Genomic DNA, 228,339 nt, shown 5'->3' on the forward strand with positions numbered 1-228,339 from the left:
CGGCGTGCCTGTCATCGTGCCCTGCGGCGTCGAGCAGGCCTTCAAGATCACGCCCGAACGGCTGGAAGCGGCGATCACGCCGAAGACGCGCTGGTTCCTGTTCAATTCGCCTTCCAACCCGACAGGGGCGATCTACACCGCCGCCGAGCTGAAGGCGCTGGGCGAGGTTCTGGCCCGCCATCCCCGCGTCGCCATCATGTCGGACGAGATCTACGAACACATCGTCTGTGCCGACGTGCCCTTCACCTCCTTCGCCAATGCCTGCCCGGAGCTTCGCGACCGCACGCTGCTTATCAACGGCGTCTCCAAGGCCTATGCCATGACCGGCTGGCGGCTGGGTTATGCGGCGGGGCCGAAGGCGCTGACGAAGGTGCTGAACAAGATGCAGTCGCAGAGCACGACCTGCCCATCGTCGATCACGCAGGTTGCCGCCGCCGCGGCGCTGAACGGCCCGCAGGATTTCGTCACGACGGCTGTCGCGGAATACAAGGCGCGCGGCGAGCTGGTGACACGCGGCTTCCGCGCCATTCCGGGGCTTGAGGTGCGCGCGCCGGAAGGCGCCTTCTACCTCTTCCCGAAATGCGCCGTCCATATCGGCAAGACCGCACCGGATGGCACCGTGATCGAGAACGACACGGCGCTTGCCGCCTACCTGCTGACGGAAGGCAAGGTCGCGACCGTGCCGGGCGCCGCCTTCGGCGTCGAGCCCTATATCCGCCTGTCCTTCGCCACATCGCGCGACAATCTCACGCTGGCCATCGCGCGCATCGCCGATGCCTTGGCTCGGCTTCGCTAACGAGGAACCCCATGTCCCATTTCCAGAGAGTTTTATTGACGGGGGCGGCCGGCAGCGTCGGCACGGCGCTTCGCCAGTCCGGCACGCGGCTCGGCACGATCGTCCGGCTTTCCGACCGCAAACCTTGTGAAAACGTCGCCTCGCATGAGGAGGATTTCCCGCTGGAGCTTGCCGATTTCGATGCGGTTTCGGAAGCGGTGAAAGGCTGCGACGCCATCGTGCATCTCGGCGGGCAGCCGCTCGAAGGGGCATGGAAGACCATCCTCGATTCCAACATTTCCGGCGGCTACCACATCTACGAGGCCGCGCGCCGCCACGGCGTCAAGCGCATCGTCTATGCCAGTTCCGTGCACGCCATCGGCTATTACGAGCGAACGGAGACGATCGACGGCAGCGTGCCGACGCGGCCGGATAGCCTCTACGGCGTCTCGAAGACCTTCGTGGAAAACCTCGGGCGTTACTATTTCGACAAGTTCGGCATCGAGACGGTCTCGCTCCGCATCGGCTCCTGCTTTCCGGAGCCGACCGATCGCCGCCACCTCATCACTTGGCTCTCCTATCGCGATTGCCGCCAGCTCGTCGAAAAGAGCCTGTCGGCGCCGCGCGTCGGCTTCATGGTCGCCTATGGCATGTCGAACAATTCGCAGGCCTTCTGGGACAATCGCACCGCCGCCGTGCTCGGCTACAAGCCGCAAGACAGCGCCGACGACTATGCCGACAAGGTTTTCGCCAAGACCGAGCAGGGCGACCCGAACGACCCGGCCGTGCGCTACCAGGGCGGCAGTTTCACGGCTGCCGGTCATTTCGAGGACGAGTGATGCAGGCTTCGAAGACATCATATGACGTCGTGATCGTCGGTGGAGCCGTGGTCGGCAGCGCCACGGCCTATTTCCTCGCCACCAATCCCGATTTTACGGGTTCCGTGCTGGTGATCGAGAAGGACTGGACCTACCAGCGCTCGGCCACGGCACTCTCCTCCAGCTCCATCCGCCACCAGTTTTCCAACGCGATCAACGTCAAGGTCTCGCAGTTCGGCACGGAATTCATCCGCAATTTCGAGGAGAACGTCGCGGTCGACGACGACACGCCGGAAATCGGCTTTCACGAGAACGGCTATCTCTTCCTCGCCGGCGACGAGCGCGGCGCGGATGTGCTTCGCCGCAACCATGAAACGCAGGTCGCCTGCGGCGCCGAGGTTTCGCTGCTCGCTCCCGAGGGGCTCGGCCGGCGGTTTCCCTGGCTGAACGTCGAGGGGCTGACGCTGGGCAGCACCGGCGAGCGCGGCGAGGGCTGGTTCGACAGCGTCGGTCTCCTCCAGGGCTTCCGCAAGAAGGCCCGGTCGCTCGGCGTCGAATATATCGAGGACGAAGTTGTCGCGGTGAACCGCGAGGGCGATCGCGTGGTCTCGGTAACGACGAAGGGCGGGCAGACGATCGCCTGCGGCACGATGGTCAACACCTCGGGCACCAACGGCAAGAAGATGGCCCGCATGGCCGGCCTCGACATCCCGGTCGAGCCACGCCGGCGGTCGCTGTTCGTCGTGGATTGCCGCACCCCGCTCGAAGGCTCGGTCGGCCTCACCATCGACCCGACCGGCGTGTTCTTCCGCCCAGAGGGGAAATTCTACCTGATGGGCACCTATCCGAAACACGATCCGGAGGTCGATCCGAACGATTTCGAGGTGATGCACCACGAATTCGAGGATGAGATCTGGGAGACGCTCGCCCATCGCGTGCCGGCCTTCGAGGCGATCAAGGTCGTGAACAGTTGGGCGGGGCATTACGATTATTGCACGCTCGATCACAATGTCATCCTCGGCCCGCATGGCGAGTTGAAGAACTTCCTCTTCGCCAACGGCTTTTCCGGCCATGGCCTGCAACAGTCGCCGGCCATGGGGCGGGGGCTTTCGGAACTGATCACCTATGGCGGCTTCCGCACGCTCGACCTTTCGCCCTTCGGCTACGCGCGTGTGGCCGCGAACCGCCCCTTCCTTGAAGATGCCGTGATCTGACGGCCGGGAGACAGACATGAAAACCGAGAACAAGGCCCGCAGCGGCGGCCAGGTGCTGGTCGACGCCTTGAGAATCCATGGCGTCGAGCGGGTGTTCGGCGTGCCGGGCGAGAGTTATCTGGCGGTGCTGGATGCCTTCCATGATGCGGAAAAGACGATCGAATTCGTGATCTGCCGGCAGGAAGGCGGGGCGGCCTATATGGCGGAGGCCTATGGCAAGCTGACGGGCAAGCCCGGCATCTGCTTCGTCACCCGCGGGCCGGGCGCCACCAATGCCTCGGTCGGCGTGCACACGGCTTTCCAGGATTCGACGCCGATGATCCTGTTCATCGGCCAGGTGGCGCGCGACCAGATGGAACGCGAGGCCTTCCAAGAGATCGACTATCGCCGCATGTTCGGCCAGATGGCGAAATGGGTGGTGGAGATCGAGGATGCGGCGCGCATTCCGGAACTGATCAGCCAGGCCTTCCACCGCGCCGTCAACGGCCGGCCGGGACCGGTGGTGGTGGCGCTGCCGGAGGATATGCTGACCGACCTTGTGGTCGTTGCCGATACACCGGCTTTCAAGCGGGTGGAAGTCTATGCCGGAGAGCCGCAGCTCGACGAACTGACCACGCTGCTGGCGAAGGCCGAACGTCCAATGGTCGTCGCCGGTGGGGGTGGCTGGACGCAGCAGGCCGTTGCCGATCTCAAGGCCTTTTCGGAAGCCTTCTCGCTCCCGGTCGCCGCCTCGTTCCGCTGCCAGGACCTCTTCGACAACACGCATCCGAACTATGCGGGCGACCTCGGCCTTGCCGCCGGGCCGAAGCTGATCCAGCACGTCAAGGATTGCGACCTGCTGATTTCCATCGGTGCCCGGCTCGGCGAGATGACCACGGGGTCCTATACGCTGATCGATATTCCAGTGCCGAAGCAGACGCTCGTTCACATCCACCCCGGTGCCGAAGAACTCGGCCGCGTCTATTACGCGACGTTGCCGATCAATGCGAGCGTCGCCGGCTTCCTGTCGCAAGCGACGAAGCTGAAGCCCGCCGCTACGCCGCGTTGGGTCGAATGGACGAAGGCGGCGCATGCCGACTATCTTGCAAACATCGATTACCCGCAGGTTCCCGGTCCCGTGCAGATGGGCGCGGTGATGGAATGGTTGCGCGATCACCTGCCGGCCAATGCGATCCTGACGACGGGGGCGGGCAACTATTCCGCCTGGGCGCACCGCTTCTACCAGTACCGCACCTTCCGCACCCAGCTCGGGCCGACCAACGGCTCGATGGGCTACGGCGTGCCGGCGGCGATCGCGGCAAAGATCACCGCGCCGGAGCGCGCGGTCGTCGCCTTCGCCGGCGATGGCTGCTTCCTGATGAACGGGCAGGAACTGGCCACCGCGATGCAGTATGATGCCCGCGTCATCTTCCTTGTCATCAACAACGGAATGTACGGCACGATCCGCATGCACCAGGAACGAAACTATCCGGGCCGGGTTTCCGGCACACGGCTCACCAATCCGGATTTTGCCGATCTCGCCCGCTCCTACGGCCTGCACGGCGAGACGGTGGAGAACACGGAAGAGTTCGCCGATGCCTTCCGGCGTTCGGAGGCATCCGGCAAGCCGGCGCTGATCGATATCCGCATCGATCCGGAGGCGCTGACGCCGAAGATGAGCCTGTCGCAGATCCGCGAGCAGGCGCTTGCCGCGGGCCGGTGACGATGCTCAGTCGTCCGCTTCGCTGCCGGCCGGTTCGTCGAGCATCAGCCGGTAGCGGCTGAGGCTTTCCTCCAGATGCGCGGCCAGCGCCTGCTTGGCCGCCTTCGGATCGCCCTGGGTGATCGCCGCGAGGATGGCGGCGTGCTCCTTGTTGATCTTCTTCAGATAGGCATTGTAGGAGCGGCCGGACTGGCGGTGTTTCAGCACGAGGTCGAAATTGATCTCGCCCATCACCGCGACGAGGAAGCGCGGGAAATGCGGGTTGCGCGTCGCCTTGGCGATGGCGAGGTGGAATTCGAAGTCGGCGCGCGCCTCGATTTCCGCATCGCTCGTGTCGAGGTTCTCGATATAATCGAAGGCGCGGGCGATTTCGGCGAGTGCTTCGGGCGTGCGGCGCTGGGCGGCAAGCGCCACGGACTGCATTTCCACGCCGAGCCGGAGTTCGAGGATCTGCATCGCCGAGCGGATGTCGTCGATGCGGCTGATCTCGAAATTCAGCGTCTTGGCGTCCTTCTCCGTGACATAGACGCCCGCACCCTGGCGGGCCATGACGCGGCCTGCCACCTTGAGCGAGGTCAGCGCCTCGCGGATGACGGTGCGCGAGACGCCGAACTCCTCGCACAACTGCGCGCTTGACGGGATCTTCTCACCGGGCGCATAAAGTCCGGAGTCCATGCGCTCGGCCAGTTTGGCGACGACGATTTCCGCGAGATTGCCGCGCTGCGTGATGATCGACATGGCGATCCCGCCTTTGTTGAAGTTTGCATTTATCACATATCATACATGGCGTCGTCCTTGAGGGGAAGCGCCGCGTCATCTTCAAGTCTTGCGCGAAGGATTTGTAGAGGATGCGGGATCTGCCGCTCGTCCATCAGCTTTGCCTGCGAGCGGCAGGAATAGCCGGTCGCCATCATCACGTCATCCGCCCCGGTGGCCGCAAGCGCCGGCTGCCAGCTCATGGCATAGAGCCGTTGGGAAATCTCCCGGTTGCGCACCTCATGGCCAAAAGTGCCGGCCATGCCGCAGCAGCCGGTGTCGGCGGCGACCACGTCGATGCCGAGTTTTGCGAAGACGGCGATCCATTGGCCGACGGCGGCGGGCGCGGTGCTACGCTCGGTACAATGCGCCATGAGACGATGGCGCGGCTGGTTGCCGGGGAGGGTGGGCAGGCGATCGGTGAGGGTCACAAGCCATTCCTGCGGAAGGAGCACACGCGCTCGCATGGCGGCCGCGCCGGCATATTCGCTGCGGAAGGCGAGCGTCATCGAGGGGTCGAGGCCGACGAGGGGGATGCCTGTTTCGGCAAGCCGGTCGAGCTTCCGCGCGGTGCGTCGCGCCGTCCTGTGGAAGGCGCCGAGATAACCATGCACATGCAACGCCTTGCCGTTCAGCAGCGGTGGTGCGAGGAAGGGGTGCATCCCGAGGCGCCGTGCGACTGCCACGGCATCCAGCAGCACCTGCCTGTCGAAATGTTCGGTGAAGGCGTCCGGCACGAAGATGACGGCGTCGGCGCGTTGCGCGGGGGTGAGCCGCGCGAGCGCCTGCGGTGTGGCGGTCGGCACGCGGCCGAGTTCCCGGCCCAGCGAAAGCGCGGGGAGGGTGGGAAGCGCGGTCAGGCCTGCGCGCCGCAGCAGCCCCTTGCCGAGGGACGAGCCGACGGCGAGGTTGTAGAGCGGGCGCGCCCGCGTCATCAGCGGCAACATCGTCTCGATGGTCGCGACGATCGGGTCCTTTACCGGCCGCAGATAACGTCCGTAATAGAGCTCGAAAAACTTGGCGCGGAAGGCCGGCACGCTGACCTTGACCGGACATTGCCCGGCGCAGGCCTTGCAGGCGAGGCAGGTGTCCATCGCCGCGCGCACTTCGTGGGAGAAGTCGCCGCGATTGGCGGGGTTGAGGCTGTTCCAGGCCCGCCGCGCAAGCCGCAGGACGACGCTCGTGCGGCGCTGCTGTTCGGCCTCGCGGCGCGGATCGATGCCTTTTTCGGAAAGCCGCCGCAGCCATTCGCGCATCAGCGAGGCGCGTCCCTTCGGCGAAAACCGCCGGTCGCGCGTCGCCTTGTAGGAGGGACACATCAGGCTGTCGGCATCGAAGTCGAAACAGGCACCGTTGCCGTTGCAATAGGCGGCATTGTCGAAGGCGGCGCGGATATCGTTGCCGATGGCGCGGTCGAGCGTTCCGCGCAGGGGAACGGCGTCGATCTTCGGCAGGCTACCGCCCGCAGGCGCGACGATCTTGCCGGGATTCAGCTGGTTGAGCGGATCGAAGGCCTGCTTGATCTCCTGCAGGCGCGGATAGAGCGGTCCAAAGAAGGCCGGCACATATTCCGAGCGAACGCCTTTGCCATGTTCGCCCCACAGCACGCCGCCATATTTTTGCGTCAGCGCCACGACGGCATCGCTGATGCGCCGGACGAGGGCTGCATGATCGTCCCGGGTGAGATCGAGCGCCGGGCGCACGTGCAAGACCCCGGCATCCACATGGCCGAACATGCCGTAGGTAAGCCCCTCCGCGTCCAGCAGCGCGCGAAACTCCCGGATGTAAGCGGCAAGATGGTCCGGCGGCACGGCGGTGTCCTCGACGAAGGGCACGGGCCGCGTCGGCCCCTCCACATTGCCGAGCAGCCCGACCGCTCGCTTGCGCATCGCCCAGATCGCCTCGATATCGGCCTTTTCGACGGTGATCGTGTAACCCTTGCGGCCGGCAAAGGCGGTTTTCGCAAGCGCGGCGGTGACGGCCGCAAGCTTTTCGGAAAGCTCTTCCGGCGTATCGGCCAGCACTTCGGCGATGTTGATGCCGTCCGCGTCGCCGGGAAAGAAGGCGGCGATGCGTGGCCAGACGATATCGCCTCCGGCGAGCCGCAGCACCGTCTCGTCGATGGTCTCGACCGAGGCGACGTCGAGCGCAACAAGGGTGCGGGCGTCTTCGAGGGCGGCGTTGAAATCGTCGTAACGGATGTTGATGAGCGCCGCGCAGGGGGGAATGGGAAGCAGGTTGAGCTCCGCCTCCGCGATCATCGCCAGCGTGCCCTCGGAGCCGCAGAGAACCGCGTTGAGGTCGAAGCGGCCGTCCTCGCGCTGGAGATGGGCGAGGTCATAGCCCGTCATGAAGCGGTTGAGTTTCGGGAAGATCCGTTCGATCAGCGCCTTGTCGTCACGGGCGATGCGGGCCAGCGTACGGTGGATATGGCCGATGCGGTCCTGCCGCGCCTGAAGCGCCCGCAACTCCTCCTCGCGCACCGGGCGGGAGAGGAAATCGCTGCCATCCGCCAGTACCACGCGAAGGCCCAGTACATGATTGCTGGTCTTGCCGTAGAGGCAGGAGCCCTGTCCGCAGGCGTCGGTGGAGACCATGCCGCCGATCGTCGCGCGGTTCGATGTTGACAATTCCGGCGCGAAGAACAGGCCGTGCGGCGCCAGCGCCTTGTTCAACTGGTCCTTGACGACGCCGGCCTCGACACGGGCGATGCGGCGAACCGGGTCGATCTCCAAAATCCTGTTCATGTGGTGCGAGCAGTCGACGATGATGCCTTCGCTCAGCGACTGGCCGTTCGTCCCGGTGCCACCGCCGCGGGGTGCAATCGTGACGCCGGAAAATTCCGGGCGGGCGAGGGCCTTGGCAATGCGCTTGAGATCGCCGATGTTTTTGGGAAAGACGATGCCGGCCGGTTCCACCTGGTAGATGGAGTTGTCCGTGGAAAAGACGAGCCGATCCGCAGGCCCCGTGCCGATATCGCCCTCGAAGCCGTGGGTTGCGAGATGGCGAAGGAAATTGTCGCTTGGCGAGGCGATGCGCCGGTCGGCATCGAGGCGGGGAATCATGGGCAAGGGTTCCGGAAGCGGCTTGCACTTCGTAAAAGTTAGCATATAAGTGATAACATACCAATATGGCCACGCAACTTGAAAATCGCGAGGAGTGAAACGTGAAGAACCAGTCTGTTGTCATCGTCGGCGGCGCTTCGGGCCTCGGTCTCACGACGGCCAAGCTGATGATCGCGCATGGCGCGCAAAAGATCGGCCTGATCGACCGCAACGAGGCGCTGCTCGCCACTTCGGCGGCAGAACTCGAAGCTCTCGGCGCCGAGGTGGCGACGGCGGTGGCGGATATTTCCCGCGCGGAGACGGCGCATGCGGGCTTCGCTGCGGTTGCCGGCAAGCTCGGCCGCGTGCACGCCCTGGTCAACAGTGCGGCGATCTATCCGCGAAAGGCCATTCTCGACATTACCGACGAGGACTGGGACCTGGAAAACGCCATTAACGTCAAGGGCACCTATCACATGATGGTCGCCGCCGTGCGCCACATGCGCCAGTTCGTCAATCCGCCGGAGGTGACCGGCCGCATCGTCAACATCACCTCGGTCGATGCCTTCAAGGCCCATCCGCAGAACGCGCATTACGCCGCCACCAAGGCCGCCGTCGTCAGTCTTACGAAATCCTTCGCGCAGGAATGCGCCAAGGATCAGATCCTGGTGAATTCCGTGGCGCCCGCCGGCTTTGCCACGGACCGCGCCAAGGAACTCGGCTTCCTGCCGGAACTCGCGAAAGCCAGCGCGCTCGGCCGCGCGGCGGAACCGGTTGAAATGGCCGAATGGATCGTCATGATGGCCTCCAGCCGCAACACCTATGCGACCGGCGAGAATGTCGTGATCAGCGGAGGTTACATCTATGTCTGACGCCTATCGCCTCGCTGTCGTCACGGGCGCGACCAGCGGCATCGGCAAGGCGATCGTGCCCATGCTGCGCCGGCGCGGGCTGGCGGTCCATGCCGTCGGCCGCAACGAGGCGGTGCTGGCCGAGCTCGCCGAAAACTGCGGCGCCGTGCCCGTGGTGGCGGATGTGCGCGACACGGCGCGCATCGCAGACGCGCTGGCCGGCGTCGAGGTCGATATTCTCGTCAACAATGCCGGCATCCTGTCGACCCGGGCGGCCTTCCAGGACATCGATCCCGCAGAAATCGACGCGATGATCGACGTCAACCTCAAGGCGCCGATGCATCTGACACGCGCCTTCCTGCCCGGCATGGTCGCCCGCAAGCGCGGCCATCTCATCTATATCGGCTCCAGCGGCGGGCAGGCGCCCTATCCGGGCATGGGCGCCTACGGTCCATCGAAGGCCGGCCTCAGCCTGTTTTGCGACAATCTGCGCTGCGACCTGCTCGGCACCTCCGTGCGGGTCAGCGAGATCGTGCCGGGCCGCGTCCAGACGGCGCTCTACCGCACCTCCATCCCCGGCAACCAAGCTGCCGCCGTGCTCTATGACGGCTATCGGCCGATCCAGCCGGAAAACATCGCGCAGGTCGTCAACGACGTGATTGCGCTGCCGGTCCATGTCGACGTCGCCCGTGTCGAGGTTTTCCCGACCGACCAGGCGACCGGCGGCGGGACGATGGTGAAGTTCGAGGCGCCGTAGGAGAAACACGATGGCGGGGGATGGCGACAAGGAAAAAGAAAAGACGGAGGAGGCGCCCGATCTCGTCCGGCACTATCGCCCTGTCGCGATCCGCTCCGTGCTCGCCGCCCACGCCATGATCCCGCGAACGCCCGTGCCCACCGTCTCGGAGCCGTCGTCGGATATGGGCTTTGCCCTGCCGACGGGCTTTCATTCCGTTCCAGAGGATTGAGCCTCCCGGCTTGATTTCGCCGCGCGCATGGCGCATCTGGCATGCGACCTCAACGCGGTGGCGGTATGAAAGCAAGCGGACTGAACGTACTGGTCATCGACGAGAACCGGATTCGCGCCGCCATCATCGAGGAGGGCCTGCGCGATTCGGGCTATGACCAGGTCACCGTCATCGACGTGATGCACGGGCTCGCCCGGCGCATCGCCGATCTCAACCCGGACGTGATCGTCATCGATCTCGAAAACCCCAACCGCGACATGCTGGAGAGCATCTTCCAGCTTTCCCGCGCGGTGAAGCGTCCCATCGCCATGTTCGTCGACAAGTCGGACGAGGCCTCTATAGAGGCCGCGGTGGAGGCGGGCGTCTCCGCCTATATCGTCGACGGGCTGAAGCAGGAGCGCGTGCGGCCGATCCTGAAAATGGCGATCAGCCGCTTCAACGCCTTCTCTCGCCTCAGCCGGGAGTTGGAGGAGACGCGCGGCGAGCTGGAGAACCGCAAGGCGATCGACCGCGCCAAGGGGCTGTTGATGCGCTCACGCGGGCTTTCGGAAGAGGAGGCCTATGCGCTGCTGCGCCGCACGGCGATGAACCAGAACCGCAAGATCGTCGAGATCGCCCAAAGCCTCATCACGGCGGCCAGCCTGCTCGATCCGGGAGCCAAGGAATGACCACGCGCCACGCCATCACCGCCGGTTTCGTGCCGCTGCTCGACAGTGCGCTCCTCGTCGTCGCCCGGGAAAAGGGTTTTGCCGAGGTGCAGTCGATCGACCTTACGCTCGTGCGCGAACGCTCCTGGGCGAGCATTCGCGACCGCCTTGCCGTTCGCCAGTTCGATGTCGCGCATATCCTCGGCCCCATGCCGATCGCCTGCAATCTCGGCCTCAGTGCGCCGGCACCCGAGATGGTCGTGCCGATGGCGCTGGGTCTCGGCGGCAATGCCGTCACCGTCTCGGCGGCGCTGTGGCAGGCGATGGCGGGCGAGGGTGCGACGGCCGATCTCGATGCCCGTGCTAGTGGCGCTGCGCTCCGCAAGGTCATCGACGGGCGGAAAGGCGAGCCGCTGCGCTTCGGCGTCGTGCATCCCTATTCAGGGCATAATTACGAGCTGCGCTACTGGCTGGCGGCCAGCGGCATCGATCCGGACCGCGACATCGAGATCGTTGTGCTGCCGCCGCCGGACATGGGCGATGCGCTCGCCGAAGGCGCGATCGACGGCTATTGCGCCGGCGAGCCCTGGAACACGTTCGGCGTCATGAAACGCGGTGGGCATCTCGCCACCGTCAAGGCCGCGATCTGGCGGTCGAGCCCGGAAAAGGTGCTGGGCGTCAATGCCCGCTGGGGCGAAGGCCACCCGGAGGCGTTGGCGGCCCTGCTCGTGGCGCTCTACGAAGCGTCGCTATGGTGTGCCAGGCCGGAAAACCGCGAGGAACTGGCGCAGCTTCTGGCAAAACCCGCCTATGTCGGGCGAGATGCCGCGCTGCTGCTGCCGGCGCTGAGCGGGGAGCTTCCGGTCGGCCGCGGTGCGGTGCAAAACGTCAGGGACTTTTTCGTGCCCAATGCCAAGGCGGCGACCTTCCCGTGGAAAAGCCATGCGCTGTGGTTCTACACCCAGATGGTCCGCTGGGGGCAGGTCGCGCACACCGCCGAACGCCAGAAGATTGCCGCGGAAACCTATCGGCCGGATCTCTATCGCGCCGCGCTGAAGGGGCTCGGCATCGCCATGCCGTCGGCCAGTTCCAAGGTCGAGGGTGCCCTGACCGTGGAGACGCCGGTCGGCTCGTCCGGGGCGCTGACGCTCGGGCCGGACGGCTTCTTCGATGGCGGGCGTTTCGATCCGGATGCCGTGGATGCCTATATCGCGGCGCAAATGCGATAGCGCTTATTTTATGCGCACTGCACAAAAAGTGGCTTCGTTCGTGCGCATGCGCCAAGCATTGTCTTGCACCGTGGTTTCAAAAAATTCCCAATAACTTTTAGAATCAAGTGTTTGAAGAAACTGGCACGCTGATTGCTTTGTTTCTTGTGGGCCTTCGGGTCACGAAATCGGCGTCCAACGACGGGCGCCTCCAGCAAAGCCGCTGATCAGGATTGTGCGCACCCTTGAGGGTCGCGCGTGCCTGGCCAGCGGCTTTTTGTTTTTCAACCCCATGATGGATCGGCACGACCTTGTCGGGCCTCGGAGAAGCCATGTCTGAGAACAAGCAGCCCCTATCCCCGCGCGAACCGGCAATCGCGCTCTGGATGTCCACTTTCGCCTTCACCATCTGTTTCGCCGTCTGGACGATCTTCGCGATCATCGGCATCCGTATCAAGGATGATCTCGGCCTCTCCGAAGCCCAGTTCGGCCTGCTCGTCGGCACGCCCATCCTCACCGGCTCGCTGGTGCGCATCCTGCTCGGCGTCTGGACGCCGCGCTACGGCGGCCGCCTCGTCTATACGCTGACCATGCTGGCGGCGGCACTTTCGACGCTGCTGCTCTCCCATGCCACGACCTTTCCGCAGATGCTGCTCGCCGGCCTCGGCGTGGGGCTGGCCGGCGGGTCCTTTGCCGTCGGTGTCGCCTATGTCTCGCCCTTCTTTCCGGCGGAAAAGCAGGGCACGGTGCTCGGCATCTTCGGCGCCGGCAATGTCGGCGCTGCGCTGACGAAATTCCTCGCGCCCCTCGTGCTCGTCGCCGCCGGCTGGCAGATGGTGGCGGAACTCTGGGCCGCGGCACTCATCCTCACGGCCTGCCTCTTCTGGTTCACCACCAGCGACGACCCGGCCTTCCGCAACAGCCGCGACGGCAAGGCGCCGAAGCGCAGCCTCGCGCAGGAATTCGCGCCGCTGAAGAATGCCCGCGTCTGGCGCTTCTCGCTCTACTATTTCTTCGCTTTCGGCGGCTTCGTCGCCCTGTCGCTCTGGCTGCCGCGTTATCTGGTCGGCGTGTACGGCTTCGATATCGCCACCGCCGGCATGATCGCCGCCGCCTATTCCATTCCCGGCAGCATTTTCCGCGCCTTCGGCGGCGTGCTTTCGGACCGCAAGGGCGCGCGCAGCGTCATGTACTGGATGTTCGGTGTTTCGGCCGTCGCCACGCTCATCCTGTCGCTCCCGACCGGTGTCACGCCCATCATTTTCATCGCCGTCGTCTTCGTGCTCGGCTTCGTCATGAGCCTCGGCAAGGCGGCCGTCTACAAGCACATCCCGGCCTACTACCCCGATAGCGTCGGCGCGGTCGGCGGTGTCGTCGGCATGGTCGGCGGGCTCGGCGGCTTCGTGCTGCCCATCGCCTTCGGCCTGCTCAAGGATGCGACGGGCCTCTGGTCGAGCTGTTTCCTGCTGCTTTTCGCCGTTGTCGCCGTCTCGCTTCTCTGGATGCACCTCTCCATCCGCCAGATGGAGCGCCCCTCCGTCTCCGCCGTCGCCGCGTAATTGCAAGGAAACACCATGACTGAGAAACTCGTCATCATCGGCAACGGCATGGCCCCGGGCCGCATGCTGGAGCACCTGCTGGAAAAGGCGCCCGGCCAGTACGAGGTCACCATTTTCAACGCCGAGCCGCGGGTGAACTACGACCGCATCATGCTCTCGCCGGTGCTCTCCGGCGAGAAGGATTACGAGCAGATCATCATCCATGGCGACGGCTGGTACATCAAGCACGGCATCACGCTCTACAAGGGCCACCGCATCATCGCCATCGACCGCGATGCCAGGACGGTCACCTCCGATCACGGCGTCACCGAGAGCTACGACAAGCTGGTGATCGCCACCGGCTCCGTGCCCTTCATCATCCCCGTGCCGGGCAACAACCTGCCCGGCGTCATCACCTATCGCGACCTCGACGACGTGCAGGCCATGCTGCTCGCCGCCCAGTCGCGCGAAAAGGCCATTGTCATCGGTGGCGGCCTGCTCGGCCTCGAAGCCGCCGCCGGCCTTGCCGGCCGCGGCATGGATGTTACCGTGCTGCATGTCATGCCCACCCTGATGGACCGCCAGCTCGACCCCGCCGCCGGCTACCTCCTGCAGAAGGAGCTGGAAGGCCGCGGCATCAAGATCCTCTGCAAGGCGAACACCAAGGCCATCGTTGGAAACGGCAGAGTCGAGGGCATCGAGCTGGACGATGGCCGCATCATCCCCGCGACGCTCGTCGTGATGGCCGTCGGCATCCGCCCGAGCGTGGGGCTCGCTAAGGAGGCGGGCCTCGCCGTCAATCGCGGCATCGTCGTCGATCACGGCATGCAGACTTCGGACGGCAGCATTCTGGCGCTCGGTGAATGCGCGGAAGTGGGCGGCATGGTTTACGGCCTCGTCGCCCCGCTTTATGAGATGGCCCGCGTTGCCGCCTCGCATCTTGCCGGCGAGCGTTCCGCCGCCTTCGTCCACTCCGATACGCCAACGAAACTGAAGGTCACCGGCATCGAGCTCTTCTCGCTCGGCGATTTCGCCGATGGCGACGACCGGGAGGAGATCGTGCTGCGCGACGCGTCGGCGGGCGTCTACAAGCGGCTGGTGCTGAAGGACAACCGCATCATCGGCACTGTGCTCTATGGCGAGACGGCGGATGGCGCCTGGTTCAACGACCTCAAGAAGAAGGCGACCGACATCTCCCAGATGCGCGAGACCCTGATCTTCGGCCAGGCCTACCAGGGGGGCGCTCCGCTGGACCCTATGGCGGCCGTTGCAGCCTTGCCGGATGATGCGGAAATCTGCGGCTGCAACGGCGTCTGCAAGGGCCGGATCGTCTCGACCATTACCGACAAGGGCCTGACCTCGCTGGACGACGTGCGCGCCCACACCAAGGCGTCTGCCTCCTGCGGCTCCTGCACCGGCCTCGTCGAGCAGTTGATGACGCTGACGCTCGGCGACAGCTACAACCCGGCCGCCGTGCAGCCGATGTGCGGCTGCACCGATCTCGGCCATGACGACGTGCGCCGCCTGATCAAAGCAAAGGGGTTGAAGACCATTCCGGCCGTCATGCAGGAACTGGAATGGAAGACCTCCTGCGGCTGCGCCAAGTGCCGCCCGGCGCTCAACTACTACCTCGTTTGCGACTGGCCGGACGAATATGCCGACGACTACCAGTCGCGTTTCATCAACGAGCGCGTGCACGCCAATATCCAGAAGGACGGCACCTATTCCGTCGTGCCGCGCATGTGGGGCGGCGTCACCAATGCCGGGGAATTGCGAGCCATTGCCGATGTCGTCGACAAGTTCGAAATCCCGCTGGTGAAGGTGACGGGCGGCCAGCGCATCGACCTGCTCGGCATCGAGAAGGAGGACCTGCCCGCCGTCTGGGCCGATCTCGGCAAGGCGGGCTTCATCTCGGGGCAAGCCTACGCGAAAGGGTTGCGCACCGTAAAAACCTGCGTCGGCTCCGACTGGTGCCGCTTCGGCACGCAGGATTCCACCGGGCTCGGCATCCGCATCGAAAAGTTCATGTGGGGCTCGTGGACGCCCGCCAAGCTGAAGCTCGCCGTCTCCGGCTGTCCGCGCAACTGCGCCGAGGCGACCTGCAAGGATATCGGCGTGATCTGCGTCGACTCGGGCTTCGAGATCCATTTCGCCGGTGCGGCGGGTCTCGACATCAAGGGCACCGAGGTGCTCGGCCTCGTCAAGACCGAGGACGAGGCGCTGGAGCATATCGTGGCGCTGACGCAGATGTACCGCGAGCAGGCGCGCTATCTGGAGCGCATCTACAAATGGGCCAAGCGCATCGGCCTTGAGGAAATCCGCCGCCAGATCATGGGGGATGAGGCGAAGCGCAAGGCCTTCTACGGCCGCTTCGTCTTCAGCCAGAAGTTCGCCCAGGTCGACCCGTGGTCGGAGCGCGTCTCCGGCAAGGACAAACACGAATTCCGGCCGATGGCGACGATCGGCTACACGCAGGCCGCGGAGTGAGCAAATGGACATGAACTGGATCGCCATTGGCAACATCGCCGATATCCCGCTGCGCGGCGCGCGTTGCGTGAAGACGCCGCAGGGCAAGATCGCCGTCTTCCGCACGGCCGAAAACGAGGTCTTCGCCATCGAGGATCATTGCCCGCACAAGGGCGGGCCGCTGTCGCAGGGCATCGTGCATGCCAAGGCCGTGACCTGCCCGCTGCACAACTGGGTGATCTCGCTCGAAACCGGCAAGGCGCTCGGGGCCGACCTGGGGGCGGTGAAGACCGTGCCGCTGCGCAACGAGGACGGCGCTCTCTTCATCGCGCTCGAAAGCCTGATGATGGCGGCGGAATGATGGAAAACGAGGTAAAGACAACCTGCCCCTATTGCGGCGTCGGCTGCGGCGTCATCGCCAAGGTGGGCGACGACGGCACGGTCTCCGTCAAGGGCGATCCGGACCACCCGTCGAATTACGGGCGGCTCTGCTCGAAGGGATCGGCGCTCGGCGAGACGGTCGATCTCGACGGACGCCTCCTCCATCCGGAAATCCGCGGAACGCGGGCGGCGTGGGACGAAGCGCTCGACCTCGTCGCCCGGACGTTTTCCGCGGCCATCGCCGAACACGGCCCGGACTCCGTCGCCTTCTATGTCTCCGGACAGCTCCTGACCGAGGATTATTACGTTGCCAACAAGCTGATGAAGGGGTTCATCGGCTCGGCCAATATCGACACCAATTCGCGCCTCTGCATGTCGTCCTCCGTCGCCGGCCATCGCCGCGCCTTCGGGGCCGATACGGTGCCGGGGACCTACGAGGATCTGGAACTGGCGGATCTGGTCATCCTTACGGGCTCAAACCTCGCCTGGTGCCATCCGGTCCTCTACCAGCGGCTGGCCGCCGCCAAGGCGAAGCGGCCGGGCATGAAGATCGTCGTCATCGATCCGCGCCGCACGATGACGGCCGATCTTGCCGACCTGCATCTGGCGATCCGCCCGGACACCGATGTCGCGCTGTTCGTCGGTCTCTTCTCCCATCTCGTCCTGAACAATGCGATCGACCAGAACTATGTCGCGGCGCATACGAGCGGCTTTGCGGAAGCCTTCGTTGCCTCTTCTTCCGTCTCCTTCGCCGACGTGCTGGAGCAGACCGGCCTGCCGGCCATGCAGCTGCGCGAATTCTACCGGCTTTTCACCACGACCGAGAAGGTCGTGACCTGCTACAGCCAGGGGGTCAACCAGTCGTCCTCGGGCACCGACAAGGTCAACGTCATCCTCAACTGCCACCTTGCGACCGGTCGCATCGGCCGGCCGGGCATGGGGCCGTTCTCGCTGACCGGCCAGCCGAACGCCATGGGTGGCCGCGAGGTCGGCGGGCTTGCCAATATGCTGGCCGCCCATATGGCGATCGAGAGCGCGGAGGACCGCGACCGCGTGCAGCGCTTCTGGCAATCGCCGCGCATTGCCGAAAGGCCGGGGCTGAAGGCCGTCGATCTCTTCCAGGCGGTCGCGGATGGCCGCATCAAGGCGCTGTGGATCATGGCGACCAACCCCGTCGTCTCCATGCCGGATGCCGATGCCGTCGCGGCGGCGATCAAGGCCTGTCCCTTCGTGGTCGTTTCCGATATCCTGAAGACGACGGACACCGCCCGACACGCCCACATCCTGCTGCCCTCGCTCGGCTGGGGCGAGAAGAGCGGCACGGTCACCAACTCCGAGCGCCGCATTTCAAGGCAGCGCAGTTTTCTCGACGCGCCGGGCGAGGCCCGCGCCGACTGGTGGCAGCTTGCCGAAGTCGGCCGCCGCATGGGCTTCGCCGCCGCCTTCGATTATGAAGCGCCCGCTGAGGTTTTCGAGGAGCACGCGGCACTTTCCGCCTTCGAGAACGAGGGCGGTCGCGATTTCGACATCGGTGCCTATGCCGGGCTCACCCGGCAGACCTACGATACGCTCGCCCCGTTCCAATGGCCGCAGCCGGCGGAGGGCGGCAAGGCCGAAACCCGTTTTTTCGCCGACGGTGGCTTCTACCACGCGGACGGCAAGGCGCGGTTCGTCGCGGTCGAGCCGACCCTGTCGGACCGCACCAGCACGGCCTATCCGTTCACCCTCAACACGGGCCGCATTCGCGACCAGTGGCATACGATGACCCGCACGGGGAAAAGCGCGCGGCTGTCCTCGCATATCGCCGAGCCCTTCGCGGAGCTGCATCCGCGTGATGCGATGGAGATCGGGGTCGGCAATGCCGGCCTCGTCGAAATCGAAAGCCCGCAGGGCAAGGCGGTCGTGCGCGCCCTTATCACCGATCGCCAGGCGCGCGGCAGCCTCTTCGTGCCGATGCACTGGAACGATCAATTCGCGGCGGCGGGCCGTATCGATGCCGTCGTGCCGCCCGTGACCGACAGGATCTCCGGCCAGCCCGCCTCGAAAAACGTCGCCGTCGCGGCCCGCAAATTCAAGGCGGCGCACTACGGCTTCGTAGTGTCGCAGGCAAAGCCTGACGATCTCGATGCGGCCTATTGGGCGCTGGCGAAAGCGGAAGGCGGGTGGCGGCTCGAACTGGCGTTCGACCAGCCTGTCGAGGACTGGTGCGAATGGTGCCGTAAAACCCTGTCCATTCCCGACGGCATTGAGCCGCTCGGTTATACCGATCGCCCGTCCGGCGAGATCCGGCTCGCCTTCTTCGATGGCCCGCGCCTGCTCGCGGCCTTTTTCCTGGCGCGCGAGCCGGTCGCCGTCGCGCGCAGCTGGGCGGTCGCGCAGCTCGGTGCCGAACACGCCAACCTGCGCAAGCGCTTCGCCCTCGTCGCTGGACGCCCGGGCGCCGACAAGCCGGACCCCGGCGCAACGGTCTGCGCCTGCTTCGGCGTCGGCGTCAACCAGATCGTCGCCGCCGTGCGCGGCGGCTGCCGCAGCGTCGACGCGGTGGGCAAGGCGCTCAACGCGGGAACCAATTGCGGGTCCTGCCGCGGCGAAATTCAAAACATCGTCGATGGATGCCTCGCCGCCGCGGCGGAATGAAGGGGGAGGTGCTTCAGCCGAACTCCACCGTCACGAAGACCAGTTCCGTGGTGCCGGTGTTGGTGAGGTCGTACACGAAGGCTGTGTCGGACGTCAGGTCCGGAAAGTGACGCGTGTCGCCGGCGGCATAGGTCACGTCGACGACGCGGCCGTCGCCATAGCGGGAGCGCGCCGTGCCATCGCCCAGCACCGTCCAGAAATACGGCCTGTCATGCCGGTGCGGCGCCAGGCTTTCGCCCGGCTGGAGCCGCAGGTGCCAGATGCGCATGCCGGGCTGATCGAGCACCAGCACGGTGCCGATCCTGTCGTTTGCCCGCGCCGTCGCGCGTTCCGTTTCCGAGAGCGGCGTCATGCGGCGCTGCTCCAGGCCGGGTAGGTGGCGTAGCCTTCATTGTCGCCGCCGAACAGCGTCGTCGCGTCGAAGGTGGCGAGCGGCAGGTTTTCGCGGTAGCGGCGCGGCAGGTCGGGATTGGCGATGAAGGGGCGTCCGAAGGCGGCGACATCCGCCAGTCCCTCCGAAAGGATCGCCTCCGCCCGCTGCGAGTCGTATTTGCCGGCGACGATGATCTTGCCGGAAAAGGCCGCCCGCAGATCGCGGCGGAAGGAGGCGGGCGTGACGGGCGCATCGTCCCAGTCGGCCTCGGCGAGGTGGATATAGGCGAGCCCGAGACGGTCGAGTTCGCGCGCCGCCTTCAGCGTCGTCGGCACGATCTCGTCGTCGACCATGCCGCGCTGGGTGATGAACGGCGACAGGCGGATGCCGGTGCGCGCAGCACCCGCCTCGGCCGCGACGGCTTCCGCCACTTCGACGAGAAAGCGGATGCGGTTCTCCTGGCTGCCGCCATAGTCGTCCGTGCGCTGGTTTGCCGAGCGGCGCAGGAACTGGTCGACCAGATAGCCGTTCGCGCCATGAATTTCGACCCCGTCGAAACCGGCCTTCATCGCATTGGCCGCCGCCCTGGCGAAAGCGCCGACGACCGCGCTGATTTCCTCCGTCGTCAGCGCCCGCGGCACCGGGCAATCGGCAAGGCCGCCTTCGCCTGTCGCGGGATCAACGATCCAGACTTTTGCCTCGGGCGAAATGGCGGACGGGGCGACCGGCAGGCCATCGGCATGGAAGCTCGCATGGCTCATGCGGCCGACATGCCAGAGCTGCAGCACCATGCGCCCGCCGGCCGCGTGCACCGCATCGGTCACCGCGCGCCAGCCCGCAACCTGTGCGTCGGAATGAATGCCGGGCGTGAAGGAATATCCTTGTCCTTGCGGCGAAATCTGCGTCGCCTCGGTGATGATGAGCGCGGCGGAGGCGCGCTGGGCGTAGTAGCGCGCCATCATCTCGTTCGGCACATTGCCGGGCTGCGTGCTGCGCGCGCGGGTCATCGGCGCCATGGCGATGCGGTGCGGCAGGTCGATGGCGCCGAGCGAGACGGGCTGGAAAAGCGAAGCGGTCATGGTCGTCCTCGATGTTTAGGCAGCGGATAAGCCCGGCCGCCATGGTTAGAGGTGGACAGTACTGCTTGCGGAAACTCCCGATAATTGCTTTGATCCGGAAATCATAATTCGGAAAAGCCGATCAATGCTGCTTGAAAACCTGTCTCTCTTCCTGCGCATCGTCGAGAAAGGCGGCCTCGCCGTCGCGGGCCGCGAGGTCGGGCTTTCGCCCGCGACCGTCTCGGAGCGGCTCGCCGCGCTGGAGGCCTATTACGGGGCAACGCTGCTCACCCGCACGACACGCGCCATCAGTCTGACGGAGGAGGGGCGCGCGCTCGTCGAAGGCGCCCGGCGGCTGCTGGCGGAGGCGGAGGAACTGGAAAGCCGCGTGCGGCGCGGCGCAGATGTCATTTCCGGACCCATCCGGCTGAGTGCCCCGGAAGATCTCGGCCGCCGCCTGCTGGTGCCGGTCATCGATGCCTTCCTCACGGACCACCCCGCGGTGACGATCGATCTCAACCTGACGGATGGTTATGTCGATCTCGTCGGGCAGGGCATGGATTTCGCCATCCGGCATGGTGTGCTCGCGGATAGCAGCCTCCGGGCGAAACCGCTCGGCGACAACCGTCGCATCGTCTGCGCCTCGCCCGCCTATCTGGAAAGGCACGGCACGCCGCAGCATCCGGACGAACTCGAAAACCATGAATGCATCGTCATGCGCTTCGGGCAGAACATCGACCGCGAATGGTCCTTCGTCATCGATGGCGTGGTTCGAAAGGTCACCGTGCACGGCCGGCGCGTGGTGAATGACGGCGGGCTGGTGCGCCAATGGTGCAAGCAGGGGCTGGGCGTCGCGCTCAAATCAATCCGCGACGTCGATGCCGATCTCGCCTCCGGCGCGCTGGTGGAGCTGCTCAAGGATTTTTCCACCGGCAGCACGGCCTTGCAGATCGTCTATCCGCCAAGCGCCGTCCAGCCGCGGCGCGTGCGCCTGTTGATCGAGCGCATCGCCGCGGCCCTTTCACCGGGCCGCGGCGCCTAGTCGTCAGGCGGAGACCTGGTTGAGGAAGATCAGGCGCAGCGGCTCGGCGAGCAGGTCGTCGATCGTCACGGCGAAGGCTTGGAAATAATCCGCCGCGACGTGCTCATCCAGCGCCGCCTGGCTTGCGAAGGCTTCGCGCATATAGAAGGTGCCGGGCTCGTCACGCAGCTCGAAGAGCACGTAGTCGAGATTTCCGGGCTCCGCGCGGGTCGGCTCGATGAGCGCGAGCAGGCCCGCGCGCAACGCGTCCCGGTTGCCGGGTTTGGCCTTCAGAACGGCGATGGCGATGAGTTTTTCGGCTTGTGTCGTCATCGTCATGTCCCTCCTCAGAAGCCTTCGAGCACGATCTTGCCCTTGGCCTTGCCGGATTCGATGAGCGCATGGGCGCGCTTGAGGTTTTCCGCATTGATGGCGCCGAAATGGTCGGCAAGCGTCGACTTGATCTTGCCGGCATCGACCAGTTCGCTGATGCGGTTCAGCAGGTCGTGCTGCTTTTCGATATCGGCGGTGGCAAACAGCGAGCGGGTGAACATCAGCTCCCAATGCAGCGAGATCGACTTGCGCTTCAGCGGCAGGGCGTTCAGCACCTTCGGGTCGTCGATCAGGCCGAACCGACCCTGCGGCGCGATCAGTTCGACGATGTCGGCGAGATGGTCGTCCGTGTTGGTCGTGGAGAAGACGAAGGCGGGCTGGCCGATGCCGAGCGCCTCGACCTGAGGGGCCAGCGGCTGGCGGTGGTCGACGACATGGTGGGCGCCGAGCGACTTCACCCAGTCCTGAGTTTCCGGCCGGGACGCGGTGGCGATTACCGTCAGGTCGGTCAGTGCGCGGGCGATCTGGATGGCGATCGAGCCGACGCCGCCGGCGCCGCCGATGATGAGGATGGCGTTTGCGGCGCCGGCAACCGGACGGGTGACCTCCAGCCGGTCGAACAGCATTTCCCAGGCGGTGATCGAGGTCAGCGGGAGGGCGGCAGCGGCGGCGAAGTCGATCGACGCTGGCTTCCTGCCGACGATGCGCTCGTCGACGAGGTGGAACTCCGCATTGGTGCCGGACCGGTTGATCGCGCCGGCATAGAAGACAGCGTCGCCCGGCTTGAACAGGCTGGCCTCCGGCCCGACGGCGGTAACGACACCGGCGGCATCCCAGCCAAGCACTTTCCAGTCGCCCGGTTCCGGCTTGGCGGAGGCGCGGATCTTGGTGTCGACCGGATTGACCGAAACGGCCTTCACCTCGACGAGGATATCGCGCCCCTGCGGCTCGGGCCGCGGCAGGTCGAAATCGACAAGCGCCGTCGCGGCATCGATCGGTTGCGGGGTCTGGTAGCCAATGGCACGCATTTCAATCTCCTGAATGTGCAAAAGTCGGTTCGTATAGGGTGAAGATAGGACCATACGGCATGCCCCGATAATTTGCCGAAATCCAAAATGATAATTCGAATTTTTCGAAGTTGTCTTCCGGGCGTGCCGTGGGGAGCCTTCGGCGTTGACAAGCGGGCGTGAAGTTCTCATATATAAAATAGTAATTCAAATAAGAATTCTGCGGAATCTTTCGAGGCGTCGCAGGGAGGAGCCTTCATGCAGGATGAACCCGGATTGCTCGCCGGTCTGACCGTGGTCGATATGAGCCAGTTCCTTTCCGGCCCCTATTGCTCGCTTCGGCTGCTCGACCTCGGCGCCCGGGTCATCAAGATCGAGCGGCCGGACGGCGGAGACCTGTCGCGTCGGCTCTATCTCAGCGACACCGAGGTCGGCGGCGATTCGACCCTGTTCCACGCCATCAACCGTGGCAAGGAGAGCCTCGGCATCGATCTCAAGAACCCGGACGATCTCGCCTTCCTGCGCAAACTCATCGCGAGGGCCGATGTGCTGATCCAGAATTTCCGCCCGGGCGTCATCGAGCGCCTCGGCCTGGATTATGCGGCGGCGAAGGCGATCAACCCGGCCATCGTCTATGCCTCGATCAGCGGTTACGGCGAGGATGGCCCCTGGGTGATGCGGCCGGGGCAGGATCTTCTGGCGCAGGCGCGTTCCGGCCTGATGTGGCTGAACGGCGACGAGGAGCAGGGGCCGGTGCCGTTCGGTCTCGCGGTTGCCGACATGCTGGCCGGCGCCAATGCCTGCCAGGGCATTCTGGCGGCACTGGTGCGGCGCGGCATTTCCGGCAAGGGCGCCCATATCCAGACAAGCCTGCTCGAAGGGCTGGTCGATTTTCAGTTCGAGGTGCTGACGACCCATCTCAACGACGGCGGGCGCAAGCCGAAACGCTCCGGCTTCCGCAGCGCGCATGCCTATCTTTCCGCGCCCTACGGCGTCTATCCGGCGAAGGACGGCTATCTGGCGATCGCCATGACGCCGCTCGGCCGGTTGCAGGATCTCTTGCAGATCGAGGCGCTTGGCATCTATCGCGACGACAGCAAGGCGTGGTTCACGGCGCGCGATGCGATCAAGCGGATCATTGCCGAGCGCATCGCGACCGAGACTGTCGACCATTGGCTGTCCATCCTCGAACCCGCGGATATCTGGTGCTCCAAGGTGCTGGAATGGCCGGAACTGCTGGCGAGCGACGGTTTCCGCATGCTCGACATGTTGCAGACGGTCACCCGCGAAGACGACGTCTCGATCGGCACGACCCGCTGCCCCGTGCGCGTCGACGGCCGCCGGCCGCGCGGCGGGCAGGCGGCGCCGCGGGTCGGCGAACATACCGGCCGCATCCGGGCGGAGTTCGCCTGATGGGCGGCGTCACCCTGAAGGGCATGACCTGGAGCCATCCGCGCGGCTACGATCCGATGGTGGCCTGCTCGGACGATTGGTTGCAGAAGACCGGCGTCGCGCTCGAATGGGACAAGCGCTCGCTGCAGGATTTCGAGAGTTTTCCCGTCGAAGAACTGGCGCGCCGCTACGATCTCATCGTGATCGACCATCCGCATGTCGGCCAGATCACGGCGGAAAACTGCCTCGCGGCTCTGGATGAGCCGGACCGGGAGACCGCCTTCGCGGCGCTGGCCGAAGGCTCCGTCGGCAAATCCTTCCCAAGCTACAACTGGCAGGGCCGCCAATGGGCGTTCCCGATCGACGCGGCGACGCAGGTGCTGGCCTTCCGGCCGGACCGGCTCGACGCGCCGCCGACAACCTGGGCGGAGGTGCTCGACCTTGCAAAAGCCGGCGAGGTGCTGCTGCCGCTGCGCCCGCCGCATTCGCTGATGTGCCTGTTCACGCTGTGCGGCAATCTCGGCCACCCATGTTCGGTGGAGCGGGACCGGCCGTTCGTCGATGCCGAGACCGGCGTCCAGGCGATCGAGATGATCCGCGAACTGGCGGCGCTCGTCGATCCCGCCTGCATCGGCATGGACCCGATCGCCGTGCTGGACCTGATGGGCGAGGAGGGCGCGCGCTACAGCCTCTCGCCGCTGATCTACGGTTATGTCAGCTATTCCCTCGAAGGTTTTCGCGCAAACCGCATCGCCTTTGCCGATATGCCAGTTGCCGGCGCTGGCGGGCCGGTCGGGTCGGCGCTTGGCGGCACGGGCATTGCCGTCTCGGCTTTCTCCGAAAACCGCGAGGCGGCCATCGATTTCGCTTACTGGATTGCGGGCGGCGCGGTGCAGGCCGGTCGCTACTGGCGTTCCGGCGGCCAGCCCGGCCATGCCGCGGGCTGGGAGGATGAGGCGGCCAATGCCGCGACGCTGGGCTTCTACCAGAACACTCGCAGCACGCTGGAAGGCGCCTGGCTGCGGCCGCGCCATGACGGCTACATGCCGTTCCAGGAGGCTGCGTCGCAGCGCATCAACCGAGCCGTGACGAGCGCGGAGCCGGCGGTGAAGGCCGTGGCCGACCTCAACGATCTGTTCGTCAGGAGTTTTCGCTAGGCGCTCACGCCTCCGGCTTGCCGTCCCGGTATTTGACGGTCTGGATGTGCTCGCAATAGAGCACCAGCTCGCCTTCGCCTTTGAAGACCTCGTAGGAGGCGCGGATGAGGCCGAGCGCGTCATATTTCGGCTGTTTGTCGAGATTGGTGCGGATCGTATAGATCGTGTCGCCGATGAAGACGGGCTTGATAAAGCGCAGGCGATCATAGCCGTAGGAGAAGGCTTTGACGCAGTTGGTCGCCACCAGCCCGAGACCGGCCGAAAAGACGAAGGCGCCGGCCACGAGGCGGCGGCCGAACAGGCCTTCCGTCTCGGCAAAGATCTGGTCGCCAACATAGGGGTGCATGTCGAGCACCAGCGCGTTGAACTGCATCGATTCGCCCTCGGAAATCGTGCGGCGCAACGAGCGGATCTTATGGCCGACCGCGAAATCCTCGTAGAACCAGTTCTCCGAATTCCACACCGGCAACGCCGCATGGGCCTCCGGCATGGTTTTGGGATGAGTACTTTCGATTCCGACGGTCGACGTCATGCTTGGCTCCTCTGAACGAGAAGACCATGTCACAGAAGAATGATATATTCAAATACGAATTGATTAATCGCCGGGCTTGAAGTCGGCGCCGGTCATTTCGGAAAGCTTGCTGGTCGTCTCGCTGATGAGCTGGATCGTCGTGGAAATGTCGGGCGCGACAGGTGTGTTGATCAGCGTGATATAGGGCACGGTCAGGGCGGCGATCGCGGTGCCGTCCGCGCCGAGCACGGGGGCCGAGAGGTTGATGACGCCGGCCGTCTGCGCGCTCGGCATCATCTCGTAGCCGCGCGTGCGGATGAGATCGAGCCGCGCCAGAAATTCCGGCGTCACGCGCCCGTCCGTGCCGCCATCGCCGACATGTTCGGCGATCATGCGCTCGCGTTCCAGCCCGGGGCGGAAGGCGAGCAGCACATGGCCAGAACCCGTATCGAACAGGCCGATGCGCGAGCCGACGCGGATGGAAATGCCCCAGTAACCCGGGGCTTCCTGCTGGGCGATGACCACCGGATTGCCGCGGTCGAAGACGACGAGCTGGTTGGCCTGGCGCGAGGCTTCGGCAAGCTCGCGCATCAGCGGCACGGCGAAGGAAACCAGACGCCGCACCGGAGCGTGGAGCTGCGCGAGGCCGAAGAGTTTCAGCGTCAGCGAGAAGCGGTCGCCGTCGATGCGGGTGACGTAGCCCCGTTTCACGAGGCGGTCGAGCATGCGGTAGAATTCGTTCGGGCTGCGGTCGAGCCGCTTGGCGATTTCCGCCTGCGTCAGCCCGCCATCGACGCCGGCGAGCAGTTCCAGGATGTCGAGGCCCTTGTCGAGCGCCGGCGCGCGGTAGCGATCGTTTTCGTCTTCCGACACCTGAAATCCCTCTAGTGAATGAGTAAATTCATATACGCAGAAATACCCCATGGCAATGCCGGAATCCGGTTTTCCGCTTGACGATGAATGAATAATTGGTTTGTATATGAATGAAGCTCTTATTGGTGAGGGCTGGCGAAAGCCACATGGGAGGAGAACATGTCGAGATTTCTAGCCGGCGTCGCGGTCGGTGCATTGATGTGCGCGGGTTCCGCGCTCGCTGCGGACCTGCCGGGAAAATTCGAGGGCGTCACCGTCGATGCGAAGCTCATCGGCGGTCAGCAGTATGAGGCGCTCTACGCGCGCATCGCTGAATGGGAAAAGGCGACGGGCGCCAAGGTGAACGTGCTTTCGAAGAAGAACCACTTCGAGCTGGACAAGGAAATCAAGTCGGATATCGCAACGGGCAACATCACCTGGTGCGTCGGCTCGAACCACTCGTCCTTCGCCCCGCAATATCCGGATATCTATACCGATCTTTCGGCCCTGCTGCCGAAGGAGGAGATCGACGCCTTCGTGCCGGCCAACATTTCGTCCTCGACGCTCAGTGGCAAGCTGGTGATGCTGCCGCGCGCGCAGTTCGACGTTTCTGCGCTCTACTACCAGAAGAGCCTCTACCAGGATGACGCCAAGAAGGCGGCGTTCAAGGAAAAATACGGCTACGACCTGACCCCGCCGGACACCTGGCAGCAGGTCACCGACCAGGCGACGTTCTTCTCCAATCCGCCGGATTTCTACGGCACGCAATATGCCGGCAAGGAAGAGGCGATCAACGGCCGCTTCTATGAAATGCTGGTGGCCGAAGGCGGCGAATATCTCGACGCCGACGGCAAGCCGGCCTTCAATTCGGAAGCGGGCGTGCGCGCCCTCGACTGGTTCGTCAACCTCTACAAGGCGAAGGCCGTGCCGGCCGGCACGACGAACTATCTGTGGGACGATCTCGGCCAGGGCTTTGCCTCCGGCACCATCGCGGTCAACCTCGACTGGCCTGGCTGGGCAAGCTTCTTCAACGACCCGAAGTCGTCCAAGGTCGCCGGCAATGTCGGCGTGAAGGTGCAGCCGGCCGGTTCCTCCGGCAAGCGCACCGGCTGGTCCGGCCACCATGGCTTCTCGGTCACGGAAAGCTGCGCCAACAAGGAAGCCGCCGCCTCGCTCGTCTGGTTCCTCACCAACGAGGACAGCCAGAAGCTGGAATCCTCCGCCGGTCCGCTGCCGACGCGCACGGCCGTGTGGGATTTCAACATCAAGCAGGCTGAAAGCGATCCGTACCGCAAGGAAGTGCTGACCGCCTTCCAGGAAGCCGCGAAGAACGCCTTCGCGGTGCCGCAGACGGCATCGTGGATCGAGATCTCCAACGCCGTCTATCCGGAGCTCCAGGCCGCTATCCTCGGCGACAAGACCTCCAAGGAAGCGCTGGACGCCGCCGCCGAAAAGGCGACGCAGATCCTCGAAGACGCCGGCGCGCTCTAAGACCAACCTGTGGCGCCGGGCAACTGGCGCCACTTGCCACCCCTTTTGACATTCCGGAAAATTTCAACGCCGCCGGTTTCGGCAGGCGGGTTTTCCCTGCATTCGTGAAGACTGGAGAAGCCGATATGAAAGGCTGGAGGCCACCGGCACCGTTTCTGCTTCTACTGCCCGCCATCCTGGTGCTGGCAGCCGTCGTCATCGTCCCGCTCATCCTGTCGCTCTATTCGAGCTTCACGCCCTTCCGGCTGACGCAGCCGGCCTCGCTCTATATGTTCGTCGGCTTTCGCAACTATGCGCGCATCCTGACGGACCTGGAGTTCTGGACGGCGTTCGGCCGCACTGTGTTGCTTTTGACCGTCGCGCTCAATGTCGAGATGCTGCTCGGCCTCGGCCTTGCCATGCTGGTGGAGAAGGCGACGCGCGGCCAGCGCCTGCTGCGCACCATCATGATGTTTCCGATGATGTTCTCTCCGATCCTCGTCGGCTTCCAGTTCAAGTTCATGTTCAACGACAATATCGGCCTCGTGAACAACGCCCTGCAATCGCTCGGCCTGACCGACCAGGCGATCCCGTGGCTGATCGACGGCACGCTCGCCTTCACGGCGATCCTGATCGCCGAAGTCTGGTCGTCCACCTCGGTCTTCGCGATCCTCATCCTGGCCGGCCTGCTCGCCATGCCGAAGGAGCCGATCGAGGCCGCCCGCGTCGATGGCTGCACGCCCTGGCAGACATTCCGCTACGTCACCTGGCCCTTCATCATGCCCTTCGCCTATATCGCCATGACCATCCGCTCGCTCGACGTTGCGCGTGCCTATGACATCGTCAAGATTATGACGGATGGCGGCCCGGCCAAGCGCACGGAGCTGCTCTGGACGCTCGTCTCGCGCACCGCCTATGCCGATGCCCGCATGGGTCTGGCGAACGCCATGGCCTATGTCGCGATCCTGCTTTCCATCCTCTTCACCGTCTATTTCTACCGCAAGCTTGCGGCGGCGCGGACCCAGATTGCGGCGGAGTGGTGAGTACGATGAACGAGAACGCAAAAGCCCGTATCAACGGCATCCTCCTGTCGATCGCCCACAAGATCGGCCTCTTCTTGGCCATGACCGTCATCTGCCTGCCGGGGCTCTGGATCGTGCTCGCCTCGTTCCGGCCGACGGTCGAGATCATGGCGAAGCCGCCGGTCTGGATCCCGCAGGACCTGTCGCTCGATGCCTATGTCGCGATGTTTTCCGGCGTGGGGCAGGGCGGTATTCCGGTCATCGAGTATTTCCGCAACTCGCTGATCATCTCCGTCACCTCGACGGCGATCGCGCTCGCCATCGGCATGGCCGGCGGCTATGCCTTCGCGCGCTTCCGGTTCCGGGCCAAGTCCTCGATCTTCCTCGGCCTGATGCTGACGCGCACCGTGCCCGGCATCGCGCTCTCGCTGCCGCTGTTCTTCGTCTATTCGAAGCTCGGCATCATCGATACGCATTTCGGGCTGATCATGGCCTATGTGGCGCTCAACGTGCCCTTCACCATCTGGCTGATCGACGGCTTCTTCCGGCAGGTGCCGAAGGATCTGGCGGAGGCCGCGCAGATCGACGGCTGCACGCGCTGGCAGGCCTTCTGGCAGGTGGAGTTTCCGCTCGCCGGCCCCGGCATCGCGTCCGCCGGCATCTTCGCCTTCCTAACCTCCTGGAACGAGTTCGCACTGGCCTCGCAGCTCACCCGTTCCGTCAACTCCAAGACCCTGCCCGTCGGCCTGCTCGACTATACGGCGGAGTTCACCATCGACTGGCGCGGCATGTGCGCGCTGGCGGTGATCATGATCATCCCCGCCCTCGTGCTGACCTTCATCGTGCAGAAGCATCTGGTTTCCGGCCTCACCTCCGGCGCAGTCAAAGGATAATCCATGGCAACCGTTTCCCTCGAAAAGCTGGTTAAGCGCTACGGCGCAGTCGAAGTGGTGCATGGTATCGACCTCGAAGTGGCGGACCGCGAGTTCATCGCGCTGGTCGGCCCATCGGGCTGCGGTAAGTCCACCACGCTGCGCATGATCGCGGGCCTGGAGCCGATTTCCGGCGGCAACCTCAAGATCGGCGGCAAGATCGTCAATGACCTGCCGCCGCGCTCGCGCAACCTCGCCATGGTCTTCCAGTCCTACGCGCTCTATCCGCACATGACCGTGCGCGAGAACATGGGCTTTTCGCTGAAGATCGCCGGCCAGAAGCCGGAGGAGATCGCGCCGCAGGTGGAGGAGGCGGCTAAAACTCTCGACCTCACGCATCTGCTCGACCGCCGCCCCTCGCAGCTTTCCGGCGGCCAGCGCCAGCGCGTCGCCATGGGCCGCGCCATCGTGCGCAATCCGGAAGTCTTCCTCTTCGACGAGCCGCTATCGAACCTCGACGCGAAGCTGCGCACGCAGATGCGCGTCGAGATCAAGAAGCTGCACGCCAAGGTCCAGTCGACGGTGATCTACGTCACCCACGACCAGGTGGAGGCGATGACGCTCGCCGACCGCATCGTCATCATGCGCGATGGCTATATCGAACAGGTCGGCACGCCGGAGGATGTTTTCCAGCGTCCGCAATCGAAATTCGTCGCCGGCTTCATCGGCTCGCCGCCGATGAACCTCAAGGATGCCGAGGTGGCGGACGGCCAACTCGTCTTCGAAAACGGCGACCGCCTGCCGCTGCCGGCCCGCTTCAGGGAGCGTGTTACCGCCGGCCAGAAGGTGACCTTCGGCCTGCGCCCGGACGATCTCTATCCGGCCGGTCACGGCATCCATTCCGGCGAGGATGCCGATGTGCACGACCAGGATCTGCGCGTTATTCTCACCGAACCACTTGGCAACGAAACGCTGGTCTTTTCCGATTTCGGCGGTGCCGAATGGGTCGGCCGCATGCTCAACCCGCGGCGGCTGACGCCCGGCGATACGCTGCCGTTCTGCTTCGACCTCTCGCAAGCCCATCTCTTCGACCGCGACAGCGGCCGTACATTGCGAGGCTGACATGGCGAAGATCGAACGCATCGAACTAAAAATGGTCGACCTTCGCCCGAAGGTCGAACGCACGGACGCCATCCAGAGCTTCGTTTCGCAGGAAACGCCGCTCGTCACCATCACCGACAGCGATGGCGCGGTCGGCACCGGCTACAGCTACACGATCGGCACCGGTGGTTCCTCCGTCATGCGGCTTCTTGCCGATCATCTGGCGCCGCGCCTGATCGGTCGCGATGCCGACCAGATCGAAGCGATCTGGCACGAGTTGGAATTCGCCACCCACGCCACGACGATCGGCGCGATCACCTCGATCGCGCTTGCTGCGATCGACACCGCACTGTGGGACTTGCGTGCCCGAAAGCAGAACCTGCCGCTCTGGAAGCTCGCCGGTGGCGCGAAGGATCGCTGCCCGCTTTACACGACGGAAGGCGGCTGGCTGCATATCCCGGTGGAAGCGCTGGTCGAGGATGCGCTCGATGCCAAGGCGAAGGGTTTTACCGGCTCCAAGGTGAAGATCGGCAAGCCGCACGGCTCCGAGGATTTTGCGCGCCTTTCGGCGGTGCGCAAGGCGGTCGGCGATGGCTATGAGATCATGACCGACGCCAACCAGGGCTTTTCCGTCGACGAGGCGATCCGAAGGGCCGAGCGCTTGCGCGAGCTCGATCTCGGCTGGATCGAGGAGCCGCTGCCGGCGGACGATATCGACGGTCATGTGCGCCTCAACCGGTCGACCGCGACGCCGATCGCCATCGGGGAATCGCTCTATTCGATCCGCCATTTCCGCGAATATATGCAGAAGGGCGCCTGCTCGATCGTGCAGGTCGATGCCGGCCGCATCGGCGGCATCACGCCCTGGCTGAAGGTGGCGCATGCGGCTGAGGCCTTCGATATGCCGGTCTGCCCGCATTTCCTGATGGAGCTGCATGTCAGCCTCACCTGTGCGGTGCAGAACGGCAAATATGTCGAATACATCCCGCAGCTCGACGATATTACCACCTCGCGTCTGAGAATAGAGAACGGCATGGCGCTGGCACCCATGACGTCCGGTCTTGGCATCGATTGGGACTGGGATGCGATCCGCAGCCGGTCGATTGCCGAATTCGAGCACGAGATCCGCAAGGGAGCCTGAGACATGCAGCGCATCGGCATGGTGATCGGCGTCAAGCTGGAGAAGATCGAAGAATACAAGCGCCTGCACGCCGCCGTCTGGCCCGACGTGCTTGCGATGATTTCCGGCTGTAATATCAAGAATTACTCGATCTTCCTGAAGGAGCCGGAAAACCTGCTCTTCTCCTTCTTCGAATATCACGGCACCGACTATGCCGGTGACATGGCGAAGATGGCGGCGGACCCGAAGACCCAGGAATGGTGGGCCGTCTGCATGCCCTGCCAGGCGCCGCTTGAGACGCGGAAAGAGGGCGAGTGGTGGGCGAGCATGGAAGAGGTATTCTTTCATGCGTGAGGCCGTGGTTCACCCCCCTCTGCCCTGCCGGGCATCTCCCCCTCAGGGGGGGAGATTGGATGGGGCATCGTCTCGCCCATCTTTGGCGTTTCAGTTCGAGCAATACCCATGCGTCTTGCCGATCTCCCCCCTTGAGGGGGAGATGCCCGGCAGGGCAGAGGGGGGTAAGGCGAAGCCTAACCTTCAAGAGGCCCGCCATGCCCTTTGAACCCCGCACGCTCTCCCAATCCTGGCCGCTTCCATCAAAGCCGCGCCCGATCGTCACCTTCGGCGCGGGCTCGATCGTTGACGATGCGCATTACCCGGCCTATCGCAAGGGCGAATTCCCGATTGCCGGGCTCTACGACCCCGATCACGACAAGGCGAAGGCGCTCGCGGACAAATGGGGCGTAACCGCCTACCGCACCGTCGAGGAAGCAGCCTGCGTCGAGAACGCAATCTTCGACCTCGCCACCCCGCCCGCCGCCCATGCCAAGGTGCTCGCAGCGCTTCCCGAAGGTGCTGCGGCGCTGATCCAGAAGCCGATGGGGGCCGATCTTGCGGCGGCGACCGAAATTCTAAGAATCTGCCGCGGCAAGAAGCTCAAGGCTGCGGTCAATTTCCAGCTTCGCTTTGCGCCGATGATGCTGGCGCTGAAGGATGCCATCGCCAAGGGGCTGCTCGGGGAGGTGGTGGATTTCGACGTCTATCTCGCGCTCGATACGCCGTGGCAGCTCTGGTCCTTCCTCGAAGGCCTGCCGCGCATCGAGATCGCCATGCATTCGATCCACTATCTCGACGTCATCCGCCAGGTGCTAGGCGATCCGAAAGGCGTACATGCAAAATCGATCGGCCATCCGAACCACACGATGGCGCAGACGCGCACCACCGCGATCCTCGACTATGGCGACCGGGTGCGCTGCGCCGTCTCGATCAACCATGATCACAAATTCGGCCGCAGGCACCAGGCCTGCGAATTCCGCGTCTGTGGCACGGAGGGGGCGGCCTATCTCCAGCTCGGCGTCAATCTCGATTATCCGCGCGGCGAGCCGGATATCCTGGAAATCTATCCGAAGGGTGGCGATGGCTGGGTGGCCGTGCCGCTTGAAGGGACGTGGTTTCCGGATGCCTTCGTCGGCCGCATGGCGAACCTCCAGCGCTTCGTTTCGGGCGAGGACGCCGAACTCGTTTCCTCGGTGGAGGATGCCTGGATGACCATGGCGCTCGTCGAGGCGGCCTATGCTTCCAGTGCCGCGCCCGCCACGCCGCTCGCCGCCCGGCCCCAAAGCAATTCCAGCAAAAGTGCGTAGCGGTTTTGCGTCCGGAATTGCGTAAAAACAGAAAGTTAGAGCATTTTCGCGAAGCGGAAACGCTCTAGACAGGAACAGGACATGGAACAGGTCAGATATTTCGAGGACTATGCCATCGGCGATGGTCGCAAGACGATGGCGCGCACGATCACCGAGACCGATTTCGTCGTGCATGCCGGCCATACGGGCGATTTCTTCCCGCACCACATGGATGCGGAATTCATGAAGACGCAGCCCTTCGGCCAGCGCATCGCGCATGGCACCATGGTCTTTTCGATCGGCGTCGGGCTGACCGCGAGCGTCATCAATCCGGTGGCCTTTTCTTACGGTTATGATCGCATGCGCTTCATCAAACCCGTCTTCATCGGTGATACGATCCACACCCGGGTGACGATAACGGCCAAGGAAGACGATCCGAAACGCGCCGGCTTCGGTCGCGTGATCGAACGCACGGAAGTCATCAACCAGAAGGGCGAGGTCGTGCTCGCCGCTGACCATATCTACGTCGTCGAGCGCCGGCCGAACGCCGCCTGACGTCCCATCCAAGGAGCCATCATGTCTTTCTCCCTCGAAAACAAGCGCGTCCTCCTCACCGCCGCCGGCCAGGGCATCGGCCGGGCGAGCGCGCTTGCCTTTGCCCGCGCCGGCGCCACTGTCGTCGCGACCGATATCAATGCCGATGCGCTGAAGAGCCTGGCGGGCGAGGCCAATATCGAGACCTATGTGCTGGACGTGCTGGACGACGAGGCGGTCACGCGCGTCATCACCGCGACCGGGCCGTTCGACGTGCTGTTCAACTGCGCCGGTTTCGTGCATGCCGGCTCGATCCTTGACATGCCGGACAAGGATCTCGATTTCGCCTTCGACCTCAACGTGCGGGCCATGGTGCGCACCATTCGCGCGGTGCTGCCGTCGATGCTGGAGCGCAAGGATGGCGCGATCATCAACATGGCCTCCGTCGCTTCCAGCGTGAAGGGCGTGCCGAACCGCGCCGCCTATACCATCACCAAGGCCGCCGTCGTCGGGCTGACGAAGTCGGTTGCGGCCGACTATGTCGGGCAGGGCATCCGCTGCAACTGCATCTGCCCGGGCACGGTCGAAAGCCCGTCCCTGCAGGATCGCCTGAAGGCGCAGGGCGACTACGAGGCGGCGCGTGCGGCCTTCATCGCCCGCCAGCCGATCGGCCGCATCGGCACGCCGGAGGAGATCGCCGATCTCGCCGTCTATCTCGCCGGTGCCACCTATACGACGGGCCAAGCCTACGCCATCGACGGCGGCTGGACCATCTGAAATACTCGAAACCGACCATTGCAAGGGCCGCTTCCATGACCAAGATCACCAGCCTGCGTTCGATCGACCTGCGCTTCCCCACCTCGCAGAGCCTCGACGGCTCGGATGCCATGAACCCCGATCCGGACTATTCGGCCGCCTATGTCGTGCTCGGCACGGACGCGCCGGGTCTCGAAGGCCACGGCCTGACCTTCACCATCGGCCGCGGCAACGACATCTGCTGCATGGCGATCGAGGCGATGAAACATCTGGTGGTCGGCCTCGATCTCGACTGGGTGCGCGAAAATCCGGGCCGCTTCTGGCGCCATGTGACGAGCGACAGCCAGTTGCGCTGGATCGGCCCGGACAAGGGCGCGATGCATCTGGCGACCGGGGCAGTGGTGAACGCGGTGTGGGACCTGCTTGCCAAGCAGGCCGGCAAGCCGGTCTGGCGCCTCGTCGCCGAAATGAGCCCGGAGGAAATCCTCTCCATCGTCGATTTCCGCTACCTCACGGACGCGCTGACGCCGGAGGAGGCGCTCGCCATCCTCAGACAAGCCGAAGCGGGCAAGGCGGAGCGGATCGCGACGTTGGAGGCCGAGGGTTACCCCTGCTACACGACGTCCGCCGGCTGGCTTGGCTACGATGACGAAAAGCTGCGGCGCCTCTGCCAGGAGGCCGTCGACCAGGGCTTTACCCATATCAAGATGAAGGTCGGCCGCGATCTGGAGGACGACAAGCGGCGGCTGCGCATCGCCCGCGAGGTGATCGGCGACGATCGTTTCATGATGATCGACGCCAACCAGGTCTGGGAGGTCGGGCAGGCGATCGACTGGGTGAAGGAGCTCCAGCCCTACAAGCCCTATTTCATCGAGGAGCCGACGAGCCCGGACGATGTCTTCGGCCACAAGACGATCCGCGAGGCCATCGCGCCCGTGAAGGTGGCAACCGGTGAGATGTGCCAGAACCGCATCATGTTCAAGCAGTTCATCGCCGAGGGCGCGATCGACATCGTGCAGATCGACAGCTGCCGCATGGGTGGCCTCAACGAGGTACTTGCCGTGCTGCTGATGGCGGCGAAATACGACCTGCCGGTCTGGCCGCATGCCGGTGGCGTGGGGCTGTGTGAATATGTCCAGCACCTCTCGATGATCGATTACATCGCCGTCTCCGGCACGAAGGAGGGCCGTGTGATCGAGTTCGTCGACCATCTTCACGAGCACTTCATCGACCCCTGCCGCATCGAGAACGCCGCCTACATGCCGCCGTCTCTGCCGGGCTTTTCGATCGAGATGAAGCCGGAGTCGATTGCGGCCTATACGTTCGGCGGCTGAAGCCCTAGGCCTGCGGTCTGGACAGTCCTTGATTGAAGGATTTATGATCGCAACCCCGAACAATGCGATATGCACATTATGAATATGGTCAAGCCGCCTTTGCCGTCTGAAAGCCGGGAGGATAGAATCCAGTCGAATCCGGTGCGGCTCGGTGCGCGGTTGCGGCTGACGCGCCAGACGCGCGGGCTGACGCTGAAGGCGCTGGCGCTGGCGGCGGATTGTTCGGAAAGCCTGCTCTCGAAGATCGAGAACGGCAAGGCCTCGCCTTCGCTTCCCATGCTGCACCGGTTGGTGCGCGCGCTCGATTCCAACATCGGTTGGATGTTCGAGGAGACCGATGGCGAGGAGGGCGTGGTGTTTCGCGCCGGCACGCGCCCGCTCATCACGCTCGATCCGCTGCGCCGCGGCGAGGGCATCTCGCTGGAGCGCATCATTCCCTATTCGGCCGGCCATCTGCTCCAGTGCAACATCCACCACATCGAGGCGGGTGGCCAGAGTGCCGGGCCGATCCAGCATGTGGGCGAGGAGGTCGGCTATCTGCTGGTCGGCGAAATCGAGCTGATGATCGGCGACAAGACCTTTCGGCTTTCCGCCGGCGACAGTTTCGTGTTCAATTCCGAACTTGCCCACTGGTATCGCAATGTCGGGGAGGAGCGCGCCTCGATCTTCTGGGTCAATACGCCGCCAACCTTCTGATATCGTTTTCTAAAATCCTCTTCGACCGATTTTGAGAACCGAAAATTCAAGTAACTTGACATAAATTCAAGTTACTTGAATAATGCCTCTCGTAAATTCCTGTGGCCGCCAACGGCTTCAAACAAGGGGAACATCAAAATGGGTCGGACAAAATATCTTCTCGGCTGCGCTGCGGCCGCCACGCTGACGCTCATGAGCGCGGCCAATGCCTTCGCCGATACATTCGCACTCGTCACCATCAACCAGCAGGCACTGTTCTTCAACCAGATCAATGACGGCGCCAATGCCGCCGCCAAGGCTGCCGGCGTCGACCTCGTCATCTTCAATGCCAACAACGTGCCGTCCGCACAGAACGACGCGATCGAGACCTACATCACCCAGAAGGTCGACGGCATCATTCTGGTCGCCATCGACGTCAATGGTGTGAAGCCGGCGATCACCGCAGCCAAGAATGCCGGCATCCCGGTCATCGCCATCGATGCGCAGATTCCGGAAGGCGACAACATCGCCTTCGTCGGCGTCGACAACACGGCGGCTGGCGGCGATATCGGCAAGTTCTTCTCCGACTACGTGAAGAGCGACATGGGCGGTGCCGCCAAGGTCGGCGTCGTCGGCGCGCTCAACTCCTTCATCCAGAACCAGCGCCTCGATGGCTTCAAGGCGGCGGTAACCGAAGGGGGCCAGAAAGTCGAGTTCCTCGACACGGTCGATGGCCAGAACGTGCAGGACGTGGCGCTTTCGGCCGCCGAAAACCTGATGACCGCCAATCCCGACATGAATGCGCTCTACGCCACCGGCGAGCCGGCGCTGCTGGGTGCCGTTTCGGCCGTCGCCAGCCAGGGCCGCGGCGACAGCATCAAGGTGTTCGGCTGGGACCTGACGAAGTCCGCAATCGACGGCATCGACCAGGGTTTTGTCACTGCCGTCATTCAGCAGGATCCGGCCGGTGAAGGCAAGGCTGCCGTGGAAGCGCTCGTCAAGGTCAAGAAGGGCGAGACGATCGAGCCGATCATCAACGTGCCGGTGACCATCGTCACCAAGGAGAATGTCGACCAATATCGCGACATGTTCAAGTAAAGCCGACCACCGCTGCTCGGCCGAAATCCGGGCAGCGGTGTCTTTTGGGAAGGGCCACTGAACATGACCGACACGCAAATCAGCCGCGTCCGGATGACCGGCATATCCAAGCGCTATGGCGCGCTGCAATCGCTCGACAATGCCTCGCTGAACCTCATGCCGGGCGAAGTGCTCGGGCTGGTGGGCGACAATGGCGCGGGCAAATCGACCATCAGCAAGGTGCTCTCGGGAGCCGTGATCCCGGATTCCGGCACGATCGAGATCGACGGCCGACCGGTCTCCTTCACGTCGCCGGCGGAGGCGCGGGCCGCGCGTATCGAGATGGTCTACCAGGACCTCGCGCTCTGCGACACGATCGACGTCGCGGGCAATCTTTTCCTCGGCCGCGAGCCGAAGCGCCATATCGCGGGCGTGCCCATGCTCGACAAGAAGCTGATGCACGAGCGGGCGCGCGACATGCTTTCCAATCTCGGCATTGTCATTCCCGATACTTGGATGAAGGTCGAAAACCTGTCCGGCGGCCAGCGCCAGTCGATCGCGATCGGCCGCGCCGCGTCCTTCGATCCCTCCGTGCTGATCATGGACGAACCGACGGCGGCGCTTGCTGTCGCGGAAGTGGAGGCGGTGCTGGAACTGATCCGCACCGTGTCGCGCCGCGGCGTTTCCGTCATCCTCATCACGCATCGCCTGCAGGATCTCTTCCTCGTCTGCGACCGCATCCAGGTGATGTATGAGGGCCGCAATGTCGCCGAGCGGCGCATCGAGGACACCAATATCGAGGATGTCGTCAATCTCATCGTCGGGCGGAAATTCGCTGCCCGTTCCGCCGGCCATCAGGCCAGCCACAATCAGGCCGGCCACACTCAGGAACGAGGCGCTTCCGCATGAGCTCCGAGCCCAACGCCTATTCCAGCCATCCGCCGCGCATGCGCGAGACGACCATGCTCGACAAGGTCATCGCCAATGGCGGCGTCATGTCTATCGCGCTGTTCTTCGTCGTCTGCTGCTTTTTCTTCGCGGTGACGACGGACGCCTTCCTGACCGCGCCGAACTTGCTCAACATCATCCGCCAATCCGCGCCGCTCCTGATCGTCGCGGCCGCCATGACCTTCGTCATCACCACGGGCGGCATCGACCTTTCGGTCGGTTCCGTGCTGGCGCTGACCGCCACCCTTTCGGCCGCCGCCTTGCAGGCCGGCATTCCTTGGCCGCTCGCCATTATCTTGATGCTGGCGCTCGGCGGCGTGGTCGGGCTCATCCAGGGCTATTTCATCGCCTATGAAAAGATCCCCGCCTTCATCGTCACGTTGGCCGGCCTTTCAGTCATCCGCGGTTTCGCGCTGCTCATCACCGGCGGCTATTCGATCCCCATCGAGCCGACCAGCCCCTTCGTGACGATCGGCCGGGCCTGGGTGCTGGGTATTCCGGCACCCGCGCTCATCGCCATCGTCGTGCTTCTCGCCGCTTATGTCGTCTTCAACGAAACCCATTTCGGCCGTTACGTCACCGGCGTCGGGGCCAATGCGGAGGCGACGCGCCGTGCCGGTGTCAACACGCGCCGCGTCATCCTCTGGGTCTATATCCTGTCTGGCACGGCGGCGGCAGCGGCCGGCGTCATCCTCTCGGCCCGCCTCGGTTCGGGTTCCTCGAATGCGGGGCAGGGGTTCGAGCTCGACGTCATCGCGGCCGTGGTGCTGGGCGGCACAAGCCTTTTCGGCGGGCGCGGGTCGCTGGTCGGCACGATCCTCGGGGCGCTCACCGTCGCAGTTCTGGCGAACGGCCTCATCCTGTCGCACCTGTCGCCCTTCTTCACCCCCATCGTCACCGGCTTCATCATCCTGGTCGCGATCTGGCTCAACTTCCGCCTGTTCAAGGGCGGGGCGAAGGGGCGCTGACATGCTCGACCATCTCTTTGCCGAGGAGCCGAGGAAGCGCGACCCGATCGGCGTGAACTCCGGCACCGCCATGACCGTCACCGGGCCCGTTCCGGTGGACAATCTCGGCGTCACGCTGATGCACGAGCACATCTTCCTCGATGGCGCGACAAGCTGGATCTGCCCGTGCCATCCCGACGAGAAGGCGATCGCCGAACAGAAGGTCGAGATCGGCATCATCGGCGAGTTGCGCATGAACCCCTATATGAACCGGGACAATGTCTCGCTCGACGACGGGGATCTCGCGCTCAGCGAACTCAAGCGCTTCCAGGCGCTCGGCGGCTGCACGGTGGTGGAAACGACGAATTTCGGCATCGGGCGCGACGCGGCCGGCCTTGCCCGCATCGCCCGCATGTCGGGGTTGCGCATCATCATGGGCACCGGTTTCTACCTCGAACACACCCATCCCGAATGGCTGAAGGCCATGAGTGTCGAGGAAGTCACGCAGTTCATCGTCGACGATGTCGGCGGCGGCGAGAGCCAGCCGGAGATCATGGCGGGCATTATCGGCGAGGTCGGCGTCAGCCGGCATTTCACGGCCGAGGAGGAAAAGTCGTTGCGCGCCTCGGCCCGGGCGGCGCGCATCACCGGCCTGCCGCTTTCCATCCACCTGCCGGGCTGGGAGCGTCTCGCGCACCGCGTGCTTGACGTGGTGGAGGAGGAGGGGGCCGATCCGGCGCATACCGTGCTCTGCCACATGAACCCGAGCCACAGCGATCTCGATTACCAGATGGCGCTCGCGAAACGTGGTGCCTTCCTGGAATATGACATGATCGGCATGGACTATTATTACGCCGACCAGGACGCCCAGTCGCCCTCCGACGAGGAAAACGCCCGCGCCATCGCCGCCCTTGTCGACAAGGGTTTTGGCGACCGGCTGCTGCTGTCGCAGGATGTCTTTCTCAAGATCATGCTGACCCGCTACGGCGGCTTCGGCTACGCTTATATCCTCAAGCACTTCCTGCCGCGGCTGAAGCGGCATGGCGTGGATCAGGCAGCGATCGACCGCATGCTGATCGACAATCCCAAATCCGTCTTTTCCGCCGCGCGCTGAGCGCCGGCCTGTTTCAAGGAGTTCCCATGACCAAGAAGAAAGTCCTGCTCGCCGGCGAATCCTGGGTTTCGACCGCGACCCATATCAAGGGTTTCGACCAGTTCCCGACCGTCACCTACCACACCGGCGCCGACGAGTTGCTGAGCGCCCTGAAGGAAAGCCCCTTCGACGTCACCTTCATGCCGGCGCACGAGGCGCAGAAGGAGTTTCCGAGCACGCTGGAGGGCCTGCAAGCCTATGACGCCATCGTGCTCTCCGATATCGGCGCCAACACGCTGCTGCTGCATCCCGACACCTGGATCCACTCCCGCCGCACGCCGAACCGACTGAAGCTGCTGCGCGACTATGTTTCCAAGGGCGGCGCGCTGCTGATGTTCGGCGGCTACTATTCCTTCCAGGGCATCAATGGCGGCGCGCGCTTCCGCAACACCGCCGTGGAAGAAGTTCTGCCGGTCTCCTGCCTCTCCGTCGATGACCGCGTGGAAGTGCCGGAAGGCTTTACGCCGGTCGTTTCCGGCGATGCGTCGCATCCGATCCTTGCCGGCCTTTCGGGCGAACTGCCCTATCTGCTCGGCTTCAACGAGGTGGTGCTGAAGGACGGCGCCAACCAGTTGATGACGGTTTCCTCCGAATACGGCTCGCTGCCGCTGCTCGTCACCGGCACCTATGGCGAGGGCCGCACGGTGGTCTGGACCTCGGATGTCGGCCCGCACTGGCTGCCGCCGGAATTCATCGCCTGGCCGGGCTACAAGACGCTGTTCGAGCAGATGCTCGCCTGGGCGACCGACTAACGCAACGCCGCGGGGCCGTCCATGACCATCCACGTCGTCGGCAATGTCTGCGTCGATACGAGCTTTCGCCTGGAGCGGCTGCCGCAGCCGGGCGAGACGCTGAATGCCCTCGCGACCAGTGAAGGCCCCGGCGGCAAGGGCGCCAACCAGGCGGCCGCCGCCAGCCGCACCGGCGCCGATGTCATGCTGTGGGCGCCGGTGGGCAAGGATGCGTCGAGCGTCTGGATCGAGGGCGTCATCGCCGCCGAAATCCCGGCGCTCCGGCTGACGTGGCTCGAACTTCCGTGTGACCGCTCGGTCATCATGGTCGATCGGTCCGGTGAAAACGTCATCGTCACGGCCGCCGCCTGTGCCGATGCCTTCGACCCGCTCGCCATGACCGCGCTTCGAGAAACATGGACGGCGGGCGACATGCTGCTGATGCAGGGCAACCTGCGGGCAGGGGTCACCAACGCCTGCCTTCGCGCCGCGCGTGAGGCGGGGCTGTTCACGGTCCTCAATCCGAGCCCGCTTGCGGCGGAACCGCTCGACTTGGCGGCCGTCTCGCTGATCGTCGTCAACCGGCCAGAGGCGGAAGCCCTCACCGGCAAGGCCGATCCGGAGCAGGCGGCGCGCGCGTTGGTGGTGGCCGGTGCCGGCAGCGCAATCGTGACGCTCGGCGCCGAGGGCGCGCTTCTTCTCGATGCGGCGTCGGCATTGCGCCTTCCCGCGCGCGAGGTCGCCGCCATCGACGCCAGCGGCGCTGGCGATTGTTTCGCGGGCACGCTCGCGGGGCTGCTCGCGCAGGGCGCGTCGCTTTCCGCCGCCGCGACCATCGCGACGCAAGCGGCGGGGATCGCGGTGGGGCGACCCGGCACGCTCGCCTCCTTCCCGACACGGGCGGAAATTTCCGCCCTCACCAAGACAACGAAACTGGAAAACGAGTGATCGACATGAGCAACCCTATCGGACGGCAGGACAACGATACGCTGAAGACGCTTTTCGGGCGCGACAAGCCGGTGATCGGCGTAGTGCACCTGCTCCCGCTGCCGGGCTCGCCACGGTATGACGACGAGGGCGTGGAAGCGATCTACGAGCGCGGCCTGTCGGATGCCCGCGCCTATCTCGCGGGCGGCTGCGATGCGCTGATCGTCGAGAACCACGGCGACGTGCCCTTCGCCAAGCCGGATCAGATCGGCCACGAGACCTCCGCCCACATGGCGGTCATTTCCGATCGCATCCGCCGCGAACTCGGCCGGCCGATCGGCATCAACGTGCTCGCCAATGCGTCCATTCCCGCGCTCGCCATCGCCTCGGCCGCCTCGGCTTCCTTCATCCGCGTCAACCAATGGGCCAATGCCTATGTCGCCAATGAAGGTTTCGTCGAAGGCGAGGCGGCTCGCGCCATGCGCTACCGCGCGCAGCTGCGCGCCAAGGGCATCCGCATCTTCGCCGATGCCCATGTCAAGCACGGCGCTCATGCCATCGTCGCCGACCGGCCGGTGGAAGAGCAGGTCAAGGACCTGGTATTCTTCGACGCCGACGTGGTCATCGCCACCGGCCAGCGCACCGGTCATGCCGCGGACCTCGGTTATATAAAAATGATCAAGGAGGCGGCCTCGTTGCCGACATTGGTTGGCAGCGGCGTGACCCATGACAACGCAAATGACATCCTCTCCGTCGCCGACGGCGTGATCATCGCCAGCGCTCTCAAATATGATGGTGTGTGGTGGAATGCCGTCGATCCCGATCGCGTCAAGCGCTTCATCGCAGGCCTCGGTCGATGAAAAACGAGCCTGCGGTCAATCCCGACCGCCTGCTGCAATCCGTCTCCGACTTCGCGGCAATCGGCGCCACGCCTGCCGGCGGCGTGAACCGGCAGGCACTGTCGGCGGAGGATCGCGCCGCCCGCCGCCTGCTCGCCGAACGCGCTTTGGCACGCGGCTTCACTGTGTTTCAGGACGAGGCCGCCAATCTCTTCATCCGGCACGAGGGCCGGGATGCAGCACAGCCGCCGCTCCTCATCGGCAGCCATCTCGACAGCCAGCCGACCGGCGGCCGCTTTGACGGCGCGCTCGGGACGCTCAGCGCTTTCGAGGTGCTGGAAGCGCTCGCGGATGCCGACGTGGAAATCGAGCGGGCCATCGAGGTCGTCGCCTTCACCAACGAGGAGGGAAGCCGCTTTTCACCGGGTTGCATGGGCTCCATGGCCTTTTCCGGTGCGGCAAACGTTGCGGATTGGCAGGCGGCTCGGAGCACGGATGACGTGCTTTTCGCCGACGAATTGCGCGCTACGCTCGACGCGCTGCCCGAAGCCGAAATCCGACCCGCCGGTCATCCCATCTCGGCCTTTGTGGAGCTGCACATCGAGCAAGGTCCCGTGCTTGAGCGCGAAAACGTGCCGATCGGCATCGTCACCGGCGTGCAGGGCACGAAATGGCTGGAGGTCGCCTTTTCCGGCGAGGCCGCGCATGCCGGCACGACGCCGCTCGAATTCCGCAAGGACCCGATGGCGGCCGCTGCCGCCGCTATCGCCCGCATCCAGGATGGCATCATGCCCTCCGATCCCGCGGCCCGGCTTACGGTCGGCCGCATTTCGGCCGAGCCCGGTTCCGTCAATGTCATCCCGGGCCGGGTGTCCTTCACCGTCGACATGCGCCATCCCGATGCCGAGGCCCTTGCAGCCATCGAGCGGCGCGTCCACGAGGAATGCCTTGCCGCCGCCAAACGCTGGGGCTGCGAAGCGGCGATCGCCTTGCGGGTCGACATGCCGCCGGGCCGCTTTGCCACCGCCGTGACGGCGGCGATCGCGGAGAGTTGCGCGGCGCTCGGCATCGCCAGCCGCCCGATGGTCTCCGGCGCCTTTCACGACGCGCTCTTCGTCAACCGCGTCGCCCCGTCTGCGATGATCTTCGTGCCGTGCCGCAACGGTGTCAGCCACAACGAGGCGGAATTCGTCTCCGACGAGCACATCGTCACCGGCGCGCGCGTCCTGCTGGGCGTCGCGTTGCAGCTCGCGTCCTAAACCTCCACCGGCCGTGCCTTCTGGCCGCCCACGCCGAAGACGCGGCGGTAGCGTTCGATCTCGGCGGGGTCGCCGGTCGCCTTGGCGGGGTTGTCGGAGAGTTTGACGGCGGGGCGGCCGTTGGCGCTCGTCACCTTGCAGACGAGCGAGATCGGGTCGAGGCCGTTTCCGCCATCCGGGTCGCAGCCGCGAAAATCATTGGTGAGGTTGGTGCCCCAGCCAAAACTCATGCGCACGCGGCCGTGGAAATGCCGGTAGGCCTCCTCGATCGAATCGATATCCATGCCGTCGGAGAAGATCAGCAGCTTTTCGCGCGGGTCGCGGCCCTTCTCCTGCCACCAGCGGATAATCTCCTCGCCGCCGGCAATCGGCGGCGCGCTGTCCGGGCGGAAGCCGGTCCAGTCGGCCAGCCAGTCCGGTGCATTGGCGAGGAAGGAAGGCGTGCCGAAGGCGTCGGGCAGGGCGATCAGCAGGTTGCCGTTGTAGAGCTGGCGCCATTCCTCCAGCACCTGGTAGGGCGCCTTCGCCAGCGCCGCATCGTCCTCGGCAAGCGCTGCGGCCACCATCGGCAGTTCATGCGCATTGGTGCCGATGGCTTCGAGATCGGCATCCATGGCGAGCAGCACGTTGGAGGTGCCGATGAAACGGTCGCCAAGCCCCTCCTTCAGGGCCTCCACGCACCAGCGCTGCCACAGGAATCCATGCCGCCGCCGCGTGCCGAAATCGGAGATGACGAGATCGGGCAATTGCCGCAGCCGCTCCACCTTCTCCCACAGCCGCGCCTTGGCGCGGGCATAGAGAATATCGAGCGCGAAGCGGCCGCGCTCGCGCATCGCGGCGCGCGATTTCAGCTCGTTGATGATGGCGAGCGCCGGGATCTCCCACATGGTCGTGTGCGTCCAGGGGCCGTCGAAATGCAACTCGTACTGGCCGTCGGCCTTGCGTAGTTCGTAGTCCGGCAGGCGGAAGGCGGCGAGCCAGGCGATGAAATCCGGCCCGAACATGCGCGCCCGGCCATAAAAACTGTTGCCGGCCAGCCAGATAAGCTCCTTCTTGGTGAAGCGCACGCTGCGAGCGTGGTCGAGCTGGGCGCGCAGTTCTCCCTCGTCGATGACGTCGGCAAGCCGCACGCTCGTCGTACGGTTGATCAGCGAGAAGGTCGCATCGACGTCCGGATGCCGATGCCGGATCATCTGGAGCATAAGAAGTTTGTAGAAATCCGTATCGAGCAGGCTGCGCACGATCGGGTCGAGCCGGAAGTTATGGTCGTAGGTGCGGGTCGCGATGTCGGTAACGGCCATGCCGGCTACTCCGTTCAGTATCTCCGAGTTCAGTCATACCCGAATGCAGCGTTTATGAAACCAGCGGCCGTGACGACGGCTCCTTCTGAAGCCCGGTGGCGAGGAGGCGGGCGAGCGCCGCGACTTCCCGCTCCAGCAGTGCCGGCGTGATGCCGACGAAACGGCCTTCGAGGCTGATGGCGATGACGCCGTGCACGGCCGAAAACACGGTTCGCGCGCGGATCGCGATGTCGTCGGCGGAGGTATCCGGCATCTGGCGGGCGAGGGGTGCTGCGATCAGGCCGATGAGGAAGGCGTGCTCCGCCAGGTGCCAATCCGGAACGGCGACGCCGTCCGGCATCCGGTGTTCGAACAATGCGGACCACAGGTTTCGCTCGGCAAGCGCGAAATGCAGATAGGCGAGCGACAGGTTGAGGAAGGTTTCTTCAAGGTCACCCGAAGACGGTAGCGCGGCGTTCAGCGCCGTCTCCAGCCGCTTGAGCGTGCGGGAATTGACGTGGAGAACGAGCCCGTCCAGGTCGTCGAAGACGGTGTAGAGCCCGCCGAGCGCCGAGCCCGCGCGCTCCGCGATGTCGCGCGCCCGCAAACCCTTCAGGCCCTGTTCCTGAATAAGCTCCGTGCCGGCGGCGATCAGCCGTGTCTTCAACTCTTCCTTCTTCTCCCGCCGCTTTTCCGTCATCGAGTCCTCCCGTTTTGAACGTCGTTCATTTTTAATCTTGAACGTCGTTCATTTTATGCGAAAAAGATCATGAACAATGTTCATACAGGCGGATGCGTAAATGTTCAAATATAGTCTGCGCGAAAAGGGGAATGTTCCATGCAACGGAATCTGATGACCTCCCGGCGCTTTGCGCCGCTCTTCTGGACGCAGTTCCTGTCGGCCTTCAACGACAATTTTCTGAAGAACACCCTGGTCTTCCTCATCCTCGCCACCATGGCGGCCGATGCGGCGGGCTCGCTCGTCACGCTGGCGGGCGCCGTCTTCATGGCGCCGTTCCTGTTGTTTTCCGCGCTCGGCGGCGAGCTTGCCGACAAGTTTGACAAGGCGGTCATGGCCGAGCGGCTGAAGCGGGTGGAGCTTGCCGCCGCGGCCGTCGCCGTCGTCGGTCTCGCCTTCCACTCCGTCACGGTGCTCATGGTCGCGCTCTTCCTGTTCGGCGTGATCTCGGCGTTGTTCGGCCCGGTCAAATACGGCATCCTGCCCGACCATCTGGAGCGCAAGGAACTGCCGCGCGCCAATGCCTGGATCGAGGGCGCTACCTTCATCGCCATCCTCGGCGGCACGCTGGTCGCCGGTCTTGCCGCGGCCGATGGCGTCAATCCCTGGCTCTTCGGGCCGATGATGCTGGGTCTCGCGCTCGCCTGCTGGCTGTCGAGCCGCTACATCCCGCGCGTCGGCGCCAAGGCGCCGGAGCTTGTGATCGAGCGCAACGTGCTCGCCTCCACCGGCCGCCTCGTCAATGCACTGCGCGGCGACCAGCGCCTCTGGCGCTCCGCCCTGATGGCTGCCTGGTTCTGGCTCGTCGGCGCGATCGTGCTCTCGCTGCTGCCGCCCATGGTGAAGGGCAGCCTCGGCGGTGAGGAAACCGCGATCACCGCCTATCTCGCCGTCTTCGCCGTTGCCGTCGGCATCGGCTCGGCCATTGCCGCCTGGATGTCGGCCGGCCGCATCGTGCTTCTGCCGGCCCCTGTCGGTACGCTGATCATGGCGCTGTTCGGCTTCGATCTCGCCTGGAGCGTCGGCCATGCCGGTGTCACCGTTCCGGCCGAAACGCTCTCCGCCTTCTTCGCCGGCCCCTACACAATCCGCATCGCCATCGACCTCGCCGGCATGGCGATCGCCGGCGCCTTCCTCGTCGTGCCCACCTTCGCCGCCCTCCAGGCCTATGCCGAGGAAGAGCAGCGCTCGCGCGTCATCGGCGCGGCGAATGTGCTGTCGGCGGGTTTCATGACGGTCGGCGGCGGCCTCGTCGCGGCCTTGCAGGCAGCGGGCCTCTCCACGCCGGTGCTGCTGGCCGGCCTCGCGTTCGCCAACTTGGTCGCGGCCTTCGTGATGCTGCGCACGTTGCCCACCAATGCTTTCCGCGATTTCGTCTCCATCCTCTTCCGTGCCTTCCTGCGGCTGGAGGTGGACGGCCTCGAAAACCTGAAGAAGGCCGGCAAGGCGCCGATCATCGCGCTCAACCACGTCTCCTTCCTGGATGGCGCACTGGCGCTGGCGCTGACCGACGAGGAGCCGACCTTCGCCGTCGACTACACGATCGCCAAGGCCTGGTGGGTGAAACCCTTCCTGAAGATGTGCAACTTCCTGCCGCTCGATCCTTCCAAGCCCATGGCGACGCGCACGCTCATCAAGACCGTCAATGCCGGCAATCCGCTCGTCATCTTTCCGGAAGGCCGCATCACCGTTACGGGCGCGCTGATGAAGGTCTATGACGGCGCCGCCATGGTGGCCGACAAGACCGGCGCCATGGTCGTGCCGGTGCGCATCGACGGGCTGGAGAAGAGCTATTTCTCGCGCCTCTCCTCGCTCCACGTCCGCCGTCGCCTGTTCCCGAAGGTGAAGGTTACCATTCTGGAGCCGGTGCGCCTCTCCGTGCCGGATGAGCTGAAGGGCCGCAAGCGCCGCATGGCCGCCGGGGCCGCGCTCTACCAGGTCATGTCCATGCTGATGTTCCGCACCACGGACACGGATGCGACCGTGCTGGAAAAAGTGATCGAGACGGCAAAGGAACGCGGTTTCCGCAAGCTCGCCGTGCAGGACCCTGTGACCGGCTCGCTCTCCTACGGCAAGCTTCTGACGGGTGCGGCCGTGCTCGGCGCAAAGTTCAAGGCCCTGTACCCGGCGGAGAACACGCTCGGCGTGCTTCTGCCCAATGCCAACGGCGCGGTGGCGACGATCCTCGGCGTGATGTCGGCGGGCAAGGTGCCGGCCATGCTGAACTTCACGGCCGGTGCCGCCAATATCCTCTCGGCCTGCCGTGCCGCCGAGGTGCGCCATGTGCTGACGTCCCGCGCCTTCGTTACCCAGGCGAAGCTCGGCCCGGTGGTCGAGGCGCTGTCGAAAGAGGTGGAGATCGTCTGGCTCGACGACCTGCGCCAGACCGTTCGGTTCGTGGACAAGCTGCGCGGCCTGCTGCGCAAGGCCCGGCCGCTCGTTCGGCGCAAGGCGGATGACCCGGCGGTGATCCTCTTCACCTCCGGCTCGGAGGGCGCGCCGAAGGGCGTGGTGCTGACGCACCGCAACATCCTCTCCAACGCCGCGCAGGCCGCCTCGCGCATCGATTTCCACTCGGGCGACAAGGTGTTCAACATCCTGCCGGTGTTCCATTCCTTCGGGCTGACGGCCGGCACCATCCTGCCGCTTATCTCCGGCGTGCCGGTCTATTTCTACCCGTCGCCGCTGCACTACCGGATCATTCCGGAGCTGATCTATTCCTCCAACGCTACGATCATCTTCGGCACGGATACGTTCCTCAACGGCTATGCCCGCACCGCGCATCCCTATGATTTCCGCTCGATCCGCTATTGCTTCGCCGGCGCCGAGCCGGTGCGCGCCACCACCCGCGCGCTCTACATGGAAAAGTTCGGCGTGCGCATCCTCGAAGGCTACGGCGTCACCGAGGCGGCGCCGGTCATCGCGCTCAACACGCCGATGTTCAACAAGGCCGGCAGCGTCGGCAAGATCATGCCGGGCATGGAATACAGGCTGGATGCGGTGCCGGGCGTCACGGAGGGCGGCCGCCTCTTCGTGCGCGGTGCGAACGTCATGGCCGGCTATCTCAGGGCGGAAAATCCTGGCGTGCTGGAGCCGACGCCGGACGGCTGGCACGACACCGGCGATATCGTGACGGTCGACGAGGATGGCTTCATCGTCATCCGCGGCCGTGCCAAGCGCTTCGCCAAGATCGGCGGCGAGATGGTCTCGCTTGCCGCCGTCGAGGCGCTTGCCGGCGAATTGTGGCCGGGCAACCTCTCGGTCGTCGTCTCGCTGCCCGATGCGCGAAAGGGCGAGCGCCTGGTCATGCTGACCGACGCGCCGAGCGCCACCCGCGCCGCCTTCCTGGCCTTCGCCCGCGAGAAGGCCGCCATGGACATGATGGTGCCTTCGGAGGTGAAGGTCGGCACGGTGCCTGTGCTCGGCTCCGGCAAGGTCGATTTCGTCAGCGCGCAGAAGCAGCTGGCCGAGACGGCGCGGGCGGAGCAGGCGGCGTGACGCTGCCTAGCCGAGCACGAGATCGCGGGCCGGAAGGCGGTATTTGGCAAGGGTGATCGGCGCTGGCCCGACACGCAGCACGTTGATCAGGCGATGGCCCTGCGGCAGCGGAAAACGCTGCAGCAGGGTTTCCGAAGCGGAAGGAACGTCGGCGAGAACCGCCATCGGCCAGCCGGCAAAGCCGAAGCGGGTGAGCCCGAGCCAGAAGCGATAGAAGGCCCGGCCGGAAACGACCGGGCTTTCGCCTTCCGGCCGGTGGAACAGCAGGCAGGCCGCCGCCGTCATCGTCTTGCCGGCCTCCGCGACGAGCGTCTTGCCGAGGCCCAGCCGGTCGGCGAGATCGAAGAGCGGCGAGGCGAGCACGCCCCCCGCCACCGCGCCCTCCAGCCGCCCCATGCGCAGGGCATCGAGGTTCAGGCCGTCGAAAGCGTAGGCGGCGTGAGCCGGCGTAAGGCGTATCCACGCCACGAGTTCGTCGCGGAACGCGCGCTCGCGCATGACGGACAGGCTAGCGCCGTCGTTGAGTGCGGCGATGAAGGCGAGGGCGTCCGGCCCGCCGGCAAAGGTGATGTCGTCGGCTTCCACCGCCCATCGTTCGAGGTCCGCCAGCGCCTCCGGCGTGGCCGCAGAGAAGCGGCCGCGCCAGGTGAAGCGTTTCTCCGTCCAGTCGGCAAGCGAGGAGGGGCTTGCTTCTCCCGCCGGGGTGAGGCGCGCGGCCAGCCGATAGCCGGGGCGCCAGGAGCGGGTGTCGGCTTCCCAGAGGTCGTCCACCAGAACGCGGATGCCGCGCGCGGCGAGCGCCATTACCATACCCTCAAGCGCCGCGCCGCAGGAAAGACCCATGTCGCGGCCCGTCGGATCGCCGACGGCGAGGTGCCGGGAGAGATCGGCGGCGATGAGGATGCGGCCCTCTTCATCCAAGGCGAAACGCGCAGGCTGGGTGTTGTGCACGGAGGGGGCGCGGTTCGCCTGCGCGGCGAGATCGGCGAGCGTGGCGGCGTCGATCCGGCTCATAGCGTCTTTCCGAAGAGGTGCAGGCGATGCAGGGGGCGGGCGCCGGCCTTTTCGGCCTGGCGCAGACTTGCGGCATTGGCATCTGCGATCCAGGTGCCGCCGGCGGTCTCATAGCCGGCATTGCGCATTTCGCCGAGCACATGGGCGAGCATCAGCGGATTGAGGCCGCGCCCCTGATGCTCCGGCTTCACACCTTGGAAGATGACGACGGCGCGCCGCCGCCTGAGACGGTGTTTCAGGAGGTGCCAGGGAGCGGAAAAGCCGAGCCGCGAGCCCATCGCCTTCAGCATCGGGTTGACATCCGGTATGGCGATCACCGCGCCAGCCGGCACGCCGTTCCGTTCCGCCACGGCCGAGATGCGCGGATCCATGATCCACTTCATCTCCTTGGCCTGGAATTCGTATTCCGCGCGGCTGACGGGCACGAACATCGGATTGTCTGCGAAACTCTCGTTGAGGATCAACCGTGAATCCTCCAGCTGCCGGTCGAGCGTCGCGCGGCGGATGGGCGAGAAACGAAAGCCATCGTCGAGGAGCGCCTGCATCTCGGCGCTGCCCAGCAGCCGGTCCGTCGCGGCGTTGCGGATATCGATCTCGAAGGTGGTCATCGGGAAGGAGGGCGAATAGCCCCGAGCTTCCAGCAGGCGCGGCAGGTGCGGCGGTCCCCAGACCTGGTCGGTATAGGGCGCATTCTCGAAACCGCCGGTCAGGATGCCGACCTGTTGCATGGCGGTCAGGTTGAAATTGCCGAGGAGTTCGGTGAAACCCTTGGCGCGTGCCCAATCCTCCGCCCGCTCCAAAAGGGCAGCGGCGACGCGCTCGTCGTCGGCGCAATCGAAATAGCCGAAATAGCCGCGCTTCAGCCCGAACCGGGCATTTGCGGCGCGGTGCACATGGGCCGTGATGCGCCCGCGCACCGCGCCGTCCTCATGGGCGGTGAAGATGGCGAAATCGTCCGCCGTCTCGAAAAGCGGATTCTTCTCCGCCGAAAGGAAGCGCTTCAGGTCGCTGAACATCGGCGAGACATAGGGCGTCCTGTCGCCGTAGACCGCGAAGGGCGCGGCGAAGAAGGCGTCGAGGTCGCCCTCGCGGATCTCAATCATCGCGCGCGTTCCTTTCCGAGATCAGGAAGGCCATGCGCTGGGCGACCTTCAGCTCCGTCTCGGCGCCCGGCGTGGCGGAGACGGAGGGCATGTTGAGCGCGATCAGCCGGAATGGCCGGGCCGATACCAGCATCAGATGGGTCGCCTCGTATTTTTCGAGCAGCCAGGCGAGCTGTTCGGCATCCGATTGCGCAAGCCCGCCCGCTTCCGTGGCGCGCAGCAGCGGCTGGGCGGCAAAGAGCGCCTTGATGCCCGCAAGGTCGAGATCGGCAAGCTCCTTCTCGCCGAGCAGCAGCGCCCCCTCGACTAGCGGATGGTTCTGCAATTCCTTGAGGAAACCGAGCGTATCGTCGATGCGGTCTTCCGCGAGATGCCGGATGAGGCTCTGCCGGCGCTGTTCCGTACGCAGGCTGATGCTGTCCTTCCAGATGACGCCAAGCAGCGCGGCCGAGGTGACGACGGAGGCCGTGCGCACCAGCGCGGCCGCGTCGAGCCCGTTTTCGAGGCCGATGGCGAGCGCACCGAGAAGGGCTGCGGCCAGCAGGACGGCGAAGGAGACGACGGTGTCGCGATGGCTGACGGCGCGCTGGCCGAGGCTGATCAGCAGCCAGCAGAGAAACAGGATGGCGACCCCGCCGAGCCGCACCGGCAGGTCGACATAGGCCGAGCGGAAATCCGTCACGAGCAGCGGCAGGATCAGGAGCAGCGACAGCGCGATGCGGTCCACCGCCTGGTTTTCCGCCTTCGACAGGCTCGTCCGGTCACGCGTCACCGCCATGTGCCCGGCCAGCGCGAAGGTGACGAGCTGGTAGAGGAAGAGCAGCACCAAGCGCCACGGATCGACGGCAGCTGGCAGGAAGGCGAGGACCGCGAAAGCGGCTGCACCACCCGCCGCGATCCATTTCGTGATTTTTGGCGCATGCCGGCGCAGCAGGCCCTCGGCCAGCAGGACCGTGGCCAGCGGCACGAGCCCGGCCGAGATGATCGTCGCGGCCTCGAAGATGAAGAGGCCCGTCCACCAGGCAAGCACACGGCTCACCATCAAGGCGGCCAGCACGCGAAGGCCAAACAGGAAGCGGCGGGTGAGCGGGCTCCCAGCATCGAAACTGCGGATGGCGCCGATCAGCACCGCCAGCCCGCCGAAGGCGGCGAGCGAAATGAAGGTATCGGCGATCAGCGCTGCGGTCATGGTTTTGCCGGCGCGGCAAGCCGCGTCAGGTAGCGCCGCACCAGCGGGCGCAGCAGCGCCGCAACGAGCGCGTTGCGCGGGCGCTCGACATGGCCGGCATGCGGATTGAAGAACCAGCCGCGGCAATCGGCACCCTGCGGCTTGCCGAGCACCGTGTGGATCGCCTCATAGGCCATCAGCATGCCTGTCGTGATGACCATGGGCGCAAAGGACATGCGGCTTCGCGTGCCGGCCACCACTTCGCCGGCAAGCGCCAGGTCGACATGGCGGCGGGAGGAGGAATGCACCATCACATATTCCGCCTCGCGCAGGAATGCTTCCGCCCGCTGGTCGCTCGTCAGCGCGTTCCAGGCGGTGCCGATCGTCGGATAGCCGAGCCGTTCTTCCGGCATCGGGTCCTGCGGCCGCGTTACATAGACGGAGGGCAGGGGGGCGGCATAGGCGTCGATTATCGTGCGCCCGTGCTGTCGCGCCGTGCGATACAGCAGCAGCCCCGCGCCGAGATCGTCCGTGCCGTTTATCACCACATCCGCACCCGCGACAAGCGCGTCCGCGTGGTCCGTCCATGCCGCACCGTGGACGGTGACGTCCAGATCGGGATTGATCTTCAGGCAGAGATCGCGTGTCGCCTCCGCCTTCGGCTGGCCGATCGTGTCGGCAAAGCAGAAGACCTGGCGATTGAGGTTCGACAGCTCGAAACGGTCGATATCGGCCAGCACCAGGCGGCCGATGCCGGCGCGCACCAGAGCCTGGATGGCCGCGCCGCCCATGCCGCCGGTGCCGCAGAAGAAAACCGTCGCCTGCGAAAGCCGCCGCTGCTCCGCCTCGCTGACGAAGCCGATGTTGCGCGTGGTGAAGGTGTCGTAGGAAAAGGTGCCGCTCATCGTTTGGAAGGCCTCAAAATGCCCCATTGCCGCCGGCTGTCGGCCCAATGCAGCACCGGCAGGACGAGCCGCTGCACGAGGATGACGAAGCTTGCCACCGCCAGCCGCCCCAGCGCATTGCGCGGCACGCTTTCAAGCAGATAGCGCTGCGCGGCGTTGAGATCGAGCTGGCCGATCTGCAGCAGGTCGTCGCCGCGGGCATAGTCGAGTTCGGCGGCACAGAAGTCGTTGTATTCGGGTTTGCGGTGTTTCGGCGCGGCGTCGAACGTCTTCTTCAGGTTGTCGGAGCCGCCGGTATAGGCGTTGGTGATGACGAAGCGGTCGGCATCGAAGCCGGCCTCCGGGCCGACGCCGAAAACATGCCGGTGCGCGGCCATGATTTCCGTCGCGATCAACTGTTGGCGCAGCGAACGCCGGGCGCCGCGCGTTGGTGCCGGAAAGACGTCGCTGAACGTCTCCGCCACCATGCCGGCGACCGCCGGCACCTGCGTGACGTTTGAAATCCACAGCGGGCGAAGCTGGTTGCGCAGGAAGAGCAGAAAGCAGGTAAGCCCGTAGAGCACCCAGGAAAGCCCCTGGCTGCGCACGGCGGGGTCGATCATCACCAGACCGAGGTGAAGAACTTCGACGGGCTTGCCGGAGAGTGAAAGTGCGATGACTGGCAACGCATTGAAGGCGACCGGTTGCCCATCGGAGACCCGGTAGACCAGCGTGACGATCGTGCGCGACAGCACGTCCTCCCGCTCGGAAAACACCCCATAATCGAGGCTCCCATCCGCAACCGCGCGCCGCGCCACCGAGCGCAGATCGTCGCGCAGGCCGGCAATGTCCGGTGCGCTCATCCAGAGGCCTGGAAACTCGACGATCCGCGCGCGAAATTCGGGCGATGTCTTGAACGCGAGGTCGAGGCGCTTCTTCAGGACGACCGAAAGCAGATTGTACAATGGACTATGCCCGATGATCCAGAACGGCGGAATGCACGCTTGCGGCTGCAAGCATCGTATATTTGCAGCCGGGAGGAAACATTTGGTTTAAGCCCAGAAGGGAGAATCCACCGATGCGGGCCGTCGCGCCGTTTGACGGCACGCGCGCGATAAAAGCCTCGATCGCGCCCCGCCTATTCCTCCGGCATCAGGCCATCGAACACTTCCAGCAGGGCATTGACGATCTCCTGGCCCAGCGCATTGGCCCTGTCGGCGATTTGTTCGTCACCCTGGTTGCGGACGGCAAGTGCAAGATTGCCGCCCTCTTCCGCGACAATGGCCTTGGCGCGTTCGATTGCCCATTGTGCGAAGTCACTGCGGTTTTGGATCGTCACCGTTTCCATTGTCGTCGGCCTGTTCACTGTTCCTTTGGGAATTCGCGGCTATCTCTAGCATGCGCGTTGAGTCTTGCGTACGCGCCTCACAGATTTGTGTTCCGTTACGGCCACTTGGCCGCACCCTTAGCGATTGCCAAACGAGGGGGTGCGTGCGACTGCATGGCCATGACCCCCGCACGCTTTATCGAATGTCTTATCGTGATCCGATGGACGCCCATCAACCTGGCATCAGCGCTCCAATGCGACCTATCATGGGTGGAGGCGATGGAAGTCGGAAACGAAGAAATCCCGGACGGCCTGGCGGTCTGGCTGGAGAACCTTGCACGGGTGCATACCGACCAGCCGCCGCCGAAGAGTTTTCGTGGCAAGCGGTCGAGACTTTAAGCGCTGCGTTCCAGTTCGGCATCGAGGCGGTTGTAGGTCGCCTGGATCATGTCGATGTCGTTGATGTGGCTGGCCACGGCCACTTCGACCAGCACATTCGCGATGGCCGCATCGACCCGCAAGGGCGTCACAGGGTGCGCGCTTGCGAGCGCGAGGCCGGTTTCCTCATCGCCACCAAGCGCATAGTACAAATCCAACGCCGATTTTAGGAATAGTGCGCTGCGCTGGGGCGAGGATTGCGCGGCGAGATCGCCTTCATATTGCGCCGCCAGCGCCACTGCCTTGTTTTGTATTTCGCTCATATCGAGATTCTCAAGATCACTCTGCCGATCGCATTGATTCTGCCGCTGCCGTGCGGCCTATTAATGCCGGTGAAGCTAGTCCGAACCTGATCAGCCGCCTTTCCAATCCAAGCGCACCAACTCGTACCAAACTTCGCCGTGCTCACTACCCGCAATGGGATCCGGCCAGTCGACGGAGACTGTGCGCGCATAAATCAAGCCGACCTTTTCCATCACGCGGCGCGAAGCGTGGTTCACCGCCATCGTGGTTGCGACGATCCTGTCATATCCACCATTCCTGAACCCCCAATCGACGAGCGCCGAAGCCCCTTCCGCGGCCAAACCCTGACCCCAATCCACGCGGCGCAAGCGATATCCGAGTTCGGCCACGATCTCGTTCTCGGGCCACAAACAGAACCACCCGACGAATGCGCCGCTGATCGTGCGCCGCGCCGTCCAGACGTAGGGCTCGGTTCCTCTGGGCATGAGGAACGTCGCGTTCGGATCGATCTGCTCATGGTCGACGGGGTGCCCACCGTTGAGAAAGCGCATGACCTCCGGATCGAGTTCAAGATCGATGAAGTCAGCGCGGTCGCCGGGACAGCAGGGACTGAGTGTCAGGCGCGACGTCTGCAAAACAGCCATTTTCGAAAATCCCTCCATCGGGCAGGCTCAGCTCAGTCGCCCGAGGCTCTCGTTTTGAATGTCACTTTCACGACGTAGTTGCCGTTTCGCTTCCACTTGCGTTTCGTGCTGACCAGCATCTCCGGCCCCAAGGCCGCATCCGCCTCGGCAAACGCCCGCCGGACCTCCGCGATGGCGTTGTGATAATCAGTGTTGTCCCGCTTCGGCGCTTCGATCGCCGACTTCATGAGGGCCGTCACGCCCTCCTTTTCCTCATCCAATGCTGTAACTCCGTCTCACCGTGGTCGCTCGGCTGCGCTCGGCGCCGGCTGCAAATGTCTATCCAAACTACCATGCCATCCGGTCAACTCATCGACAATTTTCTGCCCTTTCCTGAGTGGGCACAAGACGTTGGTTCTCATGGATGGCGCAATGCGGCTCGCCGGCCTGCGCGGATTTCGATATAGCCTTGACAATAACAGATCTGTTATATAACAAGTATGTTATTATTTTTGAGGACATGCCGTGACCGATCTTGATTCCGCCTTTGCGGCTCTGGCCGACCCGACGCGTCGGGCGATTCTTGCCCGGCTCGCTTCCGGCGAAGCCACGGTGATGGAACTGGCGCAGCCCTTCGACATGAGCCAGCCCGCCATCTCCCGGCATCTCAAAGTGCTGGAGGGGGCCGGTCTGATCGTGCGTCGCGCGGAAGGAACCCGACGTCATTGCAGCCTGGCGCCCACGGCGCTTGAGGAGCTGGAGCAATGGCTGGCGATGCTGCGCCGGGTTCTGGAAGCCAATTACGGCCGGCTCGACCGGCTTCTCGCGACCATGTCACTCGAAAACGATCCCTCCAAAACCGAGAACAAGGAGTAATCATGCCCAGGCTCATGCTCACCACCGACGGCGAGGCCGACGTCATCGTCACGCGCCGCTTTGCCGCCCCGCCGGAAGCCGTCTTCAAGGCGCATACCGAGCCGAAACTCTTGCAGCAATGGCTGCTTGGCCCGGACGGCTGGACCATGCCGGTATGCATCAACGACGCGCGGCCCGGCGGAAAGATCCGCTACGAGTGGAGCGACGGCAACGGCAATGGTTTCCATCTGACTGGCGAGTTCATCGAGGTCGTGCCCTTTAGCCGCATCGTGCATGTGGAGCGCATGCATCTGCCCGATCCGACCCCGGACAATCGTGTCGAAACCACATTCCAGGCTGATAACGGCGGCACATTGATGACCATGCGCATGCACCTGCCCGATGGCGAAACGCGCAAGGCAATGCTCGAAACCGGCATGGAGCACGGCATGGAAGACAGCTACAAGCGGCTGGAAAACCTGTTCTGAGGCCATCCATCCCTATACGGTGGCCGCGATTGTCGAGTGCGAGGATGCAGGTGCTATCCTCGCGTTGACCCTTTACACCGCCTCGAAGCTGCGCACGAAGCGGTCCATCACGTCGTCCACGTCGCTCATCGACAGGCAGAGCGGCGGGCACATGCGGATGACGTTTCGGTAGGGGCCGGAGCGGCTTGCCACCAACCCGTTGCGGCGGGTCGCTTCGAAGACGGCGAGCGCCTCGTCCGGGGCGGGTTCCTTCGTCTGCCGGTCCTTGACGAGCTCGATCGCCAGCATCAGCCCTTCGCCGCGCACGTCGCCGACCAGCTCGAAACGATCCTTGAGTTCGGTGAGCCGTGCCTTGAGCGCACCGCCGACCTTGCGGGCATTTTCCTGGAGCTTTTCCTCGCGGATGACCTTGAGCACCGCGCGGCCGGCAGCGCAGGCCACCGGATTGGCGCCGTAGGTGTGGAACAGGAACTTGTCGGCCATCGATTCGGCGACGTCCCGCTTGGCGATGACCGCGCCGAGTGGAATGCCGTTGCCGACGCCCTTCGCGACCACGACGATATCAGGAACGACATCGTGCGATTCGAAGGACCAGAAGGCGTCGCCGGTGCGCGCGACGCCGGATTGCACCTCGTCAATGATGAGGAGGCCGCCGGCGGCGCGCACCTTCTCGGCAGCACCCTTGATGTAGCCTTTCGGCATGGGCACGATGCCGCCATAACCCTGCACCGGCTCGATGATCATGCCGGCAAGCCGCCCGCTGGTCGAATAGTCGATCGCGCGCTTGATCTCCGCCAGATAGGGCTCTACGCCCTCGCCATAGATGCCGCGATACTGGTTGGGCTCCGCGACGAATGTGACGCCGCCAAGCTGCGGCACGTTGTGGCGGAAGCCGGCGATGCCGGTCAGTGCCTGCGCCCCGAAGGTCGCGCCGTGATAGCTGGAGCGCAGCGCCAGCATGTCGATATTGCCGGTATGGGCGCGCGCCATCAGCAAGGCGAGGTCGATGGCCTCGGCGCCGGAATTGGTGAAATGCACGACCCACTCATGGCCTTTCGGCATGGTCGCCGCCAGTTCCTCGGCATAATGCGCGGGCACTGGATGATAGAACATCGTCGTGCAATGGGTGAGCTCCGCCACCTGCGCCGTCGCGGCGCGCACGACCTCCGGATGAGCGTGGCCAACCGATATGCAGAGGTTCATGCCGAGCAGGTCGATGTATTTGTTATCGTTTTCGTCCCAGACATATTGCCCGCGGCCGCGCTTGATGATCAGCGGATCCTTGAACGGCACGAACTTGCGCTGCGAGGCGGCATAATACCGTTCGCGGCGCGCGACGATACCGTCGGTCGACCAATCGATGTCCATCGCGGGCGGAAGTTGGGCCTGGTTCATGACGCGCTCCTCGTGAGATGCGGGCATGAAATCACCGAACGATCGACCTTGTCACGGCGAAACCACTGCATCAGAGAAACTGATGAAGCTGATTAGCGTCAGATGTCGATGGTGCAATAGTCCGGCGCCAGCTGCGGCAACCGGCGCGTGATCGTCTCCGACAGCACCTCTGCGGAACGCCGGGCGAAGGCTTCCGGAATCTCCCCGAGCTCCCGCTCGCGCGCAACCAGCTTCAGGCTGCGGGAAAAGCCGGCAAAGGGCAGCGGATGCACGCCGATTTCCATGCCCTCCGCCAGGCCGTCGATCAAAAGCGTCGGCGTGAGGATGGTGAAACCCATGCCGTTTGCGACCGGTGCCATGACGACGCTCGACCGGTCGCCATCCATGCCGCGCGGGATTTCGATCCGGAGACGGCTCAGATGCTGGTCGATGCGCATGCCGACCGGCGTCTCGCGGCTGAAGCGCACGAAGGGCAACTTCTTCGAGAGCTTGTGAATATCGTTGACATCGCCGGCAAAACCCTTCGGCGTCACCAACACGAATTTTTCGGTCATGATCGGAAAGCGGATCAGGCCCTCGACCTCGAACATCTCGCTCGACGTCACCGCAAGATCGGCCTTGCGGGCGCGCAGCAGGTTGATGTGATCGGTCGCGAGGCCCGCATAAAGGCTGAGTTCCGGCACGTTGAAGCCGTCGCGTGCCAGCACCGACAAAGCCGGGGCCAGCGTGGTCGCGATCGAGGCGAGCATGGCGATGCGCAGGAGCGGCAAAGGCGCGGAATTGAGCCGGCGGACATCCGACCGCAGTTCTTCGACCTCGCTGAGGATCGCGATCGAGCGGCGGTGGAGCGCGACGCCGGCCCGGGTCAGCTCGATCGGCCGAATGTTGCGGTCGATGAGGCTCACGCCGAGGGCCGTCTCAAGGTTTTTCAGGTGCTGGGACGCGGCCGACTGCGTGATGCCGAGCATCTGCGCGGCCTGTGTCACATGTCGCGTTTCGACAACCGCGGCAAACACTTCGATAGCACGGAAGAGGTTGAAATCGAAGCTGCCCTTGAGCATGGAGGCCATCATCTGTTTGACACCATCAGTTTTTCTAATGAAGCGAAAATCGAGTTGAACGCAAGTCTCCTTCCCTGAATTCTCATGCCGACGGAAGAGCGGGGTGAAATGCAGGTGGCGGAAAGTGCTGAGATTGTCATCATAGGCGGCGGGGTCATCGGCCTCGGAATCGCCTATCACCTCGCCGAACGCGGCGTCAGCGACGTCGTGCTGATCGAGCGCAACCAGCTGACGAGCGGCACCTCCTGGCATGCGGCCGGCATCGTCGGGCCGCTGCGCGCTAGCCTCAACCTCACCCATCTCGCCCGTTATGCGATGGAGCTCTTTCCGGCGCTTGAAGAAAAAACCGGCCAGAGTTCCGGCTACCAGCGCACCGGCGGCCTCTGGCTCGCCCGCAACGAAGACCGGATGGTCGAACTGCGCCGCATCGCCCATATGGGCGAGGTGACGGGCATGCATGTGGAGATGATCGGCCCGTCAACCATTGCCGAACGCGTGCCGAGCCTTTCGGTCGACGGGCTGGTCGGCGCGCTCTGGGTTGCCGAGGACGGGCAGGCCAATCCGGTGGATATCTGCGCGGCCTATGCCAAGCGCGCCCGCTCGGCCGGCATCCGCATCCGCGAGAATGTCGGCTGCGCCGGCTTCGACATCGAGAATGGCCGTGTTGCCGGCGTCAGGCTGACGACGGGCGAGACCATCCGCTGCGGCAAGGTCATCAACGCTGCCGGCGCCTGGGCGCGGGATGTGGGCGCGCTCGCCGGCGTGCCCGTGCCGTTGCAGGCGGTGGAGCATATGTATGTCGTGACGGAAGCGATTCCGGGGCTCGAACAGCCGTTTCCCATCGTGCGCGATCTCGACGAGGGCGTCTATATCAAGGGCGATTCCGGCAAGCTGGTGCTCGGAGGCTTCGAGCCGGATGCGAAGCTTTTCCAGACGAAAAGCGTGCAGGGCGAGCAGCCGTTCCTGGAGTTGCCGGAGGACTGGGAGCAGTTCGAACCCTTCATGACAGCCGGGCTGAACCTCGTGCCGAAACTGGCCGATGCCGGCATCCGCCACTTCATGAACGGCCCCGAAAGCTTCACGCCGGACACGCGGCCGCTGATGGGTGAATCGCCCTATCTGCGAGGCTTCTATGTCGCGGCCGGCTTCAACTCGACGGGCATGATGTCATCGGCCGGTGCAGGCCGGGCCATCGCGGAATGGGTGCTCGACGGGGAGCCGGCACTTGATCTCTGGGCGCTCGACATCGCCCGGTTCGACCGGTCCGCAGGGTCGAAATACTTCGCGGGCAAGCGGATGGAAGAGTCGGTTGCCGATCTCTTCCGCATGCACTGGCCTTACAAGCAGGCCAAGGCGGGACGGGATGTACGGCGTTCGGCCTTTCACCGGCAGTTTGCCGAGATGGGCGCCGTCTTCGGCGCCCCGACAGGCTGGGAACGCCCGCTGTGGTTTGCCGCCGACGAGACGGAACGGGACTTCCGCTACGCCATGGGCGAGCAGCACTGGTGGGCGGCTGCGGCGCGCGAGGCCAAGGCGATGGCGGCGGGCGTCGGCCTCTTCGAACTCTCGCCCTTCACCAAGGTCGATGTGCAGGGCCGCGATGCGCTGGCGCTGCTGGACTATCTCTGCGCCAACCGCATCGACGTGCCGGAAGGCAAGGCCGTCTACACCCAGATGCTGAATGCCCACGGCGGCATCGAGGCGGATATCACGGTGACCCGCTTCGGCGAGCGCCATTTCCGCGTCACCAGCGGTGCCGCCACCCGCCAGAAGGATGTCGCCTGGATCGCCCGGCATGCCGAGGATCGCGGGCTGGAGGTGATCGTCTCCGACGTGACCTCCTCGGAAGCGGTTCTGGCAGTGATGGGGCCGCAGGCGCGCGCGCTTTTGCAAAGCCTGACGGATGATGATCTGTCGGATGCGGCGTTTCCCTTCTCCACGTCGCGTCGCATCGACATCGGCATGGTCAACCTGCGGGCGACGCGCGTCAGTTTCGTCGGTGAACTGGGCTTCGAACTCTATGTCGCGAACGAGTTTGCCGAGCAGCTCCTCTCCACGGTGACGGAGGCCGGCAAGGCCTATGGGCTGGTCGCCTGCGGCCACTATGCCCTGGATGGTTGCCGGCTCGAAAAGGGCTATCGCCACTGGGGCCACGATATCGGGCCGAAGGAAACGCCGCTGGAAGCGGGCCTCGGCTTTGCGGTCGCCTGGAAGAAATCCGGCTTCCTGGGCGAAGAGGCGTTGCGCCGGCAGAAGGCGGAGGGCGTCACCAAACGACTAATGCATTTCGCCGTTGAAGGCGCCAATCCGCTGCTGCTGCATGACGAACCGATCTACCGGGACGGCCGGTTTGCAGGGCTGACGACATCCGGCGGCCAGGGTTTTCGCACCGGGTTGGCGCTCTGCCTCGGCTATATCGCCTGCGCGCCGGGCGAGCCGCGCGAGGCGCTTCTGACATCCACCTATGAAATCGCCATCGCGGGCCAGCGCCATCATCTGCGGCCGCTTGCGGAGGTTCCCTATGACGCTGCCGGGACCCGGCTGAGGAGTTGAACATGAGAACACAGGCACGGGTCGTGGTCATCGGTGGCGGCGCCATGGGCGTTTCGCTGCTCTACCATCTGGCAAAACGCGGCTGGAGCGACGTCATGTTGGTCGAGAAGACCGAGTTGACCGCCGGCTCCACATGGCACGCCGCCGGTCTCTGCACGCATTTCGCCCACAACGCCACGATCATGGAAATGCGGGCGCATTCGATCCGGATGTATCGCGAGGGTCTGACGGCCGAGACCGGCCTGCCGACCGGCTTCCACGCCAGTGGCGCGCTGCGCGTCACGCGCTCGGAAGAGCGGATGAACGAGTTCCGCCACGTCCAGGGCATCGGTGACTTCGTCGGCCACGAGTTCCGAATCCTGACGCCGCAGCAGCTCAAGGAGATCTATCCGCTAGTCGAACTCGACGGCATCATCGGCGCGATCTACGAGCCCAATGATGGCCACGTCGACCCGACGCTCGCCACGAATGCGATGGCGACCGCGGCGCGCAATCTGGGCGCCGAGATCGTCCGCCACAATCCCGTCCTGTCGTTCGGCAAGAACGCCGCGGGCGAATGGCTGGTGGAGACGGCCAAGGGCACGATCGTCGCCGAGCATGTCGTCAACGCCGCCGGCACCTGGTGCCGCGAGATCGGCCAGATGATGGGCCTCGACCTGCCGGTCGTGCCGATGCTGCACCAATATGTCGTCACCGCCGAGGTGCCGGAGATCGTCGCGCGCATCCGTGCCGGCGAACCGGAACTGCCGATCATCCGCGATCCCGAGGAAAGCTGGTATCTGCGCCAGGAGCGCGACGGCTATATCGTCGGCCCCTATGAAAAGACCGCCCATCCCTGGGCCGTCGACGGCATTCCGCCGGCCTTCGGCATGGAACTGATGCCGCCGGATCTCGACAGCATCGAGCACATCATCGCCATGGCGATGGAGCGCGTGCCGGCGCTCGCCAATGCCGGCATCAAGACGGTCGTCAACGGCCCGATCACCTTCACGCCGGATGCCAACCCGATGGTCGGCCCGGCCTTCGGGGTGCCGAACGGCTGGCTGCTGACGGGCTCCAGCATGGGCGTCATGGAAGGGGGCGGGGCGGGCGCCTTCCTCGCCGACTGGATCGTCGACGCCGCGCCGCCGCGCGATGCGCTGGCGATCGACGGCCGCCGCTTCGGCAATTTCGCCGACCGCGACTATCGCATCGACAAGGCCGTCGAATGCTTCGGCCTGCAATTCGGCATCCACTTTCCCTATGAGGAGCGCGAGGCCGGCCGGCCGCGTCGCGCAACGCCGGCCTATGACCAGCAGCAGGCTGAGGGCGCCGTCTTCGGCGCCGCCTATGGCTGGGAACGGCCCAACTGGTTCGCCAAGGACGATGCGGCACCCGACCTGACCTTCCGCCGCCCCGGTTGGTTCGAGACGGTGGCCGCCGAATGCCGCAACGTGCGCGACAATGTCGGCTGCGTCGATCTCTCCGCCTTCTCGAAATTCGAGGTCAGCGGGCCGGGTGCCGCGGAGTTCATGGCCTCGCTCGGCTCCAACCGTCCGCCGGCGCGCGACGGGCGGATCGGCCTGATCCATGCGCTGACTTCGCGCGGCGGCGTCGCCTCGGAATTCACCGTCACGCGGCTCGCGGAGGATCGCTACTACCTCACCAGCGCCGCCTTTGCCGAACGGCATGACGAGGATCTGCTGCGGTCTCGGGCAGGCGCCGGTGTCACTATCGAGAACCTCACGGAAAAGCGCGGCATCCTCGGCGTCATGGGACCGAAGTCGCGCGACCTGTTGCAGGCGCTGACGGATGCGGACCTTTGGAACGTCGCGTTTCCTTGGTTGGCCGCCCAACAGATAACGGTTGCCTTCGTGCCGGTGCTGGCACTCCGCGTCTCCTATGTCGGCGAGCTGGGCTGGGAGCTGCATGCCGATCTCGATCGATTTGGCGATCTCTACAGGGCCGTGTCGGAGGCGGGCAAAAGCTTCGGCCTCGCCCCCTTTGGTATCTATGCCGTCAACGCGATGCGGCTCGAAAAGGGTTATCGCGGCTGGGGCGCCGATCTCACGACGGAGCGCACGCCGCTTGAATCCGGGCTAGAGGCGCTGGTGCGGACGGAGGGCCGCAGCTTCATCGGCCGCGAGGCGATGCTGGAGCGGGCCGCCTCCGAAAAGTCCTGGCGGATGGCGCTGTTTTCCGTCGAGGAAGATGGCGTCTCGTTGCCCTTCTACAACCACACCGTCTGGCAGGGCGATCAGGCCGTCGGCGTTGTGACGTCCGGCGCCTACGGCTTCCGCACCGGCAAGCCTCTGGTGCTCGCCTATCTCACGCCGAAAGCGACGGCGGCGCCGATGCACATCCGCGTCATCGACCGCGATCTCGCCATCACGGAGCTGAAGGCGGCACCCTACGACCCCGAAAATCTCAAGCCGCGCGGCATCGAAGCCGCGGTGCAGCAAATCAAGAAAGTGGGCTGAGCCATGGACACGACAAAAGAGAGCGTTTCGGACACGGTGCCGGAGCGCGGTCGTTCCCGCACCGGCGGCCGGTCGGGCCGGGTGGAGCAGCGCGCCAATGCGGCGGCACCGCGAAAACCCTTCATCAGCCGCAAGCTTGCGCCCTTCGAGATCCTCAACGAGGAAGGTCTCAACCTGATCGAGGGCAATGCCGACCGGCTGCTGAAAGAGATCGGCATGGAATTCCATGACGATCCGGAAATCCTCGACATCTTCCGCAATGCCGGCGCCGATGTGCAGGGCACGCGCGTGCGTTTCGAGCCCGGCATGTGCCGCAAGATCATCCAGGCGACGGCACCGCGCGAATTCCAGCAGCACGCCCGCAACCCCGCCAATACGGTCACGATCGGTGGCAACAACACGGTGCTCTGCCCCGCCTGGGGGCCGCCCTTCGTGCACGATCTCGACCGCGGCCGCCGTTACGCGACCTATGCTGACTTCCAGGATCTCATCAAGATTCACCAGATGATTCCGCATCTGCATCATTCCGGCGGCGTCGTCTGCGAGCCCGTCGACCTGCCGGCGAACAAGCGGCATCTCGACATGCTTTACGCCCATATCCGCCATTCCGACCGCTGCTTCATGGGCGCCTTCATCGGCGGCATGCGGGCGCAGGATGCGGTGGATATGGCGAAGATCGTCTTCGGTGAGGCGTTCGTCGCCAACAATGCCGTGCTCTACAATGTCAGCAACACCAATGCGCCGCTGGTGCTCGACGCCAACATGTCGGGCTCGCTGAAGGTCTATGCGCGCAACAACCAGCCCGTGGCCTGTACGCCCTGGACCCTTGCCGGTGCCATGAGCCCCGTCACGGTCGCGGGCACCGTCGCGCAGGTGCTGGCCGAAGCGCTCGCCACGCTCTGCCTCGTCCAGCTCATCAATCCCGGTGCGCCGTGCCTGATGGGCAGCTTCGCCTCGACGATCTCCATGCAATCCGGCGCACCGACTTTCGGCACCCCGGAGGCCGCCAAGATGGTGCTTGCCTGCGGCCAGCTCGCCCGCCGGCTCGGCGTGCCCTTCCACACCGTCGGCACGTTGTCGGCCTCGAAGGTGCCGGATGCGCAGGCCGAGCAGGAGGCGACCTGGGGCCTGATGATGTCGATGCTGGCGGGCGCCAACATCGTCAACCATGCGACCGGCTGGCTGGAGGGCGGGCTGGTGACGGGCTATGAAAAGACCGTCATCGACGCCGATCTCTGCGGCAAGATTTCTGCCTTCTTCGACGGTATCGATCTCTCGGAAAATGCCCAGGCGCTGGATGCCATCGCCGCGGTCGGCCCCGGGTCGCACTTCCTCGGCAGTGCGCACACCCAGTCGAACTTCATGAGCGCCTTCTACCTCTCCACCATCGCCGACAACAATTCCTTCGAGCAATGGAGTTCCGAGGGCGGGCTGGATGCGGCACAGCGCGCGAACCGCAAATGGAAACAATTGCTGGAAAGCTACCAGGACCCCGGCCTCGACCCCGCCATCGACGAGGCCCTGCAAGCCTTCATCGCCAGGCGCAAGGGAAGCATGCCGGACCAGAACTACTACTGAGAGGCGGGCACTAATGCCGCCGATCAGTTTGGCTAATGATTCCAATTCCGTTGGAAGCGGACCAGCGATCTCAATACTTTATTAAAGAGCTCTACAAAAAGGGGAACCACATGGGCCAACGCATTCTCACAACTGCATTGTTCTCGCTGCTGGCCGCTGGAGTCGCTCCGGCCCTGGCCGCCGACGTGACGATGCCGGACCCGAACTATGCCACGGCGACCGCCGTGATGAACGTCATCAAGGCCGCCGCCGAACAGGAACTCGGCCTCGAAGTCTCGACCGTCACGACCACGGCCGTGCCCGTCATCTGGGAGGCCATGGACCGCAACAAGGGCGAGGTCGATATCTGGCCGGATGTCTGGCTGCCGAACCAGCAAGGTCTGGTCGACAAATATGTCAACGGCAACAAGACGGTGAAGCTGGCGAAGAACGGCTACGAAGCAGTTCAGGGATATTGCGTCACCAAGACGACCGTCACCGACCACAACATCAAGAGCGTCTACGATCTCGCCAACCCGGAAAATGCCAAACTGTTCGACAGCAACGGCGACGGCAAGGGCGAAATCTGGCTCGGCGCCTCCGGTTGGCAATCGACCAATATCGAGAAGGTGAAGGCGCGCGACTACGGCTTTGCCGAATTCTTCGATCAGCAGGTGACCGAAGAGGCCGTCGCCACCGCATCCCTCGACCGCGCCGCCAAGGCCAACAAGCCGTGGGTCGGTTATTGCTACGGCCCGCACCAGAACTTCGCGCTCTACGACCTCGCCATGCTGGAAGAGCCGAAGAACGACCCGGCGAAATATGTCGTCGTGCAGCCGAACGACGATCCGGAATGGTTCGAGAAGTCGAAGGTCTCGTCCGGCTATGCGACGACGACCGTCCATATCGGCTATGCTGCCTCGCTTGCGGAACGCCAGCCAGCGCTTGTCGAAGCTCTTGAACGCATGAGCTTCAAGCCCGAGGACGTCAGCAAGATGGCCTACGAGATCATCGTCAACAAGAAGCCGGCGCCGGATGTCGCCAAGGACTGGATCAAGGCGAATACCGAGACGGTTTCGAAGTGGTTCGGCCATTGACCGGGCGGCCCGATGACCGATCGGCAGAGGGCTGATGCAGACGGACGCATGACGGAGGGCGGCGAGCCGCTGATCGTCATGCGCAACGTCTGGAAGATCTTTGGCGAGCGGCAGGCCGAGGCGCTTGCCGCCTTGCGCGCCGGTGCGGCGGGCAAGCAGGAAATCGCCGAGCGCTTCAACTGCGTCGTCGGGGTCGCCGACGTCAACCTGTCGGTCGACCGCGGCGAGATCTTCTGCGTCATGGGCCTTTCCGGCAGTGGCAAGTCGACCCTGGTGCGGCATATCAACCGGCTTCTGGAACCCACGGCCGGCGAGATCCTTGTGGGCGGCGAGAACGTCATGGCGAAATCGCCGGCGGACCTGCGTTCTCTCCGCTCCCACAAGATCGGCATGGTGTTCCAGAATTTCGGCCTGCTGCCGCACCGCACCGTGCGCGACAATGTCGCTTTACCGCTGGAAATCCAGCGTGCCTCGCGCCAGAAGCGCTTCGACATTGCGGAGGAAGCGCTCGAAAAGGTCAACCTCGCCGGTTGGGGCGACCGTTATTGCCATGAACTTTCCGGCGGCATGCAGCAGCGCGTGGGGCTTGCCCGCGCGCTGGCGGCCGATCCCGATATCCTTCTGATGGACGAACCGTTCAGCGCGCTCGACCCGTTGATCCGCCGGCAGTTGCAGGACGAGTTCCTGTCGCTCTCGACTGCCATGGGCAAGACGGTGGTCTTCATCACGCATGATCTTGAGGAGGCCGTGCGCATCGGCGACCGTATCGCGGTTATGAAGGACGGTATGATCCTCCAGGTCGGCACGCCGGAGGAGGTCGTCACCCGGCCGCAGCATGAGTATGTCGAGAAATTCGTCGCCGAGATTTCCCGCCTCAACATCCTGACGGCGCGCAGCATCATGGTGCCGGTCGGCGACCGCCACCCGGCCGACCTCAACGCGCTACCCTCGGTCCGTCCCGACCAGGTACTGGGCGACCTCGTCGAGATCGCCGCCAGCCATTCCGGCGACATCGCGGTGCGTGAGGCGGACACGATCGTCGGCCTCATCGACCGGACGGCGATTCTCAACGGGCTGAAGCGGAGAGAGGCATCATGAGCGAGATTTCCTCCGAGGATGGGCTGGTCAGGGAATTCACGCGGCAGGGCGCGGACTATTACGCCCGCGTCTTCGCCCGCATCCGCAGCCATGCCGGCTTCACCTGGTCCTTCAACTGGGCCGCCGCCTTGCTCGGGCCGATCTGGGCGACCGCCCGCAACATCCCCGTCCTCTTCTGGCTCGCCCTCTTTTTAGAAACGCTCGCCGTCGCCCAGCTTGCCACCGGCTTTGCCGGCAATCTCGGCGGCGAGCAGCGCGTGCGCGCCGAGCGCCTGTTCAAGCAAGCCGATGAGCGGCGGGTCGAAGCGGAGAAGGCCAAGACGGCGGGCGAGAGCAGCGCGGACAGCATGCTGCGCTCCGCCGATGGCCTCAAGGTTGCCGCGGAAAATGCCGCCCGGCAGGCCGAGGCCGCGGAGGCGCGCGGGCCGATGCTGATCGGCGCGGGCCTGCTGACCTTGCTCATCGGAAAACTCCTCGTCGGTGTGCTGGCCAATCCGTTGCTGGAGCGCCGGTTCAATAGGTGGCGCTCCAACCGGACGCTGCGGCACGGCTTCCACCGCGCGGGCGCGCTGCTCGCGGCGGCGTTCTGTTTCCTCGCTTACGGACTCGTCGCCTGGCGGGTCGCCGCACAGGCGCCGCCGTCCTGGCTGACGACCGCCCCGGTCAATCGCGAATGGCAGGGTCTCGTCGCTGCCATGCTTGATCGCGCGCTGGACGGACTGTCGAAATCCGGCGAGGCCGTCTTCTCCGCCATTACTGGCCTCATCAACATCGTGCTCGACGCTGCGGCGAGTGCGTTGACGACGATGCCGTGGCCGGTCACCATGGCGATGATCGTCATTCTCGCCTGGCAACTGGCAGGCAATCGCGTCGCAATCTTCACCGCGGCGGCACTGGCCTATCTCGCCGTGCTCGGCTTCTGGGAGAAGAGCCTCGAAACGGTGGCCCTGCTCGGCACCTCGGCCGTGCTTTGTCTCCTGATCGGCATTCCCCTTGGCATCTGGTGCGGGCGGCGCCCGGCCGTCTATGCGGCGATCCGGCCGATCCTCGATTTCATGCAGACCATGCCGGCCTTCGTCTATCTCATCCCGGTCATCGCCCTCTTCGGCATCGGCAAGCCGCCCGGCGTCATCGCCACGCTGGTCTTCGGCACGCCGCCGGTCGTGCGCCTCACCGCGCTCGGCGTGCAGGGCGTGCCGGCGAGCATCCGCGAGGCGGCCGAAGCCTATGGCGCCACCCGCTGGTTCCTGCTGACCCGCGTCGACCTGCCGCTCGCCGCTCCGTCGATCATGGCCGGCGTGAACCAGACCATCCTGATGTGCCTGTCGATGGTGGTCATCGCCTCGTTGATCGGCGCCAAGGGGCTGGGCGAGGACGTGCTGAACGCGCTGCAATATGCAGCGGTCGGCCAGGGCCTGCTGGCCGGGCTTGCCATTCTTCTTTGCGCGATGATCATCGATCGGATCGTGCAGGGCAAGGCGCGCTCCTGATTGGGCAAGCACGTCCAATTCTCTCGGATTCACCGATAATGGGATGCGTTCGGCACGGCGCCCATGCTAGGAGGCCGTGCAAACAACGTTATGAGATATCCCGATGCTTCCCTGGATTGAGCTGGACCGCGCAACGATTCCCGGTGATGGCGGCGATCTGCGCCTGAAGCGGCGCGGCAGCGAATTCTCCATCATGCTCGGCTCGAACGAGTTGATGAACAGCCGGCTGAGCGGCTCGGAAGAAGCGCTCGCGACGCTTGGCTGCGAGCGGATTGCGGGTCGGAAAAACCCCGGCATTCTGATCGGCGGCCTCGGCATGGGGTTCACGTTGCGCGCCGCCCTTGGCGTATTGGCCGAGGATGCCCGCGTCGTCGTTGCGGAGCTGGTGCCGGCAGTCGTCGATTGGGCGCGCGGACCCATGGCGGATATCCACCAGGGCACGCTCGACGATCCACGCGTCCACGTTCATGTCGGCGATGTCGGCGCGCTGATCCGTTCGAGGAAGGACGCTTACGACGCCATCCTGCTGGATGTCGACAACGGCCCCGACGGCTTGACGCGCGCCTCCAACGACAGCCTTTATGACCACAATGGTCTTCGTGCCGCAAAGCTCACCCTTCGCGCGGGAGGCGTGCTTGCCGTCTGGTCGTCCGCGCCGGATAGCGCTTTTACGCGCCGATTGCGCGACGTCGGTTTCGCCGCCGAAGAGGTGAATGTGCGGGCCAATGGCAAGCGCGGTGGCGCCCGCCATGTCCTGTGGGTGGCGACAAAGCCGTCTCAGCCGAAGTAGCGCACGCGCACGGCGTCTATGGCGACGGCGATGAAGATCATGATGCCGCCGATCATGCCGACATAGAAGGACGGCACGGAGATGATCGCGAGGCCGACCTGGATGACGGTCAGCAGCAGCACGCCGCCCAGAACGCCGATCACGCTACCGCGCCCGCCAAAAACCGAGACGCCGCCGATGATCGGTGCTGCGATGGCGTAGAGCAGGTAGCTCGATCCCTGGTTTGAGGTGATCGCCATCTGCCACGAGGCGAGCAGGTAGCCGGCGACGCCCGCCAGGAAACCGGCGATCGTGTAGGACAGGATTTTCACCCGGTCGACGCGGATGCCGGCGGAATTCGACGCCACCTGATTGCCGCCGACCGCGAAGATCGAGCGCCCGAGCACGGTATGGCGCAGCAGCACATACATGCCGAGGATCGCCAGCACGAAGACGATCGGCATCAGCGGCCAGCCGCTGAGCGTCGTCTGGCCGATCCAGACGTAGCCGGGGCTGAGACTGGTGATGGTGCGCCCCTGCGTGAGCGCCAGCAGCGCGCCTTGCAGGATGATCATCATCGACAGCGTCTGGATCAGCGACACCATCTTGAGCTTGGTGATGCAGATCGCGTTGAAGAAGCCGATCAGCGTCGCCGCGCCGATGCCGATGAGGGCGGCGAGCGCGAAGGGCAGGCCGAGATCGGTGTTGGCCATGGCGCCCAGCGCCGAGGAAAAGCCGACATTGGCGGGGATCGACAGGTCGATTTCCGCCACCAGCAGCGGCAGAGACATGGCAAGCGCGATCATGCCGAGCACGGTCGCCTGCACCATGATGTTTTGCAGGTTGAACAGGGTGAAGAAATACTGGTTGAACAGGCCGAAGATCACGACGAGCGCGATCAGCCAGATCCACACGACATTGTGCAGGACCCATCCCGTCATCGAGCTTCGGCGGGTGCTGGTTGCGGGCGGCTTTGTCGTCGTGGCTGTCATGGTGGTATCGCTCATCTGAATGTCTCCTCTCGCACGGAACGCCGACCCCTCGATCGGCGCATCCTGCGCCCTATCCGAGATTGCGCAGCCGGCTGCGCGAAATGGCCTCTCCCGCCAGTTCTTCCCGGATACGCCCGTTGTGGAAAATCAGCACGCGGTCGACCGCGCGCACCAGTTCGTCGGTATCGGTGGAAATGATGATCACGGACACGCCGGTGCGGCTCAGCTCGTCGACGATGCGCAGCACATCCTGCTTCACGCCGACATCGATGCCGCGCGTCGGCTCGTCGAGCATCAGGAGTTTCGGCTTGGTGGCCAGCACCCGGCCAAGGCAGACCTTCTGCTGGTTGCCGCCCGACAGCGTATCCACCGCCACCTCACTGTTCGGCGCCTTGATGCCCAGCGACTGGAAATAGCGCTGCGACAGCGCGCGCTCCTGCTCCGCATTCATGAAGGCGCCCCTGGCGAGTGCCACCTCGGCTGACAGCGAGATGTTTTCGGCAATCGACATCTGCGAGATGGAACCGTCCTTGCGCCGGTCGTCGGAGAGATAGGCGATGCCGTCGGCGAAGGCTTCGGCCGGGTGGGCGGGCAGGGTGCGTGCCTCTCCGTCCACAAAGGTGATCGTTCCGGAGGAGGCCCGCTGCAGTCCGAACAGCGCGCGCGCCAGTTCCTTGCCGCCGCCGCCGGGCAGGCCTGTGACGCCGACGATCTCACCGGCGCGGATTGCCAGGGACGGTACGTCGAGCGTGCCGGAGCGGATGTCTTTCAGGATGACCGCGGGCGCGCCGGCGGAGAATTGCCGTTTTTCGCGCTCGAACAGCACCAGGCCGCGCCCAAGCACCAGTTCCGACAGGTCCTCGGAGGTCAGGCTGCCGACATCCTCGGAGCCGCCGGCATATCGCCCGTCGCGCAGCACGGAAACGGCGTCGCAGATTTCCAGGATCTCGTCATTGAAATGCGAGATGAAGATGAAGGTCACGCCCTCGCTTTTCAGCCGGCGCATGAAGTCGAAGAGCTGGGCGCGGTCGTCGACGGTGAGGGCTGCGGTCGGCTCGTCGAGGATGATGACCTTGCCGCCGGAAAACATCGCCCGCAGGATGTTGATCTTGCGCCGCGCCACGGCATCCAGCGCGCCGGCGCGGGCATCGGCCGCAATGCCCGTGCCTTTCAGCATGCGCTCGGCATCCTGCCGCAGCTTGCGCCAATTGACGAAGCCGAAGCGGCGTTTCGGCCAGATCCCGAGCATGAGGTTTTCGGCCGCACTCAGGTGGTCGATGATCATCGGCTCCTGCGTGACGAGAAACACGCCGGCCTTCTCCATCGCCTGCACGTCCACATGGGCAAGCGGCTTTTCATCGAGGTAGATCGTGCCGGACGTCGGCTTGCGCTGGCCGGACATGATGCCGACAAGCGTGCTCTTGCCAGCGCCGTTCTCGCCGAGCAGGCCATGGATGGTGCCGGCACGGACCGACAGGTCGACATCCCGCAGGGCGACCAGGCCGCCATAAATCTTGCCCAGATTTTCGACCCTGAGCACGGTGCGTGCGGCAGGCGAGGCCTCAAGTCGGAACGTGGGCGCTGTTGTCATTGGGTCCTCATGCTGGTGAAGGACGATGCCGCCCTCACGGCGGCATCGTCCCGTTCAAACCGGCGGCCTATGGGAGGCTGGCCGTTCCCGGTATCAGGTATAGGGGATGTTCCACTCCTTCTCGGCGATGTAACCCCAGTGGCGCTTGTCATCGGCATTGGACGGGTCGATGACGAAAGGCGGGATGATCAGCGTCGGTCCGGTCTTGCCGGCGACGATTTCACCCTTTTCCCAGAAGTATTTCTTGTTCTCGTAGGTGCCGGTCGGAACGGCTTCCTTCTTCATGGCGTGTTTGGCCAGCATCTCCACGGCGATCTCGCCATAGGCGATCGGATCCTGCGAGACGCAGCCATCCATGTAGCCTTCCTTGATCCAGTTCAGCGCCACCGGCTCACCATCGATGTTGACGAAGATGACATGGCCTTCCTCGCCGACCTTCTTCCAGCGGCCCTTCTGCTGCAGCGCGGTGACGATGCCGCGCGACGGGCTGTCGGACGGGGCGTGCACGGCGTCGAGGTTCGGGAATTCGGACAGGGTCGAAAGCGTGACCGCCAGCATCTGGTCGAGCGCGCCTTCGGTCGGGCGGGCCAGATAGTTGATGTCCGGATATTTGGCGAATTCCGCGTCCATGCCTTCCTTGCGCTGGCGCCAGGCGACGGATTGCAGTGCGCCGAAGCAATTCAGCACCGTACCCTTGGGGCTGCCGTGTTTCTTGGTCAGGCCCTTGATGATCTCCTGCGCCGCCATGACGCCGCCGAGATGGTTGTCGAAGCTGACCGTGATGTCGACCTCGCCGCCATCGGTCGGCGTGTCGATGATGGCGACGGGAATGCCCTGGCTCTTGTAGCGGTTGATGACGCTGACGATGGCCTGGCTGTCGATCGGATCGCAGACGATGCCGGCCGGGCTCTTCAGCATCAGGCTCTGCCATTGCTCGAGCTGGCGGGTGTTGTCGAAGCTTGCATTGGTCGCCTGGAATTCCCAGTCATTGGCCTGAACGGCCCGCTTCACGGCCTCTTCCTGGATGACGAAGAAATAGTAGTCGAGGCTCTTGTTGCTGTAGGGCACGAAAGGCTTGGTCTGGGCAAAGACGTTGCTGCCACCGGCAAGCGTTGCCGCGCCCAAAGCCGCGCCTGCCTGCAGCAGGTGGCGACGGCTGATCTGAATATTTGCGCTCATCTGGTTTCCTCCCTCGAAAAGCTAGCAAAACTAGATTTCCACTATATCGGTACGATGTCAATAGCGCAGGCCTGTGTCTGAAGTCTCCGGAAAACGCTGCTGCCTAATTTTTGTGCCGAAAAATCTAGTACGTAAAATCAATATGTTAAGCGATAAAAACCCTGCCGGAACGACGGGGATCGAAAACCCCGGGTTCGGCGTCGTTTTCGGCAAGTTGGCAATGCCAGTCTACGTTGTTTTACTAGATTTTCGCATTTCCACGTAGGCAGAACCATCGAATTTTCCCACCACCATGCCATCGGATTCTCGCGTGAACAGGCCATTTTCCACGACGCCGGGGATGCGGTTCAGCTCGATCTCAAGTTTGCCGGGCTCGGCGATCGCGCCGCAGTGGCAGTCGAGGATGAAATTGCCGCTGTCGGTGACGACCGGCAGCTCGTCGCGCATGCGCCGTTCGATGCGGATGCCGGAGATGCCGTGGTCGGCGAGCGTCTTGCGGACCATGCGCTCCGTCTGCTTCCAGGCGAATTGTACCACCTCCACCGGCAGCGGGAACCCGCCGAGCCGATCGACGATCTTGCTCTCGTCGCAGATGGTGATCATGCGCTTCGACGCGTGCGCGATGATCTTCTCCCACAGCAGGCAGGCACCGCCGCCCTTGATCATGTTGAAATCGCGGTCGATTTCGTCCGGCCCGTCGATGGTCAGGTCGATCTCGCCGATCTCGTTCGGCTCGGTGATCTGGATGCCGACATCGCGGGCGACATCGATGGTGGAGCGCGAGGTGGTGGTGCAGGTGAGCTTCATGCCGCTGGCGACATGTTTGCCGAGTTCACGCACGAAGAAATGCGAGGTCGTGCCCGAGCCGAGGCCGAGCTTCATGCCGTCGCGCACGAACTCCTCGATGACGCGGCGCCCGGCCGCCTTCTTTGCTTCGTCCTGGGTGCTCATGGGGTCTGCATTCCTCCGGTCTTTCAGATCTTGTCGGTTTGCCAGCTGTCGAGCGCCGGCAGTTGGTCAGGGAACTCGGAACCGCTGATCACCGCCATGGAGGTGACCAGCATGTTGACGACGAGGTGATGGTTGAGGCGCGAGGCGATCGGCGTCAGAAGCTCCGTGCGCTCATAGGGCGTCACGGCGATCAGCACGTCGGAAATGCTCGCAAGCGGGCTGTCGGCCGCGGTAATCGAGACGACGCGCGCGCCGCGGGCGCGAACGGCAGTCGCCACCTCGACCATCTGCTTGGTATGGCCGGATTGCGAGAAGATCAGCGCCACCTCGCTCGGCTTCGAGGTCTCGGCATGCAGCCATTGTTTCTTGCGTCCGTTCACGGCCGCGCAACGCAGGCCCAGGCGCTGGAACTTGTGCTCGGCATCCACCCCGGTGATCTCGGAAATGCCGCTGGAATAGATGCCGATCCAGGTTGCGCCGTTCAGAAGCTTGGCGCCGGCCTCGATCTGCGCGGGGATGATATCCTCCAGCCCGCGCTGGATGGCGTTCAGCGAATTGCGCGCCGTCTTGCGCACGATGTTCTCGACCGAATCCCCGGCGACGATCTGCTCGTAAGCGAAGGGGGCCGAGGGCACGAGGCTCTGGGCGAGGTAGAGCTTGAAATCCTGATAGCCCTGGAAGCCGAAGCGGCGGCAGAAACGCATGATCGTCGGATCGCTGACGTCGCATTCCTCCGACAGCTTCGCCATGCTCATATGCAGAACCTGGTTCGGCTGCGTGCTGACGAAGCGGGCGACGCGCGCTTCCGCCGTGCCCATCTCGTGGCTTTCCTGCAAAATGCGTTGCAACAGGCTATCGCTGGTCATTCCTGCACGTCTCCTTCGACAAGCGGTTGGCGCAGGGTGGCGAGGTCGGAAAGCCGGGTGAGGCGGTAGGCCGGCGCCACGTCGAGATGCCGGCCGGTTCCCCAGGGAACGGCATAGAACGGCACCCCGGCGCGCGCCGCCGTGGTCTGGTCCACGGTCGTATCGCCGACATAAACCCAGCGCCCGGCCGCAAGGCCCATGCGCGTTGCGACAGTCAGGAGATGAATCGGGTCCGGTTTGCAAGCCGGCACGTCATCGGCGCCGGCGACGGCGTCGAACAGGTGGCCGATGCCAAGGATGTCGAGGATGCGTAGCGTCAGGGCATGCGGCTTGTTGGTACAGATGCCGAGGCGAAAGCCGGCTGCATGCAGCAGATGCAGGTCTTCCTTCACGGCCTCGTAGAAGCGGGTGAGGCGCGAGGGCGTGCGGTCATAGGCGGCGAGATAGCCCTTCACGGCGCGGTCCACCGTCTCGTCGTCGCTCGGCAGGCCGAGCTCCACCATCATGTCCAGCAGCAGTCGGCGCGGGCCATTGCCGATGAAGCGCTCGACGAAGCCGACCTCCAGCTGCGGCCAGCCCTGCTCGGCGAAATATTCGTTGACTCCGCCGGCAATGTCCGGCGCGCTGTCGATCAGCGTGCCGTCCAGATCGAAGATCAGCCCCTCGCACTCCTGGTCGCGTGTCGTCATCGCTGCTGCCCTCATGTCTGAATGTCGTCGAACGCGCGCGACAGCGCGTGCAGATTGTCGCGCAGCGCCGGATAAAGCGCCTGGTAGACGGCAAAGCCGGGGCTTAGCCGCGACCGGCCTGCCGCATCCGCCGCCTCGCGGGTGAGGGGGCGGCACAGCGCCGCCGCCTGTTCAGGCGTTTCATAAAGGCCGATGCCGAGGCCCGCCACCAGCGCCGCGCCAAAGGCCGCCCCTTCCGCCGCCCCCTGCGTCGTCACCACGTCGCAGCCGAAGAGATCGGCCTGCATCTGCCGCCACAGCGCCGAGCGGGCGCCGCCGCCGGAGGCCTTGACGACGCTGGCCTCGATGCCCGCCTCGCGCATCACGGTGAAGATGTCGTATAGCGCGAAGGCAACGCCCTCCATTACGGCACGCGCCATGTCGGACGGGCCGTGCAGCCCGGTCAGGCCGATGAAGGCGCCCCGCGCATCGGGATCGGAATGCGGCGCGCGTTCGCCGTTGAGATAGGGCAGGAAGACGAGGCCGCGGCTGCCGGCCTGGCTTTCGGCCGCCGCGGCGGCGATATCGTCATAGCTCCAGTCGCGGCCGGCGGCGAAGCCGCGCAGCAGCCGCTGGAACCAGCTCATGGCAAAACCGGCATTCAGCGTCACGCCCATGGCATGCCACTTGCCGGGCGCGACATTGCAGAACACCTGCAGGCGGCTGCCGGGGTTGTCGATCGGCCGGTCGAGCGCCGAGGCGACGATGCCGGCGGTGCCGATCGTCGTCTGCACATCGCCGGGCGCAATGACGCCCGAGCCGATGGTCTGGATGACGCTGTCACCACCGCCGCCGACCACGGGGATGCCCTCGGCGAGACCGAACAGTTCCGCGCCCGAGCGGCTGACGCGGCCGGTGATTTCCGGCGATTCATGGCAGGGTGCAAACAGGCTGGCGTCGATATCGAGCTTTTCCATCAGCGAAAAGCTCCAGCCGCGGGCGCGCACGTCGAACAGGCCGGTGCCGGAGGCATCGGAAACCTCCGTCGCCTTTTCGCCGGTCAGCACCAGCCGAAGGTAATCCTTGGGGTTGAGCACCTGCTTCAGCCGCCCGAACAGGTCCGGCTCATGGTTGCGCATCCAGGCGATCTTGCCGCCGGTATAACCGAGCAGCATGCGGTTATTGGTATAGCCTCGCAGCGCCGCCTCTCCGCCGGCCCTTTCCGTCAGCGCCGCACACTCCGCGCCGTTGCGCTGGTCGTTCCAGAGCAGCGCCGGGCGCAGGACGCGGTCGGCCTCGTCGAGCGGCGTCAGCCCGTGCATCTGGCCGGAAAGGCCGATCGCGCGGATTTCGACGTCGCGATGGGCGGCGACGAGCCGGCCGACGGCCCGGCGCGTGCCTTCGATCCACAGCGCCGGGTCCTGCTCCGTCCAGCCGGGGCGCGGCTGGGCGAGGTCGTAGGTCGAGGTCTCGCTGCCGATCAGCGCGCCGTCTGTTGCGAGCAGCAGCGCCTTGCAGCCCGAGGTTCCGATATCGATCCCGAGGACGGCTTGCCGCATGGCTCAAAGCCCTTCCGGCTGGTCGAGGCGGATGCGGATGTGCTTGAAATTGAAATATTCCAGCATGCCCTCGCGGCCGTGTTCATAGCCGACGCCGCTCTGTTTGCGCCCGCCATAGGGCGCGTTCATCACCCCGGCATCGACATTGTTGACGGCGACATTGCCGTAATCGAGCCGGCGCGACAGGTGGCGGATTTCGGCGGCGTCCTGCGTATAGAGATAGGAGGCGAGCCCATAGGGCGTGTCGTTGGAGAGCTTGACCGCCTCCTCCAGCCGGTCGAACGGCATGACGCCGACGAGCGGCCCGAACGTCTCCTCCGTCATCACCTTCATCGTGTGATCACAATCGGCGACCACGGTCGGGCGGAAGAAGTAACCCTTGGCGAAGGCCTCGCCCTGCGGCCGGTCGCCGCCGGCGGCGAGCCGTGCGCCCTTGGCGAGCGCGTCCTTCAGGTGGTCGATGGTCTTGTTCAACGGTTCGGCCGAGGCCATGGCGCCGATATCGGCATCCGGCTGCGTGAACCCGTTGGCGACGGTCAGCGCATCTGCGGCTTTCGCCAGCCCCGCGACGAAGGCCTCATAGACCGATCGCTCCACATAGATCCGGTTGATCGCGATGCAGATCTGGCCGTTGTTGCGGAAGCTGCGGCGGGCGGCACCCTTGATGGCGGCGGCGAGATCGGCCTTGGCGGTGACGATCATCGGGCAATTGCCGCCGAGTTCCAGCGACAGGCGCTTGATGCGCGGGCAGGTCTTCTGGATGTGCAGGCCGACGGCAGACGAGCCGGTGAAGGCGATCTTGTCGGTATCCGGATGCTCGACCAGCGCCTGACCGACGACGGAGCCGGAGCCGGTAACGACATTGACGACGCCCGCCGGGATCTTCGCCTCCTTCACCTTGGCGGCGATGGCGAGCGCGGTGAAGGGCGTCAGTTCCGCCGGCTTGATGACGATGGTGCAGCCGGCGGCCAAAGCGCCGCAGAGCTTCCAGCCGATCAGCTCCGCCGGATAGTTCCACGGCGTGATGGCGCCGACGACGCCGATCGGCTCGCGCACCACATGGCTTTCGCTGTCGGTCGTGTCGTTCGGAATGATCTCGCCATGCACGCGCACTGCCTCTTCCGCATAGAAATGGCAGGCCTCGGCAAGCTTCAGGATCTCGCCGCGCGCCTCGTTGACCGGCTTGCCCTGTTCCAGCGTCATCACCTTCGCCATGGCATCGGCATCGGCGGCGATGACCTCGCCGAGGCGATGCAGCGCGGCGGCGCGCACCTTGGCGGGCGCTGTCGCCCAGTCCGGAAAGGCCTTGCGGGCAGCAGCGACGGCGGCGTCGATTTCCTCCTGGCTCGCGAGCGTTATGGAGCCGATCTCCTCCAGCGTCGCCGGATTTTCCACCGGAATCGGCCGGCCGCGCCCGGTCACGAAATCGCCGTCGATAAACAGTTTGCCGCTGAGCTGGTCGAGCATTGTACCCATCGTTCTTGCAGTGGTCTTCAAAGGCGTCTTCACGCCGGATCGCCGCAATATATAGTATCACTACGTATCCACAAGCCCCGCCATAGCCGGCAATTTCATTTTTGCGCCTGCGAAATCTCGTTGCAATGCAACAAGAAAATGGTATTAAATCATTGTCTTATTGTCATATTTTACGCTTATGGCCGCTTCCTGTCGCGGCGCTCATTTTCCTTGGCGCATTTTGGATTGACGAGAAAATGAAGTAATACTAGTAATGCCGCATCCCAAGGAGGACTTCTCATGACCATCGATTTTCCGAAGGCTGCGCGCCTGATCGGCCGCGTCTGGCGACCTGAACTGGACGGGCCGTCCGTCGTGATCGTGCGCGACGGCGTGCTGTTCGACGTCACGCAGGAGGTGCCGACCGTCGCCGATTTTCTCGACCGGGATTGCGTTGCGACCTTCGATGCGCTGACCGGCGAGCGGCTCGGCCCGGTCGAGGATTTCCTCGCCAGCCCGGAGGAGATGGGCAATGGCGCGGCGCGCGCCTGCCTGCTCGCCCCGTGCGATCTTCAGGCGCTGAAGGCCTGCGGTGTCACCTTCGCGCGCAGCATGATCGAGCGTGTCATCGACGAGCGCACCGCGGGCGACCCGCAGCGCGCGGAAGAAATCCGCCAGCGCATCGGCGACCTGATCGGCGGGAGCCTCACCAATGTGCGCGCCGGCTCGGAAACGGCCGAGCATGTGCGCGGCGTGTTGCAGCGCGAGGGGCTGTGGTCGCAATATCTCGAAGTCGGTATCGGCCCGGATGCGGAAGTCTTCACCAAGTCCCAGCCGATGTCGTCCGTCGGTCACGGCGCGCTGGTCGGCGTCAACAAGATTTCCCGCTGGAACAATCCGGAACCGGAAATCGTGCTCGCCGTCAACAGCCGCGGTGAGATCCGCGGTGCGACGCTCGGCAACGACGTCAACCTGCGCGATGTCGAGGGCCGCTCCGCCCTGCTGCTTGGCAAGGCGAAGGACAACAATGCCTCCTGCGCCATCGGCCCCTTCATCCGCCTGTTCGACGAGGGTTTCGGCATCGCTGATATCGAAAAGGCGGAGCTCAGCATGTCGGTGCGGGGCGAGGACGGGTTCGAGCTCGCCGGCCGCTCCAACATGGCCGAGATCAGCCGCGCGCCGGCCGAGCTGGTGCGCCAGACGCTGTCGAGCCATCAATATCCGGACGGCTTCATGCTGTTCCTCGGCACGATGTTCGCGCCGACGCAGGATCGCGGCACGCCGGGCAGCGGCTTCACCCATCAGGAGGGCGACGTCGTGGAGATCTCCACGCCTCTGCTCGGCACGCTCGCCAACACCGTCACCTCCTGCGACAAGGCCGCCCCATGGACGTTCGGTACGCGGGCGCTGATGCGCAATCTCGTGCAGCGCGGAGTTTTTGGGTGATGCGCGTCGTCGTCACCGATTACGCCTTCGGAAATGTCGATCAGGAGCGCGCGGTCGCTATGGCGGTGGCCGCGGCCTTTTCCGAACACCAGTGCCGCAGCGAGGAAGAGACTATTGCCGCCGTGCGCGATGCCGATGTCGTCTTCAACAACTTCGCGCCGATGAACGAGCGCACCATGGGTGTCATGGCCCAGGGCGCCACCGTCATCCGCTACGGCGTCGGGGTCGACAATGTCGACCTTGAGGCGGCGCGGCGGCTCGGCGTACATGTCTGCAACGTGCCGGATTACGGCGTCGAGGAAGTCGCCGATCACGCCGCCGCCATGGCGCTTTCGCTGGCGCGCAAGCTCGGCCGCTACGACGCCGGCATCCGCGCGGGCGAATGGAAGATCGGCACGATGGTCGATCATGTGCGCTCGCTCGGCCAATCGACCGTCGGGCTTGTCGGCTTCGGCCGTATCGCCCGCGCCTTCGCGCGCCGCATGCAGGCTTTTGGCACGACGATCGTCGCCTATGACCCTTACGTTTCCGCCGCGGATGGCGCGACGATGCTGCCGCTCGACGATGTGATTGCGCAGGCCGATATCCTCTCGCTGCATGTGCCGCTGACGCCCGAGACCCGGCATATGATCGGCAAGGCCGAGATCGCCCGCATGCGCAGGGGCGCGATCCTGATCAACGTCTCGCGCGGCGGGCTGGTCGATGAAGTGGCCCTCGCCGACGCCCTGGCCAACGGCCATCTGGGCGGCGCGGGGGTGGATGTGTTCGAGAAGGAACCGCTGCCGGCAGGGGTGCCGCTTCGCGATGCGCCCAACGCGATCTTCTCGCCCCATGCGGCCTTCTTTTCCGATGCCTCAGTCGAGCGGTTGCAACGGCTTGCGGCGGAAGAGGGTTTGCGGGCGCTGAAAGGCGAGCCGCTGCGTTGCGCCCTGACATGATGGAGACGCCGATGGCCTATCTCAAACAATTCGACCTGACCGGCCGCACCGCGCTGGTGACCGGCGCGGGACAGGGCATCGGCGCCGAATGCGCCGCAGCCCTTGCCGAGGCCGGCGCGCATGTCCATTGCACCGACCGCGAGGGCGCCCGCGCGGCGGAAACGGCGGAGCGGCTGAAAGCCGCCGGGTTCAGTGCAGATGCCCATGCGCTCGATGTCACCGATACGGCCGCGCTCGAAACCCTGGCGGCAGGGCTGCCGCCGCTCGACAGCCTGGTTTGCAATGCGGGCATCGTCACCAATACGCCCGCGGAAGAGATGAGCGACGACGAATGGGACCGGGTCATCAGCGTCAATCTCACCGGCGTGTTCAAGACCTGCCGCGCCTTCGGCCGCCGGATGCTTGCCGCCGGGCGCGGCTCCATCGTCACGATCGGCTCGATGTCCGGCACCATCGTCAACACGCCGCAGCCGCAATGCCACTACAATGCCTCCAAGGCCGGCGTGCATCACCTGACACGCTCGCTTGCGGTCGAGTGGGCCAAGCGCGGCGTGCGCGTGAACGCGGTCGCGCCGACCTACATCGCCACACCGCTGCTCGACAAGCTGAACGAACAGCCGGAACTCATTCGCCGCTGGCTGGACCTGACGCCGATGGAGCGCCTGGGCAGGCCCTCGGAAATCGCCTCGGTCGTCCTGTTCCTCGCTTCGGATGCTTCAAGCCTCATGACGGGTTCGATCGTGACGGCCGATGGTGGCTATACCGCTATCTGACCGCTTGTCGTCTCGGGCGGCCACAATCTCCAAGAATCTCTCTTGTCATGTTGTAAGTACAACATTATAGGATGAAGAGAAGATATCTGGAGGATGCCGCATATGTCCGAACGCCGTGAGTTGGCGAACGCCATTCGTTTCTTGACCGTCGATGTCGTGCAGAAGGCGAATTCGGGGCACCCCGGAACCGCCATGGGCATGGCCGATATCGCGGAAGTGCTGTGGAACGATTTCCTGCGGCACAATCCGGCCAATCCGAAATGGCTGAACCGCGACCGTTTCGTGCAGTCGAACGGCCATGGTTCGATGTTGACCTATTCGCTGCTGCACCTTGCCGGCTATGGGCTCACGGTTCAGGACCTGAAGGATCACCGCAAGCTGCATTCCAAGACGCCCGGCCATCCGGAATACGGCATCACGGCAGGCGTCGAGACGACGACCGGCCCGCTGGGTCAAGGCTTTGCGACGGCTGTCGGCATGGCGCTTGCGGAACGCAAGCTGGCGCAGGATTTCAACCGCGACGGTTTTCCGGTGGTCGATCACTTTACCTATGTCTTCGTCGGCGACGGCTGCCTGATGGAGGGCGTCGCGCAGGAGGCGGCCTCGCTTGCCGGCACGCTGAAGCTCAACAAGCTCATCGCCGTCTATGACGACAACAAGATCTCGATCGACGGCGAAACGCCCGGCTGGTTCGCCGATGACAGCGCGGCCCGCTTCCGCGCACTCGGCTGGAACGTCATCGCCGATGTGGACGGGCACGATGCCGAGGCCATCGCCGCCGCCTTTACCGCTGCCCGCCGGTCTGAAGACAAGCCGACCATGATCTGCTGCAAGACGATCATCGGCTACGGTTCGCCGAACAAGCAGGGGAAGGAAGAGGTGCACGGCGCGCCGCTCGGCGTCGACGAGGTGGCCCGCACGCGCGAGCATCTCGGCTGGACGCACGAGGCCTTCGTCGTGCCGGAAACCGTCATGCGGGCTTGGGATGCCCGTCCGCGCGGCGAGCGGGTGGAAGCCGAATGGAATGCGCTCTTTGCGACCTACAGGACGCACTATCCCGAGCTCGCGGCAGAACTGGAGCGCCGCAGTGCGGGCAAGCTGCCGGACGGCATCGATGCTGTCGTGGCAGGCGAGGTGACGCGCATTCTCTCCGCCACGCCCGTCAGGGAGCCGATCCGCAAGGCGTCCAATCGTGTTCTTGGCAATCTTCTGAAAAGCGTGCCTGAGGTGATCGGCGGCTCGGCCGACGTCTCGCTCTCCACGCTCGCCTGGACGGGCGCCGCCCGCTCCATCACGCCCGACGATTTCTCCGGCAACTTCCTGCATTACGGCGTGCGCGAATTCGGCATGTCGGCCATGATGAACGGCATGGCAGCCCATGGCGGATTGATCCCTTATGGCGCCTGTTATCTCGTCTTCAGCGACTACAGCCGCAATGCCGTGCGCCTTGCCGCGCTGATGGGCCTCAAGGCGATCTTCCTCTACACGCACGATTCCATCGGCGTCGGCGAGGACGGCCCGACGCACCAGCCGTGCGAACAGCTTGTGGCCTTGCGCGCGATCCCCAACATGTCGCTGTGGCGGCCGGGCAGCGAACTGGAGGCATTGGTGGCATGGGAGCACGCGCTGAAGCGGCAGGGGCCGAGCGTGGTGGTTGCCGCGCGGCAGGATGGCGGCGTTTTCGCCCATTCGGCGGGCGACCTCGATGGCATGCGCAAGGGCGGTTATGTGTTGAAGGATTCGGTAGGCAAACCGGACGTCGTTCTCGTGGCGACCGGTTCGGAACTCGGCCTCATCCTTGCTGCTGCGACCACACTCGAAGCGCAGGGCAAGGCAGTCCGCCTCGTCTCCATCCCCAACGGAAACCTTTTTGCGCGGGAAGGCCGCGACTACCAGGACAGCGTGCTTGCCTTCGGCACGCCGATGGTCTTTGTCGAGGCGGCATCGCCGCTTTACTGGTACCAGTTCCTCAAGGGGCCGGGTACGGTCGTCGGCGTCGATCGCTTCGGCGAATCGGCGCCGGGGCCTGAGATCTATCGCCTGATGGAGCTGACGGCCGAGCGGATCGTCTCCGAGGCCGAGCAACTGCTGCGTTAATCACAAGGGACGGGGAAGACATGTATCTCGGCATCGATCTTGGCACCGGTTCGGTCAAGGCCCTTCTGATCGACGACGGCGGCAAGGTCGTTGCCGAGGGCACCCGTGTCTATCCCGTCTCCTCCCCCGTGCCGGGTTATGCCGAGACCGCACCGGCCGACTGGTGGGCGCAGACGGTGGCGGCCGTGCGCGCCTGCTGCGAAGGGCGCGGTAGCGAGGTCCGTGGGATCGGCCTGTCTGGCCAGGCCCACGGCCTCGTCGTCCTGGGGGCGGATGCAAAGCCGCTTCGGCCCGCCATTCTATGGGCAGACCAGCGCGCGACGGCTGAGATGGATGCCGTGCTCGCGCTGCCGGAAACGGTGCGCCGCCAGCTCGCCAATCCCGTCGTCAGCGGCATGGCCGGGCTTTCCCTGCTGTGGTTGCGCGCAAACGAACCAGAGACGTATGCCGCGACCCGCCGCATCCTCTCTCCGAAGGATTGGCTGCGGTTCATCCTGACGGGCGAGACCGCGACGGAGCCCGCGGATGCGTCGATGACGCTGCTTTACGATGTCGGGGCCGACCGTTGGACCACGGATTTCCTCGGTTCGCTGTCGATCGATCCTTCAATCCTCGCCCCGGTCGTCGAATCCGACGCGGTGGCGGGCAGGCTGACGGCGGCGGCTGCGGCGGAACTCGGCCTTGCGCCCGGCACGCCTGTGGCCGCCGGCCTTTCGGACACGGCCTCCTGCCTGTTCGGCATGGGGCAGGTAAAACCTGGCTCGACCATCCTCCAGGTCGGCTCCGGCATCCAGATCATGTCGGTGGTCGAGGCCATCGAGCCGCGGGTCCAACCCTTCTACAACAGCTATCGCGGCATCGGCCGCAGCCTTTACTCCATGGCCGCGTTGCAGAACGGCGGCACGGTGTTCGAATGGGCGCGCATGGTTCTCGGCGCCTCCTGGCCGGAAATGTACCGCGCCGGTTTCGAGGAGAACGAGGGAAACGGCGGCATCGTCTTCCTGCCCTATGTCACGGGCGAACGCGCGCCGCTGCTCGATCCGAACGCCTCGGCCGCCTGGGCCTATATGCGTCTCGGTTGCACGCGAAACCAGCTCATCCGCTCGGTCTTCGAGGGCGTGGCGCTTGCGGTACGCGACAGCTGGGATGCGATGCAGGGCATCGGCGTTTCGGCCGACCGCATCCTGCTAACCGGCGGTGGCAGCACCGATCCACGCTGGCAGCAGATGCTGGCTGACATTCTCGAAATGCCGCTGGTGCCGGCCCACGATCTCGGCAATGCGACCATCGGCGCCGCCTATCTCGGCGGCATCGCCGCCGGCCATTGGCGTGGCCCGGACGATATTCCCTTTCCGGACGAGCTTGGCGCGCCCGTTGATCCCCAACCGTTCGAGGGACTGGACGAACTCCTCGCCCGTTTCCGTGCGACCTACCGCGGCCTCAGGCACATTTGACGCTCAATAGGTCCGGTGCAGGTCGATCGTCAGCCGCGTGCGATCGGGGTGATGCCAGGACTCGTAATATTCGAGCACCTGCTTGTTCTGGTCATAGGTCACTTCGCGGTTGAACAGGACGTAGCTGTTCATCTCCACATGCAGCTGTGCGGCGATCGCCTCTTCATTGATGCGGGCAAGCTCGACCTGGCGCTTGCCGGTCGTCGCCACTGCGTCGTAGCGTTTGGCGAGGTACTGGTAGAGCGAGACCCTCTCCAGCTCGTTCGATTGCAGCAGGTCGGGAAAGCGCGAATAAGGCAGGTAGTTGCGCACCACGAGGAAGACGACGCCGTCCGCATAACGCAGGCGCTCCAGGAAGATCGCGTCGTTTTCGCCGATCTCGTCGGCAATGTGGGCCGGCGGCTTGATGCGCTCCTGCTTCAGCACCCGGGTCGTCAGCTTGAAGCCGGCCTTTGCCATGCTTTCGAGCAGCGGATCGAGCTGCTGGACAAGCGCGATCGGCACCTTGCGCTCCAGCACGAAGGCGCCGCGGCCGCGTTCTGTCTCGATGAGGTTGTCATGGGCAAGCGACTGGAGGGCCTGGCGGACGACGCTGCGCGACACGTCGTACTGCTCACAGAGTTCGCCTTCGGTCGGCAACTTGCTGCCGGGCGGATAGGCGCCCGTCTCGATTGCGGCCCGCAGCGTTTCGGCAAGCTGGAAATAAAGGGGGATGGGTGAATTGCGTTCGATGCTCATGCGAATCTCTTCCTCCCGGACCGGGGTCGAACGACTTTGCCCGTTGTGCCCATGACATGACAAGCGGACATCTCGAAAAGCATTGGCTGACGTCATGGGCTGTTGACACCAGGAACGTAGTTTGATTATGTTGTCCGTACAACATTACAAACTGCTATCCTGATATAGCAGACTGTGCCGACGACATCAAATCCGGGAGTTGCAAGGTGGGTGCGAGTGAAGCTGTCATCGAGGGTGTATCGGCGTTGCGAGCCGCCACCAAGGCGCGCAATTCTGGCCCGCATCCGTCCAATCCTGGCGTGTCCTTTTCAATGGATCCGGTCGAGGCGGTGCGCGTCAATCTCTCGGCCGCCGAACGTCGTGTTGCCTCGCTTGCCGGCCGTCGCACGGTCAAGAAGGAATGGCAGGCCGCCTGGCTCGTGCGGGCGATCGAATGTATCGACCTCACCACGCTGAGCGGCGACGACACGGAAGGCCGCGTGCGCCGGCTCTGCGCCAAGGCGCGGCAACCGCTGCGCGAAGACCTTCAGGAAGCGCTCGGCCTTGCGAACCGCCGCATCACCACCGGTGCCATCTGCGTCTATCACCGCTTTGTGGCCACCGCCGTCGACGCCCTGAAGGGCAGCGGCATTCCGGTCGCGGCTGTGTCCACCGGCTTTCCGGCCGGTCTGTCGCCCTTCGAGACGCGCCTCAAGGAAATCGAGGCATCCGTCGCCGATGGGGCCGCCGAGATCGACATCGTCATCACCCGCGAGCATGTGCTGCGCGGCAACTGGCAGGCGCTCTACGACGAGGTGAAGGCCTTCAAGAAGGCCTGCGGCCCGGCGCATATGAAGGCCATTTTGGCGACCGGCGACCTCCAGACGCTGCGCAACGTCTCGCGTGCTTCGTGGGTGGCAATGATGGCGGGGTCCGATTTCATCAAGACGTCGACCGGCAAGGAAGGCATCAATGCCACGCTGCCGGTCACGCTGATCATGCTGCGCGCCATCCGCGACTATCGCGAGATGACGGGCCATGTGGTCGGCTACAAGCCGGCCGGCGGCATCTCCACCGCCAAGGACGCTATGGCCTACCTCGCGCTGATGAAGGAGGAGCTCGGCAATGACTGGCTCCAGCCGAACCTCTTCCGTTTCGGCGCCTCCTCGCTGCTCGCCGATATCGAGCGCCAGCTCGAGCATTATGTCACCGGCCGTTATGCGGCCTTCAGCCACCACGCCATGGCCTGACGGCGGGCGAGGGGAGAATAGAAATGTCGATTGCAGAGATTCTTGACACGATGAGCTACGGCCCGGCCCCCGAAAGCGACAAAGAAGCGCGCGCCTGGATCAAGACGCTGGGCGGCGAAACGAAGCTGTTCATCGGCGGCGCCTGGAAGAAGGCGAAGACCGGCGAAAGTTTCGAGACAACCGCACCGGGGTCCGGCGAGGTTCTGGTGCGCATCGCCCAGGCGGGTGCCGCCGATGTCGATACCGCCGTCAAGGCTGCGGCCAAGGCACAGCCGGCCTGGGCCGCACTTCCCGGTCACCAGCGCGCCCGCTACCTCTATGCGCTGGCCCGTCTCATTCAGCGCCACAGCCGCCTCTTCTCGGTGGTGGAAACGCTCGACAACGGCAAGCCGATCCGCGAGACGCGCGACATCGACATCCCGCTCGTCGCCCGCCATTTCTACCACCACGCCGGCTGGGCGCAGCTCATGGATGGCGAGCTTGCCGACCGCGAGGCGCTCGGCGTTTGCGGCCAGATCATCCCGTGGAATTTCCCGCTGCTGATGCTCGCCTGGAAGATCGCGCCGGCCATCGCGCTCGGCAACACGGTCGTGCTGAAGCCCGCCGAATACACCTCGCTGACCGCGCTTCTTTTCGCCGAAATGTGCCAGAAGGCCGGCCTGCCGGAGGGCGTGGTCAACATCATTACCGGCGATGGCGCGACGGGCGAGGAGATCGTCAAGCACCCCGGCATCGCCAAGATCGCCTTCACAGGCTCGACCGAAGTCGGCCGCCGCATTCGCGAGGCGACTGCCGGCACCGGCAAGAGCCTGACGCTGGAACTCGGCGGCAAGTCGCCCTTCATCGTCTTCGACGATGCCGATCTCGACGCGGCTGTCGAAGGCGTGGTCGATGCCATCTGGTTCAACCAGGGTCAGGTCTGCTGCGCCGGCTCCCGCCTGCTGGTGCAGGAGAGCATCCACGATCGTTTCATCGCCAAGCTCAAGGCGCGCATGGAGACGCTGCGCGTCGGTGATCCGCTCGACAAGGTCATCGATATCGGCGCCATCGTGCATCCGGTACAGTTGGAACGTATCCGCTCGCTGGTGGAGGCGGGCGTCAAGGAAGGCGCCACCCTGCACCAGCCGAAGGCCGGCGTTCCGGGCAAGGGCTGCTTCTATCCGCCGACGCTGCTGACCGGCGTGCATCCGGCCTCCACCGTCTCGCGCGTCGAGATTTTCGGTCCGGTGCTCGTTGCCACGACGTTCCGCACGCCCTCCGAGGCCGTGGAACTTGCCAACAACACGGAATACGGCCTCGCCGCCTCGATCTGGAGCGAGACCCTTTCGCTCGCACTCGACATAGCACCGAAACTGAAATGCGGCGTCGTCTGGGTGAATGGCACCAACATGTTCGATGCCGGCGTCGGCTTCGGCGGCTACAAGGAATCCGGCTTCGGCCGCGAGGGCGGTCGCGAGGGGCTTTCTGCCTATAGTCGGCCGAAATGGCTGGCCAAGGCGAAGGCGATCGTCGAGAAGCCGGCGGCACAGGCGACCGGCGACGTGCTCTCCACCGGCTTCGTCGATCGTACGGCAAAATTCTATGTCGGCGGCAAGCAGGCGCGGCCCGATGGCGGTTATTCGCGCGCCATCGTCTCGCCCTCTGGCGCGCTTGTCGGCGAAGTCGGTGAGGGTAACCGCAAGGACATCCGCAACGCCGTGGAAGCTGCGCGCAAGGCGACCTCCTGGAGCACCGCGAGCGAGCACAACCGCGCGCAGATCCTCTACTACATCGCCGAAAACCTCGATGCCCGCGCCGGCGAATTCGCCGACCGCCTCGCCGCCATGACCGGCCAGCGCCGGCACGATACGATGCGCGAGGTCTCCGCGAGCGTGTCGCGCCTGTTCTCCTACGGCGCCTGGGCCGACAAGTACGAGGGCGCCGTGCACAAGCCGCCGATGCGCGGCGTGGCGCTTGCCATGAACGAGCCTGTCGGCACGCTTGGCATTATTTGCCCGGAAGAGCCCGGCCTGCTCGGCTTCGTCTCCACCTTCGCGCCGGCCATTGCGCTCGGCAACCGCGTCGTCGTCGTACCGTCGGCAAGCCAGGCGCTCGCCGCCACCGACTTCTACCAGGTGCTGGAGACATCCGACGTGCCGGACGGCGTGGTCAACATCGTGACGGGCGACCGGGATGCGCTGGCACTCGACCTCGCCAAGCACGAGGAAGTCGACGGCATCTGGTATTTCGGCACCGCGGCCACGGCTGGCGCCATCGAAAAGGCGTCCTCCGGCAACCTCAAGCAGGTCTGGACCGAACAGGTGCAGCGCGACTGGTTTGATGCGCGCCAGGGCGAGGGCCGCGAGTTCCTCGCGCGCGCCACGCAGGTGAAGAATATCTGGGTGCCTTACGGCGAGTAAGGCACGCGAGCACGGCGGGCCACCCCGGCTCGCCTGAAAAAATGCCGGGTGGCCGCGATGGCCTCCCGCATCGATTTCGAAGACCGACGGTTCGCAGCCGAGGGCAGCGCTTTTGCGCGCCCACCCTTTCTTGCGGCCGGAGATCAGGCATTTTAGACGGAGGAAAGACGTGTATCTCGAACGTTTCAGGCTCGACGGCGAACTGGCAGTCATCACGGGGGGAGGGCGCGGCATCGGGCTTGCGAGCGCCGATGCGCTTGGCGAGGCCGGCGCACGGCTTGCCCTCATCGAGCGCGATCCAGCCCTGCTGGAAGAGGCACGCGCGACCCTTCAGGCCAAGGGCTACGACGTCTCCGTGCATGAGGGCGACGTCACCGATGCCAAGCGCATGCAGGCGATCGCCGACGAACTGGCCGCCAAGGGCGGCGCCTCCATCCTCGTCAACAATGCGGGCATTGCACTGAGCGACATCCCGGCCGAGGACATGGAAGACGAGCGCTGGCTCAAGGTCATCGATGTCAATCTCAACGGCGTCTACTGGTGCTCGCGCTCGTTCGGCCGCCACATGCTCGACGCCGGCCGCGGCGCCATCGTCAATGTCGGCTCGATGTCCGGCTTCATCGTCAACCGGCCGCAGCCGCAGGCGCATTACAACGCCTCGAAGGCCGCCGTGCACCACCTGACCAAGTCGCTCGCCGCCGAATGGGCGCCGCGCGGCGTGCGCGTCAATGCAGTGGCGCCCACCTATATCGAAACGCCGCTCAATGCGCTCGTCGAGAACAACCGACCCATGTTCGATCGCTGGATCGATTCCACGCCCATGGCGCGCATGGGCAAGGACCACGAGGTCGCAAGCGTGATCCTCTTCCTGTCCTCCCAGGCAGCCAGCCTGATGACCGGATCGATCGTGCTTGTGGATGGAGGATACACGCTCTGGTGACCGCATCCCGTGCCGGGTGCCGCACCGCATCGTGTTTGCCGCAATAGCATGCAAACAAGTCAACTAGGAGGAGTTAATATGACCACTATCAAGACGCTTCTGGCAGGGTCCGTCGCCCTGTTCTGCCTCACATCCGCCGCCATGGCCGCGGATTGCAAGGTGGGCCTCACCATGCCCTCGCTCAACGCGCCCTACTTCGCCGCGCAGGTCGCTGCCGTCGAAAAGGCCGCCAAGGATGCAGGCTGCGAAATCACCACGGCGGACAGCCAGAGCGATTTCTCCAAGCAGATCAACGAGGTGGAAGACATGATCGCCAAGGGCATCAACATCCTCATCATCAACCCGCGTGACCAGGAAGCGCTCGTGCCAGTCGTCAATGCGGCAACGGCTGCCGGCGTCAAGGTCGTGGCCATGGACTCGACGCTGAACCCGAAGGCCAATTTCATCTCGCAGGTGCGCTCTTCCAGTGACGAGAACGGCCGGCTGGTCGGCGACTGGATCGCCAAGACGATGAAGGGCACGCCGATCAAGATGATCCTGCTGTCCGGCAACCAGGGCAATCCGGGCGGGCTTGAGCGCCGCATGGGCGTCATCAAGGGCATTACCGAAGCGCAGCTCGTCAACGAAGGCGCCGTTAACCTGCAGATCCTCGGCCAGGGCTGGGGCGACTGGGCGACGGACGGCGGCCTGAAGGCGGCGGAAGACCTGTTCCAGGCCCATCCGGACGCCAACCTCGTCGTCGGCGAGAACGACTCCATGGTGCTCGGCGCCGTGCAGGCGGCGAAGGCCGCAGGCCTCGACAAGATCCTCTTCGCTGCCGCTGCCGACGGACAGCGCGAGGCGCTGGCGATGATCAAGGACGGCGCCTATGGCGCGACCGGTCTCAACGATCCGGACCTCGTCGGCCGCACCGCCTTCGACGTCGCCTACAAGGCGTTGAAGGGCGAACTGCCGTCGGACTTCCCGAAGGAGTATTTCACGCCCGCAGACGTGATCTCCAAGGACAATGTCGACAAGTATTACAAGCCCGATTCTGTATTCTAAATCGACAGCAAGAGAAGGATGCACCGGTTTCCGGTGCATCCTTTTGGGAGCCCAATGACAGAACTTGTCAGTCTATCCGGTATCCGGAAGAACTATGCCGGCGTGCAGGCGCTGAAAGGCGTGGATTTCGACCTGAAGGCCGGCGAAGTGCATGCGCTCGTCGGCGAAAACGGCGCGGGCAAATCCACGCTGATGCGCGTGCTCGGCGGCGAAACGCCCCCGACCTCTGGCACGGTCAGCCTCTACGGCGAGATGGTCGCACTGTCCGGCCCACGGGATGCGACGAGCCGCGGCGTGTCCGTCATCCACCAGGAACTGGCGCTGGCGCCGGACCTGACGGTGGCCGAAAACATCTTTCTCGGGCGCCTGCCGGGCTTCGTCAATCACGGCGCGCTGCGCAAGGCGGCACGCGATATCCTCGATCGCCTCGGCTTTGCCATCGACCCCGCCGTGCAGGCCGGTCGTCTGACGGTCGCCCACCAGCAGGTGGTTGAGATCGCCAAGGCGCTGTCCAACAAGGCGCGCATCATCGTCTTCGACGAACCGACCGCCGTGCTCGCCAACAGCGATGCCGAGCGGCTGCTCGCGATCATCCGCGAGCTGCGCGCCGGCGGCACCGGCGTCGTCTATATTTCCCATCGCCTGAACGAGGTCTTCGACCTCTCCGACCGCATCACGGTGATGAAGGACGGTTCCCATGTCGAGACGCTGGAGACCGTCGCGACCGATGTCGATGCGGTGATCGCCCGCATGGTCGGCCGCCAGATGTCCGCGCTGTTTCCGCCCAAGGACGGGCGCGTGCCCGGCAAGGTGGTCGTCGACGTGCGCAACGTCACCCGCGGCCGCAAGGTCCGCGATGTGAGCTTTTCCGTCCGCGCGGGCGAGGTCGTCGGTCTCGGCGGGCTCGTCGGCTCGGGCCGCACGGAGGTCGCGCGCCTCGTCTTCGGCGCCGACAAGATGGATTCCGGCACGGTCGAGCTTAACGGCAAGCCTTTGCACCTCTCGTCGCCGCGCGATGCCGTGCGCGCCCAGATCGGGCTCGTTCCGGAAGACCGCAAGGAGCACGGCGTCATCCTCGATGCGCCGATCCGCATCAACACGACGCTCGCCAAGATCCGCAGCATCACCCGTTTCGGCATCCTGAACGTCACCAAGGAACGGCAGGTTGCCACAGCGCTCGGCGCCGAGATGCGCCTCAAGGCGTCGAGCGTCGATGCGCCGGTTTCCAGCCTTTCGGGCGGCAACCAGCAAAAGGTGGCGCTCGCCAAGTGGTTCCATGCGGACTGCGACCTGCTCATTCTCGACGAGCCGACACGCGGCGTCGATGTCGGGGCGAAAAGCGAAATCTACAATTTGATCAACGACCTGGCCAAAGCCGGCAAGGCGGTTCTCGTCATCTCGTCCGAACACCAGGAGCTGTTCGGCATTTGCGACCGCATTCTCGTGATGGCGGAAGGCGCCATCGTCGGCGAACTCGCCGAAGGCGCGTTCACCGAGCAGCAGCTTTTGACGCTGGCAATGACCCAGTCGGCCAGGAACAGGGATGAGGCAAGCCTATGACCACTACACCCGCAAGCGCCGCTGCGCCGTCGTCGCTTACGCCCCGCATTCTGGAGGCCGTCCGCCACTACGGCACGCTCGGCATCTTCCTGGTGCTGGTGATCGTCGCCTCGCTCTGGTCCGATGCGTTCCTGACCGAGCGCAACCTGATGAACGTGGTGCGCCAAGTCGCCTCCGGTGCCGGCATCATGGCCGTCGGCATGCTCTTCGTCGTGCTGACGCGCGGCATCGACCTTTCGGTTGGCTCGATCGCCGCCGTCGGCTCGGTGCTCTGCGCCCATCTCATTGCCGCGCAGGGATTCAGCGTGCCGCTGGCGATCCTGCTCGTCATCGCAACCGGCGCGGCCTGCGGCGTGGTCACCGGTTTCTTCGTCGCCTATATGCGGCTGCCGTCCTTCGTCATCTCGCTCGCCATGATGGCGATCGCGCGCGGCATTTCGCTGATCGTCAGCGCCGGCCGGCCGATCACCATGGGAGAGCCCGGTGCGTCGCTCGTCGATTTCGGCAGCGGCTTCTTCCTCGGCATTCCGCAGCCGGCGATCCTGATGCTGCTCATCTACGCCATCGGCGCGGCGGTTTTGACCTATACGAGCTTCGGCCGTATCGTTACCGCCATCGGCTCCAACGAGGAAGCCGTGCGGCTCTCCGGCGTGCCGGTCGAGCGTTACGTGCTGTCGGTCTATGTCATCAGCGGCGCATTGGCGGCCGTTGCGGGCATCGTGGCGGCCGGGCGTACGGGCATCGGCACGCCGCAAGTCGGCGTCGGCGCGGAACTCGATGTCATCGCGGCCGTGGTCATCGGCGGGGCGAGCCTGATGGGCGGGCGCGGCAACATGTTCAACACGCTGCTCGGCGCGCTGATCCTCGGCATTATTACCAACATCATGAACCTTGCCGGCGTGCCGGGCTATCACCAGAACGTCTATCTCGGACTGATCATCATCCTGGCGATGCTCATCCAGTACGTCACCGCCCGTTCGCGGCGCTAAATCGGAGAACAGCATGTCCCGTTCCTTCGGCAGCCCCAGCCGCTACATCCAGCGCCGCGGTGAAATCGCGCGCCTCGGCGAACACCTGGCGCCGCTTGGCCGCAAGCCGCTCGTGCTCATCGATGCCTTCCTCTTCGAGCGTTACGCCGAAACGCTCGGCACGAACCTGAAAGAGGGTTTCGAGGTCAGGTTCGAAAAATTCGGCGGCGAATGCAGCGACCGCGAGATCGCGCGGGTGACGGCGATCGCGGCCGAACATGGCGCGGATGTCGTCGTCGGCATCGGCGGCGGCAAGACGCTCGACACCGCCAAGATGGCGGCGCACAGGACCAATGCGCGCATGCTGGCCGTGCCCACCATCGCCTCCACCGATGCGCCGACAAGCGCCGTGGTGGTCGTCTATTCCGATGAGGGCGTCTTGCAGGAGGCACACAACCTGCCGCGCAATCCCGATCTCGTGTTGGTCGATCCGGAGGTCATCGTCGCAGCACCCGTGCGCTTTCTTGTTGCCGGCATGGGGGATGCGCTCTCCACCTGGTACGAGGCGCGCGCCAATATCGAGGCCGGCACGTTCAACTACATTTCCGGCGGTTTCCCGGCCACCCGCGCCGCTATCGCCATCGCCCGCGAATGCCATGCGGTGATCATGGAACAGGCGGTGAAGGCCAAGCTTGCGGCGGAAGCCGGCGTCGTCACACAGGCCGTCGAGGATATCATCGAGGCGAACACGCTTCTTTCCGGCCTCGGCTTCGAGAATTGCGGCGTCTCCGCCGCGCATGGCATCCATGACGCGCTGACCGTGCTGCCGGAAATCCACGGCCTCCTGCACGGCGAGAAGGTCGCCTTCGGCGTGCTCTGCCTGCTCGTCCTGGAAAACCGCCCGCAAAGCGAGATCGACGAGACGCTCCGCTTCTGCCGCACCCTCGGCCTGCCGACAACGCTGGCGGACCTGAACATCACCGAGGATGTGCCAGCCAAGGTGCGCTGGGTCGCCGAAGCCGCCGTCAAGGGCAACATTACGCACGCCACCCGCGCACCCGTGGGCGTGCAGGAAATTGAAGCGGCTATTCTCGCCGCCGACGCCCTCGGGCGGGCGGCCTGAGCAGCTTTGATACTGCGAACTAAATCGAAACCCCGGCCGAGAGGCCGGGGTTTCTTATTTGACGCTTTAGAAACCACCGACCACGAAGCCGCCATCGACAGGCAGGTCCGCGCCGGTGATGAAGACGGCGGCGGGGGAGGCGAGGAAAAGCGCGGTGCCGACGAGGTCGTCCACCGTGCCCCAGCGCTTCAGCGCCGAACGCTGGGCGATCTTTTCGGCCGGCACGGGGTCGGTCCACAGGCCCTTGGTCATGTCGGTCTTGTGGTAGCCGGGCGAGATCGCGTTGACGCGAATGCCATCCGGGCCGAAGGCATGGGCGAGATGGCGGGTGAGGCCGAGCACGCCGGACTTGCTGGCGCCATAGGCCGGCACGAGCGGATCGCTGACATAGCTCAGCATGGAGGCCGTGTTGAGGATGACGCCCTTTGAGGCCTTCAGCAGCGGCAGCACGGCCATGGCGAAGCGCATCTGGCTGTTCAGGTTGACATCCATCACCTCCATATAGGTTTCATCCTCGAACTCGGCTTCGGGACGGGCGATGCCCGCGCCGTTGACGAGAACGTCGAGCTTGGAAAGCGTCTTGGCGAAAGTCTTGATCGCCTCTGGGTCGCGCACGTCGACGCGCTCGAAGCGTATACCCTTGTTTTCCGGGTCGGCTGCCGCGGCCTTCAGCTTCGTCTCCGAACTGCCGAGTGCCACGACCGAGCCGCCGAGCCGGGCAAAACCCTGGGCGATGGCAAGGCCGATGCCGGACGAGCCGCCGGTGACCAGGATGTCCTTGCCGGCAAACAGATCCGGGCGAAACGTGTCGATGATGTCCTTCATAATTTCCTCCTCCAATGGGGTGATTCAGGGCCGATCGCCGGCCGGGCGGATCTGGGCGGCAAGCGCGTCCATGTCGTCGTAGAGCGTCTTGCTGTGATGGTAGAGCCGGTCGAACACCGGCTGGACATGGCTGTAGACCTCGACCCAGGCGGGATCGGGCGCGATTTCGTCCGCATAACGGACATAGGCTTCCGCCGCATCCTCGGGCCGGGAGAAACGGCCCGTCGCGGTCGCGGCCATCGCGGCGCAGCCGACAAGGCCGCATTCCGGCTCCTGCGGCACGAGCACCGGCGTGTCGAAGACGCTCGCCTTGATCTTCAGCCAGAGTTTTGTGCGCGCCCCGCCGCCGGCGGCGATCATGCGCTCCAGCCGCTTGCCGGAGCTCGCCTCCATGATGCGGATATGGCGGGCCATGGCAAAGGCGATGCCTTCGAGGATCGCGCGGTGCAGGTGCTCCATCCCGTGCACCGCACCAAGCCCGAAGAACTGCGCGCGCGCGTTGCGGTGCTGGCCGAGACGCTCGCCGGTGAGGAAGGGCATGAACAGCAACGCCTCGGAACCGGGCGGTGCCTTTTCGGCTCGCTCGACGATATCGCTGTAGCTCAACGCGCCGTCGTGGAAGGCGCGGCGCGCCCAGCGCATGCCGTCACCGCCCGTTTCGAGCAGCACGAAGGGTGCCCAATTGCCCTCGATCGTCGCGACGTTGGAGATTTCGGGATCGAGCAGCGGTTTTTCCGCGATCATCGTGACGATCGCGCCGGTGCCGGTGCTGTCCGAGCCGAGGCCGGGCCGGCAGGCGCCCGAGCCGAGCAGCGCCATCGGATAATCCGCCCCGCCCACCATGACGGGCGTGCCGGCGGCAAGCCCCGTCGCTAGCGCGGCTTCCTCCGTGACGTGGCCGATGATGTCGAGCGGATTGCGGATCGGCGGCAGGAGGCGGGCGTCCAGGCCCATGCGCTCGATCATCACCGGCGACCATGCGACCGTCTCGGGGTTCATCAGGAAGCTGCAGGAGGCGTCGCCGGTATCCATGGCGATTTCGCCGGTCAGCCGGAAGTTGATGTAGTCCTTCGGCATGATGGCGACGGCGCTGCGCTTGTAGGCCGCAGGGTCGGCATCGCGCACCCATTGCAGCTTGAAGCCCGGCCAGGCGGGCGTTGGCGTATTACCGCTTTCGCCGAGATAGCTTTCGGGCGCGTTCTCGGCCTCGAATTTTCGCACAAGATTGAGCGTGCGCTTATCGTTCCAGAGCGGCGCGGTATCGCGGGTCAGGTGCCCCGCATCGTCGAGCAGCACGAGGCCGTGCATCTGGCCGCAGATGGCGACGATGGAGATGCGCTCGCGCGCGCCCTCGCTCTTGTCCAGCACGGCGCGCACTGCCGTGCAAGCGCCCTCCCACCAGTCGAGCGGACGCTGTTCCGCCCAGCCGAATTGCGGCACGATCTGGTCGTGTTCACGTGCCGCGATCTCGACGATCCGGCCCGCGGTATCGATAAGAGCCGCCCGCACGCTGCCGGTGCCGACGTCGATGGCGAGAAAGAGCTCCCCGGTCACGATGCAACCTCCCTGAGCGCGGCGAGTGCGCCCGACAATGCCTGCTGTTGTTCGGCGGCCTGGCGATAGGCGACAAGCGCGGCTTGGTAGACGGCGCGTGTCTCCGCCAAGGGTTCACTGCGCCCTTCCGCGACATGCAAAGCGCGGATCGGCAGGAAATCCGTCCAGAGCCCCATGCCGACGAAAGCCAAGGCTGCTGCGCCCAAAGCCGCTGCCTGCTGGTCGATCTTCGTCTTGACGATCGTGCAATCGAAGACGTCGGAAAAGACCTGCCGCCAGAAGGCGCTGCGCGCACCGCCGCCCACGATGATCATTTCCGAGCCGATCGCGGTCATGCGGCGCAACTCGTCGAGTGCGACGCGCAGGCCGAGCGCCACACCCTCCAGCGTCGCGCGCAGAATGTCGGCGCGGCCGTGCTGGAGGTCCAGCCCGACGAATCCGCCGCGCACCGCAGGCCCGCCTTCGAAGCTCGTGCCGCCGCCGAGCGTGGGCACGAAGATCAGGCCGCGTGCGCCGGCTGGCGCTTCGCCGGCAAGGCGGAACAGTTCGTCATGCACGTCGAGGCCGGCGGCCTTGGCCGCCTGTTTGACGTCCGGCAGCAGCGTGTCGGTCACCCAGTTGACGCTGGTGCCGGAGGAGAAGATCGAGGTCGCCGAAATGAACATGCCCGGCGCCACGTGGGCGAAGACGAAGGGGCGCACCCGGTCGTCAAGCAGCGGCTCGGAAGAGGAAACGGTGATCCAGCTCGATGAGCCCATCGAGGCATAGGCATCGCCCTCCAGGAAGGTGCGGCCGCCGAGCGCCATGCAGCTGTTGTCCACGCCACCCGCGACCACCTTGACGCCCGGCGGCAGGCCGAGTTGCTTCGCGACATCGGGCAGGACTTCGCCGAGAATGGCGGTAGAGGCGACGATTGCCGGGAAGAAATCCGGGCTGAGACCCGCCGCTTCGATCAGCTCCGGCGCATAGCGTCCGGCCTTCAGATCATAGACGCCGGTGCCCGAGGCATAGGACGGGTCGGTGGCGACGCGGCCGGTCAGCCGCAGGTTGATATAATCCTTGGTGCCGATGATCGTTCTTGTGCGGGCAAAAATGTCAGGCGCATTCCTGCGCAGCCAGATCGCCTTGAACACGGTGTAGAGCGGGGCCGGAAAGCCGTTGCCGGTCTTGCGATACCAGGCGTCCGGATCGACCCGCGTGAAGAAGTCCTCCGCTTCCGCGACGGCGCGACCATCCGACCAGAGCGGCACGAATTCCTGCAACAGGGCGCCGGTCTCGTCGAGCGGAATGCAGCCGAGGCTGTGGCCGGAAATGGCGATGGCGCGGATGGAAGCGGCATCCACTGCGGGATTGCTGAGCAGCGTCTTCAGGCTCGCGCAAATGGCATCCCACCAGTCCTCCGGGCGCTGCTCGTGGTGCGAGGAGGAGGGGTAGAACGTCTTGTAGGACACGACCTCTTCCGCAATGCAGGTGCCGTCCGGGCGGAAGATCGCCGCCTTGACGCCCCCTGTGCCGAGGTCGAATGCTGCAACGGTATCGACCATGGTCTCACCCCACCGTGCCGGTTATGTCGAGGCGCCCGCCGGGCAGGGCGGCGCACTGGCGCACGAGATCGACCGCGACCTTCGTGTTGATGCCGAAGCGGGTGACGCCAAGGCGCACCATGGCGGCAATACTCTCCAGCGAGCGAATGCCGCCCGATGCTTTCACCTCGACCGCGCCATCGACGGTGTCGATGATGAGCTTCAGCTTTTCCGGCGTGGTGGCGCTCGGCGTCCAGCCGGTGCCGGTCTTGACGAAGGCGGCGCCGCTCTCGGCGACAATGGCTGAGGCGGTGCGGATCTCGTCGTCCGTCAGATGGGCGAGTTCCAGGATGACCTTGAGAGGGACCGGCGCAATCGCCTCCACCACCGCGCGGATATCGCTGCGCACATAGTCGAGATCGCCGGATTTGAGGCGGCCGACATTGATCATCATGTCGAGTTCCTGCGCGCCGTTTGCGGCAAGTTCCGTGGCCTCCGCCACCTTGGTGCGGGTCGTATGCCCACCGGACGGGAAACCGACCGGGCCGCCGACGAGGGTCAGCCCGCCCGCAGGCACGAGGCTGCGCAGCAGCGGCACGAAATTCGGCAGCACATGGGCGGCGATGAAACCTTCGGCAACGGCGATTTCCGCCAGCTCCCGCACGTCCGCCTCGGTATGGAAGGCCTGGACGGCGCTGACGTCGATCAGGGCGGCGAGCTCGCGGGGCGAGAGCGATGCCGGCGTCTGGGAGCGGTGGCGGGTGTTGTGCATCTCTATGTCTCGTTGCTCATTCTCAGATAGCGGAGGTTGCGCTTCATGCCGGTGAAGAGTTCGACATGTTCGGCGCCGCGGCGCAGCGCCACGCTGGTGGACAGGATGTCGATCACCGTCAGCGCGGCGATGCGGGAAATGGTGGGCGTGTAGATATTGGTGTTTTCCAGCGTCTCGACCTTCAGCACGAGATCGCAGAACTCGACGAGCGGCCCATCCGCACCGACGATGCCGATGATCTGGCAGCCGTTTTCGCGCGCCCGGCGGGCGGTCTCGATGATCGCGAGCGTCGCGCCCGTATTGGAGATGACGACGGCGACGTCGCCCGGCTTCAGCATGGAGACGACCATGATCTGCTGGTGGGCATCCGTCTCCGCGCCGCAGGGCACGCCGAACAGCGGGAATTTCTGCTGCGCATCACGCGCGACGATGCCCGAGGCGCCGAAGCCGAAGAAGTCGATGCGGTTCGCCTTGGCCAGCATGTCGACGACCTGGCCGACCTTGACCGGGTCGAGATGGTTGCGCACCCAGTCGAGGCTGGTGATTGTGTAGTCGAAGATTTTTTCTGAGACCTGGGCCGGCGTGTCGTTGCCGTCGATGACCGAATGGGTGGCGGATACGCCGAGCGCCAGGCTCTGGGCGAGGCGCAGCTTGAAATCCTGGTAGCCCTGGCAGCCGACGGAGGCGCAGAAGCGGATGACTGTCGGCTGGCTGACATCCGCCCATTCGGCGGCCTCCGCGATGGTCGCGTTGATGACGCGCTTCGGATCGGCGAGCACGAGTTCGGCCACCTTGCGATCCGACTTGCGGAGCTCTCCGCGCTTCATGCGGATGACCTCCAATATGTTGTTATTGTTGCCGCCAATCGGTTTGGGCTGGAGCGCGCTGGTTGACATGGAGACCCCCGGTTCACTTAGACAATCGGTATTCAACCGACAGCTTTGCCCGATGGAGCCGCGCCCTGCAATCAGCCGCCGCCGATTTGGCGTCGATCGTCGCAGGGTCCTCGGTGTTGAAGGCAAACATGCCGTAGTGGTGGGCGATCATGTCCGCCGCGCCGATCTGGTCCGAAAGCACACAAGCTTCGTCCAGCGTCAGATTGCCGGCGATGCCAGCTTGCGTGAGCTCAGGCCGACGCCCATTGACCGGCAATAGCGCGAGATCGACCTTGAAGGGCGCGACCTCGTCGACGAGCCCTTCGAAGGGGATCGTATCGCCGGAATGATAGAGGCAAACGCCCTCGCTCTCGACCACATAGCCGAGGAATTTGTGCCAGCCTTCTTCGGAGCGCTCCAATGTTTCGTGCGCGGCGCGGATGGCGGTGATGATGAGGCCGGGCAGGGGTTCGATGCGCTCACCAGCATCGATGGTGATGAGGCGTTCAGGCCCGACGCCGATGCGCTCCTTCGCGGCCTCGATCGCGGCGCGCGGCACGACGAAGCGGCAATCCGGATTGGCCGTAGCGATCGGCGTCAGCGTCTGCTGGTCCATGTGGTCGGTATGGTGATGCGTCACCAGCACGAGATCGACCGGGCCGATTTCGGACGGCTGGATGGGTGCGGCCATAAGACGGTCGTGCTCGAAACGCTTGCCTTGGTATTTCTCCGCCAGGCTATCGGAAAGATAGGGATCGATGACGATGCGATATCGGCTGGTCGCGATGACGAAACCGGCCTGCCCGAGCCAGTAAAGCCGGACGTCGCCGGCCGGCGGCGTAGAGAGCCGCGCGGCGAGCGTTTCCGAAAATGGCACGGGCGAGAGCGGCGTCATGCGGCGTCCTCCCTGACCAGCGCGGCGAGCAGGTTTTCCACGGCGATCGTCGTCGCCTTGCTGACACTCTCGTCCGTCAGGCCGCCGATATGGCTGGTGGCGATGACGCGCGGATGGCTGGCAAGCGAGCCGGGGGCCGGCGGTTCCTCGACGAAGACGTCGGTGGCGTAGGTCTGCAAGCGGCCCTCGTCGAGTGCGGCGCGCACGGCATCCTCGTCCACCAGCGTCGCGCGGGCGGTGTTGATGAGGATGGCGTTGGGCGGCATGATCGCAAGACGTTTCGCATCGACGATAGGCTTGCCATCGGCGGGCGCGGGGCAATGCAGCGAGACGATGTCCGCTTCCGCAAACACCTCGTCTAGGCTTGCCCATTTGAACGGGCCATAGACTTCGACATTCGGGCGGAAGGGATCGTGCGCGACGACATTGGCCCGCATCGATGAGACGGCGCGCGCGACGCGCTTGCCGATCGCGCCGCAGCCGATGATGCCGACGGTGCGCTCGGCGATTTCCTTGCCGCGCGAACGCGGCCAGCCGCCGGCTCGGATGCCGGCCGTCTCGGTGGGGATGTGGCGGAGGGAGGCTAGGATGAGGCCCATGGCAAGCTCCGCCACGCCAACGGCATTGGCACCCTCGGCCTTGAGCACGCGGATGCCCCGACCCTTGAGCAGCGCCAGCGGCAGGTTGTCGATGCCGGTGCCGTTGCGGCTGATGGCGCGCAGGCTGTCGGCGGCGGCGATAACCCGGTCGGAGACCGGTTCGATGCCGGCGAGCCAGCCGACGCAGCCGGGCACGAGATCGAGCAGTTCGGCCTCGTCCGGCATGCGGCCGGGCGTCGGGAATACGAGGTCGAAACCGGCTTGGCGTAGCGGCTCCAGTTCCGGCGGTGGATCGAGCGAGAGCGAACGGGGCGTGACGAGAATACGCTTCACCACATCACCCCTTCGCCGCTTCGATGGCGATGCGCGAAATCTCGTCGAAGGACGGGCCAGAGGTCGGGATATCGATATCGAACACTTCGGCGATGACCTGCGTCCATCCATGCAGGAAATAGGTCCAGCCGTCCTCGACCTGCAACCCGCGCGCCGCCTGCTGGCGCCGTGCCTGGTCGAGAAAGACGAGATCGCCGCGGTAGTTCAGGTCCCAGGCAATCGCTCGCTCGGGGAAAATACCCGCATCGGTGATCGGCGAGCCCGGCGCGTCCTTGCCGAGGCCGGTGGCGTTGATGACGAGCGAGCCGGGTTTCAGCGCGGCCATGGCGGCGTCGTTCAGTTCCGGCCGGTCGGCCAGCACATAGTCGATCTTCACGCGGGCTTTCATGTCCTGGTGAATGCGCCGCAGCTCGTCGAGACGCGGCTGTGAGCGGTTGGTAACGACGATGCGGGACGGCACGTCGGCTCCACGGCTTGCCTGCATGAGGTGCCAGGTGATGGCGATGGTAGAGCCGCCGGCGCCCATCGAGAGGACCTCGGCGCCAGTGTCGGCAAAGTGGCCGGCCGGCACGAAGCCGTCGATCGCGAGGCCGGAGGAAATGGGGTCCTTGGCGTGGCAGATGAGCTTGCCGTCGCGCTTCGACAGGCAGCTCGTCTCATGCATCAGCAGCGCATGCGGATCGATCACGTCGAACATGTCGCGTGCCGCGTTAAACAGGTCGATCTTGTGCGTGGTGACCAGCGCGCCGAGCGACAGCGGGTCCGTCTTGATGAAGGCGACGGCCTCGCGATAGGCGGCCGGGTCGGCATGCAGTGGAAAATCGATGCCCTTCAGCACCGCGTCCTTAAGCCCGAGATGGCGCGCCCAGGCGGGAAAAACCCGCATGATGGAGCTTTTCGCCGTCGTCACGCCGATGAAGTAGAAGGTCGGCTGGGTCGCGGGTTGATAGCGGCTCATCGGTTCGCCTCGCGTGCCTCTTTGGCCTTTGCCACCGCCGCGCGCGCCTTCGCCGTGATGTCGGCCCAGCGGCCTTCGCTAATGTCGGCCTTGGTCGCGATCCAAGTGCCGCCGACAGCGGCCACCGCGCTCAGCTTCAGCCATTCGTGCATGTTGTCGAGGCTGACGCCGCCGGTCGGCACGAAACGGGTGCCGAGATGCGCGAAGGGCGCGCTGATCGCCTCCAGCATGGCGGGGCCGCCGGCCGCTTTCGCCGGGAAAAATTTTGCCAGTTTCAGCCCGTGGCGGGTGACGGCGGTCAGGTCTGAGGGCGTCATGATGCCGGGCGCGAAGGGAAAGCCCTTGCCGTTCGCCGCCACGACGATCTCGGCATCGAAACCGGGCGCAAGGCCGAAACGGGCGCCAGCGCTGATTGCTGCGTCGAGCGCTTCCGGCGTCAAGATCGTGCCGGCACCGACCAGCAGTTCCGGCCGTTTGTCGGCCATGATGGCGATGACCTCGGCGGCGGCTTCGGTGCGGAAGGTGATCTCGGCGAGCGGGAGCCCGCCTTCGAGAAGCGCGTCTGCCAACGCGACGGCGTCGGAGGCGCGCTCGATGGCGATGACCGGAACGACGCCGAGCTTGGCTGCCTGATCGAATGGGGCACTCATGCTGTTTCTTCCTTCTGCTGATGGCCATAGAGGGCGGCGATCGTCGCAGCGTCCCGCATCCGCCAGCCGGCATTGTCGACCTGTTTCCATCCGCCTTTGCCGTCGTCGACTATGCGGGCGCGCATGCCGCCGGCTTTGGCGATGCAGTCATAGTCCTGGCCGGAATCGGCGGGGTAGCAGAACAGCATCACCAGCTCCTCGTCGCCGACATTGACGGAGCGGTGGATCCAGTAGGGCGGCACGTAGCAGACCGTCTGGGCGTCGATTTCGACGACGCGGATCTCGCCCTCCGGCGATTCCATCAGCATGAGGCCGCGGCCCTTCTGGCCATAGTAGATTTCCGGCCGGTCGGCCTGCCGGTGGATATGGCCGCGGGTGACGAAATACTCGGTTCCCACCTTGCCGGGCAGCATGCGGGTGACGCCGAAGATGAGATCGCCGGACCGTTCGTTCGGCCGGAACTCCGAGACTTCGTAGACGACCGTGTCGTTCCACTCGGCCTGCATGGCAGAGAAGGCATCCGCATCCGCATAGAGACCCTCAAGGTCTCGAAAACGCTTCTGGTAATCGCCCGTGGCATCGCTCATGGCGCCGGTCTGAAGATCGACCTTGCACCCGACGGGCTCGAATAGCTGTGTCAAAACTGGGTCCTCGTCTCTGTCAATTTTTCGATCAAACGATGGTATAGCCGCCGTCGATCATCAGGTTGGCGCCGTTCACCATCGCGGCCGCACCGCTGGCGAGGTAGAGCACCGAGGCGGCGATCTCCCACGGCTTGGCGAAGCGCCGCGTCGGGATGGCAGCGCGGGCGCGCTCGCCCTTTTCGCCGGCCCAGCCGGTGAGCCCGAGTTCCGTCTCCACCACGGTCGGCGACAGCGCGTTGACCGTGACGCCGCGCGGTCCCCATTCCAGCGCCATGCAGTTCGTCATGCCGACAATGCCCGCCTTGCTGGCGCAATAGGCGACATGGCCCTCGATGCCGATGATGGCGGCCTGCGAGGCCATGTTGACGATGCGGCCGGATTTGCGCTCCAGCATGCCGGGCGCGACGGCACGCGCCATCAGAAAGGAGCCCTTGAGATTGATGGCGAGCGTGCGGTCCCATTCCGCCGTCGGATAACTTTCCGCCGGCGCCAGCGGCCCGATACCTGCATTGTTGACGAGAATGTCGATCCGGCCAAAGGCCTCGATTACCGCCTGAACGGCACGCTCGACGCCCGGCTCGTCCGTCACGTCCACGACATGTGAAATGTGGTAGGCGCCGAGCGAGGCGGCAACATCAGCAACGGAGGGATCGCGGTCGAGCAGCGCGACGCGCGCCTTCTTCGCCGCGAAGGCTTCGGCAATCGCCCGCCCGATGCCGGTCGCCGCGCCCGTGACCACCACGGTCTTGCCGCTGAAATCCAGCAGGTCGTCGAAGGAGGGGGTGTCCGTCATGTCAGAATTCCTGGCCAGTATGGGTGATCGTCATCTCCTGCAGATTGACGTCCTGCGGCAGTTGGTAAGCAAAGAGCATGGTGCGCGCGATGTCGTTGACGTCGAGGCCGCCATCCAGCTTCTTGCGGCCGTTGTCCCAGAATTCGTAGGCATTCTGGTGAGTGATGGTCTTGTCGATCTCCGACTTGGCGACGCCCGGCGAGATGACCATGACGCGCACCCGATGGGCCGACATGGTCTGGCGCATCCCCTCGCTCACGGCATGCACAAAGTGCTTGGTGCCGCCATAGACATCATGGTGCGGATAGACCTTTCGGCCGGCAATCGAGGAGACGTTGATAATCGTGCCGTGCCGGCGTTCCTTCATGCCGGGGGCCACCGCATGCATGCCGTTCAGCACGCCGAGGCAGTTGATATCGACGAGGTCGCGCCATTGCTCGGGGTCCTGCTCGTCGAGACGCGCGAGGCGGGAAATGCCGGCATTGTTGATGAGGCAGTCGACCGGGCCGAACTTTGCCTCGCCCTCGGCGATCGCCGCGACCAGCGCCGCATGGTCTCGCACGTCGGCGTTGACGGCCAGCGTATCGGGAAGGCCCATCGCCTCGATCAGCTCGGGGCGGCGGGCGATGAGGAGCAGCGGATAACCGGCGGCGGAAAAGACGCGGGCGGTTTCCTGGCCGATGCCGGCGCTGGCGCCGGTGATCATGACGAGGGGTTTTCTGTCGGTCATGGCTTACCTCCCGCGGTCAAGCGATGCTGCGCGAAAAGGCATCGAGCGCCAGGATCGCATCGCGAACCGCCGGCACAGTGATGGTGACGGGCGTGGCATAGATGATGTTGCCCGGCCGGCACGCGGCCTCCGCCACGCGCTCGATCTTGGCGGGCACGTCTTCCACGACGCCAAGGTCCGAAAGCTTCGTCGGCAGGCCGACGCTGCGGCAGAAGCGGATCATCGCCTCGATTTCAGCGTGCTCGCGGTTTTCCAGCATCAGCAGGCAGAGCGTGCCGAAGGCGACCTTTTCGCCGTGGAAATAGCCGTGGATTTCTTCGAGCACCGTGAGCCCGTCATGGATGCCGTGCGCAGCCGAGCAGCCGCAATTCTCGAAGCCAAGGCCGGAGAGCAGCGTGTTCGCCTCGATGATGTTTTCCACCGCCGGGGTCAATAGACCGGCCTCGACGGCGATCTTCGCCTTGACGGCATCGCGCATCAGCACACTCTGGCAATGCTTGGCGATCGCCATGCCGGCCTCGGTGGTCGGAAAACCGCCGGCGACATAGTTGTTCGTGCGCGATTCGATGTTGGAGCGCGCCTCGAACCAGGTCGAAAGCGCGTCCCCAATGCCGGCGACAAGGAAGCGCGCGGGTGCTGCCGCGACCAGCGCGGAATCGACGACGACGACATCCGGATTGCGCGGCAGGCGGAGGGAATCCTCATAGACCCCATGTTCCGAATAGCGCACGGCAATCGCGCTGCAGGGCGCATCCGTCGAGGCGATGGTGGGTGCGATGACGATGCGGGCACCGGTGTCGATGGCGACGATCTTGGCGGTATCCGCCGTCTTGCCGCCGCCGACGCCGACCAGCACGTCGCTGCCGTGTTCGAGGGCGATTGCCCGCACACGCTCGATTTCGGATGTGCAGCACTCGCCGCCGAACCGCTCGAAGCGGATGTCGAGGGCGTCGCCCGTGCTCTTGCGGATGCGCTCGCTGAGCGCGTCGAACAGCACGCGGTCGATCAGTACGAGGGCGCGTTTGCCGAGCGGTGCCAGGTAGCTCGCCAGCTTGTCGATCTCGCCTGCGCGCTGGATATATTTGTTCGGACCGCCGAATGCGCGTGCCATTCAATTGCTCCCGTATCTCTTTTTGTGAAATTCAGTGGATGGTGTAGCCGCCGTCGATGGTGAGCACCGAGCCGGTGACGTAGCTGGCGGCATCGGAGGCCAGGTACAGCACGGCCGCCGCCACTTCGCTCGGCTTGCCGGTGCGGCCCAGCGGCGTCATGCCGAGCCAGATCTTCGACCATTCCGGATCGTCCAGCCCGCCCTGCGTCATGGCGGTTTCGATATAGCCGGGCGCCACCGCGTTGATGCGGATGTTGTTCTTGGCGAATTCGCCGGCCAGCGACTTGGTCAGCATGTGCACGCCGGCCTTGCTGGCATTGTAGGCGACCTGGTTCTGCGGAAGATTGCTGATATAGCCGGAGATCGAGCCGATATTGACGATCGACCCGCGCCCCGCCGCGACCATCGTCTCGATGGCCGCCCGGCAGCACCAGAAGAGGCCGGTGAGGTTGGTGTTGATCACCTCGTCCCAGGTCTCTGGCTTGACGTCGAGGCTGTCGCCATGGCGCGCGATGCCGGCATTGTTGACGAGGATATCGAGCCCGCCAAGCTCGGCGGCCGCCTGCTTCACGACCGCCTGGGCGGCGCTCTCGCTGGAAATATCGGCGGGCAGGTAGAGCGCTTCGATGCCCTTGCCGGCCAGGTGCCGCACCGCCTTTTCACCCTCGTCGCGAGAGCGCGCGGAGATGGCGATGCGCGCGCCGGCCTCCCCAAGCGCCTCGGCGCAGGCAAGCCCGATGCCTCGACTGCCGCCCGTCACCAGCGCGACACGACCATCCAATCTGAAAAGCTCAGCGTACACGATCCCCTCCCGAATAGCGCCCTCCTTGGCGCCTCTAAAAATGTAGTTTAGCTACCTTGACAATCGAGTGTCAATCCGAAAATCTATGTCTCAGGGATGGAATTTACCGAAATCAAAGGCAGGCGAGACATAATTCGCGCCGTGATTTCGATAAAATGTAGCTTAGCTACGGGAGGACAGCAAAATGGGCGTTCAGCCGCGCTACCGTTTTCGGTCGGGCGACGTGGGTGGCGATGTGTCAGCGGCGCGTCGTTCGGCGCCGTCCCTTGGCCGGCGCCACGGCGGCTTCCGCCTCCCGCGCCGTCACCGCAGCCAGATAATGTTCGCGCGTCGCCTCGATGTGGCGGCCCATGAGGTCCACGATGGCCTCGTCGTCGCCGGCCGCCACCAGCTCCGCCAGCCGCACATGCTCCTCGAACGAGGTGGCGTTGAGCGAGGGGGCGAGCGACAGGCGGTTGCGCAGCGCCTGCACCCGGAAGGCGATCAGCTCGTAGGCCTCCATGAGATAGGCGTTGTCGGCAAGCTCGAAGAGCACCCGGTGGAAGCCGCCGTCGAGCGTGCGGTAGAGCTCCGCGTCGTTGGCGTCGAGCGACTTGCGCATCTTCTTGACGATGTCGGCCCATTGCTTGGCGAGTGCCCGGCGATCGGTGGCAAGCGCCATGCGAAGGGCGGCGAGTTCCAGCACTTCGCGCAGTTCGGAAAGTTTTCGGACCTGGTTTGCATCCATGTCGAAGACAAACGAGCCACGCTGCGGATGCACCTCAATGAGACCCTGGCGCTTCAGCACCATCAGCGCCTCGCGCACGGGCGTCTTGGAGACGCCGAGCTCGGTGGCCAGCGCGATTTCCGAGAGCGGTTCGCCGAGCTGGAACACGCCGCGCACGATGCGGTTGCGTATTTCCTGCGCCGCCAGGTCGGTCAGCGACGGACCGCGGTCGAGTGTATTCATAGGGTCTCCCTTCCTTGCAGGGGTCGACGCAGGTTCACCGAGCCCCTCAACTATTTACACTGAGATATTAGATATGATACGCCAATTCTCGTCGTCTGCAATCTCCTAGGTTGGGTCCGATATGTCCGTCCAGACTCTAGTTGCCCCCGATTTGCTCCAAGCGCGAGTCGAAACTGCGCTGCGCAACGCCGGCGCGTGCGAAGCGTCCGCCACTGCCGCGGTGCGGGCGTTGATGCATGCCTCGCGCATCGGGGTCGACAGTCACGGCGTGCGTCTGGTGGTCCATTACGACAAGGTTCTGCGCGGCGGACGGGTCAACGGAACGCCGAACATCACGGTCCGCAAGACGGCGGCTGCGACGGCGATTGTTGATGGCGACAATGCGCTTGGCCACCATGCCGCCTATGTCGCGATGGACACGGCGATCGGGCTGGCGCGCGACAGCGGCATCGGTGCGGTCGGCGTCATCAATTCCTCGCATTTCGGTGCGGCCGGTGCCTATGCGCGGGTCGCCGCGGAAGCCGGTATGATCGGCTTTGCGACCACCAATTCCGATAGCGTCGTGGCCCTCTTCCAGGGCCGCGAAGCCTTTCATGGCACGAACCCGTTGGCCTTTGCGGCACCGAGCGTCGGTGAAAAGCCCTGGTTGCTCGACATGGCGACATCGTCGATCCCGCTGAACCGGCTGCTGCTCTACAAGTCGCTGGGCGTGCAACTGCCGCAAGGCGTCGCGGTCGACGAGGCGGGCGCGCCGACCACGGACCCCGCTTCGGGCAAGACGCTCCTCCCGCTCGGCGGCGTGGATTTCGCCTTCAAAGGGGCGGCGCTTGCCGGCGTTGCGACGCTGCTGTCGGCCATTCTTCAGGGCATGACACTCGATCACGCCTTCATCCCCATGGTCGGCGGCGACGATTATTCGACGCCGCGCCAGATGGGGCATTTCCTTCTCGCCATCGATCCAGACCGCTTTGGCGGCCGGGACGTCTTCCATGCCGGCATGGCCGCCTATCTGGCGGCTTTGAGGAGCGCGCCGGCGCAGGAAGGCGGCGAGATCCTGGCGCCCGGCGACCGCGAATGGCGGGTCGAAGCCGAGCGTCTCGTGGCCGGCATTCCGGTCGATCCCGATACCGCGGCGTTCCTTGAACTGCCGCGGAGCCCGGCCGGACCGGCCGGACATTCCAAGGAGAACACAGCAGCATAACCAATCACGCGCCGGGGCAGGGAGCCCACGGCCGTCAACCGGGAGGAATGAAATGAAATCCATGCTGAAAAAGGGTTTGCTGGTCGCAGCGCTGATGACCTCGACGGCGCCGGTCGCCATGGCGCAGGAATGCGTCGACGCCGACCGCGTGCCGATCACCTGGTCGACGATCGCCGGCTTCTATACTGATGCCATGGCGAACCTCGTCGCCGGCTTCGAGGCGAAGAACTGCGTCAAGGTCAATGTCGTCAACATCGACAATTCGCAGCTCTACAACAAGCAGGTCATCGAGATGGTCGGCCAGACCGGCGCCTATGACGTCGTGACGCTGGAAACCTCCGAAAAGGCGGAATTCGCCGAAAACGGCTTCATCCTGCCGATGACGGACTACTTTGCCGACAAGAAGGCGCAGCTCGACGACGTGGCGCCGACGCTCGCAGCCCTGACGACCCAGTACAAGGGCGACGTCTGGGGCCTGCCCTATTACACCTACACCGCCGGCTACATCTATCGCGCCGACCTGTTCGAGGATGCGACCGAGAAGGAAGCCTTCAAGAAGCGCTTCAACTATGATCTCGCCGTACCCACCACCTGGGCGCAGCACCGCGATATCGCCGAATTCTTCACGCGCAAGGCCGGCGAGAACCTCAAGGGCGAAGCGCTCGCCAAGGACTTTTACGGCGTCGGCTTGATGGCCGGTCCCTTCCCGGAAATCCAGGACGAAATGTCCGGCGTGCTCTGGTCGCAGGGCGCGGACTGGCTGACGGACGAAGGCAAGGTGCCGGTCGACGCGGTCGAAAAGGCCATGAACGACTATCTGGCGCTGATGAAATTCGCCCCGCCGGCAGCGCTTACCGTCACCTATGACGGCGTGATGAACCAGATGAAGGACGGGCAGATCGCCCAGACCTATTCCTTCTTCCTCGATCAATGGCCGAATGCCGTGACGACCGAAACCAGCGTGCCGGGCGCCAAGATGGGCGTTGCCGAAGCGCCGGAGAAGAAGGCCTATATCGGCGGCTTCCTGCTCGCCGTCTCCGCATCGTCCGCCCATCCGCAGGAGGCGATGGACTTCGTCGCCTATATCGGCGGCCATGATGCGCAGATGGAGTTCGCCAAGGCGGGCGGCACCTCGACGCTGATGAGCGTGCTCTCCGACCCCGCCTTTGCCGCACCGGAAAGCCGCACGAAGACCGGCCACTTCTCGACGCTGCTGAAGATCTTCGATTCCATGAAGGGTTTCCGCTCGAACCTGTTCGACACTCCGTTCGGCGCGAAGATCTACAACACGATGCAGATCCCGCTGCAATCGGCGGCTGCCGGCCAGATCGACGCCCGTGCGGCGGCCGAACAGCTCGCTGCCGAAGTCGAGAAGATTTGCGGCGGCCCGTGCCCGATCGGCAAGTGATCGAAGCATCGATCCAAGCTTTGCATGGTGGGCACCCGCCCACCATGCAGTTTGATTTGAAAGGCGGGTTTGCCCGCCCAAAAGTTTCTTCTGGAGGAGTTTGATGTCGCAGTCGCTATCCGTGTCGGCGTCGCAGGAAAAAGGCGTGGCGAGCCCAACCGCCATGTCCGATCGCTGGTTCTCGATCCTTCTTGTCGTGCCTGCGATGTTGGTCATCCTTGTCTTCGCGCTGCTGCCGCTCGCCTATGCGCTCGACGTGTCCTTCCGGTTCGCGGACCTGACGCGCGGCCGCATCGGCGATTTCGTCGGCCTCGACAACTACCGGACGGTCCTGCATGACAGCGCCTTCTGGAGTTCCGTCTGGGTCACGCTGAAATTCACGCTGACGGCCGTCACGCTCGAAATGGTGCTGGGCATCGCCATCGCCTTCCTGATCCACGGCGCAACCGTCGGCAAGGGCGTCATCCGCAGCCTGATGATCCTGCCGCTGGCCACTTCGGCGGCGGTGACGGGCCTGTTCTGGCGCTATCTCTATGATCCCCAGTTCGGCCTGATCAACTATTTCCTCGGTCTCATCGGCCTGCCCGAACCCAACTGGCTCGGCGACTATACGATCGCGCTCTGGTCCGTCATCCTGTTCGACGTCTGGCAATGGACGCCCTTCGTGGCGCTGATCGCGCTTGCCGGTTTGCAGGCGCTGCCGAAGGAGCCGTTCGAGGCCGCCGAATTGGATGGCGCCAGCACCTTCCGCGTGCTGCGCACCCTGACCTTCCCGATGCTGAAGCCGGTGCTGTTCCTCGTCCTCGTGCTGCGCACCATCGACAGCGTGCGCCTCTACGACGCGGTGGCGGTGCTGACGCGCGGCGGGCCGGGCACGGTGACGGAAACCATGACCTTCTATCTCTATCGCACGGGGCTGAAGCTGTTCCGGATGGACTATGCCTCCACCATGGCGATCTTCTTCCTCTACGCCATGCTGGTCGCAAGCCTCTTCGCGCTTCGCCCGCTGCTCACCCAATTTTCGTCGCGCGCATCCGAAGGCTGAGGAGATCGCCATGCTGCAACGTGAATCAAGCTTCCCGAAGGAAGCGCTCCGCTACGGCCTGATCGTCATCGTGCTCGGCTTCATCGTGTTCCCGATCGCCTGGATGATCATCACGTCGTTCAAGCCGGCCGATGCCATCATGGTGTCGCCGCCGCGCTTCCTGTTCACCCCGACGCTGGATAATTACGTCCACGCGATCTACGACAAGAACTTCCTGTTCTACATCAAGAACACGCTGTTCATCTCCGTCGCCTCGACGATCATCGTCGTCATCACCGGTTCGCTCGCCGCCTACAGCTTCGCGCGCTACAATGTCGGCGACGGCCATATCCTGTTCTTCATCCTGTCGACCAAGATGTTCCCGGCGATCGCCGTCATACTGCCCTACTTCCTGATCTTCCGCGAAGTCGGCAGGACGGGGGCCGGTAAGTTCCTCGGCATCGGCCTCGACCAGCCGGGCGCGCTGATCATCTCCTATACGGTGTTCAACCTGCCCTTCGCCATCTGGCTGCTGGTGTCGTTCTTCCAGGATATTCCGCGCGAACTCGAACATTCCGCCCGCCTCGACGGCCTGTCGCGGCTGAAGGTGCTGGCCAAGGTCGTCTGCCCGCTCGCAGCCCCCGGCATCGCAGTCACCGGCGTCTTCACGCTGATCTTCAGCTGGAACGAGTTCCTGTTCGCCTACATCCTGACCCGCAAGGCCGCGAGCACCGTCACCGTCGGCGTCGAATCCTTCTTCACGCTGCAGGGCATTCTCTGGGGGCCTGTTGCGGCAGCCGCCACCATCAGCGTCCTGCCGATGTTGGTCTTCGTGCTCGCCATGCAACGCTACATGGTGCGCGGCCTCACCTTCGGCGCTGTGAGAGGATAAGATCATGAGCTTCAGTCAAGGCTGGGATACCGGCTTCCGCGTCATCCTTCTCTATGTCGGCGTCGTCTTCGTCTGGCTCGGTTTCATCGAGCCGTATTTCGCCAGCCAGTCGATGTCGGTGGTCATCATGAACATCGTTGCTTTCGTGATCTCGGCGGCCTTCGTCGTGCGCGCCCGCAGCCGCTTTATCGCCGAGCGCCAACAGGCGGAGGCGGAAGTTGCCGCCCTCATGCAGGAGGACGTCTGATGTACGAACTGAAATCGGTCCACAAGCGCTACGGTCTCGCCAAGGTCGCCCTTCGTAAGATCGATCTTACGGTGCGCGACCGCGAATTCCTTGTGATCTACGGGCCGGCCGGTGCCGGCAAGAGCACGCTCCTCAACATACTCGCCGGCATCACCAAGCCGACCAGCGGCGACGTGTTGCGCAACGGCGTCTCCATCCTGCGTGTACCGCCGGAAAAGCGCGATGCGGCGATGGCCTTCGAAAACTATGCGCTCTATTCGCACCTCTCGGTCGGCGAGAACCTGGCCTTTCCATTGAAGGCCCGCGGCATCGGCCGTGCGGAAGTCGAGGAACGCGTGAAGCGAATCTCCGGCATTCTGGGCATCGGCCACTTGCTCGATCGACGCCCCGGCTTCCTCTCTGGCGGCCAGCGCCAGCGCGTGGCACTCGGCCGCGCGATCATCCGGCCGGCGGACATTTATCTGCTCGACGAACCGGTCGGCCATCTCGACGCGAAACTGCGCCACAAGATCCGTGCCGAACTCAAGGCGCTCGCCGAGGACTTGTCGGCGACTGTCGTCTTCACCACGACGTCGTCACGCGAGGCCCTGGCGCTTGGCGACCGGGTGGCCGTGCTCAATGCCGGCAAGCTGGAGCAGCTCGGCAAACCGGCCGATCTCTATCATCGGCCGGCAAACGCTTTCGTCGCCTCCTTCGTCGGCGATCCGCCGATGAGCTTCATTTCCGTGCAGCCGCGCCGCCATGACGGCAGGGTCGATTTCGTGACGGCGGATGGCATGCCGGTCGCCTCGCTTGCGGCCGAGGCCGTCAGCGATCTCAACGAAGAGGTCGGCTCGAAAATCCAGGTCGGCTTCCGCTCCAACGAGGTGCGGATCGCCCAGGAAAGTGACTCCAATGCGCTGCGCGGCCGCGTCGATGTCATCGAGAACCTCGGCTACATGAAGATCGCCCTTGTCGGCATCGGCAATGACCAGGTTTCCGTCTCGGTGCCCGCCGGCACGTCGCTCGGTGTGGGCGAAACGGTCGCCATCGCCTTCCCGCGCGATGCCGTCCACTTGTTCCAGAATGCCCGGGCGGTCACGCACGCCACGCCTTCCGCAGGAGTTTGACCCCATGGCCTCCATCAAAGCCGAAAGACTCGTCAAGCGCTACGGCGCCGTCCAGGCCGTGCACGGCATCGATTTCGAGATCGCCGATGGCGAGTTCGTCGCCATCCTCGGTCCGTCCGGCTGCGGCAAATCCTCGACCATGCGCATGATCGCGGGCCTGGAGACGGTCACTGAAGGCTCTATCTATTTCGACGGCAAGCGCGTCAACGATGTGCGTGCGCGCGACCGCAACGTCGCGATGTCGTTCGAGTCCTACGCGCTCTACACGACCATCTCGATCTACGAGAACATCGCGTTCCCGCTGCGCTCGGCCAATGTCGACAGCAAGGAGATTGATCGCCAGGTCCGCGACATTGCCGAGAAGATGGAGCTGACGGCGCTTTTGCACCTGAAACCCAAGGGCCTTTCCTCGGGCCAGGCGCAGCGTGTCGGTCTGGCGCGTGCACTGGTGCGCAAACCTGAAGTGTTCCTGCTCGACGAGCCGATCTCGCATCTCGACACACGCCAGCGCTACCGCATGCGCCGCTTCATCAAGAGCCTGCACCAGAAGTTCAACTACACGATGATCTACGTCACCCACGATCAGGAGGAGGCCTTGGCGCTCGCCGACCGCGTCATGGTGATGAGCGACGGCGAGATCCAGCAGATGGCGGTGCCGGACGAGGTCTATGCCCGGCCGAAGAACGCCTTCGTCGCCGGCTTCGTCGGCGAGCCGCCGATCAACTTCTTCGACTGCCGCGTGGCGGCGGCGGATGGCGGTTGGTCGATCGAGTTCGAAGGCCGCAAGCTTGCCTTGCCCCAACGCCTGCATGCGGCGGCACAGGATATCGGCGATGGCGGGCTTGCCGCCATCCGCCCACACTTCCTGTCGATCGGCGGCGACAGCCCGCTGCGTGTCGATGGCAAGGTCTTCATCACCGAGGAATTGCAGGACCAGAACCTGATCTTCGTCGATGTTGGCGAGACGCGCTTCACGCTAGTCGCCCATCCCTCGGTGACGCCCAAGCGCGGCGAGGCCGTGCCGGTGTCGATCGATCCGGATCACCTGCTGCTCTTCCCGCGCTCGCAGGCCGGCAAGGTGGAGAGCATCGTCGCATGAGCTACGACCACATCGTCGTCGGCGGGGGAACGGCGGGCTGCCTTGCGGCGGGCAAGCTCGCGGGCGAGCATGGCGCGCGCGTGCTCGTGCTGGAGGCCGGGCCGGATGACCGCAACCCGCTGATCCGCATGCCCGCCGGCTTCGTCAAGCTGCTCGGCGTCGAGAAATATATGTGGTTCTACAAGTCCGTGGCGCAGGCGCGGCTCGGCGGCCGCAGGCCCATCGTCCCACAGGGCCGCGTGCTCGGCGGCGGGTCGTCAGTCAATGCGATGGTCTATATGCGCGGCCAGCCGGCGGATTACGACGGCTGGGCCGACGAGATCGGCGACGAGCATTGGTCCTATGATGCGCTGCTGCCCTATTTTACGGGCATGGAGGACAATGCGCGGCTGAACGACGACTATCATGGCGTCGGTGGCCCGTGGAAGGTCTCCGATCTTGACCACATCTGCGAACTCTCCCGCGCCTTCGTGCTCGCCGCGCAGGGCATCGGCCTGCCGCACAACAGCGACTTCAACGGCCGCAGCCAGCGTGGCGTCGGCGCCTATCAGGTGACGACCCGCGATGGCCGGCGCTGCTCCGCGGTCGATGCCTTCCTGCGGCCTGCCATGGCGAGTGGCCGGCTGGAGGTAAAGACCTCTTGCCTGGTGCATTCGCTGATCATCGAGGACGGCCGCGCGGTCGGCGTGCGCTATTCGCAGGGCGAGGGGCGGACGGTGTTGGAAGCCCGCTGCGACGGCGAGGTGCTGCTTGCCGCCGGTGCCATCGCGACGCCGAAGTTGCTGATGCTCTCCGGCATCGGCCCCGCTGATCATCTCAAAACCCACGGCATCCACGCGCTAGTCGATTTGCCCGGCGTCGGCGCCAATCTTCAGGACCATACGGAGACGCCGGTCGTGGCGCTCTGCAATGGTCCCTATGGCTATTACGGCCACGATCGCGGCTGGAAGCAGATGCGCAACGGCCTCGAATATCTTGTCAACCGCACCGGGCCGGTGACGTCCAATGGCGTGGAGGCCGGCGCATTCTTCGATCCGGACGATCTCTCCAATGATCCAAAAATCCAGCAGTTCTGCGTGCCGACCGTCTATCTCGACAAGGACCATACCGACCAGCAGGCAAGCCACGGCCTGACGCTGAATTCCTGCGTCGCCAAGCCGCGGTCGCGGGGCTCGGTGCAGCTTGCCTCGGCCGACCCGAAGGACCAGCCGCTGGTCGATCCGAACTATCTGGCCGATCCCGAAGACCTGCGCCTGTCGATCGGCGGCGTGCGCCGCGCCCGCGAAATTCTTCAGCAGGAACCGCTGCGTTCGATGATCGCGCGAGAAATCTTCCCCGGTCCGGACAAGATGTCCGATGCGGACCTCGCCGAACATGCGAAGCGCTTCGTCAAGACCGTCTATCACCCGGTCGGTACCTGCCGCATGGCGCGCGAAGGCGACATCGGCGGCGTGCTCGGTGCCGATATGCGGGTGCGCGGCGTCGAGGGGCTTCGGGTCATCGATGCGTCCGCAATCCCCACCATCATCGCCGGCAACACCAATGCCGCCGTGCTGGTCGTTGCCGACAAGGCGGTGGAATTCATCACCGGCGCGAAACGCCGCCAGCCTGCGGGCATCGCGCCACGGCGCGAGCCCAGCACTCTCCAGACAGCTTGAGGACTACGCCGATGCCTCCCATGAAGACCGATCCCAATCCGCGCATGCCTTACCAGTTTCCCATGCCGAAGGAGTCGCTGCCGGATATCGTCATTCCGGACGCCATTCCCCTCGACGACCGGGTCTGGGTGCCGCAGGGCACGAATGTCTGGTTCCGCCCGCTCTGCCTCAACCGCTCCGCCGGCTACTGGATGAACCTGCTGAAGGTTCGCAAGTCCGGCGTGCTGAGCCGCCACCGGCATCCGCAGGCGGTGCACGGCTTCGTGCTGAAGGGCCGCTGGCACTATCTGGAGCATGACTGGGTCGCCGAAGAAGGCGGCTACGTCTTCGAGCCGCCGGGCGAAACACACACGCTGGTCGTCCCCGACGATGTCGAGGAGATGATCACCTTCTTCCAGGTCAACGGCATCATGTATTACGTCGATGCTTACGGCGAGCCGCTCGGCTTCGAGGACGTGTTCACCAAGATCGACATGTGTCGTGCGCATTACGAGGCGGTTGGGCTGGGAGCGGATTATGTCGACCAGTTCATCCGCTGACGGGCGGACCAGCGCGATCGGCAACCCCGCCGCCTACCTTCGCCCCGGCCTGTTCGAGGGCCGTCAGGTGCTGGTAAGCGGCGGGACCTCCGGCATCGGTGCTGCGATCTGCCAGGCCTTCGTCGCGCTCGGCGCGGACGTGGTGGCGACGGGCGTCACCGACGCCGAGATCGCCGCCGCCGGAGACCGGCCCGAGATGAAGGGTGCGCTCTTCGCCACGCTCGACGTGCGCGACAAGTCGGCCGTCGATGCCCTCATCGCCGGCCTGCCACGGCTCGATCATGTGGTGAACTGCGCCGGCATTATCCGGCGAAATGACGAACTCGAACCGGACGTCTTCGCCGAGGTCGTCGATATCAATCTCAACGGTTCCATGCGCGTCTGCGCCGCCGCGCGTCCGCGCCTTGCGGAAACCGGCGGCACGATCGTCAACACTGCTTCCATGCTGTCGTTCTTCGGCGGCGGGCTGGTGCCCGGTTATTCGGCCTCCAAGGGCGGCATCGCGCAGCTCACCAAGTCGCTGGCGATTGCCTATGCGGCAGACGGCATTCGCGTCAATGCGATCGCACCCGGCTGGATCGCCACGCCGCTGACCAAGGGCCTGCGTGAAAACGCGGAGCGCAACGCGGCCATCGTCGCCCGCACGCCGCTCAACCGCTGGGGCGAACCGGCCGAACTTGCCGGCGGCGTCCTTTATCTCTCCTCGCCGCTTGCGAGCTTCGTTACCGGCAGCGTGCTGGTCATCGATGGCGGCTACCTGATCACATGAGGCACCCTATGAAGGCGATTGTTGTTTCCGATGCAAAGGCCCGGCTTGACGATGTGGCCCTGGCCGACCTGCCGATCCCTGAGCCCGGTCCTGGCCAGTTGCGCCTCAAGGTCATCGCCGTCTCGATCAACCCGGTCGACTGGAAGCTGGCGCTCGATCACAAGCCGGAATGGATCTATCCCCATGTGCTGGGGCTCGATGCCGCCGGCATCATCGACGCGGTCGGTCCCGGCGTTGAAGGTTGGAAAGTCGGCGAACGGGTGGTGGTGCACAACAACCTCTGGAAGTCCGGCGTCTTTGCCGAATATTGCCTGGCGCCGGCCCACGCGACATCGCGCCTGCCTGAAGGCATCAGCTTCACGGATGCGGCCGCCGTTCCCTGTGCCGGTTACACCGCCTATCAGGCGCTCTTCCGCAAGGCGCGGATCGAGGCGGGGCAGACCGTTCTCATCCAGGGCGCGAATGGCGGCGTCGGCGGGTTTGCGACGCAGCTTGCCCATCAGGCGGGCGCGAAAGTGATTGCGCTGACGCGTGCCGAACATTTCGATGCCGTGCGCGCTTTCGGTGCCGATATCGTCTTCGATTATCGCGATCCGGATTTGCTGCAAAAGGTGAAGGCCGAGACGGAAGGCGGCTACGGCGTGGACGTCATGGTGGAAGTGGCGAACCCCGGCGACGCCCGCAAGTCGCTCGCCTTCGTGCATTATAACGGGCATCTCGTATCGGTCGATCCGCTGCCTGTCATGACCGATGTGCCGTCCTATACCTATGCCGCTTCCATCCACGAGATCGGGCTCGGTGGCGCCTACAATGCCGGCCATGTGCCCACCCAGCGGGACTTCGCCCGCATGGGCGATGACCTGATGGCGCGGCTTGCGGCGGGCAAGCTCGATCCGATGGTGGAGGAGATCGTCACGCTGGAAGACATTCCGGATGCCTTGCAGCGCCTGCGTGCTCGCGCGGTGACGGGCAAGATCGTCGCCCGCGTCGTGCCGGATGCCTGATGACAACACAGCACTACGGGAGGAAAGACATGCCCAGGAACACTCACTACATCAACGGCCGGTTTGTCGAGGACAGCGCCTCCGACCGCATCGCCGTCTACAACCCGGCAACCGAGGAGCAGATCGCGGAAATCCCCGATGCGTCTGCCGAGACCGTCGACGCCGCCGTGGATGCGGCCCGCAAGGCACAGCCCGGCTGGGCCGACCTGCCGCCGATTGAGCGGGCGGGTTACGTCAAGGCGATCGCCGGCAAGATTCGCGACAAGGTCGATGTGCTGGCCGAGACGATTTCCCGCGAGCAGGGCAAGACGCTTGGTCTAGCGCGCGGCGAGGTGCTCGGCATGGCCGGACTGATGGACTACATGGCCGAGTGGGCACGCCGCATAGAGGGCGAGATCATCGCCAGCGATCGCAAGGGCGAGACGATCTACCTGAACCGCGTGCCGATCGGCGTCGTCGCCGGCATCCTGCCCTGGAACTTTCCGTTCTACCTGATCGGCCGCAAGCTCGCGCCGGCGCTGGTGGCGGGCAACACGATCGTGGTGAAGCCCAGCGAGGAGACGCCGCTCAACGCCTTCCTCTTCGCGGAAATCGCGGATGAGGTGGGCCTGCCGAAGGGCGTGTTCAACATGGTCTCAGGCCGCGGCCGCACGACGGGTGCCGCCCTTTCCGGCCACACCGGCATCGACCTCGTCAGCTTCACCGGCAGCGTGCCGACGGGCGTCGCCATCATGGAGGCGGCGGCGAAGAACCTCACGCGGGTCAATCTGGAACTCGGCGGCAAGGCGCCGGCCATCGTGCTGAAGGATGCCGATCTCGACCTCGCGGTGGAGGCGATCACAGCCTCGCGGATCATCAACACCGGTCAGGTCTGCAATTGCGCCGAACGCATCTTCGTCGAGCGCCAGGTGGCGGACGATTTTACCGAACGCTTCATCAAGCGCATGTCCACCGTCAGCTATGGCGACCCGCTCACGGAGCGCGATGTCGATATGGGGCCGCTGGTCAATGCGGTGCAGCTTGGCAAGGTGGAAACCATGGTCGACCGGGCACGGCAGGCGGGCGCCACCGTGGCGCTTGGCGGACAGCGGGCCGATCGCAACCGCGGCCACCACTATGAGCCGACGGTGCTGACGGGCTGCACGCCGGACATGGAGATCATGCGCAAGGAAATTTTTGGCCCCGTCGCGCCGATCGCCGTGGTCAATGATGCCGACGAGGCGGTCTACCATGCCAACGACACCGAATACGGCCTGACATCCTCGCTCTATACGCAGGATCTCAACAAGGCGATGCAGGTCACGCGGCGCTTGCAATTCGGCGAGACCTATATCAACCGCGAGAATGGCGAGGCCTACCAGGGCTTTCACGCCGGCCGCAAGAAATCCGGCATCGGCGGTGCGGACGGCAAACACGGCTTCTACGAGTATATGGAGACGCAGGCCGTCTACATCCAGCACGGGTGAGGGTGGCCGCGAGGCATGGGCCGCGACCTGCGGCCGGAAAGGAACGGGATGTATCTTCAGAAATTCGATCTGTCCGGCCGCGTGGCGGTGGTCACCGGTGCCGGGCAGGGGATCGGGCTTGCCTGCGCCGAGGCGCTCTGCGAGGCGGGCGCGCATGTCGTGCTCACCGATATCAGCACTGAACGCAGCGAAGCCGGCCGCGCGGCGCTGGCCGCCAAGGGCTATTCCGCCGAGGCTGACGTGATTGATATCGGCGACAGCGCGTCGGTCAATGCGGTGGCGGACCGGCTGGCAAGTGCCGGCCGGGCGGCGGATATCCTCGTCGCCAATGCCGGCATCGCCCAGGCGGGCGTGCCTGGGGAGGACCTGTCAGATGCCGATTGGGAGCGGATGATCAACATCAACCTCAACGGTGCCTTCCGCTCGTGCCGCGCCTTCGGGAAACACATGCTGGCGAAGGGCAAGGGATCGATCGTCACCATCGGTTCCATGTCTGGCACCATCGTCAATAGGCCGCAGCAGCAGGTCCACTACAATGCGGCAAAGGCCGGCGTGCACCACATGACCCGCTCGTTTGCCGCCGAATGGGCGACGCGCGGCGTGCGGGTCAATTCCGTGGCGCCGACCTATATCGACACGCCGCTGCTGACCTTCGCCAAGGAGGACAAGCCGATGTACGAGCAATGGCTGGACATGACGCCGATGCACCGGCTCGGCCATCCGGACGAGATTGCCGCAATCGTGCTGTTCCTCGCCTCCGACGCCTCCAGCCTGATGACGGGTTCGATCGTCACTGCGGATGCCGGTTACACCTGCTGGTAAGGCCGCAGGTGGCATTTATCTCGCTGCCCGCGCTGCAATTTCACGGCGCGGGCGCAAGACTTGCCGAAGCTTTCGGCCTTGAATCATTATCCTGACATGCTATACGTACAACATGACAAATTGAGCTTTTAGCCGGTGCCGTCCGTAGCTGGACAGAGCCCGCGCGCAAAAATTTGGTGCGCCTCGCGCCCGAAAAGAATTAAGTAGCTTAACTACATTCTGACGTGGTTGATTGGTTGAATTCGATCCGCCACGACGTTGCTTTTGCGCTAAATTCACTGAAATCGACGCAAGAGATTGTGATTATAATCGCAAAAAATGTAGTTGAATTACCTTATCGCTTTGTCTAGCATCCAATTAACGTGAGGGGTGGGAGCGCCGATCGGCGCCCATTGCGCGCGTTGGAGGAGATTTTTTCGACAGGGAGGGAGCTATGTTCAAGACGCTCGCAAAAGCATCATTGTTTGCTGCAGCCGCGACTGTTGCACTCTGGCCGGCACTGGGTGCCGCGCCGGCCGTGGCACAGGAAGGTGACAATATCGACATCACGATCGGCTGGGTGCCGCCGGACATTACCGGCGTCTTCAAGACCGCGACGAACTTCTTCGAACTGGCCGCCGCGGACGCCAACAAGAATGGCTTCAACGTCACGGTCCTGACCAAGTCGCCGACCAGCCCGACGGCCTTTGCCGAGCAGGTCAGCATCATCGAGGACATGATCCAGCGGAAGGTCGACCTGATCGCCGTGTCGCCGGCTGAAGTCGCGACCGTCAAGCCGGCGCTCGTGCGCGCCACCGAAGCCGGCATTCCGGTCATCATCGTCAACCTGCTCGAGCCGATCGACGGCGTGAACGTCTCGTCCTATATCGGCTTCGACAACACGCAGGGTGCCGAAGTCAGCGCCTATTCGGTCGTCGATTATTTCGGCGGTCCGGGCGTGCTGGGCACGGGTGACAAGGTCACCGTCGAGCCCGGCGCCTATCTCGACCTGAAGTTCTGGCAGGATCTTGCCGCAAAACTTTCGGATGAGGACAAGGCGAAGATCAAGGCGCGCGGCGCCATCATCGAGGGCGTTGCCGGCGGCTTTTTCTCGACGGCTCGCCTCAACGGTTTCCGTAAGGTGCTCGAACAGTTCCCGGGCATCGAGATCGTTGGCGGCACCTGCGCCGGCGACTGGAACCGCGAAAAGGGCACGCGTTGCGCCGAGGATATCCTTCAGGCCAACCCGGAGAACCTCGACTTCATCTGGGCGGCATCGAACGAAATGGGCCTCGGCGCCATGCTCGTCGCCGGTTCCAGCGGTCGTCTCGAAACCGTGCAGGACGGCGCGAACATCGGCGACAAGAAGGTGGCGGTCTTCACCAATGACGTGACGCCGGAATCGGTCGATCGCATTGCCGAAGGCAAGATGATTGCCGAAACGACCCACGGCTTTGCCGATTGGGGCTGGTTCGGCACCAAGTTCGCCGTCGAGCTCGCCTGCGGCCTCGAGGTGCCGAAGACCTTCGATATCCGCCCACGCACCGTCTACGAGGCGAATGCGCGCAACTTCTATCCGGAGCCGAAGCTCGAAGCGATCGACTGGAAGACCATCCGGACGAATTGCAAGAAAGCCAACTAAGGTTTCTCCCAGGACGCGGGGCGCATCTTCTCGTGGAGAGGTGCCCCGCGCCGCCGTTCGCCTGCAAGGCGGGCGCGTTAGGAGATGAAGCGGCACGCTCGGTGCCGGTTGAATGGTAGTCGAGGCGCATGGACCAGCACGAAATCCTTCTGAAACTCCAAAATATCGAGAAGCGTTTTCCCGGCGTCGTGGCCTTGAAGTCGATCTCGCTCGACGTGCGTGCGGGCGAGGTGCAGGTGCTTCTCGGCGAGAATGGTGCCGGCAAGTCGACGCTGATGAAGATCCTCGCCGGCGAGCACGCGCCGACCGCCGGAGACATCGAGATCGGCGGCAAACGGGTTTCGGCGCTCACGCCGACGCTCGCCACGGACCTCGGCATCGGCCTTGTGCATCAGGAGCTGAGCCTCATTCCGGCGCTGAGTGTCACGGAAAACATCTTTCTCGGCCGCTTGCCGCGCAATGCCTTTGGCAAGATCAACTGGGCCAAGGCCCATGAGGCCGCGCGGCACGCGCTGGAGGCGCTCGGCGTCGCGATCGATCCGACGGCCGAGGTGCGCACGCTCGAAGTGGCCGAGCAGCAACTGATCGAGATCACCCGCGTGCTGGCGCGCGGCCCGCGCATCCTGCTGCTTGACGAGCCTACCTCGGCACTGTCGGACAGCGAGCGCAGCCGGCTTTTCGATGTCATCCGCCGCCTCAAGCAGCGCGGCCACGGCATCATCTATATTTCGCACCACCTGTCGGAAATCCCGATGATCGCCGATCGCGTGACGATCCTGCGCGACGGCATCGTCGTCAATACGCTGCCCGCTGAACAGGCGGACGAGGAGACGGTGATCGGCCTGATGGTCGGCCGCAGGCTGGAAGAACAGTTTCCCAAGGAGACGGTGACCCTCGGCGCGCCGGTGCTGGCCGTTGAAAACCTTGCCTCCGGCGGCACGCTGAAGGACCTGTCCTTCTCGCTTCGCCGCGGCGAGATCCTCGGCATCTATGGCCTGATGGGGGCCGGGCAGGCGGAGATTGCCGGCGCGCTGTTCGGCTTGCAGACGGTCAAAGCCGGGTCGATCGAGGTCGAGAGCAAACGCGCCGATTTCCGGCATTCGTCGGATGCGATTGCGGCGGGCCTCGGCCTGATCTCGCGCGACCGCCGCCAAAGCCTCGTGCCCATGCAGCCGGTCGGCCCCAATCTCAGCCTGTCCTGGTTGGCCGGCAAGTCGCTGCTGTCGCGGCTCGATCTGGGGCGCGAGCGCGAGGAGGGCAAGCGCTACATTTCGGACCTGCGCATCCGGCCGGCCTCCACCACGCACAAGCTCTTCTTCTTCAGCGGCGGCAACCAGCAGAAGGTCATCCTGGCGCGCTGGATGTCGAGCGGCGCGCGGATCCTGATTTTCGACGAGCCGACGCGCGGCATCGATGTCGGCGCCAAGGCGGAAGTCTTTGCGGTGATGAGCCGACTGGTATCGGAAGGCGCATCGATCCTGATGATCTCCTCGGAACTCAACGAGCTGATCGGCATGGCGGATCGCGTGCTGGTTATGCGGGGCGGACGGCTCTCGGCGGAGTTGCCGCGGGACGAGATTACGCAGCAGAACATGCTGCGCTATGCGAGCTAGGAAGTGGGAGACAGCATGAGTGCGGAAAAGAATTCGGACACGCCGGCAGCGGCCGTGGGTGGCCGCGGGGCGAAGATCAAAGGGATCGTCTTCCAGGCCGGTCCGCTGATCGCGCTTGTCTTGCTGATGGCCTATCTCGCCTTCGCCACGTCCAACTTCCTGACCTTCGACAACCTCTCCAACGTGGCGCGCCAGTCCGCCTTCGTCGCCATCCTGGCAGTGGGGCAGACCTTCGTCATCCTGACCGGCGGCATCGATTTGTCCGTCGCGGCCATCGCCGCACTGGCGGGGTCGATCACGGCCGTCCTGCTCACCCAGTCGCTCGTGCTGTTCGGCGTCGATCTCGGCTTCGTGCCGCCGCCGGTGGCGATCCTGATCGGGCTTGCCGTCGGCGTCGTTGCCGGCGCGCTCAATGGCTGGCTGATTTCCACGTTCAAGATTCCGGATTTCATCGCGACGCTCGGCACGATGACCGCGTTCCGCGGCGCGGCGCTGCTGGTGACCGATGGCATGCCGGTTCCCTCGTTCAATGCGACCCGGCAACTGCCCGAAACGCTGACCTGGGTCGGCGGCGGCCAGCTCTTCGGCGTGCCGGTGAGCGCGCTCATTGCGCTGCTCTGTGCAGTCGCCGGCTGGTACGTGCTGCGCTACACGGCGCTCGGCCGCGCCATCTATGCCGTTGGCGGCAATCGTGCCGCTGCCCATTCCTCAGGCATCAGCATCACCCGCACCAAGATCATGACCTATGCCATCTCCGGCCTCCTGGCCGCGATTGCCGGCATCATCCTGGTCGGGCGGCTCAATTCCGGCAATGCGCTGATGGCGGAAGGCGAGGAGCTGCGCTCCATCGCCTCCGTTGTCATCGGCGGCACCAATCTCTTCGGCGGCGAGGGCGGCGTTTGGGGATCGATCATCGGCGCGACCATCATCGGCGTGCTCGGCAACGGCCTCAACCTGCTCGATGTCAGCCCGTTCTGGCAGCGCATCGCACAAGGGGTGGTCATCGTGGTCGTCGTCATCTTCGACCAATGGCGCCGCCGCAGCATGACACGCGTCTGACGAGGGAGGACAGCATGAACAAGCTTGGGCTGCACGCCAATGTCTGGGTGCGCGACTGGAGCCGCGAGGAGTGTATCCTGGCGGTGAACAAAACCGCCGAACTCGGCTTCGACATCATCGAAATCTCCGCGCCCGACCCGAAGGCCATGGACATCGCCTTCACCGCAAAGGAGTTGCAGAAGGCGGGCATTAAGGCCAACCTGTCGCTCGGACTCGATGCCGCAAGCGACATATCGAGCGGTGATCCGGACCGAGTGAAAGCCGGCGAGACACGGCTGCGCGAGGTCATCGCCGCTGCCGCCGAACTCGGCTCGTCGCATGTCTGCGGCATCCTCTATTCCGCCTTCCAGAAATACAGCGAACCACCGACCGCCGCCGGCATTGCCGGGGCCGTCGAGGTGCTCACACGCATTGGCGAGGAGGCCGCCCGGCACGGCATCACGCTCGGCCTCGAAGTGGTCAACCGCTATGAAACCAACGTGCTCAACACCGCCGGCCAAGGCGTCGAACTGTGCAAGCGGGTCGGCCTGCCCAACGTCAAGGTCCATCTCGATTCCTACCACATGAACATCGAGGAAGCCGATGTGGAGATGGCGATCGTCGATGCCGGCGAGCATCTCGGCTATTTCCACATCGGCGAATCGAACCGCGGCTATCTCGGCGCCGGCTCCGTCGATTTCATGGCGATCTTCAACGGGCTCGCCCGGATAAACTATGCCGGCCCCATCGTCTTCGAATCCTTCTCCTCCACCGTCGTCGGCCAGCCCCTCTGCGGCATCCTCGGCATCTGGCGCAACCTGTGGACCGACGGCGAAGACCTGGCCCGCCACGCGAAGGCGTTCATTACGGCGCACCAGCAGTCAGCCAGGGAAGTCGGCAGAGAGGCGCCGCGATCGGCGCTTCCGTGAGGATTGCGCGCCGTCGCCTCCTATATGTCGAGCGGCTGTCTCCTTAGGCAAACTTCGAAGTTCTGCATCCTTGCTTTCTTGATCAATATAGTTGTATTATGCAACCATATTGACCGAGAGTCCTAAATGAGCACCTCCCCACGATTGGTTGAAGAGATCCGTGCCGCCTCCCGTTCGATGGTGCGCGAATGGGGCTTTATGGGCGGCGATTTTGCTGGGACGGATCTGTCCCCTTCGGCCGTCCATGCGTTGATCGAGATCGAGCAGGGCGGCATGACTGCGCGTGAGCTTGGGGTTCGCCTCCGTCTCGAAAAGTCGAGCGTCAGCCGGATGTTGCGCAAACTGGTGGAGGCTGGCGATGTCAGCGAGGATACGAGGGAAGAGGACGGCCGTGTCAAGAGGCTGTCGCTGACACCCGCCGGCAAGCAGCGCGTGCAGGCGATCCATGCCTATGCGGGTGCGCAGGTTGCCAATGCCCTCGGCCACTTGGAGAGGGGACAGGAGCGCACGGTGCTGGATGGTTTGCGGCTATACACGGCGGCCCTTGGTGCCGCGGCTGGCGAAGGCATTGCGGCTCCTGCCATCGAGATCGTCAGGGGATACCAGATCGGGCTCATCGCCCGCATCACGCAAATGCATGCGCTCTATTATGCAAGGACATCCGACTTCGGACAAAAGTTCGAGAGCGTCGTTGCCGGCGGCCTCGCCGAATTCTGCAACCGTTTGGAAAACCCATGCAACGGGATTTGGACCGCAATGCGTGGTGGCGAGATCATCGGCTCGGTTGCGATCGACGGTGAGGACCTTGGCGACGACAAGGCGCACCTGCGCTGGTTTATCGTCGATGAGGGTGTGCGTGGCGGTGGGGTGGGCCGCAAGCTACTTTCCGCCGCACTCGGCTTCGTGGACGCGCAGGGTTTCGCGGAAACGCATCTCTGGACGTTCAGCGGTCTTCTGGCGGCCCGCCACCTGTACGAGGATTTCGGCTTCACATGCAGGCAGGAGCAATCTGGCGCTCAGTGGGGCAGACAGGTCATGGAACAACGCTTCGTCCGGTTGCGCCCTTGACGACAAGCCCTGCTTGCGGCCTCGATCACCCCACCGTCTTCTTCTCCGGCAGGCTGGGCGAGGTCATCGAAACGTTCACGCTCGGCTGCGAGCGTGGTCGAACGGCGCCGTTTTCGTAACCCCGACAAGCCGCTTGAGCATCTCTAGGAGGTCGTCGACGAAGGTGAAGATGACCGGGATGACGACGAGGCTGAGCAGGGTGGAGGTCATCAGGCCGCCGATGACGACGATTGCCATCGGCTGGCGGAAGCTGCCGTCACCACCGCTGAGGCTGAGCGCCACTGGCAGCATGCCGCCGGCCATCGCGATCGTCGTCATGACGATCGGGCGGGCACGCTTGTGGCAGGCGTCGACGAGGGCGTAGAACCGTGACAGGCCAGCGCGGCGCGAGACGATCGCGTATTCGACCAGCAGGATCGAGTTCTTCGTCACCACGCCCATCAGCATCAGCAGGCCGATCACCACCGGCATGGAGAAGCCGGTTCCGGTGACGACCAGCGGCAGCAGAGCACCGCCGAGCGAGAGCGGAAGCGCCATGAGGATCGTCAGCGGCTGGAGGAAATCGTGGAAGAGCAGGACCAGGACGGCATAGATGCAGAAGACGCCGATCGCCATGGCGATGGCGAAACTGCCGAAAAGCTCGGAGCTGCGCTCCAGCTCCCCATGTTCGACGAGTTTTACCCCATCGGGAAGGTCGCGAAGCGCCGGCAGTGCCTGCGCCTCGCGATAGACGTCGCCCAGGATGCGCCCGTTCAGTTCGAGAGACAGCGTCACGTTTCGTGACCGGTCGATGCGGCTGATCTCCGACGGGCTGCCGCCGATGCGGATATCGGCGACGGAGCCGAGATCGACGCTGCCGCGGCTACCGGCAACGCGGATGTTGGCGATGTCGTCGAGCGTCGTGCGGTGATCAGGGTCGAACCGGACGCGGATGGCGAGTTGTCGTTGCGGAAGGTTGAGCTTGGCGAGTGCGGCGGCGTAGTCGCCGTTCGTCGCGACGCGGACCGCCTCGGAAATCGCCTCCGCCGTGACGCCGAGGGCTGCGGCGCGGTCGAGATCCGGCACGATCTGGATTTCGGGTGCCTGCAGGGCGGCGCTGGAGGTGACCGCTCCGATGCCCCGGAGCGTGCGCAACTGGTCTTCAAGGGCGCCGGCGGTCCGGTCGAGGGCATCGGGATCGTCGCTGGCAAGCGTGATTTGAAGCGTCGTGCCGTTGCCGCCCGTGCCGACCTCCACCCTGATGCCCGGAAGAACGGCGAGGGCCTGGCGGATGTCGTTTTCGATTTCGCTCTGCGTTCGGTCCCGATCTCCGATTTTCTTGAGGTCGACGACGAGCGAGGCCGTCGCCGTATCGACGGTCGTGGACGTGTCGAGCAGGTCGCCGGATGAGACGCTCCCGACGGCGGAAAACACGCGGGTGACGCCGGGCAGGCCCGACACGATCTCCGCCGCCCGCAACGTGGCCCTGTCCGTCTGCTCGATCGGGCTGCCGGGTTGCAGCGTCAGGGCGACCTGCGTCTGCGCATCGTCCGACGCGGGCAGGAAACTGGTGCTCAGCAAGGTGATCGTCGAGAGCGACAGGGCGAGAAAGATGCAGACACCGAGGATCGTCAGTTTGCGATGGCTGAGGCAGGTCTTCACGAGCGCCATGTAGGTGCGCATGATCCAGCCGTCTTTTACAGCGACGGGATGCGCCTTCATCATATAGGCGGCCATCATCGGGGTCAGCAGGCGAGCGACGAGCAGGGAGGCGAGAACCGCAACGGCGGCCGCCACGCCGAACTGGCGGAAGATGAGGCCCGGAATCCCGCTCATGAAGGCGGTGGGCAGGAAGACTGCGACGAGCGTGAAGGTCGTGGCGATAACGGCGAGGCCGATCTCGTCCGCCGCCTCAAGGGCCGCTTGCTTTGGCGTTTTGCCCATTTGCAGATGGCGGGCGATGTTCTCGATCTCGACGATCGCGTCGTCGACGAGGATGCCGACCACCAGCGAGAGGGCCAGCAGCGTCACCGTGTTCAGGCTGAAATCCGCAAAATACATGACGAGGAAGGTCGGAATGACCGAGAGCGGCAGCGCGACCGCCGAGAGGAAGGTCGCTCGCCAGTCGCGCAGGAAGAGCCAGACCACGACGACCGCCAGGATCGCGCCCTCATAGAGCATGTTCATGGAGCCGTCGTAGTTTTCGACGATCGGCCCGATCGTGCTGTAGGCCTCGACGATCTCGACATCGGGATTGGCGGCGGAAAAATCCTTCATCGCCGTTTCGATGGCGGCTGCGACGCCGGTGTCCGAAAACCCGTTCGAACGCTTGACCTGGACGGCGATCACGGCTTCGCCGTCGAGATAGGCGATCGACGACCGGTCGGCAAAGCTGTCCGTCACGCTGCCGATCTCGTCGAGCCGCACCAGTTCGCCGCTCGGAAGCGGGATGGGCAGCGCCTTCAGCGCCTCGATCGAGGACACGGCGCCGAGCGTGCGGATCGCCTGCTTGGCTCCGCCGATCTCCGCCCGGCCGCCTGACGTGTCCGACTGCATCGACCTCAGACGATCGGAAACGGTCGCCGCGCTCAGATCGAGCGAGGCCATGATGCCGGCGTCCAGATCGACATGCACTTCGCGGTCGACGCCGCCGAGACGGCTGACCTCGCCGACACCGGAGACGGCGAGCAGCGCCTTCGTCATGTCATTGTCGACGAACCAGGAGAGTTCCGTCTCGTCCAGCTGGGTGGAGCGCACGGCATAGGTGAGGAGAGGCGAGCCCTGTACCGTAACCTTGGTGACGCCGGGCGTCTGCATCTGGGAGGGCAGGTAGCCGCTTGCGCTGTCGACGGCGTTGCGCACTTCGTTCAGCGCCGCCTCGCTGTCCTTCTCCAGTTGGAAGGAGACGGTGATGGAGACGGCGCCGTCGGTGATCGTCGTCGTGATGTGGTCGAGCAGGCTCAGCGGGGCAAGCTTGTCTTCGATCTTGCGCGCGACTTCCGTTTCCAGCTGGGCAGGTGCGGCGCCTTCGAGCGTGGCGTTGATCTTGATCGTCGGCAGCACCATGTCGGGAAAGTTCTGGACCGCCAGCCGGTCGAAGGCGAGAAGGCCGCCCGCGGTCAGCAGGATGAACAGGAGTATGGCGGGAACGGGATTGCGGATCGACCAGGCCGAGACGTTCATCGGATGGTTTCCTCCACCCTGACAAGCGTTCGGTCCGAAAGAAACGCGCCGCCCGCCGTCACGACATCGGCCGAGCGATCGGCGCCGGAGAGGATTTCCACCTCGCTGTTCTTGCGGCGCCCGGTCTCCACGCGGATACGGGACGTGCGCCGGTCCGCATCCACCGTGAAGAGGTAGCTGATGCCATCCCGCAGCACGAGCGCCGATTCCGGTACGGTGAGGGCCGGCGTGCTATCGAGTTCGATCTGGCCGGTGGCGTAGAGGCCGGTGGGCGGGCGTGCCTCGGAAGGCAGCGTCACATAGGCGAGCGCACGTCCCGTATCCGTGCTGACGGTCGGCCCGACGAGCCGGACGGTTCCCTTGAGGCGTCGGCCATCGGGACCGATGATCGTCGCGGTCAGGCCCTCCTTGATGCGCGGCAGATAGCGGGCGGAGACTTCCGCCTGCCATTCGACGCGCTGCTGGCGGATGAGGCGGAACAGCTCCGTGCCGGAGGAGACGACGGCGCCGAGCTGGGCGGAGCGCGACGTGATCAAGCCGTCGTCGGGTGCCACGATGATCGTCTGGGCAAGCTTGATCGTCTGGCTGTCCAGCAGGGCTTGCGCCGCCTCGACACCCGCCGTCGCCGTTTGTTCGGCGATCAGATATTCGGTGATCTTCTCATCCGACAGCGCGCCGCTTGTCCGCATCCTGCGCGCCCGGTCGGCATTGGCTTTTGCCTTGGCGAGGTCCGCCCTGGCGCTCGCGAGTGCGGCCTCTTCCTTGCGCAGTTCCGCCCGCACGGCCTCGTCGGCGAGCCGGACGAGGGGCTGCCCTTTGGAGACCACCGAGCCGACATCGACAAGCACATCGGTCACGCGCAGGCCGCCGGTCTCCGCGGCGACGACCGCCTCATGCCAGGGTTTCAGCCAGCCGCTGGCCGGCACGGTTTCGGGCCATTGGCGCTCCACGGGTTTTGCCACCGCGACGGTGAGCGCGACCGCCGCCTCATCCTGTGGCGCGAGCGCGGCTTCGGCGGCAGAAACGGGATTCACGCCCAGGAAAAGCGCAAGAAAAAGAAGTGTCGGTCGCATCGTGCGGGTTTCCTTTCGGTTTTTGGGAAGGCTCGCACGGATGTAGCGGATCGCATGTGAAGTGCGGTCAAGTTGGGTTAAGATAGATTAAGTTGGCTGGCGAAACCCGTAGCCCACGCGATAGAAGAACGTGCCCGCCACGCTGCCATTCTTCTGCACGGCCCGCCTTTCGACGGGGCCGATAGTGTCGAACCACTTTGCAAGCCCGTCGCCGGAAACGCTGTTTTCCTTCAGTCCGTACAGGATGACGACGCGGCCCGCGGATGCCTTCCCGGCGTGCCAGTTGGCGAACATCAGGCCGTTCTGTCCGAAAAGATTCTGGCTGGTGATGTCGTCCAAGGCCGTTCGCCCCTGGCCGTAGAAGCCGAGTTGGCTCGCGATATTGTAGGCATCCATGCCGACGAGCAGCGGCGAATATCCGGTTTCGGCTGCGACCTTGGCCTTGATCTGCTCGGCGCCGGTGGAAAACTCCTCCCAGGCGACCGGCAGGCCGCGCAGGGTGCCGGAATAGCCGGTGAACGGAAGGCCCAGCGCCAGGTAGTGCAGGAACAGCGCGAAGCACAGGATGCTCGCTGCCGTGCCGATTTTCAACGCCGCAACCAGCCGTGCCCTGCGGCCTTGTTTCACGGCGTCTGCAACGATCTTCGCCATCGCCGGCAGCAGGGCAAGCCAGAGCGGCCCGGTCCAGTTCAGCTTGACGCCGTGCAGCAGGCTGAAGCCGAGGAAGACGGACAGCGGGACGAGGGTGAAGACCAGGATGAACGTGGCAGGCCCGCGCATGGCGAGATGGTCGGCAAGCCGCGGAAGTCTGGCCATCGTGATGCCTGCCAGTCCAAGCCCGATGGGGCCAAGCAAGGCTGTGACGAACATCGCCAGCGTGTGTGTGGAGAAGCGGATATCCGCCAGCCATCGCCGGCTTCCCTGGAACTGGAAGGACGCCCAGTCGTGGGTGGCGTTCCAGAGGATAACGGGCGAAAACAATGCGACGGCGATGGCTGCGCAGAGATAGGGCCATTTCGACAGGAACCAGTGCCGAGATTGCGGGTGGATGATCAGGAAAACGATCGTCGCCGGCCCGAGCAAGGCGATCGTGTATTTCGACAACATGCCGAGGCCGATGCAGATGCCCACCCCGAGCCAGGCTCTTCGGCGCCGTCCGATCAAGGCGCGCTCCAGAAAATACAAGGCTCCCGCCCAGGCAGCCGTCAGCGGCGCGTCCGGCGTCATGATGGTGCCGATGGCGAAGAAGAACGGGAGGATGGACACGAGCAGCAGGGCCAGGAAGGCGGATGTGCGGCCGAACAGGTTGTCGGTAAGGCGAAAGAGGAAGAACGCCGTCAGCAGCCAGCACAGGGTTGCGCCCGCGCGCACGCCGAACTCGGAATTGCCGAAGATCGACGTGCCGAGCCATATCAGCCACGCGACCATCGGCGGGTGATCCAGATAGCCCCAGGCCGGATGCTGGGCATAATTCCAGTAATAGGCTTCCTGCGGGATGAGGTCGATGCTGCCCTGGTAGACGAGCCGGATCATGACGACATAGACGGCAACGGCGACCGCTGCGAGTTTCCACCGGGTCGTCGACGGCAGGAACGTATCGCTGCGGAAGACGTAGAACTCGTTTCCGACGTAGCTGACGATCCCGCCGCCGGCGATGCCCAACATCAGCACCCATAGGAAGGGAAGCCCGAGGTCGGAGGCTGTCGCGATGAAGCCGCCGCGCATGGCCAGGGCCAGCACGGACAGAAGCAGAAATCGCGCGAACCGCGTGCTGTTCCCGGCGCGGTCTTTGAAGGACCATTCCGCGTGCGCCAGGTAGTTGAAGAGGGCCGCAAAGCAGAAACCGGACATGTGCGCGACGGTGATGTCGGCGCCAAGAATGCGCATCATCGACACGATGGCGAAGTCCAGCACGAAGCCAGCAAAACCCACCACCGCAAAACGATGAAAGGTGTCAGAGGCGGCCGTTCCCCTGGAAAACCGCACCAGCTGGCCGAGATAGGCCGCGAACTGGCGCGCGCCGATCTTCGATTTCCCCTTGACTCGGTCGGTGAAGGAGATCGGAACCTCGGTGACCGTCAGCGCGTCGCCACCGGCGAAAATCGCCTCCAGGCCGATCTTGAAGCCTTCGGCATGGGAACCGGCCGCCAGAAGACGGTCGCGCTTTACGGCGAAAAAGCCCGAAAGCGGATCGTTCACGTCGGTGAAGGGCGAGGCGAATGCGCCGCCGAGGCGGGAGAGAAGGCGGCGGTGGAGCGGCCATCCGACGGTGCGCCCACCCTCGACATAGCGGCTGCCGACGGCCATGTCGAAGCGCCCGGACGAGAGAGGGCGAACGAGATCCGGAATGGAGCTCGCCGGGTGGCTGCCGTCAGCGTCGAGAACGACGAGGATCGGAAACCGCGCCTTCGCCGCTGCTGAAAACACATCCTCCGCCAGTCCGCCGGTCCCGGCGTTCCTGACCAAGCGAACGGGGTGCCGCCTTGTCCAGAGCGTCACCCTTTCGCATGTGCCGTCGGTCGATCCGCCATCCGTGACGATGATTTCGAAATTGAAGTGCTCACGCACGCTGTCGACGATGTCACCGAGGATGCGGTCTATATTCTCCGCTTCATTCAGCGTCGGTACGATGATCGAAACGGCGGGGCGGATGTCCTGGACATCCGAAAGCTGGAAGGCCTTGACGTGTTCCGCCTCATGCGACGGCATCCGATATGAAAACATGGAACTCTCCGGGCAATGCAACGCGCAGTCGGCAATCCGACGACGCCATTGCCTGGAACTAGCCGCTCCCCCGGCCGGATGGTTTTAAGACTTATTAACGTTTGCTCGGAGTTGTTGCCTCGGCAGGCATGGGAGAAACATCTCTTAACAAGACAAAACCCATCCCAAAGCGAATCCCCACCAATGTCCGCCCCGCGGCTCCTCCGGCCTGCAGAATGCTAACGCACCCAGGAGTGAACATTGTCTTCCGAGATAAAACAGACGGGCAACTGGTTCGTCAGGAGCCAGACGGAACTCGTCATCCTGACCGGCGGTGCGAAAAACAGCCCCATCGTCCAGAAAGACACCCAGCCGTCGGTCATGATGTTGGTGGGCTACAAGTTCTGAGGCGCGGCAGCGAGAGAGCCGCAGCAACAAAAATAAACACAATTGTTGCTGACAGCCACGATGGCGGGCGGGATAGTCTTTGCCGGGAGGGCGACAGGAATGGCTGAGGTCATGAACAACACTGCGAGCAATGTTCTCGCCCAGGCGTCCGCCCGCATCCTCGTCGTCGAGGATGACCGCGATATCGCGAGCATGCTCATCGAGCTTATGCGCGAGGCTGGATACGCCGCCGAGGCGGTCGGTTCGGCGCTCGACATGGACCGCCTGCTGAGAAAGAAGGAGTTCCAGCTTATCATCCTGGATGGAATGCTGCCGGGTGAGGATGGCTTCAGCATCTGCAGGCGAATCCGGTCGTCCGATACGATACCCATCCTCATGCTGACCGCCCTTTCGAAAGAAATCGATCGGGTCGTCGGGCTGGAACTGGGCGCGGACGACTATGTCACCAAGCCGTTCAATTCCAGGGAGTTGCTGGCAAGAGTGAAGGCGCTCCTGCGGCGTTCGTCCTATTCGATGCAGGTTAAGCCGAGCCTGGAAAGCATGACATTCGCCGGCTGGCGGATCGACCCCGTCACCCGCGAACTGACCGACAGCGACGGCGTGCATGTGTCGCTCACCACGGCGGAATTCGATGTGCTGCTCGTCTTCTGCCAGAACCCGCGGCGCGTCATGACGCGGCAGGACATCTTGACCCGCACACATGCCGGATCCGCCGGGCCTGTAGAGCGCAGCATCGACGTGCATGTCAGCCGCGTCCGCCAGAAGATAGAGCCGAACTACAAGGACCCGACTTTCATTAAAACCGTTCGCCTCGGCGGCTACATCTTCACGCCGGAGGTGGAGGTAGAGACATGATCGACCGCTTTCGCAAGGCGTCCATACGGTGGCAGTTCATAGCAGTGGCGTTGTTTCCGATCCCGGTGATCATCGTGTTTATCATTGCCATGCTTCCCGAGCCTCTCATTTTCTACAATGAGAAGCTGCTGATGGTCAGGCGCACGCAAATCGAGATGATCGTCACGCAGTTCAGAAATGCGGGCGACAATCCCGAGGTCCAGGACCTGGTGCGCTCCAGCGCGCCTCTCGGCCTTGAATTGACGGTCGTGCCGTGGAGCGCCGCGAGCGAAGCGCAGGCGCGCGCGGAGGATACCCATGCGGTCTCGGACGAGCTGCGCCGCCTCCTGCCTGACGATTTCGAGGCAGTGGCGCTGCAAAACCCGCCGGGAAGCGAGCGGCACAATTCGGTGGCGGTGCGCCTTGATGCCAAGCGTGCCCTCGTGATCGGCTTCTCCAAGGCCTACAATTCCCCGTCGTTTCTCAGCCTGGTTCTGGAATTTGTCGCCAAGCTCACCATCCTGATGCTGCCGATGCTTCTGCTGGTGCTCTACATGGGGCGCATGATCACTTCGCCTCTCGTGCGCTTTGCGGATGCGGCGAAAAGATTGCGTCTCGACGACAACGAGGACGAGTTGTTCACGGCCGAAGGCGCCAAGGAACTTCATACGCTCGCGACGTCGCTCAACAACATGCGGCGGCGTATTCGTAAGATGGTCGATGACCGGACGCGGATGCTGACGGCCGTGAGCCACGATCTGCGAACACCGCTGACCCGGCTGCGCATGCGCGTCGAGCGCTCCAGGGACCCCGCGTCACGGGACGCGATGCTCGCGGATATCGAAACGCTGACCACCATGATCGAGGAAAGCCTGCAATATCTGAGCAGCAATGCGACCGCCGAGCCGATGAAAAAGGTCGACATTTCCAGCCTCTTGCAGACGATCACCTCGGGATTCTGGGATCTTGGCCATACGGTGCGCTATAGCGGGCCTGAGCGGCTTGGATATCTGTGCCGGCAAAAAGCGCTTGTCCGCGCGATCACCAACATCGTGGAAAATGCGGTGCGGTTCGGCACGGTCGTCAGCGTCGAATTGCGCAGCAATCCGCAAGGCGGCGCAGTGATCACCGTGAGCGACAACGGCCCCGGCCTTGAAGAAGGACTTGAAGAAAAAGTGCTGGAGCCCTTCTTCAAGGCCGACGAGGCGCGGTCGCCGAATTCCAATAGCGGTTTCGGATTAGGACTTTCGATCGCGGACGAAGTCATAAAAGGCCATGGCGGTTCGCTCGCAATGGAGAATATCCTGCCGCATGGCCTGCGCGTGACGATACATCTGCCGGCGATCCAGGCCATCTCGGTTCAAACCAGCACGCGCTTCGTCGCCAAAGGGAAGGCCATCGCCTAAGCCTCCGGCCTTGGCGAAGCCTTCTCCCGTGCGACCATCCCCGGAAAGGCGCAGGCATGCCTCTCGGCCGTCCGGGCACGGGCTGCGTCGCGCAGCAGTTGCCGCATCTGCCTCAAGGATACTCCGTCTGCCCGCATCACCTGCCGGATGAGCGGGTCCTTCAGGATCTCCGCTATCGTCATTTCGCGCTCGGTCATCGTGATCTCCGTTCTGCTGCCGTTTGGATAGCCGCGGCACAAAACCTCGCGATGTCAAAACGGGGACGAAACCAAGGCGTTTGGTGAAGTTTTGTTGCCAGGCGCCAAAAGCCGGTGCGCGCCAATATCTCTTAACAACACGAAACCCAAGGCAATGATGAATCAGACCTAATGCCATCAGATGCGATTTCGAAGGAAGTTTGGCATGACACAACGGCGGCCTGCTGCGGCTGAAAACCAAAGCTCTATCGGCGCTCGACAGCCGTTTTCTTTCTTCACCTGAGAGCGGTGAACGTGCTTCGATGCATTGCCATCCTCATGCTGGTTTTCCTCGCCGGCTGCGTGGCGCCGGACCGCATCGCCTACGGGCCGCGTGCCGCGGCCAACGCGACGATCGAGGGCTTCGAGCATATCCGCATCTATGCGGATACCGGGCGAGACCTGCCCGATGCGCGGGGTTGGCTGCCGGTCCCGGCCCGCAACGAAATCAACTATCTCGTCCTGTCCGGTGGCGGCGCGGGCGGCGCCTTCAGCGTCGGCGCGCTGAAGGCCTGGTCGGATAAGGGCGGGCGACCGCAGTTCGACATCGTCAGCGGTGTCAGCACGGGCGCGCTAATTGCGCCTTACGCTTTCCTCGGCTCCGCCTACGACGACACCCTCGTCGACCTCTATACGAGCGGCGTCGCAAAAGAGCTGATCGATGCGGACTTCCTGCCGAAGGGCCTGCTCGGCGCGAGCCTCCTGAAGCAGGCGCCGCTTCGCACGATGGTGGAGCGCTACCTGACGCGCGACATTCTGGCGAAGATCGCTGCGGAGCATCGCAAGGGTCGGCGCCTGCTTGTCCTGACCTCGAACCTCGATTCCCAGCGGGCGGTGATCTGGAACATGGGCGCCATCGCCAATAGCGGCCGGGCCGATGCCCTGAAACTGTTCCAGGACGTCATCATCGCCTCGGCAAGCATCCCCGGCCTCTATCCCGCCGTCCTCATCAAGGCGACATCCGAGGGCAGGGCATTCGAGGAGATGCATTCCGACGGCGGTTCGGCCTCCCAGATCCTCACGATCCCCGAAGGCTGGATGGCAAGCTCCGACAAGGTCGACTGGCCAAAAGGCTTCAAGTTCAACATGTTCATCATCGTCAACAATACGCTCATTCCGGAATTCTCGACGACGACGAACAACACGTTTGCCGTCATGGCGCGGGCGAATTCCGCTCTCATCAAGGCGCAGACGCGCAGCGCGCTGCTCGCCACCTATGTCTATGCCCAGAAGACCGGCATCCGGTTTCATGTGGCCTCGATAGATACGCAGGTCCCATACAAGATGACCGACCCGTTCAACACCAACTACATGCGCGCCGTCTACAATCTTGGTTATGCAAAAGCGGCAAGCGGCAGCCTGTGGAAAGACAGGCCGTCCTTCAGCGAGCCGTTGAGGATCGCCCAGCCGTTGGAGCAGGCGCCATAAATGCACCGGCCCGTCCTCACTTTAAAAAATACCGACAGGAGACTGAAAATGCTACCTCTTTCCCTTGGCCAGCACCGAGTGTTCGGTGCCGCGCTTCTGCCCTGCCTCGTCGTGTCGATCCTTGGCGGGTGCGCCTCGGTGCCGCTGGAGCAGGCGAATTCGCTGGCATCCTATGAAGGCCTCACGCCGGTCGACGGGCGCCTGAGAAAGGCGAAGTATAAGGCCGTGCCCGGTGACCTCGGCACGATCCGCACGGTCTACATCGAGCCGACCCGGATCTCGCCGACCGCCGCACTGTCGACCCAAAAATCCTCGGAACAAGCCCTGGTGGCGAACGCCATCAGCCGCGCGCTGTGCATCGGCGTCAGCGACCGGTTCGCGGTCGTCGAGCGGAAGGAGGATGCGGACCTCGTCGTCCATGCCACCATTGTCCGCATCGTGCCGACCAATCCCACGGTCGCCGGCGTCTCGACGGTCGCCTCGCTCGGCTCCTCCTTCGTGCTTCCCGTGAGCGTGCCGAGACTGCCCTTCGGCCTCGGTGGGCTCGCCGTCGAGGCCGAGGCGACGACCAGGGAGGGTAAGCAGCTCGGCGCCATGGTCTGGGCCAAGGGTGCGAATTCCCTGACCACGGATGCGCGGGTGTCCCAGGTCGGCGATGCCTATTCGCTCGCAAGCAGTTTCGGCAACGATTTTTCAAAGATGCTCGTCACGGGCAAGACGCCGTTCAAGGGCCTGCCGAAGCTGCCGTCCTCGCAGAAGCTGAAATCCAATCTGGGCGGCAAGCCCAAATATCTTGCATGCGAACGGTTCGGCCGGGCGCCCGGCCTGAAGAATTTTGCCGGCGCGCAACTCGGCATGCCGCCCTCCTGGACCGACAAGGCGGGCGCGGAGCAGAAACGCTAGCACGCGCTGCCCAAACGCAATCTTTCGTAATGCGATGAAACACCGGCAGCGTCCTGGATCGGTAGCCTTTGATCCGGATCATGCCGGGGCGATGTGCCTTCGGATCAATCGGAAGGTGGTTTCATGCGTGAGAAATCCAGCTCACATTCAACGCGCGCCCGTCTGCTGCTGGGCGTCCTGCTGCTGTCTTGCCCCGTGACGCTGAAAGCCCAGGAGCAGATGCCGGTAACGGTCGTCGTTGCCCGGCAGAGCACGGTGACCGAGCAGGTTTCCGTCATAGGCTCGGTGGTTTCGCGCGAGGAAGTGCAGGTGCATTCCTTCATCGAGGGGCAGGAGATACGGCAGATTCTCGTCGAGGTCGGGCAGTATGTCGAAAAGGGTCAGCCGCTCGCCGTGCTCGACACGACCGACGCCCGGATGCGGCTCGATCGCAATGCCGTCAGCATGCTGCGCGCCACGGCAGCCGTCGCCGTAGAGGCGGCCCGGGTGGATGTGGCGCGGGTGACGGAAGCGGAAACCGCCAGCGTTTTCGAGCGCAGCCGCGTGCTGCATGCCAGAAACGTCATCTCGCAACAGGTGTTGGATCAGCATCGCAACGCCCATGAGAGGGCGGCCGCCGAACTGGGCCTGGCGCGCCAGTCTCTGGCCCTTGCGGAGGCGGAAGCTGCTTTGGTGACCCGCGAACGCGCGGAAATCGAGCTGACGGTCGAGCGCAGCACGGTGCGGGCTCCGATGGCCGGGCTCATCCTCAGCCGCACGGCACGCCTCGGCGCGATGACCTCGGACACCGCCACGCCGCTGTTCCTCATCGCGGAAGAGGGGAGCATGGAATTCGTCGCTTCCGTGGTGGAAACGAATTTCGTTCGCCTGCAAAACGGCATGCGCGCCGACGTGACGCTTCCCGGCCACGAGGACCCCGTTTCCGGCACGCTGAGGCTGAAGGCCGCGCAGCTCGATCCCGCGACCCGCAGCGGTCAGGTGCATATCGCGCTCGACAGGCGGGAAGGCCTCACACCCGGCGTTTTCGCGCAGGGACGCATCGATGTTTCCGAACGCCAAAACATTCTTCTTCCGGGCAGCGCGGTGAAAACCGTGCGCGGCGCGGACACGATCTTCGTCGTGACGGAAGGTGCTGTGGATGTGCGGCCCGTCACGGTGGGTGCCCGTCAGGACGGCTTGGTGGAGATCACGCAGGGCGTCGATGACGGGGAGATGGTGGTCCTGAAAGCGGGCGGGTTCCTCAAGGCGCAGGACAGGGTGCAGCCGGTCGTCGCCACGCTGGATGCCGCTCCCGTGGACAGATTGGCCGCCTCGCTGCCGAGCGTTGATGAAACAAGGGAGATCCGGTGATGAACGCCAACATTTCGGCCTGGGCCATTCGGAACCCGCTGCCGTCTTTCCTGCTCTTCGTGGTGCTGACCGTTGCCGGGCTCTACAGCTTCTCCCGGCTGCCCGTGACTTATTTCCCGGCGATCGTCACCCCGCTCGTGCGCATCACCGTCGAGCAGTCAGGCGCCACGCCGGTCGAGCTCGAAACCGAAGTCACGCGGCCGATCGAGAACGCGGTCGCGTCCCTGCCTGCGGTGAAGGAACTGACATCGACGGTCGATCAGGGCCGCTCCGTGACCACCGTCGAGTTCGAGCTCGGCCTGGTCTCGCCCGACCGCGCGATGGACGATGTGCGGGATGCGGTGGCGCGCGTGCGGGGCGACCTGCCCGATGGTATCGACGAGCCCGTGATCGAACGGCTGGAAGAGGAAGCCCAGTCCGTCGTCACCTACGCCGTTTTCAGCCAGGACATGACGGTCTCGGACCTGTCGTGGTTCGTCGACGACGTGGTGGCGCGCGATCTCCAGGGACTGCGCGGCGTCAGCCGTGTCGAACGCATCGGTGGCGGCGACCGCGAGATCCGCGTCGAACTCGATGCCGACAAATTGCAGGCGCTGGCACTCACCGCCGGCGCGGTCAACGAAACGATCCGCCAGAGCCAGCTCGAGCGATCGGGCGGGCGACAAGAGATCAACGGCCGCGAACAGGTGCTGACGACCGCCGCCTCCGCCGAGACGGTTTCGAGCCTGGCCGAGCGGCGCCTTGCGCTGGCGGGCGACAGTTCCGTTCGGCTTGCGGACATTGCAAGCGTTCGCGACACCATCGCCGAGCCGCGGTCCTTTGCGACCCTGGACGGTGAAGAGATCGTGAGCTTCGCCGTCTCGCGCTCGCAGGGTGCCAGCGAGGTGGGCGTTGCCGAGGTTGTCGCGGCCGCCGTCGCGGAACTGGCGGCGAAGAACCCGGCCGTCCAGTTCCGGCTGGTGGATGACAATGTCTCCTACACGACAGGCAATTACCGCTCGGCGATGAACACCTTGCTGGAGGGTGCGGCACTTTCCATCGTCGTGGTCTTCCTGTTCCTGCGCGACTGGCGGGCGACCATCGTTGCCGCCGTGGCGCTGCCATTGTCGATCATCCCGACCTTCTTCGCGATCGACCTTCTCGGCTTTTCGCTTAACATCCTCAGCCTGCTGGCCATCACGCTGGTGACCGGCATCCTTGTCGATGATGCGATCGTCGAGATCGAGAACGTCGTCCGCCATCGCAACATGGGCAAGTCCGCCTATCGGGCAGCGCTCGATGCCTCCGACGAAATCGGGCTTGCCGTCATCGCGATCTCTGCGACCATCATCGCGGTCTTTGCGCCCGTCGGGCTGATGAGCGGCATCGTCGGCCTCTATTTTCGCGAATTCGGCCTGACCGTCGCCATTGCGGTGTTCTTCTCCCTGCTGGTCGCACGGCTGATAACACCCATCCTCGCCGCCTATTTCATGACCGGCCATCCGCGGACGGAGTCGCGCGACGGCCGCCTGTTGCGGGCCTACCAGAGCCTGTTGAGGGTGAGCCTTCGGTGGCGATGGGCGACGATCGGTGGCGCCTTCGGCCTGTTCGCGCTCTCCGTCATGTCGCTTGCATCGGTGCCGACGGCCTTCCTGCCGGAGGAGGACATGGGCCGGCTGACGCTCACCGTGGAACTGCCGCCCGGCGCGACATTGGAAGAGACCCGCGCCGTCACCGATGAGATCGCGGCTCGCGCGGGTGCATTCCTCGAGGTCGAGGGTGTTTTCGCACGCGCGGGGGCCAGCATGAACGGGCAGCAGGATCTGCGCTATGCGGTGATCCTCATCGACCTCGTGCACAAGACGAAGCGGGACAGCTCCTCCTTCGCCATCGAGGCGGACATGGAAAACAAGCTTGCCTCCATCGCCGACGTGCGCTTGAGGTTCCTCAACAATCGTGGCGGTCGCGACCTGTCCTTCGCGGTGCTGGGAAGCGATGGAGAGGCGGTGCAACAGGCCGCCGATGCCATCCTGAACGAAATGTCCGGCGAGCCGAGCTTCGTCAAGCCCGCAAGCGACAACGTCGCCACGCGCCCGGAACTACGGATGTCCGTGTTGACCGACAAGGCAGCGCTGCTTGGCGTAACGCCCGCCGCGATCGCCGACACGATCCGCCTCTCGACGATCGGCGACACGGACAGCAGGCTGGCGAGCTTCATCGACGGCTCCCGCCAGATCCCCATACGCGTCGTGCTCTCGCCTGGCGCACGCGACCGGCTTCCGATCCTGCAAATGTTGTCCGTGCCATCAGACAAGGGCAACCATATCCCCTTGTCCGCCGTCGCCGACATCAGCTTCGACGAGACGGTCGCCGCGATCGATCGTTTCGATCGCCAGCGCCGGATCGAGATCGGCGTGGACCTGAAGGACGGCATGACATCGGGACAGGGCCTCGACCGGCTGATGCAGTTGGCGAGCGTGAAGGCCCTCCCAGAAGGTGTCCGCCTTCAGGCCACCGGCGATTCCGATTCCGAGGGGGATGTCTTCGAGAGTTTCTTCGTGGCGATGGGATCGGGCATCATGCTGGTTCTCATCGTGCTGATCCTGCTGTTTCGCAGCGTTTTGGCGCCATGGACCATCCTCGCCTCCCTTCCGCTATCGATCGGCGGCGTTGCCGCCGGGCTTCTCTTCAGCGGAAATGCCATGTCGCTTCCCGTGGTCATCGGCATCCTCATGTTGATGGGTATCGTCACCAAGAACGCCATCATGCTGCTCGACTTCGCGATCGAGCGCGAGGCGCATGGGCTTTCCCGCACGGAGGCCATCGTCGAGGCCTGCCTGGAGCGGGTGCGCCCCATCGTCATGACGACGCTCGCGATGGTGGGAGGAATGGCGCCCTCCGCCTTCGGACTGGGCGATGGCGGCGAGTTTCGCGCGCCAATGGCGATTGCCGTCATCGGCGGGCTGCTGGTGTCCACGGTGCTGTCGCTGATCGTAATCCCGTCGCTGCACCTCGTCATGTCCGGCCTGGGTGATCGCGTGAGCCGGACGTTCGGGCCGATGGTCCGTCCAGCCGAGACGCAATAAGGCGTACAACTTCTTAATCCGTCGAAACAAATCTTTAAGCCGGCGCGATCCCGCCCGTGGGAAGGAAATCCATCGACTTTCCTTCAAGCACGGATGTTGCGACATGCTCTTCATCGTTTGCCGATCACGGAAACTGCACCCAAGTACGGGCAAGCGGGCAGGGGAGGCGGATCATGGCTGAGGTCCGTACTCCCTTCCTGCAGCAATACCGCATCAATACGCTCCGCCTCTTCGGCGCCGTCGCGTTCGCACTGCTGGCCGTGACGGCGTCGCCTCCCGGTGCACCGCTTGTGAACTCCCTCTTCGAGCTGACGGGATTGCTGGCAATCTTCACGGCCATTGCCGGCCGCGTATGGTCGCTGTTCTATATCGGCGGCCGCAAGAATGCCGAGCTCGTCACCGACGGCCCCTATTCGATCACCCGCAATCCCCTTTACCTGTTCAGCCTGATCGGGATTGCCGGGCTCGGGGCGCAGACCGAGAGCCTGTTGTCGATGGTCGCGATGACGGGCATCGCCTATTTCGCCTTCGACATGGCGATGCGGGGCGAAGAGGCCTTCCTCGCCGGCCGCTATGGCCACAGCTTCGAGCACTATCGCCAGGTAACACCAAGGCTCCTGCCGGATTTCTCGCTCTGGCGGGAGGCCGACGATACCCCATTGCGCTCCGTCAAAGCCGTCAGCGGCCTGAAGGACGGCGCCGTCTTCCTGGCCGCCTGGCTGGGCATCGAGCTCATCAAGCTGGGGCAGGCGGCGGAATTGCTGCCGGTCTTCTGGACATTGCCGTTCTAGCACCTGCCGCGCAGTCGCCCCATTTCCTCGCAACAAAACATAACAAAGCGAAATGTTTGTCGCCCGCGTGATAAGCATTATATGCGCGTTCAGGTTGGGAAGACGAGAATGCAATCGAGTTCCGCAAATGCAAGAATCCTGATTGTCGAAGACGATCCGGAGATCGGCAGTCTCCTCGCGCTGACGGTGCAGGAGAGCGGGATGATCGCGACCGTCGCGGAAGACGGGCGGGTGATGCAATCCCTGCTGCGCAACAACGAATTCGACCTGATCATTCTGGACGTGATGCTTCCCGGCGAGGATGGCCTCAGCATTTGCAGGCGCATCCGCTCGGAGAAGACCACGCCGATCATCCTGCTCACGGCGCTGGGGGAAGAGATCGATCGCATCGTCGGGCTGGAAGTGGGCGCCGATGACTATGTCACCAAACCCTTCAGCCCCCGGGAGATCGTTGCCCGTATCCGCAGCCTTCTGAGGCGGGCGTCCTACGGCCTGGCGAACAATGTCGATCAGCGCAAGCTGCGCTTCGATGGCTGGCAGATCGATCCGCTGCGCCGGCAGCTGCATGATCCGAGCAATGCCAGGGTGGCGCTGACCACGACGGAGTTCGATCTGTTGCTGGCTTTTTGCCGGAATCCCGGCCGGATCATCACCCGCGAGGAGCTTCTGTCCCTGACCCATAGCGGCCTTGCCGGACCGATCGAGCGCAGCATCGATGTGCATATCAGCCGGCTGCGCCAGAAGATCGAAGTGGACCCGAAAACGCCGGCACTGCTGCACACGGTGCGGCTCGGCGGCTACATGTTCACCGCCCGGGTCGAGCAATCCTAGGGCCAATCGACATTCAGCCCATGCCGGTCTGCAAACGGCAATTTTCCGCGCTTCCGGTGCTCACGTACCAAAAGTACGCTGCGCTCCTGATCGCGGAAACTCACGATTTTCGGCCCGGCCTGAACTGAATGTCGATTGGTCCTGGCCGTTGTCTTGGGCAAGAAGCCGGAATTGCTCCGGCTTCTTTGATCGCATCAATCAGAATTTGTAGCCGACGAAGATCGAGGCCGAGGGCTGAAGCTTCTTTTCCACGATCGGGCTGTCGGCGGCGTCTCCGGTCAGGATGCCCAGCGCCGCCTCGCCCCGCACGAACCAGTCTTCACTGAGCCCATAGGTGGCGGAGGCCGATACGTTGACGCGCTTGATGCCGGCTTCCGCCTTGTATTCGGAAAGGCCGGATGCGGCCGCCTGTGCGGCGTTTACGCCGAAATAGGCCTGCATGTGCTTGTCGTTGGCAACGACAACCTCCGCCCCGGCACTGACCATCAGCCGTTCGGTCACGGGCGCCGAATACTCGACGCCGACCGTTCCAATGAGGCTTTCGCTTCCCTCGATCGTCTGGTCGAGCGTTGCGTAGAACTCGAAGGCGTTCCAGGTATAGGCCGCTTTGGCACCGACGGTTGCGGCGAAATCGATGTCGCCGAGGCCATTCAGGCGGTCATGGTCATCCTGGTCGCGCCCGGTTTCATAACCGACCTTGCCCGCGAGCGAGAAGCCGCCGTTGCGAAGCGCGGTAATGGTTGCGCCTGTCGGATCGATCTCCAGCCATTCGCCATAGGTGAAGATGACGAGCGGAACGGGGCTGGCCTTGAACTCGTCGCTGCCTTCATATTCCGGTTCGTAGATGCCGCCGGCACCGATGATGAGGCTCCAGCTCGGTTTGACGGCCTCGTTGTTGAACCGCTCCTGGTCGAAGGGCGGCTCCTGTGCCTGGTCCGCGAGGCTGGCATCGGCAGCCAGCACGGTGGATGCCGTTCCGAGCGATGTGAACGTGACGAACAGCGCGCTCCGGGTAAGGCGCCAGTCGATATACTTGGTACAAAACATGAGTGCTCCAGTGATTTGACACGGGATGCCGGCCGCAGCGGCGAACCGTGTGTGCAACCTCCTTGTCTTTTCATGGATCAGGATTGGACTGGATGTTGTTGTGTTACGGTTTGTTGCCGGCGGGCGATGGCGTCGGATCAGCGGATGTCCGGCCGGCCTTAATAAATCGACACAAAACGTAACGCAGTTTGGCCGCGCGGACCTGTTTCCATTACCCTATCGATGACAGGGTCGGTTGGACAGGCAGAGTTTGTGCGCGGCGAAGGCCTGCGCGAGGAGGCGCGTTGAGGTTTCGCTTATCCAAGTTGATTTCGACGATTCATGGACAGATCACGATCATCGTCTTTCTCGCCCTCGTCATGGTCATCTCCGCCGGCTCCGCGCTGGAGCGCTGGATGCGTTCGGACTTCAAGATCATCGACCTCGAAAATATTTCCGAGCGCGTCTCCGCGATCGGCTCGGTGCTGGCTGAAGCCAAGCCATCGGAACGCGTGACCATTCTGGAGATCGCCAATCGCGGCGATTGGAAATTCTCGATTCGTCCTCTCTCCCTGTCGCAGCAGTTCACCACATCGTCGCCCACCGAGCCCTTTGTCGACGTGGTCGTGGACTGGCTGTTCCCCCCGGACGACGGCGCGGAGCCGCTTGGGGGCTGGCGAACCTTCATCGACGGCAAACGCATCATCGCCGCCAAGATCGACGATAGCGAGATGCTGGTTCTGGAAAGCTTGCCGGGGCCTTTCCTGCGCGGCGATGCCTTGAATTTGGGTTCCAACTACCTTCTCGCGGTTGTCATCCTGATGATTCTGTTTTCCGCCTTCGCTGTCTGGACGATCACGCGTCCGTTGCGCCGCATTGCGGCGGCGGCAATGCGGGCGGATCTCTCTGTCGGCCCGGCGCTGTTCGAGGAGCGTGGAAGCGAGGAGATCGTGGCTTTGGCACGCGCGCTGAATGGCATGCAAAGACGCATCTCGACGATGGTTGATTCGCGCACAAGAATGCTGCGCGGCGTCAGCCACGATCTGCGCACGCCGCTCACCCGGCTGCGGCTTCGCGTCGAGCGCGTGGACCAGGAGGAGGTGCGGGAGGCCCTTCTCGCCGATGTCGAGCGCATCGATCGTCTTCTGAAGGAAAGCCTCAGCTATCTGCGCGACAACCACCGGACCGAAGCGTTTGAACGCGCCGACCTCGCCTCGATCATCCAGACGGTGTGCGACGAATTCGAGGACATTGGCCATGACATCACCTATCGCGGCCCCGCTCGGTTGATCGCGAATTTCAAGCCGCTCGCGATCACGCGCGCGGTGACGAACCTGTGCGAGAACGCCACCAAGTTCGGCAGTAGCGTTCGCGTCGAGCTCGGCGCAAGCGCGGGTATGGCGACGATCGACGTGGCCGACGACGGCCCCGGCATTCCCGCCGAGCATCGCAGCCGGGTGCTGGAACCCTTTTACAAGGTCGATGCGGCCCGCGGAGGAACCAACGTCGGCTTCGGCCTCGGCCTCTCCATCGTCGCCGAGATCGTGCAGGACCACGCTGGGAAACTGGAGCTGCTCGATCGGCATCCGAACGGGTTGATCGCACGGATTGCAATCCCGACCTGAAGGCGGGGAACTCGACAGCCGCACCCGGGCGGGCTAGATCATGACCATGAGTTTACGCTTCGATCCCGCGTCTTTCGTGCGCGCTGCTCTGCTGTTCGTGGTTTTGGTGTTGCTGGCGACGTTCGGCCGGAATCTGGGCTGGGTTCGCAGCTTTCTCGGCGATGTACTGGCTGTGGGATGGGTCTTTTACGCCATACGGGCCTTCGTAAAGGCGCGAGCATGCTCGATAGCTGCCATCGCCTTCGCCATCGGCGTCGCGGTGGAATTGGTGCAACTCCTTCTGACCAGCTTCGATGTGCAGATACCCAACCGAATCCTCCGCATCGTCTTTGGCGCGACGCCGGACTGGTGGGATATTCTGGCCTACGCCATGGGTGCGGCGCTTGTCCTTGGCGTGAATTTGCTGAGCTCCGCACGAGAGAGGGAAATACAAGGCAAGTCCTGATCGCTTTTCCGCGGCGCCGTGACCTATGCGAAGCGGTCACCCGAAGCTACAAGGAGAATCCTGCTTGTGTGATCGCGAAGGGTGAAATGGTTCGAAAACCGGCGACTTTGAAGGATGTGGCGGCGCTGGCCAATGTGTCGCGCGCAACCGCCGCCCGCGCCCTGAACAGTTATGGTTATGTCGGCGACGAGACCGCGCAGAAGGTTCAGGCGGCGGCGGAACAGCTCGGTTATCGCGGCAACCGCCTGGCGCAGGCGCTCCGCAACGGGCAGTTGCCGATCGTCGGCTGCATCCTCGGCGATATCCAGAACCCGTTCTTCGCCCGCATCGCGCACGATATCGAAGTGCTCGCCCGCGAGCGTGGGCACAATCTCGTCATCGGCAGCAGCGAGGAAGAACTGGCGCAGGAAATCTCCCTGTTGGCGAGCCTCCAGTCGCTCAGCATCCGCGGCTTCATCGTCGCGCCGACATCGGCCGACAACAACGCTCATTTGCAGGGCCTGATTGCGGAAAATGTGCCGTTGGTGCTGATCGACCGCGTCGCCGAGGGCGTCGATTGCGACAACGTTCTCGTCGACAACGAGGGTGGCGCGCGCAAGGCCGTCGAGTATCTCATCGCGATGGGCCACCGTCACATCGGCCTGCTGCAGGACGACATGCGCATCTTCACCTCGCGTGAGCGCATGAGCGGATATCAGGCAGCGCTCGCCGCGGCCGGCATTGCGCCGGACGACCGGATGGTCTCCGTCTCGCAATCCACGGTGGAACATGCGGTCGACGCGACGATCCGCCTCTTTAGCCAGAAGAGCCCGCCGACGGCACTTTTCACGGTCGACAGTTTGATGACGCAAGGGGCTCTTCTCGCCTTCCGCTCCATGGGCATTTCCATTCCGCACGACGTTTCGCTGATCGGTTTCGACGACTTCAATCTGGCGACGTTCACCGATCCGCAGATCACCGTCGTCTCGCAGCCAGTCTCGGAAATCGGCCGTGCGGCGGCGCGCCTGTTGTTCGACAGGCTCTCCGGCAAAAACGAACCGCCACAGAAAATCCGCTTTGAAACCAAACTGATAGTGCGCGGCTCTGTCAGCCGGCGAAGCGACGGCTGAGCGTCGTACACAAGTCCTGAAAAAATTCTGGAACCCTACTTGCCAGCGCAAAATTCTTGTGCGGTAATAGATGTGAGATCGATCTCACATCGTCTCAAAGATCATTTTCGCGCAGACGCCGTCGCGATTTGACGGCGATTTGGCGGAGCGCAAAACGGGAAGGTTCTAATGCTCAACTTCGATAGAGATCGCTTTGTGAAGATACAAAGCGGCGCAGTCGCCATCGCCGACGATATGCGCGCGCTGATGCGCGATCTGCTCAACGACGGTCTGGAACGCATTTTCTTCATGGGGACCGGCGGCGTGCAGTTCCTCACCCAGCCGGCCATCGAGCTTGCGCGCGTTTCGACCGTGTTTCCGGTCTCGGCGGCCTATTCCGCGCAGGTCGTCCTGGAGCCGCCGGCCGGCCTCAACAAGAAGGCACTGGTCGTGCTTCCCTCGCTGTCGGGCACGACCAAGGAAAGCGTGCAGCTTCTCGCCTTCCTGAAGGAGCGGGGCGTGAGGACGCTGTCGCTCACCGGCCACAAGGACACGCCGCTCGGCCGCGACGCCGATTACAATTTCACCAATTTCGCCGAAGACGACACGTCTTCGGAATCGTTCTATCTGCAAACCCTGATCATCGTGCTGGCCCTTCTCGCCGAGCGCGGCGAATACCCCGATTTCGACGCGACAGTCGCCGAACTTAAGCTTCTGCCTGAGTTGTTGGTCGCGGTGAAGGAAAGCTACGAGGCGGATGCCGCCGCGCTCGCTAACGACATCAAGGACGAGACTTACCACATCTTCACGGGTGCAGGCTCCGTTTGGCCGGAAGCGCACTATTACGGCATGTGCATCCTTGAGGAAATGCAGTGGATCCGCACCCGTCCGGTCCAGGCATCCGACTTCTTCCACGGCACGCTGGAGCTCGTCGAACCGGGCGTCAGTCTGTTCATCTTCAAGGGCGAGGATGCCTGCCGGCCGCTGACCGACCGGGTGGAAAGTTTCGCCAAGCGCTACACCGACAAGGTGCGCGTGCTGGATGCGGCCTCCGCCAGCCTTCCCGGCGTTTCCGCGAAGACCCGCAGCCTGATTTCCCCGGTCATCCTGGCCACGATGCTGGAGCGCCTGAGCGCCCATCTGGAAGTCCTGCGCGACCATCCGCTGACGACGCGCCGCTACTATAAGCGCGTCGAATATTGAGTTTTTCCCGGTCCGGCGGTGACGCCGGACCGGGCTCCAGATTTTTGCATGCCCCAAGAAACCAAAGACAACAGAGAGGAACTGCGAAATGAAAGCCAACACGTTCTTGAGCACGACGAGCCTCGGATCGCTTGCCGTCGCCGCATTCGTCATCGGCGCTGTCGCCAGCGCTTCTGCGGCCGATCCGGTCGTGGCCGACCCCAGCGCGACGGTCGAATATTCGGGCACGGTCAGCGTGCTGACGAAATTCGGCCTGCAGCAGCTTTCCCCCTTCTTCGTCAATGCGGCCAAGGAATATGAAAAGCTTCATCCGGACGTGAAGGTCGAACTCATCCAGGAGAGCGACGACAGCGTGAAGGGCAAGACGAAGGCGCTCGTCGCGTCCAATTCGCTGCCGGATGTCTATTTCACCTGGACGGGAAGCTGGGGCGAGAATTTCGTACGCGGCAACCGCGCCGTGGACCTGACGCCGGTCATCGGCCCGGACACCGAGTGGGGCAAGACGCTCGCCACCGCTGCGGTCTCCGCCTTCCAGTACAACGGCAAGCTCTACGGCATTCCGCTCTACCTCGACGCCAAGTTTATGGGCTACAACAAGAGCCTGTTCGAAAAGGCGGGTGTTTCCGAACCCAAGACCTTTGACGAACTGCTGACCGCCTGCGCGACGCTGCGCAAGTCGGGTGTGACGCCGGTCTCCTTCGGCAACAAGGAAGGCTGGCCGGGCGTGCACTATGCGGGCCAGTTGCTCGCCTACAACGTGCCGCAGGCGACGCTCGAAAAGGATTTCGTCCCGGCCACGGCCGACTATGCCGATCCCGGTTATGTCGTCAGCCTGACGCAGTTCAAGAAGCTGATCGATGAGTGCTCGGACGGATCGGGCACGAACGGCTCGTCCTATGCCTCGGCCATACAGCAGTTCGGCAGCGGCAAGGCCGCCATGTACTATCAGGAGATCATCGAGTTCGACCAGGCAACGGCCGAAGGCGCGCTGAAGCGGGAGGATTTCGGTTTCTTCAAGCTGCCGGCGCCTGCCGATGCCAAGGGCGACGTCAAATCCATCGAGGGCGCGCCGGAAGGCTACATGATCAGCGCAGCCTCGAAGAACATTCCGCTCGCAATCGATTTCATGCGTTTCGTCACCTCGGCTGAAAACGGCAAGGTTCTCTCTGCGCCGCCCTACGGCCAGCCGAGTGCGACCGTCGGCGGCTATTCCGCCGACAGCATGAACCCGGCCGTCGTCGGTGGCCTGAAGGTGATCGCGGATTCCTCCTATCTCATGCCCTGGCTCGATACGGCCAATCCGCCGCGCGTAGCGGCTGCCTGGCTTTCCGGCCTGCAGGCGCTGGTCGGCGGCACCATGAGCCCCGAAGAGGTCATGGAACGCGTCAAGGAAGCGGCGGCTTCGTCCAAATAAGGATAGGGCCGGCAATGGCTGTCATGAAGCATGAACACGAAGGTGAAGCCGCCAAAATCGGCTTTACCGGGCCGAGCCGGGTCGAGAAAGACCGGTTCGGCCCGATCGCCGGGGTCCTGTCGTTCCGCTGGGTCCTCATCGCCTTCGTCCTGATCCTCTGGTTCGTCTACTACCCGATCATCGACAATTTCATCGTCAGCACGAAGAACCAGGACATCTTCACCGGCGAGACCGCCTTCATCGGACTGGACAATTACCGTCGCCTGCAAGGCGATCCGGTCTTCTGGACGGCGATCGTCAACAACACGCTCTATGCCGTCATCTCCGTCGTCTTCCAGGTTTTCGGCGCCTTCGTGCTGGCGGCACTCATCGAGGGGCTCACCGAAGAGAGATGGCGCCGGTTCTGGCGCGCGGTCTATTTCGTGCCCTCGGCCATCTCGATTACCGTCACCGGCCTCCTGTTCTATTTCATTTATCAACCCGATATCGGCCTCCTAGATTCCGCACTGACGCAGATCGGGCTTGCGGAGTGGTCGCGCGCCTGGCTCGGCGAGGAAGGCACCGCGATCTACGCCATCATCGCCATGAGCCAGTGGCAGGGTTTCGGCTATTCGACGCTGCTCTTCGCCATTGCGATCCAGAAGATCCCGCGCGAACTCTACGATGCGGCGATCATGGACGGGGCAGGGACCTGGCGGCGCCTGTGGAACATTACCTTTCCGCTCACCCGCGAAATGACGGGTCTCATGGTGATCGTCACGATCACCGGCGCCTTCCAGGTCTTCAACGAGGTCATGGTGATGACCGGCGGCGGGCCCAACAACAGCAGCCAGGTGCTCGGCACATGGCTTTACCAGCAGGGTTTCATCGAAAACGACTTCGGTTATGGCGCGGCCATCGCAACGGTCATCTTCGTCATCACGCTGATCACCGGCTTCGCGCAGCTCTGGTACACCAAGAGACGGAGGGTCGATCTGTGAGCGTCTCCCATCACCCGCGGGAAACCGAACGCACAGACTTCGTCGCCGTGCTCGCGAAGACCTGCCTCGTCACCTTCCTCATCAGCCTCGGCTTCGTTGTGCTCTATCCGCTGTTCTGGATGGCGACGAACGGCTTCAAGACCAATGCCGAAATCTTCGGCAACCCCTTCGCGCTGCCGAGCGGCTTCAGCATTGCGAACTATATTTCGGCCTGGAACCAGGGTATCCGGAACTATATCGCGACAAGCGTCATCGTCACGCTCGGCTCGGCTGTCTGCACGGTGCTTGTCAGCGCCTGGACAGCCTATGGCCTGACCCGCTCGAAATTGCCGGGAAAGCCGTTCTTCGTCGGCATCGTGCTCGGCGGCCTCATGCTGAGCCCGACGGTCGCCGTCATCCCGCTGGTGCGCATGATGCAGGATCTCGGCCTCTACAACACCTATTGGGCGCTGATCATCCTCTACACCGCCTTCCGCATCCCCTTCACGACCTTCCTCATTCGCGCCTACATGCTCGGGCTGCCGCGCGATCTGGACGAGGCGGCCATCATGGATGGCGCCAGTGAAGGCCAGATCTTCTGGCGCGTGACGCTGCCGCTCTGCAAGCCGATCCTGGTGTCCTGCGTGATCCTGCATGTGCTCTTCGCGTGGAACGAATATCTCTTCGCAATGATCTTCACCAGCGGCGCGGACCTCCAGACGCTGCCCGTCGGCCTTACCTCCATCATGGCGAAGCATGGGACGAACTATGCCATCGTCTTCGCGGCGATGACGCTCTCCGCACTTCCCATCGTCATTACCTTCTTTGCGGCCCAGCGTTTCTTCATCCGAGGACTGGCCGAGGGCATCGGGAAATAGTATGAACAACGCCAATCCCACCCTCATCGCCGTCGGCGACAATTGCCTCGACGCCTATCTCACCAAGGGTTTCGTCACCGTGGGCGGCAATGCCCTCAACGTCGCCGTGCAATGGCGGCGGCAAGGACTGAACGCCCGCTATTTTGGCGCGCTGGGGCCGGACGAAGAAGCCGAAATCATGTTCGGCGCCATCGAGGACGTGGGCTTCGACCGGGCGGATGTCGAAATACGCCCTGGCTCTTCGGCCGTGACGCTTTTGACCGACGATGCCGGCGAGCGGCGCTTTCTCCTCGAATCCCTCGGCGTCGGCGAGGACTATGTCCCAAGCCCCGAGCGCTACGCCGCGTTGCTCCATGCGGACTGGGTGCATCTCGGCACCAATTCCAGCGAACGGCTGGTCCGCCGGCTCGTCGCGGATGGCGCGCCGTTCAGCATCGACGTCTCCACGCGGCATTTCGACCTTTCTCTCGAAGGCGTGCCGCTGGTTTTCGCCTCCGGCCCGGACGATCCGTCCGAACCGGTCGAGCCGCTGATTGCGCGGTTCAAGGCGGCGGGCGCGCGCCAGGTCGTGATCACCTGCGGTAAACGCGGCTCCTTCTATCACAATGGCAGCGTCCTGTTTTCCGCGGGCTCAGTGCCGGTGGCCGTGGTCGACACCTGCGGCGCGGGCGACAGGTTCATCGCGAGTTTCGTCGTGTCGCGCCTGTTCGAGAAACAGTCGGAAGAAGCCGCCCTTGAACGAGCCGCGGCCGAGGCTGCGGAAACCTGCACCCATCTCGGCGGCTTTCCCCAGCCGGTCCTCGCGATCCCGCAATGGCTGCTCGACAAATACGACAGCGTCATCCGCACGGCACAGAGGGCCTGAGCATGAACACCATCACGATGAGGCCGCCCGTGACGGCGGCGAAGGCGGATCGCTCCTTCTGGCTGCAAAGCATCGATGCGGACGCCGTCACCGCGCCCTTGTCGGGAAGCGAGACCTGCGACGTGGCGATCGTCGGCGGCGGCTATGCCGGCCTGTGGACGGCGCTCCGAATCAAGGAACAGTCTCCGCAGACGGAGGTGACCGTGCTCGAAGCGGATTTCTGCGGCTCCGGCGCCTCCGGCCGCAACGGCGGGCAGGTCCACACCTGGTTTGCCGAAATCGACATGCTGCGCGCACTTGTCGGCGAGGACGACGCGCTCATGCTGTGCCGGGCGACCGCTGATGCTATCGAGGAATTGCAAGGCTTGCAGGCCTCCGGCACCATCGACATGGACCTGAGGCTCGACGGCTGGCTGTGGACGGCAAGTTCGACTGCGCAGGAAGGTGCATGGGCGCAAGCCGAGGCCCTCAGCCGTGCGTTGGGCGAAGCGCGCTTCCAGCCGCTTCAGCGTGCCGAAATCCTGCGCCGCACCGGCTCTGCCGCATCTTATGTCGGTATCATGGAGGGGAGGGCGGGCACTGTGCAGCCGGCAAAACTCGCCCTTGGCCTGCGCCAGCTCGCCCTTTCCAAGGGTATCGTCATCCACGAGCACAGCCCAGTCATCGAAATCGCCCCGGGTCCGCGACCGCAATTGCGCACAGTGAAGGGCGCGCTGTTCGCCGGCAAGGTCGTGCTTGCCGCGAACGCCTGGCTCTCCGCCATCCCGGAACTGCATCCCTATCTCTACGTGGTCAGCAGCCAGGTCATCGCCACCGCGCCGGCGACCGGTATCTTGGAGCGGATCGGCTGGGTCGATGGAGCGTCGATCTGCGATGCGCAGCATCATGTGCTCTACTATCAGCGCACGCCGGCCGGCAACGTCATCTTCGGGCGCGGCACGGGCGGCATCGCCTATCGGGATCACATCGACGGTCGTTTCAACCGCAGCGGCGATGCGGGGGCGGACAATATCCGCGAACTGCACCGGGTCTATCCGCAGCTTAAGGACGTGCCCGTTCTCTACGACTGGAGCGGCCCGATCGACTGCACGGCGCAGCACCTGCCGGTCTTCGGACATCTCAAGGACCACGCGAACATCTTCTACGCCATGGGCTTTAATGGCACCGGCATTGCGCAGGCGCCCATCGCCGGCCGTATCATGGCGAGCCTCGTTCTCGGCCGCGACGACGCCTGGTCCCGATGCGGACTGGTCGGCCTTGACAACCGCACCAAGCTGCCGCCCGAACCCTTCCGCTATGTCGGCGCGAAGGTCGTGCGCCGGGCCATTCGGCGAAAGAACGATCTCGAAATCCTCAACCGGAAACCGGATCGACTGACGCGGTTCCTCGCCGGGCTCGCCCCCTGACGGCGCGCTGCCCGCAAGGGTGAAATCAAGAAAATGGAATGGGAACGATGGTCGATTTGTCACTGAGAAACATCCGCAAGGCCTATGCCGATCTCGAAGTCTTGCACGGCATCGACCTCGACATAAAATCGGGCGAGTTCATCGTCTTCGTCGGCCCGTCCGGCTGCGGCAAATCCACCCTGCTGCGCTCCATCGCCGGCCTCGAGAGCATCACCTCCGGCGACCTCGTCATCGACGGCGAGCGGATGAATGCCGTCGCGCCCTCCAAGCGCGGCATCTCCATGGTATTCCAGTCCTATGCGCTCTATCCGCACATGACCGTCTACGAGAACATGGCCTTCGGTCTGCGCATCGCCGGCATGCCGAAGGCCGAGATCGACACGCGCGTGCGCCGCGCCGCTGGGATCCTGCAACTCGACAAATATCTGCAAAGACAGCCGAAAGCGCTATCGGGCGGACAGCGGCAGCGCGTCGCGATCGGCCGCGCGATCGTGCGCAATCCGCGCGTCTTCCTCTTCGACGAGCCGCTGTCCAACCTCGACGCGGCGTTGCGCGTTGCAACGCGCATCGAGATCGCCAAGCTGAAGCAGAGCATGCCTGATGTGACGATGATCTATGTCACCCATGACCAGGTGGAGGCGATGACGCTTGCCGACCGCATCGTCGTCTTCAAGGACGGCTATGTGGAACAGATGGGTACGCCGACCGAACTCTACAGGAAACCCGCAAACCTGTTCGTCGCCCAGTTCATCGGCTCGCCGGCCATGAACATCCTGAAGGGAAAGATCATCGACCGCTCGGGCGAGGTCGCGCGCTGCCAGCTCGACTGCGGTCTTCTCCTCGATATCGAGGAAGGGCAGGGGAGGCTTTCCAAGGGCGAAACGATCAGCATCGGCATCCGCCCGGAAAACACCCGGACCACTGGGGAAGACGCATCCGATCCGGCCTTCTCCGGCACTATCGATCTGGTAGAGCACCTCGGCGATGTGCAGATCCTTTACGTGGACCTGTCCGGCCACGGCGAAAAATTCCTAGTCAAGGCGGATGGCGAGAGCGCCTTGGCGCGCGGGCAGAACATCCGCTTCACGCCGCGCCGCCAGGATATCCACATTTTCGACGCTGCCGGTGCTGTCGTCGCCTGCCGGGTCCTGCCGCCAACTTGAACGAAACGGCGGGGAGGGTGCCCCGCCGTTTGTTGGAATGGCTCAGGCCGCCATGGCCTTGCGGAGGTTTTCGTCGATCTTGTCGAGGAAGCCGGTGGTGGAGAGCCAGGGCTGGTCGGGACCGATGAGAAGGGCGAGGTCCTTCGTCATGAAGCCGGATTCGACCGTGTCGACGCAGACCTTTTCCAGCGTGTCGGCAAAGCGCGCCAGCTCCGCATTGTTGTCGAGCTTGGCGCGGTGCGCGAGGCCGCGCGTCCAGGCGAAGATAGAGGCGATGGAGTTGGTCGAGGTTTCCTCGCCCTTCTGGTGCTGGCGGTAGTGGCGCGTCACCGTGCCGTGCGCGGCTTCCGCTTCCACCGTCTGGCCATCCGGCGTCATCAGCACGGAGGTCATGAGGCCGAGCGAGCCAAAACCCTGGGCGACAATGTCGGACTGCACGTCGCCGTCGTAGTTCTTGCACGCCCAGACGTAGCCGCCCGACCACTTCAGCGCCGAGGCGACCATGTCGTCGATCAGGCGGTGTTCGTACCAGATCTTCGCTTCCTTGAACTTGTCGGCGAATTCCTTGTCGAAGACCTCCTGGAAGATGTCCTTGAAGCGGCCGTCATAGACTTTCAGGATGGTGTTCTTGGTCGAAAGATAGACCGGCACCTTGCGCTGCAGGCCGTAGTTCAGCGAGGCGCGGGCGAATTCGGTGATCGAATCGTCGAGGTTGTACATGCCCATGGCGACACCGGCGGACGGCGCTTCGAACACGTCGTATTCGATCTCCTTGCCGTCCTCGCCGACGAACTTCATCGTCAGCTTGCCCTTGCCGGGGAACTTGAAATCGGTGGCGCGGTACTGGTCGCCGAAGGCGTGGCGGCCGACGATGATCGGCTTGGTCCAGCCGGGAACGAGGCGGGGAACGTTCTTGCAGATGATCGGCTCGCGGAAAATGACGCCGCCGAGGATGTTGCGGATCGTGCCGTTCGGCGACTTCCACATCTTCTTCAGCTTGAATTCCTCGACGCGTCCCTCATCGGCCGTGATGGTGGCGCATTTCACGCCGACGCCGTGTTTGCGGATCGCATGCGCCGCATCGATCGTCACCTGATCGTCCGTCGCATCGCGGTTCTCGATGCTGAGGTCGTAATAGTCGAGATCCACGTCGAGATACGGGTGGATCAGCTTGTCCTTGATGAACTGCCAGATGATGCGTGTCATCTCGTCGCCGTCGAGCTCGACGACCGGGTTGGCGACCTTGATCTTCGTCATTCCATGTTCTCCCTTGGGCTGCTTTTGCCGCCCCTCCTCGGATTTCGGTTCAGCGCATATCGCGCATATGGCCTTCGACGCTGCGCAGGTGCCGACGCATCGCATCCGCTGCCGCAGCGCCGTCGCGGTTGGCGATCGCCTCGACGATGCGCTCATGTTCCGCGAAGGAATGGTGGTCCGGCGGTGGGCGGACCGGCGTGTCGCGCAGCCGCCCCCAGGTGACGGCGCGGCGCACCGCATTCAGCGTGTCGAGCAGGCCGAGCAGCAGCGAATTCTGCGAGGATTCGCCGATCAGGCGATGCAGGCGGTTGTCCCACTGCTCATAGAGCCGCCAGGTCGGCGCCTGCTGCGCCTTCAGCATGCAGCTGCGCAATTCGGCGATCTGGCTCGGCGTGGCATTGAGCGCGGCGCAGCGCGCGACCTCCGGCTCGAAAGCGATGCGCGCACCCATGACCTCCAGCGGATTGGTCCGCTGCACCATGGCATTAATATCCGCGACGGTGTCGATCGGCCGCTCGCCGGTAAAGGTCCCCTTGCCGACATGGCGCCAGACGACGCCTTCCGCCTGCAAGGTCGCCAAGGCCTTGCGCAGCGCGCTGCGCCCGACATCCAGCGATTCCGCGAGGTCGCGCTCCGGCGGCAGGCGCCCGCCCTCGGCGAGCTGCGCCGTTGCAAGGAAGTCTCTGAGCCGGGAAAGCACGGTGGCGTCGGTGTTTTCAAGCATGGTATGGTCCGAACCAATTCAGGATTGGTTTGCTTATATTGAACATATTGGCTGCTGTCAACGCGCCGTTATCCAGGCATCGAGCCGGAAATTTTTATAGTGTAAAATCAATATATTAAATCAATTAAAGGCTAGAAGTGGCCTGCCTATGTCGCATCGCAGCACGTTTAATTGGTTGACACAATGTCCGATTAATGAAGAATTGGTTTTATATTGGGTTGGGAGAACCCGATTTTGGGAGGAAGAAAAATGAACATGTTTGCCAGACGAATGAGGGCGTCCGCGGTCGCCGCCGTACTTTGCCTTTCTGCCGCAGTGCCCGGATTGGCCTTTGCCGATCCGATGCGTGTTGCTTTCGGTGATATCGCGACGGTCGAATCCCTCCATCTGCTTGCGGCGCTGGAACGCGCCAAGGAAAAGGGCGTCGACGTGCAGGTGACGTTCCTTAAGAGCGAGGACATCGCCGCGCAGGCCGTCGTCAGCGGTCAGGCCGATATCGGCATCGGCGGCCCCTATGCGCTGCTCCAGAAGGTGAAGGCGCCGATCCGCATCTTCCTGCAATTGTCGAAGCTCCAGTTCTACCCGGTGGTCAACACCGAGTTCTACAAGGAGTGGAAGGATCTCAACGGCCAGGAAATCGCCGTGCATTCGCGCGGCTCCGGCACCGAGGCGATCATGCAGCTGATGGCCGACAAGAACGGCATCGCCTATTCCAACATCTCCTATGTCCCGGGTGCCGAGGTGCGCACGGGCGCGCTGCTCCAGGGCAACGTCAAGGCGACGATCGTCGATTCCTCCGGCAAGCGCATCCTGGAAAAGGAAGCGCCGGGCAAGTTCGCCTTCCTGCCGCTGGGCGAGGTGGCAGCGACCGACGAGGCGCTCTTTGCCAATACCGATTATCTCTCGAAGAACACGAAGGACGTGGAAATCCTGGTCGAGGCCATCCTGACCACCTGGCGCGAGGTCGCGGCGGACCCGAAGGCGACCATCGCGCTACGTGAAAAATACAAGCTGCTGCCGGATGCGACGCCGGAAATGGTCGCCGACATCGACCCGTACTTTGCCGAAGCCGCAGCCACCCTGCCGCTCAACGGCGGCGGCGAGGATGCCGCGAAGGACGATTTCGACTTCTACACCGTCTCCGGCGCGCTGGAAGGCAAAGCCGCGGACCTGAAGGTCGAGGACTTCTGGGACCTCACGGCACTCAATGCGGTGCTCGCCAAAATCGGAACCAAATAATGCACATGGCCGCTACACCCCACAAGGTGAGCGCGACGGGAGGGGCCGGCAGCGGCTCCTCCACCATCGTCGAAACGCTCGCCGAATTCGCCCGGCGCCGGAAGTCCTTCTGGGTCGTGCTGTCGCTCGCAATTCTCTTCACCGCCTGGGAAATCGCCGGCCGCGTCCCGATCAGCTTCGCCTTCCCGACCTTCCTTGAAACCTTCGCAGCCCTGATAGAAATGACGCTCGACGGCACGCTGCTGCCGGCCTATGCCATCACTTTCCAGCCACTCCTCATCGGCGTCGCCGTCTCCGCGGTGCTCGGCATCGGGCTCGGCATCGCCATGGGCCTGTCCGACAAGGCGGAATGGCTGCTTGCTCCGGTCTTCATCGTGCTCCAGGCGGCACCGATGGCCGCGCTCGTGCCGCTCGTCACCTTCGTCTACGGCATCGGCCTCGTCGCCAAGACGCTTGCCGTCATCATGCTGGCGCTGCCGGTGATCGTGCTCAACTCCTACAAGGCGGTGCGTCACGTCAATCCGTCGCTGGTCGACATGTGCCGCTCGTTTCAGGGCACGCGCCTGCAGCAGATCTTCAAGATCATCATTCCGGATGCGACGCCCGTGCTGTTTGCCGGCCTGCGCCTCGGCATCGCCGCCGGCTTCATCGGCGTCATGCTCGCCGAACTGCTGATCACGCCCACGGGCATCGGCGACCTCATCACCTACCACCGCTCGATCGCCAACTACGCCCACATGTACGCGGCCGTCGCTTCCATCATCGCCGTCTCGACGATCACGCTTGCCGTCCTGCAATATGTCGAGGTCCGCTTCCTGCGTCCCGAAAAGAGGAGAAAGTGACATGGCCAATCCCATGCCGGCCCGCGCGGCCGAACAATCCGGAACCGCCACGTCCGATGCCATCGTCGAGGTGCGCGACATCTGCAAGCGCTATGGCGATATCGAGGCGTTGCGCGGCATCAACCTCGAATTCGAACGCGGCAAGCTGACGACGCTGCTCGGCCCCTCCGGCTGCGGCAAGACCACGCTTCTGAAGATCATCGCCGGCCTCGTGCCCGCCACCTCCGGCCAGATCCGCATCAACGGCAAGGTCGTGACCGGCCCGGGCCCCGAGCGCGCCTTCGTTTTCCAGGATTTCGCGCTGATGCCCTGGGCGACGGTACTGCGCAATGTCAGCTTTGGCCTGGAACTGAAGGGCGTGCCGCAGGCGGAGCGCCACCGCATCGCCAAGCACTATATTAGCGAAGTGGGCCTCTCCGGCTTCGAGGAAAAGTACCCGCACGAGCTTTCGGGCGGCATGCGCCAGCGTGTCGGCATCGCGCGCGCCTTTTCGGTCAATGCAGACGTGCTGTTGCTCGACGAGCCGTTCTCCGCGGTCGACGAACAGAACCGCCGCAAATTCCAGGAGGACCTGCTCCAGCTCGTCGAGAAGGAGCGCAAGACCTTCCTTTTCGTCACCCACTCGATCGAGGAGGCGGTCTACGTTTCCGACCGCATCGTGCTGCTGTCGCCACGCCCCGGCCGCGTCTCCCAGATCATCGAACCCAATATCGACCGCTCCGCCGCACCGGACGTCATCCGGCGCGACAAGGGCTATCTCGATGTGGTGGAGGAGATCTGGCAGGGCCTCCGGCAATATGCGGAGTAGGGCGCCATGAAACTCTTTGGCTTCAAGGTCCCCATGATGACGTCGCTCCTGTTCTGGGCGCTCGTCTGGGAAGTCGTCGGCCGGATGGATGTGATCTTCCTGATCCCGCCGATGAGTGCAATCGTTTCGGCCGGCTTCGAGCTCGTCGCGACGAATTCCTGGCAGAACGCCTCGCTGGTAACGCTGCGATCCTTCGTCGTCGGCATGGCGCTGGCGATTGGCGTCGGCGTACCGCTCGGCATCGCCATGGGGCGCTTCAAGATCGTCGACAACATCTTCGGCTTGTGGGTCAACATGTTCGTCAGCGCGCCGCTGTCGGCCCTCGTGCCCGTGCTGATGATCCTTTTCGGCCTGGGAGAGACGACCGTCGTCGTGACCGTCTTCCTCTTCGCCGTCTGGATCATCGTGCTCGATGCACGGGCCGGTGTCATGCAGGTGCCACCGTCGCTGATCGAAATGGGGCGCTGCTACGGTGCTTCAAGCATCACGATCTTTTCCAAGATCATCCTGCTTTCCGCCCTTCCGGAAATCCTCGCGGGCATCCGTATCGGTCTCATCCGCGGGGTGAAGGGCGTGGTGATCGGCCAGATTCTCGTGTCGATCATCGGCTATGGCGAACTCTTCGAGCTCTATTCCCGCTCGTTCGACATGGAGCGGTTCTGGGCTCTGACAATCATCCTCTTCGCGGCAGCCATGCTGTTGTCCGCGGCTGTGGAACTCTTTGAAAAACGCATCGAATATTACGCAGGAGCGCGATAATGAACGACATGTCCTCCATCAATGCCGCTTACGTCTTCAAGCCGGCAGCCGTCCCCACGCTACCTGTCGTCGACAGCCAGGCGCTCTTCCCGGTGCACCGCATCTACTGCGTCGGCCGCAACTTCGCCGACCACGCCATCGAGATGGGCCACGACCCGGACAAGGAGCCGCCGTTCTTCTTCCAGAAGAACCCTGATACGCTTGTCCTGCCCGGCACCGATTTCCCCTATCCGGCCGAGACGAACGACGTGCATCACGAGGTTGAGCTCGTCGTGGCGCTGAAGAGCGGCGGCGACAACATCCCGCTCGATAAGGCGCTCGATTGCGTCTACGGCTATGCCGTCGGCCTCGACATGACCCGGCGCGACCTGCAAGGGGAGGCCAAGAAACTCGGCCGCCCATGGGAGACCGGCAAGGCCTTCGAAAGCTCCGCGCCCTGCGGTCCCGTCCACCCGGTCGAAAAGGTCGGCCACCCGACGGACGGCTCAATCTGGCTCAAGGTCAACGGCGAGACCCGCCAGGAAGGCGACCTCAACCAGATGATTTGGAAAGTCCCGGAAATGATCTCCTACCTCTCGCGCCTCTTCACCCTGCAACCCGGCGACCTGATCTACGCAGGCACCCCAGCCGGCGTCGGCGCGATCGTCAAGGGCGACGTGATGGTGGCCCATGTGGACGGTGTCGACGAGGTCGCCTTCAAGGTTGGCTGAATACGAGGCGGCGCGCTCCGGCGCGCCGTCCTTTCTTATTTGGCCCGAAAGCTTGGGCAGGGAACATAGAAACTTCGGCGTTTATTTTTCCCAAAGCCGTACTTCATTTTCGAACCAAACGGTGACGTTGATCGTCCAGCCTCTCCGACCATCGATCACCGAAAAACAGAGGATGTCGCAGCGGCCACATGCTCCGCGCCCGACCATCGGTTCGTGATGGTATCAGTTCAAGGATACTTTGGGCTGTAGTCGGCGTAGACACCCCACTCCGGCAGGGCAGAGTAGGCGAGCGATCCGCGCACGAAGGAATTCTTGTCGAAGGTGCTTTGAGGATAGCTGATATGACGTGCGGAGCGGCCAACACCAGCCGCGTGAATCTGATTGTGTGCCAACCCGCTACGAATCCAGTCAGACAAACTCAAGACGACGTTCCGAACTTCCGCAGCAGGCCCGCCGCCGCCGAGAACAACACGATCAGCGTGCCATAACCGAGCGTCGTCGCCGTCAGGCCGAAAGCGCCGACGGCGATGCCGGCCAGCAGGGTGGGTAGGCCGAAGGCAAGGTAACTCAATGTGAACAGGGCGGCGAAGAGTTCGCCGCGCTCGTCTTGTCGAACGGTCGGGACGATGGACCGCAACACGCCGTAGAAGCAGGTCCCGAAGCCGGTCCCGGCAATGACGAGGGCGGCGAGATAGGCCGGCAGGGACTGCCAGGCGATCGCAGCGAGTGTCAATGCCGTGCCGATCGAGAGCGCTGTGGTTCCGTAAAGCGTCACCTGCCGCGAGGAATGGCCGCGCGCGGCATAACAGGCGGCGGCGCCGGCAGCGCAGAGCAGCACGATGACGCTCGCTTGCGTCAGATGATGCTCGGCGCCGAAGACGTGCCGGATGATCGGCGCGCCGAGTGCAAGATAGAGCCCGCCCGTCGCCCAGCCTGCAATAACGGCCGGTGCGCTCCGCCAGAAGGCCTTGGCAGCCGTAGCCGGTACGCCGATCCGCGGCCGAAGCGAGGCCCAGACACCCCCATGCCGCGGCGCGGTCTCGGGGATGGACCAGATCACGGCGGCAAACAGCACATAGGCGGCGACGAGGGTGCCGAACACATCCGCTTCCGCCATCTCGGTCACGTCCATTAAAATGCCCGCGGCGAGAGCCCCTATGGCAAGCCCACCCAGTGGAATAACCGAGTTCCACACCGAGGCGCTTCCCGGCCTGTCCTGCGGCTCGAAATCGACCACCGCCGCAGAGAGCGCCGACAGCAGCATCCCGGCCGCGATGCCCTGCAGCACCCGTGCCACCATCAAACCGGCCACGTCGCCCGCCTGCCAGAACAGCAGCAGGCTAAGCGCCATCAGCGCAAAGCCCCCGGATATGACCGGCCGCCGGCCGACATGATCAGACAGCGATCCCGTAACAAGCAAGGATGCGAGCAGCGCAACGGTATAGACGGCGAAGATGCCGGTCAGCATCGCCGCCGAAAAGCCGATCTCCTGTTGGAGCACAGGATAGAAGGGCGAGGGCGCGCTGGCGCCAGCCATCATGACGGCCATTCCGGCAAGGGTAATGCGAAAGCCCGTGAGGCTGCGCAGCGGCATGGATTGCGTCATATCCGTCAAGGTGCACCTGATAGTTCGAATAATTTCGAACAATTCTCTACTATCATTTTCACGACGGTTCAACTAAATTCGAACCATGGCGTCCGATACCGACCTTCACCACCCCGCCCGCCACGATCTGCGGCTGACCGACGTTCTCTTCGCCTTGAGCGATCCGGAGCGCCTGGCCATCGTACGCCAGCTTTCCGATGGACCGCTTGAAATGGCGCAATGCTATCTCTCCGACCCTTCGATGCCCAAATCGACCAAGTCGCATTTGATGAAGGTTCTGCGCGAGGCGGGTGTCATCCGCAACGAGCCCCTGGGCCGCGGCCGCCGACTCAGCATCCGCCACGACGACCTAGAGGCGCGGTTCCCGGGATTGATCGGTTCAGTGCTCGGCGCTTCCGTCGATGCTTAGCGGAGGTATGACCTGATGGGCGCTGAGGGGACTCAGGGCGGATTTCCGACCAATTGCTCCGAATGCGGGTCACATCGTTCTGTATTTGGAATAGCAGTCGAAATATAGAACAATATTCGATTTTCTATTTGACATGCCGGACGGTTGTTCCTCTTATTGTTTGTATCGGGACAGAAACCCAAGGGGTGGAGGCCGATGAAGTAGAGGGAGGAACTGGCTTTGATACTCAACGAAGCAGTCGTTCGTGCAATCGACATCATCAGCCTGATCGCCGCTTCAAGCAGGCCGCTGACCCTCTCCGAGATATGCAAGAAGACCGGAATTCCGAAGACGAGCGCTTTCGGTATCGTCAACACGTTGGTGCACAAAAGGGCGCTCGAAATTGCCGACGATCAGGTGAAATCCTTTCGCATCGGATTGGGGATCCTCGAAACCACACTGGCCGCGCTTTCGGAATCGGATCTCCTGAAGGCGGCGCGGCCGACACTGGAAGAACTGAACGGACTCATCGGGGAGACGATCCTTTTCGCGGTCGAAGACAACGGCCAGATGGTCTTCCTCGACATGTTGCAGGGTGAGGCCTATCTGCGCGCCATCGTAAAGCTTGGTACACGCGTCGAGATGCATTGCTCGGCAATCGGCAAGGCCGTTCTGGCAGCGATGCCCGAGATTGAACTTCTGACGTTCCTCAACGACTCGCCCCTGATGAAGAAAACCACGCACACGATCACCAGCCGCGCGGAACTTATGAAGGATTTGCAGGCGACGCGTCAGCGGAAGTTTTCTCTGGACGACGAAGAGAATGTTGAAGACGTGCGTTGCGTCGGTGCCCCGATCTACTCGCGATCCCGCAAAGTGATTGCCGGCGTCAGCATCACGACTCATGCTTCCCGGGTGGACCGGGACAAACTCGAATACTACGGGGCGCTGATCCACAATGCCGCGCTGAAGATTTCGCGGCGCATGGGATTTAGCGAAACGGACCTCTACTGGAATGAACTGGCATCCACCGGCTGACCATCCTTCGACCGATGGTTTTCCGAGGACGACCGGGCCGTCGCTGAACGGCGGCCCGATGCCGAACTGAGTCTTCTTCTCAGGAAGATCGGAAGAGCCTGCGCCCACCGGCGCCGGAATGCCCACCTGTGTGTAAAAATGGAGGAAAAACAATGGGTTTGAAAACCACCCGCGAGATCGCTGACTACGTGCACGACTTCAAGTATGAGCAGTTGCCGTCGGATCTCGTTTCACATGTCAAGGACATCGTCAGCGGCTATATGTCGTCCACGCTGGCGGGTTCGATCCTGCCGATCGGGCGGGTCGCGACGGCCTATGCCAGGCAGCAGGCCAGCACTCAGCATGCCGGTGTGTTTGGCGGCGGATTCAAGACGACGCTCGAAGCAGCGGCGGCGGCGAACGCTACCATGGCGCATGCGACCGAACTCGAGGATGTCGCCTTTCCAGAGGGGCTTTATACGCTCACCGTTCTTGCACCGGTCTTTGCCATCGCAGAGCATCAGCGGATGACGGGCCGCGAGGCCATCGAGGCGTTCGTTCTCGGATATGAAGTTGCGGGAAAGCTCGGCGTGGCTTGTGCCGACGCCGGAGCGAAGGGCTGGATGCTGTCCGCCGTCTTCGCATCTGTCGGCAATGCCGCGGCGGCCGCCAGGCTCTTCAAGCTCGACCGTGAGCAGACACTCAATGCCATCAGCATTGGTGCTTCGCAGGGCACGGGCCTGGTCAAGCAGGCCGGCATGGGCGCCCACACATTCGAGGCAGGGTTCGCCGCTCGCAACGGCATTTGCGCTGCCACGCTCGCCAAGCTGGGCCTGGACGGTGCACCCGGTATTCTCGAAGGCGTCGGCGGAATGGCGGACCTGATCGGCGGCATGCCGGATTTCGAGCTGGTCGAAGGATTTCGGACAGCGGAGATCGGTATTCGCAAATATCCATGCTGCGGGCTGCTTCAGCGGACGATCGACGGTATGTCCGACCTTATCGCGGCAGAGAAGCTGACGATCGATGCGGTGGAAAGCATCGAGGTCGAAGTAAACCACACCTTTGCGATGTACATGAAGTACGCCGATCCCCGCACAGCCGCCCAGACGCGCTTCAGCATCGAGCATGCCATGGCCGCCTGCTTCATCGAGCAACCGGTCTTCCTCGCATCCTTCACCGACGAGGCGGCTCATGATCCACGCTACGCCGCAATCCGCCGGAAGGTGACAATGAAGGTTCACCCCGAATGGGAACGCGGTTACTTCCCGCAGCCCGCCATTATCACGGTCACAAAGAAGGACGGAACGGTTCTGAAACGCGAGTGCGTCTTCGCCCGCGGAGATGCGGGCCATCCCGCTTCCCGCGAAGACATCGGCGGCAAGTACCAGGGCGCCATCGATTTCGTCGGCGTCCTCTCGCAGGAGCAGGCCGACAAGGCCTCGCGCATCATCGAAACGCTCGACGACATTGAGGACATCTCTGAATTGACGACGATCTTTGCCTTCCCTGACCAGCTCAAGGCATCGGAACGCAAGGTCGCGTGAGGATGAATGGTCGGCGGGCGCCGCTGGCGTCCGCCGATGTTCGAAAGGTGGGAATGATGAGGGGAGGCATCGCATGAAAATCACCAATGTCGAAGCGCTTCTATGCGATGGTGGCTGGTGGCCCTGGATATTCATCAAGGTCCAGACCGACGAGGGAATTGTCGGCTATGGCGAATGCAGCGACAATCGCGTCAATCCCTACGGAATCCTTGGCTGTGTCGAAGACCTGAAGCCGCTGCTCGTGGGCTCGGACCCTTTCGCGGTCGAAGCCCTGTACTGGCAAATGTTCCGGCTGACGCGCCCCAACCTCGGGGGCGTGGTACAGAAGGCGATCGCTGGCATCGAGATCGCGCTATGGGACATCAAGGCGAAGGCGCTCGGCGTGACGGTCAGCGAACTGTTCGGCGGGCCGATCCGGGACAAAATCAGAGTATATTGGAGCCATTGCGGCACCTATCGCGCGCTCTACCCCGACATGGTTGGTTCGATGCCGCTCCGCTCGCTCGGCGATATCGCCGAACTCGGTGCGGAAGTCGTGGAGCGCGGGTATACCGCACTAAAGACCAACATGGTGGTGCCGGGGGAGCCTGCGTCGACGATCTGGAGCGCCGACGGAAATGTCACGACCGAAACCTGCCGGTCGATCGAGAAGCTGCTCGGGACGTTCCGCGATGCCGTCGGCGATACGGTCGACATTGCCCTCGACCTCAACTTCAATTTCCGGGCGGACGGAAACATTCGCATCGCCCGCCTCGTCGAACAGTTTGATCTGATGTGGCTGGAGCTCGATTGCTACGATCCCGTAGCACTTCTGCAGGTGAAGAACGCCGCACGCACACCCATCTGCTCGGGCGAAAGCCTCTATACGATGCGGCAATACAAGCCTTTCCTGGATGCCCACGCGGTGGACGTTGCGATGGTTGACGTAGCTTGGAACGGCCTGTCCGAATCAAGGCGCATCGCTGCGCTCGCCGATATCTGCGAAACGCCGGTCGCCCCGCACAATTATTACAGCCATCTATCGACGCTGCTGAGCGCGCATTTCTGCGCCGCCGTGCCGAACCTCAAGATCCTTGAGGTCGATGTCGACAGCGTTCCGTGGCGCGATGACCTTTTGACCGAACCGCTCGAGATCAAGGACGGCTATCTGACTCTGCCGAAGAAGCCAGGCCTAGGGGCCGACCTCAACGAGGCCGAAGTTCGCAAGCGCCCTTGGGTGCCCAAGGCAGATCCCCTCAAACTTCGACGCGTGCGTGGCGCCTGATCGCGGCCGGAAAGAGAACCATGAACGACACCCGCCATATTCGACATCAGGAACCGATCGGCCGGCAGGATGAACGGATTTTCGATCCTGCACGGCTCTATCACGTCGGCATCTGTGTGAAGGACATTGCCGCGACGGTCCAGTTTTACAGCGACGCCTTCGGCATCGGTCCGTTCACCTATCGAGATGTCAACTTCACGAACGCTACCTACTACGGAGAGGTCGCGGGCTACAGCGGTAAACGCGCCTTTGCCCAGCTCGGCCCGATGACGCTGGAACTCATCGAGCTTGGCGAAGGGCCGACGATCCAGAAGGATTTCATGGAACAGCACGGCGAGGGCCTGCACCATCTCGGGTTCGAGGTCGACGACCTCGCCATGGCGATGGACGAGGCCAGCCGCAAGGGATTGACGATCACGCAGAGCTTCACACGTCCAGACGGGACCGGATTCGCCTATGTCGATTCCGACCGGGTGGGAGGCACGATTTTTGAAGTCGTCGAGAAGGTACGGCCGTGATGCACGGAGACCTTGCAGCAGCAACGCGAACGGAAGACAGGACATGACAATTGCCGAAAGACAGATAGAGGCCTCGACAACGTCGGGAGCGGAGCTGATCGCCTCGACGCTGAAAGGCTATGGCGTTACCCACGTTTTCTTCATGGAGTCGGTCCTGCGTCAAACGCTGATAAGGCTGGAAGAGCTGGGCGTGAGACGCGTGCTGGCCCATAGCGAGGCGGCCGCCGTCTACATGGCGGACGGTTATGCGCGCATAGCCCGCCGGCCTGGTGTCTGCCTGGCCCAGTCCGTCGGCGCTGCGAACCTTGCCGCTGCCTGCCAGGACCCGTTTCTCGGCAAATCGCCTGTGCTTGCACTCACGGGCAAGAAGGCGCCGCATGCGCAACACCGCAACGCCTATCAGGAGATCGACCACCGGCTGATGTTCGAGGCCGTTACGAAATTCAACGCGACCGTCGAGACGTTCGAGCAGCTGCCACGTCTTCTCCGGCAGGCGCTCCGTGAGGCGATGTCGGGTTCGCCCGGTCCGGCGCATCTCGATATTGCCGGCGGTTTTGCGGGGGAACTGATCGAAACGGCGACTGGTGTCTCGAACGTCATCATCGATGCGCCCTTTACCCATTACCCCACGCATCGTCCCGGCGCCGATGTGGACAGCATCGCGCGGGCGGCACGCCTCGTGACAGCGGCGAAGCGCCCCGTCATTCTTGCAGGAGGAGGCGCGCGCCTCTCCGATGCGGGCGCCGCGATCCGGCGCCTCGCCGAGCAGCATGCCATCCCGGTCGCAACGTCTCTGAATGCCAAGGATATCATTCGGGGTGATCATCCATTCTCGGTGGGCGTCATCGGAACCTATTCGCGATGGACCGCCAATCGCACCGTCCACGAGGCCGATCTCGTCATCCTCGTCGGCACGCAGACGAGCGATCAGGTCACTGCAAACTGGACAATCCCCGCTGTGGGCACGCCCGTCATCCAGATCGACATCGATCCGCGTGAACTGGGGCGGAACTATCCCAACACGGTTTCGATCTGCGGTGATGCGAGGACGTCGATTGAACAGTTGACCGAAGTTTTGCAGGAGCCGGTGCAGCGACAGGCGTGGACCGAACACTGGCGTGCGCTCAACAAAGCTTGGGACGAGGCGTATGACGGCCCTTGCACGAGCGACGCTATGCCGATCAAGCCCGAGCGTCTCTGCCGTGAGATCACTGAAGCACTGCCCGAAAACGGCATCCTTGTTTCCGACACCGGTTATGCTGGAATCTGGACCGGGGCGTTGGTCGATCTGAAGCATGAGAGCCAGAATTATATCCGCGCAGCCGGCTCGCTCGGCTGGGGTTTTCCTGCTTCTCTTGGTGCAAAATGCGCGGCGCCGGACCGACCCGTCTTGTGTTTTACGGGCGATGGCGGCTTCTGGTACCACATGAGCGAGCTTGAGACGGCGCGCCGCTGCGGCATCAACACGGTGACCGTGATCAACAACAACAGCGGTTTTGGACAATGCATCGATGCGATCCATCGAAACTATGGCAGTCGGCCGGGACACCCGACCGATCTCTATGAATTCAGGAACACGGACTTCGCACGGATCGCCGAGAATCTCGGATGCATCGGCATGCGCGTCACTGATCCTTCGGACTTGCAGGAATGCTTGTCGCAGGCGTTCGCAGCCGAGCGGCCCGTGGTGATCGACGTGGTGACGGATCAGGCCGCGCGGGCGCCCGCACCGTGGTTTCCAGCAAATTGAGCGTGCCTGGGGAGGGACCGAAATGACGAATTACGAGAATCCGGCGGTTGTCATTGTCGGTGCCGGCGCAATGGGATGCCTGTTTGGCGGGCTTCTGGCGGAGGGCGGTCTGAATGTCACACTGGTTGATGTCTGGCAGGACCATGTCGATCGCATAAACCGTGACGGCCTGAAGGTCGTCGGGTTCGGGGGCGATCGCCATATTAGGATGCGTGCCGTGCCGAACGGTGCCGAAGTCCAGCGTGCAGATGTCGTCTTCTTCCAGTGCAAGGCGACCGCCAACAAGGCAGCGGCGGGCAGCGTCCGACACCTCTTTTCGGGCGGAGAGACCGTCGGCATCAGTTTCCAGAATGGTATGGGCAGTGAAGACGAGATTGGCGGCATCGTCGGTCCCCAACAGATGCTGATGGGACTGACCGCCCAATCGGCGATGCTGGAGGAACCCGGTGTCGTCCGTGGTTTTGCAGATCTGCCGAGCTATATCGGAGAACTTCAGGGTGGAGCCTCGGAGCGCGCGACCCGGGTTGCATCCGTGTTGACGCGACCCGGCCTCAAGATCGTCGCGAGCGAGGATATCCTGCGCGAAAAATGGTCCAAGCTGCTCGTCAACATCGCCTTCGCGGGCACAAGCGGCACCACCGGGCTGACACTCGGTGAGGTGATCGAGCACCCCGAACTCCGCTCCGTCGCAGAGGCAGCGATGGAGGAAGCGGCGATGGTCGCAGCGGCAAAGGGCGTCGTGCTGGATCCAGCGGCTCGCACGAAAACGTTCGACCAAATCCTGTCGGGTGCGGCACGAAACAACAAGGCCAGTGTCCTGGCTGACCTAACCGCGGGTCGCCTAACAGAAGTGGATTACATTTACGGCACTGTGATCCGCTATGCCAGTGAACTCGGCATCTCTGTGCCAACCATGAGGGCGCTCGCTGCGTTGATCAAGGGCTGCGAGGCAGCGGCAAAGCGCCCCGCCACCTAGGTAGGACAATACGCATATCGAGATTATCCGAGACCCATGGTGGGGAGTGACCGTGGTGATCGAGTGCATTTGCGTCGTGAGACCGGCTCGAAGCAAATGTTGGGCTTACCGGTTTTTGGAGGAACACCGATGACTACGCTTGTGGAGAGGACCACTATCAACAAAGTCGCCTGGCGACTGATGCCCTTTCTGTTCATTTGCTACTTCTTCAACGTGATCGACCGCGTCAATGTCGGCTTCGCGGCGCTGACGATGAATGCGGACCTGAAGTTCACCGCAACCGCTTTCGGGACGGGCGCGAGCATATTCTTCGTCTCCTACGTGCTGGCCGAAGTGCCATCCAATGTCCTGATGCACCGCTTTGGTGCCCGGATCTGGATCGCTCGTGTCATGATCACCTGGGGCATCCTGTCTGGTGCGCAGGCGTTCGTCTGGGACGAATTTACTTTCTATTCTGTGCGGTTCGCCCTAGGCCTTGCCGAGGCCGGTTTCTTCCCAGGCATGATCTATTATCTCGCGCAGTGGTATCCGGCACAGTACCGTTCGCGGACCTTCGCACAGCTCATGGCTGTCAGCCCATTCAGCAGCGTGGTCGGCGCTCCTGTCTCCGCCTGGTTGCTTGGCTTTACGGCATTCGGCTTCGCCGGCTGGCAGCTCATGTTCATCATCGAGGCAGTCCCCTCCGTCATTCTCGGCGTCATTTGCCTCATCTTCCTGACCAATCGTCCCGAGGATGCGCACTGGCTGACCCGCGAGGAGAAGACGTGGCTGACGCAGACGCTGAAGGCCGAGGAAGAGGCCAAGCAGAAGGTCCGCAATTTCACCTTCTGGCAGGCCTTGCTCAATCGGAAGGTCCTCATGCTTGCCGTTCTGGAATTCGGTCTTGTCATGGCCAATTGGGGCATGAGCTTCTGGCTTCCGCAGATCGTCAAAGGATTCGGCGGCCTGAGCAATATCCAGGTCGGCTTCATCAGTGCCATTCCATTTCTCGGAGCCCTGGTCGGCATGCAACTCTGGGCACGCAGTTCGGATCGCACATTGGAGCGCCGCTTCCATCTCGCATTCGCCTGTCTGGTTGCCGCGCTGGGTATTGCTGCCGGAGCGCTTATCGCCAGCCCCGTGCTCAAGATCATCGCCCTGTCGATCGGCATCATGGGCTTTTGGTCAGCTCTCTCGGTCTTCTGGACGGTACCGACCGCTTTCCTGGGTGGTTTGGCGGGTGCCGGCGCAATCGCGCTCATCAACTCGCTTGCGCAGTTCGGCGGAATCATATCGCCATGGCTCATGGGCTATTCGAAGGATGTGACGGGCGACTTCACCGTCGGCCTTTTGGTGATCGCCGGGTTCTGCATGGTCTCTGTCATTCTTTCGCTCTTTGTCACCAATGATGAGCGCAATCAGAAGGCGGGCAAGCTTGTTGCCGCGCCCGCAGGAGAATGACATCCGGGTGAGGAAGCCCTGAACTAGCGAACCGCACCCGGGAAACCGTGTGCGGTGTCGCCGCAGATAAAGCCGGCGGCACCCTGCGTTTCAGGGATTGACCCATCGCCAATCAGAAACCGTACCTGCCTCATCACAGGCGATAGCAGCCCTTCAGGGTTTTAGCCGCTCCTTTCGGCTCCCTGTCAATGTCTACAGAGCGGCGCGCTTGTCATATCGCGCAAGGCGAGACAACAGATAATCCACCTCCGCCTTGGCAGTCGAAGATAGCGACTGAGCGGGCTTGCGCTGAGTATCGGTCGTGATGACGCCGCGGCGTTTGAGGACATGCTTGCGGACGGCGAGCCCCACGCCGAGCTGCTGTTCGTAACGGATGAGCGGCAGGTGGGCATCGAAGAGACCATGTGCTTCATCCCGCTTCCCGGCGGCAAAAAGGCCGATCAGCTCCGTCAACATGTCCGGGAAGCCGTAGCCGGTCATCGCGCCGTCGGCCCCACGTTCCGGTTCGAAATCCAGGAACATGCCTCCGTTGCCGCAGAGAATCGAGAATGGCCTGAGCTCGCCAGCAATTTGCAGGCTGCGCAACGTCGAGATTTTTTCCAGACCCGGCCAATCTTCGTGCTTGAGCATCAGGCAGGAGGAATGGTTCGTCATGATCCGCGCGATCACGCCCGGCGACATAACGACCGTCAAGGTAAGCGGATAATCTTGCAGCACCCACGGCACATCGTCTCCAATGGCATCCACCGCGCCCGCGAAATAACCGACGATCTGGTCATCGGTCCGCAGCGCCGGCGGAGGGGCGATCATAACGCCGGCAGCTCCCATCTCCATGGAGTCGCGTGCCAGAGACCGCATGCCTGCGAAGCCGGGAGCCGAAACGCCAACGATGACTGGGACCTTGGCTCGGGAAACCACCCGCTTCACGATGGCACGGCTTTCCTCGGGCTCCAATTTAGGCGCCTCGCCCATGATCCCGAGTATCGTGATGCCGGTGCAGCCGCTTTCCTCGTAAAAGTCCGTCAGTCGATCGATAGAAGTAAAATCGACCGATCCGTCGTTGAGAAAGGGTGTTGTCGCGATTGCGTACACGCCTTTGGAGCTCACGCTGAATGCCATTTTTACGGTCCTCCCGAACCCGTCAATGCGCCTCTGTTTGGCGTCCATTGGATCGCGGCGGTTACGCGATCCGTCATCGTTTATCGCAGCCAGGCAGCACTGATGGGCCTCAAGCTCGTGATGAGCTTGCCCCTATTTTGAACGGCGCCTTTCGATCAGCGACGAGAGCGCTGTAACAATTGCATTTCGGTTATATGGTTTTCGGACAATCGGCACACCCGTCAGTGTCTCAGGAAGTTCAGCGCCCTCTCCGTAGCCAGTCGCAAATACAAAAGGAGTGCCCCTTTTTTTCAGCTCCTCGGCAACCGCGAAGGAATTCGTGGCGCCAAGATTGATGTCCAGGATGGCGAAGTCGGGTGGACTGGCTTCGATCTGCGCCATTGCCTGTTTGACGGAACTGGTGGTGGCGACCTGCGACAACCCCTCGTCGGCAAGCATGGCTTCCAGATCGAGGGCAATGAGGATCTGATCCTCGACGATGAGGACCGAAGGATCTGTTGCACTCAGCCTTTTTGGGCGAGGGGAGGCATCCTCCTCCAACCGCACTGCCACTCCCGAGCCTGGTGCCGTCAGCCTGACGTGGGGAGGGGGAATTTTGAATGTTGCCTCCAGTCCGGATGCTTCGAAGCGGATCGCGCTTTCGCCATTGAGGTCGTAGGGAACGCTCCGCTCGATGAGTGCACTGCCAAAGCCGCTGCGGGAGGGCACATGCACGACAGGGCCTCCGTGCTCGCGCCAGCAGATTTCGCAAGCATCATTCTTCGCCATCGACCAGGAAACGTCCACCGTGCCCGAAGCGACGGAAAGCGCGCCATATTTGGCGGCATTCGTCGCGAGTTCGTGAAACACCAGCGCCATGACGGAGAATGCGCGGCTGTCGAGCCATACGGCCGGCCCAGCAAGGCTCACGGTCGATGCTTTCGATCGGTAGGGCTGAAGCTCTGCTTGCAGGAGATCGCTGAGAATGCCACCGCCATCGCCGCGAACCACCTGGTCATGGGCGACCGACAGGGCTTCGATGCGACCTTGAAGGGTGGCGACATAGTCTTCGAGTGTGCTCTTGTGCTGCTGCGGGCTCGTCACGAGCGACTTGATGACAGCCAGGATGTTTTTCACGCGATGACTGAGCTCCTGGTTCAGCATGCGCTGCCTCACCTCGGACTTGCGCCGTTCCCCCGCCATCAGTTCGTTGTGCCTCAGCACGATTTCGACGATGGAGATGCGTGCAATGTCGGCAATTTCACGATCCGCATCCGTCCAGGCCTGGGCTTGGGCCTTCACCGTCTCCTTCCAGATCGCGAAGCTCTTGCGCGGCGTGAGCCGGTCACCGAGGGGGCCGGTATCGTAGGTCTTTTCCGGATTGCCCGCCCAGTCGAGGGTTTGCACCAGCTCCTTTCGAAAGAAGAGGAGGCAGTCCGATCCTGTTTGGGAGAGCGGAATGGCAAGCACCCCGGACACGCGATCGCTGTAAGATGCAGCTTCCGGCAATTTTTGCGACAGTGCGTGGGTTGCCCATACACGACCTTCGCTGATGATCCTGATGAACTCGAGGAGATGGGGGACCGCTTCGTCCGGCGGAGTGGTGCCATAGCCGGCCCATTTTCCGTCAAACATCACGCCGATGCCGTCGTTTGGCAGGAGTTGGGCGAATTCCTGCAAGCTCTGCCTCAGAAGCTCACCGACATTTTCATGGTGGGACGAAAGAATGAGGAAACGATCGAGCGCCTCCCGGATACCGGCAACGGCCGCGACCCGCTTGCGCTCCTTCAGTGACTTGAGATGAAGCGAGAAAAACTCGCCGAACACCTCCATCGCCACGCGTTGCGCCATGGGCAGGGCTTGGGGAGAGTAGTGGTGACAGGCGATCAGGCCCCAAAGGGCGCCATCGAGGATAATGGAGATCGACATAGAGGCCGCGACACCCATATTGCGCAAATATTCGCAATGGATAGGCGAAACGCTGCGCAGATGCGCGAAGCTGAGATCGAGCGGCTCGCCGGACGCATCCAGCAGTGGATTGACAGGCACTCGCTCGCCACTGGCGTCGGCGATGACGCGGATCGTGTTCTTGAGGTACAGCGCGCGCGCCTGCTGTGGAATGTCGCTCGCCGGAAAATACTGGCCGAGGAAGCTTTCAAGATCGGCGCGTTTTGTCTCGCTGACGACCTTTCCTGAACCGTCCTGCTCGAAACGATAGATCATCACGCGGTCGTAGCCGGTCGCGCCGGCAACGATCCGACCTGCCCGTTGCACGAGACGGTCGACATCGGTGATGTCGCTGATGCGGCCGATCATCTCGCGTGCGATATGCAGGGGCTGGCCAATCGAAGGCGCCTGTTCGAACTCGACGATGACCGCGGATTTGTGGTGATGGATGGCAATGTCGAACACACGCTCCCCGCACACCATGTCGAGAAGAAGCGCTGGCCGCGACGCAGTCGAGACGGTTGCGAGCGCGTTGCGCAGGTCGTGTAGCAGTTGTTGTCCGACCACGTCGCCGACATCGCGGCCGAGAAGATCAGCGTCATAGCCGAGGACGGTCCGTGCGTTTTCGGAAGCTCGCTCGATGGTCGTCAGGCCGATATCACAGGCGAGAAGGCATCCGTGCGACTGAATGCTGCCTGGTATGTGGATGGGCTCGCGATCGCAGGTATCGAGATTGACGGGTTCAGTCGGCGACAAGAAGTTCACTTTCAAAGCATTGCAGCGCAAGGGCGAAGACGGCATTGGCAGACGTGGCCGCCCGCTCGATATCGAAGTCAGAGGCCTCGTCCAAGAGTACGAGAAAGGACTGCCACTGCGCTATGTCCTTTGACATAACGGCGAGATGCCGCGCTCCAAAAGCCTCATCAAGGCCGAGGGCAGCCGCCCGCTGGCGAAGAACTCGGGCTCCAAGCGTGGAGCCTTCCAGCACATAAAGCGCACCAAGCAAGACACTGTGGTCATTCAGGTCCATGTCGTGAGCGGCATTTCCAGCCGCTGGCAAGCCCAGGTCGATAGCGTCTCTGTTAAGAGACTTTGCAAGCGTTATCGGGCGCCAGGACCAGCCGGCCGGCCAGACGACATGCTGCAACGCGCCCTCCATTGCAGCGCGGAACCTGCTCACGCTCGTCAGATAGCGCCCATATTCGTCGACGGTATTGAAACTGCCCACGGAAGCGTCCAGTCGCTCATGTGCCGCCTGTGTGCGTCTCCTGAGAGAAAAGCGTCGTTCGCTACCTGCCAATCTTTCCTCCAAAGTGGGACCGCCAACATCTCCCCAAAGCGGCGTCGCAACGAAACACGTCTTAAGCGATGGATCGAACACAAAAATCGTCGTGGAATCTATGCGCTCCCATCTTGTCGGGCAAGGGCAAGGCTGCACTGCTGGGCCAGCTCAATAGCAGTTTTTGCTCATGCGAGCACGAAAGTGGAGTCTCACAAGAGTCACATCTGGACGCTTCAAACCGGAAGATCTGCTATGAACAACGCCGCAATTGCCAATACATTTTGATCATCTTTTGTCCGCTGCTCGCATCGTTCTTTCACGGATTCCACCTTGTCTATGACATCACGCTGGGTCGTGAACTCCGAACGGTGGGTTTTGTTCCGATACAGATTTCATCGCGCCTATCGAGGCGTCGGATAGCCTCGCGTCTAAAGAGTGACGACGACTTTACCGAACTGACTGTTCGATTCGAGATAGCGGTAAGCTTCCACGATATCATCGAACGCAAAGGTCCTGGCGATTGTCGGAACAAGTGTGCTGGAGGCCAGGCCATCGACAATAAAAGCCTTAGCGTGTTCCAGCCGGTTCGGATCCCGAATGAGTTCGTGCACCAGATAGCCGCGCAGGGTCAGGGTCTTCGACAAGGCTGCGAGCAGCGGAAATGGCGTCGGCTGCGGATCGAGACCACCATATTCAATGAGGATGCCGCCTTTTGACATGGCATCCGACAGAGCGCCGACCATGGGGCCGCCGACCGCGTCGAGAACGACCCGGATATTCTCACATCCTGTAATCTGCCGCAGCCGCTGTGAAAGCGGCTCCTCGGTCGTTGCGATCACATATTCCGCTCCCGCATCGAGCAGTCCCTGCCGCTTCGCCGATGTGCGGGTGAGTGCTACAGGGACGGCGCCGATCTTGCGGGCAATCTGGATCGCCGCGATGCCGACGCTGCTCGATGCCGCCGTTATGACGACGGGTTCGCCCGGTTGCAGTTGTGCCAAATCCACAAGGGCGCCGTAGGCAGTCAGGTAGGGCATCCAGACGGCCGCAGCCTCCGTCCAGCCAAGGTTCGCAGGGTTCTTGACGACATGGTTGGCGGGAAGGACGGCAAACTCGCCGTGCGTGGGATAAGTGGTCATCGATATAGGAGGTATGACGCTCACCGCATCGCCCGACGAGAACCCGTCGACGCCTGCGCCGACGGCATCGACAACGCCGGATGCCTCAAGCCCCAGCCGGGCCGGCAATGTCGGTGTTTCGATATAAGTACCCGCCCGTATCAATGTTTCGGCACGATTCAGCCCCAAGGCCTTTACGCGAATGCGAACCTCGCCGAGGCCAGGCCCAGGAATGTCGATTTCCTCGATCTGCAGGACCTCCGGTCCGCCGTGCCGGTGGAATACGATAGCGCGTGCCATAGGGTAACCCCGAAATAATGATTTGGAATGATCTATGAATGACGCGGACCTCGCGATAAATGACGAATACTTTATGTCAGAAATAATCAATGGTTATGAATATGGATCGTTTGACAAGCATGGCAGTCTTCGTCAAGGCGGTCGACCTCGGGTCGTTCGCTGCAACTGCGGACGCCTTCGAGATTTCCGGGCCGATGGTGGGGAAGCACATAAAATTTCTCGAAGATCGGCTCGGCATTACCCTGCTGCATCGCACCACGAGAAAGCAAAATTTGACGGAGCCTGGCAAAGCTTATTACGCGCGATGCCGTTCGATCCTTGCTGAGGTGGATTCCGCCGACGCCTTGGTCGCCGGGGATCTGACACAACCCCGCGGGCGACTGAGGGTGAGTTTGCCCGTCCATTTCGGAAGACGCTGCGTGGCGCCCATACTCCTGCAGTTGACGCGCCGCTTTCCGGGGCTCGAACTTGACCTATCCTTCACCGATCGCATCAGCGACCTCGCGGAAGAGGGGTATGACTTCGCCGTACGTACCGGGGAACTGGCGGATAGGACGGACCACATCGCCCGACGGATTGCCACGCAGAAGATGATCGTCGTCGCATCTCCCGCCTATCTCCAAGCGAACGGGACGCTGGAGACGATTTCTGACATCGCGGCGCATGTGGTGGTACTCTACCGCCGCTCGGGAATTGTCGCTCCATGGATTTTTCCACGTGGATCCGAGCCGGATGCTAAGGTCTCTGTTACCGGACGTCTGCGTCTTGACGATTTAAATGCGATCGCCGATGCAGCGGCCGACGGCGAAGGCTTGGCTTGGCTGCCGCTGTGGCTGGTAAAGGACAGGCTAGAGGCTGGAACTCTCATCAATGTGCTGCCGACCGAGAGGCCGTTTCTATATCCTGTGCATGCGGTATGGATGAAGACAGCGCATTTGCCATTCAGCGTGCGGCTGGCGATCGACGAGTTGGCCAAATCTCTACCCGACAAGATGTAGTCTCGCCGCTTCGACACTAGGGGCATTTTATGCCTCGGCACTCCGGGCGCAGCTTTTTCCCTGCCTTGCTGTGGTGTGATCGGCTTATCGGTCGAGCACGCCAGCAGGCGTCATGTCTTGGCCTTCCCATGCTCGGCATCGATCGAGCGGGTTTCGCCGGTTGCGATCATGGTGCGTGTTGCGTCGATGGAGGCATAGGTCCAGAAGATGCGCATGGGCTTGTCCGAGGCGTTGATGAAGCGATGCGGGACGTTGGCGGGGATCCAGGTCGTGTCGTTGGTGTCGAGATGATGTTCGACACCGTCGATCTCCGCGATCGCCCGGCCTTCGATTACCATGACGCTTTCCTCGCAATTGTGGCTATGCAGCCCGATCGCCGCCCCCGGATCGAAGGCCGTGATGCCGTTGATCATGCTGGTGGAGCCGCAGGCGCGGGTGACCAATGGCGTGGTGCGCGCGCCGCCACCGCGGTCGTTGGTCTTCATCTCTCTCGGGCGAAGGATGGCGGCTCCGGTCATGCTTGGTCTCCTCATGCTGCTGGCTTGGCTGGACCGATCCAGACGGACTTGATGTTGACGAATTCGCGGATGCCGTAGACGCCGAGTTCGCGCCCGTAGCCGGACCGCTTGATGCCGCCGAAGGGGTAGCGTGGGTCGGAAGCGACCATGCCGTTGATGACGACGGCACCGGCGTCGATGTCACGGGCAAGCGTGCGTGCGCGGGCGATGTTCCGCGTCCAGATTGCCGATCCCAAGCCAAATTCGGTTTGGTTCGCCAGCCGCACAGCGTCTTCTGCATCCTTTGCCCGGATGATCGCGGCGACGGGACCGAACGTCACCTCGCAAAAGGCGACCATGTCGGGCGTTACATGATCGAGCGCGGTCGGCGCATAGAAATAGCCCGGACGGTCGACCGGCGCGCCGCCGGCCTTCAGTTCGGCACCGGCAGCAATTGTCTTCTCGACCTGCGCGTGAAGTGCGGCCATCAGGTTTTCGCGCGCCATCGGGCCGATATTGGTGTCGCGCTCGGTGGGGTCGCCGACCTTCAACTTGGCAACCCCTGCGCAAAATAGCGCGACGAAACGATCGGCGATGCTGTCCTCGACAATGAAGCGCTTCGCGTTGACGCAGGACTGGCCGACATTGATGTAGCGTGCTTTTACAGCAACGGCGACAGCCTCGTCCAGATTGGCATCGGCGAGCACGATGAACGCGTCCGATCCGCTGAGTTCGAGCACCTGCTTCTTCAGCGCCTTGCCGGCCTGCGTGGCGTAGAAATCGCAATTGTAGGCGCATTTCTCGATCTCGGCTTCCGCTTCCACAATCGGCTTGCCCATTTCCTGCGTGATCGGGGCCGCATATTTCGGTTTGCCCGCCCGCAGAACACGCGCCATGCCGGCGAGGAGCTTGGCGCGATCGTCGACCGACACTCTGCGCCACGCCTTCTGCGCATCCGCCGCCGCCGTCAAAGCCCTGTCTACGTAGGCATCGTCATGGGGTTCGAATGCGGCAATCTCCGCGCCGGTTGCGGGGTTGGTGGTGACGATGGCTTTCTCCGCCATCGTCACACCCTTGCGCTAAGCGTGGCAATGCCGAGCTCGGTAGCAAGCGCATCGAGTTGCGTGACGAGAGGGGCGGCGAGGGGAACACCCGTCGACGAGCGCTCTGCGCGGCGCGCCGTGCGTTGCTCACCCGGCATGCGGATTCGCATGCCGGCGATTGTCTGGCCGGACCGCAGGTTGGCCAATTGCTCGCTCAGCACCGCCGCGAATACGTCCGGTGGCATGAAGCGTGCAATATCCAGCGCAAGGATGAAATGACCGGTATTGGTGGCCGACGTGTTGTCGGCGTTGAAGTCGATGACCTCTTTGCCAAAGGCGGCGCCATTGAGAGTTCCGGCCAGAATGCCCAGGACAAGGGCAAGGCCGCTGCCCTTGTATCCGCCGATGGGAAGAAGCACCCCGTCAGCCGTGCGCGTCTGGTCGGTCAACGGAGCTCCATCCTCCTTCGAGACCATCCAGCCCTCCGGCAGGGGTTTGTCTTGAAGGACCCGCCCTTTGACCGTGCCATAGGACACGACGGTCGTTGCGATGTCGAGGAGCACGGGAGGGCCGTTTCCGGCGGGGATACCCACCGCAAGGGGGTTCGTTCCCAACAACGCCTCCGTGCCGCCCCAGACGGCCATGTGGTTTGCACTTGCAACGGCGGAGTAGATACCGATCATTCCGGCCTTCACCGGCATCTCGGCGTAAAGCGCGCCGGGGCCGGCATGGTTCGATCCTCGCACGCCGACCCATCCGATGCCGGTTTCCCGAGCGAGAGAAATGGCAGTCTCGGCCGCTTTGCTCATCACCAGATGGCCCATGCCGTTATCGCCATCAACGACTGCAACGGATGGCCCCCGTATTTCGGCGCGAATATCGGGTGTTGTATTAACCGCATCGCCACGGATACGGCGGACATATTGCGGCAGCCTGAAGATGCCATGACCATCGGCGCCGGTTAGGTCCGCCTCTGCCATCAACTCCGCGACCCGGTCAGCGTCTGCAGCGGACAGGTTGCAGGCGCGCATCGCATCGCGAATGAGGCCGTGGATGGCAGCGATGGGCGTGGCGATGGTGGCGGCAGAGCTGTTCACGCTCATCACGCTTCTCCATGTCTTTTATTCTAAAGCAGGATTGGCCTCGACCTGGCTTTGTCGTGGCCGTATCGCTCAACGGCCATGGACCAGCTTGTCTTCGAACCAGCTCCACATCGTGGCGGTGCCGTAAGTGAGATAGTCGCGCTGGCAATGCTGTGCCCCGCCTTCCTCGCCATCGAAGACGCGGATGGTCTTGTCCGCGGAGCCGATGGCGTCGAAAAGGGCCTGGGCGTCTTTGAGCGGCACCTGCTCGTCATCCGCGCCATGGGTGACGAGGAAGGGGCATTTCATGTTCTGCACGACGCCGTCGAGCCGGAAAGGCTCGAGCTTTTCGAGTGCCTCTTCGAGGGTGTCTACGCCGAGGATCCAGGTGATGTGGTGGCCCGGCACGGACATGGAGGCGTTGAACGAGGCTTCGATGCGGCGCTTCCACACCGCGTGGTAATCCCAGATAGCACCCCAGGCGACACAGGCGGCAAAGCGCGGCTCCATGGCTGCGCAACGCGGGGCGTAATATCCGCCGAGGCTGATGGCTACGACGCCGATTTTCTTCGAGTCGACGTCTTCACGCGTTTCCAGGTAATCGATGCAGGCGCCGCCGGCGGCTTCGTAGTCGTGGCGCAGGTGAAGGCCGCGGAAGCGGATCGCCTCGCCCGTGCCGGGGCCGTCCATGACGAGAACCGAGATGCCGCGCTTGATGAGGTCAGGCACCCCGAGCACGAACTGAATCTCCTTGGTCACATCCAGGCCGTCGAAGAAGACCACGCAGGGCGTCCGTTCGGATTTCGCATTCTGCGCCGGGACGAAATAGCCCGGCAGGTTGCCGCCTTCGAAGGGAACCTCGACGATCTCTATATTGTAGTCACCCAGTTTCGCGAATTTGTGGAAGCACTCGACGCCGGTGCGGTAGGCATCGAGCGCACGCTGGTCTTTGGGCGTGCGGAAGCGTTCGCCCATCTGATAATAGTGGCATGCCCTCAGATAGAATGCTGCGGCCGAGACCGGATGGCCGGACGCCTCGAAGGCTTCGCCGCGCTGCCGCACTTCATCCGCGACGGGGATAAAGGCATTGAACCAGGCCTCGTCATCGTCCGCTCTTTTCCCCTGCAATTGACGCCCAACCTTGTGCAACTCGCTGATGTCGGTGCCGCCATAGGGGGTTCGTCCAAGCATGTTGATGAAGGCGGAAGACCATCGGTAATTGCCGGGGAAGTACATGAAATACTTGGGCACGTCGGACATTGTCAGTTCCTGTAGCTGTTGCGATTTATAGCGAGAAGGGGATCGGGCAATCGAGTTGGTGCGCAAGGTCCGCAAGTCGTTTCGCGACGCTGCGGTCGAGCGGGATGCCTCCCTTCGAGCGTTTGGCACATATTGCGGCGCGGCGGGCACCAGGCCAGCGAACAGCGCTTGCCCCAAGTGTTGGCGTGCTTTCGGCAAAACTATCGAGATGGCGGGCGACTTCGGCCTCGAACTGTGCCCGTTGCATGAAGCGACCGGGATCGACGGCGATGACCATATGGCCGACATTCGCCGGAGCGTCGGCGGGCTGATCGAAGGGGCGTATGTCGCGGCCGAACGCCGCGCCGCTCATCACGCCGGCTAAAAGCCCAATCGCGAGGGCGAGCCCGCTGCCCTTATGTCCGGCGATGGGGGCAAGCGTGCCTTGTGAAAGCTTTGTGGGATCGGTAAGCGTCTCGCCCGTCATGCGATCGAGAACCCAACCACCCGGCAAGCTTTGGCCGGCCATGGCAAGCGTCTTCACGGCGCCGAACGCGGCCACTGATGTCGCGAAGTCCAGTACGAAGGGCGCTTGGCCTGCCGACGGTACGGCAATCGCCAGCGGATTTGTGCCGAGAAGCGGCTCAGCGCCACCCCACGGCGCCATATGGTTGGCGGCAGCAACAGATGCGCATATGCCAACAAGGCCTTTGCGGGCGATATGTTCGGCGTAGATTGCCGTTGCGCCCGCATGGTTTGAGCGTCTCACGCCGACCCAGGCGACGCCGGCTGTCAGCGCAAGCTCGCCCGCCAGTTCTGCCGCGCGCAAGGCCGAGAGATGGCCGATGCCGCCATCGCCATCCACAAGCGCGACCGCAGGGCCGCGTATATCCGATGTTACCAACGGGCGGGGATTGATGAGGCCTTTCCGAAGGAGCGCGGAATAGTCCGGAAGACGGAAAACGCCGTGAGCATCCGCTCCGCAAAGGTTGGCTTCGACGATCAGGTTGGCTGCGGTCGCCGCATCCCCGTCGCCCATCCCGCTTGCCGCGAGAATGCCGGCAGCCAGCGCTGCAAGCCGATCATGCGAAACGAGCAATGCGCTCTCAACGCCAAGGGTACTCATCAGCTAATCCAATGCCGGCTCGTACGAGCGGTGCACTTGCTGCTGCTATACGCGTTCATGGTCAGGCTCCTCCCTGATCGGGTGGTATCAGCCCAGGCCATGAAAGGCGGAAGGAGGACAGTCCCGATGTCGGAACAGTGCGGCAATTGCCTGTCCTCAACAAATTCGAACAGCCGCAATGTCCATAAAAAAAATCTGAACCCTTCTTTGGTGAATGGAGAAGAATTGGCATAAGCTGATGGGGAAGAGAGGGAAGGAACGGCCGAAAAAATCGGCAAATCCCCATAAAGCCACGGACCTGGCCATGCCTTGAGAGAATGCGTGGTATAGGATTTTGTGAAGGGTGGCCATTTGTTGGTAGCGATACCTCGATGCCTGGGAGGGCGCATCATGAAGGACTTGGACGATCTCGACACACTGCATACGGGCCTTCCCGCACTGCCCAATCCTCGGCATCTGCGTGTGATGGAGGCCGTTGCAAAGCATGCCAGTGTCAGCCGCGCAGCAGAGGATGTGGGGCTCTCCCAGCCTGCGGTTTCGCAGGCGATTTCCGTGCTGGAGGAGCGTTATGGACGCCCGCTGTTCGACCGGTCGCGCAACGGCACCTTTCCAACTCCAGCCGGAGACGTATTGCTCAAACGCGTCAGGCGGGCATTGGCGCAGATCGAGGCTGCCATCGCCACTTTGTCCCGGGGGCAGGCAAATCCTGCCGTTGTGCGCAATATTACGAGCACGCAGATCCGCTGCTTGATGGCAATCGCCGGGCGCAATTCGTTTTCGCAGGCGGCGCGTGATATCGGTGTTTCGATCGCCTCGCTGCAGCGCGCTGCGCGCGAGCTGGAGGCCAACGTCTCGGTCTCCCTATACACGGCGTCGAAGAACGGCCAGCAGGCGAATGGCGCCGGCATGGAACTGGCGCGCCGCTTTGCTCTCGCGCTTCGTGAGATGGACGCAGCGGTTGACGATATCCGCTTTCTGGACGGCGTCGAAAGCGGGCGCGTGCTGGTCGGCACGCTGCCGATGTCCGGCGCCTATCTTATAGGCACGACGATCGCAAAGCTGACGAATGCGGTCCCGGATGCGCAGGTATATGTAACCAACGCCCCATACGACATGCAGATCGACAGTCTGCGTCGCGGTGAGATCGATCTGATTTTCGGTGTGCTGAGGGCGGGTGATACCACGGATGAATTACAGACAGAAATGATGTTCACGGACCCCTACTGCCTGATCTGCCGAAGCGGGCATCCGCTGACGGAGCGGTCCAGCGTTACGGCCGACGATCTCCGCGTCAATAACTGGGTCGTGCCTAAGGCGGGCAGCCCGCGCCGCAGCCAGTTCGATTGGCTGCTGCGCAAGCTTGGCGTCACGGCAACGCTCGGCATCGAGGCAAGTTCGCTGAACACGATCCTCGCGGTTTTGAACTCGAGCGACCGGCTGGCGCTCGTCAGCCGCCATGAAGCTGACACCGCGCTTATGCTCAAGCTGGTACACGTCATCGATTCCCCCATTCCCTTCGCTTCGCAAGAGAAGGGCGTCACAATGCGGCAGGGATGGGTACCGACACCTGTCCAGGCGCGTTTTCTCAATATTCTTCGTGCGGAGGCTTCAAACTTCTCCGGGAGTGGTAATCGTTGAGCATCCCGAGACGGCGATCGCCGTCGTTGGTGCTTCTGCTTTTTTTTATACGGGGCAGACCAATTCCAATTGGAGAACTTCCACCGACTGCGCGTAACGTACATCGTGTCGTCGCAGGACGTTTTCGGACGGAGGAGGTCCCGAAAACGCCGGCCCAGCGCCAATCGCTTCAAAGAAATTTGTTCGCGCAAGCGCCAAGCCGGGCACTGCTTCAGACTTGCTGATGAGCGATCTTATGCCGCTCGTCGTCCCAGCCCCTCCTCAAAGTATCTCGGCGAATGGTGTTGTCCTTCGTCACCGGTCCCGCGTTCGGCGGGGCGACAAGAGGATCAAAATGAACGTGCCAGTCATAGACATCCACCCTCATATCATTTCAGACGACCAGCAGCGCTATCCGCATGCACCGATCTTCGGTGAGCGCTCCGAGTGGTCCCGCCATCAGTCGCTCACGATCGAGCAGCTTATCGAGGCGATGGACGAGGCGGGCGTCCGCAAGGCCGCCGTCGTGCAACCCTCGACCTGCTACGGCTACGACAATTCCTATGTCGCCGATGCGACGGCGCATCATTCCGACCGTTTTACAGGTGTCGGAGCCATCGACATGGCGGCGCCGGACGCGGAAGAAAAGATCCGCTACTGGGTCGGGCGCAACCTGAGCGGCGTACGGCTCTTCACTGGTGGCGGCAGCACGAAGTCCTTTGACAATAATGCGCTGGACGACCCGGCATCCTTCCCAGCCTGGGCCTTGTGCACCGAACTCGGTTTGCCGGTGTGCATCCAGACCGTTCCGTCCGGGCATGCGCAGGTCGCCGGCATGGCCAAGCGTTTTTCAGGGGTCAACATCATCCTGGATCATCTCGGCCGGCCCGACGTGCAGGATGGCCCGCCCTACAATGGAGCACGAAGCCTTTTCGCTCTGTCCGCTTTCGAGAACATCTACTTGAAGCTGACGCCGCGCGGTGTGCGCGAGGCACGCAAGGCGCCGGCGAGCTGCGAGACCTTCTTTCCGAAGCTCGTTTCCGTCTTCGGGGCGAACCGCATTGCCTGGGGCTCGAACCATCCGGCAACCGCAGGCGTGCTCAAGGAGAATCTCTACGACATGAAAATCGCCCTCTCGTCGCTGACCGACAGCGATCGAGACGCGATTTTCTCGACAACCGCGCAAAAGCTGTACCCTTCTCTTAGGGATTGAACCGCTTGGACCTATTGGAGGAGGAACCAATGGAACACAGGATCAAACTATCCGCGGAGAAGGTCTCGAAGACCTTTCGAATCCGCGGAGGGGGAGGGACGCCTGACAGTTTCCTGCCCGTGCTTCGTAATGTCAGCTTCGACATCTTCGAAGGCGAGATCGTCTCGATCATCGGCGAGAGCGGCTGTGGCAAGACAACGCTTCTCAGGATCATCCAGGGGCTCATCCGCCACGATGCCGGCGACGTGAAGGTCGATGACAAAGTAGTGGTCAAACCTGGGCGCGACCGCGGCTTCGTCTTCCAGCAGGCAAGCCTGCTTCCCTGGCGCACTGCACGGGCCAATGTGGAGTTCGGTCTTGAGCTGCAGAACATCCCGCCGGCCAAGCGCCGCGAGAAGGCCCAGGACCTGCTTGCGCTCGTCGGTCTCAGCCATGCACAGGAGCAGTTTCCGCACGAGCTTTCCGGCGGCATGCAGCAGCGTGTCAACCTTGCGCGGGCGCTCGCTATCGACCCGGCCATCATGCTGATGGACGAGCCCTTCAGCGCCCTCGATGCACAGACACGCGAGGTTTTGCAGGCAGAGCTTCTGCGAATTCAACAGGAGGTCGGCAAAACCACAATCTTCGTCACCCATGACCTCGACGAGGCGATCTATCTCAGCAATCGCGTCATCGTTCTGGCTGCAAAGCCGGGTCGGGTGAAGGAAGTGATCGATATTCCCTTCGACCACCCCCGCCCGCCGCTTCCCGAGCTTCGCGGCGACCCGCGTTTCCAGGAATTGCGCGGCCGCATGTGGGAGCTGATCCGCTCGGCTCCCGCTGTCGCGGCGTAAATCGAAGGGAACAGAACAATGACAGTACAATCCATATCCGGCGAGCTCGACATAGGTTCGGCCAAGACTACAGAAACCAATCCTGTGCCGAATATCGACTACGAGGACATCGAGCCGCCAAAGGTCAAAAAATCCCACCTGTGGGCCGTACGGCTCGCTTCGATTGTGTTTACGGTCGGCAGCTGGGAAATCCTTGGCCGGCAAGTCGATCCGCTGTTCATGTCCTATCCGTCGGCAATTGCCGCAGCCGCCGTGCGCCTCACCGCATCAGGTGAACTGATCAGCGCTACCTATTCGAGCCTGCGCATCGTCGCGATTTCTTTTGGCCTTGCAACGATCATCGGCCTTGCACTTGGTCTTCTGATCGGTCGTTACCGCTATGTCGAGGCCGCGGCGGACTGGCTGGTCAATGCCCTTTACTGCACGCCGAAAGTGGCGATTGTTCCGCTCGTCATCATCTGGTTCGGTCTCGGCGACAGCGCCAAGATCTTCATCGTCACGCTGCTGACTGTGTTCCCGATCCTCATCAATGCGATTGCCGGGGTAAAGAACGTTCCCCGCAACCTCATTGATGTCGGCGCGGCATTCGATGCGACCGAACCGGAAATCTTTAGAAAGATCATCCTGCCATCGGCTCTGCCTTACATGATGACTGGTCTGAGGCTTGGTATCGGCCGCGGTCTGATTGGAATGGTCGTCGCGGAGTTCTACACCGCCATCAACGGTCTCGGCGCGATGATCGTGAAATACGGCAACCAGTACGACACCGCATCTATGTTCGTGCCGATCCTCGTGCTGATGTTGCTGGGCGTGACGCTCACGATCGCGCTGAGAAGCCTCGACAAGTACTTCGCGCCCTGGCGCTACGTGGACGACTAGACCGTACGGCGGCGTCCTGCGGCGTGCCGTAGCTCTCCGCAGACCCGCAAGCCGAATGCCCGGCATGCTTCATTTCCATTTCAACGGTCAGGGAGGACCCAGATGAAACAGGAATCCTACACCATCAGTCGCCGAAATTTCCTCGCGGGAGCCGCAGGTCTTGCAGGCGGCATGCTCGTCGCACGTGTCGGCTGGGCGCAGTCCGGCTTCTCGGGTCACGTAAACATTGCCACCGCCTCCAGTAATCTCGCCACCACCATGCAGACGCTGCTGCAGCAGGGTGGTTTCCTGAAGCGGTTTGGTCTTACCGCCGATCTGACCTTTGTGCAGGATGGTAACAAGCTGATGGGCAGTGTCCTTGCGGGTGATATCGATCTGTGTCCGCTTTCCGGCTTTTCGCAGCTTTTCCCTGCAGTCAGCAAGGGTGCGGCGGTAAAGCTCGTGAACGGCTCCGTCCGTTATGGTCAGCAAGCAATCTTCAGCAAGAATCCCGACGTCAAGTCGATCGCCGACCTGCGTGGCAAAAGCATCGGCATCGGTGCGATCGGCGCTCAGTTGCACCAGGTGACACTCGCCCTGTTGCTCAAGAACGGTGTCGACCCCGATGAGGTGACATTCGCCAATGTCGGAAGCAGCGCCGACGTTTTCCGGGCGATTGTCGCAGGCGTCGTCGATGCAGGCTCGAGCCAGATCGACAACATTCCGATCGCCGAGGAAAAGGGCGTCCACATCGTCGAAGGCGGCCGTATGTGGATCGATCTCAAGGAATTCCCGTTCCAAGGCGGCTATGCATCCGATGATGCGATCACATCCAAGCGGGAGTTGCTGGTGCACACGCTAGCCGCCTATGCAGCCCTGTTTCGCCACGTATCGAGTCCCGATTCACTCGAAGCCTTCAAAGAGGCGCGCCGCACTGCCTTGAGTGGAACGGGTGCCGATTTTGACGCTGCATCCGAGTTCCAATGGAAATTCATGCAGGAGAACCAACCCTTCGCCAACGACCTCGAAATTACGCCTGAAGGCGTGGATTACGTTCAGGACCTGAACATCCGCGTCAAGGTGCAACAGGAGAAGCTCCCCTTCGACAAGACCGTCGACATGTCGCTGGCGGCGGAAGCGATCAAGCTTCTCTGATCTTCTAGACAATCTCCTGGCGCCCTCGGGCGCCGGGGCCACTAGTCCCTGCCGACCGCTCTGCGGCGGACGGCATTTCTTTGACCAATTTGATCCTTCAGGTGGCGTCCGTGTTCGAACCGAGATCCTATCCCAGCCAAGGCAAGGTGCGTCTTCACACGCTTCTTGGCGACAATCCCAGTACCCGTTCGCTCAAGGATGGGACGCTGAAAAGCGAGCTTTTGAGTTTCGATTTCGACGACAGCTTTAAGATCACGCATGACGGGTTCAAGCCGATGGTCCGTGAGGGCCGGTTCGATTGCGGTGAGCTTGCCATCGTCACCTATCTGCAGGCGCGCGCGCTCGGGCGCCCGTTACTGCTTCTGCCGGCTCCGATCGGCGGACGGTTCCAGCACCATACGCTCGCGCATGACGCCTCGCGTGGCACGCTGTTGCCGCAGGGCCTTGCTGGTAAGCGCATCGGTATTCGCTCCTACACGCAGACGACGGTCACCTGGGTGCGCGGCATCCTGCGCACCGAATATGGCGTGTCACCGCAGGATGTGCATTGGATCGCGCAAGAGGACGCGCATATGGCCGAGTATCGCGAGCCCGACAATGTCAGTCGGATCGAGGATCGCTCACTGTCCCAACTGCTGCTCGACGGTGATGTCGATGCGGCAATCCTCGGCAACAAAAAGCCGGATGATCCGCGTCTGCAGCCGGTGATCGCCGAGCCAGAAGCAGTCGCGTCCGACTGGAACTACCGAACCGGCATCGTGCCGATGAACCACATTTTCGTCGCGCGGGCCGATCTCAGCCGTCAGCGGCCGGACGTGATCTGTGCGCTCTACGACTCACTGCTTGAAAGCCGCGATCGCGACATTCCCTCGGAGCAAGGGCGGCAGATGCGGCCGTTCACACTTGCTGCGCTACGCCCTTCGCTGGAGGCAATCATCGACTTCGCCCTGTTCGACGGCCTGATTGATCGCCGTCTGTCGGTCGATGAGCTGTTCGACGAAACGACCGCTGCGCTCGGCGCCTGATTTTTCCACACAACATGCGAGACGGACGATGATCATCGATTGCCACGGCCATTATACCACCGCACCTGCGCAGCACGAAGGCTGGCGCAAAGCGCAGATCGACGCGAAAGGCGACCTGTCGCAGCTTGGCGGGCGTGAAGGCGCGGTCATCACCGACGACGAAATCCGCGAGAGCCTAGAAAAGACGCAACTTCGCATGCAGCGCGAACGCGGGACCGATCTCGCGATCTTTTCGCCACGCGCCGGCGGTATGGGCCATCATATCGGCGACGAGAGGATGAGTCAGCAATGGTCCCGCGTGTGCAACGATCTCATTCGACGGGTGTGCGATCTATATCCGAAAAACTTCGCCCCTGTCTGCCAGCTCCCGCAATCCCGGGGTTGCCGGCCGGAAAACGCAATCCCGGAACTCGACCGTTGCGTCGAGGAGATGGGGTTCATCGGCTGCAACCTCAATCCCGACCCGTCCGGTGGCCACTGGACGGAGCCGCCGCTCACTGATCCATGGTGGTTCAAACTCTACGAGCGATTGGAGGAACTTGGCGTACCGGCGATGATCCATGTCAGCCAATCCTGCAATCCCAATCACCATTTTACCGGGGCCTATTACATCAACGCCGATACGTCCGCCTTCATGCAGATCCTCGAGTCCGATCTGTTCGAGCGTTTCCCCGGTCTGAAGATGATCATCCCGCATGGTGGCGGAGCGGTGCCCTATCACTGGGGCCGCTACCGCGGTATGGCGCTCGACAGGAAACGCCCAGAGCCGGCGGTTATGATGGGCGAGAACCTGTTCTTCGACACCTGCGTCTACCATCAGCCCGGCATCAATCTGCTGGCCGAGGTCATTCCAGTCGATAACGTTCTTTTCGCCTCCGAGATGCACGGCGCGGTGCGCTGCGTGGACCCGGACAGCGGCTACTTCTTCGACGACACGAAGCGCTATATCGATCGTCTCGACCATCTCGATGAGGATGGCCGCCGCAAGATCTTCGAGGGTAATGCCCGGCGCGTCTTCCCCCGTCTCAACCAGCTTATTGCACGTTAAGAGGAGGACCCACCATGACCCGCCTCAACCAGCTTATCCGCACACTGGAATCCGGCAGCAAGGCCTTCGCCACCTTCGCTCCGGCAGAACCCGAAGCCGCGCTCTGGGTAAGCGCTGCGCGCTATGACGGCGTCATCTATGAGATGGAGCATCGGCCATGGGATGCCGTGCGCCTGCGTGACACCTTGCAATATATGGTCAATGCCCCGCGCGCGATCGCGACCGGCCTGCCGTCGCCCGCCGTTACCCCGATCGTGCGCATTCCCGCCAATGGCGGCGAAATGAACCAGTGGCTTGCAAAGCAGGCGCTGGACATGGGTGCCTTCGGCATCGTCTGGCCACATGTCAGCACGGCGGAACAGGCCTACAATGCTGTCTCGGCTTGCCGGTATCCGCGGCTGAAATCCGTACCGGGCTACGAGCCCGCGGGTCTTCGCGGCGACAGTCCGGGAACCGCTGCGCGCATCTGGGGCGTCGGCACCGACGAATATTACCGCAAGGCCGATGTGTGGCCGCTGGCACCAGAGGGCGAAATACTCGTGGTCCTGATGATCGAGGACACGCTGGCGATCGACAATCTCGACGAAATCCTCTCACGAGTTCCCGGTATTGGCGCGGTGATGATCGGGGAGGGAGATCTGAGCCAGGAGTTGGGCTATCCGCGCCAGTACGAACACCCCGATGTCGTTCGGGCGATGACGGAAATCGTGCGCATTTGCAAGGCGCATGCCGTCCCGGTCGGTCATCCGCACGTCGGCTCGAAGAACCTTTCCGCCGTCTTGGAGGCGGGCTACGACATCCTCGCCGCAGGTGCTGTTCGCTCTTTTGGGACGTTGGAAAGGGGTCTCGAGATGTCGAACAGGCTGTAGCGACCGAGCCAGCTTCTGGGACGATCGGGTGGCAACCTCTTGAAATTGCAATGGGGTCTCTTACTTAGACTCATATTTTGAGGAGGCGTTCGTGGACCACATTTTCGTCAAGACAGCATTTCAGCCGGAAGAATTAAGCGCCCTTAAATTACTATTCGAAGAAATTACATCGCAACCGTGGTTTGACCTGTCAGATGGTGCGAAGGAGGCCTTCGCTAAGTATCTTATCGAGACATTTCCGGCGGGCGCCTTCGACGCAACGAAACATCGCTCGGTACTCGAGGCGTCGGCGAGGATGTTCTACAGTCGAGACACGGCCGCCTAGATGTTCACTGCGGGTGTTCATCGCCGATGTAACAAGGCTAACCACGCAGTAGTCTACGATCCCTATCATTTCGAGACCGTTTCGAATTAACATTGTGTCAGTGGCAATGCTGGGAGCGCCAGAGGTCAATCACCTAGATTTGCAGCTCGAGCTGATCCGCATCGCTTGCCTCGTCGTCAACGAAAGACGAAAGCGTCACGCCGAGCAGACGGATGCCTTTCTCGGTGGGAAACAGAGGATCAAGAAGGGACTGACTGACGGCTTCGAGAACACCCATCGCGCCAATCGGCGCCGCGGTTGTTTTGCTTCGGGTAATGATCTGGAAGTCGGCGTATTTGACTTTCAGTGTCACTGTACGGCCATGGACGCCGTTGATCTCACAATGACGCCAGACCTTGGCTGCGAGCGGTGCGATTTCGTTTCGAGCAGCATCGAGGTCGAAGATATCGACCATGAACGTGTCCTCTGCGCCGACGGATTTGCGGGGTCGATCCGGCTGGACTGCCCGACGATCAATGCCGCGGGAGATATCATAGTACCAGGCGCCTGACTTGCCGAAATACTCCTGAAGAAAGGCAAGCGATTTCGCTTTGAGGTCTGCACCGGTCAGGATCCCAAGCCGCTCCATTTTTGCGGCGGTCGCCGGCCCAACGCCGTGGAACTTCTTCACCGCGAGCGCCTCAACGAAGGCCGGTCCATTCTTCGGCGTGATCACCGCCTGGCCGTTGGGCTTGTTGAGGTCCGATGCCATCTTGGCGAGGAACTTGCAATAGGAGATGCCTGCGGAGGCGTTGAGGCCGGTGACCTCCTTGATGCGCGCCCGGATCATGGTGGCGATCTCGGTTGCGACAGAAATCTCCCGCTTGTTGTCCGTGACGTCGAGATAGGCCTCATCAAGCGATAGGGGTTCGATCAGGTCGGTGTGTTCCGCAAAAATTTCCCTGATCTGCTTGGAAACAGCACGGTAGACATCAAAGTGAGGCGGCACGAAGATCAAGTCCGGGCAGCGCCGCTTCGCCGTAACCGAGGGAAGTGCCGAGCGAACGCCAAAGGCGCGGGCTTCATAGCTCGCCGCGGCAACAACGCCGCGCGCGGCCGACCCGCCGACGGCGACGGGCTTGCCGCGAAGCTCCGGATTGTCGCGCTGTTCGACAGACGCATAGAAGGCATCCATGTCCACATGGATGATCTTTCTGACTATCGTTTGGATCTCATCGCTCATTTCACTTCCACATGGACCGCATGCGGGCACCCACGTCGATCCTGATCTGCCGGGCGCTGCGCTCGCTGGCGGCGGCAGAGACCTTCGGCCAACTCGTCACCTCGAAATATTGCAGCAAGGTCACGGGAATGAACCGGGTCCGCGAAGCATAGACATGGCGGTCACCCTGAGCGTTCTGGCCATGGGTGAAGAACCGTTGCGGCGTGATGAGCGAAAGATTGTCGCGCGCTCGAGTCATGCCGACATAGAGCAGGCGTCGCTCCTCCTCCATCTCCGCGGTCGTGCCCACGCCGAGATCGGACGGAATGCAGCCGTCGACGACGTTAAGCATGAAGACTGAGCGCCATTCTTGACCCTTGGCGGAATGGATCGTCGAAAGGATCAGATAGTCCTCGTCGAGAAGCGGAACGCCCGCCTGGTCACTGGTCGCGCTCGGCGGATCGAGCGTCAGCTCGGTCAGAAACCGTTCCCTACTTAGGTAGCCTGCCGCAATCTGCTCGAGTTGCAGGAGATCGGCTTTGCGGGTGTTAGCATCTTCATGGATACGATCAAGGTGAGGCTCGTACCACGACCGCGCCGTCGCAACCTCGCCCGGCCAACCGCTATCGGCGTTCCTCAGGCCGGAAAGCAGCGTGATGAGGGCAGGCCAGGCCTCGCCTGTCTTGGGCGGCCGCGGGATCTCGGCAAGCGATAGCAAGGGCTCAGGATCAGCGCTGATCGTGTCGAGGATTTTCGCTGCCGTCTGCGAGCCGACCCCCGGCAATAGCTTAAGCAGCCGGAAACCCGTTACCCGATCGCGGGGGTTCTGGGCAAAACGCAGGATAGCAAGCAGGTCTTTGACATGCGCACTGTCTAGGAATTTGAGCCCCCCGAATTTCACGAAGGGAATATTGCGCCTTGTCAACTCAACCTCAAGGGTGCTGCTGTGATCGGAAGCGCGGAACAGGACGGCCTGTTCCTTCAGCGTCATGCCGTCCTCGCGGTTCGCCAGCACCTGCTCGACGATGTAGTTCGCCTGGTCCGTCTCGTCCTTCACGGTCACGAGCATGGGCCGTTGTTCAGATTCCCGGTCCGTCCAGAGGTTCTTGGTGAAGCGCTCGCGAGCGAGGTCGATGACGCCGTTGGCCGCGGCAAGGATCGGCTGTGTCGAGCGATAGTTGCGATCGAGCGTGATGACGTCGGCCGGCTTTGGCGAGAACTGGTTCGGAAAGTCGAGGATGTTGCGCACGGTTGCGGCGCGGAAAGAATAGATCGACTGGGCATCGTCACCCACAACAGTCAGGCCGCGACCGCCCGGCTTCAGACCCATCAGGATTGAGGCCTGCAGGCGATTGGTGTCCTGGTACTCGTCGACAAGAACGTAGTCGAAGCGCCCACCGATATCGTCGGCAAGCTCCGGGTCAGACATGACCTGCGCCCAGTAGAGCAGCAGGTCATCGTAATCGAGGACATTTTGCATCTGCTTGGCCTCGACATAGCCGGCGAAAAGCTGCTTCAGCTGCTCCTCCCAGCCGAGCACGTAGGTGTAGGATGCCTTCAGGACCTCGTTGATCGAACTCTCGGAGTTGACGACGCGCGAGTAGATCGCAAGGCACGTCCCCTTGGTCGGAAACCGGCTTTCCGTCTTCGAGAAACCAAGCTCATGGCGAACGAGGTTCATCAGGTCGGCGCTGTCCTCGCGATCATGGATCGTGAAATCGACGTTGAGGCCGATCTGTTCGGAATACATGCGCAGCAGCCGTGCGCCGATGCCATGGAAGGTGCCGGCCCAGGCCATGGCGTCGGTCATGACCGCAGCATTGTCACCGAACACCTGCCGGCAGATGCGCTGAACACGCCGCGCCATTTCCGACGAGGCGCGGCGAGAGAAGGTCATGAGGAGGATACGGCGTGGATCGGCGCCATTGACGATGAGATGGCCCACGCGATGGGCCAGCGTGTTGGTCTTGCCCGAGCCTGCGCCGGCGATGATCAGCAAAGGGCCACCGGTGACTCCATCGGGCAGGCCAATGCCATGCTCGACTGCCTCGCGCTGACGGTCGTTCAGTTTCTCAAGATAGGCTGCCGTCATGTGAAACCAATTTTCCTAAGAAAAAATTCCGGACCCGTTCGGGTTTCCCATTCTTTTGATTGGCCGTGTGGCGTTCACAAATTCGATTTGTCAAAGGCAGCCACCGCGATCGGGAACGCGAATCTTTGCAAGACCATTGTACGGGCGAATCGCTGTCATGCTAAGCGGTATGGATCCATCAATAGGCCTATTGGGAACGGCGTGCGAGAGCAGCCTGCCGATGAGCAATAAGCTGCCTTTTCCAGTAAATATCGCCACGACAAGGACGTTTGCCAGACGAAAAGGATTGGTGGCGCAGCAGCAAACACTCCAGCCTGGTCTTCGATCGAGAGTTGAACGGTCGCTCTTGCAAATGCTGCGACGCCAGATCAATCTGGGAGTAGGTGCGCTTCAGGGTTCGTTCCTTGCAAGCGATCACCGTTGTTTTCTGTTGCAAGTCGCACTTCATCCTTGAACCCATCCGATCGAGGTTTATGAGTCACATAAGCTGAATTATGGAACACTTGCTTCATTATTCTTCAGCCATGGAAAAAGTGGTCTGGCGTGAAACGCAGATCGGGGAATCGTATAGAACTTGATATCTCCAAGATCTCGTCGAGTGGGTGCGGCCACGTATCAGCAGATGCTCTGATCGAGAGAGCGAGCTGCTTTAGCCTGGAATATCCTCCGCCATCGCGCCGCGGGCGTTGCGGCGGATCGCCTGGGGCGGTTGGCCGAAGGTGCGCACGAAAGCGCGGCGCATTCGCTCGCGGTCGGCAAAGCCGGTCTCGGAGGCGACCACGTCGACCGGATGCCGGCTCTGCGCCATCATCATGCGCGCCGCCTCCAGCCGCAGGTTCTCGACCGCCTTGGCCGGGGTCTGCCCCGTCTCCGCCCGGAAGGCGCGGCTGAACTGGCGGGGGCTCAGATGGGCCACCTCGGCAAGCTCCTCCACGCTCAGCGCCGAGCGCAGGTTGCTTCGCGCATAGGTCAGCGCGGTCTGGATGCGATCCGATTTGGGGGTCAGCGCGAGCAGTTCGGAATGCTGCGACTGGCCGCCGCCGCGACGATGGTAGAGCACGAGGCGCTGGGCCACCGACTGCGCCAGGTCCGCGCCAAAATCCTTTTCGATCATGCCCAGCGCCATGTCGATGCCGGCGCTCATCCCCGCCGAGGTCCAGATCGAGCCGTCGATGATGAAGATCCGGTCCTCCTCGACGCGAATCTGGGGATAGGCCGCCTGAAGCTTGCGGGCGGCCAGCCAATGGGTCGTCGCGCGCCGGCCGTCGAGCAGGCCCGCTTCGGCGAGCACGAAGGCGCCGACGCAGATCGCCGCGACGCGTCGCGTCGTATGAAACGCCTCCCGTGCAAAGGCGACGAGGGCCGGCGGTGTGGGTTCAAGATCGACCCCGGTGCCGAAGATCAGTGTGTCGTGCCCAGGGGTGCCGATTGGTTGCGTATCGATGGTGTTGCCCAGCGAGGTTGCGAGCGGGCCGCCCTCTGCGGACAGGAAATCGATCGAATAGAGGGTTTCGCCGGCCGTGAGATTGGCGAATTCGAACGCCGAGGCTGCCGCCAGGCTCATCATCTGGAAGTCGGGCGACAATACGAAACCGATCCGCAACACGGGCCTGTCCTCTTCATGGGCTATGTCCTTAATAGTGGCATATATGACATTTGAGACAAAGGAAAGGCGGCCTACTCTCCTCCCATGCCCTGGAACTGGTCCAGGCCTTCAAGGAGATCCAACATGTCGAATGCACATAAGGGTACGGCGCTCGTGACGGGCGCTTCGTCGGGGATCGGCGCCATCTATGCCGACCGGCTGGCCAAGCAGGGTTACGACTTGATCCTGGTGGCGCGCAGCGTCGACAAGCTGCGGAGCCTCGCCTCCGTGATCAGCGACACGACCGGGCGATCGGTCGAAGTGGTGCAGGCGGACCTAGGCCGCCGCGACGACCTGCGGCGCGTGGAACAGGTGCTGCGCACCGACCAAAGTATCACGATGCTGGTCAACAATGCCGGCGTCGGCGCCGCCGCACCGCTGCTCGACGGCGATGTGGACTCGATGCAGGCCATGATCGACCTCAACGTGACCGCGCTGACGCGGCTGACCTATGCCGCGGCACCCGCCTTCGTGGCGCGCGGCGGCGGCACGATCATCAATATCGCGTCCATCGTGGCTGTTGCGCCCGAACTGCTGAACGGCGTCTATGGCGGCAGCAAGGCTTTCGTCCTCGCCTTCTCCCAATCGCTCCACCACGAACTCGCCGACAAGGGCGTGCGCATCCACGCGGTGCTGCCGGGTGCCACGGCGACGGACTTCTGGGCGGTCGCGGGCGTACCGATCGAGCTTCTGCCGGGCGAAATCGTCATGCCGGCCACGGCCATGGTCGACGCGGCCCTTGCCGGCTTCGCCGCCGGGGAACTGGTGACCATTCCCGCCTTGCCTGACGCCGCGGATTGGGAGCGGTTCGAAGCGGCACGCGTGGCGCTCAAGCCAAACCTGTCGCACTCAAGCCCCGCCGCGCGCTACGCCGCCCAACCGGCAGTCGCCTGAATTCTCAAGTAGGAGATCTGAAATGCGCAACGACAGTAAAAGCGGACCGGCATGCATCCAGCACCTGTCGCTCAGTCAGGAGCAGCAATGCGTCGCATCGTGATAACGGGAATGGGCGCGCTCAGCCCTTTGGCGGCAGGGGTCGAGGCGACATGGTCGCGACTTCTTGCCGGGCAATCGGGGGTTCGGCGTCTTCCCGAAGACATTGTCGCCGATCTCGGCTGCAAGATCGGGGGAACGGTGCCTTCGCTGGCGGATGACGCTGCGGCCGGCTTCGATCCCGATCGAACCGTCCCGGCGAAGGATCAGCGCAAGATGGACCGCTTTATCCTCTTTGCCCTGGCGGCGGCGGCCGAGGCGCTGGAACAGGCGGGCTGGACGCCGGTTACACCAGGCGAACAGCAACGCACGGCCACGGTGATCGCCACCGGCGTCGGCGGGTTCCCGGCGATTTCCGAAGCGGTGCGCACGGCAGACCAGCGCGGCGTTCGGCGGCTGTCGCCCTTCACCATCCCCTCGTTCCTGGCAAACCTTGCCGCCGGCCAGGTCTCGATCCGCCACGGGTTCAAAGGGCCGATCGGCACGCCGGTGACGGCCTGCGCCGCCGGCGTCCAGGCGATCGGCGACGCCGCACGCCTCATCCGGGCGGACGAGGCCGACATCGCGATCTGCGGCGGGACGGAAGCCTGCATCAACGCCGTCAGCCTCGGCGGCTTCGCGGCGGCGCGGTCCGTCTCCACGGGTTTCAACGAGACGCCGCAGCGCGCCTCGCGGCCCTTCGATGCCGACCGCGATGGCTTCGTCATGGGCGAAGGCGCCGGCATCCTCGTGATAGAGGCGCTGGACCATGCCCTGGCGCGCGGGGCGAAACCCATCGCGGAGCTCGTCGGCTATGGCACGACGGCCGACGCCCACCACATCACATCCGGCCCGGAGGACGGATCGGGCGCGCGGCGCGCCATGGAACTCGCCATCGCGCAGGCGGGCATCGCGCCGGGGGACATCGGCCACCTGAATGCCCATGCCACCTCGACGCCCGTGGGCGACAAGGGTGAAATCGAGGCCATCAAGGCGGTGTTCGGGCGCGACGGCCGGATCGCCGTGAGCGCGACGAAATCCGCAACCGGGCACCTGCTCGGTGCGGCGGGCGGGCTGGAAGCCATCTTCACCCTGCTCGCGCTCCGCGACCAGGTCGCGCCGCCGAGCTTGAACCTCGAAATGCCCGACCCTGCCGCCGAGGGGATAGACTTCGTCACCGGCCGGGCACGGGCGATGGCGTTCGACCATGCCATTTCCAACGGTTTTGGTTTTGGCGGCGTGAATGCCAGCGTCCTGTTTCGCCGATGGGTGGGGTGAACGACACGAGATAACGCGGCCGGCCCATGAACGGGCCGGCCTCGGCAGAGGCGACACCGGGTCGTATTGTTCATAAAAAAGGGACTTGCCGCGCAACGTCGTCAGGCGTAAATGGCGTTTACCGCGAAAAGCGGCTGCTTCCCTTGATCCGCCCACTGGCGGAGTAAACAGGTGGACGAATTGTCGTCCAGGCGGCCAAGCACACGCCCTCCATGCATTTTTGAGCATGGTTCGGCCAGCGTTCCCAAGAAACCCATCGCCTGAGGTCCCTCAGGCCAAATCGCAAGCCGTCTGCGCCTCGCGGCGTCGTGCGCTTGCGTCGACCGGAACCCGCTATGAACAAATCCCTCATCGTCATCTTCACCGCCATTGTCCTCGATGCCGTCGGCATCGGCCTCATCTTTCCCATTCTCCCCTCGCTGCTGCAGGAGGTGACGCACGCCGACAACGTTGCGCCCACCATCGGCATCATGACGGCGCTCTATGCGATCATGCAGTTCATCTTCGCACCGGTACTCGGCTCGCTGAGCGACCGGCTCGGCCGGCGCCCGGTCCTGCTGATCTCGCTCGGCGGTGCGGCCATCAACTACCTGTTCCTCGCTTTCGCCCCCAGCCTCTGGATGCTGCTGCTCGGCCGCGCCATCGCCGGCGTGACGAGCGCCAATATCTCGGTGGCGACCGCCTACATCACCGACATTTCCCCCGAGGACAAACGCGCGCGCCGCTTTGGCCTCTTCAACGCGATGTTCGGCATGGGCTTCATCATCGGCCCCGTACTCGGCGGCGCGCTGGGTGATTACTGGCTGCGGCTGCCGTTCGTCGCCGCTGCCGTGCTGAACGGCTGCAATCTCTTGCTGGCGCACTTCGCGCTGCCGGAATCGCGCATCCCGACCCGCGAGAAGATCGACCTCTCGGCGCTCAATCCGCTCCGACCGCTGCGTTGGGTCTTCTCGATGAAGCGCCTGCTGCCGATCGTCATCATCTTCTTCGTCTTCAGCGCCACCGGCGAGGTCTACGGCATCTGCTGGGCGCTCTGGGGCAGCGACACCTTCCACTGGAACGGGCTCTGGATCGGCCTTTCGCTCGGCACCTTCGGCGTCTGCCAGACGCTGGCCCAGGCTTTCCTTCCCGGCCCTGCCGTCAAACATTTCGGCGAGCGTGCCACCATCCTGACGGGCGTCGCCGGCGCCTGCGTGGCGCTCATCGTCATGGCCTTCGCCACCGAAGGCTGGATGATCTTCGCGATCATGCCGGTATTCGCGCTTGCCGGCATCGGCGTGCCGGCGTTGCAGTCGCTCGCGACCCGGCAGGTGGACGAGACCCAGCAGGGCCAGTTCCAGGGCGTGCTGGCGTCGGCCGTAAGCCTCGCCTCGATCGTCACTCCATTGGGGTTCTCAAGCTTCTATTTCGTCGTCAGGGAGGAATGGCCGGGCGCGATCTGGCTGTCGGTCGTCGTCGTTTACGCGATCAGCGTGCCCCTCGTGCTCGGCTTGCGCTTCAAGAGGCCCGTGGCGGCTCCGGCACTTTAGAAAGGTGCTGCCAGGCGCCGCTTAAATATAGAGCGGCGCCATTCTCCGCCACGCGCCGGCACGGTGGGCGCGGCCATCCCAGAAATGCAGCTGGTGGCCAACGCCCTTGTCGGTCAACACCTGGCTGAGATGGCGGTTGTTGTCGAGGAACGGATCCTCATTGCCGATGGTCAGGACGATGTCGACCTGCTTGAGCCTGTCCAGCCGCCAGTCGCAGGAAAGCTGCGGCAGGAAATGCGTTGGCGTGTGAAAATAGATGGTGTCGTCGTAATAGCCGCTAAAAAGGTCGTCGAAGCTTTCCACCTTCAATGTCAGGTCATAACGGCCCGAAAAGGCGACGAGCTTGCGGAAGAGATGCGGGTGGCGAAACACCAGACTGGCAGCCTGATAGGCGCCGAGGCTGCATCCCTGCACGATGGTGCAGTCATGCGCATTCTTCTGCGCCATCAGCGGCAGCACTTCGTTGAGCACATAATCTTCAAGTGCTGCGTGACGCCGGATGCGATCCGCCGGATGCCGGTGGGAACCGTAAAAACTCTCATTGGCCAGCCCGTCGATGCAATAGAGCTGAAGATGGCCGGCCGAGAGCTTCTCGCCGAGGCTGCCGACGATGCCGAGCTGCTCATATTCCCAGAACCGCCCGTCCCGTGTCGGAAACATCAGCACCTTGGCACCGGCATGGCCGAATACCAGGAGTTCCATATCGCGATGAAGCCTGGGGCTGTACCAGCGGAAATATTCGCGGTTCATGGCGCCTTGAAGAGTTTTCCGATCTTCTCTCGCAACAAAGCTCTCTGTGCTGCGGCGCCAACGTAGTCGAAATGACCTGCGTCCAGTATGAAACTTTCGTTAAATTTCGGCGGTGCATTTGCCACGGCGAACTGGCAGGGCGGGGCCACCGCGGGATCAAAAAGGGCCGGCGCCATCAGCATCGGCACGGCAATGCGCGACGCCGCCGTCGCCGCATCGAACAGGCGCAGATTTTCAAGCACATCGGGATGCCGCCGCTGGTAGATCTGCACGGCCTGCGCGCTGCCGGTGGTGGGCAAGGTCAGCCACAGTGGCCGGTGCCCGAAGGTCGGCACCTCCAGATATCCACGGTCTATCCTCTTATCGAACGGAATGGCCAGTGCCCCGATGCCGCCGCCGAAACTGATGCCGCTATAGCCGATATGCCCGGCGGTCTCGGGAAAAAGGCGGATGAGCGCGGAGACGGCAAGCCACAGGTCTTCGACGCAACCGGCGATGATGTAGTCGTCGGGTTTGTCGATGTCATTGAGGACGTGCCATGCCGGGCTTTCAGAAATCGGCGGCCTCGCGCTGCGCGACAATCCCCGGAAACAGGGAAACAGGATCGCCGTCTCCTCGACCGGGATGTCGAAATCGGGTTGCTCGCGCCCGCCGTAACCATGGCCGACCACGAGGCCGCGCCGGACGATGCCGGTGCGAGGAACAAGCAGCCATCCGCCGATCTGGAAGGAGCCTGTCGAGGTGTAGACGATGTCGCTGACCTGCCAGTCCGGATGGCTGGCCGTGCTCCCGCTGAGGGACGGCATAGGATCGACGGCAAGCGCCTTGCGATAGCGCCCTTCCCAGAATGCCGCGAAGCCTTCCGGCGCCGGGGGCGGCCGGACGGCGAGAAGCTGTTCGAGCGTCATGCCATAGGTCGGATCGAAGTCGAAAGGATGGGGCGTCGGAACGCTCATGGGGCCGGCTTTGCTGCGGAATCGGACAACCTGGATACCATGAGTTGTCGATCCGGCGGATATCAGGCTTCGGGGCCGTATCCCGGCATTCTGTATATCGTGGCGGAACGTTCCTGGATATCCGGCCCATAGACCTTGGCCATCCATTCCTCGTCCTTGAAATCCTCGATCGCGACGGACACGAGATTTTCGCCGCAGCCCAACGATTCCGTCACGGCCCTTGTCAGCGCCTCCGTGAGCGCCTGCTTCTGCTCCTCCGTGCGACCTTCGAGCATTTTCAATATGACGTGCGGCATCGTGGTCTCCTCAACAGCCGAGCGTGCGTTCGACGCTCCGCGGCGATTCTTATCGCCGCATCGGCAAACTGAGAAGAGGCCACTGAAAGTGAGTGGCGCAAGACCCCTATATGGACTGAAATCAGAAGAAACGCGTATCAGCCGACGAGGCCGAAGACGACGGCGCTGACGAAGAGGAAGGCGACGACGACGGCGATGTTGCTCACCAGGACCTGCCGCTCCGCGCGGCGAGCCCTGCGGTCGCTCGTTGCGCTGAAGGAACCATAGGTGGAACGGCCGCCGAGTTTCGCATTGCTCATTCGCAATCATCCCTTGCTGTGGAGGCCGGATTTTCCAGTCTCTCCGTGGCGGACATTCATGCCCGCCCGTTCTCTAGAGATGATTTATATATTATCCCTATAAGATTGGTAGGGTATTTTTTCTCATTTTCGCCACACTCGTGAATTCGCCTTTCACACTTTCGTCATGAGACAATTTTTGCGATACGGAATTTCCGTTTTTCCAGTTCCGGAAAATAAGTCGCGACGTCGAAATAGCTTTCCGGCGCGTGCACGCCCGGCTTCTTCGGATTGGCGAGAATGAGCTGCGCGGCGATGGAGGCATTCATCGAGGTGCAGGCATCGACATAGGGTGCATACATCGGATTCGGCGAGACCGTCACCTCGACCCGCACCGTGCGCTCCACGCCATCCTTCCGGCCGCGGCCGATGGCGAAATGGATTTCGTGGCTGTCCTGCGCCGGGATCTTGTTGGCATTCTTGCGGATATTGCGCTCGATCACCTTGTTCAGCACGTCAAGCGGCTTGACCTTGACCCCGCCGATCTCGACCGGCTCGTCGAAGTCGCCGAAGCCCGCCTTTACCAGGCCGATCCACGCCTCGTGTTCGCGATGCGGCAGGTGCAGCTTCCAGGAGAATTCCCGGATACCCTTCTCGCGGATGCCGTCTGCGAGTGGCACGGTGAGCTGCTCGGAATGCGGCGAATGCAGGAATTCGCAGCGTCCCCACGGCTCCGGCAGGTCGAGGAATTCGCTACCGCTCATCGGCGCGCATTCGACATGTTTGCCGTCGTAGAACTGCGTGCTCGGATGGGCATATTCGGCAAGCACCGTCGAGACGCTGTAGGGCGGCACGAGGACGGGGTTTTCATCGCCGGTAAGTTCTGCCGCCCAGTAGAGGTTGATCCTGTCGATTTCGTCCAGTTCGTCGGCGACCGCCCGGCAGATGACGTTTGACATGCCCGGATCCGCACCGCAGCCGATGACCGCCGGCACGCCCGCCGCCTTGAAGCGCTCATGCTCGGCAAGCTGCTTGACCGTATAGGTGCCGAGGCCGCCGAGATCCATGTAAGGCACCTTGAGCGCGAGTGCGGCCTCGAAAATCCTCATCTGGAAGCCGAGCAGCGTCGGCACGCAATTGATGCAGATATCGGCGCCGGCGATCGCCGCACTCAGCGCGTCCGGGTTCGTCACGTCGAGATCGACGAGCGTGATGCGCGGGTCGCCGAGTTCGCGCGCCAGTGCCTCCATCTTCTCCCGCGAGGCGTCGCACAGACGGATGGTGGTAATATCAATGATGGCGCGGTTGGAGACGAGGTCGCGCACGATGCCCGCGCCCATGAAGCCCGCGCCGCCGAGAAGGGTGATGATCATTGTATTTTCCTCAAAAAGTTGCCAGCTTCAGACGTGCTTGCGCCCGCCCTCCTCGTAGAACCAGTCGTCCGGATAGGGATACCACCAGCTCTGGATCACTGGCTTGTGGTCGATGATGACCATCTTGGAGCGGCGGAAGGCATCGAGGCCGAGTTTCGAAAGCTCGCGGCCGAGGCCGGACTTCTTCCAGCCGCCGAAGGGCAGCGCGTCGTTGTCGATCAGCGGATTGTTGACCCAGACCATGCCCGCCTCCAGCCGGTCCGCCGCCTCCATCGCCTCTTCGAGCGAGGTGGTGAAGATGGAGGCGCCGAGGCCGAACTCACTGTCGTTCGCCCGCTCGATCGCCTCGTCGAAGTCGGCGACCCGCATCACCGCCGCGACGGGGCCGAAGCACTCTTCCCGCATGATGGCCATGTCAGGCGTGCAGCCGGTGAGAATGGTCGGCTCGTAGAACCAGCCCGTCGGCTCGCTTTCCGGGATCTTTCCGCCGACCACGACGGTGGCGCCCTTGGCCTTCGCATCCTCGACCAGCCGGATGACCTTGACCCGCGCCGCCTCGCTCACCAGCGGGCCGATTTCTGCGCGGGTCAGGCCGTTGCCGATGCGCAGCCGCTTCGTCTCGGCCGTGAACTTTTCGATGAAGGCATCGTGCACGGCATCGACAACGAAGAAGCGCTCCGCCGAAGTGCAGACCTGGCCGGACATGTGGAAGGCGGCGGTGACGGCACCTGCGGCCGCGACATCGAGCGGCGCATGCGCCGTGATGATCATCGGATCGGACCCGCCCGCCTCGATCACCGCCGTCTTCATCTCCCCCGCCGCCGCCATCGCCACGGCCTTGCCCGCAGCAACCGAGCCGGTAAAGGCCACCGCATGGGTCTTGGGCGAGGCGATCAGCGCGCTGCCGAGTTCCGCCCCGCCCGGCAGGCAGGCGATCAAGCCATCCGGCAAGGCCTCGAAGACAGCCATGAATTCCAACGTGGAGAGCGTCGTCGCGGGTGCCGGCTTGATGATGCAGGCATTGCCGGAGGCAAGCGACGCGGCGACCGTCCAGCACATCAGCAGGATCGGGAAATTGAACGGCATGATATGCACGCTGGTGCCGAGCGCCTCATAGCGCGCGTGCTGGAAGGAACCCGCCTGTGTCGTGCCGGCCACCTTGCCCGCCTCGTCGCGCGCCATTTCGGCGAAATAGTGGAAGGCGCCGGCGCAATTGGCAACCTCGCCGATCGCCTCGGGATAGGGTTTGCCCATCTCGCGCGACATCAGCTCCGCGCAGCGCCGCATGTCCGTCGCCTCGATGCGGTTCGCGATGCGGTGGAGGATGGCGGCACGCGTCTTGGCGTCGAGCCGCTTCCACTCACGCTGCGCCTTGGCGGCGTCGTCCAGTACCGTCTCCATCTCCGCTAGCGTGGTATCGGCGATGGTGCCGACGGTCGCGAGCGTCGCCGGGTCGATCACGGCGTGGCGCGTGCCATCGCTCGGGAGATAGGCCGGATGCCGGTAGAACACGGGTTCGGCGGGGTTGAACATGGCATTTTCCTTTGCTGTCGGCGGGAGCAGCAGCCCCCTCACCCTGCCCTCTCCCCGAGGGGAGAGGGGGATGCCGCATGTGCGGCGCTGGCGAATACCCCCTCAACGGTCACTTCTCCCCGGCGGGGAGAAGGTGCCCCGAAAGGGGCGAATGAGGGGTATCCTGCTACCGGATCATGTAGACCTTCTTCACCGTCTCATGGACCGTGCATTCGCCCTTCCAGTCCTTCGGGAAGAAAGCGGCCGTATCCGGCGTGATCTCGATCACCTCGCCGCTTTCATGCACATAGGTGCACCGGCCTTCGAGGAAATGGCAGAACTCGTCGCTGGTGACGTGGCAGAACCATTTGCCGGGTGTGCAGATCCACAGGCCGCTTTCGGATTCGCCGTTCGGGCCTTTGTAGATGACCTTGCCGGAGGTGCGGCTTTCGCCCTCGATCATGGTGGGGATGACGCCCCAGTCCTTGAGGTCGGTTTCTTCCAGCGGCTTGCGCATCAGGGGTGTCGCGGTCATTGAGGGTTTCCTTTCGGTTTCTTCTTGCGTCAGGCCAGCATGTAGATGTTGCGCATGGTCTCGATAACAGTGCATTCGCCGGTCCAGCCGGCCCGGAACAGGACGACAGTGCCGGCCTCGACTTCGATCACCTCGCCGTCATCCGAGCGATAGACCGCCCTGCCCGCCACGAAATGGCAGAACTCGTCGCGCGGGATCGACAGCCGCCAGCGGCCGGGCGTGCAGACCCAGATGCCGGATTCCGGCTGGTTGTTCGGCCCCTTGAAGACCAGTCGGCCGGAGGAATTGGACTGCCCTTCCAGGCTGTCCGGCTGGCTGCCCCAGTCGACGAGGTCGGAAAAGGTCGTGGCCTCGTAGATATGCGGCGCGGAAGAATTCGTCGTTTCAACCATTGTAGGCGCCCGTCTTCACGAGTTCGTCGAGGATGCCGGCCGCTTTCTTCGGGCCGTTGCGCGCCTGCATATGCGCGCTGGTGGCGGCGAGGCGCGTCTTCATGGTCGGGTTGTTGACGCAGGCATCGAGCTTTGCCGCAAGGTCTGCATCCGTCCAGTCGTAGCGCGGCATCTTGAAGCCGTGGCCGGTCTCGTCGACGCGCGTCGCATTGTCGTGGCCATCCCAGACATAGGGCATGATGATCGCCGGCTTGCCGAAATAGAGGCACTCCGTGAACGAGTTGTTGCCGCCGTGATGGATGACCGCATCGACCTGAGGGATGACGGACGGTTGCGGGAACCAGCTGTCGACGATGATATTGCCCGGCAGATCCTCATACTGATCCTTGTAATCGCCGACATTGACCAGCGCGCGATAGGGCAGCTTCCCGATCGTCGCGATCAGGCGCTTCAGGAGATCCGTGTCCCCTGCCCCGAGCGAGCCGAAGGAAATGTAGAGCAGCGGCTTGTCGTTGTTCTCAGCGAATTCCGGCACCTCGTAGGGCTTTTCCTTGCGCACGCAGCCTTCGAGATATTGGAACTGCTTTGGATCAAGCGGATGTTCCCGGTCGAATTTCACCGCTTCCGGATAGAGCAGCAGGTTCATGAAGGGCGAGGCCTCGAAGAACTGGCCGATCGGATAGGCCGCCTCGCCATTCTCACCCAGGAATCCGTTGAAGTCGTCATGGATCGGCTTGATGACTTCATTGAAGTGATCGCGATAGGCGGCATGGCCGGCGAAATCCTTCTCGCCGCAACCGGAAAGATGCGGCGGGATTTTCGGGTCCTCGATCTCGTTTTCCGAGCAGGAGATGATGCGCACCCAGGGCTTGCCGAACTGCTTGATCGCCGGAAAGAGGATGACGTTGTCGACGCAGATGAGGTTCGGCTTGATCCTGGCCAGCACGCCCGGCAGGTCCTTCTGCGCCCATTTGGCGCTGTCGACGATCGCCGTCCAGCAGTCCTTCACGTAGTTGTCGACCTGGTCGTAAGGCGATTTGCGGAAATTCGGGATGTGGCCATTGATGAAATCCTCCCAGAATTTCGCCATCTGCTCCGGCGGCATGGGCTCGGAGAGGTTCACCGCATGCGCCTCGAAACCATAACCTTCATAGACGGAGACGAAGCCGGGGTCGGAGAGGAAGACCGCCTTGTGGCCGAGCGCCTCGACGGCTTGGGCGATGCCGACGGAGTTCAGCGCCGGGCCGAAGGCCGCTTCCGGGAAGAATGCTATCGTCTTGGACATGGTGTTTCCCTCTTTATGCATTGAAGAGCCGGCATTTCGCCGGGTCGATCTTGAGGCTCAGCGCGTCGCCGATCTTCCAGTTGCCCGCCCCGCTTGCGGGAATACGGACCTGAAGCGGCGTCTCGGAAGCGGCCGTTTTGACATGCAGCACCCGGTCGAGCCCGTGATAGGCGATATCGGTGATCGTGCCGGCGACCGGATGATCTCCCGGCGGGCCGATGGCGATGTTTTCCGGGCGGATGGCGAGCGTTGCCGCTCCGGCTTTTGCGCCCGCGGCCTTCACCTGCAGGCCTTCCGCCGCGAAAAGGCCATCGGCACCCACCTTGCCATCGATGAAATTCATCACGCCGATGAAGTTCGCCACGAACCGGTCGGCCGGACGCTCATAGACTTCCTCCGGCGCTCCGACCTGCAACAGGCGCCCATCCTTGAGGATCGCCATGCGGTCGGCCATCACCAGGGCCTCTTCCTGATCGTGCGTCACGATGATGAAGGTGATGCCGGCTTCATTCTGCATGCGCTTCAGTTCGAGTTGCATGCGCTCGCGCAGCTTCTTGTCGAGCGCGCCGAGCGGCTCGTCGAGCAGCAGCACCTTGGGGCGCTTCACCAGCGCGCGGGCGAGCGCCACGCGCTGCTTCTGGCCGCCGGAAAGCTGCTCCGGCTTGCGGTCAGCGAAGGGCGTGAGGTCGGTCATCGCCATGGTTTCGTCGACCCGGCGGCGAATTTCCGCCTTGGCGAGCCGCTCCATTTCGAGGCCGTAGGAGAGGTTCTGCCGCACCGTCATATGCGGAAACAGTGCATAGGACTGGAACATCAGGTTGAGCGGCCGCTTTTCCGGCGGCAGCGGCGAAATATCCTTGCCTTCAAGCAGGATGCGGCCGGTGTTCGGGCTTTCGAAGCCGGCGAGCATGCGCAGAAGCGTGGTCTTGCCGCAGCCGGAGGGACCGAGCAGCGCGAAGAACTCGTTCTCGCGGATATCGAGCGTCACATTGTCGACGGCCGTCACCGGCCCGAACGACTTGCCGACGCCCTCGATGCGCAGGATCGGGTTGCTCGATGAATTCATGGGACCTGCTGTTCTCTGTTGAGCCATTGCGAGATCAGGAGCGCCGTCGCGCTGACGCCCATGACGATGGTGGCGAGCGCGTTGACCTCCGGCGTGATGCCGAAGCGGATCATCGAATAGATCTGCATGGGAAGGGTGATCGACGAGCGCCCGGCCCCCGCCGTGAAGAAGGCGATGATGAACTCATCCACCGAGAGCGTGAAGGCGAGCAACGCGCCCGCGACGATCGACGGCAGCAGCACCGGGAAGGTGATGCGCCAGAAGGTCGTCCAGCCGGAGGCGCCGAGATCGCGCGAGGCCTCGACGATGGAAAAGTCGAAATGCTTCAGCCGTGCCCGCACCACCGAGCAGACGAAGGCGAGGTCGAAGATGACATGGCTGATGATGATCGTGTGCAGGCCCATCGCGAGGCCAAGGCGCGAGAAGAAGGTGAGCAGCGCCACGGCGAGCACGATGTCGGGAATGACCATCGGCGCGAAGGCGAGCGCTTCCAACCCGTTGCTCTTGCGCCGCCGCGTCTCCATGCCGAGCGCCAGCAGCGTGCCGAGCACGGTCGAGATGACGGTTGCGAAGACGGCGACGATCAGCGTGTTCCAGGCGGCGCGCAGGATATCGGTATTGGCGAGCAGCGCACCGTACCAGCGCGTGGAAAAGCCGGACCAGGAGGTGGGCAGGCCGCTGTCGTTGAAGGAAAGCAGCACCAGCACGGCGATCGGCAGGTAGAGGAAACCAAAGACCAGCACCAGCACGATGCGGCCCGGCAGCTTGCGGGAAAGCGCGGCACTCATCGCTCCGCCTCCCCTTTCCGCTCGCCGGAGGCGTGGGCCGTGGCGCGCGCTTGCAATAGCAGAAGCACGATCATCGTCAGGATCAGTGCCGCACCCAGCGCTGCGCCGAAGGGCCAGTCGTTGGCGGTCAGGAACTGGTCGTAGACGAGGTTTCCGACCATCTGGAACCGCCCACCGCCGAGCAGCGCCGGCGTCACGAAATTGCCGATGGAGAGCACGAAGACGAAGACCCCACCGGCCGCGACGCCCGGCAGGGTGAGCGGCAGCGTGACACGCAGGAAGGTGCGGACGGGGCCGGCGCCGAGATCGCGCGAGGCCTCCATCAGCTCCGGGTTCAGACGCGACAGCGTGGAGTAGATCGCGAGGATGACGAAGGGCAGGTAATTGTAGACGAGGCCGGTGATGACGGCGCTCTCGGTGTAGAGCATGGACAGCGGTTCGCCCGTGTAGCCGAGCGCGCGCAGCAAGTTGTTGATCAGGCCTTCACGGTTGAGCAGCACGATCCAGGCATAGGTGCGGATCAGGTAATTGCTCCAGAAGGGCAGCACGGCGAAGAACAGCAGGATCGGCTGCGTCATTCTGGGTGCGCGGCTGATCGCGTAGGCGGCGGGATAGGCGATGAGGATCGCGACCACGGTCGCCGTCAGCGCGATGCGGGCGGAATTGAGGAAGATCTTCGCGTAGAGCGGATCGGCAACGCGGGCGAAATTTTCCAGCGTGAACGTATATTCCACTCCGCCCCAGACGCCGCGCTGGAAGAAGGCATAGCTCAGCACCAGCAGGCACGGCACCACCATGAAGGCGACGAGCCAGGCGACGCCGGGCGCGGCGAGCAGGGTCGGTCTGGTGGCGTTGAAGGACACTATTTCACTCCCGCGGGGCCACAACCGGCGCCCGCGCATCGATGGATTCAGGACTGGAATTGCCCGTGGCGGCACGAACCGCCACGGCGGGGCGTGCGATCAGTTCGCGGCCTTGATCTCGCTCACGATGCGCGAATAGTCTTTCTGCGCAGTGCCGAGGTCGCGCAGCAGCTCGTATTTCACGAGGTCAGCCGGGGCCATCGCCATGTTCGGATATTGCTCGGCCAGCGCCTTGTCGAGACTTTCCATCGCGGCCTTGTTCGGCACCTTGTAGAGGATGTTCTGCGCGGCCCAGGCGTGGTTCTTGGCGTCGAGGATGAAGTTGATGAACTTCATCGCCGCTTCCTTGTTTTCCGAACTCTTCATCACGACGATCGTGTCGATCCAGAGGTCGGAGCCTTCCTTCGGCACGATGAACTTGATGGCCTTGTTCTCGGTGATGCCGTAGTTGCACCAGCCGTCCCAGGCCTGCACCAGCGAGGCTTCCCCTGAAACGAGCTTGGAATAGAAGGTCGTGTCGTCATAGGCGAGCAGGGTCTTCTTCGCCTCGACCAGGAGGTTTTTTACCTCTTCCAGCTTCGCCGGGTCCTTCTCGTTGACCGAATAGCCCTTGGCAAGTTCCCCCGCGGCCATCAGCCAGCGGTCGGTAGCGAGCATCGTCGTCTTGCCCTTCAGCGCATCGGCCGGCTGGAGCAGGTTCATCCAGCTGTCCGGCGTGCCTTCCACGAGGTCGGAGCGGTAGCAGAGGCCCGTCGAGCCCCAGGTATAGGGCACGGAGAAGGTGTTGCCGGGGTCATAGGCAAGCGCGGTCGCCTCGGGATAGAGGTTCGCAAGGTTCGGCACGGCCGCCTTGTCGATCGGCTCGGCGAGCCCCTGCCCGTTCAGGATTTCGGCGAAGGGCGAGGAGACGAAGACGACGTCGTAGCCCTTGCCGCCGCTCGCCATCAGCTTGCCCATGACCTCTTCGTTGGTGGCGTGGTTGACCACCTCGATCTCCAGCCCCGTCGCGGCCTTGAAGGCATCGGCGATGTCGGGCGCCATGTAGCCATCCCAGTTCGAGATGACGAGATCGGCGGCGGAGGCCGCGCCCGCCGCAAGGCTTGCGGCAATGAGTGCCGCGGCCGCGCAGGTCGCAGTCAGTCGGTTCTTCGCGTTCACGGAAGACTCCCTTGTTCGATTGTTCCAACCTCTTCGACGGGCGCGCCGGTTCTCCGGTCTCATTCCTGTCGGAGTGGCAGTATTATTTATAAAAAAAATACGTCAATAGGCTTTGGCGATTTTGTGCACCGAAACGAAATCCGCGTGCGGCGGACTTGCGAAAAGCGGGCGCAAAGGGCAGCATGCGCAGTGATGGATGTGAGATGCCGCAGATGACCCCGGAGCCGAAGCGCACCAATTTCCGCCATGTCGAACTGGCGCAAAAAATACTGGACGTCGCCGGCGAGCGCGGCATGGCGCCCGGCGAACGGCTTGCCGAACAGGCGCTGGCCTCTTTGTGCAACGTCTCCAGAACGCCGATCCGCAAGGCTTTGCAGATACTTGCCGAGCGTGGCGTGGTGACGGCGGATGCCGAGGGTGGATATCTTCTGGCCGTGGACCCGGTGGCGACGGCACGCCTCGAGGACACAGCGGAGGGCGATGGCGAGAGCGAAATCTACGCCGCGATCCTGCGCGATCTTTCCGCCGGACGCATCGCTGAGAACCAGACGGTCGCCGCTCTCCAGCGTCGTTATGACGTCTCGCGCCAGACGGTACAAAATGCGCTGATGAAACTGGCGGAGGAAAATCTTGCCGAGCGCGGTGCCGGGCAGCAATGGTTGCTAAAGCAGTTCGCGATCAGCGGTGATGCGGCGGCGAAGAGCTATGAGTTTCGGCTCGCGACCGAGCCGCTCGCGCTGACGCTGCCGGATTTCAAGCGCGACATCCCGGCGATGACGGCGCTGCGCCAGTCCATGCTGATCCTGCGCAGCATGAACGAGACGAGCTTCGACCGAAAACTCTTCGACCGCACGGATTTCGATTTCCACCTGCTGATCGCGCGCTCCTGCGGCAATCCCTTCATGGCCGAAGCGCTGGTCAACCATCACCGCCGCCGGCGCGCCAGCCCGCCGGCCGGCCATGTCAATGCCTTCCGGCTGATGCAGTCTAATCTCGAACATATCCAGATCCTTGAGCAGATCGAGCGCGGCCAGATGGAGCTTGCCGCCGATCTGATGCGTGTGCATATACAGCTCTCCCAATCGCAGCGCCCCCGGCTTGCCGGCCGCGGCGTTCCCCCCGCCTTCAAGCTTGTCGTGCGTTAGCCCCATGGCGCCAGCAAAGACCATCGCCCTGTTTCCCGAAGCGAGCTACGGCGCGGCGCTGAATTGCGTCGGCATCGCGCAGGAGCTGCGGCGCCTGGGGCATCGGCCGGTCTTCATCTGCCATCCGGGTTTTTCCGGCGTCTTTGCCGAATATGGTTTTGCCGAATATCAGCTCTCGGACGCCGAGGCGGGCGCGCCGACGGACTGGACCGATTTCATCGAGCGCCACCAGGATGCCTTCCGCCAGACGCCGCTCGACCAGCTCGAAAGTTATGTCGGCCCGACCTGGGAGGCGATCGTCGACACGGCGATGCGCGTGGAAGAACCGCTGCGGCAGCTTCTCGCCCGGCTGAAGCCCGATGCGATCGTGCTCGACAACGTCGTGATGTTCCCGGCCATCGCCAATGCCGGCGTGCCCTGGATCCGCATCGTCTCCTGCGCCGAGACAGAAATCCCCGACGAAAACGTGCCGCCCTATCTTTCCGGCTGCGGGGATGAGGAACGCGGGGCGTGGGAGATCTTCGCGGCCGGCTACGAAAAGACCGTTGCGCCGGCCCACAAGCGGTTTGCCAGCTTTCTTGGCGACTGCGGCCTCAAGGCGCCGCCCGCACCCAATTTCCTCGATCCGTCACCCTGGCTGAACCTGCTGCTCGCGCCGGAAATCATCCGGCACGAGCGCCATCAGCCACTCGATCCGAAAACCTTCCTCTTCCTCGACGGCTGCGTGCGCCACGAGGCGCCCTATGCGCCGCCGCGTTTTGCCAGCCACAACGAGGCACCGCTCGTGCTGACGAGCTTCGGCTCGCTCGGCGCGATGGACGTGGCGATGATGAAGCGCATGATCGGCGTCTTTGCCACCCTGCCCTATCGTTTCCTCGTTAATGCCGGGCACTGGCGCGACGACTATCGCGAGGTGCCTGACAATGTCTTCATCGACAGCTGGTTCCCGCAGCCCTCGGTGGTCGAGCAGGCGAGCCTCTTCATCCACCACGGCGGCAACAATTCCTTCTGCGAGGCGCTCTATTACGGCGTGCCGTCGCTCGTCATGCCCTATTGCTGGGATGGCCACGATAATGCGGCGCGGGCGGCCGAAGCCGGCGTCGGCCAGCGGCTCGCAAGATACGACTGGAGTGACGCCGAGCTTGCCGCAGCGATTGAAGCCTTGCTTGGCGACACGGCCATGCATGCGCGCCTGAAGGCGAATGCAGAAAAGATGCACAAGGCGGCGGGCGTGACGCTGGCCGCGGAGGAAATCGTGCGTGTCGCGACCGGTGCCGCACGGGCCTCCAGCTAAAGAACGGGAGACAGGGGATGCGCGAACAACTCTTCATCGACGGCAAATGGGTGTCGCCTGCGAAGGGCGGCACCTTCGTGGTCATCGATCCGGCGACCGAAGAGGTCGTGCATCACGCCCCGGCCGGCACGGCCGAGGATATCGATGCCGCGGTTCAGGCCGCGCGCCGGGCTTTCGATAAAGGCCCGTGGCCAAAAATGTCCGGCAGGGAACGGGCCGCCGTGCTGCGGCACATCTCGGACATCATCCTTGCCCGCAAACATGACCTCGCCCGGCTCGAAGTGATCGACAACGGCAAGCCGATGCCGGAAGCCGTGTGGGACATGGAGGATACGGCCGGCTGTTTCGCCTTCTATGCCGGCCTCGCCGAGGAACTGGACGACAAGCCGGAAGAGACGATCGCGCTTTCCGAGCCGCGCTTCTCCTCCAAGGTGGTGCGCGAGCCGATCGGCGTCGCGGGCGCGATCATCCCGTGGAACTATCCGCTGCTGATGGCCTCGTGGAAGGTGGCGCCGGCGCTGGCCGCCGGCTGCACCCTGGTGCTGAAACCCTCCGAACTGACGCCGCTCACCGCGCTGGAACTCGGCGCTATCGTCACGGAGGCCGGGCTTCCGGCGGGCGTGCTCAACATCGTGACGGGGCTCGGCCCCGAGGCCGGCCAGCCGCTCTCCGAACATTCTGGCGTCGACAAGCTCGCCTTCACCGGCTCGGTGCCGACCGGCGCGAAGATCATGGCCGCCGCGGCGCGCGACATCAAGAATGTCAGCCTCGAACTCGGCGGCAAGTCGCCCTTCGTCGTCTTCGCCGACAGCGATATCGAGAAGGCGGTCGAATGGATCCTGTTCGGCATCTTCTGGAACCAGGGCCAGGTCTGCTCGGCCACGTCGCGCGTGCTGGTCGAGGAAAGCCTCTATCCGACGCTTCTGGAGCGGCTCGTCGCGGAGGCGGCAAAAATCCGCATCGGCAACGGACTCGACGAGGGAACGCTGCTCGGACCGCTCGTCTCCAAGGGACAGTACGACAAGGTTCTCGCCGCAATCGAGCGCGGCAAGGCGGAGGGCGCGACGGTTGCCGGCGGCGGCGAGCGGCCGGCAGGGCTCGACACCGGCTATTTCCTCGAACCGACCATCCTCACCGACATGGCGGAGGACAGTTTCGTGTGGAAGGAGGAAATCTTTGGGCCGGTCGTCTGCGTAAAGCCGTTCAAGGACGAGGCGGACGCGATCCGCATGGCGAACGACAGCCGTTTTGGCCTCGCCGCCGCCGTGATGTCGAAGGACAAGGCGCGCTGCGAGCGGGTGGCGCGGGCGTTTCGCGCCGGCATCGTCTGGATCAACTGCTCGCAGCCTACCTTCACCGAAGCGCCCTGGGGCGGCTACAAGCAGTCCGGCATCGGGCGCGAACTCGGCCGCTGGGGTCTTTCCAACTATCTGGAAGTCAAGCAGATCACCTCCTTCAACAGCGACGAGCCCTGGGGCTGGTACATCAAACCCGCTTGAGCGTGGGTTGCGACGCCAGCCGTTCTGGGCCATAAATCCCCTCCCCACCTGTCGAGGCCAGCCGTCATTGCGAGCGTTGCGGGCCGTGCGTGATCTTCACGCCACGGTATCTCTCCCCGCGCTCCGGCTGTCCGAGGCTCAAGGGCACGATAAATGCGGACCGATCAAAAAGGAGAACGCATCATGGGCGCAACGGGACATCTTGGCACGGCTTGGCGCAAGCGCGACTATCACCGCCAATGGCTCTGGCGGGAAGCAAACCGCCTGTTCGATTTCTTCCAGAACCGGGCCTTCAATCCGGTCGGCGGCTTCCACGAGCTCGATGCGGACGGTCGTCCGCTCAATCCCGGCAATCCGGTGCGCGGCATCCATTCGACCGCGCGCATGGTCCATTGCTTCGCCATCGGCAGCCTGCTCGGCCGCCCCGGCTCCGACGATATCGTTGACCACGGCATGAAATATCTCTGGGAAAAACACCGCGACCAGGAGCGCGGCGGCTACCATTGGTCGCTTGACAATTCCGGCCTGCTGGATGCCAGCAAGCAGGGTTACGGTCACGCCTTCGTGCTGCTGGCGTCTTCCAGCGCCAAGCTCGCCGGCCACCCGGATGCCGACCGCATGATCGCGGATGTCACCGAAATCCTGGAGCGGCGCTTCTGGGAAGAAAAACACGGTGCGATCGCGGAAGAATTCGATGCCGACTGGACGCCGGTCCCCGGCTATCACGGCCAGAATTCCAACATGCACCTGACGGAAGCCCTGATGGCCGCCTTCGAGGCGACCGGCGAGAAGAGCTATCTCGACAAGGCGGAAAGCATCGCCGACCTCGTCATCCGCCGCCGCGCCGGCGAAAACGGCTTTCGCGTGCCAGAACATTTCGACGAGAACTGGGTGCTCGACAAGGAGTATCGCGGCAACGAGATGTTCCGCCCCTCCGGCACCACGCCCGGCCACTGGCTGGAATGGGCGCGCCTCATCCTCCAGCTCTATGCGCTGGGCGGCAAGAAACACGGCTGGATGCCGGAGGCGGCCAAGGCGCTCTTCGCGCAATCCATCGCGCTCGGCTGGGACAAGGAGAAGGGCGGCTTCTTCTACACGCTCGACTGGAACGACGAGCCGGCAAAGCGCAACAAGCTCTGGTGGCCGATGGCCGAGGGCGTGGGCGCCGCAGCCTTCCTGGCAGAACACCTGCCGAGCGAGTTCCACGAGACCTGGTATCGCAAGATCTGGGATTCGATCGCCCGCCATTTCCTCGATCAGGACCGCGGCGGCTGGCATGAAGAGCTCACCGAGGATCTTCTGCCAAGTTACACCCTGTTCGCCGGCAAGGGCGACATCTATCATGCGCTCCAGGCCTGCCTCATTCCGCTCTATCCGGCGACGGGCAGCCTGACCAAGGGCATCATCGAGGCAGGCGGCCGATAAGGCCGTCTGTCGACCGGACGGGAGCGGAATGATCGATATACCCGACCAGATCTCGACTGTGTGGATCGCCGCCGCCTCGGTGGCGTTCCTCGTCAAACATTTTTTGGCGGATTTCGTCTTCCAGACGAGCCGGATGGTGGTGGGCAAGGACCGGCCGGTGGGCTGGTTCAAGCCGCTGGCGATCCATGCCAGCGTGCACGGCGTCATCACCGCCATGCTCTTCCTCGTCGTGTCGCCGCCGCTCGCCTGGCTCGGCCTCGCCGATGCCCTGGTGCATGGAACCATCGACCGGCTGAAAAGCATCGCGACGCGGCGCCAGAAACTGACGCCGGGCCAGACGACATTCTGGTGGTTCTTCGGCGCAGACCAGACGCTGCACCACCTGACGCATGTGCTGCTGGCGATCCTTCTCGCCGCCGCAGGCTCCGGGGGTTCCGCGGGTTAGGCGGCAGCGGCGGGCTGCACCTGCGCTACCGCCTCGCGCAGCAGCAAGTCCGTCAAAGCGAGTTTGTCGGCAAACCAGCGGTCTGCGGCATGCCACATCGTCGGCGTCAGGCGGATGTCGTGGCCGCCGCGGGCCGTGGTGGTCACCAGGCCGGCATCGCGCGCGGCTTCGACGATACGGCGGACATGGGTGCGCGAAACACCGGTCTGCGTGGCAAGGCGCTGGTAGCCCGTGGAAATGGTGTTGTCGCCGCTTTCCCGCCCGCCGCGCAGCAGAAGCAGCAGGATCATGTAGCCGCAATCATGGGCGAAGAACGGCGCCAGCGGCAGATGCCGGCGGATGATGCGGCTGAGGCCCGGCAGAAGCGGCAGCGTGGCGCGCCGCATGCCGCGATGGAGTTCCGCGGGCAGCGGCCCCCTGCGTCCATCCGTCGGCGAAAGCCCGAAATCCGACAATCCATCGACGAGAAGCCCGAGGATGCCCGCATCGCGCGCCAGAAGGGCGGCACTCGGCACGAGCAGGCGCACCCGCCGGTCCGAGGCATGCGGCTGCTGTGTGAGAAAACCGTATTTGCGCAGGCACGAGACCTGCGCCTCGACCCGGTTGCGGCTGGCGACGCCGAGCTCGGTGACCTCTCGCTGGAGACGCCCGAGCGTCAGCCAGGTGGAGGGCTGCGCCATGTCCTGGCTGGCATGGAGCGACAGTGCGGCCAGATAACAGAGGAACCGGCCCTCCTCCAGGATCAGCCGGTTGAAGAGGTGGTTGCCTTCATAGAGCGCGAGCTTGCCGGTAATCAACCGGTCCCTCGTCTCTGCAAAACCCGGTGCACTCAAGAATTCGAACGGCGGCACCTTGAATGCCACCGAGCCATCGTCAAAGGAAATCTGGTCCATGCCTGCTGTACCCCAAATACGAATCGGCACGCCTTGTTATGTTCTTGTCACGGTGCCGCAGGCCCGAATGGACCCTTTATTTTCCATGGGGTTGCAGTGTGGGGAAACTGTCAATTGTATTACTTAGCGCAACCCGCAATATGAGACGGGGGGACAAAAGAATGAGACGCGGTGCCAAGCCTTCAATTCCCGTGCGCTGGTGAATTTTCGGGAACCTTCGACCGTACCCATCCTTTGATAGGCATGTTGTCCGTTGTCCCAGCATCGTGAGAGAGAATGAGTTCTGCTGCCAAGCTGCCATCCAACTCCGTGCTTGCCGAAGCCGGCGCGGATTGTCGTCGCAAAAGCCAGCTCTTCGCCGAGACGCTTGATCCCGTCTTCGGCACGACAATGGCGACACCTGAAAAGATTACGGATTTCCGCGCGGGGCTCTCGACCTATTTCATGGGGCCGGCCGTGTTCTTCGTCGCGGATCTGCTCGGCACCACCTATACTTTTTCCCGCGATTCCGAGCGCATCGCCCGCAGCGGCCTCGACCTCATCTTCGTGCAGAAGACGCTGGAAGGCAGCGATGTGCGCACCGTCAACGGCGAGACGATGCTGGTGGAGGCGGGTGACATCTCGATCTTCGACCTCTCGCGCCCCATGCATGCCGAGACGCAGCATTGCCGCAACCTCACGCTCGTCTTGCCGCGCCATCTCCTCTTCAGCAAGGATGTGCAGAACGATGCCCTGCACGGCCTCCTCCTCAAGCGCTCGACAAGCAGCGCCCGGCTGATCGGCAGCCACCTGCGCGCCCTTTTCGAGGATCTTGCGGATATCAGCCAGGAGGAAGCGCCGGCCATCGTCACGGCCACGGCGAATCTCGTCACCAACCTCGTCGGCCCGCAGGTTGCCGATCGCAGCCTTCCCTCGCCCACGGTGCGCGGCGCCGTCATCATGCAGATCCGCCGTTATATCGAGCAGCACATCGCGCTGCCGGATCTCGGCCCGGATCATCTTTGCAAGATGTTCGGTCTGTCGCGTGCCTCGCTTTACCGGCTGTTCGAGCCGATCGGCGGCGTCACCGACTATATCCGCACCCGCCGCCTGCGCGCCGCCTTCGACATGCTGGCGAACGAGCGCCATCGCACCGTCGGCGAGATCGCCTATGTCTGCGGTTTTGCCGATATTTCCGCCTTCTCCCGCGCCTTCCGCCATCAGTTCGGCATGAGCCCGAGCGAGGTGCGCGACATGGGCGGCGGCATGCCGCATGCCCGTGGCTCCGCCGATAGGCAGGCGGCCACCTCCGTGCACGACTGGCTGCGCATCGTCAGCGCATTGTAGCCATCTTGTCGTTTGACACTTGAAATCACATCAACCAATATGTGATCACATTTCATTGGGGGTACGGCATGGAGAGGGCGAACCTGGAGGCGCGCGCCCGCGCGCTCATCGAGGCGGAAGCAGAGGTTTTTCGCGCAAGGCGGCCGCGCTGCGCAGCCGCGCATGACGAAGCGGCATCGGGCTTCTTCGACGGCGTTCCGCAGCATTGGATGCTCGACTGGCCCACTCCCTTCCCCATGGTCGTCGACCAGGCGAGCGGCGTCGAGCTCGTCGATCTTGACGGCAACCGCGTCGTCGATGTCTGCCTGGGTGATACCGGCGCGATGTTCGGCCATGGTCCGGCCCCCGTGCTGGAAGCGCTGAAGAACGCTGGCACACGCGGCCTCACCACCATGTTGCCCTCCTCTGATGCGCAGGCCGTTGGCCGCCTGCTCGTCGAGCGCTTCGGTCTGCCGCGCTGGCAGCTCGGCGCCACGGCGAGTGACGCCAACCGTTTCGCGATCCGCATCGCCCGCGCCGTGACCGGCCGCGCCAAACTGCTGGTCTTCGATGGCTGCTACCACGGTGCGGTGGACGATACGCTGGTCGATCTCGTCGACGGCAAGACCATCTCCCGCCGCAACCTGCTCGGCCAGGTCCGCGATCTCGGCGAGTTGACTGTCTCCATCCCCTTCAACGACGAGGCGGCGCTCGAAAAGGCGCTCGCGGCGCACGACATCGCCTGTGTGCTCGCCGAACCGGTCATGACGAATTGCGGCATGATCCCGCCCGCGCCGGGTTTCCATGACGCGCTGCGTCGCCTGACGCGTGCGGCCGGCACGCTGCTGCTCATCGACGA

General features: G+C 63.6%; 207 protein-coding genes (2 of these 207 cut by a window edge). 128 read left to right on the top strand and 79 right to left on the bottom strand.

What is annotated here, in order from left to right; genetic code table 11:
• The 4 genes in view from GB927_RS09685 to GB927_RS09700 are tightly spaced (at most 16 nt apart) and all read left to right on the top strand, a layout consistent with a single transcriptional unit that may run on beyond the window.
• Positions 1–796 carry the 3' portion of a pyridoxal phosphate-dependent aminotransferase gene (locus GB927_RS09685; RefSeq protein ID WP_256116536.1) on the top strand. The gene continues 416 nt to the left of window position 1, outside the view, so only the last 796 of its 1,212 coding nucleotides appear in the window; its start codon lies off the left edge, out of view; its stop codon occupies positions 794–796.
• An 11-nt stretch (positions 797–807) separates the two neighbouring features.
• Entirely contained in the window at positions 808–1,614 is an 807-nt protein-coding gene (locus tag GB927_RS09690) for an NAD-dependent epimerase/dehydratase family protein (RefSeq protein WP_256116537.1), read from the top strand.
• The gene (locus tag GB927_RS09695) at positions 1,614–2,807 is read left to right on the top strand and encodes an NAD(P)/FAD-dependent oxidoreductase (RefSeq protein WP_256116538.1); all 1,194 of its coding nucleotides are present in this window, start codon (positions 1,614–1,616) and stop codon (positions 2,805–2,807) included. Before GB927_RS09690 ends, GB927_RS09695 begins: the two co-directional genes overlap by 1 nt.
• A gap of 16 nt (positions 2,808–2,823) precedes the next feature.
• Positions 2,824–4,509, top strand: coding sequence for a thiamine pyrophosphate-binding protein (locus GB927_RS09700; RefSeq protein ID WP_256116539.1), 1,686 nt, complete (start codon positions 2,824–2,826; stop codon positions 4,507–4,509).
• Between the two features lie 6 nt (positions 4,510–4,515).
• Here the strand turns inward: GB927_RS09700 and GB927_RS09705 are convergent, their stop codons facing one another.
• Both GB927_RS09705 and ydiJ read right to left on the bottom strand, forming a co-directional pair.
• On the bottom strand, positions 4,516–5,247 hold the full coding sequence (locus GB927_RS09705) for a FadR/GntR family transcriptional regulator (RefSeq protein ID WP_256116540.1): 732 nt from the start codon (positions 5,245–5,247) through the stop codon (positions 4,516–4,518).
• 32 nt (positions 5,248–5,279) lie between these two features.
• A complete protein-coding gene (gene ydiJ, locus GB927_RS09710; RefSeq protein ID WP_256116541.1) occupies positions 5,280–8,330 on the bottom strand; it encodes a D-2-hydroxyglutarate dehydrogenase YdiJ in 3,051 nt (1,016 codons plus the stop codon).
• 101 nt (positions 8,331–8,431) lie between these two features.
• On the opposite strand from ydiJ, the gene GB927_RS09715 reads away from it, so the two are divergent.
• From GB927_RS09715 to GB927_RS09755, 9 genes are all read left to right on the top strand, one after another.
• Positions 8,432–9,181, top strand: coding sequence for an SDR family NAD(P)-dependent oxidoreductase (locus GB927_RS09715; RefSeq protein WP_256116542.1), 750 nt, complete (start codon positions 8,432–8,434; stop codon positions 9,179–9,181).
• Positions 9,174–9,917 carry an SDR family oxidoreductase gene (locus GB927_RS09720; protein ID WP_256116543.1) on the top strand — a complete coding sequence of 248 codons (744 nt, stop codon included), beginning with the start codon at positions 9,174–9,176 and terminating at the stop codon, positions 9,915–9,917. Before GB927_RS09715 ends, GB927_RS09720 begins: the two co-directional genes overlap by 8 nt.
• Positions 9,918–9,927: 10 nt before the next feature.
• Complete coding sequence (locus tag GB927_RS09725; protein ID WP_256116545.1) at positions 9,928–10,128, top strand: hypothetical protein; 201 nt, start codon at positions 9,928–9,930, stop codon at positions 10,126–10,128.
• Positions 10,129–10,193: 65 nt separating this feature from the next.
• A complete protein-coding gene (locus tag GB927_RS09730) occupies positions 10,194–10,796 on the top strand; it encodes an ANTAR domain-containing response regulator (RefSeq protein WP_256116546.1) in 603 nt (200 codons plus the stop codon).
• Positions 10,793–12,004 carry a CmpA/NrtA family ABC transporter substrate-binding protein gene (locus GB927_RS09735; RefSeq protein ID WP_256116547.1) on the top strand — a complete coding sequence of 404 codons (1,212 nt, stop codon included), beginning with the start codon at positions 10,793–10,795 and terminating at the stop codon, positions 12,002–12,004. Before GB927_RS09730 ends, GB927_RS09735 begins: the two co-directional genes overlap by 4 nt.
• A gap of 311 nt (positions 12,005–12,315) precedes the next feature.
• Positions 12,316–13,542, top strand: a complete 1,227-nt coding sequence (locus GB927_RS09740) for an MFS transporter (protein WP_256116548.1) — start codon at positions 12,316–12,318, stop codon at positions 13,540–13,542.
• Positions 13,543–13,557: 15 nt separating this feature from the next.
• Entirely contained in the window at positions 13,558–16,008 is a 2,451-nt protein-coding gene (gene nirB, locus GB927_RS09745) for a nitrite reductase large subunit NirB (protein WP_256116549.1), read from the top strand.
• Positions 16,009–16,012: 4 nt separating this feature from the next.
• Positions 16,013–16,348 (top strand): nitrite reductase small subunit NirD, encoded by a 336-nt coding sequence (gene nirD, locus GB927_RS09750; RefSeq protein ID WP_256116550.1) that lies wholly within the window; start codon positions 16,013–16,015, stop codon positions 16,346–16,348.
• The gene (locus GB927_RS09755) at positions 16,348–19,005 is read left to right on the top strand and encodes a nitrate reductase (RefSeq protein WP_256116986.1); all 2,658 of its coding nucleotides are present in this window, start codon (positions 16,348–16,350) and stop codon (positions 19,003–19,005) included. The genes nirD and GB927_RS09755 overlap by 1 nt, the downstream gene beginning before the upstream one ends.
• 13 nt (positions 19,006–19,018) lie before the next feature.
• Here the strand turns inward: GB927_RS09755 and GB927_RS09760 are convergent, their stop codons facing one another.
• Both GB927_RS09760 and GB927_RS09765 read right to left on the bottom strand, forming a co-directional pair.
• Positions 19,019–19,357, bottom strand: a complete 339-nt coding sequence (locus tag GB927_RS09760) for a cupin domain-containing protein (RefSeq protein WP_256116551.1) — start codon at positions 19,355–19,357, stop codon at positions 19,019–19,021.
• Positions 19,354–20,457: an alkene reductase gene (locus GB927_RS09765; protein ID WP_256116552.1), complete on the bottom strand. Its 1,104-nt coding sequence runs from the start codon at positions 20,455–20,457 to the stop codon at positions 19,354–19,356. Before GB927_RS09765 ends, GB927_RS09760 begins: the two co-directional genes overlap by 4 nt.
• A gap of 124 nt (positions 20,458–20,581) precedes the next feature.
• On the opposite strand from GB927_RS09765, the gene GB927_RS09770 reads away from it, so the two are divergent.
• Complete coding sequence (locus GB927_RS09770) at positions 20,582–21,478, top strand: LysR family transcriptional regulator (RefSeq protein WP_256116553.1); 897 nt, start codon at positions 20,582–20,584, stop codon at positions 21,476–21,478.
• Between the two features lie 3 nt (positions 21,479–21,481).
• Here GB927_RS09770 and GB927_RS09775 read toward each other — a convergent pair whose 3' ends face one another.
• Positions 21,482–21,790 carry a putative quinol monooxygenase gene (locus tag GB927_RS09775; protein WP_256116555.1) on the bottom strand — a complete coding sequence of 103 codons (309 nt, stop codon included), beginning with the start codon at positions 21,788–21,790 and terminating at the stop codon, positions 21,482–21,484.
• A gap of 14 nt (positions 21,791–21,804) precedes the next feature.
• Positions 21,805–22,818, bottom strand: coding sequence for a zinc-binding alcohol dehydrogenase family protein (locus GB927_RS09780; protein ID WP_256116556.1), 1,014 nt, complete (start codon positions 22,816–22,818; stop codon positions 21,805–21,807).
• Positions 22,819–23,055: 237 nt separating this feature from the next.
• On the opposite strand from GB927_RS09780, the gene GB927_RS09785 reads away from it, so the two are divergent.
• Together GB927_RS09785 and GB927_RS09790 are read left to right on the top strand one after the other, a co-directional pair.
• Positions 23,056–24,210 carry a CaiB/BaiF CoA transferase family protein gene (locus GB927_RS09785; protein WP_256116558.1) on the top strand — a complete coding sequence of 385 codons (1,155 nt, stop codon included), beginning with the start codon at positions 23,056–23,058 and terminating at the stop codon, positions 24,208–24,210.
• Complete coding sequence (locus tag GB927_RS09790) at positions 24,210–25,346, top strand: extracellular solute-binding protein (protein ID WP_256116559.1); 1,137 nt, start codon at positions 24,210–24,212, stop codon at positions 25,344–25,346. Before GB927_RS09785 ends, GB927_RS09790 begins: the two co-directional genes overlap by 1 nt.
• 4 nt (positions 25,347–25,350) lie before the next feature.
• On the opposite strand, the gene GB927_RS09795 is transcribed toward GB927_RS09790, so the two are convergent.
• Together GB927_RS09795 and GB927_RS09800 are read right to left on the bottom strand one after the other, a co-directional pair.
• On the bottom strand, positions 25,351–25,878 hold the full coding sequence (locus GB927_RS09795; RefSeq protein ID WP_256116560.1) for a MaoC family dehydratase: 528 nt from the start codon (positions 25,876–25,878) through the stop codon (positions 25,351–25,353).
• A gap of 63 nt (positions 25,879–25,941) precedes the next feature.
• Entirely contained in the window at positions 25,942–26,730 is a 789-nt protein-coding gene (locus GB927_RS09800; protein ID WP_256116561.1) for an IclR family transcriptional regulator, read from the bottom strand.
• 159 nt (positions 26,731–26,889) lie between these two features.
• Here GB927_RS09800 and GB927_RS09805 point away from each other — a divergent pair, with 159 nt between their 5' ends.
• The 19 genes from GB927_RS09805 (at position 26,890) to GB927_RS09895 (ending at position 45,096) form a co-directional block, all read left to right on the top strand.
• A complete protein-coding gene (locus GB927_RS09805; RefSeq protein WP_256116562.1) occupies positions 26,890–28,200 on the top strand; it encodes an ABC transporter substrate-binding protein in 1,311 nt (436 codons plus the stop codon).
• Between the two features lie 125 nt (positions 28,201–28,325).
• Entirely contained in the window at positions 28,326–29,222 is an 897-nt protein-coding gene (locus GB927_RS09810; protein ID WP_256116563.1) for a carbohydrate ABC transporter permease, read from the top strand.
• Between the two features lie 5 nt (positions 29,223–29,227).
• Positions 29,228–30,094, top strand: a complete 867-nt coding sequence (locus GB927_RS09815; RefSeq protein WP_256116564.1) for a carbohydrate ABC transporter permease — start codon at positions 29,228–29,230, stop codon at positions 30,092–30,094.
• 3 nt (positions 30,095–30,097) lie between these two features.
• Complete coding sequence (locus GB927_RS09820; protein ID WP_256116565.1) at positions 30,098–31,195, top strand: ABC transporter ATP-binding protein; 1,098 nt, start codon at positions 30,098–30,100, stop codon at positions 31,193–31,195.
• Position 31,196: 1 nt separating this feature from the next.
• Positions 31,197–32,315 (top strand): mandelate racemase/muconate lactonizing enzyme family protein, encoded by a 1,119-nt coding sequence (locus GB927_RS09825; protein ID WP_256116566.1) that lies wholly within the window; start codon positions 31,197–31,199, stop codon positions 32,313–32,315.
• 3 nt (positions 32,316–32,318) lie between these two features.
• On the top strand, positions 32,319–32,648 hold the full coding sequence (locus GB927_RS09830) for an L-rhamnose mutarotase (RefSeq protein ID WP_256116567.1): 330 nt from the start codon (positions 32,319–32,321) through the stop codon (positions 32,646–32,648).
• Between the two features lie 197 nt (positions 32,649–32,845).
• Entirely contained in the window at positions 32,846–33,937 is a 1,092-nt protein-coding gene (locus GB927_RS09835; protein WP_256116568.1) for a Gfo/Idh/MocA family protein, read from the top strand.
• 81 nt (positions 33,938–34,018) lie between these two features.
• Positions 34,019–34,471, top strand: a complete 453-nt coding sequence (locus tag GB927_RS09840; RefSeq protein WP_256116569.1) for a MaoC/PaaZ C-terminal domain-containing protein — start codon at positions 34,019–34,021, stop codon at positions 34,469–34,471.
• A gap of 21 nt (positions 34,472–34,492) precedes the next feature.
• Complete coding sequence (locus GB927_RS09845) at positions 34,493–35,227, top strand: SDR family oxidoreductase (RefSeq protein WP_256116570.1); 735 nt, start codon at positions 34,493–34,495, stop codon at positions 35,225–35,227.
• 35 nt (positions 35,228–35,262) lie between these two features.
• Positions 35,263–36,540 carry an L-fuconate dehydratase gene (locus tag GB927_RS09850; protein ID WP_256116571.1) on the top strand — a complete coding sequence of 426 codons (1,278 nt, stop codon included), beginning with the start codon at positions 35,263–35,265 and terminating at the stop codon, positions 36,538–36,540.
• Between the two features lie 84 nt (positions 36,541–36,624).
• Positions 36,625–37,236, top strand: a complete 612-nt coding sequence (locus tag GB927_RS09855; protein WP_256116987.1) for a cupin domain-containing protein — start codon at positions 36,625–36,627, stop codon at positions 37,234–37,236.
• 138 nt (positions 37,237–37,374) lie between these two features.
• Complete coding sequence (locus GB927_RS09860; RefSeq protein WP_256116572.1) at positions 37,375–38,313, top strand: ABC transporter substrate-binding protein; 939 nt, start codon at positions 37,375–37,377, stop codon at positions 38,311–38,313.
• A 63-nt stretch (positions 38,314–38,376) separates the two neighbouring features.
• The gene (locus GB927_RS09865) at positions 38,377–39,201 is read left to right on the top strand and encodes an ATP-binding cassette domain-containing protein (RefSeq protein ID WP_256116574.1); all 825 of its coding nucleotides are present in this window, start codon (positions 38,377–38,379) and stop codon (positions 39,199–39,201) included.
• Positions 39,202–39,239: 38 nt separating this feature from the next.
• On the top strand, positions 39,240–40,208 hold the full coding sequence (locus GB927_RS09870) for an ABC transporter permease (RefSeq protein ID WP_256116988.1): 969 nt from the start codon (positions 39,240–39,242) through the stop codon (positions 40,206–40,208).
• Position 40,209: 1 nt separating this feature from the next.
• Positions 40,210–41,301: a phosphotriesterase family protein gene (locus GB927_RS09875; RefSeq protein ID WP_256116575.1), complete on the top strand. Its 1,092-nt coding sequence runs from the start codon at positions 40,210–40,212 to the stop codon at positions 41,299–41,301.
• Between the two features lie 26 nt (positions 41,302–41,327).
• Positions 41,328–42,092 carry a glutamine amidotransferase gene (locus GB927_RS09880; protein WP_256116576.1) on the top strand — a complete coding sequence of 255 codons (765 nt, stop codon included), beginning with the start codon at positions 41,328–41,330 and terminating at the stop codon, positions 42,090–42,092.
• 21 nt (positions 42,093–42,113) lie between these two features.
• Complete coding sequence (locus tag GB927_RS09885; RefSeq protein ID WP_256116577.1) at positions 42,114–43,019, top strand: PfkB family carbohydrate kinase; 906 nt, start codon at positions 42,114–42,116, stop codon at positions 43,017–43,019.
• Positions 43,020–43,024: 5 nt separating this feature from the next.
• A complete protein-coding gene (locus GB927_RS09890) occupies positions 43,025–43,858 on the top strand; it encodes a BtpA/SgcQ family protein (RefSeq protein WP_256116579.1) in 834 nt (277 codons plus the stop codon).
• A complete protein-coding gene (locus GB927_RS09895) occupies positions 43,855–45,096 on the top strand; it encodes a Zn-dependent hydrolase (RefSeq protein ID WP_256116580.1) in 1,242 nt (413 codons plus the stop codon). Before GB927_RS09890 ends, GB927_RS09895 begins: the two co-directional genes overlap by 4 nt.
• Here GB927_RS09895 and pncB read toward each other — a convergent pair.
• Both pncB and GB927_RS09905 read right to left on the bottom strand, forming a co-directional pair.
• On the bottom strand, positions 45,093–46,397 hold the full coding sequence (gene pncB / locus GB927_RS09900; protein ID WP_256116581.1) for a nicotinate phosphoribosyltransferase: 1,305 nt from the start codon (positions 46,395–46,397) through the stop codon (positions 45,093–45,095). The two genes, GB927_RS09895 and pncB, sit on opposite strands and share 4 nt — an antisense overlap.
• A 52-nt stretch (positions 46,398–46,449) precedes the next feature.
• On the bottom strand, positions 46,450–47,076 hold the full coding sequence (locus GB927_RS09905) for a TetR/AcrR family transcriptional regulator (RefSeq protein WP_256116582.1): 627 nt from the start codon (positions 47,074–47,076) through the stop codon (positions 46,450–46,452).
• Positions 47,077–47,214: 138 nt separating this feature from the next.
• Between GB927_RS09905 and GB927_RS09910 the strand changes: the two genes are divergently transcribed.
• Positions 47,215–50,613: an acyl-[ACP]--phospholipid O-acyltransferase gene (locus GB927_RS09910; protein ID WP_256116583.1), complete on the top strand. Its 3,399-nt coding sequence runs from the start codon at positions 47,215–47,217 to the stop codon at positions 50,611–50,613.
• 6 nt (positions 50,614–50,619) lie between these two features.
• Here GB927_RS09910 and GB927_RS09915 read toward each other — a convergent pair whose 3' ends face one another.
• The 6 genes from GB927_RS09915 to GB927_RS09940 form a co-directional block, all read right to left on the bottom strand.
• Positions 50,620–51,627, bottom strand: coding sequence for a hypothetical protein (locus tag GB927_RS09915; protein ID WP_256116584.1), 1,008 nt, complete (start codon positions 51,625–51,627; stop codon positions 50,620–50,622).
• Positions 51,624–52,730, bottom strand: coding sequence for a GNAT family N-acetyltransferase (locus GB927_RS09920; RefSeq protein ID WP_256116585.1), 1,107 nt, complete (start codon positions 52,728–52,730; stop codon positions 51,624–51,626). Before GB927_RS09920 ends, GB927_RS09915 begins: the two co-directional genes overlap by 4 nt.
• Complete coding sequence (locus tag GB927_RS09925) at positions 52,723–53,919, bottom strand: hypothetical protein (RefSeq protein ID WP_256116587.1); 1,197 nt, start codon at positions 53,917–53,919, stop codon at positions 52,723–52,725. Before GB927_RS09925 ends, GB927_RS09920 begins: the two co-directional genes overlap by 8 nt.
• A complete protein-coding gene (locus tag GB927_RS09930) occupies positions 53,916–54,803 on the bottom strand; it encodes a HesA/MoeB/ThiF family protein (RefSeq protein ID WP_256116588.1) in 888 nt (295 codons plus the stop codon). Before GB927_RS09930 ends, GB927_RS09925 begins: the two co-directional genes overlap by 4 nt.
• Positions 54,800–55,747, bottom strand: a complete 948-nt coding sequence (locus tag GB927_RS09935) for a hypothetical protein (RefSeq protein ID WP_256116589.1) — start codon at positions 55,745–55,747, stop codon at positions 54,800–54,802. The genes GB927_RS09930 and GB927_RS09935 overlap by 4 nt, the downstream gene beginning before the upstream one ends.
• Before the next feature lie 173 nt (positions 55,748–55,920).
• Positions 55,921–56,130, bottom strand: coding sequence for a hypothetical protein (locus tag GB927_RS09940; protein WP_256116590.1), 210 nt, complete (start codon positions 56,128–56,130; stop codon positions 55,921–55,923).
• Positions 56,131–56,289: 159 nt separating this feature from the next.
• Between GB927_RS09940 and GB927_RS09945 the strand changes: the two genes are divergently transcribed.
• On the top strand, positions 56,290–56,508 hold the full coding sequence (locus GB927_RS09945; RefSeq protein ID WP_256116989.1) for a hypothetical protein: 219 nt from the start codon (positions 56,290–56,292) through the stop codon (positions 56,506–56,508).
• Here the strand turns inward: GB927_RS09945 and GB927_RS09950 are convergent.
• The 3 genes from GB927_RS09950 to GB927_RS09960 all read right to left on the bottom strand — a co-directional run bounded on the left by GB927_RS09950 (position 56,505) and on the right by GB927_RS09960 (position 57,694).
• Positions 56,505–56,810 carry a hypothetical protein gene (locus GB927_RS09950; protein ID WP_256116592.1) on the bottom strand — a complete coding sequence of 102 codons (306 nt, stop codon included), beginning with the start codon at positions 56,808–56,810 and terminating at the stop codon, positions 56,505–56,507. The two genes, GB927_RS09945 and GB927_RS09950, sit on opposite strands and share 4 nt — an antisense overlap.
• Positions 56,811–56,900: 90 nt before the next feature.
• Entirely contained in the window at positions 56,901–57,434 is a 534-nt protein-coding gene (locus GB927_RS09955; RefSeq protein WP_256116593.1) for a GNAT family N-acetyltransferase, read from the bottom strand.
• 32 nt (positions 57,435–57,466) lie between these two features.
• Positions 57,467–57,694 carry a hypothetical protein gene (locus GB927_RS09960; RefSeq protein WP_256116594.1) on the bottom strand — a complete coding sequence of 76 codons (228 nt, stop codon included), beginning with the start codon at positions 57,692–57,694 and terminating at the stop codon, positions 57,467–57,469.
• Between the two features lie 244 nt (positions 57,695–57,938).
• Here GB927_RS09960 and GB927_RS09965 point away from each other — a divergent pair, with 244 nt between their 5' ends.
• Positions 57,939–58,289: an ArsR/SmtB family transcription factor gene (locus GB927_RS09965; protein ID WP_256116595.1), complete on the top strand. Its 351-nt coding sequence runs from the start codon at positions 57,939–57,941 to the stop codon at positions 58,287–58,289.
• A 2-nt stretch (positions 58,290–58,291) separates the two neighbouring features.
• Positions 58,292–58,756, top strand: a complete 465-nt coding sequence (locus tag GB927_RS09970) for an SRPBCC domain-containing protein (protein ID WP_256116596.1) — start codon at positions 58,292–58,294, stop codon at positions 58,754–58,756.
• Between the two features lie 72 nt (positions 58,757–58,828).
• Here the strand turns inward: GB927_RS09970 and GB927_RS09975 are convergent, their stop codons facing one another.
• Together GB927_RS09975 and GB927_RS09980 are read right to left on the bottom strand one after the other, a co-directional pair.
• Positions 58,829–60,151: an aspartate aminotransferase family protein gene (locus GB927_RS09975; protein ID WP_256116597.1), complete on the bottom strand. Its 1,323-nt coding sequence runs from the start codon at positions 60,149–60,151 to the stop codon at positions 58,829–58,831.
• Positions 60,152–60,249: 98 nt separating this feature from the next.
• A complete protein-coding gene (locus GB927_RS09980) occupies positions 60,250–61,224 on the bottom strand; it encodes a LysR family transcriptional regulator (RefSeq protein ID WP_256116598.1) in 975 nt (324 codons plus the stop codon).
• Positions 61,225–61,296: 72 nt separating this feature from the next.
• On the opposite strand from GB927_RS09980, the gene GB927_RS09985 reads away from it, so the two are divergent.
• The 7 genes from GB927_RS09985 (at position 61,297) to GB927_RS10015 (ending at position 72,256) form a co-directional block, all read left to right on the top strand.
• On the top strand, positions 61,297–63,765 hold the full coding sequence (locus tag GB927_RS09985) for a GcvT family protein (RefSeq protein WP_256116599.1): 2,469 nt from the start codon (positions 61,297–61,299) through the stop codon (positions 63,763–63,765).
• Between the two features lie 2 nt (positions 63,766–63,767).
• Complete coding sequence (locus GB927_RS09990) at positions 63,768–66,224, top strand: GcvT family protein (RefSeq protein WP_256116600.1); 2,457 nt, start codon at positions 63,768–63,770, stop codon at positions 66,222–66,224.
• Positions 66,225–66,227: 3 nt separating this feature from the next.
• Entirely contained in the window at positions 66,228–67,802 is a 1,575-nt protein-coding gene (locus tag GB927_RS09995) for a trimethylamine methyltransferase family protein (protein ID WP_256116601.1), read from the top strand.
• A 110-nt stretch (positions 67,803–67,912) separates the two neighbouring features.
• Positions 67,913–68,878, top strand: coding sequence for an ABC transporter substrate-binding protein (locus tag GB927_RS10000; RefSeq protein WP_256116602.1), 966 nt, complete (start codon positions 67,913–67,915; stop codon positions 68,876–68,878).
• 12 nt (positions 68,879–68,890) lie between these two features.
• Positions 68,891–69,976 carry a quaternary amine ABC transporter ATP-binding protein gene (locus GB927_RS10005; RefSeq protein ID WP_256116603.1) on the top strand — a complete coding sequence of 362 codons (1,086 nt, stop codon included), beginning with the start codon at positions 68,891–68,893 and terminating at the stop codon, positions 69,974–69,976.
• A complete protein-coding gene (locus GB927_RS10010; RefSeq protein ID WP_256116606.1) occupies positions 69,973–71,466 on the top strand; it encodes an ABC transporter permease in 1,494 nt (497 codons plus the stop codon). Before GB927_RS10005 ends, GB927_RS10010 begins: the two co-directional genes overlap by 4 nt.
• Before the next feature lie 103 nt (positions 71,467–71,569).
• On the top strand, positions 71,570–72,256 hold the full coding sequence (locus GB927_RS10015; RefSeq protein ID WP_256116607.1) for a spermidine synthase: 687 nt from the start codon (positions 71,570–71,572) through the stop codon (positions 72,254–72,256).
• Here GB927_RS10015 and GB927_RS10020 read toward each other — a convergent pair.
• The 8 genes from GB927_RS10020 to GB927_RS10055 form a co-directional block, all read right to left on the bottom strand.
• Positions 72,244–73,242: an ABC transporter permease gene (locus GB927_RS10020; RefSeq protein ID WP_256116609.1), complete on the bottom strand. Its 999-nt coding sequence runs from the start codon at positions 73,240–73,242 to the stop codon at positions 72,244–72,246. The two genes, GB927_RS10015 and GB927_RS10020, sit on opposite strands and share 13 nt — an antisense overlap.
• 55 nt (positions 73,243–73,297) lie before the next feature.
• Complete coding sequence (locus tag GB927_RS10025; RefSeq protein WP_256116610.1) at positions 73,298–74,818, bottom strand: sugar ABC transporter ATP-binding protein; 1,521 nt, start codon at positions 74,816–74,818, stop codon at positions 73,298–73,300.
• A gap of 93 nt (positions 74,819–74,911) precedes the next feature.
• On the bottom strand, positions 74,912–75,997 hold the full coding sequence (locus GB927_RS10030; RefSeq protein ID WP_256116611.1) for a sugar ABC transporter substrate-binding protein: 1,086 nt from the start codon (positions 75,995–75,997) through the stop codon (positions 74,912–74,914).
• Between the two features lie 228 nt (positions 75,998–76,225).
• Positions 76,226–76,948 (bottom strand): ribose 5-phosphate isomerase A, encoded by a 723-nt coding sequence (gene rpiA, locus GB927_RS10035; RefSeq protein WP_256116612.1) that lies wholly within the window; start codon positions 76,946–76,948, stop codon positions 76,226–76,228.
• A 23-nt stretch (positions 76,949–76,971) separates the two neighbouring features.
• Positions 76,972–77,814, bottom strand: a complete 843-nt coding sequence (locus GB927_RS10040; RefSeq protein WP_256116614.1) for a MurR/RpiR family transcriptional regulator — start codon at positions 77,812–77,814, stop codon at positions 76,972–76,974.
• On the bottom strand, positions 77,811–78,503 hold the full coding sequence (locus GB927_RS10045) for an HAD family hydrolase (RefSeq protein ID WP_256116615.1): 693 nt from the start codon (positions 78,501–78,503) through the stop codon (positions 77,811–77,813). Before GB927_RS10045 ends, GB927_RS10040 begins: the two co-directional genes overlap by 4 nt.
• Before the next feature lie 11 nt (positions 78,504–78,514).
• Complete coding sequence (gene xylB, locus GB927_RS10050; protein ID WP_256116617.1) at positions 78,515–80,041, bottom strand: xylulokinase; 1,527 nt, start codon at positions 80,039–80,041, stop codon at positions 78,515–78,517.
• Positions 80,042–80,044: 3 nt separating this feature from the next.
• A complete protein-coding gene (locus GB927_RS10055) occupies positions 80,045–81,508 on the bottom strand; it encodes an aldehyde dehydrogenase family protein (protein WP_256116618.1) in 1,464 nt (487 codons plus the stop codon).
• Positions 81,509–81,796: 288 nt separating this feature from the next.
• Between GB927_RS10055 and GB927_RS10060 the strand changes: the two genes are divergently transcribed.
• From GB927_RS10060 to GB927_RS10080, 5 genes are all read left to right on the top strand, one after another.
• Positions 81,797–82,942, top strand: coding sequence for a fumarylacetoacetate hydrolase family protein (locus GB927_RS10060; RefSeq protein ID WP_256116619.1), 1,146 nt, complete (start codon positions 81,797–81,799; stop codon positions 82,940–82,942).
• Complete coding sequence (locus GB927_RS10065; protein WP_256116620.1) at positions 82,942–83,880, top strand: C-terminal binding protein; 939 nt, start codon at positions 82,942–82,944, stop codon at positions 83,878–83,880. The genes GB927_RS10060 and GB927_RS10065 overlap by 1 nt, the downstream gene beginning before the upstream one ends.
• 11 nt (positions 83,881–83,891) lie before the next feature.
• Entirely contained in the window at positions 83,892–84,653 is a 762-nt protein-coding gene (locus tag GB927_RS10070; RefSeq protein ID WP_256116623.1) for an SDR family NAD(P)-dependent oxidoreductase, read from the top strand.
• 102 nt (positions 84,654–84,755) lie between these two features.
• A complete protein-coding gene (tkt, locus tag GB927_RS10075) occupies positions 84,756–86,750 on the top strand; it encodes a transketolase (RefSeq protein ID WP_256116624.1) in 1,995 nt (664 codons plus the stop codon).
• Between the two features lie 20 nt (positions 86,751–86,770).
• Complete coding sequence (locus GB927_RS10080; RefSeq protein ID WP_256116625.1) at positions 86,771–88,204, top strand: xylulokinase; 1,434 nt, start codon at positions 86,771–86,773, stop codon at positions 88,202–88,204.
• Between the two features lie 3 nt (positions 88,205–88,207).
• On the opposite strand, the gene GB927_RS10085 is transcribed toward GB927_RS10080, so the two are convergent.
• A complete protein-coding gene (locus GB927_RS10085) occupies positions 88,208–88,942 on the bottom strand; it encodes a GntR family transcriptional regulator (protein WP_256116626.1) in 735 nt (244 codons plus the stop codon).
• 311 nt (positions 88,943–89,253) lie between these two features.
• Here GB927_RS10085 and deoC (GB927_RS10090) point away from each other — a divergent pair, with 311 nt between their 5' ends.
• From deoC (GB927_RS10090) to GB927_RS10120, 7 genes are all read left to right on the top strand, one after another.
• Entirely contained in the window at positions 89,254–90,171 is a 918-nt protein-coding gene (deoC, locus tag GB927_RS10090; protein WP_256116990.1) for a deoxyribose-phosphate aldolase, read from the top strand.
• Between the two features lie 23 nt (positions 90,172–90,194).
• Positions 90,195–92,570: an aldehyde dehydrogenase family protein gene (locus GB927_RS10095; RefSeq protein WP_256116627.1), complete on the top strand. Its 2,376-nt coding sequence runs from the start codon at positions 90,195–90,197 to the stop codon at positions 92,568–92,570.
• Between the two features lie 169 nt (positions 92,571–92,739).
• Entirely contained in the window at positions 92,740–93,510 is a 771-nt protein-coding gene (locus tag GB927_RS10100; RefSeq protein ID WP_256116629.1) for an SDR family NAD(P)-dependent oxidoreductase, read from the top strand.
• A 78-nt stretch (positions 93,511–93,588) separates the two neighbouring features.
• Positions 93,589–94,554, top strand: a complete 966-nt coding sequence (locus GB927_RS10105; RefSeq protein WP_256116631.1) for a substrate-binding domain-containing protein — start codon at positions 93,589–93,591, stop codon at positions 94,552–94,554.
• Positions 94,555–94,608: 54 nt separating this feature from the next.
• Complete coding sequence (locus tag GB927_RS10110; protein WP_256116632.1) at positions 94,609–96,114, top strand: sugar ABC transporter ATP-binding protein; 1,506 nt, start codon at positions 94,609–94,611, stop codon at positions 96,112–96,114.
• On the top strand, positions 96,111–97,103 hold the full coding sequence (locus GB927_RS10115) for an ABC transporter permease (protein ID WP_256116633.1): 993 nt from the start codon (positions 96,111–96,113) through the stop codon (positions 97,101–97,103). Before GB927_RS10110 ends, GB927_RS10115 begins: the two co-directional genes overlap by 4 nt.
• Positions 97,104–97,116: 13 nt before the next feature.
• Positions 97,117–98,205, top strand: coding sequence for a glycerol dehydrogenase (locus tag GB927_RS10120; RefSeq protein WP_256116634.1), 1,089 nt, complete (start codon positions 97,117–97,119; stop codon positions 98,203–98,205).
• A 66-nt stretch (positions 98,206–98,271) separates the two neighbouring features.
• Here GB927_RS10120 and GB927_RS10125 read toward each other — a convergent pair whose 3' ends face one another.
• From GB927_RS10125 to GB927_RS10195, 15 genes are all read right to left on the bottom strand, one after another.
• On the bottom strand, positions 98,272–99,030 hold the full coding sequence (locus GB927_RS10125) for an SDR family NAD(P)-dependent oxidoreductase (RefSeq protein WP_256116635.1): 759 nt from the start codon (positions 99,028–99,030) through the stop codon (positions 98,272–98,274).
• Between the two features lie 24 nt (positions 99,031–99,054).
• On the bottom strand, positions 99,055–100,584 hold the full coding sequence (locus GB927_RS10130; protein ID WP_256116636.1) for a xylulokinase: 1,530 nt from the start codon (positions 100,582–100,584) through the stop codon (positions 99,055–99,057).
• The gene (locus tag GB927_RS10135; RefSeq protein WP_256116637.1) at positions 100,581–102,128 is read right to left on the bottom strand and encodes a xylulokinase; all 1,548 of its coding nucleotides are present in this window, start codon (positions 102,126–102,128) and stop codon (positions 100,581–100,583) included. The genes GB927_RS10130 and GB927_RS10135 overlap by 4 nt, the downstream gene beginning before the upstream one ends.
• Positions 102,129–102,132: 4 nt before the next feature.
• The gene (gene deoC, locus GB927_RS10140) at positions 102,133–102,879 is read right to left on the bottom strand and encodes a deoxyribose-phosphate aldolase (RefSeq protein WP_256116638.1); all 747 of its coding nucleotides are present in this window, start codon (positions 102,877–102,879) and stop codon (positions 102,133–102,135) included.
• Positions 102,880–102,881: 2 nt separating this feature from the next.
• A complete protein-coding gene (locus tag GB927_RS10145; RefSeq protein WP_256116639.1) occupies positions 102,882–103,775 on the bottom strand; it encodes an SIS domain-containing protein in 894 nt (297 codons plus the stop codon).
• Positions 103,776–103,788: 13 nt separating this feature from the next.
• Positions 103,789–104,649 carry an MBL fold metallo-hydrolase gene (locus tag GB927_RS10150; RefSeq protein WP_256116640.1) on the bottom strand — a complete coding sequence of 287 codons (861 nt, stop codon included), beginning with the start codon at positions 104,647–104,649 and terminating at the stop codon, positions 103,789–103,791.
• The gene (locus GB927_RS10155; protein ID WP_256116641.1) at positions 104,646–105,581 is read right to left on the bottom strand and encodes a phosphoglycerate dehydrogenase; all 936 of its coding nucleotides are present in this window, start codon (positions 105,579–105,581) and stop codon (positions 104,646–104,648) included. Before GB927_RS10155 ends, GB927_RS10150 begins: the two co-directional genes overlap by 4 nt.
• 4 nt (positions 105,582–105,585) lie before the next feature.
• On the bottom strand, positions 105,586–106,539 hold the full coding sequence (locus tag GB927_RS10160; RefSeq protein WP_256116642.1) for a shikimate dehydrogenase family protein: 954 nt from the start codon (positions 106,537–106,539) through the stop codon (positions 105,586–105,588).
• Complete coding sequence (eda, locus tag GB927_RS10165) at positions 106,536–107,189, bottom strand: bifunctional 4-hydroxy-2-oxoglutarate aldolase/2-dehydro-3-deoxy-phosphogluconate aldolase (protein WP_256116643.1); 654 nt, start codon at positions 107,187–107,189, stop codon at positions 106,536–106,538. Before eda ends, GB927_RS10160 begins: the two co-directional genes overlap by 4 nt.
• Positions 107,186–107,830: a glucose-6-phosphate isomerase gene (locus GB927_RS10170; protein WP_256116644.1), complete on the bottom strand. Its 645-nt coding sequence runs from the start codon at positions 107,828–107,830 to the stop codon at positions 107,186–107,188. Before GB927_RS10170 ends, eda begins: the two co-directional genes overlap by 4 nt.
• 31 nt (positions 107,831–107,861) lie before the next feature.
• Positions 107,862–108,626: an SDR family oxidoreductase gene (locus GB927_RS10175; RefSeq protein WP_256116646.1), complete on the bottom strand. Its 765-nt coding sequence runs from the start codon at positions 108,624–108,626 to the stop codon at positions 107,862–107,864.
• 1 nt (position 108,627) lies between these two features.
• Positions 108,628–109,356 carry an SDR family oxidoreductase gene (locus tag GB927_RS10180; RefSeq protein ID WP_256116649.1) on the bottom strand — a complete coding sequence of 243 codons (729 nt, stop codon included), beginning with the start codon at positions 109,354–109,356 and terminating at the stop codon, positions 108,628–108,630.
• A gap of 16 nt (positions 109,357–109,372) precedes the next feature.
• Positions 109,373–110,467, bottom strand: coding sequence for a glycerol dehydrogenase (locus GB927_RS10185; RefSeq protein WP_256116650.1), 1,095 nt, complete (start codon positions 110,465–110,467; stop codon positions 109,373–109,375).
• 31 nt (positions 110,468–110,498) lie between these two features.
• Positions 110,499–111,269, bottom strand: a complete 771-nt coding sequence (locus GB927_RS10190; RefSeq protein ID WP_256116652.1) for an SDR family NAD(P)-dependent oxidoreductase — start codon at positions 111,267–111,269, stop codon at positions 110,499–110,501.
• A 238-nt stretch (positions 111,270–111,507) separates the two neighbouring features.
• Positions 111,508–112,218 carry a GntR family transcriptional regulator gene (locus GB927_RS10195; RefSeq protein WP_256116653.1) on the bottom strand — a complete coding sequence of 237 codons (711 nt, stop codon included), beginning with the start codon at positions 112,216–112,218 and terminating at the stop codon, positions 111,508–111,510.
• A gap of 121 nt (positions 112,219–112,339) precedes the next feature.
• Here GB927_RS10195 and GB927_RS10200 point away from each other — a divergent pair, with 121 nt between their 5' ends.
• From GB927_RS10200 to GB927_RS10285, 18 genes are all read left to right on the top strand, one after another.
• On the top strand, positions 112,340–113,419 hold the full coding sequence (locus tag GB927_RS10200; RefSeq protein WP_256116655.1) for an Ldh family oxidoreductase: 1,080 nt from the start codon (positions 112,340–112,342) through the stop codon (positions 113,417–113,419).
• A 52-nt stretch (positions 113,420–113,471) separates the two neighbouring features.
• The gene (locus GB927_RS10205; protein ID WP_256116657.1) at positions 113,472–114,827 is read left to right on the top strand and encodes an ABC transporter substrate-binding protein; all 1,356 of its coding nucleotides are present in this window, start codon (positions 113,472–113,474) and stop codon (positions 114,825–114,827) included.
• 145 nt (positions 114,828–114,972) lie between these two features.
• Entirely contained in the window at positions 114,973–115,872 is a 900-nt protein-coding gene (locus tag GB927_RS10210; RefSeq protein WP_256116659.1) for a carbohydrate ABC transporter permease, read from the top strand.
• A 10-nt stretch (positions 115,873–115,882) separates the two neighbouring features.
• The gene (locus tag GB927_RS10215) at positions 115,883–116,743 is read left to right on the top strand and encodes a carbohydrate ABC transporter permease (RefSeq protein ID WP_256116660.1); all 861 of its coding nucleotides are present in this window, start codon (positions 115,883–115,885) and stop codon (positions 116,741–116,743) included.
• Between the two features lie 4 nt (positions 116,744–116,747).
• A complete protein-coding gene (locus GB927_RS10220) occupies positions 116,748–116,990 on the top strand; it encodes a hypothetical protein (protein WP_256116661.1) in 243 nt (80 codons plus the stop codon).
• Positions 116,990–118,099 carry an ABC transporter ATP-binding protein gene (locus GB927_RS10225; protein ID WP_256116662.1) on the top strand — a complete coding sequence of 370 codons (1,110 nt, stop codon included), beginning with the start codon at positions 116,990–116,992 and terminating at the stop codon, positions 118,097–118,099. Before GB927_RS10220 ends, GB927_RS10225 begins: the two co-directional genes overlap by 1 nt.
• A gap of 4 nt (positions 118,100–118,103) precedes the next feature.
• Entirely contained in the window at positions 118,104–119,198 is a 1,095-nt protein-coding gene (locus GB927_RS10230; RefSeq protein ID WP_256116664.1) for an ABC transporter ATP-binding protein, read from the top strand.
• On the top strand, positions 119,195–120,856 hold the full coding sequence (locus GB927_RS10235) for a GMC family oxidoreductase (RefSeq protein WP_256116665.1): 1,662 nt from the start codon (positions 119,195–119,197) through the stop codon (positions 120,854–120,856). Before GB927_RS10230 ends, GB927_RS10235 begins: the two co-directional genes overlap by 4 nt.
• Positions 120,857–120,867: 11 nt before the next feature.
• Positions 120,868–121,395, top strand: a complete 528-nt coding sequence (locus GB927_RS10240) for a 2,4'-dihydroxyacetophenone dioxygenase family protein (RefSeq protein ID WP_256116666.1) — start codon at positions 120,868–120,870, stop codon at positions 121,393–121,395.
• Positions 121,373–122,164 carry an SDR family NAD(P)-dependent oxidoreductase gene (locus tag GB927_RS10245; protein WP_256116667.1) on the top strand — a complete coding sequence of 264 codons (792 nt, stop codon included), beginning with the start codon at positions 121,373–121,375 and terminating at the stop codon, positions 122,162–122,164. The genes GB927_RS10240 and GB927_RS10245 overlap by 23 nt, the downstream gene beginning before the upstream one ends.
• Positions 122,165–122,172: 8 nt before the next feature.
• Positions 122,173–123,168: a zinc-binding dehydrogenase gene (locus GB927_RS10250; protein WP_256116668.1), complete on the top strand. Its 996-nt coding sequence runs from the start codon at positions 122,173–122,175 to the stop codon at positions 123,166–123,168.
• Between the two features lie 29 nt (positions 123,169–123,197).
• Complete coding sequence (gene aldA, locus GB927_RS10255) at positions 123,198–124,634, top strand: aldehyde dehydrogenase (RefSeq protein ID WP_256116670.1); 1,437 nt, start codon at positions 123,198–123,200, stop codon at positions 124,632–124,634.
• 48 nt (positions 124,635–124,682) lie between these two features.
• Complete coding sequence (locus tag GB927_RS10260; protein ID WP_256116673.1) at positions 124,683–125,456, top strand: SDR family NAD(P)-dependent oxidoreductase; 774 nt, start codon at positions 124,683–124,685, stop codon at positions 125,454–125,456.
• A 433-nt stretch (positions 125,457–125,889) separates the two neighbouring features.
• Entirely contained in the window at positions 125,890–127,077 is a 1,188-nt protein-coding gene (locus GB927_RS10265) for a sugar ABC transporter substrate-binding protein (RefSeq protein WP_256116674.1), read from the top strand.
• A 128-nt stretch (positions 127,078–127,205) separates the two neighbouring features.
• A complete protein-coding gene (locus GB927_RS10270; protein WP_256116675.1) occupies positions 127,206–128,690 on the top strand; it encodes a sugar ABC transporter ATP-binding protein in 1,485 nt (494 codons plus the stop codon).
• A 15-nt stretch (positions 128,691–128,705) separates the two neighbouring features.
• Positions 128,706–129,749, top strand: coding sequence for an ABC transporter permease (locus GB927_RS10275; protein ID WP_256116679.1), 1,044 nt, complete (start codon positions 128,706–128,708; stop codon positions 129,747–129,749).
• A 14-nt stretch (positions 129,750–129,763) separates the two neighbouring features.
• Positions 129,764–130,657 carry a sugar phosphate isomerase/epimerase family protein gene (locus GB927_RS10280; protein ID WP_256116683.1) on the top strand — a complete coding sequence of 298 codons (894 nt, stop codon included), beginning with the start codon at positions 129,764–129,766 and terminating at the stop codon, positions 130,655–130,657.
• 126 nt (positions 130,658–130,783) lie between these two features.
• The gene (locus GB927_RS10285; RefSeq protein WP_256116684.1) at positions 130,784–131,725 is read left to right on the top strand and encodes a bifunctional helix-turn-helix transcriptional regulator/GNAT family N-acetyltransferase; all 942 of its coding nucleotides are present in this window, start codon (positions 130,784–130,786) and stop codon (positions 131,723–131,725) included.
• A gap of 75 nt (positions 131,726–131,800) precedes the next feature.
• On the opposite strand, the gene GB927_RS10290 is transcribed toward GB927_RS10285, so the two are convergent.
• The 3 genes from GB927_RS10290 to GB927_RS10300 all read right to left on the bottom strand — a co-directional run bounded on the left by GB927_RS10290 (position 131,801) and on the right by GB927_RS10300 (position 138,684).
• Positions 131,801–134,887 carry an efflux RND transporter permease subunit gene (locus GB927_RS10290; RefSeq protein WP_256116685.1) on the bottom strand — a complete coding sequence of 1,029 codons (3,087 nt, stop codon included), beginning with the start codon at positions 134,885–134,887 and terminating at the stop codon, positions 131,801–131,803.
• The gene (locus tag GB927_RS10295) at positions 134,884–135,960 is read right to left on the bottom strand and encodes an efflux RND transporter periplasmic adaptor subunit (RefSeq protein WP_256116686.1); all 1,077 of its coding nucleotides are present in this window, start codon (positions 135,958–135,960) and stop codon (positions 134,884–134,886) included. The genes GB927_RS10290 and GB927_RS10295 overlap by 4 nt, the downstream gene beginning before the upstream one ends.
• Before the next feature lie 87 nt (positions 135,961–136,047).
• The gene (locus GB927_RS10300; protein WP_256116688.1) at positions 136,048–138,684 is read right to left on the bottom strand and encodes a glycosyltransferase family 39 protein; all 2,637 of its coding nucleotides are present in this window, start codon (positions 138,682–138,684) and stop codon (positions 136,048–136,050) included.
• A gap of 240 nt (positions 138,685–138,924) precedes the next feature.
• Between GB927_RS10300 and GB927_RS10305 the strand changes: the two genes are divergently transcribed.
• The 3 genes from GB927_RS10305 to GB927_RS10315 all read left to right on the top strand — a co-directional run bounded on the left by GB927_RS10305 (position 138,925) and on the right by GB927_RS10315 (position 141,311).
• Positions 138,925–139,071, top strand: a complete 147-nt coding sequence (locus GB927_RS10305) for a MipA/OmpV family protein (protein ID WP_256116690.1) — start codon at positions 138,925–138,927, stop codon at positions 139,069–139,071.
• 99 nt (positions 139,072–139,170) lie between these two features.
• Positions 139,171–139,926 carry a response regulator gene (locus tag GB927_RS10310; RefSeq protein ID WP_256116691.1) on the top strand — a complete coding sequence of 252 codons (756 nt, stop codon included), beginning with the start codon at positions 139,171–139,173 and terminating at the stop codon, positions 139,924–139,926.
• The gene (locus GB927_RS10315) at positions 139,923–141,311 is read left to right on the top strand and encodes a HAMP domain-containing sensor histidine kinase (RefSeq protein WP_256116692.1); all 1,389 of its coding nucleotides are present in this window, start codon (positions 139,923–139,925) and stop codon (positions 141,309–141,311) included. Before GB927_RS10310 ends, GB927_RS10315 begins: the two co-directional genes overlap by 4 nt.
• Here the strand turns inward: GB927_RS10315 and GB927_RS10320 are convergent.
• Positions 141,308–141,508, bottom strand: coding sequence for a hypothetical protein (locus GB927_RS10320; RefSeq protein ID WP_256116693.1), 201 nt, complete (start codon positions 141,506–141,508; stop codon positions 141,308–141,310). The two genes, GB927_RS10315 and GB927_RS10320, sit on opposite strands and share 4 nt — an antisense overlap.
• Before the next feature lie 318 nt (positions 141,509–141,826).
• On the opposite strand from GB927_RS10320, the gene GB927_RS10325 reads away from it, so the two are divergent.
• The 6 genes from GB927_RS10325 to GB927_RS10350 all read left to right on the top strand — a co-directional run bounded on the left by GB927_RS10325 (position 141,827) and on the right by GB927_RS10350 (position 149,915).
• A complete protein-coding gene (locus GB927_RS10325) occupies positions 141,827–142,975 on the top strand; it encodes a patatin-like phospholipase family protein (RefSeq protein ID WP_305111206.1) in 1,149 nt (382 codons plus the stop codon).
• 48 nt (positions 142,976–143,023) lie between these two features.
• The gene (locus GB927_RS10330; RefSeq protein WP_256116695.1) at positions 143,024–143,878 is read left to right on the top strand and encodes a DUF3313 domain-containing protein; all 855 of its coding nucleotides are present in this window, start codon (positions 143,024–143,026) and stop codon (positions 143,876–143,878) included.
• A 123-nt stretch (positions 143,879–144,001) separates the two neighbouring features.
• Positions 144,002–145,228 (top strand): efflux RND transporter periplasmic adaptor subunit, encoded by a 1,227-nt coding sequence (locus GB927_RS10335; RefSeq protein WP_256116696.1) that lies wholly within the window; start codon positions 144,002–144,004, stop codon positions 145,226–145,228.
• Positions 145,228–148,293 (top strand): efflux RND transporter permease subunit, encoded by a 3,066-nt coding sequence (locus tag GB927_RS10340; RefSeq protein WP_256116698.1) that lies wholly within the window; start codon positions 145,228–145,230, stop codon positions 148,291–148,293. The genes GB927_RS10335 and GB927_RS10340 overlap by 1 nt, the downstream gene beginning before the upstream one ends.
• A gap of 173 nt (positions 148,294–148,466) precedes the next feature.
• Positions 148,467–149,084 (top strand): methyltransferase family protein, encoded by a 618-nt coding sequence (locus GB927_RS10345; RefSeq protein WP_256116700.1) that lies wholly within the window; start codon positions 148,467–148,469, stop codon positions 149,082–149,084.
• Positions 149,085–149,192: 108 nt separating this feature from the next.
• Positions 149,193–149,915: a response regulator transcription factor gene (locus GB927_RS10350; RefSeq protein ID WP_256116701.1), complete on the top strand. Its 723-nt coding sequence runs from the start codon at positions 149,193–149,195 to the stop codon at positions 149,913–149,915.
• A gap of 198 nt (positions 149,916–150,113) precedes the next feature.
• On the opposite strand, the gene GB927_RS10355 is transcribed toward GB927_RS10350, so the two are convergent.
• Positions 150,114–150,962 (bottom strand): MipA/OmpV family protein, encoded by an 849-nt coding sequence (locus GB927_RS10355; RefSeq protein ID WP_256116702.1) that lies wholly within the window; start codon positions 150,960–150,962, stop codon positions 150,114–150,116.
• A gap of 395 nt (positions 150,963–151,357) precedes the next feature.
• Here GB927_RS10355 and GB927_RS10360 point away from each other — a divergent pair, with 395 nt between their 5' ends.
• From GB927_RS10360 to GB927_RS10405, 10 genes are all read left to right on the top strand, one after another.
• Positions 151,358–152,566, top strand: a complete 1,209-nt coding sequence (locus GB927_RS10360) for an ATP-binding protein (RefSeq protein ID WP_256116703.1) — start codon at positions 151,358–151,360, stop codon at positions 152,564–152,566.
• Between the two features lie 40 nt (positions 152,567–152,606).
• The gene (locus GB927_RS10365; RefSeq protein WP_256116704.1) at positions 152,607–153,011 is read left to right on the top strand and encodes a ribosomal maturation YjgA family protein; all 405 of its coding nucleotides are present in this window, start codon (positions 152,607–152,609) and stop codon (positions 153,009–153,011) included.
• A gap of 86 nt (positions 153,012–153,097) precedes the next feature.
• On the top strand, positions 153,098–154,120 hold the full coding sequence (locus GB927_RS10370) for a LacI family DNA-binding transcriptional regulator (RefSeq protein ID WP_256116705.1): 1,023 nt from the start codon (positions 153,098–153,100) through the stop codon (positions 154,118–154,120).
• Between the two features lie 168 nt (positions 154,121–154,288).
• Positions 154,289–155,302, top strand: coding sequence for an SIS domain-containing protein (locus tag GB927_RS10375; protein ID WP_256116706.1), 1,014 nt, complete (start codon positions 154,289–154,291; stop codon positions 155,300–155,302).
• 88 nt (positions 155,303–155,390) lie between these two features.
• Positions 155,391–156,716, top strand: a complete 1,326-nt coding sequence (locus tag GB927_RS10380) for an ABC transporter substrate-binding protein (protein WP_256116707.1) — start codon at positions 155,391–155,393, stop codon at positions 156,714–156,716.
• 14 nt (positions 156,717–156,730) lie between these two features.
• Positions 156,731–157,696, top strand: coding sequence for a carbohydrate ABC transporter permease (locus GB927_RS10385; protein WP_256116708.1), 966 nt, complete (start codon positions 156,731–156,733; stop codon positions 157,694–157,696).
• A complete protein-coding gene (locus tag GB927_RS10390) occupies positions 157,693–158,553 on the top strand; it encodes a carbohydrate ABC transporter permease (RefSeq protein ID WP_256116709.1) in 861 nt (286 codons plus the stop codon). The genes GB927_RS10385 and GB927_RS10390 overlap by 4 nt, the downstream gene beginning before the upstream one ends.
• 1 nt (position 158,554) lies before the next feature.
• Positions 158,555–159,418, top strand: coding sequence for a PfkB family carbohydrate kinase (locus tag GB927_RS10395; RefSeq protein WP_256116710.1), 864 nt, complete (start codon positions 158,555–158,557; stop codon positions 159,416–159,418).
• A gap of 2 nt (positions 159,419–159,420) precedes the next feature.
• Positions 159,421–160,824, top strand: coding sequence for an NAD(P)/FAD-dependent oxidoreductase (locus GB927_RS10400; RefSeq protein ID WP_256116712.1), 1,404 nt, complete (start codon positions 159,421–159,423; stop codon positions 160,822–160,824).
• 47 nt (positions 160,825–160,871) lie between these two features.
• Entirely contained in the window at positions 160,872–161,987 is a 1,116-nt protein-coding gene (locus GB927_RS10405) for an ABC transporter ATP-binding protein (RefSeq protein WP_256116713.1), read from the top strand.
• Between the two features lie 42 nt (positions 161,988–162,029).
• Here the strand turns inward: GB927_RS10405 and GB927_RS10410 are convergent, their stop codons facing one another.
• Positions 162,030–163,244 (bottom strand): NADP-dependent isocitrate dehydrogenase, encoded by a 1,215-nt coding sequence (locus tag GB927_RS10410; protein WP_256116714.1) that lies wholly within the window; start codon positions 163,242–163,244, stop codon positions 162,030–162,032.
• 49 nt (positions 163,245–163,293) lie between these two features.
• Positions 163,294–163,968, bottom strand: a complete 675-nt coding sequence (locus GB927_RS10415; RefSeq protein ID WP_256116715.1) for a FadR/GntR family transcriptional regulator — start codon at positions 163,966–163,968, stop codon at positions 163,294–163,296.
• A gap of 249 nt (positions 163,969–164,217) precedes the next feature.
• Here GB927_RS10415 and GB927_RS10420 point away from each other — a divergent pair, with 249 nt between their 5' ends.
• The 5 genes from GB927_RS10420 to GB927_RS10440 are packed head-to-tail and all read left to right on the top strand — an operon-like array spanning position 164,218 to position 168,326.
• Complete coding sequence (locus tag GB927_RS10420) at positions 164,218–165,207, top strand: ABC transporter substrate-binding protein (RefSeq protein WP_256116719.1); 990 nt, start codon at positions 164,218–164,220, stop codon at positions 165,205–165,207.
• Complete coding sequence (locus GB927_RS10425) at positions 165,207–166,049, top strand: ABC transporter permease (RefSeq protein WP_256116720.1); 843 nt, start codon at positions 165,207–165,209, stop codon at positions 166,047–166,049. Before GB927_RS10420 ends, GB927_RS10425 begins: the two co-directional genes overlap by 1 nt.
• A 1-nt stretch (position 166,050) precedes the next feature.
• Entirely contained in the window at positions 166,051–166,857 is an 807-nt protein-coding gene (locus GB927_RS10430; protein WP_256116721.1) for an ABC transporter ATP-binding protein, read from the top strand.
• Between the two features lie 6 nt (positions 166,858–166,863).
• Positions 166,864–167,616, top strand: coding sequence for an ABC transporter permease (locus tag GB927_RS10435; protein ID WP_256116722.1), 753 nt, complete (start codon positions 166,864–166,866; stop codon positions 167,614–167,616).
• The gene (locus GB927_RS10440) at positions 167,616–168,326 is read left to right on the top strand and encodes a fumarylacetoacetate hydrolase family protein (protein WP_256116724.1); all 711 of its coding nucleotides are present in this window, start codon (positions 167,616–167,618) and stop codon (positions 168,324–168,326) included. The genes GB927_RS10435 and GB927_RS10440 overlap by 1 nt, the downstream gene beginning before the upstream one ends.
• A 418-nt stretch (positions 168,327–168,744) precedes the next feature.
• Here the strand turns inward: GB927_RS10440 and GB927_RS10445 are convergent, their stop codons facing one another.
• Positions 168,745–169,932, bottom strand: coding sequence for an MFS transporter (locus GB927_RS10445; protein ID WP_256116993.1), 1,188 nt, complete (start codon positions 169,930–169,932; stop codon positions 168,745–168,747).
• 85 nt (positions 169,933–170,017) lie between these two features.
• On the opposite strand from GB927_RS10445, the gene GB927_RS10450 reads away from it, so the two are divergent.
• The 8 genes from GB927_RS10450 (at position 170,018) to GB927_RS10485 (ending at position 178,832) form a co-directional block, all read left to right on the top strand.
• Positions 170,018–170,341 carry an ArsR/SmtB family transcription factor gene (locus GB927_RS10450; protein ID WP_256116725.1) on the top strand — a complete coding sequence of 108 codons (324 nt, stop codon included), beginning with the start codon at positions 170,018–170,020 and terminating at the stop codon, positions 170,339–170,341.
• A 219-nt stretch (positions 170,342–170,560) separates the two neighbouring features.
• Entirely contained in the window at positions 170,561–171,358 is a 798-nt protein-coding gene (locus GB927_RS10455; protein ID WP_256116726.1) for an IclR family transcriptional regulator, read from the top strand.
• Positions 171,359–171,510: 152 nt separating this feature from the next.
• Positions 171,511–172,884: an MmgE/PrpD family protein gene (locus tag GB927_RS10460; RefSeq protein WP_256116727.1), complete on the top strand. Its 1,374-nt coding sequence runs from the start codon at positions 171,511–171,513 to the stop codon at positions 172,882–172,884.
• Between the two features lie 73 nt (positions 172,885–172,957).
• Positions 172,958–174,148, top strand: coding sequence for a mandelate racemase/muconate lactonizing enzyme family protein (locus GB927_RS10465; protein WP_256116728.1), 1,191 nt, complete (start codon positions 172,958–172,960; stop codon positions 174,146–174,148).
• A gap of 20 nt (positions 174,149–174,168) precedes the next feature.
• Complete coding sequence (locus tag GB927_RS10470) at positions 174,169–174,666, top strand: VOC family protein (RefSeq protein ID WP_256116729.1); 498 nt, start codon at positions 174,169–174,171, stop codon at positions 174,664–174,666.
• Positions 174,667–174,709: 43 nt separating this feature from the next.
• Entirely contained in the window at positions 174,710–176,416 is a 1,707-nt protein-coding gene (locus tag GB927_RS10475) for a thiamine pyrophosphate-binding protein (protein ID WP_256116730.1), read from the top strand.
• A gap of 22 nt (positions 176,417–176,438) precedes the next feature.
• Positions 176,439–177,392 carry a ketopantoate reductase family protein gene (locus GB927_RS10480; protein ID WP_256116731.1) on the top strand — a complete coding sequence of 318 codons (954 nt, stop codon included), beginning with the start codon at positions 176,439–176,441 and terminating at the stop codon, positions 177,390–177,392.
• A gap of 129 nt (positions 177,393–177,521) precedes the next feature.
• Positions 177,522–178,832, top strand: a complete 1,311-nt coding sequence (locus GB927_RS10485) for an MFS transporter (protein WP_256116732.1) — start codon at positions 177,522–177,524, stop codon at positions 178,830–178,832.
• Between the two features lie 192 nt (positions 178,833–179,024).
• Here the strand turns inward: GB927_RS10485 and GB927_RS10490 are convergent, their stop codons facing one another.
• The 4 genes from GB927_RS10490 to GB927_RS10505 form a co-directional block, all read right to left on the bottom strand.
• The gene (locus GB927_RS10490) at positions 179,025–179,951 is read right to left on the bottom strand and encodes a dihydrodipicolinate synthase family protein (RefSeq protein WP_256116734.1); all 927 of its coding nucleotides are present in this window, start codon (positions 179,949–179,951) and stop codon (positions 179,025–179,027) included.
• Positions 179,952–180,083: 132 nt separating this feature from the next.
• The gene (locus GB927_RS10495; protein ID WP_256116736.1) at positions 180,084–182,633 is read right to left on the bottom strand and encodes an HWE histidine kinase domain-containing protein; all 2,550 of its coding nucleotides are present in this window, start codon (positions 182,631–182,633) and stop codon (positions 180,084–180,086) included.
• Complete coding sequence (locus GB927_RS10500; RefSeq protein WP_256116737.1) at positions 182,620–183,105, bottom strand: biliverdin-producing heme oxygenase; 486 nt, start codon at positions 183,103–183,105, stop codon at positions 182,620–182,622. Before GB927_RS10500 ends, GB927_RS10495 begins: the two co-directional genes overlap by 14 nt.
• Before the next feature lie 482 nt (positions 183,106–183,587).
• Complete coding sequence (locus GB927_RS10505) at positions 183,588–184,577, bottom strand: zinc-dependent alcohol dehydrogenase family protein (protein ID WP_256116739.1); 990 nt, start codon at positions 184,575–184,577, stop codon at positions 183,588–183,590.
• A gap of 101 nt (positions 184,578–184,678) precedes the next feature.
• Between GB927_RS10505 and GB927_RS10510 the strand changes: the two genes are divergently transcribed.
• A complete protein-coding gene (locus tag GB927_RS10510) occupies positions 184,679–185,575 on the top strand; it encodes a LysR family transcriptional regulator (RefSeq protein WP_256116740.1) in 897 nt (298 codons plus the stop codon).
• Positions 185,576–185,685: 110 nt separating this feature from the next.
• Here GB927_RS10510 and GB927_RS10515 read toward each other — a convergent pair whose 3' ends face one another.
• The 5 genes from GB927_RS10515 to GB927_RS10535 form a co-directional block, all read right to left on the bottom strand.
• Positions 185,686–186,093 (bottom strand): cupin domain-containing protein, encoded by a 408-nt coding sequence (locus GB927_RS10515; protein ID WP_256116741.1) that lies wholly within the window; start codon positions 186,091–186,093, stop codon positions 185,686–185,688.
• An 11-nt stretch (positions 186,094–186,104) separates the two neighbouring features.
• Positions 186,105–187,136: an aldehyde dehydrogenase family protein gene (locus tag GB927_RS10520; protein WP_256116742.1), complete on the bottom strand. Its 1,032-nt coding sequence runs from the start codon at positions 187,134–187,136 to the stop codon at positions 186,105–186,107.
• A gap of 2 nt (positions 187,137–187,138) precedes the next feature.
• Positions 187,139–188,218, bottom strand: coding sequence for an Ldh family oxidoreductase (locus tag GB927_RS10525; RefSeq protein ID WP_256116743.1), 1,080 nt, complete (start codon positions 188,216–188,218; stop codon positions 187,139–187,141).
• A gap of 69 nt (positions 188,219–188,287) precedes the next feature.
• Complete coding sequence (locus GB927_RS10530) at positions 188,288–189,457, bottom strand: alpha/beta hydrolase family protein (RefSeq protein ID WP_256116746.1); 1,170 nt, start codon at positions 189,455–189,457, stop codon at positions 188,288–188,290.
• A 25-nt stretch (positions 189,458–189,482) separates the two neighbouring features.
• On the bottom strand, positions 189,483–190,562 hold the full coding sequence (locus GB927_RS10535) for an Ldh family oxidoreductase (RefSeq protein WP_256116747.1): 1,080 nt from the start codon (positions 190,560–190,562) through the stop codon (positions 189,483–189,485).
• Between the two features lie 390 nt (positions 190,563–190,952).
• Between GB927_RS10535 and GB927_RS10540 the strand changes: the two genes are divergently transcribed.
• From GB927_RS10540 to GB927_RS10580, 9 genes are all read left to right on the top strand, one after another.
• On the top strand, positions 190,953–192,200 hold the full coding sequence (locus GB927_RS10540) for a LysR family transcriptional regulator (RefSeq protein ID WP_256116748.1): 1,248 nt from the start codon (positions 190,953–190,955) through the stop codon (positions 192,198–192,200).
• Between the two features lie 223 nt (positions 192,201–192,423).
• Positions 192,424–193,392 (top strand): amidohydrolase family protein, encoded by a 969-nt coding sequence (locus GB927_RS10545; protein ID WP_256116749.1) that lies wholly within the window; start codon positions 192,424–192,426, stop codon positions 193,390–193,392.
• A gap of 29 nt (positions 193,393–193,421) precedes the next feature.
• Positions 193,422–194,225 (top strand): ABC transporter ATP-binding protein, encoded by an 804-nt coding sequence (locus GB927_RS10550; protein WP_256116750.1) that lies wholly within the window; start codon positions 193,422–193,424, stop codon positions 194,223–194,225.
• Positions 194,226–194,243: 18 nt separating this feature from the next.
• A complete protein-coding gene (locus GB927_RS10555) occupies positions 194,244–195,104 on the top strand; it encodes an ABC transporter permease (RefSeq protein ID WP_256116751.1) in 861 nt (286 codons plus the stop codon).
• Between the two features lie 102 nt (positions 195,105–195,206).
• On the top strand, positions 195,207–196,238 hold the full coding sequence (locus GB927_RS10560; protein WP_256116752.1) for an ABC transporter substrate-binding protein: 1,032 nt from the start codon (positions 195,207–195,209) through the stop codon (positions 196,236–196,238).
• Between the two features lie 80 nt (positions 196,239–196,318).
• Positions 196,319–197,263, top strand: a complete 945-nt coding sequence (locus tag GB927_RS10565) for a substrate-binding domain-containing protein (RefSeq protein ID WP_256116754.1) — start codon at positions 196,319–196,321, stop codon at positions 197,261–197,263.
• A 28-nt stretch (positions 197,264–197,291) separates the two neighbouring features.
• Entirely contained in the window at positions 197,292–198,311 is a 1,020-nt protein-coding gene (locus tag GB927_RS10570; RefSeq protein WP_256116755.1) for an amidohydrolase family protein, read from the top strand.
• Between the two features lie 14 nt (positions 198,312–198,325).
• Positions 198,326–199,180, top strand: a complete 855-nt coding sequence (locus tag GB927_RS10575; RefSeq protein WP_256116756.1) for an HpcH/HpaI aldolase family protein — start codon at positions 198,326–198,328, stop codon at positions 199,178–199,180.
• A 91-nt stretch (positions 199,181–199,271) separates the two neighbouring features.
• The gene (locus GB927_RS10580; RefSeq protein ID WP_256116757.1) at positions 199,272–199,505 is read left to right on the top strand and encodes a hypothetical protein; all 234 of its coding nucleotides are present in this window, start codon (positions 199,272–199,274) and stop codon (positions 199,503–199,505) included.
• A 133-nt stretch (positions 199,506–199,638) separates the two neighbouring features.
• Here the strand turns inward: GB927_RS10580 and dinB are convergent, their stop codons facing one another.
• The 3 genes from dinB to GB927_RS10595 all read right to left on the bottom strand — a co-directional run bounded on the left by dinB (position 199,639) and on the right by GB927_RS10595 (position 204,404).
• Positions 199,639–200,727: a DNA polymerase IV gene (gene dinB / locus GB927_RS10585; RefSeq protein ID WP_256116759.1), complete on the bottom strand. Its 1,089-nt coding sequence runs from the start codon at positions 200,725–200,727 to the stop codon at positions 199,639–199,641.
• Between the two features lies 1 nt (position 200,728).
• Positions 200,729–202,798 carry an ATP-dependent helicase gene (locus GB927_RS10590; RefSeq protein WP_256116760.1) on the bottom strand — a complete coding sequence of 690 codons (2,070 nt, stop codon included), beginning with the start codon at positions 202,796–202,798 and terminating at the stop codon, positions 200,729–200,731.
• 649 nt (positions 202,799–203,447) lie between these two features.
• Positions 203,448–204,404 (bottom strand): GlxA family transcriptional regulator, encoded by a 957-nt coding sequence (locus tag GB927_RS10595; RefSeq protein ID WP_256116761.1) that lies wholly within the window; start codon positions 204,402–204,404, stop codon positions 203,448–203,450.
• A 123-nt stretch (positions 204,405–204,527) separates the two neighbouring features.
• On the opposite strand from GB927_RS10595, the gene GB927_RS10600 reads away from it, so the two are divergent.
• From GB927_RS10600 to GB927_RS10610, 3 genes are all read left to right on the top strand, one after another.
• A complete protein-coding gene (locus GB927_RS10600) occupies positions 204,528–205,337 on the top strand; it encodes an SDR family NAD(P)-dependent oxidoreductase (RefSeq protein WP_256116762.1) in 810 nt (269 codons plus the stop codon).
• Positions 205,338–205,424: 87 nt separating this feature from the next.
• Positions 205,425–206,693: a beta-ketoacyl-ACP synthase II gene (gene fabF, locus GB927_RS10605; RefSeq protein WP_256116766.1), complete on the top strand. Its 1,269-nt coding sequence runs from the start codon at positions 205,425–205,427 to the stop codon at positions 206,691–206,693.
• Between the two features lie 335 nt (positions 206,694–207,028).
• Positions 207,029–208,222, top strand: coding sequence for a TCR/Tet family MFS transporter (locus tag GB927_RS10610; protein WP_256116767.1), 1,194 nt, complete (start codon positions 207,029–207,031; stop codon positions 208,220–208,222).
• Between the two features lie 21 nt (positions 208,223–208,243).
• On the opposite strand, the gene GB927_RS10615 is transcribed toward GB927_RS10610, so the two are convergent.
• From GB927_RS10615 to GB927_RS10675, 13 genes are all read right to left on the bottom strand, one after another.
• Entirely contained in the window at positions 208,244–208,972 is a 729-nt protein-coding gene (locus GB927_RS10615) for an esterase family protein (RefSeq protein ID WP_256116768.1), read from the bottom strand.
• Positions 208,969–209,928 (bottom strand): acetylxylan esterase, encoded by a 960-nt coding sequence (locus GB927_RS10620; protein ID WP_256116994.1) that lies wholly within the window; start codon positions 209,926–209,928, stop codon positions 208,969–208,971. Before GB927_RS10620 ends, GB927_RS10615 begins: the two co-directional genes overlap by 4 nt.
• A 62-nt stretch (positions 209,929–209,990) precedes the next feature.
• Complete coding sequence (locus GB927_RS10625; protein WP_256116770.1) at positions 209,991–210,224, bottom strand: tautomerase family protein; 234 nt, start codon at positions 210,222–210,224, stop codon at positions 209,991–209,993.
• A gap of 137 nt (positions 210,225–210,361) precedes the next feature.
• The gene (locus tag GB927_RS10630) at positions 210,362–210,523 is read right to left on the bottom strand and encodes a hypothetical protein (RefSeq protein ID WP_256116771.1); all 162 of its coding nucleotides are present in this window, start codon (positions 210,521–210,523) and stop codon (positions 210,362–210,364) included.
• A gap of 164 nt (positions 210,524–210,687) precedes the next feature.
• Positions 210,688–211,875, bottom strand: coding sequence for a saccharopine dehydrogenase family protein (locus tag GB927_RS10635; RefSeq protein WP_256116772.1), 1,188 nt, complete (start codon positions 211,873–211,875; stop codon positions 210,688–210,690).
• A gap of 27 nt (positions 211,876–211,902) precedes the next feature.
• Positions 211,903–213,408: an aldehyde dehydrogenase family protein gene (locus tag GB927_RS10640; RefSeq protein ID WP_256116773.1), complete on the bottom strand. Its 1,506-nt coding sequence runs from the start codon at positions 213,406–213,408 to the stop codon at positions 211,903–211,905.
• Positions 213,409–213,574: 166 nt separating this feature from the next.
• Positions 213,575–213,922, bottom strand: a complete 348-nt coding sequence (locus tag GB927_RS10645) for a cupin domain-containing protein (RefSeq protein WP_064333342.1) — start codon at positions 213,920–213,922, stop codon at positions 213,575–213,577.
• Positions 213,923–213,951: 29 nt separating this feature from the next.
• A complete protein-coding gene (locus tag GB927_RS10650) occupies positions 213,952–214,314 on the bottom strand; it encodes a cupin domain-containing protein (protein WP_256116774.1) in 363 nt (120 codons plus the stop codon).
• On the bottom strand, positions 214,307–215,599 hold the full coding sequence (locus GB927_RS10655; protein WP_256116775.1) for a nucleotide disphospho-sugar-binding domain-containing protein: 1,293 nt from the start codon (positions 215,597–215,599) through the stop codon (positions 214,307–214,309). Before GB927_RS10655 ends, GB927_RS10650 begins: the two co-directional genes overlap by 8 nt.
• 13 nt (positions 215,600–215,612) lie before the next feature.
• Positions 215,613–216,665: an ABC transporter ATP-binding protein gene (locus tag GB927_RS10660; protein WP_256116776.1), complete on the bottom strand. Its 1,053-nt coding sequence runs from the start codon at positions 216,663–216,665 to the stop codon at positions 215,613–215,615.
• Entirely contained in the window at positions 216,662–217,453 is a 792-nt protein-coding gene (locus tag GB927_RS10665) for an ABC transporter permease (RefSeq protein ID WP_256116778.1), read from the bottom strand. Before GB927_RS10665 ends, GB927_RS10660 begins: the two co-directional genes overlap by 4 nt.
• On the bottom strand, positions 217,450–218,250 hold the full coding sequence (locus GB927_RS10670) for an ABC transporter permease (protein WP_256116995.1): 801 nt from the start codon (positions 218,248–218,250) through the stop codon (positions 217,450–217,452). The genes GB927_RS10665 and GB927_RS10670 overlap by 4 nt, the downstream gene beginning before the upstream one ends.
• 165 nt (positions 218,251–218,415) lie before the next feature.
• The gene (locus GB927_RS10675; RefSeq protein WP_256116779.1) at positions 218,416–219,474 is read right to left on the bottom strand and encodes a polyamine ABC transporter substrate-binding protein; all 1,059 of its coding nucleotides are present in this window, start codon (positions 219,472–219,474) and stop codon (positions 218,416–218,418) included.
• Positions 219,475–219,677: 203 nt separating this feature from the next.
• Here GB927_RS10675 and GB927_RS10680 point away from each other — a divergent pair, with 203 nt between their 5' ends.
• The 5 genes from GB927_RS10680 (at position 219,678) to GB927_RS10700 (ending at position 225,282) form a co-directional block, all read left to right on the top strand.
• Positions 219,678–220,619 (top strand): GntR family transcriptional regulator, encoded by a 942-nt coding sequence (locus GB927_RS10680; protein ID WP_256116780.1) that lies wholly within the window; start codon positions 219,678–219,680, stop codon positions 220,617–220,619.
• 4 nt (positions 220,620–220,623) lie between these two features.
• Positions 220,624–221,913 (top strand): glycosyltransferase, encoded by a 1,290-nt coding sequence (locus GB927_RS10685; protein ID WP_256116782.1) that lies wholly within the window; start codon positions 220,624–220,626, stop codon positions 221,911–221,913.
• A 17-nt stretch (positions 221,914–221,930) separates the two neighbouring features.
• Entirely contained in the window at positions 221,931–223,412 is a 1,482-nt protein-coding gene (locus tag GB927_RS10690; protein WP_256116783.1) for an aldehyde dehydrogenase family protein, read from the top strand.
• A gap of 183 nt (positions 223,413–223,595) precedes the next feature.
• A complete protein-coding gene (locus GB927_RS10695) occupies positions 223,596–224,837 on the top strand; it encodes an AGE family epimerase/isomerase (protein WP_256116784.1) in 1,242 nt (413 codons plus the stop codon).
• Between the two features lie 28 nt (positions 224,838–224,865).
• Entirely contained in the window at positions 224,866–225,282 is a 417-nt protein-coding gene (locus tag GB927_RS10700; RefSeq protein WP_256116785.1) for a DUF3307 domain-containing protein, read from the top strand.
• On the opposite strand, the gene GB927_RS10705 is transcribed toward GB927_RS10700, so the two are convergent.
• Positions 225,279–226,175 carry a hypothetical protein gene (locus GB927_RS10705; protein WP_256116786.1) on the bottom strand — a complete coding sequence of 299 codons (897 nt, stop codon included), beginning with the start codon at positions 226,173–226,175 and terminating at the stop codon, positions 225,279–225,281. The genes GB927_RS10700 and GB927_RS10705 overlap by 4 nt on opposite strands.
• A gap of 276 nt (positions 226,176–226,451) precedes the next feature.
• Here GB927_RS10705 and GB927_RS10710 point away from each other — a divergent pair, with 276 nt between their 5' ends.
• Together GB927_RS10710 and GB927_RS10715 are read left to right on the top strand one after the other, a co-directional pair.
• Complete coding sequence (locus GB927_RS10710; protein WP_256116787.1) at positions 226,452–227,501, top strand: helix-turn-helix domain-containing protein; 1,050 nt, start codon at positions 226,452–226,454, stop codon at positions 227,499–227,501.
• A gap of 68 nt (positions 227,502–227,569) precedes the next feature.
• Positions 227,570–228,339: the 5' portion of a transaminase gene (locus GB927_RS10715; RefSeq protein ID WP_256116789.1), read on the top strand. Its footprint extends 604 nt past the window's final position; only the first 770 of its 1,374 coding nucleotides appear in the window; the start codon lies at positions 227,570–227,572; its stop codon lies off the right edge, out of view.

Origin of the sequence: Shinella lacus (assembly GCF_010994755.1) — a bacterium.
In the GTDB taxonomy this organism is placed as follows: Bacteria; Pseudomonadota; Alphaproteobacteria; order Rhizobiales; family Rhizobiaceae; genus Shinella; species Shinella lacus.

What these genes read in the sequence shown, in the direction of transcription:
- GB927_RS09690 (WP_256116537.1), top strand. Translation starts at nt 808, where the DNA reads ATGTCCCATTTCCAGAGAGTTTTATTGACGGGGGCGGCCGGCAGCGTC.
- GB927_RS09695 (WP_256116538.1), top strand. Translation starts at nt 1,614, where the DNA reads ATGCAGGCTTCGAAGACATCATATGACGTCGTGATCGTCGGTGGAGCC.
- GB927_RS09700 (WP_256116539.1), top strand. Translation starts at nt 2,824, where the DNA reads ATGAAAACCGAGAACAAGGCCCGCAGCGGCGGCCAGGTGCTGGTCGAC.
- GB927_RS09705 (WP_256116540.1), bottom strand. Translation starts at nt 5,247, where the DNA reads ATGTCGATCATCACGCAGCGCGGCAATCTCGCGGAAATCGTCGTCGCC.
- ydiJ (WP_256116541.1), bottom strand. Translation starts at nt 8,330, where the DNA reads ATGATTCCCCGCCTCGATGCCGACCGGCGCATCGCCTCGCCAAGCGAC.
- GB927_RS09720 (WP_256116543.1), top strand. Translation starts at nt 9,174, where the DNA reads ATGTCTGACGCCTATCGCCTCGCTGTCGTCACGGGCGCGACCAGCGGC.
- GB927_RS09725 (WP_256116545.1), top strand. Translation starts at nt 9,928, where the DNA reads ATGGCGGGGGATGGCGACAAGGAAAAAGAAAAGACGGAGGAGGCGCCC.
- GB927_RS09730 (WP_256116546.1), top strand. Translation starts at nt 10,194, where the DNA reads ATGAAAGCAAGCGGACTGAACGTACTGGTCATCGACGAGAACCGGATT.
- GB927_RS09735 (WP_256116547.1), top strand. Translation starts at nt 10,793, where the DNA reads ATGACCACGCGCCACGCCATCACCGCCGGTTTCGTGCCGCTGCTCGAC.
- GB927_RS09740 (WP_256116548.1), top strand. Translation starts at nt 12,316, where the DNA reads ATGTCTGAGAACAAGCAGCCCCTATCCCCGCGCGAACCGGCAATCGCG.
- nirB (WP_256116549.1), top strand. Translation starts at nt 13,558, where the DNA reads ATGACTGAGAAACTCGTCATCATCGGCAACGGCATGGCCCCGGGCCGC.
- nirD (WP_256116550.1), top strand. Translation starts at nt 16,013, where the DNA reads ATGGACATGAACTGGATCGCCATTGGCAACATCGCCGATATCCCGCTG.
- GB927_RS09755 (WP_256116986.1), top strand. Translation starts at nt 16,348, where the DNA reads ATGGAAAACGAGGTAAAGACAACCTGCCCCTATTGCGGCGTCGGCTGC.
- GB927_RS09760 (WP_256116551.1), bottom strand. Translation starts at nt 19,357, where the DNA reads ATGACGCCGCTCTCGGAAACGGAACGCGCGACGGCGCGGGCAAACGAC.
- GB927_RS09765 (WP_256116552.1), bottom strand. Translation starts at nt 20,457, where the DNA reads ATGACCGCTTCGCTTTTCCAGCCCGTCTCGCTCGGCGCCATCGACCTG.
- GB927_RS09770 (WP_256116553.1), top strand. Translation starts at nt 20,582, where the DNA reads ATGCTGCTTGAAAACCTGTCTCTCTTCCTGCGCATCGTCGAGAAAGGC.
- GB927_RS09775 (WP_256116555.1), bottom strand. Translation starts at nt 21,790, where the DNA reads ATGACGACACAAGCCGAAAAACTCATCGCCATCGCCGTTCTGAAGGCC.
- GB927_RS09780 (WP_256116556.1), bottom strand. Translation starts at nt 22,818, where the DNA reads ATGCGTGCCATTGGCTACCAGACCCCGCAACCGATCGATGCCGCGACG.
- GB927_RS09785 (WP_256116558.1), top strand. Translation starts at nt 23,056, where the DNA reads ATGCAGGATGAACCCGGATTGCTCGCCGGTCTGACCGTGGTCGATATG.
- GB927_RS09790 (WP_256116559.1), top strand. Translation starts at nt 24,210, where the DNA reads ATGGGCGGCGTCACCCTGAAGGGCATGACCTGGAGCCATCCGCGCGGC.
- GB927_RS09795 (WP_256116560.1), bottom strand. Translation starts at nt 25,878, where the DNA reads ATGACGTCGACCGTCGGAATCGAAAGTACTCATCCCAAAACCATGCCG.
- GB927_RS09805 (WP_256116562.1), top strand. Translation starts at nt 26,890, where the DNA reads ATGTCGAGATTTCTAGCCGGCGTCGCGGTCGGTGCATTGATGTGCGCG.
- GB927_RS09810 (WP_256116563.1), top strand. Translation starts at nt 28,326, where the DNA reads ATGAAAGGCTGGAGGCCACCGGCACCGTTTCTGCTTCTACTGCCCGCC.
- GB927_RS09815 (WP_256116564.1), top strand. Translation starts at nt 29,228, where the DNA reads ATGAACGAGAACGCAAAAGCCCGTATCAACGGCATCCTCCTGTCGATC.
- GB927_RS09820 (WP_256116565.1), top strand. Translation starts at nt 30,098, where the DNA reads ATGGCAACCGTTTCCCTCGAAAAGCTGGTTAAGCGCTACGGCGCAGTC.
- GB927_RS09825 (WP_256116566.1), top strand. Translation starts at nt 31,197, where the DNA reads ATGGCGAAGATCGAACGCATCGAACTAAAAATGGTCGACCTTCGCCCG.
- GB927_RS09830 (WP_256116567.1), top strand. Translation starts at nt 32,319, where the DNA reads ATGCAGCGCATCGGCATGGTGATCGGCGTCAAGCTGGAGAAGATCGAA.
- GB927_RS09835 (WP_256116568.1), top strand. Translation starts at nt 32,846, where the DNA reads ATGCCCTTTGAACCCCGCACGCTCTCCCAATCCTGGCCGCTTCCATCA.
- GB927_RS09840 (WP_256116569.1), top strand. Translation starts at nt 34,019, where the DNA reads ATGGAACAGGTCAGATATTTCGAGGACTATGCCATCGGCGATGGTCGC.
- GB927_RS09845 (WP_256116570.1), top strand. Translation starts at nt 34,493, where the DNA reads ATGTCTTTCTCCCTCGAAAACAAGCGCGTCCTCCTCACCGCCGCCGGC.
- GB927_RS09850 (WP_256116571.1), top strand. Translation starts at nt 35,263, where the DNA reads ATGACCAAGATCACCAGCCTGCGTTCGATCGACCTGCGCTTCCCCACC.
- GB927_RS09855 (WP_256116987.1), top strand. Translation starts at nt 36,625, where the DNA reads ATGGTCAAGCCGCCTTTGCCGTCTGAAAGCCGGGAGGATAGAATCCAG.
- GB927_RS09860 (WP_256116572.1), top strand. Translation starts at nt 37,375, where the DNA reads ATGGGTCGGACAAAATATCTTCTCGGCTGCGCTGCGGCCGCCACGCTG.
- GB927_RS09865 (WP_256116574.1), top strand. Translation starts at nt 38,377, where the DNA reads ATGACCGACACGCAAATCAGCCGCGTCCGGATGACCGGCATATCCAAG.
- GB927_RS09870 (WP_256116988.1), top strand. Translation starts at nt 39,240, where the DNA reads ATGCGCGAGACGACCATGCTCGACAAGGTCATCGCCAATGGCGGCGTC.
- GB927_RS09875 (WP_256116575.1), top strand. Translation starts at nt 40,210, where the DNA reads ATGCTCGACCATCTCTTTGCCGAGGAGCCGAGGAAGCGCGACCCGATC.
- GB927_RS09880 (WP_256116576.1), top strand. Translation starts at nt 41,328, where the DNA reads ATGACCAAGAAGAAAGTCCTGCTCGCCGGCGAATCCTGGGTTTCGACC.
- GB927_RS09885 (WP_256116577.1), top strand. Translation starts at nt 42,114, where the DNA reads ATGACCATCCACGTCGTCGGCAATGTCTGCGTCGATACGAGCTTTCGC.
- GB927_RS09890 (WP_256116579.1), top strand. Translation starts at nt 43,025, where the DNA reads ATGAGCAACCCTATCGGACGGCAGGACAACGATACGCTGAAGACGCTT.
- GB927_RS09895 (WP_256116580.1), top strand. Translation starts at nt 43,855, where the DNA reads ATGAAAAACGAGCCTGCGGTCAATCCCGACCGCCTGCTGCAATCCGTC.
- pncB (WP_256116581.1), bottom strand. Translation starts at nt 46,397, where the DNA reads ATGGCCGTTACCGACATCGCGACCCGCACCTACGACCATAACTTCCGG.
- GB927_RS09905 (WP_256116582.1), bottom strand. Translation starts at nt 47,076, where the DNA reads ATGACGGAAAAGCGGCGGGAGAAGAAGGAAGAGTTGAAGACACGGCTG.
- GB927_RS09910 (WP_256116583.1), top strand. Translation starts at nt 47,215, where the DNA reads ATGCAACGGAATCTGATGACCTCCCGGCGCTTTGCGCCGCTCTTCTGG.
- GB927_RS09915 (WP_256116584.1), bottom strand. Translation starts at nt 51,627, where the DNA reads ATGAGCCGGATCGACGCCGCCACGCTCGCCGATCTCGCCGCGCAGGCG.
- GB927_RS09920 (WP_256116585.1), bottom strand. Translation starts at nt 52,730, where the DNA reads ATGATTGAGATCCGCGAGGGCGACCTCGACGCCTTCTTCGCCGCGCCC.
- GB927_RS09925 (WP_256116587.1), bottom strand. Translation starts at nt 53,919, where the DNA reads ATGACCGCAGCGCTGATCGCCGATACCTTCATTTCGCTCGCCGCCTTC.
- GB927_RS09930 (WP_256116588.1), bottom strand. Translation starts at nt 54,803, where the DNA reads ATGAGCGGCACCTTTTCCTACGACACCTTCACCACGCGCAACATCGGC.
- GB927_RS09940 (WP_256116590.1), bottom strand. Translation starts at nt 56,130, where the DNA reads ATGGAAACGGTGACGATCCAAAACCGCAGTGACTTCGCACAATGGGCA.
- GB927_RS09945 (WP_256116989.1), top strand. Translation starts at nt 56,290, where the DNA reads ATGACCCCCGCACGCTTTATCGAATGTCTTATCGTGATCCGATGGACG.
- GB927_RS09950 (WP_256116592.1), bottom strand. Translation starts at nt 56,810, where the DNA reads ATGAGCGAAATACAAAACAAGGCAGTGGCGCTGGCGGCGCAATATGAA.
- GB927_RS09955 (WP_256116593.1), bottom strand. Translation starts at nt 57,434, where the DNA reads ATGGCTGTTTTGCAGACGTCGCGCCTGACACTCAGTCCCTGCTGTCCC.
- GB927_RS09970 (WP_256116596.1), top strand. Translation starts at nt 58,292, where the DNA reads ATGCCCAGGCTCATGCTCACCACCGACGGCGAGGCCGACGTCATCGTC.
- GB927_RS09975 (WP_256116597.1), bottom strand. Translation starts at nt 60,151, where the DNA reads ATGAACCAGGCCCAACTTCCGCCCGCGATGGACATCGATTGGTCGACC.
- GB927_RS09980 (WP_256116598.1), bottom strand. Translation starts at nt 61,224, where the DNA reads ATGATGGCCTCCATGCTCAAGGGCAGCTTCGATTTCAACCTCTTCCGT.
- GB927_RS09985 (WP_256116599.1), top strand. Translation starts at nt 61,297, where the DNA reads ATGCCGACGGAAGAGCGGGGTGAAATGCAGGTGGCGGAAAGTGCTGAG.
- GB927_RS09990 (WP_256116600.1), top strand. Translation starts at nt 63,768, where the DNA reads ATGAGAACACAGGCACGGGTCGTGGTCATCGGTGGCGGCGCCATGGGC.
- GB927_RS09995 (WP_256116601.1), top strand. Translation starts at nt 66,228, where the DNA reads ATGGACACGACAAAAGAGAGCGTTTCGGACACGGTGCCGGAGCGCGGT.
- GB927_RS10000 (WP_256116602.1), top strand. Translation starts at nt 67,913, where the DNA reads ATGGGCCAACGCATTCTCACAACTGCATTGTTCTCGCTGCTGGCCGCT.
- GB927_RS10005 (WP_256116603.1), top strand. Translation starts at nt 68,891, where the DNA reads ATGACCGATCGGCAGAGGGCTGATGCAGACGGACGCATGACGGAGGGC.
- GB927_RS10010 (WP_256116606.1), top strand. Translation starts at nt 69,973, where the DNA reads ATGAGCGAGATTTCCTCCGAGGATGGGCTGGTCAGGGAATTCACGCGG.
- GB927_RS10015 (WP_256116607.1), top strand. Translation starts at nt 71,570, where the DNA reads ATGCTTCCCTGGATTGAGCTGGACCGCGCAACGATTCCCGGTGATGGC.
- GB927_RS10020 (WP_256116609.1), bottom strand. Translation starts at nt 73,242, where the DNA reads ATGAGCGATACCACCATGACAGCCACGACGACAAAGCCGCCCGCAACC.
- GB927_RS10025 (WP_256116610.1), bottom strand. Translation starts at nt 74,818, where the DNA reads ATGACAACAGCGCCCACGTTCCGACTTGAGGCCTCGCCTGCCGCACGC.
- GB927_RS10030 (WP_256116611.1), bottom strand. Translation starts at nt 75,997, where the DNA reads ATGAGCGCAAATATTCAGATCAGCCGTCGCCACCTGCTGCAGGCAGGC.
- rpiA (WP_256116612.1), bottom strand. Translation starts at nt 76,948, where the DNA reads ATGAGCACCCAGGACGAAGCAAAGAAGGCGGCCGGGCGCCGCGTCATC.
- GB927_RS10040 (WP_256116614.1), bottom strand. Translation starts at nt 77,814, where the DNA reads ATGACCAGCGATAGCCTGTTGCAACGCATTTTGCAGGAAAGCCACGAG.
- GB927_RS10045 (WP_256116615.1), bottom strand. Translation starts at nt 78,503, where the DNA reads ATGACGACACGCGACCAGGAGTGCGAGGGGCTGATCTTCGATCTGGAC.
- xylB (WP_256116617.1), bottom strand. Translation starts at nt 80,041, where the DNA reads ATGCGGCAAGCCGTCCTCGGGATCGATATCGGAACCTCGGGCTGCAAG.
- GB927_RS10055 (WP_256116618.1), bottom strand. Translation starts at nt 81,508, where the DNA reads ATGCTCGACCAGCTCAGCGGCAAACTGTTTATCGACGGCGATTTCGTG.
- GB927_RS10060 (WP_256116619.1), top strand. Translation starts at nt 81,797, where the DNA reads ATGACCATCGATTTTCCGAAGGCTGCGCGCCTGATCGGCCGCGTCTGG.
- GB927_RS10065 (WP_256116620.1), top strand. Translation starts at nt 82,942, where the DNA reads ATGCGCGTCGTCGTCACCGATTACGCCTTCGGAAATGTCGATCAGGAG.
- GB927_RS10070 (WP_256116623.1), top strand. Translation starts at nt 83,892, where the DNA reads ATGGCCTATCTCAAACAATTCGACCTGACCGGCCGCACCGCGCTGGTG.
- tkt (WP_256116624.1), top strand. Translation starts at nt 84,756, where the DNA reads ATGTCCGAACGCCGTGAGTTGGCGAACGCCATTCGTTTCTTGACCGTC.
- GB927_RS10080 (WP_256116625.1), top strand. Translation starts at nt 86,771, where the DNA reads ATGTATCTCGGCATCGATCTTGGCACCGGTTCGGTCAAGGCCCTTCTG.
- GB927_RS10085 (WP_256116626.1), bottom strand. Translation starts at nt 88,942, where the DNA reads ATGAGCATCGAACGCAATTCACCCATCCCCCTTTATTTCCAGCTTGCC.
- deoC (WP_256116990.1), top strand. Translation starts at nt 89,254, where the DNA reads ATGGATCCGGTCGAGGCGGTGCGCGTCAATCTCTCGGCCGCCGAACGT.
- GB927_RS10095 (WP_256116627.1), top strand. Translation starts at nt 90,195, where the DNA reads ATGTCGATTGCAGAGATTCTTGACACGATGAGCTACGGCCCGGCCCCC.
- GB927_RS10105 (WP_256116631.1), top strand. Translation starts at nt 93,589, where the DNA reads ATGACCACTATCAAGACGCTTCTGGCAGGGTCCGTCGCCCTGTTCTGC.
- GB927_RS10110 (WP_256116632.1), top strand. Translation starts at nt 94,609, where the DNA reads ATGACAGAACTTGTCAGTCTATCCGGTATCCGGAAGAACTATGCCGGC.
- GB927_RS10115 (WP_256116633.1), top strand. Translation starts at nt 96,111, where the DNA reads ATGACCACTACACCCGCAAGCGCCGCTGCGCCGTCGTCGCTTACGCCC.
- GB927_RS10120 (WP_256116634.1), top strand. Translation starts at nt 97,117, where the DNA reads ATGTCCCGTTCCTTCGGCAGCCCCAGCCGCTACATCCAGCGCCGCGGT.
- GB927_RS10125 (WP_256116635.1), bottom strand. Translation starts at nt 99,030, where the DNA reads ATGAAGGACATCATCGACACGTTTCGCCCGGATCTGTTTGCCGGCAAG.
- GB927_RS10135 (WP_256116637.1), bottom strand. Translation starts at nt 102,128, where the DNA reads ATGGTCGATACCGTTGCAGCATTCGACCTCGGCACAGGGGGCGTCAAG.
- deoC (WP_256116638.1), bottom strand. Translation starts at nt 102,879, where the DNA reads ATGCACAACACCCGCCACCGCTCCCAGACGCCGGCATCGCTCTCGCCC.
- GB927_RS10145 (WP_256116639.1), bottom strand. Translation starts at nt 103,775, where the DNA reads ATGTCAACCAGCGCGCTCCAGCCCAAACCGATTGGCGGCAACAATAAC.
- GB927_RS10150 (WP_256116640.1), bottom strand. Translation starts at nt 104,649, where the DNA reads ATGACGCCGCTCTCGCCCGTGCCATTTTCGGAAACGCTCGCCGCGCGG.
- GB927_RS10160 (WP_256116642.1), bottom strand. Translation starts at nt 106,539, where the DNA reads ATGAGCCGCTATCAACCCGCGACCCAGCCGACCTTCTACTTCATCGGC.
- eda (WP_256116643.1), bottom strand. Translation starts at nt 107,189, where the DNA reads ATGAGTGCCCCATTCGATCAGGCAGCCAAGCTCGGCGTCGTTCCGGTC.
- GB927_RS10175 (WP_256116646.1), bottom strand. Translation starts at nt 108,626, where the DNA reads ATGACGGACACCCCCTCCTTCGACGACCTGCTGGATTTCAGCGGCAAG.
- GB927_RS10180 (WP_256116649.1), bottom strand. Translation starts at nt 109,356, where the DNA reads ATGACCGACAGAAAACCCCTCGTCATGATCACCGGCGCCAGCGCCGGC.
- GB927_RS10185 (WP_256116650.1), bottom strand. Translation starts at nt 110,467, where the DNA reads ATGGCACGCGCATTCGGCGGTCCGAACAAATATATCCAGCGCGCAGGC.
- GB927_RS10195 (WP_256116653.1), bottom strand. Translation starts at nt 112,218, where the DNA reads ATGAATACACTCGACCGCGGTCCGTCGCTGACCGACCTGGCGGCGCAG.
- GB927_RS10200 (WP_256116655.1), top strand. Translation starts at nt 112,340, where the DNA reads ATGTCCGTCCAGACTCTAGTTGCCCCCGATTTGCTCCAAGCGCGAGTC.
- GB927_RS10205 (WP_256116657.1), top strand. Translation starts at nt 113,472, where the DNA reads ATGAAATCCATGCTGAAAAAGGGTTTGCTGGTCGCAGCGCTGATGACC.
- GB927_RS10215 (WP_256116660.1), top strand. Translation starts at nt 115,883, where the DNA reads ATGCTGCAACGTGAATCAAGCTTCCCGAAGGAAGCGCTCCGCTACGGC.
- GB927_RS10220 (WP_256116661.1), top strand. Translation starts at nt 116,748, where the DNA reads ATGAGCTTCAGTCAAGGCTGGGATACCGGCTTCCGCGTCATCCTTCTC.
- GB927_RS10225 (WP_256116662.1), top strand. Translation starts at nt 116,990, where the DNA reads ATGTACGAACTGAAATCGGTCCACAAGCGCTACGGTCTCGCCAAGGTC.
- GB927_RS10230 (WP_256116664.1), top strand. Translation starts at nt 118,104, where the DNA reads ATGGCCTCCATCAAAGCCGAAAGACTCGTCAAGCGCTACGGCGCCGTC.
- GB927_RS10235 (WP_256116665.1), top strand. Translation starts at nt 119,195, where the DNA reads ATGAGCTACGACCACATCGTCGTCGGCGGGGGAACGGCGGGCTGCCTT.
- GB927_RS10240 (WP_256116666.1), top strand. Translation starts at nt 120,868, where the DNA reads ATGCCTCCCATGAAGACCGATCCCAATCCGCGCATGCCTTACCAGTTT.
- GB927_RS10245 (WP_256116667.1), top strand. Translation starts at nt 121,373, where the DNA reads ATGTCGACCAGTTCATCCGCTGACGGGCGGACCAGCGCGATCGGCAAC.
- GB927_RS10250 (WP_256116668.1), top strand. Translation starts at nt 122,173, where the DNA reads ATGAAGGCGATTGTTGTTTCCGATGCAAAGGCCCGGCTTGACGATGTG.
- aldA (WP_256116670.1), top strand. Translation starts at nt 123,198, where the DNA reads ATGCCCAGGAACACTCACTACATCAACGGCCGGTTTGTCGAGGACAGC.
- GB927_RS10260 (WP_256116673.1), top strand. Translation starts at nt 124,683, where the DNA reads ATGTATCTTCAGAAATTCGATCTGTCCGGCCGCGTGGCGGTGGTCACC.
- GB927_RS10265 (WP_256116674.1), top strand. Translation starts at nt 125,890, where the DNA reads ATGTTCAAGACGCTCGCAAAAGCATCATTGTTTGCTGCAGCCGCGACT.
- GB927_RS10270 (WP_256116675.1), top strand. Translation starts at nt 127,206, where the DNA reads ATGGACCAGCACGAAATCCTTCTGAAACTCCAAAATATCGAGAAGCGT.
- GB927_RS10275 (WP_256116679.1), top strand. Translation starts at nt 128,706, where the DNA reads ATGAGTGCGGAAAAGAATTCGGACACGCCGGCAGCGGCCGTGGGTGGC.
- GB927_RS10280 (WP_256116683.1), top strand. Translation starts at nt 129,764, where the DNA reads ATGAACAAGCTTGGGCTGCACGCCAATGTCTGGGTGCGCGACTGGAGC.
- GB927_RS10285 (WP_256116684.1), top strand. Translation starts at nt 130,784, where the DNA reads ATGAGCACCTCCCCACGATTGGTTGAAGAGATCCGTGCCGCCTCCCGT.
- GB927_RS10290 (WP_256116685.1), bottom strand. Translation starts at nt 134,887, where the DNA reads ATGAACGTCTCGGCCTGGTCGATCCGCAATCCCGTTCCCGCCATACTC.
- GB927_RS10295 (WP_256116686.1), bottom strand. Translation starts at nt 135,960, where the DNA reads ATGCGACCGACACTTCTTTTTCTTGCGCTTTTCCTGGGCGTGAATCCC.
- GB927_RS10300 (WP_256116688.1), bottom strand. Translation starts at nt 138,684, where the DNA reads ATGTTTTCATATCGGATGCCGTCGCATGAGGCGGAACACGTCAAGGCC.
- GB927_RS10310 (WP_256116691.1), top strand. Translation starts at nt 139,171, where the DNA reads ATGGCTGAGGTCATGAACAACACTGCGAGCAATGTTCTCGCCCAGGCG.
- GB927_RS10315 (WP_256116692.1), top strand. Translation starts at nt 139,923, where the DNA reads ATGATCGACCGCTTTCGCAAGGCGTCCATACGGTGGCAGTTCATAGCA.
- GB927_RS10320 (WP_256116693.1), bottom strand. Translation starts at nt 141,508, where the DNA reads ATGACCGAGCGCGAAATGACGATAGCGGAGATCCTGAAGGACCCGCTC.
- GB927_RS10325 (WP_305111206.1), top strand. Translation starts at nt 141,827, where the DNA reads ATGCTGGTTTTCCTCGCCGGCTGCGTGGCGCCGGACCGCATCGCCTAC.
- GB927_RS10330 (WP_256116695.1), top strand. Translation starts at nt 143,024, where the DNA reads ATGCTACCTCTTTCCCTTGGCCAGCACCGAGTGTTCGGTGCCGCGCTT.
- GB927_RS10335 (WP_256116696.1), top strand. Translation starts at nt 144,002, where the DNA reads ATGCGTGAGAAATCCAGCTCACATTCAACGCGCGCCCGTCTGCTGCTG.
- GB927_RS10340 (WP_256116698.1), top strand. Translation starts at nt 145,228, where the DNA reads ATGAACGCCAACATTTCGGCCTGGGCCATTCGGAACCCGCTGCCGTCT.
- GB927_RS10345 (WP_256116700.1), top strand. Translation starts at nt 148,467, where the DNA reads ATGGCTGAGGTCCGTACTCCCTTCCTGCAGCAATACCGCATCAATACG.
- GB927_RS10350 (WP_256116701.1), top strand. Translation starts at nt 149,193, where the DNA reads ATGCAATCGAGTTCCGCAAATGCAAGAATCCTGATTGTCGAAGACGAT.
- GB927_RS10355 (WP_256116702.1), bottom strand. Translation starts at nt 150,962, where the DNA reads ATGTTTTGTACCAAGTATATCGACTGGCGCCTTACCCGGAGCGCGCTG.
- GB927_RS10360 (WP_256116703.1), top strand. Translation starts at nt 151,358, where the DNA reads ATGCGTTCGGACTTCAAGATCATCGACCTCGAAAATATTTCCGAGCGC.
- GB927_RS10365 (WP_256116704.1), top strand. Translation starts at nt 152,607, where the DNA reads ATGACCATGAGTTTACGCTTCGATCCCGCGTCTTTCGTGCGCGCTGCT.
- GB927_RS10370 (WP_256116705.1), top strand. Translation starts at nt 153,098, where the DNA reads ATGGTTCGAAAACCGGCGACTTTGAAGGATGTGGCGGCGCTGGCCAAT.
- GB927_RS10375 (WP_256116706.1), top strand. Translation starts at nt 154,289, where the DNA reads ATGCTCAACTTCGATAGAGATCGCTTTGTGAAGATACAAAGCGGCGCA.
- GB927_RS10380 (WP_256116707.1), top strand. Translation starts at nt 155,391, where the DNA reads ATGAAAGCCAACACGTTCTTGAGCACGACGAGCCTCGGATCGCTTGCC.
- GB927_RS10385 (WP_256116708.1), top strand. Translation starts at nt 156,731, where the DNA reads ATGGCTGTCATGAAGCATGAACACGAAGGTGAAGCCGCCAAAATCGGC.
- GB927_RS10395 (WP_256116710.1), top strand. Translation starts at nt 158,555, where the DNA reads ATGAACAACGCCAATCCCACCCTCATCGCCGTCGGCGACAATTGCCTC.
- GB927_RS10400 (WP_256116712.1), top strand. Translation starts at nt 159,421, where the DNA reads ATGAACACCATCACGATGAGGCCGCCCGTGACGGCGGCGAAGGCGGAT.
- GB927_RS10405 (WP_256116713.1), top strand. Translation starts at nt 160,872, where the DNA reads ATGGTCGATTTGTCACTGAGAAACATCCGCAAGGCCTATGCCGATCTC.
- GB927_RS10410 (WP_256116714.1), bottom strand. Translation starts at nt 163,244, where the DNA reads ATGACGAAGATCAAGGTCGCCAACCCGGTCGTCGAGCTCGACGGCGAC.
- GB927_RS10415 (WP_256116715.1), bottom strand. Translation starts at nt 163,968, where the DNA reads ATGCTTGAAAACACCGACGCCACCGTGCTTTCCCGGCTCAGAGACTTC.
- GB927_RS10420 (WP_256116719.1), top strand. Translation starts at nt 164,218, where the DNA reads ATGAACATGTTTGCCAGACGAATGAGGGCGTCCGCGGTCGCCGCCGTA.
- GB927_RS10425 (WP_256116720.1), top strand. Translation starts at nt 165,207, where the DNA reads ATGCACATGGCCGCTACACCCCACAAGGTGAGCGCGACGGGAGGGGCC.
- GB927_RS10430 (WP_256116721.1), top strand. Translation starts at nt 166,051, where the DNA reads ATGGCCAATCCCATGCCGGCCCGCGCGGCCGAACAATCCGGAACCGCC.
- GB927_RS10435 (WP_256116722.1), top strand. Translation starts at nt 166,864, where the DNA reads ATGAAACTCTTTGGCTTCAAGGTCCCCATGATGACGTCGCTCCTGTTC.
- GB927_RS10440 (WP_256116724.1), top strand. Translation starts at nt 167,616, where the DNA reads ATGAACGACATGTCCTCCATCAATGCCGCTTACGTCTTCAAGCCGGCA.
- GB927_RS10445 (WP_256116993.1), bottom strand. Translation starts at nt 169,932, where the DNA reads ATGACGCAATCCATGCCGCTGCGCAGCCTCACGGGCTTTCGCATTACC.
- GB927_RS10450 (WP_256116725.1), top strand. Translation starts at nt 170,018, where the DNA reads ATGGCGTCCGATACCGACCTTCACCACCCCGCCCGCCACGATCTGCGG.
- GB927_RS10460 (WP_256116727.1), top strand. Translation starts at nt 171,511, where the DNA reads ATGGGTTTGAAAACCACCCGCGAGATCGCTGACTACGTGCACGACTTC.
- GB927_RS10465 (WP_256116728.1), top strand. Translation starts at nt 172,958, where the DNA reads ATGAAAATCACCAATGTCGAAGCGCTTCTATGCGATGGTGGCTGGTGG.
- GB927_RS10470 (WP_256116729.1), top strand. Translation starts at nt 174,169, where the DNA reads ATGAACGACACCCGCCATATTCGACATCAGGAACCGATCGGCCGGCAG.
- GB927_RS10475 (WP_256116730.1), top strand. Translation starts at nt 174,710, where the DNA reads ATGACAATTGCCGAAAGACAGATAGAGGCCTCGACAACGTCGGGAGCG.
- GB927_RS10480 (WP_256116731.1), top strand. Translation starts at nt 176,439, where the DNA reads ATGACGAATTACGAGAATCCGGCGGTTGTCATTGTCGGTGCCGGCGCA.
- GB927_RS10485 (WP_256116732.1), top strand. Translation starts at nt 177,522, where the DNA reads ATGACTACGCTTGTGGAGAGGACCACTATCAACAAAGTCGCCTGGCGA.
- GB927_RS10490 (WP_256116734.1), bottom strand. Translation starts at nt 179,951, where the DNA reads ATGGCATTCAGCGTGAGCTCCAAAGGCGTGTACGCAATCGCGACAACA.
- GB927_RS10505 (WP_256116739.1), bottom strand. Translation starts at nt 184,577, where the DNA reads ATGGCACGCGCTATCGTATTCCACCGGCACGGCGGACCGGAGGTCCTG.
- GB927_RS10510 (WP_256116740.1), top strand. Translation starts at nt 184,679, where the DNA reads ATGGATCGTTTGACAAGCATGGCAGTCTTCGTCAAGGCGGTCGACCTC.
- GB927_RS10515 (WP_256116741.1), bottom strand. Translation starts at nt 186,093, where the DNA reads ATGACCGGAGCCGCCATCCTTCGCCCGAGAGAGATGAAGACCAACGAC.
- GB927_RS10520 (WP_256116742.1), bottom strand. Translation starts at nt 187,136, where the DNA reads ATGGCGGAGAAAGCCATCGTCACCACCAACCCCGCAACCGGCGCGGAG.
- GB927_RS10525 (WP_256116743.1), bottom strand. Translation starts at nt 188,218, where the DNA reads ATGAGCGTGAACAGCTCTGCCGCCACCATCGCCACGCCCATCGCTGCC.
- GB927_RS10530 (WP_256116746.1), bottom strand. Translation starts at nt 189,457, where the DNA reads ATGTCCGACGTGCCCAAGTATTTCATGTACTTCCCCGGCAATTACCGA.
- GB927_RS10535 (WP_256116747.1), bottom strand. Translation starts at nt 190,562, where the DNA reads ATGAGTACCCTTGGCGTTGAGAGCGCATTGCTCGTTTCGCATGATCGG.
- GB927_RS10540 (WP_256116748.1), top strand. Translation starts at nt 190,953, where the DNA reads ATGAAGGACTTGGACGATCTCGACACACTGCATACGGGCCTTCCCGCA.
- GB927_RS10545 (WP_256116749.1), top strand. Translation starts at nt 192,424, where the DNA reads ATGAGCGATCTTATGCCGCTCGTCGTCCCAGCCCCTCCTCAAAGTATC.
- GB927_RS10550 (WP_256116750.1), top strand. Translation starts at nt 193,422, where the DNA reads ATGGAACACAGGATCAAACTATCCGCGGAGAAGGTCTCGAAGACCTTT.
- GB927_RS10555 (WP_256116751.1), top strand. Translation starts at nt 194,244, where the DNA reads ATGACAGTACAATCCATATCCGGCGAGCTCGACATAGGTTCGGCCAAG.
- GB927_RS10560 (WP_256116752.1), top strand. Translation starts at nt 195,207, where the DNA reads ATGAAACAGGAATCCTACACCATCAGTCGCCGAAATTTCCTCGCGGGA.
- GB927_RS10570 (WP_256116755.1), top strand. Translation starts at nt 197,292, where the DNA reads ATGATCATCGATTGCCACGGCCATTATACCACCGCACCTGCGCAGCAC.
- GB927_RS10575 (WP_256116756.1), top strand. Translation starts at nt 198,326, where the DNA reads ATGACCCGCCTCAACCAGCTTATCCGCACACTGGAATCCGGCAGCAAG.
- dinB (WP_256116759.1), bottom strand. Translation starts at nt 200,727, where the DNA reads ATGAGCGATGAGATCCAAACGATAGTCAGAAAGATCATCCATGTGGAC.
- GB927_RS10590 (WP_256116760.1), bottom strand. Translation starts at nt 202,798, where the DNA reads ATGACGGCAGCCTATCTTGAGAAACTGAACGACCGTCAGCGCGAGGCA.
- GB927_RS10600 (WP_256116762.1), top strand. Translation starts at nt 204,528, where the DNA reads ATGTCGAATGCACATAAGGGTACGGCGCTCGTGACGGGCGCTTCGTCG.
- fabF (WP_256116766.1), top strand. Translation starts at nt 205,425, where the DNA reads ATGCGTCGCATCGTGATAACGGGAATGGGCGCGCTCAGCCCTTTGGCG.
- GB927_RS10610 (WP_256116767.1), top strand. Translation starts at nt 207,029, where the DNA reads ATGAACAAATCCCTCATCGTCATCTTCACCGCCATTGTCCTCGATGCC.
- GB927_RS10615 (WP_256116768.1), bottom strand. Translation starts at nt 208,972, where the DNA reads ATGAACCGCGAATATTTCCGCTGGTACAGCCCCAGGCTTCATCGCGAT.
- GB927_RS10620 (WP_256116994.1), bottom strand. Translation starts at nt 209,928, where the DNA reads ATGAGCGTTCCGACGCCCCATCCTTTCGACTTCGATCCGACCTATGGC.
- GB927_RS10625 (WP_256116770.1), bottom strand. Translation starts at nt 210,224, where the DNA reads ATGCCGCACGTCATATTGAAAATGCTCGAAGGTCGCACGGAGGAGCAG.
- GB927_RS10630 (WP_256116771.1), bottom strand. Translation starts at nt 210,523, where the DNA reads ATGAGCAATGCGAAACTCGGCGGCCGTTCCACCTATGGTTCCTTCAGC.
- GB927_RS10635 (WP_256116772.1), bottom strand. Translation starts at nt 211,875, where the DNA reads ATGATCATCACCCTTCTCGGCGGCGCGGGCTTCATGGGCGCGGGCATC.
- GB927_RS10640 (WP_256116773.1), bottom strand. Translation starts at nt 213,408, where the DNA reads ATGTTCAACCCCGCCGAACCCGTGTTCTACCGGCATCCGGCCTATCTC.
- GB927_RS10645 (WP_064333342.1), bottom strand. Translation starts at nt 213,922, where the DNA reads ATGACCGCGACACCCCTGATGCGCAAGCCGCTGGAAGAAACCGACCTC.
- GB927_RS10650 (WP_256116774.1), bottom strand. Translation starts at nt 214,314, where the DNA reads ATGGTTGAAACGACGAATTCTTCCGCGCCGCATATCTACGAGGCCACG.
- GB927_RS10655 (WP_256116775.1), bottom strand. Translation starts at nt 215,599, where the DNA reads ATGTCCAAGACGATAGCATTCTTCCCGGAAGCGGCCTTCGGCCCGGCG.
- GB927_RS10660 (WP_256116776.1), bottom strand. Translation starts at nt 216,665, where the DNA reads ATGAATTCATCGAGCAACCCGATCCTGCGCATCGAGGGCGTCGGCAAG.
- GB927_RS10665 (WP_256116778.1), bottom strand. Translation starts at nt 217,453, where the DNA reads ATGAGTGCCGCGCTTTCCCGCAAGCTGCCGGGCCGCATCGTGCTGGTG.
- GB927_RS10670 (WP_256116995.1), bottom strand. Translation starts at nt 218,250, where the DNA reads ATGGTGGTGCCGTGCCTGCTGGTGCTGAGCTATGCCTTCTTCCAGCGC.
- GB927_RS10680 (WP_256116780.1), top strand. Translation starts at nt 219,678, where the DNA reads ATGCCGCAGATGACCCCGGAGCCGAAGCGCACCAATTTCCGCCATGTC.
- GB927_RS10685 (WP_256116782.1), top strand. Translation starts at nt 220,624, where the DNA reads ATGGCGCCAGCAAAGACCATCGCCCTGTTTCCCGAAGCGAGCTACGGC.
- GB927_RS10690 (WP_256116783.1), top strand. Translation starts at nt 221,931, where the DNA reads ATGCGCGAACAACTCTTCATCGACGGCAAATGGGTGTCGCCTGCGAAG.
- GB927_RS10695 (WP_256116784.1), top strand. Translation starts at nt 223,596, where the DNA reads ATGGGCGCAACGGGACATCTTGGCACGGCTTGGCGCAAGCGCGACTAT.
- GB927_RS10700 (WP_256116785.1), top strand. Translation starts at nt 224,866, where the DNA reads ATGATCGATATACCCGACCAGATCTCGACTGTGTGGATCGCCGCCGCC.
- GB927_RS10705 (WP_256116786.1), bottom strand. Translation starts at nt 226,175, where the DNA reads ATGGACCAGATTTCCTTTGACGATGGCTCGGTGGCATTCAAGGTGCCG.
- GB927_RS10710 (WP_256116787.1), top strand. Translation starts at nt 226,452, where the DNA reads ATGAGTTCTGCTGCCAAGCTGCCATCCAACTCCGTGCTTGCCGAAGCC.